Below are 230,686 nucleotides of genomic sequence, written 5' to 3'. Positions count from 1 at the left end.
AGAAACGGTGAGTACGAAACTGCTTATCCAGTAAGGATATAAAAGGTTCCAGAATAATTTCATACGTAACCTGATCGCGTGAACCGGCCAGGCGTCGGAAATTTGTCACCACACCATGAACAATTTTACCGACAACAGAGTCTAATAGTTTCCCCACCCCCATGCTCAGCGTAGCGGTTTTACTTAACATCATTTCAGCCGTAAGATCTGGATGTGAACTGGTAAAACGAATGGTGTAATGATAGAGAGCACTCATTTGTTCTAAACCATCAAAACGTTCCACATCCAATGGATAAGGGCAGGAAGGAATATCCAGTTTATAGCGATTAAGGATACCCTCTGTCATTTTAAATGTATTTTCCATTTCTATAATTCCTGTTCTGGGTTAGAATGATATTAAATAGAACCAAACTCAACTAACATGATAAATATTACCTATAATGTTCCCATTCATCATAAATATATTTCAAGGCGAATTTATAAAGTCCATAACCTATGAGAAAGGCTACTATACTTGCCCCACCCAGAATAAAGCGGCAAGGATTGGCTGAAAAAAAGAAACAGTAGAAAGAGTAAATCATACTGATTGTTCCTAGCGTCATCCCGATACTGGCTACGATCCGTGAAAAAATGATAAGTATAAAATCTTTTATATTCATAAACCTCCAAAGAAGTATTCGCAGACATTATTAAACTCTTCAGGATTTATCTTTTCAATTTCACAAGCCGTCTCATAAGGCCTAACAATGTCCTCAACAAGATAATAAAAAAGATCAAAATCACCCATACTGTTTAATTTCTCATACATTATGGGGTTTCTTTCACGCAAGTACCGTGATGTATAAATAGATCTTGATGCTTCAGCACCAACTCCCAATACACCACCAGCAGCAGAACCAGAAAAAAAGGCACCAACTCCTTGAGATATAATCGCCCTTCCGAGGTTAACCCCCGTAAACTGCGAGAACATCATTTTACCTATAACACTTCCAGATATATTTCTTGAAAAATGTGAAATTTTATGCGTGTCTACATGAGAAACAAAATCATCTATAAATGGTTTAATAACCTTATAAATAACCTCATCGTTAAAAGTTACTTTTTTAACCAGTGCTGCTAACCGAAATTTATCATCCTGATTCTCTCTGCGGTGTTCCGTATCTATAAAATCATAGCCAAGATAGGCAAGGCTGACGGGTAAGGAAATAACACCTTTCGCCACAGCACCGATAAACCCAGCCCCATCGATATGAATGGCCTCAAGCATATCTCTGGCAATTTCTTTTGCGCTGTCCATAATTGCTACCCTTTAGATAAACCAGTTAATCAAACGCCAGCACAATCCCTTCTTCGTCATCCAAGCCTAGTGTCAGGCTGTGTGGCTTCTGCTTCGCGGCCATGTGCGTGAGCAGCTGCTGGCTCAGCACCGGCAGAATTTGCTGATTGAGCAGGCTATCGACGTTACGCGCACCGGTATCTGGCAGCAGGCAGGCTGAAGTCAGCGCGTCATAAAGACTTTCATCAATGTGCGTGCTCAGGCCGTAGTGTCGATGCAGACGCTTGCTGACCTGTGAGAGTTTCATTTCCACGATGGTACGCATGGCTGCTTCCGAGAGGGGGCGGTAAATCACGGTCTGGAAGCGGGCCAGCAGCGCCGGCTGGAAGTGATCGCGCAGCATCGGACGCAGCAGCTCGTGAAGATCTCCTTCGCTGGCCTCCGGCTGTTCGTCGAGCAGTTGCATCAGGTGGTCGCTGCCAAGATTCGAGGTCATCAGAATGACGGTGTTGCGGAAGTCGATTTCACGCCCTTCACCGTCGCGCATAAAGCCGCGGTCAAACACCTGATAGAACAGATTCAAGACGTCGCGGTGAGCTTTCTCCACTTCATCCAGGAGCACCACGCTGTACGGACGCTTGCGTACCGCTTCGGTGAGAATACCGCCCTGACCGTAACCCACGTAACCCGGAGGGGAGCCCTTCAACTGGGAAACCGTATGCGGCTCCTGGTATTCTGAGAGGTTAATCGTAATGAGTGACTTCTCACCGCCGTACATGACATCGGCCAGCGCAAGCGCGGTTTCGGTTTTCCCCACCCCGCTCGGTCCCACCAGCAGGAATACGCCCTGCGGGCCATTCTCGGAGGTGAGACCCGTTTTTGCCGCACGCAAACGCTGGGCGATGGCCTCGAGCGCCACATCCTGCCCGACGACACGTTTACCCATTTCATTTTCCAGGATCAGCAGTTCGGTCTGCTCATCTTTCATCAGCGATGACAGCGGCACGCCGGTCCAGTCAGCAATCACGTTGGCAACGGTGCGTACATCCACATCCAGAGAGAGCAACGGATTGCTGTGCTGCATGCCGTTCAGTTCCTGCTGCAGCGCGTGCGTCTCGCTTTGACGGGAGATGTCCTGGCGGCTTTCCAGCAGTTGTTCGGTGAGTTTCAGTTCCTGCCCGTACTGCGTTTCAAGCTCGTCGAGAGCAACGATAAGAGCGTTCTCTTCCTGCTCAATGACGGTCAGGCGTTCACCATGGCTCTGATTGCCGACAGCAATATCTTCCAGCAGCGCCTGCTTCTCTATTTCAAGAGAGGTAATCTGCGAGCGTATGCAGGTCAGCTGTTCCGGCACCGTGTCGAGGCTCATGCGGACGCGCGCTGCGGCGGTGTCGAGCAGATCAACCGCCTTATCCGGCAACTGGCGGCCCGTGAGGTAGCGGCGGGAAAGCGTAACAGCAGCGCGCACTGCATCGTCGGTAATGTGCACGTTATGGTGCTCGGCGTAACGGGATTTCAAACCACGGAGCATCAGGCAGGCGGTGTCATCGTCAGGCTCATCGACTTTTACCATCTGGAAACGACGCTCCAGGGCCGCGTCGCGTTCGAAGTACTGCTTGTACTCGCTCCAGGTAGTGGCCGCAATGGTACGCAGTTCGCCACGCGCCAGCGCCGGTTTCAGCAGGTTCGCTGCATCGGCACCTCCCGCCTGGTTGCCCGCGCCGATGATGGTATGCGCTTCATCAATAAATAGCAGGACCGGGGACGGAGATTGCTGCACCGCATCGATGACGTTTTTCAGCCGCTGTTCGAACTCGCCTTTCACGCCAGCACCGGCCTGCAGCAGGCCCAGGTCAAGGGTACGCAGAGTGACCGTTTTCAGTGATTCAGGCACATTCCCCTCAGCAATACGCAATGCCAGACCTTCAACCAGTGCGGTTTTCCCCACGCCCGGCTCGCCGACCAGAATCGGGTTGTTTTTGCGGCGACGAGAGAGGATATCCACCATCTGACGGATTTCTGTGTCACGGCCAAACACCGGATCGATCTTCCCTTCCTTCGCTTTGGCGGTGACATCGAGGGTGAATTTATCCAGCGTGTTCTGCAGCGCAGGGCTCAGTTCCCCCTCTTTCATTTCCACACCAGCCGGACGCCCGACAAACTCCACCTCACCACCGTGGTTCTGTGCCAGCTCGGCTTCGCGCTGCATTTCCGGACGTTCATCCGATTGCGCATCCAGCAACGGTCGCAGGCGCTCCAGCTGGCTTTGAGCAAGCGTTAACAATGGCCAAAGGCCGTCACAACGTGCCAGTTTTGGTTTTTCCACCAGGGCCATCAGCAGATGGATGCTGCGAATGTGCTCTTCGCCATTGAGTGAGGCAAGTAGCCAGGCTTGCTGCATCAGAGTCTGGATGTCATCAGAGAGCTGGGGCCGATGGCGCACGGAGCGCGGTTGTCTGTCGAGCCAGCCAAGTAAATCCTGCCAGATGCCATCCATATCCCATTCATAGCGACGCGCCAACACCATCAGGTCACCTTCCCCCTGCTCCAGCAGCTTCAGCAGCCAGTGCTCCGGCAGAATTTCGGCATGGGCACGGGTCTGACAGAGCGAAGCTGCGCCTTCCATCGCTCGGGCACAGTAAGGGTTCAGACGACGTAACAGGATGGCTGGATTTTCCATGAGATTCTCTCTTTGTCGGTTCCTGGACACGCTACCGCCCCTCGCTGTTCACCAAAGCGCATAAGGTCAGGCAGGCAGATTGTTTTTTTCTTTGCTGAGTGCCCGCATCTCAGGCACTCAGCAAAAAACTGCGGACAGGAAAACCTGCCCGCATCAGGATTACGCCGTGGCGCGTTCGTTCCAGGAATCGGAATGAATGATGTTGCCGTCTTTGTAGGTCCAGGTGATTTTTTCGTAACGCAGTTCAACGCGTTCAAGGTGGTTGTGCTTCTCTTTAGAAGGATCCTTGATGTCATACATTTCAGGATTCACTTTCACTACCTTCACGTTTTCCAGTTTGGTGTTGAAGTACTCCACTTCCTGGCCCGCGTCGTTGATTTTGTACCACTTGAATTCAGCGGATTTCAGGGTCTGACCGGTTGTCACCGCCTTGTACAGGTACGGGCTGGACGAGTCGATTTCCTTGGTGAACAGGAACGGGGTGTGGATACGGGTACCGGTCAGCTTGCCGGTGTTGTTATCGGTCGGGATGTACAGGTTATGCTCCTGCGCCACCACTTCGATGCTGCCGTCACGGTCCTGCACGTCCACAGACCCTTTAATGTCCGCGCCGCCGTCGTCTTTCAGCCAAAGATAAACAGGAATTGCCATGGAATTACTCTCCATTGTGTAGTGAAGCGCCATCATCCTGAGATGACGCCTGGGTGTGGTCCGGTACCTGACAAGCGTTTGCCTGCGGTACCAGACTGATTTCGACACGACGGTTAAGCGCCCGGCCCTCCGGCGTGTCATTGGTTGCGATCGGACGGCTTGCGCCATAGCCCTGCACCGCAAAACAGCTTTCCGGCACGTCGCCCGTATCACGCATCCAGCCGCGTACCGCTTCGGCACGTTTCAGGGACAGCGTCTGGTTCAGTTGGGGATTACCGGTGTTGTCTGTATGGCCGGCGATGACAATCAGCCAGCCCGGTTTCGCTTTGATGCCAACCAGTGAATTCACCAGCATCCTGGTGGAACCCACTTTCAGCACGAACTTACCGGAATCGAACAGCGACATGCTGTCGAGGCGAATGGTTTCCGGTCCCTGGATGATTTTCTTAATGACCGGTGGAGGCGGTGGCGGAGGTGCCCAGTCGCTGAGAGCGGCCTCAACGAGCGGAACCAGGCGCAGCCCCTGATATAGTCCCAGGCGATAACGTAGTGGCTCCCCGCGACGCGCCCAGTCGTCCAGTAATGCGCCATCGGCTCTGAGGCGCTGTTGTGCGCGCAGTTTCGGTGCCACAGGCTTCCCCGTCAGTTGGTGATACAACGCAAGGTGATCGCCCACATTACGGATGAGACGCTGGTTGTTCGTCCAGGACGCCAGCATGGCAAGCGCCAGGAAAATCCCGCCCAGCAACCCGGCGTAACGCCAGAACACCATTCTGCGGCTAACGCCCCGTCGGCGCGGCAGCGCCGGCAGCAGCAGTTCAGGCAGCGGTAGTGGTTCGGTGGTCACAACGGTATCTGGTGGCAGCGCCGTCACGCTAGTGATGTGCTGTTGCCAGAGATTGCCCTCGATACCGCTCACCGGCACCATGCACATACCCTGTACACAGGGCTTCATCACCGGTAGTTCGCCCTGCTGCACCGCCAGCAGGTCATAGACTGTGCTGTGCTGCCAGGCAAGCAGGCTGTCCAGCCACAGCCCCTGACTCAGACGCGAAAGACGCCCGTCCGATCCACTCTCCCGGGTCCACTCTCTCAGTGACACATTGCCCTGACCGGGCTGATACACCTGAATGCCGCTTCGCGGGCTGACTGTGGTAAACCAGACAGGTTCAGCTTCCGCGCAGGCCACAGGAGGCGATACCCAGGTCACGGTCCACAGCGGTGGGATCGTGCCAAATGCCGCACGGCACTGCACGACAGCCCGCTGCCAGCCCCGCATGGACTGGATAAAATCATCGCCGGAAGTGTGCTGTTCAGGCACCGCCGCCAGCATGACGGAGATTTGCGACACCAGGCCCGGGCGCACCAGGCTCAGGTGCTGTGCCAGGAGCGACAGCTGTTCTGCATCCTTTACCCACAGATACCAGCCCTGCCGGGTTTCCCGGTGACGGGAATCGGACACAAACAGCGGGGCGTTGTCGCCACAGACGAGGAGCACCGCTCCCTGAAAATCTTCCGGCGGCAGGTTTTCATCCACAATCTCCCTGAGAGCGGTCGCCCGCGTCCGGGAGGCCCGACACTGACGCCAGAGCATCACCCTGGAGACCAGAACGACCAGCAGACTGAGTGCCACACGGCTGCCCGTGGACAGTGGCCAGAATCCCAGAATGAGCCACAGCGCCAGCACGGCACCCAGGGCAGTTAACAGACTTCGGTACGCATCCCGCATCGTTTACCCCGGCCTGACAGTCTGGCTAACCAGCTCGGTAAGCGAAGACGAAAGGAAGAACCAGAGCGCCACCAGGGCAACAGCGGCCACAATCCAGGTCAGCCAGTACCCGCGACGACCGCTGCGCAGGCATGATGCCCGGGCAACAATGGGGGCGTCCTGTGCCAGCGTGAAGGCCGGTACCCGTTCCGCAAGCGCACGTACGATATCTTCCCGACGCTCATCATCCTGGGCGCGATATCGCCCCACGAACCCCAGTTGCAGGGTCCGGTACATGCAGGTCAGGACAGCGGCGTCAGGGGCGGTTTCTTTCAGCAGGTTGCGGATCCGTTCCCACAGCTCCTCACCGGCATTAAGGGTGCCAAAGAAGTGGGCCTGCAGCGGGTCACGGCGCCAGGTCAGGTAACCATCATCGGTGGTTCCCCGGTTCATCACGCTCTCATCAATCAGTGCGCACAGGGCATACACCATATGATCCCGGCTGATGTCGCTGTAACCAGCCTCCGTGAGCGCCACTTTCGCCTCCTGCACCAGGCGGCAGGCCCGGCGATAGAGCCCTTCCCCGTCCCGGACTTCCTGACCGCTCCGCAGCTGGCTGGCCATAAGCCAGCCCGGGTAGAAAATACGCTCAATTTGACTCATTTCTGATGTATTCATGAGCGCAGCACCGCAAAGAGTTCAAGATTCACCTCTCCCAGAGAACGCGGGGTATAGAATGTGCAACTGCCCATCTCAAGCATCGCGCGTGCTGCCTCAGTGCTCAGATCCAGCGAGAAATACTGGTTCTCAAGGCGTAACGGGATAGCGGCCGGCACATGGGGCAGCGGCTTGATAGCCATCCCGCTCAGGGCCACATTCACCACGTCGAACACATCTTCAAAGCTGCCCGCTTTACACAACTGCGGGAATTTCGTCTGAAGTTCATTGTTCGGCATGGAGGAGCGTACGGAAAGGTAGAAATCGGCTCCTTCACGCAGGCGCGCATCGTGCAGGGCACCTTTCCAGATTTGATCCTGGTGCTCCAGATGGATACTGACCACCCGTGACGGCAGGCTCGCTTCCAGCAGCTTATCGAGCAGTCCCAGCAACGGCGGGAATACCCGTTCCGGTGCATCGTGGTGGTAAGCCGGAATATCGCCGGCGTCATGCTCCAGTGAGAAGGTCAGCAGGCTGCCGGCCAGGCGGGTTAGTTCGCGGTACAGCAGTTCCGGGTGACGCTCAGGCGTCTGCAGCAGTTCCGTCAGCACCGGCTCGGCGCTGTTCAGGGCATTGAGCAGCCAGAACAGAGAGACATCCGCGACAGCAAAGTCAGCCATCCGCTCATTGCTTTCACGGCGCATGGCCATCAGGCGACGACGGCGTGCCTGCAGACGAACCAGCAGGTCACCCAGTTCGGTGGCAAGCCACGGACTGGCCGCAACAGACAGCATCGGCGGGATAAAGGCCGAATCACGGCTCCACTGCCCCTGCGCATTACGCACCAGGCGGGCCACCGGACAGGTCAGGTATGCCGTGTTTTCCTGGCTGGACAGCCGCAGGGTCAGCGCATGACGCAGGATCGCAAGTTCCCCGCTTTCATGGCCAGCCAGTTCCTGCACGACGACACGCTCCGCTTTCCAGCGCTTAGGGCGTTCACTGTCCTGACCGTTATCGAGGTTGCCGCCACTGGCGCTCAGCAGCGGCAGTGCGACAACCACGTCAACAGCTTCGCTGCCGGCGGCAACAGACAAATCACAGACCGGAGGAAGCGTGTCAGCCAGATCGGTATCAACGAGGGTACCGTCCTGAAAGCATACCACCAGACGGGTGGCGTTCAGGCGCGCGAGCGCCAGTGCAGCATCATCAAATTCTGCCGCAACCACGCCCCAGGGATGAGAAAAACCCATCCGGGCAACCATGCAGGCAACGTGTTCATTCCAGCGCGCCTGCTGCTGGAACTGTTGCGGGGCCAGAGCGGCCCCATCCTCCCAAAGCGGGCGGTAAATTTTCATCCCTGATATCCTCTCGCCTTAAGACTTGGCCTTCGGCATCTGGGAAACCAGTGACAGGTTGACGTCCATCCCTTCGACCTGGAAGTGCGGCACGGCATACAGCTTCACGCGGAAGAAGCCCGGATTGTCCTCAATATCTTCCACCACCACTTTCGCGTCGCGCAGCGGGTGAGAAGCCTGCAGCTCGTCGCCGGGATCGGTCATCTCCGTGACCAGACTGCGCACCCAGGTGTTCAGCTCAAGTTCCAGCAGACGACGATCTTTGGTGGTCCCGATATTTTCACGCTGGATCAGCTTCAGGTAGTGAGCGATCCGCGACAGCAGGAAGATGTACGGCAGACGGGCATTGATACGGCTGTTGGCGGTTGCATCCGCGGTGTCGTACAGTGCCGGTTTCTGGGTGGAGTTCGCGCTGAAGAAACAGGAGTAATCTCTGTTTTTATAGTAACTCAGAGGAATAAAGCCCAGGTTCGCAAACTCAAATTCGCGGGTTTCCGGGATCATCACCTCTGACGGGATCTTCACCTGGTTGCCGGTGCCCAGATCGTACAGATGGATAGGCAGGTCCTGAACAGCACCACCGGCCTGCGGGCCACGAATCTGCACGCACCAACCGTTGTTGATAAAGCTGCGTACCATATTGGCGGCAAACGCAAATGAGGCGTTGGTCCACAGGTATTTGTTGTGATCCGGGCCTTTCACCTCTTCCACATAGTTGAAGCTGCGTACCGGCGTGGTATCCGGACCATACGGCAGGCGGCCCAGTACACGCGGCATCACCAGACCGATATAGCGCGAATCATCCGTTTCGCGGAAAGATTTCCACTTGATGTACTCCGCACGATCAAAGTAGTTGCCGATATCCCTGATAGCCGCCACGTCCTCCATTGACTCTTTGAGGAAGAATTTTGGGCCAGCAGAGCCGATAAACGGCATGTGCGCCGCTGCAGAAACTTTCGAAATATTGCGCAACAGGGCAACATCCTGCGCAGAAGCATCAAATTCATAGGCGGAAATCAGCGCGGCAATCGGTTCGCCACCCGGCGTGTCATATTCATCAATGTAGGTGTGTTTATACAGGCCGCTCTGGATAATTTCCGGGCTGTCTTCGAAGTCCTGACGCAGATCTTCTTTAGCCATATCCAGCAGTTCGACTTTCACGTTCTGACGGAAGTCGGTTTTGTCGACAAGGGATTTCACGCCGCGCCACAGGCTTTCTACCGCCTGAAAGTCCTCATGGTGCATAACGGCATCAAGCTGGCGACTAATCTGGTGGTCCAGCTCCGCGATATGATGATCAATCAGGTTTCTGTCGAGTTTCTCCACTTTTGAGCCCGATTTTGTCAGGCATTCCAGAAACACCTGCATCCCGGCCGTCAGACGCTCATCGGCTGTCGCATCCGACATCGCCTGTGCATCCTGCCAGATGTCCAGTGCACTCAACTCGGACACCGGGTTCAGATTGATTTTTTCAAACAGTGACGCATAAACCCCGGCAGCAGGACGCTCCAGCACCACACTCTCGCCACCTGCGGCATTTTCATTTTTTACAGACATCAGCATCTTCCTTATTAATCCGTTATTAATCCGTTAAAGCACCGTGAGCCTATGGCTGTTTCGGGGCCAGCGCAGACAACTCAGACCGGAGTTCGGCGCTTAATGCCGGATCGAGCAGGATTTTTTCCAGCTCTTTTCGGAATGCCTGGTTGTCCAGCAGGTTGGCCTTTAAATCACGAAGTAAATTGCGCATGGAAAGCATGGCTTTGAGCTGAGGTATTTGTCGGGAGACCTGCTCCGGCGAGAAATCCTTCATGCTCTGAAAGGTCAGACGGATATTTTCTTCGCTACCGTCACCAGCAAGCGTGTTTTTAACGGTAAGACTGACTTTCGGGGAATATTCGGAAAGCACAGCGTCGAAATTATTTTTGTTCAGATTAACTTTTTTTCGCTCAGATAACGGTGCTGTCTCCTGCCCATGGCTGAAATCGCCCGCAACCAGCAATTTCAGAGGGAGCTCGGTTTTCTTGCTCGCGCCGCCGGTATGCAGATCAAGTTTCAGATTAATACGTGCTTTGGGTATTTCGGACTGAAAGGAAGAATTAGACATAGCTGTCCCTGTTCTATGAAGTTATAGAAGCGGTCACTGCCAGCGAGAAATTAAAAGAAAAGCAAACCCTTTATTAGCACTATCCCGGTTCCCGTCATCTGACAGGAATCAAAACCCCGGGATGTAAAGCGGGCGCATTCCATTCACCAGCACGTCGACACGGTATTTTTCAGGTACTTTTCAGAAATAAAAAAACGTCCAGCAAGCACCTGGAGACGGAGTTTATGAACGTTTCATGCATGACAGGAAATAAAAATATGTAACTAAAGGTTACAGAGACATGCTTTAACAATTTTTTATCATCTTTATGATTTATATGATTTTTATTTAAAAACCCCTTCAGAGCTTATGGAATAAGGATGTTCAGTAAGTGATCAATGTATTTCAGAGCATGACATGTGCAAAATCCCACCAGTCACATGAGAACGTTAATTTTTCATTGTTAAAAAAATAACTTTCAGGAAGCGAGTGTGAAAAGGGGGAATAGGACGAGACCGTCATGTCAGCATAATTTCTTTTATTGACGTAAATCAATTCTGGTTATTTTCGCTTAAAAAAAACTGAAATCAATGTATGTCACCTGTCTGTATAAACGTATTTCAGACATCGGAGAGAGGAAGGATTATCGTTATCTGCGTGCTTGTCACCTGTCACCGCATCTGACCGCGAGTTATGCGATGCCATCACTTACGTCAGCCAGAATAAATCCGGCCGGTGCACTCGCCTGCAGCGATCGCAGACGATAAAGTCAGCTAGTGTCACGATGTTGTTTGCGTTGGGAACGAGAGGTTTACAATTAAACGGAAGGGAACGGTGCAGGGCATATTTACGCGATCAAAACGCGTCGATATAACATCATTGTCAGGCGCCCTCCAGGGCCGGGGCCTGCCAGATAATGTCGAAGGGCAGTACCGCAGCTGCCCTTCTCTGTTTACCCGTCATACCCGTAAACACGGGTAGCGACGCAGAACCTTATCGTTCAGTCGTTCTGTAAACCTATCGCCGTGTGTGGCTAAAGAGATCCGGGCGATTGAGGTTAATATAATCGACGCCCGCCGCCGCAATTTCCTGATGAATCGCTATATCGTCATCACCGTAATAAACCATAATCTCAAGCCCGGTCTTACGGCTTGCTTCAAGAATACCGGGATGACGCATCTGCTCTACGTTTACCTCAATGATCGATGCATGATGCACGGTGGCAACGAGAGAGGGAGACATCGCGATATTGAGGGTCATCATTTTGCGAAAGTCCGGCGCAACGGCCTGAAGGCCAGCGCGCATCGTTTCGGAAAACGAAAAGAAAAACGTATCACGGACCATACCGAGATCGCGTACCAGTGCAGCCACTTTTACCGGATCGCAGTATTTCAGCTCAATATAAACGCCCGCGCGGCCGCGCAGATGTTCGAGATAGGCATCAAGTCGCGGCACCCTGGCGTCTTTAAAACGCTCATCGAACCAGCTTCCCGCATCCAGTGCATCAATATCGCGCGACAGAGCATGCCCAACAGGGCCCGTCCCGTTCGTGGTGCGATCCAGCGTCTCGTCATGGATAACGTAGAGCACACCATCGGCGCTCTCCCGTACATCCAGCTCAATGTAATCAGCCCCCTGTTCAAGCGCCAGATCGGCGGCAAAGAAGGTGTTCTCTGGCGCAAAATGGTTGGCGCCACGGTGTGATACGATTCGGGTCATGGAAATCTTGTCCTGTAAGCTAGCCAGCGTGAACCTGTCTGCTGGGGTGGCCGGTTACGGCGAGGTTGGCATGAAGATCGACGATGCGTTTACCGACAGCATTGAAGATCAGAGTCAGTTCGGGTTGGCACGCTACTCCTACCCGGGAACCAGGCGCATGACGCACCGCTTCACCATATTCCAGCGCGCGAAGCGTGCCGGCCGGCGTGTCAATCGTGTAGAAAACTTCACGTCCCATCGGCTCAACGGTCATAATCTCCCCACACAAGGCAGCCTCGTCAGCGGCAATAAGGTTGATATCTTCCGGACGCAGACCAAAACAAACGGGGCCGTCGTATTCGTGGTTCAGTTCGAGTGTCGTTTGCTCCAGGTGCAGAAACCCGCCGACGGCCTGTCCTTCCACAAGATTCATCGGCGGCGAGCCGATAAACCCTGCAACAAAGCGATCGGCCGGACGTCTGTACAGGTCATCAGGTGTCCCAATCTGCACTATCTCGCCATGATTCATACAGATGATCCGATCGGCCATGGTAATGGCTTCCAGCTGGTCATGGGTGACGATCAAGGTGGTGAAGCCGAGACGTTTCTGGAGATTCTTGAGTTCCGTCCGCATGGTGATACGGAGCGTCGCGTCGAGGTTAGAAAGCGGTTCGTCGAGTAACAGAATATTCGGTTCCTTGACCAGTGCCCGCGCCAGCGCCACGCGCTGCTGCTGTCCCCCTGAAAGCTGCGACGGGCGTCGATCAAGCAGTGCGCTTATTTGCACCAGATTAGCCGCCTCCTCCACGCGCCTGGCAATGTGCTCCTTACCTGTTTTTTTAAAACGTAACGGAAAAGCGATGTTTTCGCGTACCGTCAGGTTCGGGTAAAGCGCATAAGACTGGAAGACGATACCGACGTTGCGATCGCGGGCATCGATGCGATTAACGTTGTGCCCGTCAAACGCGATCTCACCGCTGGTCGGCGCATAAAGCCCTGCCAGCAGAAACAGCGTTGTCGATTTACCGCATCCTGAGGGGCCGAGAATGGCGACGAATTCGCCGTTCTCAATGGTAAGATTCATCGGTTTCAGGACCTGAGTCTCGCCCCAGTTTTTGCTGACATTGTTAAGAGTGATCGAGGCCATGACAATTATCCCTTGATACCGCCAAAACTCATTTGAGTGATGTATTTCTGCGTAAAGGTGTAGAGAACGAGCACAGGGAGTAAATAAATGATGCCCACAGCGGCGATCATGCCGTAATCCGCACCCGTATTATCCTGTGCGACAAAGAACAGGTAGAGGCTCATCGTCATCTGGCTTTTGTCGATAAGTAGCGTCTGGACAAAAACGTACTCCTCCCAACCACGTAAAAAGGTGAAGGTGGCAATCGCAATCAGTCCGCTACGCACCTGGGGCAATACCACCATACGAAAAGCCTGAAAACGGGTCGCACCGTCGGTCACCGCGCTCATTTCAATATCCCAGGGCACTGCGTCGAAAAAGCCCTTCAGGACGAAGATCGCATAAGGCAGCTCCAGCGCACTCATCACCATCACCACACCGAAAAGATGGTTGAGCAGGCCCATAAAGTGAAGCTGGATAAAGATGGCAATGGTGAGCGCCAGCGCGGGGAAAGCATGTAACAGCAGCAAGCCACGCAGAAAATTTTGCCGCCCGGCAAAGGCAAAGCGCGATAACGCGTAGGCGGCTGGGGTAGCGACGATCGTGACAATCAGCGTTTGTGAAACGCCAAAGATCAGCGAGCTTCCAAGTGCCGTCCAGGCCGATGGCATCAGGTCCACGCGCGTGGTGCCCGTATTCGCGATGTCGCGCATCCAGAGAAAACGGTAGTTGTGCAACGTCATGTGTGGCATCAGAAAAATCATCACAAGCAGCAGCACAACGATCCCCAGCGCAGCCCAGGACAATACCGGTCTGCGTAAACGCTCTGCCAGGAAAGCAAGCGCGATCGCTCCGATATACGCGACGCCCGCAATTGCGCTGGTGCGCCACAGAACCAGTCGGCTGACGGACGCATCAGACGTGGTCAGCGATTTGGCCAGAAGCCAGAGGTAAGGCAGCAGAATCGGCACTGACATCACCGTCAGGAAGAGAATGAGCGCAGAAAGGAAGCCGACACGGTTGATTGTGCCTCTGCGTTCAAGACGCGCCCATTTCGATTTGGCCACTGCCGGGTTTGGAACGAGTGACATCACAATACCTCGATTTTCGGCGCGGCAAACGTCGCGCGCATATTACTGACCCGCCATTGCATTAAGGTCACGCCTACGCCGATCACCATCAGGCCAAGCGCCAGCGCCGCGCCATAGGCGTAAGCCCCATTTTCAAAGGCGCGACGGTAGATATAGAGCGCATAAGGCGTCGAATCGTAGACGGGACCGCCACCGGTGATGAGCAGAATGTACTCGTAGGTCGTCAGCAAGGAGAGCCCCTGATAGATGGTGATAAACCGAATGGGCTGAGACAGTGCGGGGGCCACTACATAGCGCAGCACGCCCCATTCGCTCGCCCCATCCACTCGCGCCGCATTGGCAAGATGTGCAGGGATGGAACGAATGGATGAAGTCAGAATGACCATGGCAAACGATGCCCCGACCAGGCCATTTGCCACAATGATGAGAAACAAGGGGAAATCATTACGCAGATTCATGAGCGGCAGACCGAAGGATCCGGTTACCTGATTGAGCAAACCAGACGGCGTGGGATCGGCAACCCATATCCACAGAATACTGTAGAGGACGGCCGGTGACATGCGTGGCAAAAGCCAGAGACCGCGAAAAAGATTACCCAGCCTGTCGGGAATGGCCGTCGTTGTTATCGCCAACAGGACACCCAGCCCGACGTTAAAAATAAACAGCGTCGCCGTGACATAAATCAGCGTCGTCAGCAGCACCGCAGGCATGCGCGCATCGCGTAAGACAATCCGCTCGACGTTTTGCAGCGTGAAGTGACCGACCCGCAGATCAGCGCCCATATCGGTAAAGGCGATGACGGTATTGACGATAATGGGCGCCAGGAAAAAGACGGCCAACAGCGCGATAGCAGGCGCGAGATAGAACACAGGTCGGGCCGGCCGGTGCGCCCGAGGCTGAAACTGAGACATGACCACATCTCCCTGGAGAGTAAGCGACGCTTTACAGGCTAAGCACTATTTTTTGGCGACAGACGACCGGATTTCTATATCGTCGCCAAACTGCAGTTCGAGCTCTTCGGCGATAAAATCAACGGCCTGTTTTGCCGTCATTTTTCCTGTTTCAACCGCCTGGAGACCGCTGAACAACACCTTGTTATAGCTGCCAAACTGGATATGATTGGGCACGAACTTCGCATGTACCATCATGGGCGAAGCGGCTGACAGCACCCAGTTATCGCGGTATTTCGGCATCGCCGTTTGCGCGTTGCTGATGGCCGTGTGATAGGACGTCACAGCATGTTCGTTGTTGAAATAAGGCAACGTCGCCAGTGCCACCAGTTCGGCAGCAATGTCAGCATTTTTGCTTTTGGCGTTCACCGTATAGAGAAGCGGATGCGACAGGTTTGAGGGCTGACCGCCCTTTTTGGCCGCAGGCGCCGGGATCCAGCCTATCTTATGAAAATACCCTTCTTTGTCTGTCGGCCAGACCGCGCCATTTTTGTCGCCCAGTTGCCAGGCAACCGCCCAGACGCCCTGGTGAAAGATAAAGGCTTTCTCCTGCTTGAACGCGTTCTGAATGGCATCCCAGCTCATCGCCGTGTTATCGACCGGCGTCACTCCCTGCTTCGCATTGCGCTCATACCAGCCAAGCGCATCCGCCATTTCTGCTTTAGGGAAGATGAGCTTGCCGGTCTTGTCATCCATAAATTTCACGCCGTAAGACTGAAAAACCATCAGATAATCAATACCGACATTCGGCCGGTGCAACATGCCGTACTGAGCCGCTTTACCGTCCACGACCTCTTTGGCAAGGGCTGTCAGATCGTCCAGTGTAAAATCACCGGACTCCACCCTGGCCGGTATGGCGTTGATAAAGGCTTCATCCTTGCCAATTTTTCTCAACATATCTTTGTTGTAAAAAAACATTCTTATTTCAGCATCCTGCGGTATGCCATAGATCTTTCCATCGTTTGCCTTTGCCGACGCCCACAGGACGGGCAGGATGTCGCCATAGACCCACGGTGCCGCCGCGATCTTATCGTTCATTTGCAAGGCATAGCCGTCCTTCGCAAACTGACCAATCCATTCATGGGGCAGCACATAGATATCCGGCCCTTGTCCGACAGACATCGCCTTCAGCATATCCATGGCGAAGTCGTCCCAGCCTTTGACAGCACTGCTATTGGCCTGAATCACAATATGTTTGTCGACGCCCGCAGCCTTAAATTGCTTGTTCATGATGTCGGCTGCATCTTCAATGTTGGTAATGCGGTTAGGTGCGCTACGCTCGGCGAGCGTGGCGAGTTTGATCGTTATCTCTTCTGCGTGAGTCATGCCAACACACAACGCGGACATCACGAGGGTGGCGAGGACTGTGAGTTTTTTTGACATGGTGTTTATTCCCGTTGTGCCTATTATTTAAGTAAGTTAATTTATTTAAATGACAGGTTCATGACCATGTGAAAACGACAGGGAGAAGGTGCGTTGACTTCATCAAAACATTGGGAAGGAATCGGTACGACGCAGTCGGCCGTACTACGTTATCTGCGTCGCAACGACGCCGCATCACGTGCTGAGATCGCCGATTGTTGCGGGGTGACAGCGGCGGCCGTCAGCATGATGACCCGCGATCTCATCAAGCGAGGTATCATCATCGAAGGAGCCCGTCGTTCATCTGGCCGGGGCGCGCCCCACATTGATCTGATGCTTAATTCCTCCATCGGCTATGCCGTTGGGATTCATGCCAGCCGCTTCTCTGTTACGCTGATGCTGCTTGATTTCAAAGGGAAACGGGTCGACGAAATTGAACTGACCGGCCACTATGATACCTTTGCCCGCGCCCGCTCAGAGATACAGAAGGGCCACAAAACGTTGCTTGAGAGAAACCACATACCGGATCATTTACTGATTGGCGCAGGCATTGCCATGCCGACGCGCTTCCAGCGCGGTCAGGCTCCGCTCCATCTGGCTCCCGAAGTGCTTTCCTGGGATGAACCCGGGCTGTTCGAAGCCATTCAGCAGGCGCTGGGCTGTCCGGTGTTAATCGAAAATGATGCCAATGCTGCCGCCATGGGCGAAATGACGCTGGGTAATGCGGCTAATCATGACGATTTTATCTATCTCTACCTGTCAGAGGGCGTCGGCAGTGGCCTTATCCTGGGCAAACAACGTTATCGCGGTCATCTGGGCAATGCGGGCGAAATTGGGCTGCTGCTGCCACTCGACAGGCCCCGCCCCTCTTTTACTGACCTTGCGGCGTGGTGTAAGCATCGCCTTGGCCAGATACCTGAAGGCCGCGCTGAGGCTGTCTGGCACCATTTTCTTAGCGAAAACACAGCGGTTCTCGACGAATGGATCGCACGTACTGGCCCGGAGATCGCCCGGCTGGGCTTTATGCTGAATGCGGTCCTCGCGCCAGCGGCGATCTATCTGGGTGGGACACTTCCGCAGATGGTGCGTGAACGGCTTGCGGCCTGGCTCGACTTTTCCACTCTGGATACGTTAAACGGCACACCTGTCGTGCAGCCTGAAATCTGTCTGCCGGACGTCGCGGCCACGGATACGGTCGCATTCGGAGCCGCCGCCATGGTCCTGCATAATGTTGCTCAGCAGGATAACGGGCATCGCGACGGGGTTAACTGACCGCTCAGCGGCGGTGACGGAATGAAGGAAACCGACGCGGCAAACATCGGCGACGGTTCTCTGAGTTGGCCTGCGGATAAACAGGTCTCTGTGAAATGAGAGCCAGTCCGCAGCGAGCGTCGGTTTATTTGCGACCGCAGCGTGGGACAGGTTTGGCTTAATTTGCCCACACTATAATCCCCATTTGGAGCCAGCCGGTGAAAGCGTAATCGGGATGGGCTTGCCGCATACCGCCACGCGTGGTGCAGAAGGCGTGTTCCACTGAAAAAGACAGATATGCCAGCCGCCGGGAATAAGACGCGAACGGTCAATAATCCCATCCGCGCCTGTTACTCTGCCTTTATCTGCGTTGTGCCATGAATCCGGGATTCGCCCCTGCTGCAGCGCCGTTCGCCAACTGCCGTCAGCGGCTTCTGGCAGGATTCCCAGTTGCTCACATTTTGCCTTATCGCGCTGATCTACCAGCCAGGCCCCTGACAGGCGTAGTGGAATCAGGACGCGTGAAAGGCCATCCTCACGCATATAGCCCGATACCGCCATGATGGACCATTCCGGCAGCGGACTCATATACAAGGCCGGTTGCCCGTGGCGATGATAACGCCCCGCGCTTTGCGGGCCGGGTGCGGCAAGCACCGCCTGCGCCTTCGCGGTTAACACAGCGCGATAAAAAAGGCCGCCCACGGGCAATAGTGCGTGATGCATGTTTGTCTTTTCTCCCGCAACAACCCCATCCCTGCGATTGCTGAACGCGCCAGTTAATCGCTTAGTGCGTAGCCACGAACCAGCCCGACCTGTCGGCGCATGTCTGCCTTGCCTGCGCACAAGCCGGTGATACACAGGCGCGGGGCCAGCCGATCATCAGATTCGTTCCATCTGCCCGGACGACACGGTGTGATGCCGTTTAGGATGCGACTTTGGATGCGCCGGATTACATTGCTCATGTGTGCCGGGCAGATAAAATCTGCCGTCCTGAGAGGGCGCAGTACCGCCGGGACAACCATTCATGCCGCGCTGACCATTGTGGCCAGGCAACCCAGCACCGCCAGGTTGATTGTCCATACTTCCGCCGTTACCGCCCGCTCCGCCATTTCCACCTTCCCCACCGTTCCCCCCTGGCGCGGCATAGCAGACTGATGCGGTTAACAACAAAATAAGCAAAGCAGCGCCTCTGCGCATGGTGTGACCTCCGTAATTCGCGATTATTTTTCGACAGTAATGACATCCGGCGTTTGCGCCACAATCTTCAACGGCGTGCCTTTTATAGCCTGTCCGAGCGCTTCACGAAGCGTCATGGTGCCCTCTACAGGATTCACCTGAACAGCCCCAGTGCGCGACAAATCCGTCTGGATAAAACACCCGGTACCGTGCGCCAACTGTTGCGCCGTTTCGTCAAAGCGCGACAAATGAAGATTGTAGGTCGCTTCCGCATCACATTTACCCGCAGGGATGTGACCAGAAGATGACTGGCTGCACGACGTACACGTCAGCGCCAGCAGCAAGCAGGCTGAGTTGAAGGATGTGAAATGCATAACGCCTCCGGGCACAGGAAAACTTGTGTCTTTGTCCCATAGTCAACTGTTTCTGTCAGCGTGCAGAGTATGTCTGAGTGTGATCGCAGGCGAGGAGGTGGGAAATGTGCGGCTCGCTATCGTGCCGCTTCGCACTGGCGGTAATGACCTCTCTTAGCAGAGAAAGCGAGAGCAGCGAGGCACAGAGAAAGTCACGTTTTACGGTGTCGTGCTCACCGGGCGCGACGGAACGCGTCTTCGCCGTCCCTGGCGCTACCATGATTTTACGGTGATGTGTCCTGTGTAAACAAAACGGAACCGTAGCGGGCATGGCGCCCTTTCCTGTCTGGGCGTCATGCCCGTTTTTGCTGCGCATTGACAAGATGCTGGGGTTGATTGATCGCTTTGCGCGCAATCCAGTAGAGCAGAACCCGCTCGTCGTCACTGTCGCGGTCCGCCATTGACAATAATTTCAGTGCCAGGGTAGATTTCGTGACAGGCTGCTGTTCTGCGCTCAGTTCGATCACTGCCTGACCGATAATGCAGCAAACTTCATCCTCACTGGTGATGGATTCATATGTCCGGTCTTTCATATTTCCTCCTGTTGAATGGACTTTAAGCCTGGCAAAAAAATGCTAAGCCTGCCGGGAAAAGAGGTTGGCCGTAATATTCCCTTACTGCTGTTTACCTGCCTTCATTAACTTGACTCACCTCGTTACACTTACCCCACGCGGCCATTCATTCCGCCCTGACAGCATTTCATTCCGCGTTGCATTCCGTTCATGCGCTTTCCGCCCTCGCGCGTAGGGGTTTTGGTTATTCTGACGCCAGTATTCAGTTTCCCCCTGGGAGTAACATAATGAACGCGACTCAACAGACTGCCCACCAGCGTACACGCTGGCTCACACTTATCGGTACGGTGATAACTCAGTTAGCGCTGGGGTCCGTTTATACCTGGAGCTTATTCAATGGTCAGCTCGCGCAAAAACTGGATGCGCCCGTAAGCCAGATCGCATTTTCATTTGGTTTACTGAGCCTGGGGCTGGCCATCTCTTCTTCACTGGCTGGCAAGCTGCAGGAGCGTTTTGGCGTCCGTAAGGTCACTATCGGCGCAGGTATATTGATGGCGCTGGGATTAGGGCTGACCGCCCATGCAGATAATCTGATCATGCTGTACCTGAGCGCGGGCGTGTTGTTAGGTCTGGCCGATGGCGCAGGGTATCTGATGACGCTATCCAACTGTGTGAAATGGTTTCCTGAACGTAAAGGCATGATATCGGCCTGCGCCATTGGCGCTTACGGTCTGGGAAGTCTGGGATTTAAATTCATTTGCGGGGCACTGTTGGCACGATTTGGGCTTGAACAGACCTTTGTGCTCTGGGGCCTGCTGGCAATGGCGATGATTATTGCTGGCGGACTGATGATGCGCGATGCGCCGCTGCAATCTGCGTCAGCTACCCAGGCAGAAGCGACGCGTCAGTATACGTTGGCCGAATCGGTGCGTCTGCCACAGTACTGGATGCTGGCGTTGATGTTTCTGACTGCCTGTATGAGCGGGCTGTATGTGATTGGCGTTGCAAAAGACATCGGGGAAGGTTTGGTTCACCTCAGCACCCAGACCGCCGCTAACGCCGTCACGGTCATCGCGGTAGCAAACCTGAGTGGTCGGTTAGTACTGGGCGTGCTGTCCGATAAAATGGTGCGTATTCGCGTGATCTCACTGGCCCAACTGGTTTCACTGATCGGTATGAGCCTGATGCTGTTTACACAGATGAATCAAACCACGTTTTTCCTGTCCCTGGCCTGCATTGCGTTTAGCTTCGGCGGCACCATTACCGTCTTCCCTTCGCTGGTCAGTGACTTTTTCGGCTTGAATAATCTGACCAAAAATTATGGCCTGATTTATCTCGGCTTTGGCATTGGCAGCGTAATGGGTTCGCTGGTGGCTTCACTGTTTGGCGGCTTTACGGTCACTTTCAGCCTCATTATGACCCTGCTGGTTATATCACTGGTGCTGTCACTGACTATCCGCCTGCCGCAGAGCCAGCCAGCCCATGAACCGCTGTTGCAGCGTCAGTAACGTTACAGGGCCAGATAAGCCTGGCCCTCATCATCAGCCGCGAAAACGCGGCTCTTCCATACCGGCCACGTCGACATCCACCGCAAAAATATCGCCCGACTGCGGATAGCGGGCGAGATCCTCTTCGCTGAGGTTTTCGCGTGAGCTGGTGATGAACAGCGTCTTGAGATCGCTGCCGCCAAACGTCACCATGGTGGGCCATTTCACCGGCAGTGTAATCTCATCGACGATTTCACCGTCGTGCGGATCAATACGCACGACGCGTCCGCCGTCAAACAGGGCTGACCAGTAATAGCCCTCACTGTCGACAGCCGCCCCATCGGGCAAGCCACCACGGGCATCAAACCGCCGGAAGATTTCACGCTGCCCCGGCTCGCCCTGAGCATCAAGCGGATAGCGATAGAGCACTTCATTCGGCGTATCGCTGTGATACATCCACTGACGGTCAGGAGAAAAGGCAACGCCATTGGAAATTTTGATGTCGCGTGCCTTCACCTCAAGCGTCAAATCAGGCGTTACGCGACAAAGCAAGCCGCCGTTTTTATCCTGTGGCTCCCATAAACTGCCGCACCAGAAATTACCCCAGGGATCCACGCGGCCATCATTGAAGCGGCTTTTCCCGGCGATACCGGGATTATCCGCCACTTTTTTTTGCGGTTTCCCCTGCTCGTCCAGCAGCCAGACGCCGCTACGCAGTGCGGCAATGATACCGCCCTGTTCCCGCAGGCCGATGCATCCGACTTCTTCTGCCTGGGGAAATGTGGAGAGCTCACCACTCGCCGGATCGAAACGATGGATGGCCGGTGCCAGAATATCCACACACCACAGCACCTGTTCCTGCACAGCCCAGAGCGGACATTCTGCCAGCTCTGCCTGAAGCGGCAGAACGTTTTTTACCCTATGCGTCATGTTTGTCTCCCTTTAATTGTCCTGATATTACTGTAGCGCTAATTTCCATCTTCACACATGCACGTCAGCCTTGTTTTTAAGACAGGTCTCACGCATATTAATACCTATTCGGTCTATTCCGATTGGAATATGCGCTCACCCTCTTTTTCGCGTTCTTTTTTGAAATATCGCGACATATTTATCGAAATAACTCTACACAGGCTGCATTTTTGCTGCACTTTTTCGGCGTATTATCCTGAGTATTGAAAAAGAGGAGGTGCCGTATGCCAGACATCGTTACCGCCGCGCTGTTCCCTCAGTCGGTAGCCTTTATTTCTCCTGGACAGGAGGCGTTATCCGCAGACGTTCCAGCGCAGCAGAAAGGAGGCATGAAACAAAATGATATTCACTGAAGGGCAAAGATTTCACACAGCATAATATAAAAAGAAGGTGGGATATAATCCCACCTCATTTATTCATTAACTTTTCACTGCGTAATTACACTGATACCAGGTTTTCTTTAAACCTGGTATTGTGCTGTCCTGAACAGGGAGTGACTCTACTTTATCAAAACCTTTATTGCTGCAGTAATTCGCGATATCAATTTCCATTGCATCACGATTCACTTTCAGCGGGTCGAAACGATATTGTACGGTATTTGAACTGGGATCTTCATCAACACGTTCAAACGCCCCGGGTTTACTGGCGGTACAACCGCTCAGAAAAATAAGTGCAAATGCACCCATGATTGCCATTTTCATTTTATTTCCTCACATTTTGACGCAGTGTAAGGCGCTGCAAAATGCGCATCTATAGGATTAGTACGCGAACAACTGCGTATTTACGAAGTTTTACCAATTGATTCAATACGGTTAAACAACTGGCAGGTTATGCCAATAAACTGCGACACTGATTCCAGTGAAAAGCCTCACGAACAACACCAGGAATTACTCTAAAAAAAGCCTCTCTCAGCATTTAGCCCGCCACTGGCGGGCTTTTTTCTTTTTAACCTTCGCCTGAAAGCGCAATCATTCTACGAAGCAGATTGGCGGCTTGCTTGTCCGGGAGTGCGAGGATGGCACTATAAAGATCGACAGACATGGCACACATGGAAGACCGATCAACGGCGGCATCGGCAGGCATATTCAGCTGTTGCAGCTTATTGCCCCACTTCAGGTAGAGATGGTCGACGATGGTTTTGAGATCGTGCTGCGCCTGCTTGCGGTCCAGCGGTTGTTCGTCCCCCAGACTGTTAAGCAGCAAATACTCGGTGGCATCGGCATCTTTTTGGTTCAGGCTGGCGGGCAGAGTTTCAACCAGATTGATACCGCCCTTCACCTGCGGATAAAGGAACTGAAAACAGAGGCCCGGGTCAATTTTATTGAGCGTCTGCATTTCTTCCACCGAGACGCCAATATATTTCAATACGGCCGCGTCAGTACCCCGCATAAGGCGCTGATTGATCACATCCGTCAATAACCCGCGCAGTTCGCCCGTTGCCTGCAACATGGGTTCGCCTTCACGCAGTTTGCGCGCCAGATCGCGCGTCAGTATTTGCCACAGCGCGGGTTCCTGAGTGCGCAGCACCCGATATACCGTAGCCTGTGCCATATAATCTGCCGCGCGCTCGTAGCGTTTCTCCTGCTGCTGCTGAGGCTGGATCCAGCTGAACCATAAAACATTCGACAACAACAGCGGCAGGATAAAAAGAACCACGCCCTGCCACGCTTTAAGCCGGGTGGTTCTGACTAACATAACGATGATAATCGCCAGCAGCACAAAGGCGGCCAGCGTAAGAAAAAGCAGGAGAGTCATACTACGTTGTTAATCCTTACGCACATCGATCAGTACCGGGCAATGCGCGCGTTCAACCACAGCGGCACTCACAGATCCTTTTAATAACCGGTTAAAGGGCGATAAATGACGTCGCCCCATAATAATCATGCTGGCATTGAGCTGCTGGGACTGGGCCACGATTGTCTCCGCCGCTTCGCCGGCCAGAATCATACCTCGCGCCTTAATGCCGGCCTGGAGCAAGGGTGCCAGGGCATGACGTACCACCATTTCAGCGGTATTTTGCTCATCCTGCGCGGCCACAAAATCTGCCGGATCTTCACCGGCATCAATATCGATGGGCTGGCTACAGGATGAATAGGCGGGATCGATACAACACAGCACAATCACTTGTGCATCATGCGCCTGTGCTTCTTCGATCGTTAACGACACCACTTTCTTCGCGACCGGTGAATTATCGATAGCCATTAATACTGTTTTCATTGAGCACTCATCCTTCAACAGCGGCAATTTTGCCAATTTCACGAATCAGAGCCTGTTTGCACAGCAACATTTCTTCACGATAGCGTGATTCATGCTTCTTAAACCGCGCCGTGGGCACCAGTAAGGAGACCGCAAAGCGGCCAAACAGTGTATCGAGCGCAAAGGCCATGGTTGAAACGCCTTCAAGGGTTTCACCACGGTCGTAGGAAATGCTGGTTTCACGCACTTCCCGAAGCATCTCTAACAGTGCTGCCTGCGTCTTAACCGTCTTGTCCGTGAGTTCGCGCCAGGCATCTCCCACCAGCGTCCGGACGTCTTCATCGCTTTCCAGCGCCAGCAAGGCGCGGCCACCCGAGGTGCTGTAGAGCGGCAGCTCCAGTCCGATACGGGGAACCACCCGCAGCTCGCGCGACGCCACAACATAATGAATGACGGCAAGCTGCGCACCACTGGCGCGGGACAGGGAGACCGTTTCATTGGTATCCGCCGACAGTTTTTCCAGCAGCGGCTTGACCAAATCGACCACATCCGTGTTCACGCTGGCGAGCAGCTTCAGTAAAGCTGGCCCAAGACGCAATCCGCCCGCCCCACTGCTTCGAACCAGTTCGGCGCTGTCCAGCGCGGCCACAATGCGCTGTACGGTAGAACGCGGCAGATCAACCGCATGCGCGATTTCGCCCAGACTCATGCCACCGGGATGCTCGCCCAGAGCATTAAGAATTTTAGCCGCGCGCGCAATAACCTGAATACCGCCCGTTTTTTCATCTTCGCGGCTGGATGATTGTTGAGTCATAGCGTCGTCCTTTTTGAGCTGGCTTACTGTAACCCGAAAAGCGCACGTTTTACAGCGTGTACCACATTGCAATACAGCATATTGCCATGTAATATCGCCCCGCCTGTATCGCATCGCAATACATCGAACCAAAAAAACAATGAGACACCTGCTATGACGACCCAGCCTGGCACTGCGCCGCCGCTGCATCCCTTTACCTTACGTCTCGCCCTGGGCCTGCTTGGCGTCTGGATCGCGGCGCTGACCTCCGGGCTCAACGATCGCGTCAGTGATATTGCGCTGGCCGATATTCGTGCTGCTCTCGGTATGGGCTACGACGACGGAAGCTGGATTGTTTCGGCTTATCAGGCTGCCGAAGTGGCCGCCATGATGATTGCGCCGTGGTTCGCGGTGACGTTTTCCCTGCGCCGCTTTACGTTATTTGTTTCGGTCGGCTTTATGCTGTCCGGAATACTGTTACCGCTGATGACCGATCCTGTGCTGTTTATGGCATTACGCGTGATCCAGGGGCTCTTTGGCGGCGCGCTGCCGCCGATGCTGATGACCGTCGCCCTGCGTTTTCTGCCACCGCCGTTCAAGCTCTATGGATTAGGCGCCTATGCCCTTACTGCCACCTTCGGGCCGAATATGGCCGCGTCGCTGGCCGCCTTCTGGACCGATCAGGTCAGCTGGATGTTTGTCTTCTGGCAGGTTGTGCCCGGTATGCTGATAGCCCTCGTATTAACCGGCTGGGGATTGCCTCAGGATCCGTTGCGCACAGAACGTTTTCAGCAGATCGATCTGTTCGGGATGCTCACAGGCTGTAGCGGGATGGCGTTAATCATTCTGGTACTCAGCCAGGGCGAACGGCTTGACTGGCTGGATTCTCCGCTGATTGCCGCTATGCTGCTGGCCGCCGTGCCGTTACTCATCGTCTTTTTAATCAATGAGTGGTTCCATCCCCTGCCGCTGTTTAAGTTGCAGATGCTGCGGCGACCTAACCTGCTGCACGGCCTGCTGGTACTGGCCGGCGTCCTGATCGTGTCGCTGTCCGGCTCTGCCCTGCCTTCCAGCTATTTTGCCCAGGTCGATGGCTTTCGCATCGCCCAGTTCGCGCCGCTGGCGTTGACCATTGGGTTGCCCCAGCTCATTGTGGCGCCGTTGCTTGCCGCCCTGCTGAATATCCGCTGGATTGACTGTCGCTGGATGCTTGCAGTGGGCTTGTGCTTCCTGATTGCCTCCTGCCTGCTCGGTATGCAGATCACAACGGACTGGGCGCGGGATAACTTCTGGCTGATTCAGGCGTTGCAGGCCGTAGGCCAGCCGATGGTGATTCTGCCCGTGCTGATGAGCGCGACCAGCGTGGTAGCACCGCCTGAAGGACCTTTTGCCTCGGCGATGTTCAACACGGTACGCGGGTTTTCCAGCATTGCGGCCTCTACCCTGGTGTCATGGTTTGTCAGCCATCGTGAACAGTTTCACTCCAGTATCCTCGTCAACCAGGCGGGCAGCAGGCCGTGGCTGATGACCGCCCCCAACAGCAGTCAGGCCAGCAGTCAGTTTCCGCTGTTGCCCGATGGCAGCGTGAGTTCCGTCGAGAATCTGCGCGGCTTTGCTACCCAGATAAAGCACCAGGCGCTGGTGCTCGGCCTGAGTGATACCTGGCTGCTGCTGATCGGTTTTGCGCTGCTGCTGCTGGTCGTCACCGCCTGGCTGCCGAAACGCGTCTGGCCGCCCCAAACCTTGATTCAACCTGCAACCTCCACGTCGAGATAACTGTATATGCGTGCTTTAGTAATGAGAAAAACCGTGCTGCTTTCCCTGCTGCTGCTGGTTTTGCTGGCGATGGCGCTGATTGTCTGGTCCGTGATGACCCGTAACGATCACCGTACCAATGATGCCTGGGTCAATGCCGATTACACCCTTGTTGCGCCCAAAGTGTCGGGGTACATCGCCAGCGTCAGGGTGAAAGATAACCAGCAGGTTGCCGCCGGTGAACTCCTGGCGACGCAGGACGATCGCGATTACAAAGTGGCACTGGAAAGCGCGGAGGCCGCATTGCAGGTCAGTGAAGCCAAACTGTTGAGCAGCAAAGCACAGCTGGAGCAGCAGCAGTCGGTCATTGATGAACAGAAGGCCAGCGTTTCCGCCAGTCAGGCTTCGGCGCAGTATGCCGGACAGAGTGCCGAACGCTATAACCGTCTCTATCAGCGCGGCACCGTTGCCGCTGACGAGCAGCAAAAAGCCAGCTCGGCGCAGCGCTCTGCCAGCGCCGCGGTGCGTCAGAGTGAAGCCGCGCTCGCTTCTGCGATTAAGCAGGTTGGCGTGCTGCAGGCAGCCGTCCGATCCGCCGAAGCGGATGTTGCTGCCGCCCGAGCCAGCGTCGACCAGGCACGTCTTAATCTGTCTTACACCCGCATTGTGGCCCCGGTGGCCGGCATGGTGGGACAGCGCGCAGTGCGCCTGGGCGCCTATGTTTCCGCCGGTACCCGTTTGCTGGCGGTGGTGCCGTTACAACAAACCTATATCACCGCGAATTATCTGGAAACGCAGTTGCAGGATGTGCGTCCGGGTCAACCCGTCCGCATCAGGGTAGATGCTTTGCCTGACCAGATTTTTACCGGTCACGTCGACAGTCTTGCCCCCGCGACAGGCGCGACATTTGCGGCGATTGCTCCCGATAATGCGACCGGCAACTACACGAAAGTGGTTCAGCGATTACCGGTTAAAATTGTCCTGGACCAGGACCAGAAAAACCTGGCGCAACTCCGCGTAGGCATGTCGGCAGTGCCGGACATTGACGTTCGATAAAAATGTGAACAAACTCTCAGAACCAAACTATTTATTTTCGGTCTGAATACGCGTAGATTAGCCCCGATCCTGTTCTGAGTTATTCAGTTCGTACGGGAGATCGTTGACCGTAAATCTGAACGGCGACCTTATCCTTTCTGTCCGCGTTGCGCTGGATGGGATCGCCAATATCGTAACCGCTCAGAGGAGTTCGCTTGTGAAATATGCGCTGATGGGAATTTCTTTCTTTGTACTACTTTGGGTCGGCACCTTTGTGCTGATGCTGTAGTCTCTGCAGGCATTCCACAGGGGCGACAGGTGGTCGCCCCAATGGGATGTTAAATCTGTTCTTCCATACTTTTCACGCTGCCCGGCAAAATGCCGTCGGCGCGAAACATCGCCTTAATGCCTCTTACCGCCTGTCGGATACGATCGCTGTTTTCAATCAGTGCAAATCGGACGTGCGTATCGCCATAATCACCGAAGCCCACGCCGGGTGAAACGCATACTTTCGCTTCCTGCAGCATGTGCTTGGCAAATTCCAGCGAGCCCAGATGCGCATAATGATCCGGAATCTTTGCCCAGACGTACATCGACGCTTTGGGAATATCCACCATCCAGCCCGCTTCATGCAGCCCTTTCACCAGCACGTCGCGGCGACGTTTATACTGTTCGGCAATATCGCGCACGCACTGCTGATCCCCTTCCAGGGCCGCAATCGCCGCGACCTGTAAGGGCGTAAAGGTGCCGTAATCGTGGTAGCTCTTGATTCGGGCTAAGGCGGCGACCAGCTCTTTGTTGCCCACCATAAAACCTATGCGCCAGCCGGCCATGTTATAGCTTTTTGACAGGGTGAAAAATTCGACGGCCACATCCCGTGCGCCAGGCACCTGCATAATGGACGGCGCTTTCCAGCCATCATAGACGATATCGGCATAGGCCAGATCGTGAATGACCAGCACGTTGTACTGTTTGGCCAGCGCGATGACGCGCTCAAAAAAGTCCAGCTCTACGCACTGAGAAGTGGGATTCGACGGGAAACCCAGCACCATCATTTTAGGTTTAGGATAGCTCTCGCGAATAGCACGCTCCAGCTCATTGAAGAAATCAATGCCCTCCACCAGCGGGACGGAGCGCACCTGAGCGCCTGCGATAACGGCCCCATAGATATGAATGGGATAGCTGGGATTCGGCACCAGCACCGTGTCGCCATGGTCAAGCGTGGCCAGCATCAGGTGAGCCAGACCTTCTTTGGAACCAATGGTGACTATCGCTTCCGATTCGGGATCAATATCTACCTGATAACGCTCCTGATACCAGCGTGAAATAGCACGCCGCAGGCGAGGAATACCGCGCGATGTGGAATAGCCGTGCGTATCTTCACGTTGAGCCACCTGGCACAGTTTTTCGACAATGTGCGGCGGCGTCGCGCCATCGGGATTACCCATTGAAAGGTCGATGATATCTTCGCCGCGCCGACGCGCAGCCATCTTCAGTTCAGCGGTAATGTTAAAGACGTAAGGGGGCAGGCGTTCAATACGCGAGAAACGACGAGTGGTGCTGTTATCAGCCATGGTATCCTCTGGAAACGTTAGCGCCCGGACCGTCCGAGCGACGCTGGTCACTGCGGTGACCTCAACAAGAACATAACGCGCTAATAACAACTTTGTCGAGAGGAGCAGAAAATTTTTTATTTTCCCGGATTGAGCCGCTCGAGCAGCCAGTCATTCACCCAGCGGTCATTCAGCAGATAATTATTTTGCAGCGTCCGTTTCAGCAGAAAGCCGTTTTTTTCCAGAATTCGCCGGGAAGCCCAGTTTCCTTCCACCACCAGCGCCCGGAGTTTGAGAAAATCGGCGTCGAACAAACACGCACACAGCGCTTCCAGCGCTTCACTGCCAAACCCCTGACCACAGTGGCGATGCAGCAGCATATATCCCACCTCCGCCTGACGGGCGGGCTGCCATTCCGGCGTACAACCCAATAACCCGATGGCTTCCCCGCTGTCGCGCCGCCTGATGACCAGGCATAACATGTGAAAACTGCCGGGTTGCCAGGGTGCCAGACGCTGACGAAACCGCTCACGGATATCATCTTCATCGGGAATGTCACTTACCCAGCGCATAGTATCGCGATCTTCATGTACCGCACGAAACAGCTGCCAGTCTTCAGGCTGCAAAGAGGTTAACGTCAAACGCGAGGTAGTCAGATGCATACATCACTCCGGGCGATAACACGTAATAAAGTCACCGGGCCTGACCACAGTGGACCGGGCCGCACTGGCAGCGGAAAAACGTTCCTCTTAAATGAGCTCAACATTTCCTCTTTTTCAGCTTTTGAATAAATTGATCTAAAACATGAACTGCCCGGCTGGCTGTCAGGCACGCTGGCACAACATCATCACATTTTTTATCATAACCTTCTTTGACCTCGCTGAAGAGTCGCCTGTGACTTCACACTTTACTATGCTTCTGGCCGTCTTTGACCGTGCGGCGCTGATGCTGATTTGCCTGTTTTTTCTGACGCGAACCCCACCTTTTCGTCAGATCCTGCAGAAAGATGAGCATACGGCGCTGGAAAAAGCGGCCGTGATTGCCATTTTTTCACTGTTTGCACTTTTCAGTACCTGGTCAGGGGTCAATGTCGACGGTTCATTGCTCAACGTACGGGTGATCGCCGTGATGGCTGGCGGTATTTTGTTTGGTCCCTGGGTTGGCATTACCACCGGTGTGATTGCCGGTCTGCACCGCTTCCTGATAGATATTCATGGTGTGACGTCAGTGCCCTGCCTGATGACCAGCATCATCGCCGGCATTGTCGCCGGTGCCATTCATCGCCGGGTGCAGCGCGAACGGCGCTGGCTGGTAGGGATTCTGGGCGGCATGTTTTGCGAAAGTCTGACCATGCTGCTTATCGTGTTGTGGGCCACGCCCACCGCGCTCGGGCTGACCATTGTTTCTGAAATTGCCCTGCCGATGATTCTGGGCGCCGCCAGCATTGGCTTAATCGTGTTGCTGGTGCAGAGCGTGGAAGGTGAAAAAGAGGCTATTGCGGCACGTCAGGCAAAACTGGCGCTGGATATCGCTAACCAGACCCTGCCGCTGTTCCGTCAGGTCAACAGCGATTCCCTGCGCCGTGTCTGTGACATCATTCGACGGGAAATCAAGGCCGATGCCGTCGCGATGACCAACAAGCAGAAGATTTTGGCCTATGTTGGCTACGGTGAACACAATTACCAGCATGGTGACGACGGGATCAGCCCGACGACGGCGCAGGCGATGCACAGTGGGAAGATCATCATCAAAAACAATGACGAAGCCCACCGGACGAAAGATATTCACTCCATGATCGTCATCCCCTTGTGGGAAAAAGGCAAGGTGACCGGCACGCTGAAGATTTATTACCGTCGTGCGCACCGCATCACCGGCTCGCTGAAAGAGATGGCGGTAGGCCTGTCCCAGATTATTTCGACGCAGCTGGAAGTCTCGCGTACGGAGCAACTGCGCGAAATGGCCAATAAAGCGGAACTGCGTGCCCTGCAGAGCAAAATTAATCCGCATTTCCTGTTCAATGCGCTGAATGCCATTTCGTCATCTATCCGGCTCAATCCCGATACGGCGCGCCAGTTGGTCATCAACTTATCGCGCTATCTGCGCTACAACCTCGAACTGAATGACGATGAGCTTATCGATATCAAGAAAGAACTCTGGCAGGTAAAAGATTATATAGCGATTGAGCAGGCGCGCTTTGGCGATAAGTTAACCATGATTTATGACATTGACGAGGATTTGCATTTTTCCCTGCCCAGCCTGCTGATTCAGCCGTTGGTGGAGAATGCTATTGTTCATGGCATTCAGCCCTGTAAAGGTAAAGGTGTGGTGACGTTAAGTGTGCGAGACCTGGGCGACCGCGTGCGCATCGCCGTGCGTGATACCGGTAAAGGGATCAGTGACGAGGTGATTGATCGTGTGGCTCGCAACGAAATGCCCGGCAATAAAATTGGCCTGTTAAATGTCCATCACCGGGTGAAGTTACTCTCGGGCGAAGGGCTGCACATTGCGCGTCATCAGCCCGGCACCGAAATCGCGTTTACACTGAGCAAAACCGGGCAGTTACTGGTGGGGAACCTTGCATGAAAGCCATCATCGTCGAGGACGAATTTCTGGCCCAGCAAGAGCTGAGCTGGATGATTCAGCAACACAGTAAGATTGAGATAGCGGCCTGCTTTGATGACGGTCTGGATGTCCTCAAATATCTGCAGCAGCATCGGGTTGATGTGATCTTTCTCGACATCAATATTCCCTCTCTGGATGGCATGTTACTGGCAAAGAGTATTCATCAGTTTGTTCATAAGCCCCTGATTGTGTTTATCACGGCCTGGAAAGAGCATGCCGTGGAAGCCTTTGAACTGGAAGCGTTTGACTATATTCTGAAACCGTATCATGAATCCCGTATCGTCACGATGCTGAACAAGCTGGAAACCACCTGGCAGCAACAGCACGCGCCCGCTCAGACGCCAATGGCGCAGAGCGTACTGACCGTGAATCTGACCAAAGATGAACGCATTATCGTGACCGACGTGAATGACATTTACTACGTTGAGGCGCACGAGAAGTTAACCTTCGTCTATACCCGCCGTGAAGCCTATGTGATGTCGATGACAATGACGGAATTCTGCTCACGCCTGCCCGAACACCTGTTCTTCCGCTGCCACCGGTCCTACTGCGTCAACCTCAACAAAATCCGGGAAATCGAACCCTGGTTTAACAATACCTATCTGCTGAAGTTGCGGGATATGGAAGTACAGGTACCGGTCAGCCGCAGCAAAGTAAAAGCGTTTCGGCTACTGATGCGGTTGTGAGAGGGAAAGGCGGCTCTGCCCTTGCGTCGGGCAGGACAGAGCCTGCAAACTAGAGAATACGGCCCAGCGTCTGGCGCAGGTGCGCACCGGCACCCAACAGCCCGGGTTGGTCATGCGTGATCATATAAACCGGGATATCGGCAACATAGTCACGGAAGCGCCCTTTGTCTTCAAAAGCGGCACGAAAACCCGAGGCTTTGAAGAACTCCAGGAAACGCGGCACGATCCCGCCCGCGATGTAAACGCCACCGAAGGTCCCGAGGTTCAGCGCCAGATTACCGCCAAAACGTCCCATGATGACGCAGAACAGCGATAAGGCACGACGGCAGTCGGTGCAGCTGTCCGCCAGGGCGCGCTCACTGACTTCGCGTGGCTTAAGATTCTCCGGCTCACGGTTATCGACTTTTACAATCGCACGGTAGAGATTGACCAGACCAGCGCCTGACAACACACGTTCTGCTGAAACATGACCTAATTCTTCCCGTAAGACTTCCAGAATTTGATCTTCTTCTTCGCTGTTAGCGGCAAAATCAACATGTCCCCCTTCACCGGGTAAACTGACCCAGCGCTGGTCGACGTGTACCAGATGGCTGACGCCGAGGCCGGTTCCCGCACCGTAAATCGCGATCGGTTTATCCTTCACCGCCGATTTACCGCCAAACTGGATGACATGCTCTTCGCCGAGCATAGGAATCGCCATGGAGACAGCGGTGAAATCGTTAATAATTTCCAGGTGTTCAAAACCGATGTTCGCCTTCAACTTTTTAGTCGAGAAGGCCCAGTCGTGGTTGGTCATTTCAACCCAGTCATCGGTAATCGGGCAGGCAATGGCGATACAGCCGTCTTTAATATCCTGCTTTTGTTCATCAAGATAATGGCGGATGACGGCTTCGAGGCTGTCGTAGTCTGATGTTGCGAATGTTTTGGTCTGGGAGATGCTGCCGCTTTCCACCTCACACAAAGCGAGGCGGGCATTGGTGCCGCCGACATCGCCGACCAAGGCATAAGTTGTCATTCTTCTGGTGCTCCGCTTGGGGGTCTTAAAGAGTTGGAGGACACTATAAAATCCTGCCGATAAAACAACAACGCCCACCGAAGCTTGAGGTGAGCGTCTGACTCGTGTGTGCAACAGCCTAACCGCGTTAGTCTGGCCTGCACAGAGGCAACTTTCCGAATCTCATCCGCCGTTGCGCTGGCTCAGACAGGCTGAGACTTTACGTAACAGGGGCGGCAGGTCATCTTTTTGCATCACGACTTCAATAAACGACAGTCTGTGTTGTTGTGTCAGTTGCGCCATCAGTGCGGTCAGTTGCACGGTTTCACTGATGCGCCAGCTTTGTGCCTGACAGTGTAAACTGAATGCCTGCGGCAGCGCTGTCCAGTTCCACTGGGCAATATCATTATAACGCTGGTCTGCGCCATGAATGGCCCGCTCCACAGTATAGCCTTCATTATTGAGCAGAAAAATGATTGGATGCTGATCATCCCGCAGCATCGAGCCGAGTTCCTGAATGGTCAACTGTGCCGAACCATCGCCAATGATCAGGATGACGCGCTGTGACGGGCGTGCCGTCTGGGCACCAAACGCGGCTGGCAGAGTATAACCGATGGATCCCCATAACGGCTGTACCAGCAGCTGCGCCCCGGCAGGCAGGCGCAGCGCCGCCGCGCCAAACGCCGCGGTGCCTTGATCCGCCAGAATAATATCGCCGGGCTGGATAAAAGACTGCATGGCCTGCCAAAAGGCAGACTGGCTGATGATGGCCGCGTCAGGGACAGGCGCCGCCGGTTTCACTGGCCCGGCGGACTGCCAGCCTGCGCCATAGCGTTCGAACAACGGCAGTAATGTCTGCAACGCATCGGCCATCGACAACGGGGCAAACGTCTGTCCCGCGACGCTGGCGCTGTGTGGCTGCACGTCGATCAGCCGATCGGGGCGAAATTGCTGAGTGAATCCAGCGGTAATCGTATCCGTAAAGCGCACGCCGACGCAGAGCGTGACGTCTGCCTCTTCAATTTGCTGGCGTACCCAGCCTTCACTGCCCTCACCTGCGTAAGTGCCCACAAGCCCCGGCTGCTGCTCATCCAGCACGCCTTTGCCCATCAGCAGTGTGGCGCACGGAAAAGCACGCCCGGCACGTAACGCAGCCAGCGCCGGTTGCTGTTGCCAGCGCTGCGCCAGAAAATCGGCCAGGAGTGAGACGCGTTGCGCCGGTGCCAGTAACCGCTCGGCGGCCTGGCGAAACGCGCTGCGCAGGGATTCGGGTGACGAAGCCGACGATACCAGGGGATGAACGGGCGCAGCGGTTTCGGCCTGGGCAACATCGACAGGCAACAGCAGATAGCCCGGACGATGTTGCTGGATCACGCTGCACAAAACCCGGTCAATTTCGGCGGTGGCATTCTCAGCGGTCAGTTGCGCGGTGGCGACGTTAACCTCTTTTGCCATGCGGATGAAATGGCCAAAATCGCCATCCCCTAAGGTGTGGTGCACGCAGTCTCCCTGCTGCATCGCCTGGCTCGACGGCGCGCCCACGATATGAATCACGGGCACGTACTCTGCGAAGCTGCCTGCCAGACCGTTGATTGCGCTGAGCTCCCCTACGCCAAAGGTAGTCAGCAACGCCGCCATACCCGAACAGCGTCCATAGCCATCCGCAGCGTAAGCGGCATTCAGCTCATTGGCACATCCCACCCAACTTATTGTCGGATGCGCAATCACCCGATCCAGAAACTGCAGGTTAAAGTCACCCGGTACGCCGAACAGATGTCGAATACCGCACGCCTGCAAACGCGCCAACAGATAATCACCAACCGTATAAGAGGACATAGCGAATTCCTTTAGGGAAGTGTTTTGATAAGTATCTGACATGGCGTTAATTTAGCGAACAGTGCCTGTCATTTCGCCAACGGATTACATGGCAAGCAAGCGTTACGACCGTGGATTATTCGGCAGATATGCGATCTGACACGGATTAATGCTGAGTGTAACCGTATACACTCCCACTGTTTTGGCACATTTAATCGTTTTCACTCAGGACTTTTCTATGACAGCTTTTCCTCGCCCCGACAGGTATCAGCATATGCAATGGCGTCGAAGTGGACGCAGTGGACTGAAGCTTCCTGCGATTTCACTGGGCCTGTGGCATAACTTTGGTGACAGCACCCCATTAGCGACCAGCCGGCAGTTGCTGCGCCATGCGTTTGACTGCGGCATCACCCATTTTGACCTGGCGAATAACTACGGTCCGCCGCCCGGTTCCGCAGAAAGCAATTTTGGTCGCATTATGCGCGACGATTTTCAGGCGCATCGCGACGAGCTGATTATTTCGACCAAGGCCGGTTATACCATGTGGGAAGGCCCTTACGGCGACTGGGGTTCGCGCAAGTATCTGGTCGCGAGTCTGGACCAGAGCCTGCGTCGAATGGGCCTGGATTACGTTGACATCTTTTACCATCACCGTCCCGATCCGGAAACGCCGCTGGAAGAAACCATGCGGGCGCTGGATCACGTTGTCCGTCAGGGCAAGGCGCTGTATGCCGCCATTTCCAACTATCCGGCAGAGCGGGCTGCTGAAGCGATGACGATTCTGCGCGATCTGGGGACACCCTGCCTGATTCATCAGCCCCGCTACTCCCTGTTTGAACGCACACCGGAACAGGGCTTATTGCAGACGCTGGATGAGCATGGCACAGGCTGTATCGCATTTTCGCCCCTCGCGGGTGGTGTGCTGACCGATCGCTATCTGCAGGGTATTCCCTCCGATTCCCGCGTCGCCAGCGGCAGTAAGTTCCTGAATGAAAATCAGCTGACGGAAGAGAAAATGGCCAGGGTGCGTAAGCTGAACGATCTGGCAGAACAGCGTGGGCAGAAACTGGCGCAAATGGCGTTAACGTGGGTGCTGCGCGATCCGCGCATTACCTCCGTGCTGATCGGGGCCAGTAAAACGGCACAAATTGACGACGCGGTGCAGATGCTGACCCAGTCACCGCTCTCGACAGACGAACTCGCCGCCATTGAGGCGATACTGGCCTGATACGGGTTGCCCGCGCACGCGGGCGGCTGTGCCAGAAAACTCTCAAAGCCCTGTTTTTCGCGTATTTTCAGACAACATGTGCAGGCTTCTTTGTGCAATACCGTCAGAATGACGTGACAGCAGTAATCATAAGCTGCTGCAGGAGAAGATAATGATACGTGGAGTATGCTTTGCTGCTTTCATAGCAGTGTTAACGCCGCTGGCGATGCACACAGCACAAGCCTCGGGAAATGAGATACGCCTGGCTCCAGGCGTCACGCTGCATCTGGGCGACCGGGACCGCCGGGGTTATTACTGGGATGGCGACCGCTGGCGTGAACCGCGCTGGTTTAACGATCGCTACGCTTATAAGGAAAGACGCTGGTGGCGGCATGATGCCTGGCGACGTCATCAGGAAGCGGAACGGGAACGTCGCTGGCACGCGCGTGAACGGCAACGCCAGTGGGAACATGAACGACGCCACTGGCGTCATGCGCACCCTGAGCCGCATCGCTACCGCTAACCGTCCTCTGCCGGCCTGCGTGCCGGCAGACAACCTGCGGTTACTCCTCGCGGCTTTTCACCCGGGCGAGCGCAAAGCCATCCCAGCCTTTTTCGCCCACGGTCTGAATCGCGGTCGCCTCCAGTCGGGGATCGCTGGCCAGCAGCCGCAGACACTCACGTACGCCCTGCACGTTGCCGTCGGTAGAACCGGCATCAATCACGGCACCGCCGCGAACAATGTTATCGACGATAATGAGACTGCCGGGCCGGGAGAGCCGAATGGCCCAGCGAAGATAGCCGGGATTATTTTTTTTGTCCGCATCAATAAAAATGAGATCAAAGGGAGCCTGCAGATGCGGCAGGACATCCAGCGCCGCCCCCACATGCAGCGTAACCCGTTCGGACAGGCCAGCCTGATGAATATTTTCGCGGGCAACATCCGCATGGCGGGGATCGGCTTCTATCGTGGTGATGGTTCCCCCCTCGCCCAGCGCCTGCGCCATCCAGATCGTGCTGTAGCCGCCGAGTGTGCCGATTTCGAGCACACGTGAGGCATTCTGAATGCTGATTAACAGCGCCAGCATTTTACCTTGCACCGCCGAAACATCATGAGCTGGCAGCCCGGCCTGACTGTTTGCCTGGAGGGCCGCGCTGAGGTGGTTATCGGGCGGCGCTAACAACTGTGAAAAATAATCGTCAACGGCGGCCCATTTCACATGGTCGTCTGAAGGGTAATCTGGCGTGCGCATGATGTCACTCCTGACTCGGGAAGAGAGTGACATTATAAACTGTGGCATTCAGCGCTTAAAGCCGTGCCCGATCGCTGCCGGGTAAGGCTACATGCCCATGGCCTGTCCGACGAGCAGGTAAATATTCAGGCTGACCACCAGCACCACAATGATTCGACCGGTGTTCTGCATCAGACGACTGTTTACCAGGGCTTCGCCCATCAGCTCACGGTTCCCCGTAAAGACCAGCAAAGGGATCAGCGCCAGTGCAATACCAAAGCTCAGCAAGACCTGGCTCATCACCAGCACACGCGTGGGATCCCAGCCCGCCCAGATCACGATAAATGACGGCACCATGGTGACGGCACGACGCACCCAGAGAGGGATATGGAAATTGATAAAGCCCTGCATTACCACCTGGCCCGCCAGCGTACCCACCACGGTGGAGGATAACCCCGCCGCGACCAGACTCAGGCCGAATACCGTCGCGGCAGCATGACCGAGCAAGGGCTGCAAGGTGGTGTAAGCCTGATCGAGTTCCGCAATACCGCTGTGGCCGCTAAAGTGAAAAGCCGCAGCGGCCGTGGCCATCATCGCCAGATTAACAAAACCGGCAATGGTCATCGCGATCGCCACATCCAGCTTAGTGGAAGAGTAACGTTGCGCCTGGCTGTCGCGGCTTTTTCCCTGCGTTAAGGCAGAATGCAGGTAGATGACGTGCGGCATAATGGTTGCACCCAGCACACCGGCCGCCAGGAAAACCGCATCGGCATTGGGCAGTGAAGGCAGCGCCATGCCTGTCACCAGTTCGCTGACTTTTGGCTGGGAAAAAAACAGTTCAACAATATAAGCGGCCGCAACAAACAGGAGTAATCCGCCGATCACCAGCTCCAGCGGCTTTTGCCCGCGGTTTTGCAGCATCAAAATCAGAACGGTGGCCACACCGGTAAGGACCGCGCCCTGCATCAGTGAGACGCCCAGCAGCAGTTTGAATCCCAGAGCCGCGCCAATAAACTCCGCCAGATCGGTCGCCATCGCGATGATCTCTGCCTGCACCCAGTAAAACCACACGGCCGGACGCGGGAACCGATCGCGAATGTGTTCCGCCAGATTCTTGCCCGTGGCAATACCGAGCTTTGCTGACATCAGTTGGATAAGCATGGCCATAATGTTGGCCCACACCACCACCCACAGCAACTGGTAGCCATACGCGGCACCGGCCTGAATATTGGTCGCGAAGTTGCCCGGATCGATATAGCCGATCGCGGCGATAAAGGCAGGCCCCAGTAAAGCGAGTTTGATTTTTCTGGCGCCACGCGCTGCGCGTTCTGCGGCACGGCTTTCTAGCATATCGGGTACCCTGTCTGAGTTAACCTGTGTAGCTTAAGGCGACACAGGTACGAGTGAAATTCGGTTTCGCTAATCGCTATGATAGATAATGCTATAAAGTATAGCCATTGCTATAAATCAGGGCTAAGAAAACCCTACTTATACAACGTATTTTAGTCACTCTACGTGTTGTGCAAATTACAGACAATAGATTTAAGTGAAATCCATGTGAATATTTTGGTTACAGGACGTGATCGCTGAGAGTTTTCTGAGAAATTTGGCGATAGTGAATACTTATATTGTGGATGAGATCTCGTTTTTCGGTAAGCCGTTACATAGAATACGCAGCAAAATACAATCCTCCTCAAATTTGGAGCAAACATGTCCCATATTTTGCAGTTTCTTTTAGCACTAGTGGTAGTCAGTGTGCTGGCCTTGCTGGTCAGCCACGACAGAAAAAGTATTCGGGTTCGCTACATTATTCAGCTTCTGGTTATCGAAATCATTCTGGCCTGGTTCTTCCTGAACTCAGAAGCCGGTCTGGGATTCGTCAAAGGCTTCGCCGGTTTCTTCGATCATCTTCTGAAATATGCGGCTCAGGGCACCAACTTTGTCTTTGGCAACATGAACGATAAAGGTCTGGCCTTCTTCTTCCTGAACGTCCTGTGTCCGATTGTGTTCATTTCGGCGCTGATCGGGATTCTTCAGCACTTCCGCATCCTGCCGTGGGTGATTCGCGGCATCGGTACGGTGCTGTCTAAGATCAACGGCATGGGTAAACTGGAATCGTTTAACGCCGTAAGCTCTCTGATTTTGGGACAGTCTGAGAACTTTATCGCGTATAAAGACATTCTGGGCAAAATGTCACAGCGTCGTATGTACACGATGGCGGCGACCGCGATGTCCACCGTGTCCATGTCGATTGTGGGTGCCTACATGACCATGCTGCAGCCTAAGTATGTGGTTGCTGCGCTGGTGCTGAACATGTTCAGTACCTTTATCGTACTGTCGCTGATCAACCCTTACCGCGTCGATAACGAAGAAGACCTGCAGTTGCAGGATCTGCACCAGGGTCAGAGCTTCTTTGAAATGCTGGGCGAATATATCCTGGCTGGTTTCCGTGTAGCCATCATCGTCGCAGCAATGCTGATTGGTTTTATCGCCCTGATTTCTGGCCTGAATGCGCTGTTTGACTTCATTTTCGGTATCACGTTCCAGGGCGTGCTGGGTTACGTCTTCTATCCTTTTGCCTGGGTGATGGGCGTGCCATCAGGCGAAGCGCTGCAGGTTGGCAGCATCATGGCCACGAAACTGGTTTCCAATGAGTTTGTGGCGATGATGGATCTGCAGAAAATCGCCAGCCAGCTGTCGCCAAATGCCGAAGGTATTCTGTCGGTTTTCCTGGTGTCTTTTGCTAACTTCTCGTCTATCGGCATCGTCGCGGGCGCGATTAAAGGCCTGAATGAAGAGCAAGGCAACATCGTTTCGCGCTTCGGCCTGAAACTGCTGTATGGCTCAACGCTGGTCAGCGTGCTGTCCGCAGCCATTGCAGGCCTGGTGCTGGCATTCTGATTCCGGGCTTACGCAACAGACAAGGCGAGCCAACTGGCTCGCCTTGTTGCTTTTAACCAGAGACGGTTTAACGCTTACGCTTTACCCTTCCTGAGTCACCCTGCTACTTTGCATTGACAGCAGTTTGCAGTCTGCCCCTTGCCACACAGTCCTCTCTCTTCTTAAAGGAGCGTTTATGGCGTTGGATGCCGAGGGTTACATCGCCGTTCCACCTGTGACCGCCTTTCAACCGGCGTTTCAGGCAATCGTTGACGATTCTATTCATCAACTCCGTCTGACCGTCGGCGATGATCTTCACAGCCTGTGGGTCTATGGCAGCGTTGCGTTTGGCACAGCCGTCGAAGGGCAGTCTGATCTGGATGTCTGCCTTGTCTTTCGTCATCCGCTCGCGCCCGCTACGCGCGACAGCCTGGCGGCCGTAAAAGAGAGGCTTACGGCAAGGCATCCTGTCGTCAGTAACATTGACGTTGATAAAGGCACGCTAAGTGAGGTGATGGATCCGAACAACCTTAATACATGGGGATACTGGCTAAAGCATCACTGCCGCTGCCTTTACGGTGAAGATTTATCGGTGCGTTTTAACCGGTTCAGACCCTCGAAAGCGCTGGCGAGGGCACTAAATGGCGATTTCACAAAGGTTTTAGACGAGTATGTCGCGAAACTGTCCTGCGCCTTGCCCGGCCGCCAGCAGTGGCAACGCGCCGCCGCCAGAAAAGTTATTCGCTCAACGAATATGCTGCGCCAGGATAGCGACGCGGACTGGCCTGCAACGCTTGCCGAGCATGTATCGCGCTTTGTTCTGCGTTATCCCGACCAGGAAGTTGCCATCGCCTTCTTTCTCGCCGAAAGTTATCAGCCCAGTACATCGGGCAGGGAATTTATCTCGCAGCTTGACGCGTTCAGGGGATGGCTGGTTCAGCAGTTGGAACAATCGTAACGAGAACGTACGGGGGAAATATGAAAAGCGCCCGATAAAACAAGAAGGCGACCCAGGCTCAACTCACCCGTCCGTATGAGCCAGGCGGTGTTTTAAAATGAATAGTTAATTTACAGGTGAAACTGACAGGTTAACCCCCACTAACAGGATCGTTTTATCGCTTATTAGCAACGTTCCTCCCTGACTGGCACCCTTTGAATTCTTATTTCATTAAAAGGATAAATCATCTCCCCATTAGCCAACGCCCTGCCTTTACTGATTCAGCAAACATTTTTACCGTCAGAGAATTTTTGTCTTGCTTAACTGGTTAAGTCGTAAACCATTTTCTGAAAAACCATGACATTTTCCAGGGATAGTCATTATCAATATTCAGTGTTGAACACCGATTTGGAACTGGTCAGAATACTGATCTAGCGCTTCAACTAAATCATCAAATTCTGCGCATTCCTGTAACCTGTCATTGATCTGAAGTGGAACGATGATGCCTGTTCGGGAGATGTGACTACAGACCAAAGCGGATTATTTTCACAAACCGCCACTAACATTCTGTGGAAAAGTATGAATAAAGTCACTCACTCGGTATTTTCGGGCTGCTTTGACCCTGACCCAAAATCCTGCTCCATTCATAAACAGAATTCCGGCATGATTAATACTCCCCCGAGCGGACATAGAGCAGGGGGAGTAAATGTAGTTGCCCGGAACGGGAAGGAGGTAATTGTGATTATTTTTTATGTGGTATGTCATTGAGGGCATATGAGGTACACCCGCCCACAGTAGGATGAAGATTAAATAATTGTAAGCCACTAATATTTTAGAATAAACCAACCATAATAAGGTATAATCTCTTACACATTACCCTGTGAGGAAGATTGATTTTCAATCAAATTTAAATAGCCTTCAATAGGATTAAAACACATATAATTAACTCATAAAAAATATCAATATTTTTTCAAAGCGCTGCTAATTAATATGATCCTCTTATCATACTATTGAATAAATCAATTAACGTTTGCTTTGGGTAATCTCTACTTTGAGGGTTTTTTGGTGACTTCCCTTTTTGAGTTGGGATAAAAACTTAGTTGCTCTTATCTCGTGAAAGCCTTTCCCTATGAAAAAATTATAATAGATAATAAACCCCTCAACTATAAAATACCAAGTTATTCCTTTATGAGTTTCACTCATTTTCTGTACAAAGTTTGATAATATATCTTTGATAATTTCATCTGAGATATGAAATGTACTATCAACAATTCTAAAAACTGAAACCTTGATAAAATGGTCTAACCTTAAGCCGCTAAGCTTGTTAATCCTTAGTTTCTTCTCCGCAATGCAATGTCTAAATAAATCATCTAAGCTCTCTGTGCCCTGCACAGTATCATAATAAGCGTCCTTTGCAATTGAAGCCCTCCAAAGGATACTGAATAGATAGAGGTAAAATTTTTCATACTGAAAAGATCCTATGATGATGTGGTCTGCATTTTTCCTGAAATTTTTGTGATCTCTTAATACTCTAATTCCGTACTGCTCGTAATTAATAGACAAAAATTGCTCACAATTCCTGCATAGCATAGGCTCTTTAGGATCAAAATTGCCTACTAAGGATTTTATCCCATCTTCAAAAAGAACAATTTTACCATTTTCTTTTTTAAGCCGCTTAAAATAGCTTCTGGGGATAACGTGCGATTGTTGTAAATCACTTTCCGCTAAACATAATTTGCACATCCCTCTCATTATTTGTTCCTGTCAAATATTATAAAGCAACTATTCATAGATCCAACGACCTGCCTTTGCTGATTCAGCGAACATCCTTACTGTCAGAGGCTTCTTATTTTGTTTTACTGGCTCTTTTTTAAACCACTCACGGAAGAACCAAGGGGTTTTCCAGGGGTAATAATTGTCAATATTCAACTTTGAAACATCGATATTAAATTGCTCAGAATACTTATCAATAGCTTCAACTAAATCATCAAATTCTGCGTATTCCTGTAACGTATCATTGATTTCAAGTGGAACGATTTTGAAGCTGAACGTTCTGACCTGCGGTAAATTTTGGCGAAAGAAATCCAAGACTTGCTCGTCAGTTACCATAACTTATCATTACCTCGTGCTATGCGGTTGTAGTTAGTGGTGGCATTGAAAGCAATCTTGGATACATCTGCGGCGACCATAACCCAGCCTAATATCGGCACAGTCCGTCCGACAAAAGCGCCAAGATTAGTAACGAATGAGAACCTCAATCTTTTTATGCTGGAATTTGTGAGTGTGGGAAGTCTGAAAGGAAGTTCTACATTGAGATAACGCCTTGCTGCCTCTGAGATCAGGGAAGTACCTTTAGTCGTCATTGTACCGCCAATTTTGCCACGTGTTGGGCGGTTTGGTTGTCCAACTATGATGAAAGCAGCAGCAGCGATATCTGATACCCCAAGTTGCTCATCTACAGCATCAAGAAATACCCAGAAAAACAACTCGCCTGCTGAAAGGTTAGATACACCTTTATAGAAGTACGTCCCGTTTAACTCTTCTGTTGTATCCATGCTAGCAGTCTCACAGATAAGATTGTTTTATCATATGAGCCAGTTTTGAAGGTGTCTATATAAAAAGACAATAGAAGCCAATAAGCCCCGTTGGTAGTACTACCAACAAGCGGAGCGTCAGCGACTTCATCAATTGTTCAGAGTGATCACACCTTATCAGGATAACCGTGTACCCTTGCGGGAGCGTGGCTGAGACGCTGGCAGAGTCGGATCTGTAGCTACCGGAGCATTACCACCATAAACCTGTTTAGTGGCCGTGTATGGCCGCACATCCGGCTTAAATGCGTGTGATCAGGCTGTTTTGTAAGAAGTGTTTTGAGACGGAGGCGCGTCATTAGCTTTCGAGTTTTGAACTGCTACCTGTTCGAGCTATTAACTACAGGCCACAGGGATGTTATTCTCACAAATCGCCACTAACAACACTGTGGCAGTATATGAGTAAAGTCACTCACTCGAAATCTTTTAACTTATTGATTTTGAAGAGAAAAAGATGATTGGTGGAGATAAGCGGGATCGAACCGCTGACCTCTTGCATGCCATGCAAGCGCTCTCCCAGCTGAGCTATACCCCCACATCTGGAAATCGTTTTTTCAGTGCCAAACTTTTGGGAGAAGTTTGGTGGAGCTAAGCGGGATCGAACCGCTGACCTCTTGCATGCCATGCAAGCGCTCTCCCAGCTGAGCTATAGCCCCGAACCGAAAAAACCGTCGTGTTACGCGACGGACGGCATAATATGAAACCCCCCAGGGAGTGTCAACGGCAAAATCACATTCTGTGTTTGATCGCTGAAAAAGACGGCAAACTTAACGCGATGACGTCCGTTTGCGCAGAAAAAGAGCTTGTTAATATGATGTAAGGTGTCTGGTCGGGGTTAAACCTTTTTGATCGGCGTTAAGTTAATGCATCGTTAAATATGTTATAGGAATTATCTTGTCTTCCCTGTAATGTCGTGTAAAACTTAGCCCGCTATTTAATACGGCTGCATGGTTTTCTCCAGCGCACCGTTCTTCAACCAGGCGTTTTCGCTCCACCACTAAAATCAATAGAGAATATATGTCGCTGCATACACCTAAAGAGATCGCCCAACTGGCGATTCAGGCAGGGGTGGCCAAAAGCCATGCCTCCATTAGCTCCCTTATCATTCTTGGTTTCATGGCCGGTGCCTTTATTGCTACAGGGTTCCTGCTGGATGTTCACGTCATTAACTCTTTACCCGCAGACTGGGGGTCATTTGGTGGCTTTTTAGGGGCTGCCGTGTTCCCGGTGGGATTGATCCTGACCATTCTGGCCGGGGGCGAGCTGCTAACGGGTAACATGATGACGCTGCCCATTGCCTGGTTTGCCCGCCGTGTTAGCGGTTACAGCGTATTACGTAACTGGTTCTGGGTAACGATTGCGAACTTCCTCGGCAGCATCGCGATTGCCTGGTTCTTTGGTCACATGCTGGCCATGACCGAAGGTGATTACCTGAAAAAAACGCTGGCGATTGCGAATGCGAAGGTGCATGCCGATTTCCTGCATGCCTTTATCTCCGGCATTGGCTGTAACTGGCTGGTGTGCCTGGCCGTCTGGCTGGCATTCGCCAGTAAAGATGTCGTCGGTAAAATTTTTGGTATGTGGTTCCCGGTGATGGCGTTCGTGGCGATTGGTTTCCAGCACGTTGTCGCCAACATGTTCATTATTCCTGCGGCGATTTTCGCCGGTCAGATGACCTGGGCTGAATACTTCCCGAATTTTGTGGCGGTATTTTTAGGTAATGCTGTAGGCGGTGCCGTCTTCGTGGGTCTGGCTTACTTCCTGGCGTTCCGCCCCGCTGCCGAACAGGCACACACTGCGCAATAATTCCTCATTGCCTTTTGTTGAGAGACAAAAGGCAATTTCGTTTTCCGTTACTTTCACCCGTTACGATTTCCTGTAATATGTATAGCTAATGTATTGAACAGGGACAGCATCGTGAAAAAGGAATGGCTTACTCCGGAAGAACTGGCAATCGAAACGGGCTACAGTCGGCAGACGGTGAACAAATGGATCAAACGCGAGAACTGGACGACGACGCCAAAACCCGGCGTTCAGGGCGGAAAAGCGAGACTGATCCACATTGATGAGCGCGTAAAAAGCTTCATTCAGTCGACACGTAATCTCAATGAACCTACAGGCAATTATACTCCTCCACCTAATTCATTACCTGCGTTATTAATAAGTTCTGTCCAGCAAATGAGTCAGAATGAACAGGATCAACTTATGGCCCTGATTTTGCGGGAAGGGATAAAAGGTGTGCTTGAGCGTCTGGGCATTCGTGAAGAATAAGAAAACCGGAAGCGCGAGGCTTCCGGTTTTTTTGCGCCGCTGACAATCACGTCCCGCGGCTCAGACTTTAGTCGGGTGTTGTCAGTAAGTGTCCTGATAACATCACCGCCAGCCGTCAAAGAGAAAGATTATTCGCTCTGCGCTTCGCGCTCAGCAATAAAGGCCAGCGCTTTCTCAATACGCTCAACGCTACGGCTGCGGCCAATCGCTTCGACCGTCACATCCAGTCCCGGTGACTGCCCTGCTCCGGTAACGGCTACACGCAATGGCATACCGACTTTACCCATACCGACGCCTAACTCATCGGCAGCCTGCTGGATAGCGGCATGCACCGTTTCGGCATTCCAGTCAGTTAATGCAGCCAGTTTATCGCGAACCACTTCCAGTGGCTGGCGGGCGACCGGACGTAAATGCTTTTTCGCGGCATCCGCATCGAACTCTGTGAAGTCCTGGTAGAAATAGTGACAGGATGCCGCCATCTCTTTCAGCGTTTTGCAACGTTCCCCCAACAGCGTAACCAGTTTCGCCAGCTCCGGGCCGGTACGCGTATCAATGTTTTGCTGCTCGATGTGCCATTGCAGATGCGTGGCAACGTACTCCGGTGGCAGCGCATTAATATAATGATGATTTAACCACTGCAGTTTTTCCGTATTAAAGGCGCTGGCGGATTTGCTTACCGCGTCCAGGCTAAACAGCTCTGTCATTTCTTTAACGGAGAACACTTCCTGATCGCCATGGGACCAGCCCAGACGCACCAGATAGTTGAGCAGCGCTTCCGGCAGGTAACCATCATCACGGTACTGCATAACACCGACTGCACCATGGCGCTTAGACAGTTTTTTACCGTCATCGCCCAGGATCATGGAAACATGCGCATAAACCGGTACCTGAGCCCCGATGGCTTTCAGAATGTTGATCTGACGTGGTGTGTTATTGATATGGTCTTCACCGCGCACAACATGCGTAATGCCCATATCCCAGTCATCAACCACGACACAGAAGTTGTAGGTTGGCGAGCCGTCGGTACGGCGAATAATCAGATCGTCCAGTTCCTGATTACTGAATTCAATCGGGCCACGAATCTGGTCATCAAAAATGACCGAGCCTTCCTGCGGGTTACGGAAGCGCACCACATGAGGTTCGTCTGCGGCATGGTGCTCGTGGCTGTCGCGGCAACGGCCGTCGTAACGCGGTTTTTCACCGTTCGCCATTTGGGTTTCACGCAGCGTTTCGAGACGCTCTTTAGAGCAGTAGCATTTATAAGCCGTGCCTGCTTCCAGCATTTCATCAATGACGGCGTTGTAGCGATCAAAGCGTTTGGTCTGATAATACGGGCCTTCATCCCAGTCCAGACTCAGCCAGTTCATACCGTCCATAATGGCTTCAATGGCTTCCGGTGTTGAACGCTCCAGATCGGTATCTTCGATGCGCAGCACAAACTCGCCCTGATGATGACGAGCAAAGAGCCATGAATAGAGTGCGGTACGAGCACCGCCTACATGTAAAAAGCCAGTAGGGCTTGGCGCGAAGCGAGTTTTGATTTTCATTCAGTATTGCCTTAAATGCGCGGGTTCTTGTCTGGATGACAAAAAACAGGTTAGACGCGAAAACAGTGCGCACATTCTAGCACCTGATGATGAATCCTCAATGCATGCAACGTAGCAGAGCGGCAGCAAAGCCCGCATTTCTGCTAAGAAAACCAGCATATTGGATAAAATCCCTGCGAGATGTTTAAAATTAAACCGAACGCACAATTAAGTTTTAAAAAGCGTTGACTCAAAATCAACTATCCCTATAATGCGACTCCACACAGCGGGGGTGATTAGCTCAGTTGGTAGAGCATCTCCCTTACAAGGAGGGGGTCGGCGGTTCGAACCCGTCATCACCCACCACTCTTAAGAAGGTTTAAGATGGCCCGCAGTGACAAGAGATAAGATATGGGTGATTAGCTCAGTTGGTAGAGCATCTCCCTTACAAGGAGGGGGTCGGCGGTTCGAACCCGTCATCACCCACCATATCTTAGTCAGATGACACTCTTGTGAAGCAGTACCGAAGTGGGTGATTAGCTCAGTTGGTAGAGCATCTCCCTTACAAGGAGGGGGTCGGCGGTTCGAACCCGTCATCACCCACCACTTCGGGTCGTTAGCTCAGTTGGTAGAGCAGTTGACTTTTAATCAATTGGTCGCAGGTTCGAATCCTGCACGACCCACCAATGTAGAAAGGCGCCCTAAAGGCGCCTTTTTGCTATGCGCAAAAAGTGCAGGATGAGAACCTGCAGCAGGTTCGACTGAATCGCGCAGCGATTCAGGCTGATGCGCCAGCATCACCCGAAGGGCGAGGCCCGCCGGGCCGAAGGCAATCCTGCACGACCCACCAAACCCACCAAATTCAGGAAAAAGCGCCTTCAGGCGCTTTTTTCGTTTCTGCGCTCCGCTGCCTGACGTGCGGAATGAGAATCTGCCGCAGGTTCAGTTACCCGCCCTGCTTTTTCCCACTGCCGAAATAATGAAACCAACAGCCGTATCCGCCACCGTTACCCGTCTACTCAACTGAATGGTAAGGACTAACGTTAATCTGTAAAAATCTTTTCGTAAATTTAACATTTTGAGGCATTAAGCTTTTGCCGCGCGCATCCGATAACCTAAAACGTCTAATTGCAAGGAGATCATCATGACAACTATTTCAACCAGCACACCGAGCATCGGCAGTGGCTCAACGTCAGATACGACAAGCGCCTCATCAGACACGGCAGCACAAATTGCCAGTCTGAATAAGCAGATTTCGCGCCTGAACGACCAGTTAAAAAGTCTGGGCGATGATAAGACACTGACCACCGAAGAAAAGAAGAAGCAGCAGGATACAATCAAAGCGCAGATTCAGGTTTTAGAAGCGCAAATCCAGCAGCTGCAACGCAAAGAGCAACAAAAAGCCGAAGCGAAACAGGCGGAAAAAGAAGGTAAAACCGTGTCAGCCGACGGCGTCAATCGCCCTACCCAAAATAATCAGCTCGACGTCTATATTTAAAACGCAGGACTGGAAGCACGTTGTTGCGTCAGCAGAGCTCCCTGCTGACGCACCTCCTGCCATATGGCCTCGCCCGCAGGCGTTAACGAGCGATTCTTGCGCTTAATTAATGTCAGGCTGCGATTGATCTCAGGATAGAGACGTCTTACCGTTAACGCGCGCCCCGCAGGAAGCGGTAACGCCAGCGCGGGTAAAATGCTGATCCCGATACCTGCATCAACCATAGGAAACAGCGTGGCCGGATGACCGATTTCCTGAACCACATTGATACTGATGTTCTGCTGACGTAACGCCGCGTCAATTAATATCCGGCTGCCCGACGCATAATCCTGAAGCACCATCGTACGTCCCTCCAACATCGGCCACCTTGCCTGCCCGACCTCAGCAAGCGGATCATCCTCCCGGCACAGCAGTAAAAAGGGTTCATCCAGTATGGCGCAGCAATCGAATTCACTGTCATTCAGCGGGCCAATCACAATGCCAAAATCGACTTCGGCGTGACGTACGCTCTGAAGCACGGCCTGCTGCACCCGATCGTGCAGGATGATCTTTATTTCCGGGTAGCTCTGCTGACTGGCGGCAAGGCATTGCGGCATCAGGTGGGCTGAGATCGTCTGACTCGCCGCGATGCGTACCGTCCCACTGCGTTGTTCGCCGTAGCTACGGATATCCAGCAGCGTGGTGTTTATCTCTTCCAGCAACCTTTCCATACGCGAAGCCAGTTGCTGCCCGGCTTCGGTCAGCACCACCTCGCGCGTCGTGCGATCCAGCAAGCGGACGCCCGTTTCCGCTTCCAGCTCTTTAATGCTGTGGCTGACCGCAGACTGACTCAGCCCAATCGCCTGCCCTGCCTGGCTAAAGCCACCATAATGCGCAACGGCCACAAAGGTGCGTAACTGACGTAGGGAGTAATTCATTAATTTCTCACATAGATTCATTTAATAAATCAATTTTATTTCTAAACCCTCATCACGCACAATCACTCCAGACTTAATTTAACCGGATTTTAACGATGGGATTTCTCCGTATTGACCCGATGATGATCAAGCTGATCATCACTGTACTTCTGGCCTCTTTCATTCCGGCGAGAGGCGGCTTCGTCGACTTTTTCACGTACCTGACCACCGCCGCCATCGCCCTGCTGTTCTTCATGCACGGTGCCAAACTGTCACGCGAAAAAATCATCGCAGGCAGCAGCCACTGGCGGCTTCACCTTTGGATCATGTGCAGTACGTTTGTTATGTTCCCGGCGCTGGGGCTGCTGATTGTCTGGTGGCATCCGGTTAACGTCGGCGCAGAAATTTATACCGGCTTCCTTTACCTCTGCATTTTGCCTGCCACCGTCCAGTCGGCCATCGCCTTCACCTCAATGGCTGGCGGCAATGTGGCTGCGGCGGTGTGCAGCGCATCGGCATCCAGCCTGTTAGGTGTTTTCGTCTCCCCGCTGCTGGTTAATCTGGTGATGGACGTCAACAGTAACGGACCAGGCGATGGCCTTGAGCAGGTGGGTAAAATCATGCTGCAACTGTTAGTGCCGTTTGTTTTAGGTCATCTGTCACGCCGCTGGATTAGCGGTTGGGTGGAAAGGAACCGTAGCCTGATTGGCATCACCGATCAGACGTCCATTCTGTTGGTGGTTTATTCCGCGTTCAGCGAAGCGGTGGTGAACGGCATCTGGAAACGCGTCGGGATTGATACGCTGCTGTGGATTCTGGCGGGCTGCATCCTGCTCCTGACGCTGGTGCTGATTATTAACTATCTAGCTGCGCGCCTGTTTGGCTTCAGTCGTCCCGATGAAATCGTGGTGTTGTTCTGTGGCTCGAAAAAGAGCCTGGCGAACGGCGTGCCGATGGCCAATATCCTGTTCCCCGCCAGCGCGGTGGGTATCATCGTCTTGCCACTGATGATTTTTCACCAGGTTCAGTTGATGGTGTGCTCGTTTATTGCCGGACGTTACAAGCGAACCAATGCGTTGCAGGCGGAGAAAAGCAAAGCGGCTGTCGTGGAATCGCAGAAATAACGGAAACACGTTCAGACAAGCGGCCTCATGCGAGGCCGCGAACTCAGTCACCACGCTTTAAAGGTTTAACTAACCCTTCCAGCCCTTCAATTTTTATCGCCAGGGTAAGCTGCATCAGCTCCCCCAAACGACCAGCCGGAAACTCGCCGCTGCGGGCGAACCACAGCAGATAGGGCTCTGGCAAATCAATCAGCATCCGGCCTTTATATTTGCCAAACGGCATGGCCGTATTCGCAATCTCGATCAGCGCCTGCTTATCCATCTCAGGTACCGAGTCGCCGGATCATTTCGGCTTCATCAATGATCTCGATGCCCAGCTCCTGCGCTTTTGCCAGCTTCGAACCCGCAGCTTCTCCTGCGATCAGCAAATCGGTTTTCTTCGATACGCTGCCGCTGACTTTGGCACCGAGTTCGATGAGTCGCGCTTTGGCATCGTCCCGGTTCATCTGCGAGAGTGAGCCCGTTAACACTACGGTCTTGCCTGCAAACGGACTGTCGATCTCGCCGGGGTTCACCGCCACCACCTGGGGCCAGTGGATACCAATATCTTCAACCAGCTGCCGGATCACCTCGCGGTTGCTCTCTTCTTCCATGAAGTGACGTACGTGCTTCGCGACGACCGTGCCCACATCCTGAACCGCAATCAGCGCGTCCAGATCGGCATCCATGACCTTTTGCAGATCGCCAAAATGACTGGCCAGGTTTGCCGCCGTGGCTTCGCCGACTTCGCGAATACCCAGCGCATAGAGGAAACGCGCCAGCGTAGTGGATTTGGCTTTTTCCAGCGCGTCGACCACATTCTGCGCCGACTTCGCGCCCATACGATCTAACCCGGTCAGGGTTTCACGGCTGAGCCGGAACAGATCGGCCGGGGTTTTGACGTACTCTTTCTCGACCAGTTGATCGATAATCTTGTCACCCATGCCGTCAACGTCCATGGCGCGCCGCGACACAAAATGCTTCAGCGCTTCTTTGCGCTGTGCGCCACAGATTAAGCCACCGGTACACCGCGTGACCGCCTCGCCCTCAACGCGTTCAACATCGGAACCGCATACCGGGCACTGAGAGGGAAACACGATCTCACGGGCATTGTCAGGCCGTTCGGTGGTTACAACGTTGACCACCTGAGGAATCACATCGCCGGCACGACGAATCACGACTTTGTCGCCAATGCGCAGGCCAAGGCGTTCAATTTCATCGGCATTATGCAATGTGGCATTGCTGACCATCACGCCTGCCACCTGAACGGGTTCCAGCCGGGCAACAGGTGTAATAGCGCCCGTCCGCCCCACTTGGAACTCGACGTCACGCACAATCGTCATCTGCTCCTGCGCAGGAAACTTGAACGCCACGGCCCAGCGCGGCGCGCGCGCGACAAAGCCCAGCTTTTCCTGCAATTCCTGCGAATCGACTTTAATCACCACGCCGTCGATATCAAAACCCAGCGTGGCCCGCTCTGATTCAACCTCGTGATAAAACGCCAGCGCTTCATCGGCGTTCTGCACCAGACGAATACGGTCGCTGACCGGTAGGCCCCAGGCTTTGAACTGTTGCAGTCGCGCCATGTGGCTGCGGGGCATCTCGCCCCCTTCCAGCAGGCCCAGTCCATAGCAGAAGAACGTTAGCGGTCGTTTCGCGGTGATACGGGGATCCAGCTGGCGCAACGAGCCCGCTGCCGCATTGCGTGGATTGGCAAAGACTTTGCCCTCTGTACGGCGCGCCTCGGCATTGAGTTTTTCAAAGCCGCTTTGCGTCATAAACACTTCTCCACGCACTTCTACTCTGGCGGGAATATTGTCCCCTTTGAGGCGCAGCGGAATGGCACGAATCGTCCGCACATTCGTCGTGATATTTTCGCCTGTTGTGCCATCGCCGCGCGTCGCCGCGCGCGTTAATAAGCCATCTTCATACAACAGGCTGACCGCCAGGCCATCCAGTTTGAGTTCACAGCAATAGGTGAGATCGTCGGTGCTTTTCAGACGATCCTGGACGCGCTTATTGAAGGCCCTGAAACTGGCTTCATCGAACGCGTTATCCAGTGACAGCATCGGCACTTCATGGCGTACCTGCTCAAATACCATCAACGGGGCGGCCCCTACGCGCTGCGTGGGGGAATCAGGCGTGATCAGATCAGGATGCTGTGCTTCCAGATCCCGCAGTTCCCGCATGAGGCGATCGTATTCCGCATCCGGCACTTCCGGCGCGTCCATAACGTGATACAGATATTCGTGATGGCGCAACGTGGTGCGCAGTTCAGTGATGTGTTCCTGGACGGATTTCATATAACCCCATCAGATAAAAAACCCCCGACAGGCGGGGGTTCATCATAATAATTTGAAAAAGTGTGGATTACTCGCGGGATTCGACCACATCGCGGATACGCGCTTTGTAAGTTTCCAGCTTTTGCGGCGTCATCATCCGGCGTTCGTCATCCAGTACCACACCGCCCACATCGTCCGCGATACGCTGCGCGGACTGTAGCATCAGCTTAAAGTTCTGATTCGCATCGCCATACGACGGCACCATCATGAAAATGGAGACGCCAGGCGTGGTGAAGTCGGTCATTTCGTCTGGATTGAAGGAACCGGGTTTCACCATGTTAGCCAGACTAAACAGCACAGGACCGCTGCCTGCCGGACTGAGATGACGATGGAAAATGTTCATTTCACCAAACTGAAAACCGGCCTGCAAAATGCCCTGTAGCAAGGCTTCACCATTCAGCTGACCGCCTGAGTGCGCCGCGACATGCAGCACAAGCACCGCTTCTTTGGGCTTACTGCTGGTCTGCGGACGAGGTTCAGGTTGTTTCGGCTGCGGCGGCGGACTGACCACCTCAGGTTCAGGCTCATAGTCAGGCTCAGGTTCGGCCTGATAAACAGGATTAGGCTGAACGCTGTCCAGCGGATCGCTATCCAGCAACGGATCGGCCTGAACCGGCGGTGCGGTGAAGGCTGGTGGCTGGCGAGTCGGTGCAGGCCGTTGTGGCGCACGTTCCGGTTGCGGTGCCGGGTCAAAAAGAGGATCGCTTTCAGGCTGCGGCGCAGAAGGCTGACGCGGGCGCACCTTAACAGGCTCACGCCGCACTTCAGGCTGTGGCTCGCGGATGTCGTCAAAATGAGGCTCCTGGTGCCCGCGCGTATTACGCACACGCACTTCACCGACGCCGTCATCAACGTCGTCGGTCAGCGTCTCATCATCATGTTCATCACGTTGTTTCAAACGTTTGTGCGGGCGATCGCGGAAGACTGAAGAGCGTTCTTTACGGCTGGTCCACAGTCCGTGAATAAGAAGCGCTATAATGGCGATCGCGCCAACAACGATTAATATCAGACGCAAATCCTGCATCATTGTATTCTCTGTTGTTCCAATACCTTGCCACCGCGGCAAACTTTATTCTCTAACTGTATTTGCCCTGCCAGATAAGTGCAAGTCTGTGCAGTATTTTCTCACAAATAAGATAGCTCACCGCCACTTTTTCGCTGTTTTTTTACCCAAACGGCACCTGGTCAGCAGAAAAAGCCAGGTTATAGTAGGCGCGCCTTAACATCTTCAGGAGAACTGGCTCGATGGCTGTGAATAATTCCGTTTCCTCTTTTAATGGCGTGCACTATTTTAGCCAGGGCTGGAAGCTAATCAGGTTACCGGGCATACGGCGCTTCGTCATCGTTCCCTTGCTGGTCAACATCCTGCTGCTAGGCGGCGCCTTTGTCTGGTTATTTTTCCGTCTTGACGAGTGGATCCCCAAACTGATGTCGCATGTGCCGGACTGGCTGCAATGGCTCAGCTATGTGCTGTGGCCGCTGTCGGTGATTTCGGTGGTGCTGGTGTTTAGCTATTTCTTTTCAACGATAGCCAACCTGATTGCCGCGCCGTTTTGCGGCCTGCTGGCGGAACAACTTGAGGGGCGGCTGACGGGTAAACCACTGCCTGACAGCGGCTGGCTGGGCATGGTTAAAGACGTGCCGCGCATCATGAAACGCGAATTACAAAAGCTGGGCTACTACCTGCCCCGCGCACTGGGCCTGTTATTACTTTATTTAGTTCCGGGTTTTGGGCAGACGGTGGCACCCGTGCTGTGGTTTATGTTCAGCGCCTGGATGTTGTCTGTTCAGTATTGCGACTATCCTTTCGATAACCATAAAGTCAGTTTTCAGCAGATGCGTCATGCCTTACGCCAGCACAAGACAGCCAATATGCAGTTTGGCGCGCTGGTGAGCCTCTTTACAATGATTCCCGTGGTGAACCTGGCCATTATGCCGGTCGCCGTGTGCGGGGCCACCGCGATGTGGGTTGATCGCTACCGGGCGAACCTGGCTCGTGAAAGCCTGCGCTGAACATATCAACTATCCTTATGCAATTTTCGGCAGGTCTTATCGCCATGAGACATATAGATATATGATTTCTTTCCTTCCGCCACGGGGCAGAACAGGTATGCTCAGAGGGTTCCCAATAATTCATACAGTTAAGGACAGGCTATGAGTAAGATCTATGAAGACAACTCTTTGACAATTGGTCATACGCCGCTGGTTCGACTGAACCGCATCGGTAACGGCCGCATCCTTGCGAAGGTTGAGTCCCGTAACCCGAGCTTCAGTGTGAAATGCCGTATCGGTGCCAACATGATTTGGGACGCAGAAAAACGCGGTATTCTTAAGCAAGGTATTGAACTGGTTGAACCGACCAGCGGTAACACCGGTATTGCATTAGCCTACGTGGCCGCCGCGCGCGGTTACAAACTGACGCTGACCATGCCGGACACCATGTCTGTTGAGCGCCGTAAGTTGCTTAAAGCCCTGGGCGCAAATCTGGTCCTGACCGAAGGCGCAAAAGGCATGAAAGGCGCGATCGCCAAAGCCGAAGAGATCGTGGCCAGCGATCCCGACAAGTATTTGCTGCTGCAGCAGTTCAGTAACCCGGCCAACCCGGAAATTCACGAGAAAACCACCGGTCCCGAAATTTGGGAAGACACGGATGGTGAAGTGGATGTGTTCATTGCCGGTGTGGGGACCGGCGGCACGCTGACAGGCGTAAGCCGTTACATCAAAAACACCCAGGGTAAGAAATCCTTGATCACCGTGGCCGTAGAACCCACTGACTCACCGGTGATTGCGCAGGCGATGGCGGGCGAAGAGCTGAAACCCGGCCCGCATAAGATTCAGGGGATTGGCGCGGGCTTTATTCCGGGTAACCTGGATTTGGCGCTGATCGATTTAGCTGTCGGCATCACTAATGATGAAGCGATCGCCACGGCCCGTCGCCTGATGGAAGAAGAAGGCATTCTGGCCGGTATCTCTTCGGGTGCCGCCGTTGCCGCCGCGCTGAAGTTGCAGGAAGATGAAGCCTACGCCAACAAAAACATCGTTGTCATTCTTCCTTCTTCCGGTGAGCGCTATCTCAGCACCGCGCTGTTCGCCGATCTTTTCACGGAAAAAGAGCTGCAATAGCCCGTAGTTCGCCCTGGACAAACGCTTAAAAAGCACCCTGACGGGTGCTTTTTTGTGGCGCAGATCTCACTTTTACCATGCAGCCAATTGATTTCAGTCGTGTGGCTCTGGTATTTAGACTGCCAATTATTTCGATGCCTGAAATTAATCCTCCTTTGAAGTGGATCAAGCTGAATCAAGTTTCAGATTTAGTGAAAGGGCGAATCACGGCATAATTACCCGGTGACGTGCTCAACTCGTGTTTTGACACGCAGCGGGAATGAAACACTCATTCAAGCGCATTTGTTCGATTGTAAGTTGTATACCCGCGCACCTACACAGGCTAAAGTTACGGCTCCAGGCTAGACTTTAGATCCATAACACTCATCCTGAAAACGTTGGGGAAATAGAATGTTCCAGCAAGAAGTTACCATTACCGCACCAAACGGACTGCATACTCGCCCTGCTGCGCAATTTGTCAAAGAAGCTAAAGCCTTCCAGTCAGAAATCACCGTGACCTCCAACGGCAAATCGGCCAGCGCCAAAAGCCTGTTTAAGCTGCAGACTCTGGGTCTGACTCAGGGCACCGTTGTCACACTTTCTGCGGAAGGTGAAGATGAGCAAAAAGCCGTAGAGCATCTGGTTAAGCTGATGGCGGAACTGGAGTAATCTCCTTTCTGCTCCGCTTAAAACGACTCTTCTGCGCCATTGTGTGCAACATCTTGATCGCGGACAACCTGTCCGCGTTATTGCTTTCGTAGAGTACGTGTCACACGACTATGGCAACGCAACGAGTCCAGTCAGCCATCGTGATAAAAAGGTAGGGTTATGATTTCAGGCATTTTAGCATCACCAGGTATCGCTTTCGGCAAAGCTCTGCTGCTGAAAGAAGACGAGATCGTCATCAACCGTAAAAAAATTTCAGATGACCAGGTTGAGCAGGAGGTTCAGCGCTTTCTGCAAGGGCGTAGCAAAGCGGCTGAGCAACTTGAAGCCATTCGTATCAAAGCCAGCGAATCCCTGGGTGAAGAAAAAGCAGCCATCTTCGAAGGCCACATTATGTTGCTGGAAGACGAAGAGCTGGAGCAGGAAATCATCGACCTGATCAAAAAAGATCACGCCACTGCTGATGCTGCTGTGAACTCCGTCATCGACGCCCAGGCAAAAGCCCTGGAGGAGCTGGACGACGAATACCTGAAAGAGCGTGCGGCAGACGTGCGTGACATCGGTAAGCGTCTGCTGCAAAACATTTTAGGTCTGCACATTGTCGACCTGAGCGCAATCCAGGAAGAATCTATTCTGGTGGCGAAAGATTTAACGCCATCCGAAACCGCACAGCTGAATCTGAAAAAGGTGCTGGGCTTTATTACCGATTTGGGTGGCCGTACCTCGCACACCTCAATCATGGCACGCTCGTTAGAAATCCCGGCGATTGTCGGCACCGGTAACGTGACCACCACCATCAAAAACGGCGATTTCATCATTCTGGACGGGGTGAACAATGCGATTCACGTTAATCCGTCTGAGGCGGTTCAGGAAGAGCTGAAAGCGGTTCAGAATCAGTATCTGTCTGAAAAACACGAGCTGGCGAAGCTGAAAGATCTGCCGGCTGTTACGCTGGATGGCCATCAGGTTGAAGTCTGCGCCAACATCGGTACGGTACGCGATATCGCCGGTGCCGAGCGCAACGGCGCAGAAGGTGTTGGCCTGTACCGCACTGAGTTCCTGTTTATGGATCGCGACTCACTGCCGACCGAAGAAGAGCAGTTCCAGGCGTATAAAGCGGTCGCAGAAGCCATGGGATCGCAGGCCGTGATCGTCCGTACCATGGATATTGGCGGTGATAAAGACCTGCCTTACATGAACCTGCCTAAAGAAGAAAACCCGTTCCTGGGCTGGCGCGCCATCCGTATTGCGATGGATCGTAAGGAAATTCTGCATGCACAGCTGCGTGCTATCTTACGTGCCTCTTCTTTCGGTAAGCTGCGCATCATGTTCCCGATGATCATTTCGGTTGAAGAAGTGCGTACGCTGAAAGCGGAACTGGAGCTGCTGAAAGCGCAGTTACGCGAAGAAGGTAAAGCGTTTGACGAGTCAATCGAAGTGGGCATTATGGTGGAAACGCCTGCCTCTGCCGTGATTGCACGTCACCTGGCGAAAGAAGTCGACTTCTTTAGCATTGGGACAAACGATTTGACGCAGTATACTCTTGCAGTAGATCGTGGTAATGATTTGATTTCGCACCTGTATAACCCGATGACGCCTTCGGTACTGAACCTCATCAAGCAAGTCATTGATGCGTCTCATGCTGAAGGTAAATGGACTGGCATGTGTGGTGAGCTGGCAGGTGACGAACGTGCTACACTACTGTTACTGGGAATGGGGCTGGACGAATTCAGCATGAGTGCCATTTCTATCCCTGGCATCAAGAAAATTATTCGTAATACACATTTCGAAGATGCGAAGGCGTTGGCAGAGCAGGCACTGGCTCAACCTACGGCGGAAGACTTGATGAACCTGGTGAACAAGTTCATTAAAGAAAAAACGCTCTGCTGATCCACGAGATGCTGGCCCCAAATTACTGCTTAGGAGAAGATCATGGGTTTGTTTTCTAAACTTTTTGGCGAAAAAACAGATAGCGCTGGGACAATTGATATCGTAGCGCCTCTGTCTGGCGAAATCGTGAATATTGAAGACGTACCAGATGTGGTGTTTGCAGAAAAAATCGTGGGTGACGGTATTGCGATCAAACCAAGCGGCAACAAAATGGTTGCGCCGGTTGATGGGACTATCGGCAAGATTTTCGAAACCAACCATGCCTTTTCAATCGAATCCGATAATGGCATTGAGCTGTTCGTGCATTTCGGCATCGATACCGTCGAACTGAAAGGCGAAGGCTTCAAACGCATCGCCGAAGAAGGTCAGAAGGTTAAAAAAGGCGACGTGGTGATCGAATTCGATCTGCCGCTGCTGGAAGAGAAAGCAAAATCCACACTGACCCCTGTTGTCATTTCCAATATGGATGAAATCAAGGATTTGACAAAACTGTCTGGTCAGGTCGTCGTGGGTGAAACCCCGGTGATTCGCATCAAAAAGTAATACACAAACGGCACCTCAGGGTGCCGTTCTCTTATGCTTCACGTCTCTGCTTAATGCGGCTGCCAGCGGGGCAAACGCAGTGTCAGCTCCAGTCCGCCTTCAGGCCGGTTAACCGCCCTGACCTCGCCATGATGCGCCAGTACCACTTTACGCACAATTGCCAGCCCCAGCCCGTAGCCTTTACCCAGTAACGGCGAATTGACCCGGACAAAGGGATCAAAGATGCTGGACAGCTTATTCTCATCGACGCCTGGCCCCTGATCCCGCACCTGAATCGCCAGCCACTGTTGCTCAACCTGCAGGCTGACCTCAATGCGCTGACCCGGCAGCGAAAAGCGTAAAGCATTACGCAGCACGTTCTCAATGCCTCGCCGGCATAACTCAGCATTCCCGCGTACGGTATGATCGGCCTGCTCATCAACGTTAAACACGACCTCGACGCCGGGGATCTGCGCTTCATAACGGAGATCGGTAACCACCGCCTCTAATAAGCCGGCCAAATCAAAATAGTGTTCGCCCGGCACACTTTCATGCTCGGCACGCGCCAGGGTTAACAGTTCACCAATCATCTTATCCAGCCGCTGTGCCTCTTCATCGATGCGATCCAGCGAGTCATTCACGTTTTCTGGCCGCTGTCGCGCCAGGCCCGTTGCCAGCTGCAGACGGGCAAGCGGCGAGCGCAGTTCATGAGAGATGTCATGAAGCAGGGCTTCACGGGCACGCACCAACGTGTCCAGGCGTTCAACCATGGCATCGAACGCCTGCGCCACGCTGGAGAGCTCGTCATGACGCTTACGCAGCGCAGGATAGAGCCTGATGCTTAAATCGCCATTGGCTACCCGCGAAAAACCTTCACGCAGTTGTCGCATAGGGCGCGTCAGGTTCCATGCCAGCAGCAGGCTAAACAGCAACCCCACAGACCCGGCGAAAATGAACATGGGCTCAGGAATATTCAGGAAATTATGTGGCCGCCCCTCCCGGCTCATTGTGCGTATGCCTTTCAGATCGTACAGCAGCTCATAGCTCTTGCCGTCCGGGCTCTGTGCCTGGCGCACAAGATGGTCGGGAAAAAAGGATTTTTCGGGCGTTTCGGGCGCAAGCGGCGGTGCCTCTGCGTTGCGGAGATTATCCAGTGCGCGTACATGCAAAAACGCCCGATCTTCCGGGGCCCACTCCGCCATCATCGCATCCAGCGCTGACGGGCCGCCCCGCTCCAGCACCGACACGGCTGACGCCATCAGCGCGTCAGCCAGCCGCTGGGTGACCAAATATTCAGGGGGATGATGCCGCGTACCGGAAAGTGAGAAACCCAGCCAGATCAGCTGACTGATAATCAGGAAAACCAGCCAGAACCCCAGCAGGATCTTCCAGAACATGCGCCCACGGTAAGTTTGATTCATCGAATGCGATAACCAATGCTGCGAACGGTTTCGATGGTGATGCTGTCGGCGGTGAGCGCGCTGAGCTTCTGACGGATATTACTGATATGCACATCCACGCTGCGATCGTACGCTTCACGCGGTCGTCCCAGGCCTTTCTCAGACAGCTCGTCTTTCGTCACCACCCGGTCCGGTGAACGCAGCAGCAAATCCAGCAGATTAAATTCAGAGGCGGTCAGATCAAAGGCTTTCCCCTGCCATTCCGTCACGCGGTTGGCCGCATTGAGTGTTAACTCTCCCCATTGCAGCGTCTCTTTTTTATCCTGCAAAGGCGCATGCTCTTCAATCCGACGCAGTACGGCACGCAAGCGCGCCACCAACTCACGGGGATAACACGGCTTGGGCATATAGTCATCGGCCCCCATTTCCAGGCCGATAACCCGATCAATATTGTCGCCCTTGGCCGTCAGCATAATTACCGGCAGACGGCTTTGCTGGCGCACCTGGCGCAGGACATCGGTGCCGCTCATATCCGGCAGCATAATATCCAGAATCATGGCGCTGTATTCACCGGACAGCGCCCCCTGCACACCGGCAGTGCCGGTTAACACCAGTTGCGTATCAAAGCCTTCCGTGATCAGATACTGGCTCAGCATCGTGCCTAATTCTACGTCGTCATCTACCAGCAGGATTTTCATTGTTATCTCTCTTACGTCACTGGCGCTATTTTGAACCGGGCCAGCGAAACGCGCAGCCAGTTTTACGCGATCCTTACAGATGCCAGTAAGCTTAGCCAAATAAACAAGACTCAGGCAGCCGACGGCGCAGCATAAGCCTTCAGCGGGCGTAATGGCTGCGTGACGTTACTGATAAACGCCGGTAGAGAGATAGCGATCGCCACGGTCACAAACAATGGCCACCACGACGCTTCCAGGATGGGCGCTGGCAATACGCAGCGCGCCCGCGACCGATCCGCCTGAGCTGACGCCGCAGAAAATACCTTCACGCCGGGCCAGCGCCCGCATGGTCTCTTCGGCTTCCTGCTGCCCCATATCAATTACCTCATCCACCAACTCGGGCCGGTAAATGCCGGGCAAATACGCCTGAGGCCAGCGGCGAATCCCAGGAATGCTACTGCCTTCTTTAGGCTGCAGCCCAATCACTTTCACGCCCGTCTTATGTTCTTTTAAAAACCGCCCTACGCCGGTAATCGTGCCGGTGGTGCCCATACTGGAGACAAAATGCGTCATGCGCTGATTCGACTGGGCCCACAGCTCCGGTCCCGTGGTCTGGTAGTGGCCCAGTGGATTGTCTGGGTTATTAAACTGGTCCAGCACCGTTCCCTCACCGCGCGCCGCCATCGCCTGGGCTAAATCACGCGCGCCCTCCATGCCCTGCTCCCGACCTATCAGGACTAACTCGGCCCCATAGGCACGCATCGCATCCTGCCGCTCCTGGCTCATATTATCCGGCATCAGTAAGCGCAACCGGTAGCCTTTCATCGCCGCGATCATCGCCAGCGCGATACCGGTGTTGCCACTGGTGGCCTCAATCAGCTGATCGCCCGGTGTTATCTCGCCTCGCCGTTCCGCCTGATGAATCATTGACCAGGCTGCGCGATCTTTGACGGAACCGGCGGGGTTGTTGCCCTCCAGTTTCAGCCAGATCTCACTGCCATTGTCAGGCGTCAGGCGCTGTAACCTGATAAGCGGTGTATTACCGATTGTGTGTTCCAGAGTGGTCACGGTGCATATCCTGGCGAAACGATACCGTTACGAATCAGGCCAGAGCCTGAGGTATGGCGGTATAAACATTAAAAAAGGGCGGGACATTGTCCCGCCCTGCGTGAAAAAGAAAATATCAGGCGCTGTGCGCAAAGGCAACTGCCCGCAATGGCGTGGTGCCCTGATAGAGCCGGGCCTGTTGCAGCCCGACAAACAGGCGCTCGCCGCGCAGTGGCGCGGTCTGATCACCGTCGAACACCAGCGAGAAAGGTTCGCTCTGCCAGCCCGCAGGCTGCACGACCAACTGCCAGAAATGGCCACGCGGACTCACCTCAAGGACCTGTACCGGTAAAGGGGTTTCCAGGCTGCTTTTACGCGAAACATCAATTTCCCAGGGACGCAGAAACAGATCAACCGCGCCCTGATGGGCGGAGGTATAGCCTAACGGCCAGTGATGCGCCCCGACATGGAACTGGGAACCATGAACCTCACCGTCAAAGCGGTTAACTTCGCCCAGGAATTCCAGCACGAAGCGCGTCGCCGGATCGCGCCAGACCTCATCCGGCGTGCCCACCTGCTCGATGCTGCCCTGACTCATCACCACGACGCGGTCGGCAACTTCCATTGCCTCTTCCTGATCGTGCGTGACAAACACGCTGGTGAATTTTAATTCTTCATGAAGCTGGCGTAACCAGCGGCGCAGCTCTTTACGCACCTGGGCATCCAGCGCACCAAAAGGCTCATCCAGCAGCAGAATTTGCGGCTCGACGGCCAGCGCTCTTGCCAGCGCAACGCGCTGCTTCTGACCACCCGAGAGCTGAGCCGGAAAGCGGTTTGCCAGATGCGACAGCTGCACCATCTCCAGCAGACGTGTTACACGATTTTTGATTTCGGCACTGGATGGCCGCTCACGACGCGGCAGCACGGTCAGGCCAAAGGCAATGTTGTCAAACACAGTCATATGGCGGAACAGCGCATAGTGTTGAAAAACAAACCCGACTTTACGATCGCGGGCATGCAGGCGACTGACGTCATGCTCATGAAAACGAATCTGGCCGCTGTTCTGATGCTCCAGCCCGGCGATAATTCGCAGCAGGGTCGTTTTACCGGAACCGGACGGCCCCAGCAATGCCACCATCTGGCCCGACGGGATATCCAGTGAAATATCGTTCAGCACCGCTGTGCGACCAAAGGATTTGTTGATTTGTTTAATCTCAATGCTCATGATTTTCCTCCAGTTGCAGGCGTTTGTGCTGCTGCTCTAAGCGCCACTGCACAATGCTTTTCAAAAACAGGGTCAGGATGGCCATGACGGTCAGCAACGCGGCGGCAGTGAAGGCACCCACCGTGTTGTAATCCTGATGCAGTAATTCGACCTGAAGCGGCAAAGTGTAGGTTTCGCCGCGAATGGAGCCGGATACCACAGATACCGCACCGAACTCGCCAATGGCGCGGGCATTGGTCAGCACCACGCCGTACAGCATTGCCCAGCGAATATTCGGTAACGTCACACGGCGAAACATCTGCCAGCCCGACGCGCCCAACAGCACCGCAGCCTCATCTTCATGACTGCCCTGGCTCAGCATGACCGGCACCAGTTCGCGAACCACGAACGGACAGGTCACGAAGACGGTGACCAGCACCATACCCGGCCAGGTGAACATCACCTGAATATTGTGGGCATCCAGCCAGCCGCCTGCCGGACCGTTAATGCCCCAGAACAGCAGGTACATCAGGCCAGCCACAACCGGCGAGACCGCGAACGGAATATCAAACAGGGTTAACAACAGCTGGCGACCAGGAAACGTAAAGCGGGTGACCAGCCAGGCCAGCAAGGTGCCGAAGACCAGATTAACCGGCACGGTAATCAGCGCCACCAGTACGGTCAGCCAAATCGCGTGCAGCATATCGCTGTCGGTCAGGTTACGCAGAGTCAGGCCAAGCCCGCTGTGCAGCGCTTCCCAGAAGATGGAGACCATCGGCACCACCAGCAGCAGCACCGAGATCAGCACACCCGTGCCGATAAGCAGCCATTTACCCCAGTTTACGGGCTGGCGATCGGCATGATTGAGTTGCGAAATATCGGCCATCAGTGACCTCCCAGACGACGGCCAAAGCGGCTCTGTAAGGTATTAATGGCAAACAGCAGCAGCAACGACGCCGCGAGAATGACCGACGCGATGGCGCTGGCGGCCGGATAATCAAACTCCTGCAGACGGACGAAAATCATCAGTGAGGTCACTTCTGTTTTCCAGGCAATATTGCCCGCGATAAAGATCACCGCGCCAAACTCGCCCAGGCTGCGGGTAAACGACAGCGCAGTGCCCGCCAGCAACGCCGGAGCCACTTCCGGCAGCACAACGCGACGGAAACTTTGCCAGGGCGTTGCGCCCAGTGTCTGCGCCGCCTCTTCGTATTCCGGACCTAACTCTTCCAGCACCGGCTGCACCGTCCGGACAACAAACGGGATACTGGTGAAGGCCATCGCCAGCGCGATACCAATCCAGGTGTAGGAAATCTTCATGTCGAAATGAGCAAACCATTGACCGTACCAGCCGTTTACCGAAAACAGACCGGCCAGGGTTAACCCTGCGACGGCGGTTGGCAATGCAAAGGGCAAATCCATTAAACCATCCAGCAGCGCGCGACCCGGGAAGCGATAACGCGTTAAAACCCAGGCCATCAGCATGCCAAACAGGGCATTGAACAATGAGGCAACGCCGGCCGACAGCAGCGTCACTTTATAGGCTGCAATCAGCTGGGGATTGGTCACCACGTCCCAGTATTGCTGCAATGTCATCTGCGACAACTGCATGATGAGGGCGCTGATGGGCAGCAGCAGAATCAGGCAGGTAAACAGCAGACTGGTGCCCAGGCTCAGGCCGAAACCGGGCAAAACACGTTTTTGGCTGGCTGCAAACATTATCCACGCCCCGCCGCTAACAGTTGGTCCAGTTCACCGCCACTTTCGAAATGGGTTTTCATAACGTTATTCCAGCTACCAAATACGTCTTCAACCCGAAACAGCTGTGTGGCTGGAAAGCGATCTTTTTGCTGCTCCATCAGCTGCGGATTGTTCACGCGATAATAAAAGTCCGTAATGATTTTCTGTGCCTCGGGCGAATACAGCCAGGTCAGATAAGCCTTCGCCGCGTCGGCTGTTTTATTGTGTTCAACGTTTTTATCGACCCAGGCGACGGGGAACTCCGCCAGGATATCGGTTTTTGGCACCACGACTTCGTAATCCTCTTTACCGTACTGATTACGAATGGTGTTGACCTCCGATTCGAAGCTGATCAGCACATCCCCTAAGCCGCGTTCAGCAAAGGTGGTGGTGGCGCCGCGTCCGCCTGTGTCGAAAACCTCGACGTTTTTCAGAAACTGTGTCATCCAGGCGCGCGTTTTTGCCTGGTCGCCGCCGTCCGCTTTCTCTGCGGCACCCCAGGCGGCAAGATAGGTATAACGCCCGTTACCCGAGGTCTTCGGATTCGGGAAAATCAGCTTCACGTCGTCACGGGTTAAATCGGACCAGTCATGAATCTGCTTAGGGTTACCCTTGCGAACCAGAAACGCCATGGTGGAATAAAACGGTGAACTGTGATTCGGCAGGCGCGTTTGCCAGTCGGCCGGGATCAGTTTGCCTTTGTCATGCAGCGCCTGTACATCCGTCACCTGATTATAGGTCACCACATCGGCACGCAGCCCTTGCAGGATGGCCAGCGCCTGTTTAGAAGAACCCGCATGCGACATTTTGATGGTGAGTTTATCGTCCGGATGTTGCGCATCCCACTGGCTGACAAAAGGCGCGTTCAGGGCGACGAACAGTTCACGTGAAACGTCATAAGAGCTGTTTAACAGCTCTGTGGCGTGCGCGGCGCCAGCAAGGCCCAGCGACAGCGCGATTCCGCTCACGATTTTTTTCATCGCTTTGAAGGTCATGGTTCACCCTGAAGAAATTTGATGCAGATCTCATCCGCAGATACAGCAGTTTATTTATAACTCAGCGTAAACCCGTAACGGTTTTATATATCGTTTGTTGATTTCAAAGTCGAAAAAGGCATAAGGCGGCGGGAAAAGAATGCGCAAAAACAGAATTGGGTTGGCAGGGCGCACTGAACGCCCTGCGGGAGGCAAAAATTACGGGGCTTAACGCTGCCAGACGAACTTGCTGAGTTTCCAGCTTTTCAGCGTGTCATCGGCGGGCAGTAATCCTTCCGGACCGTGCCAGGTCCCGCTGTAAACATAGCGTAGATGCGGGCTGCCAGGCACACGGCATTCGACGTCATGATTGTCTAACCCGGCAGCCACAATGCAGTTATTAAAGGCTTTGTCATATCTGGCGCTAAACGCATCGCCAATTTTGCTGCCGTCGGCACTGGCAATGTCGTTGTCCGTCACCTCAATGCGGTCAACCTGTGACTGACCATAAATGACCAGCTTAACCTGACCGTCCTTCATCGCCTGCCAGAAGGACACCACCTGACCGTTCTGGCCACGCATGCCCTGACGCAGATCGTAGTTGCCCTTAAGCCCGTCTTTGATGGCCGATTCGTTCATCGCCGTGGCACTGTTGATCCCACCAACACCCTGATCGCTGATCGTCAGTGAAGGACCAAACCAGTTCCATGGCAGCGCAGAAGACCAGTGGTAACTCAATGGATTCCACCAGCGTACCTGCTGGCTGCTGTTGGCGTCAGGGCCGGAGGAACTGGCACACCCACTGACCAGCATGGCCACCGTCAGTATCGTGTAACGAACAGCTTTCATGAAAACTCCTGTTAATAAATAGACCTGGGCAAAACGGATTGGAGTCGCAAAGCGGCAAAAAGTTTATTCGGGATCGTGTGGCGGCAAAAAGCAGGCGCGAAGCCGGACACTGATCAGTAACCACAGCAGTGCCAGCAGATCAAACAGCGTAAACAGCAGCGGCAACGGTGAGCTGAGCAGATCGGTCTGGACGAGTTGTACGCTCTGCCAGAGCAAATTCGCCCCTAACGATACCACCAGCACCAGGCGACAGCTGCGCCACACTCGGGGTAAACGCGACCGGTAGCCCGTGAGCAACAGCCCCGACAGCGCTGGCAGACCCAGCACCAGTCCTGACCAGAACGCCTGGCGATCCGGATAGAAAAGGGCCAGAAGATCGTTTCCCTGCTGACGTGACGCGCCGGCCATCACCAGGAGCCACCAGGTGCGCGACTGCAATAGCAGAATCAGCCAGAAAAGAAACGGCAGGCGCAGTTGCCCTTTGTCGTCGTACTCCTCAGGCGGCCAGACCGAATTAATATTCACGATCTTCGATTAAACGTTTGCCCAGCAACACCACATCGACCGTTTCATAATCCAGCTTTTCATAGAAGGCAACGACCTGGTCGTTCTCTTCCCGCACCATCAGGTGAATTTTAGGGCAACCGCGCGCAATGAGTTTTTTCTCCAGGCGATTCATCAGGGCATTGGCAAAGCCGCGGCCCTGATAATCCGGATGCACCGCCAGATAGTAAGCCGCGCCACGGTGACCATCGTAACCGCCCATTACGGTACCGACGACTTCGCCCCCGACTTCCGCCACCAGAAACAGGTCGGCGTCATGATGCATTTTGCGTTCGATGTCCAGCTCCGGATCGTTCCATGGCCGTAACAAATCGCAGCGTTCCCAGAGCGTGATCACTTCTTCAAAATCTTCCTGGCGGAAGGTGCGGATTTCCATCTTCTGTACCTGCAGTTCACCTCAATTTGCTGATTATCACGCTTTCTTCGGCGGGTGCAACCCTGGCTGCTGACGGCAACGTTAAAAAAAAAGAAATTGCCTGTTACCAGGCTGAAAAGCAAAGTAATAACCTGAAATGGTTGAAAGATCGCACCGGGCATGATGTTACGCTATAACACGGTGCATTATGACTGCTCAGGGACATGCACATGCACTTACTCAAACGTTTAATTCATCGTCGCCAGCTGCTGCTGTCCGGGCTGGCGCTCGCCATATTGTCCCCGCGCGCGGTGCAGGCGAAGGAACAGCAGGCTTCGCTCTCCACCCGACCCTCGTCGCCCAGGCCGCGGGTTAACAACGGCAAGCGCATCGTGATGCTCGATCCGGGCCACGGCGGTATCGATTCGGGTGCGGTCGGCGAAGAGGGTTCCGAAGAAAAACACATTGTTTTAGACATCGCCAGTAATGTGCGCAGTCTGCTGCAGTCACATCCGCATATCGAGGTCCGCCTGACGCGTGACAGCGACCATTTCATTCCGCTCTACCAGCGGGTGGAGATTGCGCATCAGCACGGTGCGAACCTCTTTATGTCAATCCATGCGGATGGCTATACCAGCCCGGATGCCAGCGGTGCCTCTGTGTTCGCGTTATCTAATCGGGGTGCCAGCAGCAGCATGGCGCGTTACCTGTCGAAACGTGAAAATGACGCGGACAAGGTCGGCGGAGCCAACGTGGAACAGCAGGACCAGTATTTACAGCAGATTCTGTTTGATCTGGTGCAAACGGACACCATCAGAAACAGCCTGACCCTGGGCAAACACGTTCTGGACCAGATTCGCCCGGTGCATCACCTTCACAGCCAGCATACCGAACAGGCCGCCTTTGCCGTGCTGAAGTCGCCGTCCATTCCCTCGGTGCTGGTGGAAACGTCTTTTATTACCAATCCGCGCGAAGAGCAGTTGCTGGGCACGACCGCCTTTCGGCAGAAGATTGCCTCGGCTATCGCCACAGGTATCATTAACTACTTTGATGAGTATGATCGTCGAATGTCATAGTAGATCAGCTATAATCACGGCCAATTTTTACTAAGAGAAGCCTATCCCATGCCTGATATCTCCCGCGTAAAAACGTTCCTGCTGGATTTGCAGGATGAGATTTGTCGCAAGCTGACTGCCGAAGACGGTGGCGCGCAGTTCACTGAAGACCGCTGGGAACGCCCCGGCGGTGGCGGTGGACGAAGCCGTGTGCTGCGTAATGGTGCCGTGTTTGAACAGGCTGGCGTGAATTTCTCCCATGTTCATGGCGACCAGATGCCAGCCTCCGCGACGGCACATCGTCCTGAGCTGGCCGGATGCAGTTTCGAAGCCATGGGCGTTTCGCTGGTTATCCATCCCAACAACCCGTATGTACCGACCAGTCATGCGAATGTGCGCTTTTTCATTGCCGAAAAACCCGGTGCCGAGCCGATCTGGTGGTTTGGCGGCGGCTTTGATATGACGCCGTTTTACGGGTTTGAAGAAGATGCGCTGCACTGGCATCAGACCGCCTTCGATATCTGCCAGCCTTTTGGCGAGGATGTCTATCCCCGGTTTAAAAAGTGGTGCGACGACTATTTCTATCTGAAACACCGCGACGAGCAACGCGGTATTGGTGGGCTGTTTTTTGACGATATCCACGAGCCGGGCTTTGAACAAAGTTTTGCCCTTATTCAGGCCGTCGGCCGGGGCTTTCTGGACGCTTACCAGCCGATTGTGGCGCGCCGCAAGCACATGCCTTATGGCGACCGCGAGCGGCAGTTCCAGCTTTACCGCCGGGGTCGCTATGTAGAGTTCAATCTGGTGTGGGATCGGGGCACGCTGTTTGGCCTGCAAACCGGAGGCAGAACGGAATCCATTTTGATGTCCCTGCCGCCCATGGTGCGCTGGGAATATAACTATCATCCTGAACCTGACTCACCCGAGGCCGCGCTCTACCGTGACTTCCTGCCGGTGAAAAACTGGCTCAACCTGCCTGAGTAATCCACGTTGCCGGCTCAGGAACGTGCCGGGGCGGCAACCCGGGCCGCCGCCCCGGTTGATTACAGCGGCTGCGTCTGCGCTTCCACCACCGCCAGCGCCACCATATTGACGATCCGGCGCACGGACGCGATGCGCGTCAGCACGTGCACCGGCCGGGTCATGCCCATCAGCACCGGCCCGACCGTTACGCCTTCCGAACAGGACACGCGCAGCAGATTGTAGCTGATGCGCGCCGCTTCCACGTTGGGCATGATCAGCAGGTTTGCGCTGCCTTTCAGCGGGCTGTCGGGCATGATTTCCCGCCGGATGCTTTCCACCAGCGCCGCATCGCCGTGCATCTCCCCGTCGATTTCCAGCTCAGGCGCGCGCTGTTGCACCAGCGCCAGTACATCGCGCATTTTCTGCGCACCAGGCGCACTGGAGGTGCCAAAGCTGGAGTGCGACAGCAACGCCACGCGCGGCTCAATCCCAAAGCGACGGACGGTTTCCGCCGCCATCAACGTAATATCCGCCAGCTGTTCCGGTGTAGGATCGGCGTTGACGTAAGTATCCGCAATAAACGTGTTGCCATTCGGCAGTAACAGCGCATTCATGGCACCGGCCACCTTCACATCACTCCGCAGGCCCAGCACGCGCTCCACAATCTCGTAGTGCTCGTTATAATCGCCGATGGTGCCGCAGATCAGCGCATCGGCCTCACCACGGTAGACCATGATGGCACCGATGAGGGTCGGATTGCCAATAACGGCGCGCTGCGCCTGCTCGGGGGTGACACCGCGCCGCTTCATCATCTGGTAATACTCATTCCAGTACGCTTTAAAGCGGGGATCGGATTCGTTATTCACGATTTCAAAATCCTTTCCGGCCTCAATTTTGAGCCCCTGTTTTTCTAACCGCATGGCGATCACGTTGGGGCGACCTATCAGGATGGGTTTCGCCAGCCCCAGCGAGACCAGCTCCTGCGTAGCATGCAGCACCCGCACCTCTTCGCCCTCCGCCATCACCACCCGTTTCGGGGCTTTACGCGCCTGGGAAAAGATCGGCTTCATAAACAGGTTGGTCTTATACACAAACTCCGTAAGTTGCTCCCGGTAGGCATCAAAGTCAGCCACAGGCCGGGTTGCCACGCCGGACGCCATCGCCGCTTTCGCCACGGCAGGGGCTATCTGCACGATTAAACGTGGATCAAAGGGTTTGGGAATCAGATAGTCCGGTCCGAAGCGCAGGTCCTGATCGCTATAGGCCGAAGCCACTACGTCGCTTTGTTCCGCCTGTGCCAGTTCGGCAATGGCGTGTACGGCCGCCAGCTTCATCTCTTCATTGATGGCGGTGGCCCCCACATCCAGCGCGCCACGAAAGATAAACGGGAAGCAGAGCACGTTGTTCACCTGATTAGGAAAATCAGAACGTCCGGTGCAGATAATCGCATCCGGCCGTACGGCTTTCGCCAACGGCGGCAGAATTTCGGGATGGGGATTTGCCAGCGCCAGAATCAGCGGATCTTTCGCCATGCTTTTCACCATATCCTGCGTCAGGACATCCGGTCCGGAACAGCCCAGGAAAATATCTGCGCCCTCGATCACGTCGGCCAGCGTGCGCTTGCCGTGATCCTCCACGGCATAATCGGCTTTGGTGGCCGCCATATTGGGTTCGCGGTCACGGTAAATCAGCCCTTTCGAATCGCACACCTGAATATGGTCTTTCTGCAAGCCCAGCGCGACCAGCAGGTTCATACAGGCAATGGCCGATGCGCCCGCGCCTGACACCACCAGCCGTACATCAGCGATAGCCTTGTTGACGATGCGTAGTCCGTTCAGCACCGCCGCCGTACAGATGATGGCCGTGCCATGCTGGTCATCATGAAACACCGGAATTTTCATGCGCTGCCGCAGTTGCTGTTCGATATAAAAACACTCGGGCGCTTTGATATCTTCAAGATTGATTCCGCCAAACGTGGGTTCCAGCGCGGCAATCACCTCGATCAGCTTATCGGGATCCTGTTCGTCGACCTCAATATCAAAAACGTCAATGCCCGCAAATTTCTTAAACAGAACGCCCTTGCCTTCCATCACCGGTTTCCCGGCCAGTGCGCCGATGTTCCCCAGCCCCAGTACCGCCGTACCGTTTGAAATCACCGCCACCAGATTGCCGCGCGCGGTGTACTTGTGCGCCGCCAGCGGATCGGCGGCGATTTCTAAACAGGGCGCCGCCACGCCAGGAGAATAGGCCAGCGCCAAATCCCGCTGGGTGGCAAGAGGTTTGGTGGGGGAAACCTGAATTTTTCCGGGAGTGGGATACTGATGAAAATCAAGCGCACTTTGCTTCAGTTGGTCATCCATTAGACATCCTTCTTCGCCAGGTAAGTGGATGTTCAGTATAGAAAGCACACCATCACAAAGCGGTGAGGCGGTTCAAAGAACCTTCTTTCTTAACGCACAGATTGCCACAGTCTACCCTGCGTCATTTTTCATGGCTGCTATCCTTAATGGCTGGACAGTCGTTATCCGCAGAAATGTCATCTCGGGTGGTTGCGCGCAACCCTCATCGCACAACATTCAGAGAAAACGCATTTTCACTGCACCCGGTCTGTTGCAATGTGGTGAGTCGGCGTTACTACGACGGGTAATGTCTGCACTGATTAGGGCACGAGGCCAGAGGTGTTCCCTTTTGTTACAACGTATTTTTCAAGGAGTGTAGAAATGAACCAGCTTGAAGCCCTTAAACAGTTCACGACCGTGGTGGCTGACAGTGGCGATATTGAGTCCATCCGTAATTATCACCCACAAGATGCGACGACTAACCCTTCGCTTATTCTGAAAGCATCTGCTCTCCAGCCTTACAAACATCTGATTGATGACGCCATCGACTACGCGAAAAAACAGGGTGGCAGCAAAGAAACGCAGATTATTAACGCCAGCGATAAAGTGGCCATTAACCTCGGTATGGAAATTCTGAAAAGCATACCAGGCCGTGTTTCGACCGAAGTGGATGCGCGCCTCTCCTTCGATCGTGGCATGTGCGTCACGAAAGCGGAAAAGCTGGTCCGCATGTATGAAGAGCACGGCATTGATCGCTCTCGCATCCTGATCAAACTGGCCTCCACATGGGAAGGCATTAAAGCCGCAGAAGAGCTGGAAAAGAATGGTATCCAGTGCAACCTGACGCTGCTGTTCTCCTTTGCCCAGGCGCGCGCCTGCGCCGAAGCCGGGGTTTATCTGATTTCGCCGTTTGTCGGCCGTATCTATGACTGGTACAACAGCCGCAAGCCCATGGACCCGTATAACGTCGACGAAGATCCGGGCGTGAAATCGGTGCGCCGTATTTACGATTATTATAAGAAGCATCGCTATGACACCATCATCATGGGTGCCAGCTTCCGTAAGGTCGAACAGGTACTGGCGCTGGCCGGGTGTGATCGGCTGACGCTGTCACCTAACCTGCTGGAAGAGTTACAGAACAGCGAGGCGCCCGTAGAGCGTAAGCTTGAGCCTTCCACTGAATGTTTCCATCAGCCGTCGCCGCTGTCCGAAGCGGAGTTCCGCTGGGAACATAATCAGGACCCTATGGCGGTCGAAAAACTGGCAGACGGTATTCGCCAGTTCGCCGTTGACCAGCAAAAACTGGAAGATGTGCTGGCGGCGCGCCTGTAGTTTTTCCCCTCTTTTACCGGGCGGGCTCACTCCCGCCCTGATGCTTAACAAGGGAGACCCTTTATGTCCTCACGCAGAGAGTTGGCGAATGCGATTCGCGCATTAAGTATGGATGCGGTACAAAAAGCAAAATCCGGTCATCCTGGTGCGCCAATGGGCATGGCAGATATCGCCGAAGTGCTGTGGCGCGATTTCCTCAAGCATAATCCGACCAACCCCGCCTGGCTGGATCGCGACCGCTTTATCCTGTCTAACGGTCACGGCTCAATGCTGCTTTACAGTTTGCTGCACCTGACCGGGTACGATTTACCGATTGAAGAGCTGAAAAACTTCCGCCAGCTGCACTCCAAAACACCGGGCCACCCGGAAATTGGCTACACGCCGGGCGTGGAAACCACGACCGGTCCGCTGGGTCAGGGTCTGGCAAACGCCGTGGGTCTGGCCATTGCGGAACGGACGCTGGCTGCGCAGTTTAACCGTCCACAACACGATATCGTTGACCACTTCACCTATGTGTTTATGGGCGACGGCTGTCTGATGGAGGGGATTTCCCACGAAGTCTGCTCACTGGCCGGAACGCTTGGTCTGGGCAAACTGATCGGCTTCTATGACCACAACGGCATTTCCATCGACGGAGAGACCGAAGGCTGGTTTACGGATGACACGCACAAACGTTTCGAAGCCTATAACTGGCACGTGGTCGGTGAAATTGATGGTCACGATGCCGAGGCCGTTAAAGCCGCAATTAAAGAAGCGCAAAGCGTCACCGATAAGCCGTCACTGATTATCTGCCGCACGGTTATTGGCTTTGGTTCACCGAATAAAGCCGGTAAAGAAGAGGCACACGGGGCCGCGCTGGGTGAAGAAGAAGTCGCCCTGACGCGCAAGCAACTGGGCTGGAATTATCCGGCGTTTGAGATCCCGCAAGAGATTTACCAGCAGTGGGATGCTAAAGAAGCTGGCGCGGCACGCGAAAAAGCCTGGAACGATAAGTTTGCCGCGTATCAGCAGGCTTATCCTGAACTGGCCGCAGAATATACGCGGCGTATGAACGGCGAAATGCCCGCAAACTGGGAAGCGGAAACTGCCCGATTCATTGCCGATCTGCAGGCGAATCCGCAAAAAATCGCCAGCCGCAAGGCCTCGCAAAATTCACTGGAAGCCTACGGCAAAATGCTGCCTGAATTCCTGGGCGGCTCTGCCGACCTCGCCCCCAGTAACCTCACCATCTGGTCAGGTTCGAAATCCATCAAAGAGGATCCGGCCGGGAACTATATCCACTACGGTGTGCGTGAATTTGGTATGACAGCCATTGGTAACGGTATTGCCCACCACGGTGGTTTTGTGCCCTATACCGCGACCTTCCTGATGTTCGTCGAGTACGCCCGTAATGCCGCGCGCATGGCGGCCCTGATGAAGGCCCGCCAGATTCTGGTTTATACCCATGACTCAATCGGTCTGGGTGAAGATGGTCCAACCCACCAGCCGGTAGAGCAGATTGCCAGCCTGCGCGTTACGCCGAATATGAGCGTCTGGCGTCCGTGCGATCAGGTGGAAACCGCTGTGGCCTGGCAGGCTGCGATTGAGCGTCATCATGGGCCTACCGCCCTGATCCTGTCGCGTCAGAATCTGGCACAGCCGGAGCGTACGGCGGAACAGGTGGCGAATATCAAACGCGGCGGTTACGTCCTGAAAGACTGTGAGGGCACGCCAGACGTCATTCTGATTGCCACCGGCTCTGAAGTGGAGATTACGCTGGGTGCAGCAACGAAGCTGACGACCGGCGGCCATAAGGTGCGGGTCGTTTCACTGCCTTCAACGGATCTGTTCGACGCGCAGGATGCGGCTTATCGCGAATCTGTGCTGCCTTCCGCTGTGAAAGCACGCGTGGCCGTGGAAGCAGGCATTGCAGATTACTGGTATAAGTATGTCGGGCTGGACGGTGCCATTGTCGGGATGACTACGTTCGGTGAATCTGCGCCAGCAGAAAAGCTGTTCGCGGAGTTTGGCTTCACGATAGAAAACATCGTCAGCCATGCCGAAGCCCTGCTGAAACCGGCATAATCCTCGCACTCACGCGATCCGGCTTCCTCAGCCGGATCGCGGTTTTGCTCTCAGCACGCCAGCCTGACGCTGGCGTGCTGCTTTCTGAAAACCCACCTTCTTCGGTAACCACGTTTTTCGCCGTGCCCGTTGCAATCAAATCCTTTTCCTCGCCCGGACGCTCAATGGCTGGCAGCACAGAAACAATAAGTGTGATTAACGTTGCATCGCCCGTTCCGTTTCAGCGACAGTGAGGTGAACTCAGTTTTTCTGGTGATCCGCTGACGAGGTAAAGGATGAGAACGCAAAAGCGATGCATGGGCTATATTGCCGTGGTGGTTGATGATTACGACCGCGCCATTGAGTACTACCGGGATCAACTGGGTTTCACCCTAATTGAAGACACGCCCCAACCGGGCAAGCGCTGGGTTGTCGTCTCACCGAACCCCGACAGCGACTGCCATCTTCTGCTGGCGCGCGCATCAAACGAACGTCAGGCCGGTTTTATCGGAGACCAGTGCGGTGGCCGTGTCTTTTTGTTTCTTCAGACGGATGATTTTTGGCGGGATTATCACGCTATGAAGGCAAAAGGGGTGCACTTTTGTGAGGAACCCAGACAGGAAGCCTACGGCACGGTGGTAGTGTTTGAAGACATCTATGGCAACCGCTGGGATCTTTATCAGAATGCCTGAGACGGGATTCAACTGACGCTAAAGACCCTTAAAAGTGCAAAGCCCTCTCGTCATTAAACATATGAAGTGAAGTGCTCGCGCCCTGGTAACATACGTACGATTGAAGCAGACGAAACGCGTCAGCAAGGCACCTTACAGGTCGCCTTGCTGACCTTAACAACCGTTACTTTAAAAAGTGGCTCAGCAGCAGCAAAGAGAGCGAAACGTTGATGGCTCCACCGATACGCGTCGCGATCTGAGCAAACGGCATCAGGCCCATGCGGTTACCGGCGGTAAGAATGGCTACATCGCCCGTCCCGCCCTGCCCACTCTGGCAGCAGGAAACAATGGCGACATCAATGGGATTCATGCCAATCTTTTTCCCGACAAAAAAGCCCGTTGCGACCAGCGCACTGACCGTGCTGATAATGACCAGCAGATTGGTGAGCGTAAACGCGGTGACCAGCACATGCCACGGCGTAATGGCCACACCGACAGCGAACAGGACGGGATAGGTCACTGCGGTGCGGAAAAAGCGATAGACCACCTGAGAACCGGCCAGAATACGGGGCGAAACGCCATTGACCAGTTTCACCAGCACGGCCAGGAACAGCATCCCTACCGGCGCAGGCAGCCCTGTCAGCTTCTGCCCCAGCATCCCTACCATATAGAGCAGCACCGCAAGCAGCGCCCCGGAGGCAATGGCCGTTACGTCAACTTTACCGGAAAAAACGGACTGCAGCGGCTCGGGCTCAACGTTCGTGACATTCGGCATTAGCTGGCCTTCCCCGGTGAGGTGCGGATAACGTTTACCCAGTTGGTTCAGGCAGCCGGAAATAATAATGGCGGTCACGCCACCCAGCATCACCATCGGCAGGATACGGCCCAGCGCTACGCCCTGATCCATATGGAGCAACGCCGCATAGCCGATGGAGAGCGGAATGGCCCCTTCGCCGACGCCACCCGCCATAATGGGCAGAATGATAAAAAAGAAAATCTGGAACGGCTCCAGCCCCAACGCTAATCCGACGCCCATGCCGACAATCATGCCCACGATTTCACCGCACAGCATGGGGAAAAAGATGCGCAGAAAGCCCTGAATCAGCACCGTACGGTTCATGCTCATGATGCTGCCGACGATGATGCAGCAAATATAGAGATAGAGAATATTGGTCGATTTATAGAATTGCGTTGTTGAGGTCACCACGATATCGGGAAGTAACCCGTAATAGACCAGCGCAGAGGGAATAAAGGTTGCGCAGATAGCTGCGGCGCCCAGACGGCCCACCACCGGCAGACGTTTACCAAATTCACCGCAGGCAAAACCAAAAAAGGCCAGCGTGGCGACCATGACGACGATATCGCTGGCCAGTTTCCCGCTCAGGCAGTCCAGTGCAATGAGCACACCGGCCAGCACAAACAGAGGAAGAGGGATAATCCCGACTTTCCAGTTATCCATAATATGCCACCACTGCTCCTTCAGGGTTTTCCTGCGCGGTGAACGGGCCAGCGTATCAGACAGAAAAGAATTATCAGGTGAGCGCATTATTAACCTCTTTGCATCATCGTTTTTTTTCAGAATGCCGTGAAAAAAAGCGGAATTACGTGAAGGAGAAGGTATCTGGCATAAAGTTTTAATGGTGTTATTTCCAGAGCGTGATCCGCATCCTGGTAATCGTCGTGGTGTTTATGGTTTTTATTCCCCGCAGCCGTTGTTTGTCCTTTGCTGACGCTTCCCTGCCCTCTGAAAACGATTTAATCCCATTAATATCAAACAGATAAACGCATGTAGTGTCTGTTGTTAAAAAGATGATACATTGAAGTTATTATTCCAAAATGCGCGTGACAGTCATGAAATTGTCATTTCAAACGAAGCTGTTTCTTTCGCTCGTTGTTTTTTCGTCTGTCCTGTTCGTGTTACTGGGAAGCTATTACTACGTCAGCATCACCCGGCAGCTTTATCAGGCGATGAGCATGCGCGCGAAGGTGCAGGCAGACGAAATCGCGCTGATTCCGGAACTGAGAAAAGCGGTGGCGGATCGGGATATCCCGGCCATTAATATGCTGATGAGGGCTATTGCCCGGAAAAGCGATGCCAGTTTTATGGTGATTGGCGATAACCGTGGCCTGCACCTTTTTCACTCGGTGACGGCGGACCGGGTTGGCAAACCCCTGGTCGGCGGAGACAACGCGGCAGTGCTGGCAGGGAAAAGTATCACCACCATCCGGACAGGCGGACTGGGAATCTCCCTGCGCAGCAAATCGCCTATCCTGAACGATCGCGGGCAGGTGGTCGGTATCGTGTCCGTTGGTTATCTCGCCCGCTATCTGGATGCCATCACGTTCAGCAACATGATCAACCTGCTGATCGTGGCGGCCCTGGTGCTTATCGCCCTGTTTATTTTCTCCTGGTTTTTCACCTGCAATATTAAAAAACAGATTTTCTCGCTGGAACCGCGCGAGATCGGCCTGATGGTCCGTCAGCAAAACGCCATGATGGAATCAATCTATGAAGGCGTGATTGTCATCAATGAACACCTGCAGATCGAAGTGATCAACCAGGCCGCCCGAAAGCTGTTAGGCCTTTCACAGTCCGCCGAGGCGCTGCGAGGGCAGTCTGTCAGCCAGATCATTTCGCCCGTCCCCTTTTTATCGCAGCCCGTGATGCTGGAGAAAGATACCCACGATGAGATTAGCCAGTTTAACGCGCTCACCGTCATCGCCAGCCGGGTACGTATCATGCTGGAGGACGCGCTGATGGGCTGGGTAATCTCCTTCCGCGATTTTAACGACATCGACTCCCTTAGCGCCCAGCTCAGCCAGGTGAAACGTTATGTCGATAATCTGCGCATTATGCGGCATGAGCAGCTTAACCGAATGAACACGCTTTCCGGGCTGTTGCACATGGGGCGTTTTGAAGACGCGATTGACTACATTGAGGCGCAGTCAGAACACGAGCAGGAGTGGCTGGACTTTGTCTCCGCACGCTTCAGCTCGCCACTGCTGTGCGGCTTGTTACTGGGCAAAGCGGCACGCGCCAGAGAAAAAGGCGTTATCCTCCACTTTGATCCCGCATGCCTGATGGACAAGCCCTTTCCCCCACTGTCAGAGGCTGAACTGATCTCGGTCATTGGCAATTTGCTGGACAACGCGATTGAAGCCACGCAACGCGCCCCGATGCCTCATGAACCTGTTGAAGTGCTGATTAAGCTCAGCGCCCGTGAGCTGATCATCGAAGTGGCGGATCACGGCGTGGGCATTGCACCTGCCATCCGCGAACACATGTTTGAACGTGGCGTCACCACGAAAACCCGGGGCGATCACGGCATCGGGCTGTATTTAACAGAAAGCTATATTACCCGCGCAGGGGGCACCATTGAGGTCAGCGACAATGTGCCACGTGGCGCCATTTTCTCGCTGTTTATCCCCTGCGCGCAAACCCACCGCTGTCCCGTAACGGAAACGGAGAAGGTCCGCGATGCAACATGAGCCTGTGACTGTCCTGATTGTGGAAGATGAGCCTGAACTGGCTCAGCTTCATGCCGAACTGATTGGTAAACACCCTGAACTCAGGCTGATCGGTATCGCCGGGTCACTGGCAGAAGCCAGACAGCAGCTTGCCATCAGTGCGCCACAGCTGCTATTGCTGGATAATTATCTGCCCGATGGCAAAGGCATCACCCTGATTGGCGATCCGTTGCTGGCCCACGCAAACTGTTCCATTATTTTTATTACGGCGGCCAGTGATATGGATACCTGTAGCCAGGCCATCCGCAACGGAGCCTTCGATTACGTCCTTAAACCTGTGTCCTGGAAACGGCTTAACCGCTCGCTTGCCAACTTTATCGCTTTCGCAGACCAGCAGCGCACATGGAAGATTGTCGATCAGAAAAATGTCGATGTCCTTTATCAGCTACAGGCGAAGAACTACCCGCACGATAACGGCAGCAAAGGTATTGAGGAAACGACTCTCGCGCGGGTCCAGACACTTTTTACGCCAGCCACCACACGGCTTTTTTCGGTTGATGAGGTGATGGCCGAAACCGGGCTCAGTAAAACAACCGCCCGTCGCTATCTGGAGCACTGCGTGGAAACCGGCTTTCTGACGGTAGAAATGCTGTATGGCAAAGTGGGCCATCCCAGGCGCATGTACAAACGGCCATGAACTGCGGCGCGCCACGCCGCCAGTGCAGCGGCTCGGTCCGGCGGCCTCTGCGGGGCAAAACATATCCCCCGCCCGCTGATGTCCATGGCCGCCATCGCCAGCTGACTGTAATCTGAAATAAAAAAAACTGTGCTTTGCTCTTCCCGTCATCCTTAAACTGATTACTATAGGTTTTCACCCGACTCCTATAGCGAAGCCCTCTCCGTTGAAAATGCGCACTCCTTATTTACTGGCTTTACTGGTTTCTTTGCTTCCCCTTAAAAGCACGGCGCAGGTTGCGCCCGATCCCTTACTGGCCTCCCAGATTGTCGATCGCTATGCAGAGCATATCTTTTATGCCAGTGGTGCCACCGGCATGGCCCTGGTGGCAATAGACGGTAATCAGCGTGTCTTTACCAGCTTTGGTGATACCCGGCCCGGCAACAATATTCGTCCGCAAAAGGATTCGTTAATTCGTATTGCCTCGCTCAGTAAATTAATGACCAGTGAGGTGATGGTAAAAATGGCCGAGCGCGGCGAGATTCGTCTGGACGATCCGCTGAGTAAGTATGCGCCTCCGGGAAAACGGGTCCCTGGTTTCGACGGTCAACCGATTCGGTTGATTAACCTCGCCACTCACACCAGTGGCCTGCCGCGCGAACAGCCCGGCGGTAAACCGCATCGTCCGGTTTTTGTCTGGCCTACGCAAAGTGAGCGCTGGAACTGGCTGAACACCGCCAGCCTGAAAGCGGCCCCCGGCACCAATGCGGCCTATTCCAACCTGGGTTACGATCTGTTGGGTGATGCGCTGTCACGTGCGGCGGGTAAACCCTATCCGGCCCTGTTTCAGCAGCTGATCACCCGCCCGCTGGGCATGAAGGACACCACGTTTACCCCGTCACCCGAACAGTGCGCCCGTTTAATGGTGGCGGAAAAAGGAGCCAGTCCGTGTAATAACACGCTGGCGGCTATCGGCAGCGGTGGCGTCTATTCAACGCCGGATGATATGGGACGCTGGATGCAGCAGTTTCTGAACTCCTCCGTGAATCGCCGCACGCCACAGATCGATCGCCTGCAGACATTAATCTACCGTCGCGATCAGCTTCACAAGGTGGATGGAATGGACGTGCCAGGTAAAGCCGACGCTCTCGGCATGGGTTGGGTTTATATGGGACCGTCAAAGGGGCGTCCGGGGATCATTCAGAAAACCGGCGGTGGCGGGGGGTTCATCACCTATATAGCGATGGTGCCGCAGAATAATGTGGGCGTTTTTGTGGTGGTGACCCGATCTCCCCTGACCCGCTTCACGCCAATGAGTGACGGTGTAAATAACCTGCTGGCGGAGTTGGTGGGCAATCAGACCGGTTCCCCCATGATGGTGCAGGCGATTCCTTAACGGCTGCCATCCGCAGAGGCTGACTGGCTTACCCAGAGCGTGGGCCAGTCATCGCTGCTGTGCCAGGCATCGCAGGTTGATTCTTCGGCATATTCCGCTAACACAAAATGCTCACCGTTAAACTGCCAGCGGGACGCTGTACCGCAGTCGCCCAGTCCCCGCCCTTTACCAAAGGTGTAAAGCTGGCCGGTTGCCGCATCGTAATCCGCATTAATCAGCTCCAGCTGGCGCTCTCCTCCCTCGGGCGGCGTAAAGGGTAAAGTCAGGCTGACACCGCGTGCCACATAGGGCGGCGCACGCGTCACTTCAAACGCCCGATCGATCACGTTATACGCCCCCATCTCACAGCTCACCAGCAGCAAGGCTTTTTTGTCCGTCAGCGGCGAGACGCTGACTTCGCGTCGCAGTGGATCGAGCGAACAGGTGTCTGAATTAACCCGCCAGGTGCCGTAATCGATCAGGCCACTGGTTTCTCCCCGCGTCAGCGGTGCAGGCGCGGCCATGGGAGGTGGCAGTTGCGGAATCGCCGGAGCAGCAGGCACGCCGTTGCGTTCGCCCCGTCGAACCCAGGCGCTCATGCTATTCACCCGCCCCTGCACGTCGTCCATGTACAACAGAGCCGCTTTCATGCCACGCAATGAAACCTGTGGGCTGGCGCTGAACGTCAGCTGCAGATTTTTTGCATCCATGGTGAGTTCAAGAAATTCGTTAATGGCAATCGGGTTGCGGGTCGCAAGATGATGCGGCTCTACGTCCCAGTGCTTGAAATCAGGACGAAGACGACGCTGATCCACCAGCAGATTATCTTTGAGCGCCGGCCCCGGCAGCGCACCACTATAGGCACTGCCGTAATCAATACGTAACAGGGGCTGGTCATCCGCCCCGGCATGTCGCGACAGGGTCATCACCAAACCACGGTCACCCTGCGTGCTGCGCGCAACGCAAAAGGCCGCGTTATTGCAGGTTAACTGCCAGTCAGAAAACAGTTTCTGCACCGGATCAGCCTGGACGGTGGCGACCATGAATAAAGGCAACGCAAACAGCGATTTCATCCTGTACCACATTAAGAAAATCGAGCCCCAACTTCTCTGAGTGGAAGATGATAGCGCAATCGCGCACGTCACGACGTTCGCATTCTGTGAAGTGCCCAGCAAGCGCAGCTAACTGCCTAAAAAACATCCATTTTGCAACAGCCGTAGCGCCCTGTCGTGCGCAATGCGGTCATCATGCGTATTCGTCAGCGTTCTCTCAATCGGATTCGTCGGACTATCCGGACAGGCAAAGCGGTCAAATACACATAAACGGGCAAAAGCGGGCATGATAGAGTCGCTGCAGAATGCAGGATAAAATGTTCACAGCGGATCCTGAGACCGCTAAATAACCCTTATTTAGTGAGACAAATCACTAAACAATATTATTGCTTTCATTTCGTTTCATTAAAACCCAACACTGATCTTTTTATGCGCGTTGCAAAAACAGGTCCTGCGTACCCACGCTCAGGCCACATTTTTGCCGCGTGCCTTCCAGTACTTTATAGCCATCGGAGGCCATTATGTTGCCGATTGAACGCCAGCAGAGAATTATCGATGAATTAATGTGTAACGGACGGGTTATTGTCGCTGAACTCACCGCGTTATGTCGGGTTTCTCAGGAAACGATTCGCCGCGATTTAGCACAACTTGAAAAGAAAGGTATTTTACAGCGAAGCCATGGTGGTGCGGTTCCGGCTAAACGACACAGTGCAACGCTACAGGTTAATAATCGCGAGATTAATGAATCTGAATCGTCTTTTCGTCAACGCGTAAACGAACATGTTGACGCCAAAATGGCAATCGCGAAACGCGCGCTGGATTTTATTAGTGTGGGCGACTGCTTATTACTCGACAGTAGTACCACGTGTTTTTATCTGGCACGGCAATTACCGGATATTGAATTAACGGTATTAACCAATTCGTTACGCATTGTCCAGACGCTGGCAGCGCGCGGCAGTATTCGCACCATTTGTCTGGGCGGAGAATATTCAGATCGTTATGAAGATTTTCACGGCATTGTTACCGAGCAGCCGTTAAAAGAGTTTCAAATAAATAAGATCTTTTTTTCATGCAGCAGTCTGGGCAATGACGGTTATTTACGCGAAGGAAATGAACGTCATGCACATTTAAAGCAACAGCTGATTCTGGCAGCAGAACGAAAACATTTATTACTGGATAGCTCTAAGTTTCTTCGGCCCTCATTCGCGCGTATTTGCCATTACCGTGATGTGGATTTTCTCATTACTGACCAGTTGAAAGATAAAGAGCTGGAACAGGAACTGGCCTGGAACGGCGTCAATATTATTGACTGCTCGCAGCGCCCCCAGTCTGTGCAGCTTATAAATAATTAAATGGAGCCTTTATGAAAAAACAGCTTATCGCCTGTTCGTTGTTCGCATTACTGGCTTTTCAGTCCCATGCGGCGGAAAAAATACGCATGGGCATCGTGGTGAAAATCGGTGGTATTCCGTGGTTCAACGCTATGGAAGCCGGAATTAAAAGCGAAGCGGCCAAACGCGGCATTGACGCCTGGATGGTGGGGCCGACCGCAGCCGATCCTGCCCTGCAGGTGCGTGCCATTGAAGATTTGATTGCCCAGAAAGTGGACATTATCGGCGTCGTCCCCAACGACCCCAAAGTGCTTGAGCCCGTCTTGCAGCGCGCCCGTGAAGCCGGCATCAAAGTCATTACCCACGAATCGCCAGGCCAGAAGTTTGCAAACTGGGACTTTGAATTAGTGGATGCCGCAACGCACGGCATCAATCATATGAAAGCGCTGGCGCAATGTATGCATGACGAAGGGAAATACGCCATATACGTGGGGAGCCTGACGGTGCCGCTTCATCAGCAGTGGACCGATGCCGCGCTGGATTATCAAAAGCAGCACTATCCCAACATGCAGTTGGTTACGGACAAATTTGGCGTAGGCGAATCCCTGGACGAGTCCATCCGTACCACCAATGAACTGATGTCTAAGTATCCCGATCTGAAAGGCATTTTAGCCTTCGGTTCGCAGGGCCCTATTGGTGCCGGTCGCGCCGTTATGAACCGCAATAAAACCAATCAGGTCTGTGTCATTGGGGCGTTCAGTCCGGGTCAGGGCGCGCAACTGGTTAACCGCGGGGCGATCAAGGGCGGCTATATCTGGAATCCACATACCGCCGGTGAAGTGTTTATCCGTATTGCCGAGAAGGTGGAGAAGAACGAACCGATTACGGACGGTATGACGATTGACGGCCTGGGCAAGGTGAAAGTGGATCAGACAACGCACACCATTCTGGGCAACAACACGGAAAGTCTGGATAAAGCTAACCTGCCTAACCTGATCAAGCTGGGGCTGTAATGATGCAATCGGTCGCGCCGCAAAGGCTTATCACCCTGGAAAAACTGTCGAAAACCTTTGGGGGGAATCGTGCTCTGAGCGATATCTCGCTGACCTTGCTGGCGGGCGAAGTGCACTGCCTTGCCGGTACCAATGGTTGTGGCAAAAGTACGCTCATTAAAGTGATATCCGGCGTACATGCGCCGGATCGTGGCAGCGAAATTCGTTTAGGTGACGGAGACCGCTTGCCCCGTCTTTCGACTCAGCAGGCCAGAGACTTTGGTATTCAGGTCATCTATCAGGATCTGTCCCTGTTCCCGAACCTGAGCGTGGCCGAAAACATCGCATTTGAACACAATCTGCGCGGGTTATTTGGCTGGCATCAGCGCAAAACCCTGGTTGACAGTGCCCGGCGTATTGTTGAGGAACTGCAGTTTGACCTCAATCTTGACGACAGTGTCGCGCACCTTTCCATCGCTCAGCGACAACAGGTCGCCATTTGCCGCGCACTGGTGGCGGATGCGCGGCTGGTGATCATGGATGAGCCTACCGCTTCCCTCACCCGTACCGAAGTCAATCAACTGCTGCGCACGGTACGCTATCTCAAACAGAAAAAGATTTGTGTGGTCTTTGTCAGCCATCGCCTGGACGAGGTGCTGGAAATATCAGATCGCGTAACCGTCATTCGCGATGGCCGCAAGGTTGGCTGCTGGCCGGCGCAGGCTATGACACCGCACCATCTCACCGAGCTGATGACCGGGCAAAAACTTGATTATCAGTTAAAAACCCCTACGCGCAACGGTGATCGGGTCATTCTGGAAGTGGAAAACCTGCACCGTGCAGGTCAGTACCACGATGTTAATTTTCGGCTGTACGAAGGTGAGGTGCTGGGGCTGTGTGGTCTGCTGGGATCGGGACGTACTGAGCTGGCTCTTTCCCTGTTCGGCATGACCCGGCCAGACCGCGGCAGGATCTGGCTGGACAGTAAACCCGTGCGCTTTCGCAGTCATGAAGATGCCATCAAAGCCGGGATTGGTTATGTATCTGAGGATCGCCTGACGCTGGGGCTGATTCAGCAACAATCGGTGGCCGACAATATGGTGCTGCCCATTCTTAACCAGCTGCAAAACCGCTTCCACCTGATTGATGAATACCGCAAGAACAAGCTGATTCTTCAGTGGATTCAGCAACTGGGCGTGCGCGTTGCCGATCCACAGCTAGCCATCTCAACGCTGTCCGGCGGCAATCAGCAAAAGATTGTGCTGGCGAAATGGGTCCTGACGCAGCCGCGCCTGCTCATCCTCGATTCGCCCACCGTCGGCGTGGATGTGGGGGCAAAAGCGAGTATCTATCAACTTATTCACGAACTGGCACGAGAAGGCCTGTCGATCATTTTGATTTCCGATGAAGTCCCCGAGGTCTGGTACAACTGCGACCGCATTTTGCATTTCCGCGAGGGCACCATCCAGGCCGAATATCAACCAGACCGCATAGCGCAACAGCAACTGGCGGAGGTGATCAATGCCTGATTTTTCCCGTTTACGTCCTCATTCCAGTCAGGGCTGGCTGACGTGGGTATTGTTGCTGTTCATTGTGATTTTCTCCTTCGCCAGCGACCAGTTTCTGACCGTGCAAAACCTGCTGGATCTGGCCGAAAGTTACGCGGTTACCGGCATTTTCGCCCTCGGACTGTTTGTCGTGCTGGTGACCGGCGGCATTGATATTTCCTTTGCGGCCGTCGCCTCTGTGGTGCAGTACCTGATCGCCTCGCTGTTTGTGCATTACCAGTTTGCTAACGCGCCGCTGAGTATTGCACTGGCGATAGCCTGCGGCACGCTGTTTGGTGTCATTAACGCCTGGCTGATCACCTGGCTCCGGGTCGTCTCCATCATCATCACCATTAGTATGCAGTCGCTGCTGTTTGGCCTGCTGATGTGGGTGACCGGTGGACGCAGCCTGTATCAGCTTCCGGACTGGTGGATCACGCTGCGTAACGTGCTGCCGTTCGAATGGCAGGGACAAGCCTTTCAGCTCGGCCTGCCGCTGCTCATCCTGTTGCTCATTGCGGCGCTGACAGCGGTGCTCCTCAACAAAACACATTTAGGTCGTCAACTCTATGCCGTGGGCGGCGATGCGGAATCCGCACGGCGTATCGGGATTCGCGTTGGCCTGATCTCCCTCTTTGCCTATGGCTGGCTGGGGGCCATGGCCGCGATTGGCGGACTGGTTCAGGTCTACCGCATGGGTGAAGTCGTCCCCAACGCCCTGGTGGGCGGTGAGCTGGATGTGCTGGCGGCAACCGTACTGGGCGGAGCCAGTCTGATGGGCGGCAAGGGCACCGTCAGTGGCACCTTGATGGGGGTTTTCCTGATCGCGGTTCTGAAGAACGGACTCAACCTGATCGGCGTATCCAACTACTTCATGAACATCGTGGTCGGTACCGTCATTATGGCCGCCATTGCTGTCACCCACTTTAAGAAGCGCAAAGAAACTGACGTCAGCTTTGTCTGAGGAGAGAAACAGATATGAAAAGATTCGCTGCGTTAAAACCGGATGGCACCAATGTTGGCCTGCTGCTTCTGATTGCCTTCTCGCTGGCGCTGTTCGGCATTCTGTTACCCGGCCGCTTTTTTACCGACGCCACTTTCCTCAGCATGGCGTTCCAACTGCCGGAACTGGGCTTACTCACCCTGGCAATGTTTATTGCCATCCTGAGTGGCGGACTCAATCTGGCGATTATCACCACCGCCAATCTGACCAGCCTGTTTATCGCCTGGGTCTTACTAAACAGGGTGCCGGACGGGGCCGGAACCGCTCAGCAACTCATGTGGTTACTGCTGGCAGTACTGGGTGCGATGCTGATTGCTGCACTCATTGGCCTGATTACCGGCGTCATGGTAACGCGCATTGGCGCACATCCCATCCTGGTGACGCTGGCAACCATGATCACGATTAACGGCATCGGTATCTGGCTGACCAAAGGCGCGGCGGTAAGCGGTATGCCTCCCGTTGTAAGGGCTCTGGGTGCCGATACCTTACTGGGTGTGCCGTTGCCGCTGTGGCTCTTTCTGCTGGCGGCCGCCCTGCTGGCCCTGTTTCTGGGCAAAACCCGCGCCGGTAAGTGCATCTATATGGGCGGCAGCAACATCAACGCGACCTGGTTTAGCGGCATCAACACGCACCGCATGGTGATGCTGGTATATATCCTTTCCAGCCTGTTGTGCGTACTGGCGGGGCTGGTGATGATGGCGCGCTTTAACTCCGCCCGCATGGGTTATGGCGATGCCTATCTCTTACTCACCGTGCTGGCCATCATCCTTGGCGGCACCGATCCCAATGGCGGCTTTGGCCGGGTCACCGGCGTCGTGCTGGCGCTGATCGCGCTACAAATTCTTTCCACCGGGTTCAGTCTGATAAACATCAGTCCGCACGTCAGCCTGGCAATGTGGGGCGCGGTATTGATTGTGGTGCTGGCCGTTAAACAGGGCAAAGCCCGACTAAATGAAAGCCGGGCCGTAACGCGCAGCAAACGTTTAAGCGCGGCCCTGAATCCCTTGACTGAGAAAAAGGAAGTATAATGCGTATTCAAATCTCGCCGTCATTAATGTGCATGAATCTGATGGAGATTAAACAGCAGCTGGCGGTCCTGAACACCCGCGCTGATTTCCTGCACGTTGATATCATGGACGGGCATTACGTCAAAAACATCACGCTGTCGCCGTTCTTTATTGAGCAAATTCGTCCGCATACGCCCGTAGCGATAGACGTTCACCTGATGGTGGAACAGCCGACCGATTTTATCGAGGCCGTCGCGAAAGCGGGAGCAGACTATATCTGTCCGCATGCGGAGACCATCAACCGCGATGCCTTCCGGGTGATCAACCTGATCCGCAGTCTGGGGAAAAAGCCGGGCGTGGTTTTAAATCCCGCTACGCCCGTGTCGTTTATTCATCACTATATTCATCTGCTGGAGAAGATCACCGTAATGACGGTCGATCCGGGTTATGCCGGGCAGCCATTTATTCCCGAGATGGTGCAGAAGATCCAGCAGCTTAAGGCCCTGAAACAGGCACAGGGCTATGACTTCCTCATCGAAATTGACGGCTCCTGTAATCAAAGAACCTACCGCACGCTACTGGAGGCCGGCGCAGACGTGCTGATTGTCGGCACCTCAGGCCTGTTCAACGTGCATGACGATCTCAGCACCGCCTGGGACATGATGCGCAGCAGCATTGATGCCGCACAGGGACTGGCACAGGAGTCTGCATGAAACAACGCTGGCTTGGAATGGATATCGGTGGCACCAGCACCCGACTGCAACTGATGGAAGACGGCCAGCACTGGTGCGGATTCCGTAAAATAGCGACCGCCAGTTGGGCACAGCAAACGGATGCGCTTCACGCCCTGGGCGATGTGATTATTGACACGCTGGCGTCACAAGCGATTAGCGGCGTAATGCTCGGGCTCCCCGGTATACTCAGCCGCGATCGTCAGCAGGTTATCTCGTTACCCTTTATTCAGGCACTGGATGGGCAACTTGTGGCAGCCCAGTTGAGCAAGCGACTGGGCGTGCCGGTCGCCATGGATAAAGACGTCAACCACCTGATGTTATGGGATCTGCTACAGCTTGATGCCCTGCCCGACAACGCGGTGGGATTGTATCCCGGCACCGGTTTAGGCAACAGCCTGTGGCTGGAAGGCCGCTTTTATCATGGTCATCATGGCGGCGCGGGTGAACTGGGGCATATTCCCCTGCCCGGCAATGACCTGCCCTGCCCGTGCGGCAATCGCGGCTGTGCGGAAACGCTGATCTCCGGTCACTGGCTGAGCCAGTGGGCGGCGACGCATCAGCCGGACACCGCCCTGTCACAACTGTTTACGCGACACGGGGATCATCCCGATCTGCAGGCCTTCGTCCAGCGGCTGGCGCACCTGATCGCCAGTGAAATGAACATCCTCGATCCGGAATACCTGATTCTGGGCGGTGGCGTGCTGGCGATGGCCGGTTTTCCGCTGGCGCAGTTACAACACCACATTCAGCGCAGTTTGCGGCCGCCCGTCACGCGCCACGGTTTACGTATCGTGTTCAGTCATGCCACCGATTACACGGGCTGCCGTGGTGCCTGCCTGGCTGCCGAACGCCACTTTGGGGAGCGAAAATGAAAGGCAAAGTCTGTGTGTTTGGTTCATTCAATCTGGATATTGTCGCCGGTATGCGCCGCTTTCCCCTGCCGGGCGAATCGCTGATTGCTCAGCACAGCATGATGGGTCCGGGCGGTAAAGGTGCGAATCAGGCCACCGCCGCACTGCGCGCGGGTGCCCGGGTGCACTATATTGGCAAAGTGGGCAAGGACGACTTTGGTGTGTTTGCCCGCCGCCATCTGGAAAAAACCGGGTTTGATGCGATTACACTGTTCACCTGTAAGGAGAAACCCACCGGCAATGCGTTGATCTACGTTGCCGGAAACGACGCCGAAAACATGATTTCCGTCTATCCAGGCGCCAACCTTACCGTGACGGCGGCGGAAGTCACGCGCTGCAAACCCACCGTCGCGGCGGCGGACATTCTGCTGGTCCAGCTCGAGAACAACCTGAGCGCGATACAGCGCATGATTGATAATGCGCGGGCCGCCAATACCTTTGTGATTCTTAATCCCGCGCCGTTTCAAAAAATCAGCGATACGTTTCTGGCAAAAGTCGATCTGCTGACCCCGAACAGTACGGAAGCGAGGCTGCTGACCGGCATCAACGTCAACGATATCCGCAGTGCCCGGCAGGCGGCAGAAATTCTGCATCGCAAAGGGGCGCGCCAGATCATTATTACACTGGGGACGGCGGGTGCGTTACTGTCTGACGGCCAGCAGCAACGGCATATTCCCGTGTTTCCTGCCACCCCGCTGGATACGACCGGCGCGGGCGATGCGTTTAACGGCGCGCTGGCGGCCAGGCTCGCGGCGGGCGTTGCGCTGGATCAGGCGGCGCTGTATGCGGCCGCGTTTGCCTCATTATGTGTGGAGCGACCGGGTGCGGCCCATTCGATGCCTTCGTATGCCGAGGCACTGGCGCGTCTGCAGGCGCACCCGGAGTGCGTCGCCGACCGCGTGATGACGTGCGTATAAAGCGGAAAGCCGATGCGATGGTTTGCGCATCGGCTTCGTGCAGGATTACAGCGTTAGCCAGCCTGCGATCAGGGCGTGCTGCAATAACATGATGGTTTTACCATCACGAATGCGTCCGTCTTTCACCCACGCCATGGCCTGAGGAAAAGGCATTTCCAGCACATCAATGGCCTCATCTTCGACACCGCCACCAGCGTTCTCGCGCAGGGATTCGTGATATTCCGCCGCAAAGAAGTGAATCAGTTCAGTGACGCCGCCCGGTGACATGTAGACCGAATACAGTTTTTCGACCTCGCCTACCGCATAGCCGGTCTCTTCAATGGCCTCTTTACGGATGCAATCCTCTGGCGAGTCGTCATCCAGTAAACCCGCGCAGGCCTCAATTAACATTCCGTCTTCATTACCGTTCACGTAGGTCGCCACGCGGAACTGGCGCGTCAGCACCACACTGTTTTTTTCACGGTTATAGAGCAGAATTGTCGCACCGTTGCCGCGATCGTACACCTCGCGTTTGTGACGCACGACGTCGCCATGGCTGTCGGTTAGCTCATAGGTGATGTTACGCAACACAAACCAGTTCTCAGACAGCAGCTTATCTTTGATGATAGTGATTCTGGACGACATAGGCGCTCCGCAAGTAAGAAGGGAGCCAATGATGATAGGTCGTGGGATGCAAGAAAACTATCTGAATTACGTGTCTGCGCACGCAATCATCAAGACCGCCCGAAACACCGAAAAAAAATGCCAGCACGCAGGCTGGCATTGATATTTCAGGCAAGATCACCGTCAGGATGATTTGCCATCGTGCTCGTGATGCTCGTGCTCCGTGGCGGCAATTTCGTTAACGCGCTTACGCACACCAAACCAGCCCAGAACCAGAATCACCGCAATCAGCGGAATAGAGGCAATAGTGTACGTGCCGTTTGGATAGTCAAACGCCATTAAGACCAGCACGCTGAACAGGAACAGCAGCGTCAGCCAGGAAGTGAAAGGCGCGCCCGGCAGCTTAAAGCTGACGTCGTCGGCCTTGCCTTCTTTAATGGCTTTGCGCAGACGCAGCTGGCACAGCACGATAAAGCCCCAGGACGAAATGATCCCCAGTGACGCGACGTTCAGGACAATCTCGAACACCTGTGACGGCACATAGTAGTTGAGTATTACGCCGACAACATAGACGCAAACGGTAACCAGAATCCCGGCATAAGGCACCTGCTGGCTGCTCATCTTAGACATGAATTTCGGTGCTGAGCCGCCCATCGACATGGAGCGCAGAATACGGCCTGTCGAGTACAGACCGGAGTTCAGACTGGACAGCGCGGCGCTGAGGACCACGATATTCATGATGCTGCCGATATACGGCACGCCCAGTTTAGAGAAGAAGGTCACAAACGGACTTTGCCCGGCCTGATAGGCATTCCACGGCAGTAACAGCACCAGCAGCACCACGGAACCGACATAGAACAAACCGATACGCCAGATTACGCTGTTGATCGCTTTCGGCAGCATGGTTTCCGGATCTTTACACTCACCTGCGGCCGTACCCACCAGTTCGATCGAAGCGAAGGCAAAGACCACCCCCTGCACCAGCACCAGCGCCGGTAACAGGCCGTGCGGGAACAGGCCGCCGTTATCCGTGACCAGGTGGAAACCTGTTGCATTGCCGTCCAGCGGTTTACCGCTGCCCAGGAACACCACGCCGACCACCAGAAATATCACTATCGCCAGCACCTTGACTAACGCGAACCAGAACTCCATTTCGGCAAACCACTTTACGCCGATCATGTTCATGGTGCCGACAATCGCCAGCGCGCCCAGGGCAAACACCCATTGTGGGACATCGCCAAACGCGCCCCAGTAGTGCATATACAGTGCCACGGCGGTGATATCGACAATCCCGGTCATGGCCCAGTTAACAAAATACATCCAGCCTGCCACATAGGAGGCTTTTTCACCCATAAACTCGCGTGCATAGGAAACAAAGCTTCCACTGCTGGGACGGTGTAAAACCAGTTCGCCCAGCGCGCGCAGAATGAAGAAGGAGAAAATGCCACAGACCAGATAGATTACCGCCAGAGCGGGACCCGCAGCCTGTAAGCGGGCACCTGCGCCCAGGAACAGACCTGTACCAATTGCGCCACCGATAGCGATCATCTGTACGTGACGATTACCCATGGCTTTCTTATAGCCGGAGTCGTGGGAATTGAGCCAGCGTCGTTTCGCAGCGCGCATGTCTGCTGCGGTTTTCTTCGTAGATTTCATAGCCTTCCTGTTTGTCCTGACCATAAGTCATCGCGCATCCAAACGATTGCGTTTAGCAGTGCGAAATGGGTTTTCTTCCTCTGTGCGTTTGCCTGTGAGTTAACGAAAAGCAGCGCGGGAATTTACGGCGATGAATCCTAACCGTTATGCAACATCGAAGCAAAATATACCGAGGAGATAAGCCGGACGATTTGTAAAAAACTTTTCTGAGATCACAAAAAAACCGGCCGACAGGCGACCGGTAAGGGCTACAGGGAAGGTAACAGAGGGGTTTAGCGGTAAATTTCGGCAGTGCCGGTCCACAGGCTGGAGTCGCCGGGGTTATCAACCCCGATGACACGGAAATGGCGGGCACCTTCTGATTTGGCCTCCTGCGAAAGCTGGCGGGTGACATCATCCAGAGAGCCGTTCACATTTGTCACCGAGACGCTGCCGATACGTTGCAGCCCCTGGGCTTCCTGCCGGTCCACTGCCGTGGCAGCAAGAGTAGAGAATGAAGCAGTGGCCAACAGAGCAGCGCTAAGGTACACAGGTAATCGTTTCATACTTCCTCCTGAACTTGCGTGGGTCACTGAGTAAAACATGGTGTTGAGTATTAGCGAGGCAATGAAAGCCAACATGGGCAAGGTGTAAAGCTATGGCAGTAATGTTCATCCGTAGGTGGACATTCCTGGGAAACGTCAACGGGGGTGAGTTTGCGTACACAGCGCCGCTGTTTTCGGGCATTTTGTAATAAGTCGTCGGGTGTCTCTGGCACCGCTCTTATGATTCCCTGTCAGTAAAGGTGTTATTGTCGTGATTGTTAAACGCTCTGTTACCAGAAGTATCGCGCTGTCGTTAACGTGGATTGTCTTGCTGGCGTTACTGACGACCGGCCTGGCGCTGCTGACGCTTTCCAGTAGCCTGCGCGATGCGGAAGCCATTAATCTGGCCGGATCGCTGCGAATGCAAAGTTACCGCCTGGCCTGGGATGCCAGAGCAGATCCGCAGCTGCTGACGGCGCACCTGGCGCAGTATCAACAAACGCTTGATGCCGCCGTGTTACAGGAACTCGATCGCCCCTGGGTGCCGCGCAAGGTTAATAATCACTATCAGCGTTTACGCGAAGGCTGGCCCGGTCTGGCACAGCATCTGCAGGCGAACGCGTCAGATGCCTGGCGGCAACAAATGCCCAACTACGTTGACGAAATTAACCGCTTCGTACTGGCGCTACAGCGCTACGCCGAACTGAAAATGCGCGTCGTGGCCATCAGCAGCCTGACGGGCGTGATCGCCATTGTTGCGCTCGCTCTGATGACGATCCGCTTTACCCGCCAGCAGGTCGTTAAACCCCTCAATGCACTGGTCAGAGCCAGCCGCTATGTGGAAAGCGGCAATTTTGCCTTTCCGCCCCTGCATGTGCAGCAGCAGAACGAGCTGAAAGTCCTGTCACAGACTTTCAGCAGCATGGCTGCACAATTACAGTGCCATTATCAGCAACTGGAACAACGGGTCCGCGACAAAACCCGGGACTTAACCCAGGCGAATCATACGCTCTCCTTACTCTATGAAAGCTCACAAATCCTGACCAGCCGTTCGCTGCAACCGGCGCTTTTCGATGATGTGCTGAACCGCATCGTCGGCAAAGAGAATATTGCCTTCATTCAGCTTCAGGGCGAGCAGTTTACCTGTGAGGCGGGCCAGCACGATCCCGCGCTGGCCTGGCAGCATTTACCGTTGAAACAGGACGATCAACGTGTTGGCACGCTGCGCTGGCAAACCGGCGGCGCGGCCCCTTCCGCCGCGTTAATGGGCAGCCTGGCCGCGATGCTGGGACGGTCGATCTGGATCTGGCAAACCCAGAAGCAGTACCAGCAAATGCTGCTGATTGAGGAGCGCGCCACGATTGCACGTGAACTGCACGACTCGCTGGCGCAGTCACTGACTTACCTGCGGATACAGCTGATGCAGCTTCGGCGCAGCCTGTCCGCCTCCGATCAGTCGGCACAGGCGATCATTGCAGATTTTGATCGCGAACTGGCAGAGGCTTACCGCCAGCTACGCGAACTGCTGGCGACCTTTCGTCTGACGATCGAAAAGGCCGATCTGGAGGCTGCTCTGCACGTGATGATTGCGCCGCTTCAGTCTCAGACTGTCGCTGATATCCGGTTGGCCTGCCAGCCAGGCCTGCAGCAACTGGATGCCCGGCAACAGGTCCACGTCCTGCAAATTGCCCGGGAAGCCGTCCTGAATGCCATTCGCCATGCGAATGCCCGTTTGATTACCGTCGACTACCAGATCACGGATACAGGTGAGCATTCACTGACAATCACTGATGACGGCACGGGCATGATCAGCACAGAAGAACCTCCGGGGCATTATGGTTTCATCACCATGACCGAGCGCGCAGCGTGCTTGTCTGGCCAGTTAGACATTCGTTCGCAGCCGTGTGGAACACAGATTGTGTTGCGCTTTCCACCGCGTCCGGCATCAGAGATTGACTAGCCGCACGTAACACGGCTTTACTTTTATTGCATCTCGCATCACAGGCCATGTGGCAGATCAACGGCAGGCCATCGGGTTAATCATTACAATGACAGCACCACAGAGGGTCGCTGCAGCCGCCGCTTGACGAACCGCATTGCCCATGCGACAACCTGCAGCGTCAGGTGACAGGGAGAAAACATGAAACAACCGACTTTAACAATCATGATTGTGGACGACCATCCGCTTATGCGTCGCGGTATTCGGCAGTTACTGGCGCTCGACCCGACGCTTCAGGTCGTCGCGGAAGCCAGCAACGGCACCGAAGCACTGGCTGAGGCCCGTCGCCTGGCACCGGACGTCATCCTGCTCGACCTGAATATGAAAGGGATGTCGGGCCTGGACACGCTGAAAGCGCTTCGTCATGAAGGCATCCACTCGCGGATTCTGGTGCTGACGGTGTCGGATGCGCGCAGTGATATCTTCGCCATGGTGGATGCGGGAGCCGATGGGTATTTGCTGAAAGACAGTGAACCGGAAATCCTGCTAAACCAGATCGTACAGGCCACACAGGGCGAAAATGTCTTTAGCGAGGCGGTCCGGCATTCGCTCGCGACGCGTCACAACAGCGACGATCCGTTCCGTTTGCTGACCGAACGCGAACGCGACGTGCTTCAGGAGGTGGCGCGAGGCCTGTCCAACAAAGCCGTTGCTGATACCTTGCAAATTTCAGAAGAGACGGTGAAGGTACATCTTCGTAATATCCTGCGCAAACTTGAGGTTCGCTCACGCGTTGCGGCGACCATCCTGTGGCTTGAACGTCGACATCGTTGAGAAAAAGCGCGCCAATTTACACATTCTTTATAATTTCTCCACTTTTCAAACCCTGCCCGCACGTAAAGTAGTCGCCTGGTCGTGCGTGATGTCATGGAATACTTTCGTACGTTACGCGCTGCATCGGTCATATTAATAATAAAAGCAGTGAGGAGTACCGATTCCATGTCGAATTTCTTTATCGACCGCCCTATTTTTGCCTGGGTTTTGGCAATTTTATTGTGTCTTTGCGGCACGCTCGCCATTATTTCGCTTCCCGTTGAGCAATATCCCGACTTAGCGCCGCCCAACGTGCGTATAACCGCGACCTATCCTGGTGCCTCGGCGCAAACGCTGGAAAATACCGTTACCCAGGTTATCGAACAGAATATGACCGGTATCGATAATCTGATGTATATGTCCTCGAACAGCAGTAATACCGGCCAGGCGCAAATCACCCTCACCTTTACTGCCGGCACGAATCCCGACGAAGCCCGTCAGCAGGTCCAGAATCAGTTACAGGCAGCCCTGCGTCAGTTACCTCAACCGGTGCAGTCACAAGGTGTGACCGTCAATAAAACCGGTGACAGCAATATTTTGATGGTGGCATTTGTCTCCACTGACGGCAGCATGAACAAACAAGATATTGCTGATTATGTCGCCAGTAATATTCAGGATCCCATAAGCCGAATTGATGGTGTCGGTGAAGTGGATGCCTACGGCACCCAATATGCCATGCGCATCTGGCTCGATCCCTACAAGCTGACCGCCTATGCCCTGACCACCGATGATGTGGTGAATGCCATCAAATCCCAGAACACTCAGGTGGCCGTCGGCCAGGTGGGCGGTTTGCCGGCAGTCAATAATCAGGCGCTGAACGCCACGGTGAACGCGCAGTCGATGCTGCAAACGCCCGACCAGTTTAAAGCGATTACCCTGAAGAATAATCCCGATGGCTCCGTGGTCACGCTGGGCGATGTCGCAACGGTGGCACTCGGCGCTGAAAAATACGATTCCCTCAGCCGCTACAATGGCCAGGCCGCCTCCGGACTGGGCATCAAACTGGCCTCCGGTGCCAACGAGATGAACACGGATAAGCTGGTGCGGGCACGTCTGGATGAGTTATCACACTATTTTCCGCATGGGCTGGAAGCGAAGATCGCTTATGAAACCACGCCTTTTGTCAAAGCCTCAATCACCGATGTGGTCAAAACCCTGCTGGAAGCCATTCTGCTGGTATTTGGCGTGATGTATCTGTTTATGCAGAACTTCCGGGCCACGTTAATCCCTACCATCGCCGTGCCGGTGGTGCTGCTTGGCACTTTCTGTGTGATCTTTGCCTTCGGCTACAGTATCAACACCCTGACCATGTTCGCCATGGTGCTGGCGATAGGCCTGCTGGTGGACGATGCCATTGTGGTCGTCGAAAACGTCGAACGTATCATGAGCGAGGAAGGGATCTCGCCGCGCGCAGCCACCCGAAAATCAATGGGGCAAATTCAGGGCGCGCTGGTGGGGATTGCGCTGGTGCTGTCCGCCGTCTTTATTCCCATGGCCTTTTTTGGCGGCACCGTCGGCGCCATCTACCGCCAGTTTTCGGTGACGATTGTCTCCGCCATGATCCTGTCCGTGCTGGTCGCAATGATCCTGACGCCAGCCCTGTGTGCCACGCTGCTCAAACCCATCGCCAAAGGTGAACACCACGGCGAGCGCGGCTTCTTCCGCTGGTTTAACTATCATTTCAACCGCAATGCCGATCGCTATGAGCGTGGCGTTGCCCGCATTCTGCACACTGGCGGCCGCTGGCTGCTGCTTTATGTGGGGATAATTGGCGTCATGGCGTTTCTGTTTCTTCACCTGCCTTCGTCGTTTTTGCCACAGGAAGATCGCGGCATGATTTTGACGCAGGTCCAGTTGCCCGCCGGTTCCAGCATGGATCAGACCTCGGCGGTGGTGGCCAAAGTGGAAAAATACTACCTGACGAAAGAGAAAGATAACGTGCTGTCGGTCTTCTCAACGATCGGTTCAGGCCCCGGCGGGAATGGACAAAACGTCGCGCGTCTGTTTATCCGTTTGAAAGACTGGGGTGACAGACCGGGTGCCGATCGTACCTCGTTCGCCATCATTAAGCGCGCGGGTAAAGCCTTTAAACACATCAATGAGGCCATGGTCATTGCGAGCAGCCCGCCGGCCATTACCGGGTTGGGTAGCTCATCGGGCTTCGACCTGGAGATACAGGATCATGGCGGCATCGGGCATGACAAGCTCATGGCCATGCGCGACATGCTACTGGACAAAGCCAGCAAAGATACGCTTCTGTCCCGTGTCCGTCATAACGGCCTTGATGACAGCCCACAGTTGCAAATTGATATTGATGAGCGTAAAGCGCAGGCGCTGGGCGTGTCGCTGGATACCATTAACGACACGCTCGCCACCGCCTGGGGCTCAAGCTACGTGAACGACTTTCTGGATCGGGGGCGGGTAAAAAAAGTGTATGTGCAGGCTGATGCGCCCTATCGCATGCTGCCCGATGATATCGACAAATGGTACGTGCGTAACAGCAGTGGCACCATGGTGCCCTTCTCCGCCTTTGCCACCAGCCGCTGGGAAACGGGCTCGCCGCGTCTGGAACGCTATAACGGCTACTCCTCACTGGAGATCGTGGGAGAAGCCGCAGAGGGCGTGAGTAGCGGTACCGCGATGAACGAAATGGAGAAGCTGGTTGAATCCCTGCCGCTCGGTGTGGGCTTCCAGTGGACGGGTGCGTCGTATCAGGAGCGGTTGTCCGGCTCTCAGGCTCCGGCGCTGTACGCCGTTTCGCTGCTGGTCGTGTTCCTCTGTCTGGCGGCCCTGTATGAGAGCTGGTCGATTCCGTTCTCTGTGATGCTGGTTGTGCCGCTCGGTGTGGTCGGCGCCCTGATCGCCACCTGGACGCGCGGGCTGGAAAACGACGTCTATTTCCAGGTCGGCCTGCTGACCGTTGTCGGGCTTTCGGCGAAGAACGCCATCCTGATTGTCGAGTTCGCCAACGAGCTTAACAGCAAGGGCGGCGAGCTGATTGAATCCACGCTTGCGGCTTCACGCCAGCGTCTGCGCCCGATCCTGATGACTTCACTGGCCTTTATCTTCGGCGTCCTGCCAATGGCGATCAGTAGCGGCGCAGGGTCAGGCAGTCAGCACTCCGTGGGCACCGGCGTGATGGGGGGAATGATTTCCGCCACGCTGTTAGCCATCCTGTTTGTACCGCTGTTCTTTGTGCTGGTGCGTCGTCGTTTCCCGCTGAAAGAGAAACATCCCGACTAACCTGCCCGCCTGTCTGGCGAACCAGACAGGCAAAAAAAACGGCCTCTGGAAACAGCGGCCGTTTTATTTCTGTGTGTGGTAAGAACTACAGCAGAGGGGAAAGTGCCCTGCTTTTCTCGTCACGTGTTACTTGTTACGTAACATCGCTTCGATAAATTCTTTCCAGTTCCCCATTTCGGTGTCAATCATAGAACCCTCTCTTATTGTAGTGGCAATATTACGCCTTTTTTTTCGCCTGGTGAATACGTTTACACCTGTTAGTACTATCGGCAAAGACGCAAAAAAGCTGAGTCTTTTCTGATTTGCTGGCTGACGCACATTTCAGCAAAGCCTTAGCCTGACAGGTTTCGCGGGGTGCTTAACCAGGACGTAGCCTAAAAATGGCATTTAAGGAAATTCTTAAAGGAGAAGTGATAAATCAGGAAATCATTAGCGCTCAAACTGAAACCGTTTACGTACACCTCAGGGCTGTCTGTTTACGTATTTTATTCGATGCGGAGCGCCGCTGGCGGATGCTGCATAAGATCACACTATGGTAAACTGCTCAGCGCATTTTTACGGGACAGGAGTAGGCGATGAGCGGGCAATGGGTCATGTTTGGCATTAAAAATTGCGACACAATCAAAAAAGCACGGCGTTTTTTAGAGGCGGCCGGCGTGGATTATCGCTTTCATGATTACCGGGCTGACGGCCTGACCGACGAACAGCTCCAGCAGTTTATCGATGCCCTCGGTTATCAGGACCTGCTGAATACGCGCGGTACCACCTGGCGCAAGCTGCCCGAATCCGAGCGTGACAGCATTACGGATGCCGCCAGCGCCAAAGCGTTGATGCTGGCGCAGCCCGCGATCATTAAGCGCCCTGTGCTGCGCACCGCCGATGGCACCTTGCTGCTGGGTTTCAGTGAAACCCTTTACCAGAATCTTCTTCAGGAGAAGTCATAATATGTTTTGTCCGGTCATTGAGCTGACGCAGCAGCTTATTCGTCGTCCCTCTCTCAGCCCCGATGACGCCGGATGCCAGGCGCTGCTGATTGCCCGCCTGCAGGCAATCGGCTTCCACATCGAAACCATGAACATCGACGACACGCTGAACTTCTGGGCTACGCGCGGTGAAGGGGAAACCCTGGCCTTTGCTGGTCATACCGATGTGGTGCCACCGGGTGACGCCAGCCGCTGGATCAATCCGCCATTTGAGCCGACCATTCGCGACGGCATGTTGTTTGGTCGTGGTGCTGCCGACATGAAAGGCTCGCTGGCCGCCATGGTGGTTGCCGCAGAACGTTTTGTCGCAGTCAATCCTCACCACAAAGGGCGACTGGCGTTTCTGATTACTTCTGACGAAGAAGCCAGCGGCACCAACGGCACGGTCAAAGTGGTCGAGCGGCTGATGGCGCGTAACGAACGTCTGGATTATTGCCTGGTCGGCGAACCCTCCAGCAGCGAAATCGTGGGCGACGTCGTGAAAAACGGCCGCCGTGGCTCGATTACGGCTAACCTGACGGTACATGGGGTACAGGGCCATGTGGCCTACCCACAGCTGGCCGATAATCCGGTACACCGCGCGATGCCCGCGCTGAATGAACTGGTGGCAACCGAATGGGATCAGGGCAACGCGTTCTTCCCGGCCACCAGTATGCAGATCGCCAATATTCAGGCAGGCACCGGCAGCAATAACGTGATCCCCGGTGAACTGTTCGTGCAGTTCAATTTCCGCTTCAGTACCGAACTCACCGACAGCCTGATCCAGCAACGTGTGGCAGAACTGCTGGATCGCCATCAGTTGCGCTACACCATTGAATGGAAGCTGTCCGGTCAGCCCTTCCTGACGTCACGCGGTAAACTGGTGGATGCCGTAGTCAACGCCGTTACGCACTATAATGAAATTAAGCCGCAGTTGCAGACGTCTGGTGGCACCTCTGATGGGCGTTTTATTGCCCGCATGGGGTCGCAGGTGGTCGAACTGGGGCCTGTGAATGCCACGATTCACAAAATCAACGAGTGCGTGAAAGCATCCGATTTGCAGATGCTGAGCCGGATGTATCAACGCATCATGGAACAATTGATCGCCTGACAGCGAGGAAAGGAGCAGGCCTGTGGAGTTTATTAAAGATTACTGGTGGATCCTGGTGGTCCTGCTGATGGTCGGTGTGCTGATGAATGTGTATAAGGATTTGAAACGCATCGATCACAAAAAGTTTATGGATAACAAGCCCGATCTCCCGCCTCATCGTGATTTCAACGACAAATGGGATGACGACGAAGACTGGCCGAAGAAGAAATAACGCGTTTGCGCCCTCGCGGTCGCGAGGGCGTGCCCGGTTACATTGTCATAATCACATCATCATCGCCGGGTTTAGCCCCGCCCAACGCCTCGTCAAAGTAGCGTTTCGGCACCGTGTACTGCAGATGATGCAGGGCAAAATTCATGCTGCGGTGGTCGATGGCGTGGGCCAGATCGTCCACAACATTCAGCGTGACGTCACCGCCGAGTGCGGTTAAACGCTGTTCGGCCTGATGAGCATGTGCCAGTGGCACGCGGTCATCATAATCGCCATGAATCAGATGCACCGTCGTGCGGGTGCTGGCGCTCTCCGGCAGGGTAATAAAACGTCCGCTGAACACCACTGCGCGTCCCGCCAGATCGTTGTGCGCTTTGATGCCCTCCAGCACCATGCTTCCGCCCTGTGAAAACCCGACCAGCGCCGTGGCTTCCGGACTTATGCCGCTCTGCTGCTGCCAGTGACGAACGGACTCAACAAACTGCGGCATACTGGCGTTAACGCACTGCTGCTCGCTTTTATCATGAAGTCCGGCCTCACTAAACCATTGACCGCCAGGCCCTGGCGATCCCACCGACACGACCAGCGCCGCAGGGAAGGTTTTCGCAAACCAGCTGCCAATTTCCCCCATGGCGTCAGGGTTATCACCCACGGCATGGTAAAGCAAAAACAGCTGGGCAACTTTTGGGGGTTGCTGAACAATTACATATCTCAGTGTCATATCGACCTCCTGCTACTACTCTACGCGCCCTGGCGCAGGATCATATTGGGAATATTTGAACGAGTTGGTGGATTTATTGCAATTGCTGACGAAACCCTTCGCCATCAATGCTTTGCAACGCCAGAAGTGCTTCTGCGGCTTCCGCGCGCAGTGCGGTGATTAACGCCTTGCGTCCGTTTAGCTGCGCGGTCTGCGCCAGCCGGGACAGATTGGTGTCGGCCCTGACGGCCTGCCTGAGAAGGCGTAACGGAGCCTGGCTGACAATGACCAGACGCTGGAGCACCGCCAGGCTTGCTTCAAACGGGCGTTGTGCCCAGGCGAACCCGGCTGCGAGCCGGGCATCAAACGGGGTAAACGCGCAGTCATCGGCTGCGGACAAGGGCAATGCCAGTGGTATATGTGCGCTGAGAAATGACCAGTCCCGCGCCAACTGCTGCGCCGCTTTCTGCTGCAACTGCCTGCCGGACGACGTCAGTCCCAGCAGCGCCATCGCGGCATAGCAACCACTGCTGGCTTCGCGCTGGCTGCCAATGCGCGCTAACATAAAGCCACAGGCGCGCCAAAACGCCCATAACGCTTCAGTGTAGCCGAAACTCACCGAAATATAGTCGTATCCGGTCGCCGCCGCGCAGGCCGCCGTGACCAGTTGCCTGCCGGTTCCCTGACGGCGTCCGCGGGGTGCCACGGCAATCCGGCTGATACGTAAAGCCCGCAGCGTGGCGGCGTCGGTGAAACCGGCATGGGCCGCCAGTGACTGTGCCACCAGATTGCCGCGCGGCCGTCTGTGGCCCGCCCATACTGCCTGAGCTAACGCCTCGCTCAGTCCGCCCTCTTCCACCAGCCAGAGCGCGCCCTGCAATGCCGGGACAGTGCCCGCCAGCCACAGGTGCATACCTGGCGCATCCAGCAGGCGGCGTAAATCCAGCGGCGAGGTGCGATAATGAGCGCTGGTAAGCAGCTGATAAGCCGCCCGTAAGGCAGGCATATTCGTGCGTTCCGCCCGACGCGGACCGCCCACTTTCGCAGGGGGCATATCGGGCGTTTCTTCAAACAGTAGCGCCTGATTCAGCCAGTTTTCCAGCGGATCGTTGCGCGCCCAGCGCAGCGGTTCATCCAGCGTAAAATGGCGCACCTGCTCCAGCGCCGCACAAAACTTCAGCATAAAGCCACGTCCGCTGCCTTCATAACCCTGAATGGTCGTTACCAGCAACACGCGACGAAAACGCGCTACCAGCGCATGCAGCAGCGGTGCGGGAATCGCCGCCGCCTCATCGACAATAAGCCAGTCAACGTCTGGCACGGTTTCCAGAGCCAGAATGGCATCGGGCGCCATAAAGCGGTAGTGCTCACCCGCGAAGGCAGACAGGACGCCCGTAGCCACTTTTGCCGGGGCGGTAATAAGGCAACGTGTGTTCTGGCGGGCGAGCATCCCGGCCAGAGCCGATTTCCCTCTGCCGCGTGCAGCGGTCAGGACCGCCACGCCTGCAGAAAGGCCGTTCAGCTGACATAAGATTGTCTGCTGCTGGACGGTTGCCTGGCTGTGCCATTCCGGTAAGGCTGGCCAGTCGGGCACGTTAAGTGGCGACGGCTGCCGCAGTAAGAGTCCCTGCGCATCCTGTTCGATCAGGCGTTGCAGATGGCGGATAAAGTGAGGTGTGGCAATGGGTTCGCTGACGTCGGCCCAACGCAGGCTGTCCGCGTCGGGTTGCTGTGGCCACTGTCGCCACGGCGGCACTAACAGCAGCAGCCAGCTGCCAGCCGTCAGCGTGCCCGCCAGCGCGGCGAATGCCTCGGCATGAAAGCCCGATCGGGCATCGAAAACGGCATGATGAAACTCACGCCCCAGTAAGGTACGGAACGCCGCTGGCACACAATGCGGGCCGGGGCCGAGAGGGACGTCACTCAGACACAGCCAGTCGCCCGCCAGTGCGTCGAACCAGCGCGCAGCCATCGTCAGGCTGTAGTCAGCATCACCACTGATAACGGCTACGCGCCGTATGCCCGCCGACGCCATCGCGCGGCTGGCGGCCGCCAGCGTCATCCTTTACCGGCGAAGGTATCGCACTGGCCAGGATTGCCGGTGTCAAAGCCACGCTTAAACCAGGTATAGCGCTGTTGCGATGTACCATGGGTAAAGCTGTCGGGCACCACGCGCCCCTGACTTTTCTGCTGCAGGCGATCGTCGCCAATAGCTTCGGCGGCATTCAGGGCTTCCTGCAAATCGCCCACCTCAAGGATCTTCTCCTGTTCCATATAGTGGCCCCAGACGCCGGCAAAGCAGTCGGCCTGAAGTTCCATTTTAACGGACAGCTGATTGATCTGGCTTTGACTGGCGCCCTGCTGCATCTGGCGTACACGGGGCTCAATGCCCAGCAGCTTCTGCACATGGTGGCCGACTTCGTGTGCAATTACATAACCCTGCGCAAAATCACCGCCTGCGCCCAGTTTGTGTTTCATTTCGTCATAGAACGAAAGATCGATGTAGACGGTCTGGTCTGCCGGGCAATAAAACGGTCCCATAACCGACTGCCCGGTCCCGCAGCCGGTGCGCGTGGCACCGCGATACATTACCAGTTTGGGTGGCGTGTACTGCTTATGCATTTGTCTGAACAGCTTGTCCCAGGTATCTTCGGTCGTCGCCAGAATGACCGAGGTAAATTTGGCCGCTTCATCCTGATGGGGATCGGCGCTGCTCTGTTGCTGCTGCTGTTGGTTGCCCGGCGTCGCCTCGCCGCCCGTCAGCAAAGGCGTCAGGTCATAACCGTAATACCCCGCGACGGCGACCAGAATCAGCATGATAATGCCCGCTTTACCGCGTGGCAGAGGAATGCGTCCTCCTCCCATGCCCGATGACTGATTACGGCGGTCTTCAACATTGTCGCTTTCGCGACGTCCTTGCCAGCGCATGTTTTGCTCCCTGTGGCCTGTTATGCAGATGGCATGATTTTAGTTGTGTGAGGCCGCAATCACCAGCTTTCCACCAAAATGAAAAAGGAGAGCCCGCGCTCTCCTTTTGTCGACAGACGAAGGGCAGACTCAGTCCAGCTTCACGCCCAGGCGACGGGCCACCGCTTCGTAAGCTTCAATCAGGCCACCCAGGCTCTGACGGAAGCGGTCTTTGTCCATTTTATCCAGCGTTTCTTTGTCCCACAGGCGCGCACCGTCCGGGGAGAATTCATCACCCAGCACGACCTCGCCTTTAAACAGGCCAAACTCCAGCTTGAAGTCCACCAGGATCAGCCCGGCATCATCAAACAGTTTGCTCAGTACGTCGTTCGCCTTGTACGTCAGCTCTCGCATCCGCGCCAGGTTTTCTTTACTGACCCAGCCAAAGGTTTCGCAGTAGGATTCGTTGACCATCGGGTCATGCTTCTCGTCATCCTTCAGGAACAGGTCGAACAGCGGGGGATTCAGTACCATGCCCTCTTCAACGCCCAGGCGCTTAACCAGCGAACCCGCTGCGCGGTTACGAACGACGCATTCTACCGGTACCATCTCAAGCTTTTTCACCAGCGCTTCGTTATCCGACAGCAGGGCTTCCATCTGCGTCGGAATGCCCGCTTCCTGCAGCTTCGTCATGATGAAATGGTTGAACTTATTGTTGACCATGCCTTTGCGATCAAACTGCTCGATGCGGGCACCATCGCCTGCTGATGTATCGTTGCGGAACTCAAGTATCAGCAGATCCGGGTTATCGGTGCTGTATACGGTTTTCGCTTTACCGCGATACAACTCAGCTCGCTTTTGCATCTTATTAACTCCAAACATGAAAGATCCGGTTCTGAGGCAACATATTCAGGTCGATTGCCGTGACGCAATCGATTACCTCGACGTGCGCTATTATGCCAAAAAACAAAATAAAAAGGCCGGAGAATCTCCGGCCTGGGGTAATTTTATTTGTTCATTGCGGCCTGGAACACCGACACCAGCGCATCATTTTGCGCCTGCGTCAGCACATGGCCTTTAGGATCAATGAATTGCAGACTGGTTCGGTTATCGAGATCGCCAACCTGAACCTTGTAATCGCCGTTTGGCAGTTCAGGATCTTTGGCGCCAAGGCTGTCCCAGGTGCTGCTGCCCGGCGCTTTGTAGGTCACCTTCATGCTGCCGGTTGAACGGGTCGTGTCCGTGACGTCCATTCCGACGCGTTTCATTGCCGCAGGCAGGCGCTGCCAGGCGACGTTGAACGGCGTACGTAACACCAGCATAGGCAGGCCGGTATCATCCGCTGCACTCTGCACATCAATCGCACCGTTCACGCGGCCCGCTGCGGCGTTTTCATTCGCCGTGGCAACCTTGTCCATGCCCGCCGCAATCTCATTCAGCATCTGCGCGGTATAGCGTTGGATCTGCTCTGGCGAGGTGATGTTAGTGCCTTCCTGCTGCAGTTCCAGCAGACGCACGGTCAGCACCTGCTGATAGCTCTGTGATTTCACACTGATCTGGTAACGCCCGCGATATTGCTTGTCTTCATCTGCGCGGTTCCACTGCACCCAGTCGGTGGTCAGCTGCTGTCCGGCGTCATTGCGCGACGCAATCGGGAAGTTTTTCGCCTGCACAACGCCCACAACCTGCGACCAAATTGATCCACGGTTGTTGTCGAAAATCAGTGCGCCGGTGTTATTGCTGAACTGCGCGCGTGAGCCGTTCATCAAGGCCAGCGGCTGCGCCGGTGGACGGATATCCAGCTGCTTGCCAACCGGTGCCTGACTGGTTGACGGTGGGATATCGTATTCGCCGTTCTGAACAGGCAGAATCATGCCCGGCGGCGCTTTTAGCTCACGCAGCCCGCTGGCCTGCAGGTAAGATTCATCACCGCTGACCTGGCGCTTATAACGCTGATCGTTCGAACAGGCCGACAACAGCATCAGGGTGGAAAGCCCCACCACCGTTGCAATCGTTGACCGCTTTACTGAGTAATTCATTCACACTCCCTAAATTATCGCAAACCCGCTTTCACCAGCGCCTGCTCCACTTTTGGCTGTGAAACCGCCGTCAGTGGCGTCATTGGCAGACGCAGCGTGTCATTAGCGATTAATCCTAGCTGTTTTGCCGCCCATTTAACCGGGATTGGATTAGGTTCACAGAAAAGCGTCTGGTGCAGGTGCATCAGACGCTGATTCAGACGGCGAGCTTCAACGAAATTGCCCTGCTGTGCCAGTTTGCACAGTTCGGCCATTTCGCGTGCTGCTACGTTTGCCGTCACCGAAATGACGCCGTTACCGCCCAGTTGCATAAAGTCCAGTGCGCTGGCGTCGTCGCCACTCACCAGGATGAACGCATCATCAACCAGCTCTTGGATCTGGCTGACACGCGATAAGTTCCCGGTTGCCTCTTTGATTCCGATAATATTTTTGATTTCAGCGAGGCGGGCAACGGTTTCCGGCAACATATCACAACCGGTACGGGAAGGGACGTTATACAGCATCTGCGGCAGGCTGGTGCTCTCGGCAATCGCTTTAAAGTGCTGGTATAAGCCTTCCTGGGTAGGACGATTATAGTAAGGTGTGACCGTCAGGCAGCCAACAACGCCTGAATTTTCAAATCGTTTGGTCAGCGAGATGCCTTCCGCTGTGGCATTGGCGCCGGTGCCGGCAATCACGGGAATACGCCCATCCGCCAGATCCAGGGTTTGCAGCACCACATCACCATGTTCTTCATGGCTCAGGGTGGCTGATTCGCCGGTGGTGCCGACGGAAACGATCGCCGCAGTACCGCTGGCGACATGGTAATCAATCAGTTTTTTCAAACTCGCACGGCAGACATTACCTTTGTCATCCATCGGCGTAACGAGTGCAACAATACTTCCCGTAAACATTGGCGATCCCCTCGACAAACAAGTGCTTCATGGTACGGTTTACACTTAGGGAAAAGCAAGCAAGCTCCGCTATTCCCGCGCTTGTCAGCAGTTTTTTTTATGTTTACCTTATGGTTATTAGCAAATGCACAGGGAATCCTATTTTGTCGCAATCTCAACCCCATCACTTGGTGATCACCGCTCTGGGTGTTGACCGTCCGGGTATCGTTAATACGATTACTCGCCACGTCAGCAGTTGCGGTTGCAACATCGAAGACAGTCGCCTTGCCATGCTTGGGGATGAATTCACGTTCATTATGCTGCTGTCCGGCAGCTGGAACGCGATCACGCTGATTGAGTCCACGCTCCCGCTCAAAGGCGCAGAGCTGGAACTGCTGATCGTGATGAAGCGTACGCACGCTACCGCACGCCCACCGATGCCCGACACGGCCTTTATCCAGGTCGAGGTGGCTGACTCACCGCATATCATTGAGCGCTTTACGGATCTCACCGATAAGCACCAGATGAACATTGCGGAACTGGTTTCACGTATTCAGCCTGCTCAACACGGCAAGCCCGCCACACTCTATATTCAGATGACGGCACACAGCCCGACGCGCAGCGACGGCCCGGCATTTGAACTGGCGTTTAATGCGTTATGTCAGGAACTGAATGCACAGGGTTCGTTACGGCTTTACAGTCTGAGCGATGCGGACACCCACGAACTGGTTGTACCCGGCAGGTAAAGACGAGCGCCTCGCAGACTGTTCTGCTACGTTAAAAGTACGGTCAGGTGAGGAAACCGTCTGAAATTGATAATTTTCCATTTGGCTGTTTCTCGCCTCATGGTGTATTAACCACAGCATGAACCGAAAAAATGGAGAGATGTGATGAATCCACTGAAAGCCGGTGATACCGCACCGAAATTTAGCTTGCCCGATCAGGATGGCGAACAAGTGAATTTAGCCGACTTCCAGGGTCAGCGCGTTCTGGTCTACTTTTACCCTAAAGCCATGACGCCAGGCTGTACCGTTCAGGCATGTGGTCTGCGTGACAACATGGATGAGCTAAAAAAGGCGGGCGTTGAAGTCCTGGGAATCAGTACGGATAAACCGGAAAAGCTGTCACGTTTTGCAGAAAAAGAGCTGCTTAACTTCACGCTGCTGTCGGACGAAGATCACCAGGTATGCCAGCAGTTTGGCGTCTGGGGTGAAAAAACCTTTATGGGTAAAACCTACGACGGCATCCACCGCATCAGTTTCCTGGTCGATGCCAACGGCAAGATTGAAAAAGTGTTCGACGATTTCAAAACGTCCAATCACCACGACATCGTGATGGACTATCTTAAGTCTGCATGAGCCTCTCAGGGCGCGGTGAAAACCGCGCCCTGATTGTTTACCGACTCAGCGTTTCGTCAAGCGTGGCATCCGGCCAGGCATGCACCACCGCCTTCACCAGCGTGGCGAGCGGAATCGCAAAAAATACGCCCCAGAAGCCCCATAACCCACCAAAGATCACCACGGATAATATAATCACCAGCGGATGCAAATTAACCGCTTCGGAGAACAACACCGGAACTAACACATTGCCGTCCAGCGCCTGGATGACCAGGTAGACGGTCAGCAATGTCCAGAATTCCGTGCCCAGCCCCCACTGAAACAGGGCGACGCCAATGACCGGTATCGTTACCAGCATGGCCCCAATATAGGGAATCAGGACCGATATGCCTACCAGCACCGCCAGCAGCAGAGAGTAGTTGAGACCGAGATACAGAAACGCCAGCCAGCTGGCGATGCCGACGACGATCATTTCCAGCACCTTGCCACGAATATAGTTGGTGATTTGCTGATTCATTTCCTGCCACACCTCGGCGGCCAGACCACGGTTTCGCGGCAGAACACGTCGCACGGCGTTCAGCATCTGGTCTTTGTCTTTCAGCAGAATGAACACCATCAGGGGCACCAGCACCAGATAAATCATCAGCGTCATCAACCCGACCAGCGAGGCCAGTGAGTATTTCACCAGTGAGTCACCCACGCCGCTCAGACGACCACGCAGGTTCTCGACAATCACATCAATAATGCCGGCATCGACCAGCGCCGGGAAACGTCGGGGCAAACCGGCCGCGTAGAGATAGAGCTTGTTGAGCATGTTAGGCAGATCCCGCGTCAGGTTAATGCCCTGCTGCCACGCCACAGGCGCGACGATCAGCACTAACACCAGCAGGATGCCGGCAAACAGCACCAACACAATGCTGGTGGCCCAGCTGCGCGTGCAGCCAATACGTTGCAGGCGCACGGTTGGCCACTCAAGCAGATAAGCAAGAACCACGGCCACCAGCAACGGTGCCAGCAGGCCACTCAGGAAGAACAGAATGCAAAATCCCGCCAGCAGAATCACCAGCAGGCCAATCGCCTGTGGGTCGCTAAAACGGCGTTTGTACCATTGAATCAATAAAGCCAGCATGCCGTTGGGTCCATGACGTCATAAGGGGCCACGATTGTACCGGATATTTGGGGGCTGAAAAGGCGCGAAAACCGCGCTGACGAAAAATCCTCGCCGCTGGCGGCAGACCGTTGTACACCGCAGACGCTACGAATCAGATCGCGCCTGCGGCAATTCAGACCGGGCACCGGGCCCGGCTGCTGGCAGAGATGACGCCGTTAGGCCTCATTCACCCAGATACGCATCTCCCCTTCTCCGCGATTGGCCCAACAGAACCAGGGAATAAAGGTTAAGGTCTGGGGTTGCGCCAGCGCAGGTGCCTGATCGTAATGCCACAGCAGCTGTTGCTCGGGTTCACCCGCCGCTTTTCTGATCCCTTCCGCCTGAATCAGCACCTTGTGCGCAAAGACCCCCTTCCCTGCAAAGGTACGGAATGTCGCCGACGCAGGCAGCCACAGATTATGTAACTGCTCGCCGTTATCCGCCTGTTCCATGCAATAGATCAAGGGCCCGCGCTGAACGGCCACCTTGCCCGCCACATGGCGCACCAGCGGATTGCCGTAAACCCGGCGCACCGGCATGGGCAGGGTTAACGTTACCGTATCGCCTTCCTGCCAGTGACGGGTCAGATACAGGTAACCTTTGCGCGCCGCCTCGTTCACGTCCGTCCCGTTACAGGTTATCTGCGGCGACGTACACCAGTCGGGCAGGCGCAAGGCCAGCGTATGGTTCACAGGCTGGGTGGAATCGATGGTGATCGTGACGGTTTCCTGCCAGGGAAGATTACCGCTGATCCTCAGGCCCAACGTTTGATTGCCAACCGGGATCTCGACCCGGTTACCAATATAGAGATTGATAAACAGCGCATCCTCGCGCGGCGTATAAATATAGTGGCCGAGAGAGGTCAGCAAACGGGCGATATTGGGTGGGCAGCAGGCACAGCCGAACCAGCGCTGACGAACCGGTTTCACATGATCGTAAATATGATTAAAAGGCAGGCTTTTCGGATGGACTTCCAGCGGATTGACGTAAAAGAAATGTTTTCCGTCCAGCGCCATACCACCCAGTACTGTGTTATACAGGGCGCGCTCCATGACATCGGCGTACTGGCTGTCCGCCTCCATTTCCAGCATGCGACGGGCAAACATCATCAGCCCAATCGAGGCACAGCTTTCGGCATAAACCGTATCGTTCGGTAAGTCGTAATCGCTACTGAACGCTTCACCGCTGCTCTGCGAACCGATGCCGCCGGTAATATAGAGCTGTCGCTGCGCCATGTTGTGCCACAGACGCAGACAGTCCTGTCGTTTCGATTCATCCTGGCTCAGCCGTGCGAGGTGCGCGACACCGGTCATCAGATAGACAAAGCGCACGGCGTGCCCCACCGCCTGCTGCTGTTCCGCAAGAGGTTGGTGCGCCTGGCTGTAAGCCTTGTCCTTGATCATCCACGCGGGCCCATAGGTGTGCCAGTACGACGTCTGACCACGCTTCTGGTACTCATCATCATAGAAGTGCGGCTGCGTTCCCCGCTGCGTGACAAAATAGTCGGCCAGCGCCATGTAGCGCGGCTCCTGGGTCACGTCATACAGCCGCATCAGCGCCAGTTCGATCTCCGGGTGACCAGGATAACCGTGCAGCTGCTGCTCGCCGGGGCCAAACACGCTGTCGATGTGATCGGCGAGTTTGCACACCACCGCCAGCAGTCGTCGTTTGCCGGTGGCCTGAAAAAACGCTACGCCCGCCTCAATCATATGTCCGGCGCAGTAGAGCTCATGACACTCGGCCAGATTCGTCCAGCGATCCTGCGGGGCTTTTACCGTAAAGTAGGTGTTGAGATAGCCATCCTCACATTGCGCCGCCGCGACCAGCTCTATGACCTCATCGGCGGTCTTCTCCAGCTCAGCATCCGGCTTCTGGCACAGTGACCAGGCCACGGCTTCCAGCCACTTTGCCACGTCGCTGTCCTGGAACACCATCCCATAGAATTCGCCCGTCTGCTGGCCCGCCGCAATGCGGAAATTGGCTATGGCATGGCTCGGTTCGGCGTCGTCAACACGATCGTTAAGCGCGGCCCATTGATAAGGGATCACCACGTCCCGCACCAGATGCTGATACTGACCAAGAAACGGATCGTGAATCTGGAGCTTATGCAGATCGACTTCATTTACAGACATCATGCTCTCCTTAAGACTGGACATGGCGAATACGCAGGTCATGCGAAATCTGCGCCATCATCGGGTTAGTCAGCTTGCAGGCACGGACGGTAAAGGCCAGCAGCAGGTGAAAGAGGGCCGGTAACAGCGTTTCCATGGCGGTAATCGCATGCAGCGAAGCCGGGGTTTGATTGCCTGTGCCCGGTTTATAGGCCACCGCAATAAACAGCAGGCTGATGATGACGGCACTGGATGCCCATGCCAGCTTGATAAAGAACAGGTTAAAGGCGAAATTCATGCCCGATGAACGGACGCCGTTTTTCCACTCGCCATAGTCATCGGCAAAGGCCATCAGGGCGAAGTGCAGCGGCAGGGTAAACCCAAGAATGACACCATTACTCAGAATGACCACCAGCCAGAGACTCTGCCACGCCGACCCAACCGGCAGAAACCACATGCACAGCGCCACCGCCGCCAGCACGATATTGGTCCAGAAGTAAAGCCGGACGGTATCAATGCGTCTGGAAAGCGGATTCACGATGAACGAGCCCAAAATGGAGGCTAAGGTCACCATGGTAAAAAACAGGGAGGTATAGGCCGTGCTTCCCTGAAGGACATAGGTAATGAAGTACATGTAGCCGCCGCCGCGGATGTTGAAGACGTTAATCAGCAAAAAGGACATCAGCAGCATCAGTAACAACTGATCGTTTTTGCGTAACCCGGCCAGATGTTCCCGCAGGGTGAACTTGCCCAACGTATCCAGCGGTACGCGCTCCCGCACCCAAAAGAAACAGCACAGAAACATCACCACCGCCAGTCCGCACAGGATCCCGACCCCTGCGCGATAGCCGAGCACCGCGTTTCCTTTTCCCAGTTCAGCGACCAGCCACGGCAGCCCTACTGAGACCAGAAAGCCAGCCACACCACACAATACAAAGCGCCAGGACTGACAGGACAACACTTCCGAGTGGCGCGTCGTCATGGTGTTAATCAGCGCGCAATAGGGCACATTGATGGCGGTATAGCTGAGTGAGAGCAGCAGATAGGTCGCAAAGGCCCAGACCATTTTCATGTCCATGCTAAGCGCAGGCGCGGTGAAAGTCAGCGTGCCAATAATTCCGACAGGCAGGGCTATCCACAGTTGCCAGGGACGAAAGCGGCCCCACCGGCTGTGCGTGCGGTCCGCTATCACGCCCATCACCGGATCCGATATCGCATCAAAAATGCGCAGCACCATAAACAGCGTACCGACCAGCGCTGGCGTTAAGCCGAACACATCGGTGTAGAAAAAGGTTAGAAAATTCGTTATCAGGCAGGTAATGACGGTGCCACCGGCGTCACCCAGTCCGTAGCCGATTTTTTCACGCAGGGACAGTATCTGCTGTGTGTTCGACTGCGCCAGTGTGTTCTGTTCAAGTGTCGTAGACGTCATAAAGTCTTCCTCATGCAGGACAGAGAGGGTTGCCCGCTTTATAACGGGCTTATCGGTGTTTTGGCGCCTTACCCGATGTATTCTGTCAGGAATCGGCTAACCCACAAGAGAACGAAAAAGTATAAAAAAGGGAGGATTCCGACCTGAGCGTTAAACTGTGAGCTTGATCAGACACGGCGGCTATTTTTAGTTAATAATCAGGGAGAAGAGTCTAAAAAACGCTATCAGCAGCGGGAAAAGGCATCATGATGTTCGACTTATCCATCGCGTTTCCGGTTCGGGTGCAAAACGGCGGTCTGTTTATTTCGCGCGGGACAGGGTCACATCCGGCGCGCAGACTGACCTCCTGGGAAATTATTTTCGTTGAGCGTGGGCAACTCACTATCCGTGAGGACGACGTGCTGTTTCGCGTGACGGCGGGAGAAAGTTTACTGCTCAGGCCCGGGCACTGGCATGTGGGAGAAGGCGTATTTCCGCCTGATCTGAAATTTTACTGGCTGCATTTCGACTGGTTGAAACATCCTGTACCGCAGACAACGTTACACCAGAGCCTGCTGCACCTTCCTCAACATACGCGCGTAGGCGATCCGGCTTATGTCATTGCCCTGTTCCGGCAGTTTCTCAGTGAACAGCAGAATATTCACCGTAGCGTGGCGCTGGAGTGTATTTTACTGCTTATCCTGCAGCAGCTTACCGTCCCGGCCATGCAAGAGAACACCGTTGACAGCCCCGGTGCCGATCTGGCCTGGAAGGCGAATCAGCTGATTCGCACGCAGTATCATTTGCCCCTGTCCACTTCGGGTCTGGCGAAAACGCTGCACTGTAATGCAGATTACCTTGGGCGGGTTTACCGGCGCGTTTTCCGCTTAACGCTGACGGAAGCCATTCACCGCCAGCGTATCGTCATGGCAGAAAAATTGCTGACCGGGGATTCCCTCTCGTTAACCGATGTGGCGCGTCAGTGTGGCTTTAATGATGTCGGATACTTTCGCCAGATTTTTCGCAAGCTAACGGGCTTAACGCCCGTCAGCTGGAAGCGACGCTACTGCCGGGAACATATCAATTCCTGAGCGCAGCCCTGCTGCATCGGGCATCGTTTCTGCCTTCAGACGATGAAAGGGGTGCGCCGCTTTCGCGCTATTTCGCGACGACAGTGCAGTTACGTCCTGCGTTTTTGGCCTGATAGAGCGCATCGTCGGCACGCTTCAGACTGGTTTCCAGCGGCACGCGGCGTGCACTCCATTCGGCCACGCCAATTGAGAGCGTGATATTGCCGACATTTTCCACCGCCTCGCCTGCGATGCTCAGACGTATGCGCTCAGCGATGGCCTCGGCGTCGGCCAGACTGGTATCCGGTAACAGCATCAGGAACTCTTCCCCGCCGTTACGGCTGACAATATCCTGCTTTCTGGCGCTTTGCTGGAGCGTTCTGGCCACCTGCTGGATCACCCGGTCGCCGACGTCATGGCCCCAGTTATCGTTAACGTTTTTGAAATGATCGATATCCAGTGCCAGCACGGCAAAAGGCTGTTGCAGCGTCTGAAAATAATCGAGCACGGCATTCAGGCCACGTCGGTTGAGGAGCTGGGTCAGCGGATCGGTTTGTGCCTCAGAACTCAGACGGCCAATCTTATCCTGCACCAGCCCGATACCGGTCAGCAGGGCACGTTTCACCTGCGCCGCCTCAAAATACCAGGCATGAATGCCGCCGATATCGTTGGTGGCGCTCTGACCATCAATCTTGCTGGCTTTGCGGGCCAGTTGCCAGAGCGGCATAGCGATCATCCGGGCCAGAATCACCGCTACCAGCAAGGTCAGAAGCGCGAAGGGAACCGAGTGTTTCAGGACTTTAAGTATCAGACCCGACAGCGGTTGCAACGTCGCGTCTACCGGTTTTAGCGCCACGACCATCCAGCCCGTGGTCGGAACGATGGCATAGCCCGCCAGCCGGGTGGGTTTGTCGGTTTCCGTTAACACCAGTGAACCGTTGTCTTTTTCCTGCCGTTCGCGGTCGCTCAACAGCGGCGGTATGGTTTTGCCAACCAGTTGCCGGTTCTGGTGATAGAGCACCTGATTATTGCTGTCGAGCACAAAGACGCTGGTGCCGTCCCGGTAAAACTGTTCACCCAGCAGGGCATTCAGAATGCTTTTCTTTTTCAGGTAAATGGTGCCGCCGACATAACCGAGATAGTGTCCCTGACTGTTCCAGATGGGCCATGAGACAAAGATAAGCAGGTTATTGGCGGCGGAAACCGTGGGCTTGCTGATCATGGGCTGCCGGGTTTGCAGCGCTTCACGTGACGCATCACTGGTCAGATGCATGCCGGTCAGGGTCAGCGACTCCGGCGAGATGGCCCGCACCGTACCGTTTTCATCCACGACGGCCACCGAGTTAAAACTGTCCGTCTGCTCGCGCAGGCGATTCACTTCCGTTTTTAACAGTTCTTCGTTATCGAAATCCTTTCCCAGTACATTGGCACTAAAGTGCAACTGTGACTGCGCCAGACGAAAAAAAACCTCACTGGTCGAGGCCAGCTTAGCCGCGTAGGCGCGATTGGCTTCCAGCGTACTGTCGATCAGCACCATGCGCTGCACGCGCCATGTGGCATATAAATTATTGGCCAGGGTGATAACGATGCTGATGATGACCAGCAGCGCAATAAGCGTGCGTAAGTCAGCTCTTGGACGGAAATTCATTAACATGGCGTTGACGCCACAGTGCGAAAATTCATTGTGCTGTGCCTGGCTCTGTTGTTTTTATCATATCGCGGTTCTACAGCCTGTAAGTCTACACGCTGTAGGACATTTTGAGCAGGCTTAAGCACAGTACAGTTCAAAAAATCGCCCTGACGCGCATTTAATCGATTAAACCGTTTTCGTCATAGAAGGGCCAGGGGCCGTCGTAGTCGCCGATTACGCACTGGTGGGTGGTCATGCCCTGCTCCCGTTGCCAGCGATGCAGCAAAAACCCCGCCGGTTCCAGCACAAAATTGGCCGGGCCATCCGGTTGTAGATCCAGCGCAACCTGGTGAGAAACGCCGGGCGCAATACAGGCCAGCGTGCCGGCAAACCGCGTCTGAACAGCCCGATGTACATGCCCACACAGCACCCGTTCAACCTGGGGATGGCGGGCAATAATCGCCGCCAGTGCTTCGGGCTGACGTAATCGCTGACGGTCCATATGATCAATACCGCAGACAAACGGCGGATGGTGCAGCATCACCAATGTGGGCATGTCTGGTGACGCAGTGAGTGCGTCATCCAGCCAGCGAAGCTGCCGATCATCAAGTTCACCCCATGGCTGGTGCGGCACGCTGGAATCCAGCGCCAGTAGCTGGACGTCCCTGACGATAAGCCGCCAGTTGAGCGTCGGGCCCTGTTGCAGATAAGTGTGATCGGGAAACGCGGCCCGCAGGGCCTGGCGGTCGTCATGATTACCTGCCATCAGGTAAAAGGGCCGTTCCAGCCCCTCCAGCGCCTGGCGCAGCGTCTGGTACTCTGCGGCGGTGCCGAAATCCACCAGGTCACCGGTAATCACGACCACGTCAGGACGCGGTTGCAGTGCATTCAGCGTGGCGATGGCCCGCAGTAACGCCGTGTGCGTATCGACTTTCTTATACGACAAACGCCCCTGCGCTTTAATATGTAAGTCACTGATCTGTGCGATCAGCGTAGGATTAGCGGACACTCTTTCACTCCTTAAGCGGTAAATTCCAGCGCGGCCTGCCCGGCCAGTGACCAGCTGATACGGTGCCCGGCATGCCAGTTTTCGCGCGCGTGACGCTCGACCTGGATGGGCTTATCCAGGCCAATATCGATCTGCAGGCGTTGAGAGGCACCGAGAAAGGTGCTGGCGACGATACAGCCGTGTCGGGCATAGCGCCCCGCTTCTGCCAGCAGGACATCCTCTGGACGACAGAATCTCACCGGCTGCCCCTGCTCATCGGTTTCAATGCAGTTAATCGCGCCCACGAAGTCCGCCACAAAGCGCGAAGCCGGACGCTGATAAATGGTCTGCGGCGTCGCAATCTGGACCAGGCGGCCCTGCTCCATGACCGCAATACGGTCGCCCAGTGCCATGGCTTCCTGCTGATCGTGCGTCACATAGACGGCGGTAATCGCCAGCTTTTTCAGCAGATCGCCGATGTCTGCGCGCAGGCGTTCGCGCAGTTTGGCGTCCAGCGCCGCCAGCGGCTCATCAAAGAGCAACACTTTAGGCCGGGCCGCCAGGGCTCTTGCCAGCGCAACGCGCTGCTTCTGACCACCAGAGAGTTTATCGATATGGCGCTGGGCCAGTGCAGTCAGATCGACCAGTTCCAGCATCTCCTGGACTCGTGCCTCGCGTTCGGCACGCGGGATGCCCTGCACTTTCAGGCCGTAGGCCACGTTTTGCGCCACGTTGAGATTGGGAAACAGCGCATAGTTTTGGAACACCATCCCGACGTTACGTTTTTCAATCGGCAAATCGGTCACGTTGCGATCGTCAAACCAGACTTCACCCGGCGTATCGGTACGCTCCAGGCCACTGATAATGCGCAACGTCGTGGTTTTGCCACAGCCCGATGGCCCCAGCAGCACCAGGGTTTCGCCAGCGTGCACGCTGAGATCCAGAGGATGCAGCGCCTGGTGATGCGCAAAACGGCGCGCGCAGCCGCGCAACGTAACGTTAACAGCATCGTTATTCATGCCTTTTCCTCGCTGAGTGGCTGACGTGACTGACGTTCAAGCCAGTGATTACAGGCGTTAAGCATCAGCAGCAGGGGTAAAATCATTAAAATGAAGATCAAGGTGTACGCCGAGCCGACTTCCAGCCGCATGGAGGCATAGCTGTCGGCCAGGCCCACAGGCAGCGTTTTGGTCAGCGGTGTATGTAACATCCAGGTAATATTGAATTCGCCGACCGACAGCGTCGTCACCATAAAAGCCCCGGCAAGAATGCCGTTACGGCAGTTGGGAACCACCACGGTGAAAAAACGCTGCCAGAAGCCTGCCCCCAGGCTGGCGGCTGCCTCTTCCAGTCGGGGCAACTGGATAGCCTGCATCACGGCCAGAACCGGGCGAATCATAAACGGCAGCGTAAACAGCACATGGCCAATCAGGATAAAGACCCAACTGTCGCGCAGGCCGGAAAACTGGCCGTACAGCAGGATAATCCCCAGCGCCGTCGCCAGGCCCGGTAGCGCCACGGGCAGCATCAGGCACTCTTCAATACGTGACGACCAGCGCGACGGCGACTTGAGTAATCCCCAGGCGGCGGGCACGCCGACAACCATCGTGACAAGCAAACAGCTCACCGCGATCATCAGCGACAGCCAAAACGTGTCGCTGTACATGTCCCACACCTGTTCAACCCACTTCAACGTCAGCCCGCTACGCAGGCCGACAAAGTAGTTTTGCGTGACGCCCGCCAGCATGGATAACACCACCGGCACAATCATGAACAGGGCGGTCAGCGTCGTGATCGCGATTTGCAGCCAGAACAGTCCACGCCGTTTCATGAGGTCTTCTCCTCCCGGGATTGGGTCAGTACACGTGCCAGCATCAATCCCAGCCAGGCCACCGCGCCCATGACCACCGACAGCGCCGCCGCCGTGGCGAAGTTGGCATAGTTAGTAAACTCGCCGTAAATCGTGAGTGGCAGTACGCTCAGGTCGGTGCCCAGCGTAAAGGCGGTGCCGAATGCGCCCATACTGGTGGCAAAACACAGCGCACCGCTGGAGAGCAGTGCCGGTTTCAGACCCGGCACAATCACGTCACAAATAATGCGCCACTGGCTGGCGCCCAATGAGCGGGCGGCCTCCTCCAGCGAACGATCCAGTTTTTCACTGGCGGCGACCAGCGTGACAATGGCACGGGGCAGTGAAAAGTAGAGATAGCCAATAAACAGCCCCGTAAGCGAGTAGGCCAGCGTCCAGCGTTCATGAACCAGTTGCATACTGATCTGCGCCAGCACGCCCTGCCGTCCCGCCAGCATCACCACTAAAAACCCGACCACCACGCCGGGGAACGCCAGGGGGAACGTGAGCAACGCCAGTAAGGTGCCGCGCCCGGCGAAGCGCTGGCGAGCCAAAAAACAGCCCACCACGCTGGCAATCGCGAGCGTGACCAGTGTGACCGCCAGCGACAACAGGACGGTGTTAAACAGGCTTTGCAGATACTGGGGCTGGGTAATCACTGTCCAGTAACCACTGTGCCGGGTGCTGCGATCCGGCGTCATGCCCATCTGTAATAAACGGGCAAAAGGCAACAGCCAGAAGGCGGCAAAAAACAGTAAGGCCGGCAGCAGCATCCATGGCCAGTTGGCCCCCTGCTCACGTCGGCGAGACCGGTGGCGCGAGGCCACCGGTAAACCGCTGCGGGCATTCGACAAGGCCATTACCGAATCTCACTCAAATAACGGGCAGAGAAGGCTTTCTGTGCATCAGCCATCTGCTGGTAGTCAACAGTATGGGCGCGCGCGTAATCGCTGTCGGGCAGGAAGCGCTTTTTAGCCTCTGCGGACATCGCAGAAGGCCGCACCGGGCGCAGATAGGCGTTAGCCCAAATCGCCTGCCCTTTATCCGACAGCACATAGTCCATCACTTTCTTGCCATTGGCAGCATGCGGGGCGTTTTTTACCAGACTGATGACGTAAGGCACCGTCACCGTGCCTTCCTGAGGAATGACAAAGACGACGTTGGCGTGATCTTTATACTTCGCGCGATAGGCATTGAAGTCGTAATCCAGCAAAATCGGGATTTCGCCAGAGATAAGGCGGGCATAGGCGGTTTGTTTAGGCACAATCGGCTTGTTGGCCTGCAGCTTTTTGAACCACGTCAGCGCGGGGGTAAAATCCTGCATCGTGCCCCCTTTCGCCTGGTTCACCGCCACGGCGGCGACATAACCGACAAACGCACTGGCGGGATCCAGATAACCCACCATGCCTTTGTATTCTGGCTTCAGCAGGTCGTCCCAGGACGTCGGCACCGGCGCGCCGCCCAGGGCATCGACGTTAACCATAAACCCCATGGTGCCAGAGTGCAGCGCGACCCACTTACCCTGTGGGTCTTTCATCCCTGCCGGAACCTGATCCCAGTTGGCGGGTTTGTAGTCGGTCACCACGCCCGCCTGTGCCGCCTGAATCCCAAAACTGACACCGTAATACACCACATCGGCGACGGGGTTATTTTTTTCGGCGACGAGCTGCGCCAGAGCCTGGCCGGAGTTTTTATTATCCTGCGGCACGACAATACCGGTGTCTTTTTTGATCGCCTGGAGCTGTGTCGCCCAGTCCGCCCATTCCGGTGGGCAGTTGTAGCAAATCGCATTCTCCTCGGCCTGCGCCAGCGGGCTGGATAATGCACAGGCGGTAAGCAACGCCGCGCTGGCAAACAGCGCAATTTTATTGTGTGTAGACATGATGTTTTCCTGATGTTGAAGAATGAAAAATTGCTGCGATGCTCTCGCCTGAACGCAGGTGGTGGTCCAGTAAGCGCGAAGCCTCAGCAGACGAATCGAGAAGCATATCGATGGCACAGGCACCCAACCGCTCGCTGGGCTGCACCACGCTGGCCAGTGAAGGCGAAAGCTGTTCACCGATGGCAATACCATCGAAGCCCATAACAGACAGCTGTTGCGGTACGTTAATGCCTGCACGCGCGGCCGCCCCCATCAGGCTGATGGCCAGGAGGTCGTTACTGCAAATTACGGCGGTCAGCGGATCGCTGCCCGTCATCAACGGTAAAAAGGGATCGAACAGGGCGTGAATGTGGCTGGGCATATCAACCAGCGCGCTGGGCGTAAAGCCTGCCTGCTGCATCGCATCGCAATAGCCGAGGTAGCGCTGACGTGCACGGTCAGACTGCAACATCGGCCCTGCCGCCATGACAATATGCCGATGGCCCAGCGCGATCAGGTGCGCAGTGGCTTCTGCCATTGCCCGGCGGTTATCCACACAGACGCTGCGCCAGGCGGTGTTCTGCGGCATGTTATGCGCCAGAACGAAAGGCATGCGGGCTTCAGCCAGGGTGGGTAATACGGCGCTGCTGTCAGCATCTGACACGGTCAGGACCATCCCTGCTACGCGCTGACGCAGCATGTGTTCAACGATCGACGCCTCACGTTCTGGCTGATAATCCGTTGTCGCGACCAGCAGGCCATAACCCGCCAGCCGGGCCTGGTGCTCCATTGCCTGAAGCTGTAACGCAAACACCGGGTTACTGAGTGATGGCAGCAGTACGCCCAGAGTGGTCGAACTCTGCGTACGGAGCTGGCGCGCAATATGGTTGGGGCGAAAACCCAGTGCTTCCGAGGCATCCAGCACCTTTTTCAGCGTGCCAGGTTTAAGCAGATGGGGATCGGAAAAGGCACGTGCGGCGGTGGCGCGCGAAACCCCAGCCCGTTCTGCCACACGAATTAAGTCACTCATTTCACCCTCGTCAGTCGCCAATGAGATCGATCTCATTGGCGCTTACACTAAAGGCGTTTTATGACATGCACATCGCGGAAAGATGACGTTAAGGTGACAGCGGCGCGCACCGCCATCGCGAGACTTACAGCATCAAAAAGGCATAACCCTGGTTTTGCAGCGTGGCAACGGTGGTGCCGCTGGAGATCGTGTGGGTGACGCGCGTATCAATCCAGTCACGCTCGAAATGGTGAAACGCCACTGACTGATCGCAAATGGACACTTTCACGCCCGCCTTTTCCAGTGCGCTAATTAACTGGAGGTTAGGATTATCCACCCCGTATGCTTTATGAAACTGTTCATTATTCAGTGCGGCGGGAACGGCATCACTGTTAATTGACACGACGAAATTCAGTTTATCTAACGGTACACCTGCGGCGTAATAGAGATTCGTGACGCGTGCCACGCGCTCCAGCCCCAGATTAGGCCGACGAATATCGCCTTCACTGCGATTAATTTGAAAAACAATTTTATTACTGAGATCCGCTACCGTGCCGGGTTTATACGCGGGTGTATCCACATAATGTATTTTTCCATAGCCCTGAATGGCCGGAGTGCTCCAGTAATCACTGGGTTCTGTTTTACTGGCAAATTTACCGCTGACCTTGTCGACTAATACTGGCAACTGCATAACATTCCCGCCAATAAATCCCGCTACCGCCGCTACCACAATAAAGGCTGCTGGTCGCATCACTCACTCTCCTGCTGTTTAAATCTGATGTATACCGTGCTACCGCAACGTCGGCGGCTCCTAAAGATGACGGCGGCTTATCTATATCACAGTGATACAACGCGGAGAGCAGCTGAAATTCTTAATAGCATTTTGTCGGGACGGCCATAAAATAAAAACGGAGCGTGACAAAAAGTATTTTTTATCGACCGTGTTTTTTCTTTCTTATTTAAGATGGTTCATAAAGCGTGTCACGGTTCCTGATTGGATAACGCGATTTCCTGGCGCTTCCTTGCCAGCCATAAATAGCCTGTCGGCAATAAAGGCATTTTCACCATCAATATTTTTAATTTACCTTTCTGATAATCGTTACGGTACAGGGCCTTTTTTTCAGAGAATACCTGGGAAAATGGCCAGTATGTTCAGTTTTTTTGTTGCTTTTCAGCGCGTCCGCCTTGTGGCTACCCGGCCCGCATGTCAGTCCGCGTGTATCTTTGTATTCGGCCCTTGCGTTTGTGCCAACGTTGTCGGCCATTTTCATCCGGACAGGCTGTTATTCAGGCGCTTTGCAGATCATTGCACCGTCAAATTTTTTCGTCAGGTTTGAAGCATTATCACAATCCTGCCGCGCAGTGCGCGCGACAACGTCATTTCATTCTTCATGCCCTGTGGTTAAGATACAAAGGACGCCTCGCTATTCGTGGGTAAAACAGAACATATTAGCGGCTTACCTGTCCCATTCAGGGATTCATTACAGGATTCAGGCATGTTGAACCGGTTAAAAAAAACGCTGATTGCTGCGCTACTCCCTGCACTCACGTTATCCTGTCCGCTGACCTCGCAGGCGGATATCAGCGACTCCCTGCCGGATATGGGCACGACCGCAGGCTCTACGCTGTCGATTAATCAGGAGTTGCAGATGGGGGATTTCTATGTGCGGCAACTACGTGCCAGCGCCCCGCTGATTAACGATCCCCTGCTAAATCAGTACATCAATCAGCTCGGTCAACGGCTGGTTTCTCACGCGGACGCGGTTAAAACGCCTTTCCACTTTTTCCTGATTCAAAATGATGAACTTAACGCCTTTGCGTTTTTTGGTGGCAATGTGGTGTTGCACGCCGCGCTATTCCGCTTCACCGATACTGAAAGCCAGCTGGCCTCGGTGATGGCGCATGAGATTTCCCACGTGACGCAGCGCCATCTGGCGCGGGCGATGGAAGATCAAAAGCGCAATGCCCCGCTGACCTGGGTAGGGGCTTTGGGCTCGATCCTGCTGGCGATGGCCAGCCCACAGGCGGGCATGGCCGCCTTAACCGGTACACTGGCGGGTACCCAGCAGGGCATCATCAGTTTTACGCAGAATAACGAACAGGAAGCCGACCGCATTGGTATTCAGGTTTTGCAGCGCGCGGGCTTTAACCCGCAGGCCATGCCGGACTTTCTGCAAAAACTGGCCGATCAGAGCCGGTTTTCTTCCAAACCGCCTGAAATTCTGCTGACTCACCCCTTACCAGACAGCCGTCTCGCCGATGCGCGCAACCGGGCAAACCAGATGCGCGCGGTGGTAGTCCAGTCTTCTCAGGACTTTTATCTGGCAAAGGTGCGCACGTTGGGCATGTATCCGACCGGCCGTAATCAACTGACCGATGAGTTACTGAACCAGTATGCCAACGGTAATGCACGCGAGCAGTTGGCTTCCCGGTACGGCAAGGCGGTGCAGTTTTTGCAGGCCAAAAACTATGGCGAAGCCAAAAGGATTGTGACGCCACTTTTGGCTAAGCAGCCTGAAAACGTCTGGCTGCTTGACCTGATGACGGATATTGATATCGGCCTGAATCAGCCACAGCAGGCCATTGCACTGTTGACCGCGACGCAGGCGGCTAAAACCAGCCCGGTCGTTCAGCTCAACCTGGCGAACGCTTATGTTGAAGCGAAGCAACCCGCCAATGCCAGCCGCATTCTGAACCGCTATACATGGACACACAAAGATGACACCAACGGATGGGATTTGCTGGCTCAGGCTTCAGCACAGCAGGGCCATACCGACGAAGAGCTGTTTGCCCGTGCCGAAAGTCTGGCCTTAAATGGTCAGATCGCTCAGGCCATCAGTGCCCTGAGCCAGGCCAGTGCCCAGGTGCCGCTGGGGAGCCTGAAACAGGCGCGTTATGATGCGCGCATCGATCAGTTGCGCCAGTTGCAGCAACGCTTTAAGCAATATCAGAAAGGATAAGCAGTATGGTGACGCTTTATCATAATCCCCGTTGCAGTAAGAGTCGGGAAACCCTGGCACTGCTGGAGCAGCGAGGCATCCAGCCGGTGATTGTGCGCTATCTGGAGACGCCGCCCGACAAAGCGACGTTGCAGATTCTGCTGCAGAAACTCGGCATGGAGAGCGCGCGTCAGTTGATGCGCCGCAACGAACCGACCTATACCGCCCTGGCGCTGGATCAGGCAGCGTTAAGCGAAAGCGCTTTGCTGGACGCGATGGTGGAAAATCCCATTCTGATTGAGCGGCCCATTGTGATCAATGGCGATCGGGCCCGCTTAGGCCGTCCGCCCGAGGCGGTACTGGCGATTCTTTAAAGTCCAAGCGTTTCTTTAACAAACGGGATCGTCAGTTTGCGTTGCGCACTGATAGAGGCGCTATCCAGACGATCCAGCGTATCAAACAGCGTGCGCATCTCCCGATCCAGCCGCTTCAGTAAAAACCGGCCGACGTCTTCAGGCAGTTCGAACCCACGCAGTCCGGCGCGAAGCTGTAAAGCCTGTAACTTATCTTCATCGGAGAGCGGCTGCAGACGGTAGATTTGCCCCCAGTCGAGCCGTGATGCCAGATCGGGTAAATGCAGGTTCAGCTGACGCGGGGGACGATCGCCGGTAATAAAGAGCCGGGTATTGCCGGTTTCCAGGATGCGGTTATAGAGATTAAAAATCGCCATTTCCCAGGCTTCTTCTCCCGCGATGCATTCGATATTGTCGATGCAAACCAGCGGCAGTTGTTCCATGCCGTCCAGCACCTCTGGAACAAACCAGGTGCGCTTATCCAGCGGTACATAGCCCACGGCTTCACCACGCGCGGACATTTCAGCGCAGGCAGCGTGCAGCAGATGGCTGCGCCCTCCTCCTTCGCGCGACCAGAAGTAGAGATAGCTGCCATGTTGTTGGCTTAGCGCCCCCTTGATCGCAGCGATCAGCGAGGGGTTTTCCCCCGGCCAGAAGCTGGCAAAGGTTTCGTTGTCAGGTAGATAGAGTGGCAATGACAATTGTGCCGGCGTGTTCAGAAGCACCTCAGCAAGCGAACAGGCAAAAATCGGGGGCAGTCTATCATAGTTTTTGCGAAGAGATGAATCGGGCGTCCCTGCCCGCGTCTTCAGGCCTTCATCATGACGATGTGTCGCGTGTCTCTTCTGCATCAAGCACCACTTCTTCCGGGCGCAGCAGGGAAATAACGCGGAAAATCAACGCCAGCGCAACGCCAACCAGCGTCGCCAGCGCCATCCCTTTCAGCTCGGCGGCACCGATGTGCACTTTCGCGCCGCTGACGCCAATGATCAGGATCACGGAGGTCAGAATCAGGTTTTGCGCTTTGTTGTAGTCCACTTTGGATTCGATCAGGACACGAATACCGGAGGCACCGATGACGCCGTAGAGCAGCAAGGACACGCCGCCCATGACCGGCACCGGGATCGCCTGTATAGCCGCTGCCAGTTTGCCCACGCAGGAGAGCAAAATCGCGAAAATGGCCGCGCCGCCAATCACCCAGGTGCTGTAAACGCGGGTAATGGCCATTACGCCAATGTTTTCACCATAGGTGGTGTTTGGCGTGGATCCAAAGAAACCCGAGATGACGGTCGATAAACCGTTGGCGAACATGGAACGATGCAGGCCGGGATCACGGACCAGATCACGCTTAACAATATTGGCCGTGACCACCAGGTGGCCCACGTGTTCGGCGATCACCACCAGCGCGGCGGGCAGGATCGTTAACATCGCCACCCATTCAAAACGCGGCGTATAAAACGTCGGTAATGCAAACCACGGCGCATTTTCCACGCCGCGCCAGTCCACAATGCCCATAAAAGCGGAAAGCGCGTAGCCCACCAGCACGCCGATCAAAATCGGGATAATGGCCATAAAGCCACGAAATAACACCGAGCCAAAAACGGTGACGGCCAGGGTGACCAGCGAAATCAGCACGGTTGTCCCGTCAGGCGCATGACCTTCAGCAGGGAGCAGGCCCGCCATGTTTGCTGCGACACCCGCCAGCTCCAGACCAATGACCGCCACGATAGCGCCCATTGCTGCAGGCGGAAACATCACATCCAGCCAGCCGGTACCGGCTTTTTTGACGATCAACGCGACCAGACAGAACAGCACGCCGCAGAGAATAAATCCCCCCAGCGCCACTTCGTAACCCAGCGGCAGCAGGAGTAAAACAGGTGAAATAAAGGCAAAACTGGATCCCAGATAAGCGGGGATCTTGCCTTTACAGATAAACAGATACAGCAGCGTCCCGACACCGTTAAACAGCAGTACCGTAGCCGGGTTGATATGAAAGAGGATGGGTACCAGCACCGTTGCGCCGAACATGGCGAACAGATGTTGCAGGCTGAGCGGAATCGTTTGCAGTAATGGCGGCCGTTCGCTAACGCCGATAGCGCGACGAGTCATTAAAAGTCCCCTTGAGTTGATAGTCTGTTTTTGGTCAAAAAAAAGCCGACTCTCTGGTCGGCTGATGAAGGTTATTGGCTGTTGCGAAAAAAAGCGGCTCGGCCTGCGCCTGCAGGCTGACAGCAAGGTGCTGCATGAAGCCGCCTGAACAGGTCACTATTTGGTGCCGAAAATCTTATCGCCCGCGTCACCCAGGCCCGGAATGATGTAGCCCTTGTCGTTCAGGCCCTGGTCCACGGAGGCGGTGTACAGCTCCACGTCCGGGTGCGCTTTCTCCAGTGCGGCAATGCCTTCTGGCGCAGCGACCAGCACCAGCACTTTAATGCTGCTGCAGCCGGCTTTTTTCAGGAGATCGATAGTGGCGATCATGGAGCCGCCCGTCGCCAGCATCGGATCGACCACCAGCGCCAGGCGCTCTTCAATGTTGGACACCAGCTTCTGGAAATAAGGTACAGGCTCCAGCGTTTCTTCGTCACGGTACACGCCTACCACGCTGATGCGCGCGCTGGGCACGTGCTCCAGTACGCCTTCCATCATGCCCAGGCCGGCACGCAGGATGGGCACAACGGTGATTTTTTTGCCTTTAATTTGATCAACCTGAACCGGGCCATTCCAGCCCTCAATGGTGACCTTTTCGGTTTCCAGATCGGCCGTGGCTTCATAGGTCAGCAGACTGCCCACTTCAGAGGCCAGCTCACGGAAACGCTTCGTACTGATATCATGCTCACGCATCAGTCCCAGTTTATGTTTGACCAGCGGGTGTTTAACTTCCACGATCTTCATTGTTGTTCTCCCGGAGTGAGTTGAGCTAAAAAAAAATCGCGGGATTATACCGCCTTTTTAACATCGCGCCACATGTGCTTGCGCAATCCACCGCATAAAATAAGGATTGATGAAAATTGTCGGGGACGCAATCTGAGACTCGCAAACGTTTGCCTGCGCTGATAGAATTGCCGCGCTTTATATTAAACCACCAACCGCAACTCGCGTGGGGACCTCGCAGTGACCGATAAGACCTCTCTCAGCTACAAAGACGCCGGTGTTGATATTGATGCTGGTAACGCTCTGGTTGACCGTATTAAAGGCGTAGTGAAAAAGACGCGTCGCCCGGAAGTCATGGGTGGACTAGGCGGCTTCGGTGCGCTTTGTGCGCTGCCGCAAAAATACCGTGAGCCTGTGCTGGTCTCCGGCACCGATGGCGTGGGCACCAAGCTGCGTCTGGCGATGGATCTCAAACGTCACGATGCCATTGGTATCGATCTGGTTGCTATGTGTGTTAACGACCTGGTGGTACAGGGCGCGGAGCCTCTCTTCTTCCTGGATTACTACGCGACCGGCAAGCTGGATGTGGAAACCGCATCGGCGGTCATCACCGGTATCGCCGAAGGTTGTCTGCAGTCAGGCTGTGCGCTGGTGGGCGGCGAAACCGCTGAAATGCCGGGCATGTATCATGGCGAAGATTACGATGTCGCGGGCTTTTGCGTCGGTGTGGTTGAAAAGTCAGAAATCATTGACGGTAGCAAGGTTCAGGACGGTGATGTGCTGATCGCCCTGGGCTCAAGCGGCCCGCACTCGAATGGCTATTCCCTGGTGCGTAAGATTCTGGAAGTCAGCGGCACCGATCCGTTGGTTGAGCAACTGGAAGGCAAACCGCTGGCCGATCACTTACTGGCGCCGACGCGTATTTACGTCAAAAACATCCTCAGCCTGATTGAGCAGGTGGATGTGCACGCGATTGCTCACCTCACCGGTGGCGGTTTCTGGGAAAACATTCCGCGTGTCCTGCCCGACAATACTCAGGCGGTGATTGACGAGAAAAGCTGGCAGTGGCCTGCCGTGTTCGGCTGGATGCAGCAGGCGGGCAATGTCAGTCGTCATGAGATGTATCGCACCTTCAACTGCGGCGTGGGCATGATCATCGCGCTGAGCCCGGCTGACGCGGATAAGGCCGTTGACCTGATGCGTGCTGCCGGGGAAAACGCCTGGAAAATTGGTGTGATTAACGCCTCAGACTCGGAAGAGCGTGTGGTTATTCATTCATGAAAAAGCTGGTTGTACTGATTTCGGGTAACGGAAGTAACCTTCAGTCCATCCTCGACGCCTGTGCAAACGGGCGTATTCACGGCAGCGTCGCTGCCGTGTTCAGTAACAAAGCCTCCGCCTATGGTTTAGTTCGCGCGCAGGAGGCCGGGATCCCGGCAAAAGCGCTGGATGCACGTGACTTTAACGATCGCGACAGTTTTGATCGGCAGCTGATGCGTGAGATCGATGCGTATGCACCGGATCTGGTGGTGCTGGCGGGTTATATGCGCATTCTGAGTCCGGGCTTCGTGGCGCATTACTCTGACCGTCTGCTGAACATTCATCCGTCGCTGCTGCCGAAATATCCCGGTCTGCATACGCACCGCCAGGCACTGGAAAACGGCGATAAGGAGCACGGTACGTCCGTGCACTTCGTGACCGATGAACTGGATGGTGGCCCGGTCATTTTGCAGGCCAGGGTGCCGGTGTTTGCTGAAGACAGCGAGGCCGAGATTACCGAACGCGTGCAGCATCAGGAACATGCCATCTACCCACTGGTAATTAACTGGTTTACCGAAGGCCGACTGACCATGCGTGAGGGAAAAGCCTGGCTGGATGGTCATCCCTTACCCGCTCAGGGCTACGCCCACGATTAATGCTCAGGGAGCCAGGCTCCCTGCCCTTTCAACCGTAACGCCCGGTGATGTAATCTTCTGTCCGGCGCACCTGTGGTGTGGTGAAAATCCTGTCTGTGGTATCAAACTCCACCAGCGATCCCTGATGCATAAAGGCTGTGTAATCCGACACGCGTGAAGCCTGCTGCATGTTGTGGGTGACCAGCACCAGGGTGAAATGCTGCCTGAGCGTACTCATCAGTTCTTCGATCACCAGGGTAGAAATCGGGTCCAGCGCGGATGTTGGCTCATCAAGTAACAGGACGTCCGGCTCAATCGCAATAGCGCGGGCGATAACCAGCCTTTGTTGCTGCCCCGTGGAAAGCGTCAGCGCATTCTGTGCCAGCTGATCTTTCACCTCGCCCCACAGCGCCGCCGCCCGGAGTGCCCGTTCACAGGCTTCATTCAGTACGCGCTTATCGCGCACCCCTTGCAGCCGCAGTCCGTACACCACATTTTCGTAAACCGATTTGGGAAACGGATTGGGCCGCTGAAACACCATCCCGACCCGGCGACGCAGCGCAGAGACATCCTGAGCAGGTCGCATAATCGACTGCTGATCCAGCAGAATGTCCCCTTCAATGCGGCAGCGATCAATCACGTCGTTCATACGATTAAAGCAGCGCAGCAGCGTTGATTTGCCGCAGCCGGACGGGCCAATCAATGCGGTGATGCGATTTTTGGGCAGTTGCAGCGAGACATCCTGAAGCACCTGGCGCTCACCGTACCAGAGCGACAGATGATCAACGGTTAGCGCAATATCAGTTTCGGGCATCATAGTCATCGTCAGTTATTGAGTCATCAGGCGATAGCGTTCACGCAGGCGGTGACGCAGGCCCATAGCTAACAGGTTCAGTAACAGAATAATGAGCACCAGAAGCAGCGCCGTGGCGAAAACCAGCGGCCGGTCGGCTTCGGTATTAGGGCTCTGAAAGGCGAGATCATAGATCTGAAAGCCCAGATGCATAAATTTTCTGTCGAGGTGCAGGTAAGGGAACACCGCATCTACCGGCAGTTCCGGCACCATTTTAACCACGCCCACCAGCATCAGAGGCGCGGTCTCGCCTGCGGCACGTGCCACGGCCAGAATCAGTCCGGTTAACATGGCCGGAACGGCCATAGGCAATACCACGTTCCAGAGCGTTTCTGCCTGGGTCGCCCCCAGCGCCAGGGAGCCCTGCCGAAGACTGTCGGGAATGCGGGAAAGCCCTTCTTCCGTCGCGACAATCACCACCGGCAAGGTCAGCAGGGCCAGTGTCAGCGACGCCCACAGCAAACCGGGCGTACCAAATGTCGGGGCGGGCAAGGTGCTGCTGTAAAACAGCTGGTCCACCGTGCCGCCCACCAGCCAGACAAAAAAGCCCAGTCCAAATACGCCATAAACAATCGAGGGCACGCCCGCCAGGTTGACCACGGCGATGCGTACCAGACGGGTCAACGCGTTGCGTTCCGCATATTCATGTAGCCACAGCGCCGCGATAACGCCCAGCGGCATCACAACTACAGACATCAGCAGCACCATGAGCACCGTGCCAAATATCGCCGGAAACACGCCAAACTCGCTTTCTCCTTCGGCAGGCGAATCGCTAATAAAGCGCCACACCTGCTGGCAGAAATGCCCCATTTTTTGCGTCAGGCTCATCGCGTTGGGTTGCCAGGCTTCCACAATCTGCGACAGGGGAATGCGGTGATCAGTGCCGTTCACATCGCGCAGAATCAGCGCATCACGCTGGCTTTCCGCTTGCAGGCTGTTCAGCCTGTCATTCAGCTGAAGAAGGCGGCGTTGCAGCGCCGCCTGGTTGGCCTCGTATTCTGACTGCGCCTGCAAATCGAACTGCTTTGCCGCGCGCTGATGCTCAGCCTGATCGTCCAACTGGTCCAGTTGTTCATTCAACCGGGCAATATCGACCCGACGCATCTCGCTGGCCTGCTGCTCGATAAGCTTTACCTGTTCAAGGCGCTGTTGCAGAAGCGCCATAATGTCTTTTGCCGTAAGAACATCATTCTCTTCCCGCAGGCCGACAAACCAGCCATAGGCATTCCCCTGACTGCGGCGCTGCAGCACCATCACGTCGTCCGGCTGGCTGACAATCGGTGCCTGCTGACTCAGCACCGCCCGAAAGTCAGGCGCGGCCCAGTCCCGGTTGCCGGTCTTAATCAGATAGCGATGTACGTCGCCCGGTTTGCCGTCTGACGCGGCGGCAGGCGCCGGATAATGCGATTGCCGCTCAAGCGTTTCGCCCAGTACACGGGTTTTGCTGCCATCAGGCAGTGTGAACTGATAGAGATCGACGGGATGGGGCCAGAACGCGCGCAGCCCCTGCCATCCCAGCAGCGCGATCAACAGGGTAAAGGCCAGTAAACAGACCGTCACGGCACCCGCCGTAAGCCAACGCCAGCGATCGTTTTGTCGTATCGCCTTCATGCCTGCTCCTTATACTGGCTAAAACGCAGGCGCAGACGCTGGCGGATAAGCTCGGCAACCGTATTGATCATCAACGTGAAGACCAGCAGCACCAGCGCACTTAAAAACAGAATCCGGTAATGTGCGCTGCCAACGGCCGCCTCAGGCATTTCAATCGCGATATTGGCTGACAGCGTGCGCAGGCCACTGAACAGGCCGCCTTCAGTTTGCGGCGTGTTCCCGGTGGCCATTAAGAGAATCATGGTTTCGCCTACGGCCCGTCCGAAACCAATCATCAGCGCGGCAAAAATGCCGGCTGACGCTCCCGGCAGCACGACCCGCGTCAGGGTTTGCCACGGCGTGGCGCCCAGCGCCAGTGAGCCCTGCCCCAGCGACGCCGGAACGCTGAACAGCGCATCTTCCGCCAGCGTAAAAATCATCGGCACCAGCGCAAACCCCATCGCCAGCGCCGCTATCAGCAGATTACGCTGCGCGTAATGCGGCAGCCAGTCACCGGCATCCGGCACGATAAGCGTCGGTAGCCAGAGCGTTAACGCCGCGACAATAAGCAGCACGGGCAGCAGCAGGATAACCTCATGGCCCGGCTGCCGCCAGCGGGCCGGTAAGCGGCGGGCCAGAATACCGCAGCCAAGCAGACTGCCCGCCAGCGTGACCGGCAGCAACAGAATTCCTGTTAATGCCTGACCGACATGGGGCGCTAACCATAATCCGGCAATCAACCCAATCACCACACTGGGCAACGCCCCCATCATCTCTATCGCAGGCTTCACCCAACGACGTAAACCGGGTGCCATAAACCAGGCGGTGTACATCGCGGCCGCCAGGGCAAGCGGCGTGGCAAAAAGCAGCGCCATACTGGCCGCTTTCAGCGTGCCCACCACCATCGGAATTAAACTGAACTTCGCCTGATAGCTGTCTCCGGCATTGGTGGACTGCCAGACCCAGTCGGCTTTGGGATAGTTTTCATACCAGATTTTTTGCCAGAAGTTACGCCAGGTCACATCCGGCCAGGGATTGGTCAGTTTAAGGGTTTCCCAACCTGACGATCGCTCCAGCAACAGGCTGTCACCCTGCGGCGAAAACTGCGCCTGCAGGATGCCGGGTGCTAACTGGTGTTGCAGAATGGGCCCATCCTGTTTGCTGGCAAAGACCTTAAGCAGGCCGGTTTGATCAAAGGTAGCGAAAACCCGGCGCTGCGCCTCACTGACGATCAGACCCTGTCCGGCGCTGTGTGCGAACGTGCGGATGGCGTGCAGGCGCAGGCCGTTATCGCCAGCAATGGAAAACCATTGCGTAATACCGTGACTGTCCTGAATTAGCAGCGTTTGGCCTCCGGCCAGTAACTGCATATGTTGGGGCGCTTCCGGCAGCATCTGCGTTTCCCGCAGCCAGGCCCGCCCGTCATCGATTTGCCAGACCCGTAGCAGGCGGCCTTCGGTGGTGTACAGCAGGTCGCCTTTAGGCGAAAGCACCAGATGCGCAGGCTGCAGACCCGGCAGCTGGATGAGCGCAGCCTGGCGGTTAGTTTCCAGCGTTAACAGACTGACGCCCGCGTCAGTGAGCGCTGCAAGCCGCCATTGATCGGGACGAAGTGTGGCAACAGCCATTTCTTTTACGTCGCCCTGGGGCAGACGAAAGCCGCTATCGCCCAACGGAAAATGCCATTCGCCTTCGCCTTTGCTTATCACCGGCTGCAACAGGGTTAAACTGCCATGTGCGTTGAGCAGCACCGTATTGCCATCGGCGCTCGTTACCACCTGTTGCGGCGCGGGCGTCAGCATCAGCGCGGGCTCAGGCGGTTGGCCATTCAGCGGTATAAATCGTGCCTTGCCATCACGACTGATACGCCAGCCAACGCTGCCTTTATTACCAATGGCCAGTGCGGGCGATGCATCCCAGAGCCGCTGATGACTGAGACTGTGCACACCCGGTGCGCTAAACAACGGCAGGACCACCCAGAGCAACCAAAAGAACAGCAGCATCATCAGTAACAGAATAGCGACCCCGCAGCACGTGACGAGGCGCCGCGTATAACGGTCAATAGCACGACGTCGGCGATCGCTAAACTGGACGGGAATATGGTTTACGCTCATGCGGCCCTGATTATGCGGCGAAAATGAGTCGCTATGTTGCCCGTAGCGGCTTGATAAGACAACTTTTGCTGTTGGACAAGCCTGCCATACTCTCGCCATAATGCTGATGGATACTGTAGCGTCGTCAGTCCTGCAACCGTCATACGGAGTGAGAATGGGTCAGGTAAAGCTTTATATTGAAAAAGAAATGAGCTGGTTGTGCTTTAACGAACGTGTTTTGCAGGAAGCGGCAGACAAAAGTAATCCGCTGATTGAACGTATGCGTTTCTTAGGTATTTACTCAAATAACCTCGACGAATTTTACAAGGTCCGGTTTGCCGACCTGAAACGACGCATCCTGATTGGCGAAGAGCAAGGCTCCGCCAGCACACCGCGCCACCTGTTGAAGAAGATTCAGCAGCGCGTACTGAAATCGGATCAGGAATTTGATGCGCTCTACAACGACCTGTTGCTGGAAATGGCGCGCAATCAAATCTTTCTGATTAACGAACGTCAGCTTTCACCTAATCAGCAAAGCTGGCTGCGTCACTACTTTAAGCATGAACTGCGTCAGCACATCACGCCGATCCTGATTACCCATGAAACCGACCTGACGGAGTTTCTGAAAGACGATTACACCTATCTGGCGGTCGAGATCATTCGCGGCAGCGATATTCAGTACGCGTTGCTGGAAATCCCGTCAGACAAGGTCCCGCGTTTTATTAATCTGCCTGCGGAGCCGCCGCGCCGCCGCAAGCCGATGATCCTGTTAGACAACATCCTGCGCTACTGCCTGGATGATATTTTCAAAGGTTTCTACGATTACGACACGCTGAACGCCTATTCAATGAAAATGACGCGCGATGCGGAGTACGATCTGGTCACCGAAATGGAGTCCAGCCTGCTGGAACTGATGTCCTCCAGCCTGAAACAGCGTCTGACGGCAGAACCTGTGCGTTTTGTCTATCAGCGTGATATGCCGGATTCTATGGTGGCGCTGCTGTGCGACAAGCTGTCGATTTCCAACTACGACTCCGTGCTGGCAGGCGGACGCTATCACAACTTCAAAGACTTTATCGGGTTTCCTAACGTCGGGAAAAACAACCTGATTAACCGTCCGATGCCGCAGATTCGCCACATTGGTTTTGACGGCTTCCGCAACGGTTTTGACGCCATTCGTAATCGCGACGTCCTGCTTTATTATCCGTATCACACGTTCGAGCATGTGCTTGAACTGCTACGCCAGGCATCATTCGACCCCAGCGTGCTGGCGATTAAAATTAATATTTACCGCGTCGCCAAGCATTCCCGCATCATGGATGCGATGATTCACGCCGCCTATAACGGTAAGAAAGTGACGGTGGTCGTCGAACTTCAGGCGCGTTTCGATGAAGAAGCCAATATTTACTGGGCTAAGCGCCTGACAGAAGCCGGTGTTCACGTTATTTTCTCGGCGCCTGGCCTGAAAATTCACGCCAAACTGTTCCTGATTTCCCGTCGTGAAGGCGAAGAAATCGTGCGCTATGCCCACATCGGCACCGGTAACTTTAATGAGAAAACCGCGCGTCTGTACACGGACTACTCGCTGCTGACCGCCGATGCGCGGATCACCAATGAAGTGCGCCGGGTCTTTAACTTTATCGAAAACCCGTACCGCCCGGTGACGTTTGATCACCTGATGGTTTCTCCGCAAAACTCACGTCGGATGCTGTATGATTTGATCGATAACGAGATTGCGAATGCCCAACAAAAGCGCCCCAGTGGCATAACTCTTAAAATTAACAACCTGGTGGACAAAGGGCTGGTAGACAGGCTTTATACGGCCTCCAGCGTTGGCGTAAATGTTAATTTACTGGTTCGTGGGATGTGCTCATTGATTCCGGACTTGCCTGGGATCAGTGAAAATATTCGTGTGATCAGTATCGTTGATCGCTTCCTGGAACATGACCGCGTTTATATCTTTGAAAACGGTGGGGACAAGAAAGTGTTTCTCTCCTCGGCTGACTGGATGACGCGTAACATTGATTACCGTATCGAAGTGGCTGTGGCTATCCTGGATCCACAAATAAAGCAGCGCATTCTGGATATCATTGCCATTCAGCTCAGCGACACGGTTAAAGCGCGCGTCGTGGATAAAGAGCTGAGCAACCAATACGTTCAGCGCGGCAATCGTCGTAAGGTGCGGTCGCAAATGGCGATTTACGAATACATTAAGAAGCTGGAACAACCTGAATAACGCCTATGCCAATATCCCAAAAAAGTACGCCGAAACCTCAAGAGTTTGCGGCCATCGATCTCGGTTCAAACAGTTTCCACATGGTCATTGCCCGTGTGGTGGATGGGGCTTTGCAGGTATTGGGGCGACTGAAGCAGCGCGTGCATCTTGCTGATGGCCTGGATGCCAAAAATTACCTGAGCGAAGACGCCATGGAGCGCGGTCTGAACTGCCTGGCACTGTTTGCCGAACGCCTGCAGGGCTTTAATGCCAGCAACGTGACGATTGTCGGCACACATACGCTGCGTCAGGCGGTTAACGCTGAGACGTTTTTACAGCGCGCGGCAGAGGTCATTCCTTATCCAATAGAGGTGATTTCCGGTCACGAAGAAGCGCGCCTGATCTTTATGGGCGTCGAACATACGCAACCGGAAAAAGGACGCAAGCTGGTGATTGATATCGGTGGCGGCTCGACAGAGCTCGTCATCGGTGAAGATTTTGAGCCTCAACTGGTCGAAAGCCGCCGCATGGGCTGCGTCAGCTTTGCCCAGCTTTACTTCCCTGGCGGCGAAATCAGCGTTGAAAACTTCCGTCGCGCCCGGCTGGCCGCCACGCAGAAGCTGGAAACCCTGGCGTGGCAATATCGTCTGCACGGCTGGCAATATGCCCTTGGTGCTTCCGGCACCATCAAAGCGGCCTGCGAAGTGCTGCTGGCGATGGGCGAGAAAGAGAAGCTGATTACGCCAGAGCGACTGACAAAGCTTTATGATGAAGTGATCAAGCATAAATCGTTCGCTGCGCTGAGTCTGCCAGGCCTGTCTGAAGAGCGCAAAAGCGTATTTGTTCCGGGGCTGGCGATTCTTTGCGGCGTGTTTGATGCGCTGGCGATTCGTGAACTGACCCTGAGCGATGGCGCGCTGCGTGAAGGCGTACTTTATGAGATGGAAGGCCGTTTCCGCCATCGGGATATTCGCAGCCGCACCGCTCAGAGCCTGGCGAATCACTATGCCATCGACAGCGACCAGGCGCGTCGAGTGCTGGAAACCACCGAGCAGCTCTATCTGCAATGGCGCGACCAGAATCCCAAACTCGCGAATCCTCAGCTGGCGGCGCTGTTGAAATGGGCGGCGATGCTGCACGAAGTCGGCTTGACGATCAACCACAGCGGTATGCAACGCCACTCAGCCTATATTTTGCAGAACACCAACCTGCCGGGTTTCAACCAGGATCAGCAGATGCTGCTGGCAACACTTGTCAGATTCCACCGCAAAGCCGTCAAAGTGGATGAACTGCCTCGCGTCACGCTGTTTAAGAAAAAGCAGTTTCTGCCGCTGATATTCCTGCTGCGCCTTGGCACCTTACTGAACAACCAGCGCCAGGCGACGACACGTCCTGACGCGTTAACGCTGACCTGTGATGAGGGCCACTGGACGCTTACCTTCCCGACGGGCTATTTCAGTCAAAATAACCTGGTCCAGCTCGATCTGGAGCGTGAGCAAAACTACTGGAATGAGGTCACCGGCTGGAAGCTGATTCTGGCAGAAGCCTGATTGTGCGGGCATTTGCTGCCCGCATTACCGAACGGATAATCATGACATTGCGAACCGATAACTATTTTGCAGAAACCTATGGCTTAACCCCTGTGCACTCGGAGGTGGCCGAGGCGCTGCCTAAACTGACACCTGGAAAAGCGCTTGATCTGGGGTGCGGAAGTGGACGTAATACGCTGTTCCTTAACCAACATGGTTTTGACGTGACGGCCTGGGATCACAATCCCGCCAGTCTGGAAAGGCTCAATCAGATCATCGCCGCCGAAGGGCTGACCGGCATTCATACGGCGCTGCAGGATTTAAATCAGGTGCGTTTTAACGGGGCCTGGCAGGTGGTCATCTCGACGGTGGTCATGATGTTTTTGCAACCGGCCACCATTCCCCAGCTCATCGCGGATATGCAAGCCTGTACCGTGAAAAATGGCTTTAACCTGATTGTGGCCGCGATGAATACCGAGGATGCGCCCTGTCCGTCTGACTTCCCTTTCGCGTTTAAGTCCGGTGAGTTAAGCCATTACTACCGCAACTGGCACATTGTGAAATACAACGAAAACTGGGGACAGCTACATCGCAAAGATGAAAACGGCAACCGGATTAACTGCCGTTTTGCGACCCTGCTGGCCCAGAAAGCCAGCTATTGAGCCGTTGTATTTTTTTTAAACAGCGGTTGATTTACCCGGGCGACTGTGACTAAATATTGCTGTCGCCCGGTCCGGGTTATTACAGGAATTTCTTTGCGTGAACAGCGCCCTTTCTCCCCGAAGACGTAAAAAAAGCGTCAGTATGACGCGGGTTGTTTTACTCATCAGTTTTATCATTCTGTTTAGCCGTCTCGTTTTTATCCTGCCTGCGGCCTTCGAGCATCATCAGCAAAAGCAAACTGAATCCGCGCCTGCTATCCCGACGCTTTCCAGCAGTCGTTAATCCCTTACAGGCTTTTCGCTGACACATCCGCGCGCATTCCCGCCTGCGGGACGATTTTTTGCCTCCCTTTTTCACTCAAAACGCTACACTTCGTGCAGGTGCTTTCAGACTAAAGGGATGCAATGTGTCTGCCTCACACACTCAACGTTTAAATGAAATTCGTCATCGTATTCTGACGCTGCTGCTCAATGAGCAGGGTCTCAGCGAGACACTACGGAATAAAGCCGGTCATCTCTCGCCTGAGCAGCAACGTGAAAATGTGATACATCGGGAAATTCTGCAACAAGACATCGACCAGCTCCATGCGGCTGACCTGGCCGACATCCTTGAAGCGTTGCCTGAAGAAGCCCGCCTGGCGCTCTGGAGCCTGGTGCCGCCGGAAAAACGCGGCCATGTGCTGGTTGAAGCGTCAGAAACCGTCTGGGACAGCCTGACCGACGAGATGAGCGACCGCGATATTCTCCAGGCTATTGCGCCGCTGGATATTGACGACCAGGCCTGGCTGGTGCGCTATCTGCCGCGCGGCCTCACCGGGCGCTTACTGACCTCTCTGGAGCCCAAACTACGGGCGCGTATTCTGAGCGTGATGAAGTTTGACCGCGATCGCGTGGGTCGGGTGATGGACTTCAATATCCTCACTGTACGCGAGGACGTCACGCTGGCGACCGTGCAACGGTTTTTGCGCAAAGGCAAAAGCATGCCCGACGGCACGGACAAAATCTTCATTACCAATGAACAGAATCAGCTGCTCGGCGAACTGCTGTTGACGGATATCCTGCTGAATAAACCCAAAACCCTCGTGAGCGAGGTGATGAATCCCCATCCCACCACCTTTCAGCTGGACGATAAAGCCGAAGACGCCGCCAGTGCCTTTGAACGCTATAACCTGATTTCCGCAGCGGTGACGGACGCCCAGGGCAAGCTCATTGGCCGTATCACGATTGAAGATGTGGTCGACCTGGTAAACAAAGAAAATGAAAGCAACATCCGCAAAATGGGCGGGATCAGCCAGGAAGAGGATGTCTTTGCTCCGGTCCGTAAGTCGGTGCGAAATCGCTGGGCCTGGCTGGCCATCAACATCTGCACAGCCTTTATCGCTTCCCGCGTGATTGGGCTGTTTGAGGGCACTATCTCACAGATTGTCGCGCTTGCGACTTTAATGCCGATTATCGCCGGCATCGGCGGCAATACCGGTAACCAGACCATTACCATGATTGTCCGCGCCCTGGCGCTGCATCAGGTTGAACCGGGCAACTTCTCGTTTCTGTTTAAGCGAGAAATTGGCGTCGCCCTGATTAACGGCCTGTTCTGGGGCGGGATTATGGGTGCCATCACCTGGCTCATGTACAGCAATATGGCACTGGGCGGCGTGATGATGCTGGCGATGGTGCTGAATCTTTTGCTGGCGGCTATCATGGGCGTGATGGTGCCGCTGGTAATGACCAAAATGAAACGCGATCCCGCCGTGGGCTCCAGCGTTCTGATTACGGCCATTACCGATACCGGTGGCTTTTTTATTTTCCTGGGCCTGGCGACGCTTTTCCTGTTGCCGCACTAGGGCTTAGTTTTTTGGTAACCGTAGCGCTGCACGGAACCCAACACGTTAAGCCGACGGGTTACCTGCGCCAGTTCGCAGGTGACCGCGGGTAGCTGGTAGTGATTGCGCTGCCCCAGCCACTCCAGCACGTCGGCTAAATGCCAGATAGCAGTTTTGCCATCATGCACCGGCAGTGGAAACTGTTTGCTGTGCGTCAGCATCAGTTTGCGCATATTTTGACGCGACACGCCAATAAGGTCAGCCACATCGGTTAAGCCGACAAAGTCCGGTGCCGCTTCGATCATGACCGCGCCAGGAATGGCAACCTGAACATCCCGGATCGCACTGTCGACCGCATCGCTGGCCGACATCGCCGGGCGGGTAAACTCCAGCGCCAGCTTGCCAGCGGTTCCCGCGCCCACCAGCGCATCATCGCATCCTGCCTCGGCCAGTTTTTCCAGTAGTGTATCAATGGGTGCTGGCGTTTCAGGCAGTGCAAACCGCAAGGTGAAACAGTATTCCGTCATGTTAATGTCCTCGCTTGCGTTTTTTTATCTCACTACAGTTATCTACGACGCGCCGCAATGCTTTTGCAGGGTTCGTCGCGCTTTTTGGTGTGTGCCAGATACAGGTCAGACAAAATTCCCCACACCGGCATGTCTCAAGATTTGAGGGGCAATACAGCTTTCCCCATGCATGATGACCGGAGGCAATAACCCGCCATCCGTAAGATTCTGCGTAACGTAATGCTGCCTCAATCTCTTTATTCGGGTGCCGCTTTCTGTCCACCATGGCGCGTAGCATTCCTTATATTTTCACGGTTGTCAACTGACAACCTTGCGGTATTTTTGTGATGTGTGGACAGGATGCGAGCAGTCGGACGGCAGGTAAAACGGGTTGTGTCTAAAATGGAAAAGGCCGCGCAAAAAATGCGAGGCTGCGATGCCAGACATAACCATCAGAAAACAACGGAGGAAATATGTTTAACCCTGATGACCTGGTTCAGTCGAAAACGGGCGGTCCTAAAATGGTCGTGCTGCGTGCAGAAGGCGACACGCTTTGGTGCGCGCGCGTAGATGATGCCAGCAAAAAGGAAATTGAAATTAAAGCAGACAGCGTGAATCTTTATCACGAAGATGGCGATTTCGGCGTCTGCTGACCGTTTCTGCCGGGACGCGCTAACCTGTGGGCCGTTAGCGCGTCAGGGTAGACGAGGGCAGGACGTCAATGCGCCCGACGCCTCACCCTGGCCAGCAATCAGGGATGATCATGTTGCAGGTTGTTATGCCCTACACCGCCGATAAAAGGCAGGCGCAGCTGAAACGGCGCAAATCCGACGCCAGCACTCAGTCCTAACAGATTAAACTCAACGCCCTCTTGCACGCCGATCGTTACGCCCGCCACGCCAAGCAGGGACAGTTGAACCCCGCGCCCTGAAGGCGGTAAGCCAACCGGACGCCATAATGGCCGATAGTCTTTCCCCAGAGCGTTAGCAGGCAGATTCAGTTTCAGCGCGGGCACGTTGCGCCCAATGTGCGCCATAAAAGTATTACTGTTCGGTCCGGGCCAGGCATGATAGGTCGTGGGCCAGGGATAGGTTTTGATGGCGGCTTCAATCTGCGGAATCAGGTTCTGCGCTTCAGGGCCACGGTGCTCCACCAGCAAACGCGGTTTTGCACCGTACCAGTAACCATCAGGCAAAGAGGCATTGCGCCTTACCTTATCGCCACTGCCCCAACTGATGACTTCATAACGCGTATAGCGGGTTTCACCTGCGCGTTTAAAAATAATCCACGGATGCACCGCAACGGCACCCTTCCAGCCATAGGTCGGTGCGGCATAAACCTGAATGATGGCCTGACTGGCGTTAACATGCGGATCGGGAGCGAGCCCTGCCGAATCCCGCCGGGCAGTCGCCCAGCCGCCCTGATTCAGGGCATCAGCGCCGCGCGTCGCCTGCGCCAGACTGGCCGCGAGCGACAGCACAATGACGGTAAGAAAGCAGAGACAAAAAATTTTCAGGGTCAGCATGAGGGTTCCCGGGGATCAGAGACAGGCTGTTATAGTGCAATAAAGCACCGGCTTTGACTTCACTTCGCCTGCGGCGGCATGACACGTTAGCTGCCCCTGGCACGGTCATGTGAATACAGTTGCCCAAAGAAGGCTGCGGTGCGTAGCATCATGAGCATCGCCCCCAGCGGCAGGCTATACAGACTGAACCAGCCTGAAACGCCCATCCTGTAAAGGAGCTGGCCGGTATCGTATCCCAGAATAAAGCAGGGATACGCGCGGCTCTCATTCAGCGGACAACCGGCCACACTGGCAACCTGCCCTGCCGTAAGCGCGATGATCAGCGGCGAGCATCCCATTAACGCATAAATCAGCATTTCTGCGCTGAAACGCATGGCAAGGTGACGCAAAGGTTTTTGCACGGTTTTCCTCCCCCGGTTACGCCAGTGCGCTAAGGGGACTGACCGCTGGCCTGATCCGCAATGCGCTGCAACCAGTCCCGGTAGCGCGGTTGTGCTTCTGGCAAAAGCAGTTTACCGAGCGCGTCAGCCTCCCCCTCGACACCGAACATTTTCCATATCAGCAGCGCAAGCGCGGCTGTTGCACTGCCCTGATTTAACTCGGCTCGATCAAGACGTACCAATAATGGATAGCCTGTTCGCGAACGTAGCGGCTTCAACATGAGTGTAGCGCGCAAAAAAAGCAGGTGTTAAATTATCACCCACCGTTTTAAGCCACTAATAAACAGAGTTATTTTTTATTCCGCCCCCGCTATTTGGCGCTGTTTTGGCGCGTTCATCCCACCGTGAGACAGTAAAAATTTAGATCGCTCACTATTTAGTTGTTTACAAGATGATAATTCACTGGCATTGTAGCCAAACTAAATAGCACACTACTTAATAGCAAACACAAGGAAACCCCAATGAAAGTGAAACTCACCGCAGGTGCTTTACTGTTAGCCAGCCAGATGACATCAGCATGGGCCAGTCCGGTCGAAAACGCACCGGAGCCCACCGTTGGCGTGGCGGCATTTCTTCACGCGCTTAACAGTAGCGGCGGAAAACCGATTGAAACCTTATCCCTTAAAGAAGCCCGTGCGGTACTTACAGGGGCGCAGAAAGGTGCCACGCTGCCGCCTGCACAGATTTCTGAAAAGACCATTACGGCACTGGGTAAACCGCTGACGCTGACAATAGTCAAACCAGCCCATGCCGCTGGCGTACTGCCTGTGTTTATGTTTTTCCACGGCGGTGGCTGGGTGCTGGGTGATTTTCCGACACATGAACGTCTGGTACGCGATCTCGTGAATGAATCCGGTGCTGCGGCCGTGTTTGTAAACTACACGCCTTCGCCGGAAGCGCACTATCCGGTCGCCATTACCCAGGCTTACGAGGCAACAAAATGGGTAGCCGAACACGGCGCTGAAATTGGGGTGGACGGTAAGCGCCTGGCTCTGGTGGGGAACAGCGTAGGCGGAAATATGGTTGCCGCCGTTGCGCTGCAGGCTAAGCAGAATAAAACCCCGGCTATTCGCTACGATGTAATGCTGTGGCCTGTCACCGATGCAAACTTTGACGATGCTTCTTATAAGCAGTTTGCCAATGGCTACTTCCTGACCCGTAACATGATGAAGTGGTTCTGGGACAACTACACCACCTCAGAAAAAGATCGGAACAGCATTCTGGCCTCGCCGCTGCGCGCAACCAAAGAAGAACTGGCGGGTTTACCGCCGACGCTGATTCAGACCGCCGAACTGGATGTCCTGCGCGACGAAGGGGAAGCGTTTGGCCGTAAACTGGACGCGGCCGGCGTGCCGGTAACCGTTACCCGCTACAACGGCATGATCCACGACTTTGGTTTGCTGAATGCCCTGAGTAAAGAGCCAACGGTACGCACAGCGATAAGCCAGGCGTCCGTGGAGCTGAAGGAACATCTTAAGTAAGCATTGCCCGACCGGGGAGGTGCGTCTCCTTCTCTCCGGCAGAAATACTGTTAATAAAATCAGCCGGATAACGCCGGCTGATTTTTTTGCCTTATATGTCGACCTGGTGCCCCGCGTTACCCTTTTCCGCATCAGCAGAGGCCGTGCCTTATGGGTTTCGACAGGGTCTCGCAAGACAGCCGAAGGACGGAGAATAAAAAAGCCCGCAATCATGCGGGCTTCGTGCTTGATATAACCGACTGTCAGGCTATGCCGGAAGCGGGATTACTCCCACTCAATCGTCGCCGGTGGCTTACCGGAAATGTCATAGACCACGCGGGAAATGCCGTTCACTTCGTTAATGATACGATTGGACACGCGGCCCAGGAAATCATACGGCAGGTGCGCCCAGTGGGCAGTCATGAAGTCGATGGTTTCGACCGCACGCAGTGAAACGACCCAGTCGTATTTACGGCCATCGCCCATTACGCCCACGGAACGGACGGGCAGGAACACCGTAAAGGCCTGGCTGACTTTATTGTAGAGATCGGCTTTATGCAGCTCTTCAATAAAGATGGCATCCGCACGGCGTAGCAGGTCACAGTACTCTTTTTTCACCTCACCCAGTACGCGTACGCCCAGACCCGGGCCCGGGAACGGATGGCGATAGAGCATATCGTACGGCAGGCCCAGTTCCAGACCGATCTTACGCACTTCGTCTTTAAACAGCTCACGTAATGGCTCGACCAGGCCCATCTTCATCTCTTTTGGCAGGCCGCCGACGTTGTGGTGCGATTTGATGACGTGGGCTTTACCGGTGGCAGAGGCAGCGGATTCAATCACATCCGGATAGATGGTGCCCTGTGCCAGCCACTTCACGTCTTCCAGGCGCAGCGCCTGCTCGTCAAAGACTTCGACGAAAACGCGGCCAATGATTTTACGCTTCGCTTCAGGGTCACTTTCTCCGGCCAGCGCATCCAGGAAGCGCGCTTCACCATCGACGTGAACAATGTTCAGACCAAAGTGATCGCCAAACATATCCAGCACCTGCTGCGCTTCGTTCAGACGCAACAGACCGTTATCCACGAAAACGCAGGTCAGATTTTTACCAATCGCACGGTGCAGCAGCATCGCGGTCACAGAGGAATCGACACCACCGGACAAGCCCAGAATGACTTTGTCGTCGCCCACCTGTGCACGCAGGCGCTCAACGGCATCCTCAATGATTTTGGCCGGTGTCCAGAGCGCTTCACACTGGCAGATATCGATAACGAAACGCTCCAGCATGCGCAGGCCCTGGCGCGTATGGGTGACTTCCGGGTGGAACTGCACGCCATAGAAGCGCTTCTCTTCGTTCGCCATAATCGCAAACGGACAGGTTTCCGTGCTGGCAACGGTGACGAAGTCAGCCGGAATCGCGGTCACCTTGTCACCGTGACTCATCCAGACATCTAGCAACGGTTTGCCTGATGCGCTGATAGCATCCTCGATATCGCGAATCAGTGCGCTGGCGGTGTTCACCTCTACCTGCGCATAGCCAAATTCACGCTCGTTAGAGCCTTCGACCTTACCACCCAGCTGCATAGCCATGGTTTGCATGCCATAACAGACGCCCAGCACGGGCACGCCAGCCGTGAAAACGTAGTCAGGTGCGCGCGGACTGTCGTGTTCGGTGGTGCTTTCCGGGCCACCCGACAGGATGATACCGCTGGGATTGAACTCGCGAATCTGCGCTTCGGTAACGTCCCAGGCCCAGAGTTCACAGTACACGCCAAGCTCACGGACGCGACGCGCCACCAGTTGCGTGTATTGAGAACCAAAATCGAGAATCAGAATGCGGTGCTTATGGATATTTTCCGTCGTCATTGAGGGTTTTCCAAAACGGTGACTTGATAAAGTAAAGCGCCCGGCTGTCGCCGGGCGGGAAATCTTGCGGGGTTATGAACCCATGCGGTAGTTCGGCGACTCTTTGGTGATGGTCACATCGTGCACGTGGCTCTCATTGATGCCCGCACCGCTGATACGGACGAATTCTGCTTTAGTGCGCAGATCGTCAATGGTCGGGCAACCGGTCAGACCCATACATGAACGCAGACCGCCCATTTGCTGATGCACGATCTCTTTCAGGCGGCCTTTATAGGCTACACGGCCTTCGATGCCTTCCGGCACCAGCTTGTCAGCGGCGTTGTCGGTCTGGAAATAACGGTCTGATGAACCTTTAGACATCGCACCCAGTGACCCCATCCCACGATAGGATTTAAAGGCACGGCCCTGGTAAAGTTCGATTTCACCCGGCGATTCTTCTGTACCTGCCAGCATAGAACCTACCATGACACAGGAAGCACCTGCCGCGATGGCTTTGGCGATATCACCTGAGAAACGGATACCGCCGTCAGCGATAACAGGGATGCCCGTGCCTTCCAGCGCCGCAACAGCGTCAGAAACGGCGGTGATCTGCGGAACACCGACACCGGTAACGATACGGGTCGTACAGATGGATCCCGGACCGATGCCCACTTTAACGGCGCTTACGCCCGCTTCAACCAGCGCCAGCGCACCCGCGCCAGTCGCCACGTTGCCGCCGACGATTTCGAGATCAGGGTATTTCGCGCGGGTTTCCCGGATGCGCTGCAGTACACCTTCAGAGTGGCCATGAGAAGAGTCGATCAGTAAGACGTCAACACCGGCAGCCACCAGTGCATCCACGCGCTCTTCGTTGCCCGCACCGGCACCGACAGCAGCACCCACACGCAGACGGCCCTGCGCATCTTTACAGGCATTAGGCTTACGTTCGGCTTTCTGGAAATCTTTTACGGTGATCATGCCCAGCAGATGGAAGCTGTCGTCCACGACCAGGGCTTTCTCGACGCGTTTTTCGTGCATTCTTTGCAGAACGACGTCGCGGGCTTCGCCTTCTTTCACCGTCACCAGACGCTCTTTCGGCGTCATCACGGCAGTGACAGGCTGGTTCAGATCGGTCACAAAGCGCACATCGCGACCGGTGATGATGCCCACCAGTTCGTTTTTCGCGTTCACCACAGGGTAACCGGCAAAACCGTTGCGCTCGGTCAGCGCTTTAACTTCGGCCAGTGTGGTGGTGGGCAGTACGGTCTGTGGTTCGGTAACCACGCCGCTTTCATGTTTTTTGACTTTACGGACTTCGTCTGCCTGGCGTTCAATTGACATGTTTTTATGAATGAAGCCCAGACCGCCTTCCTGTGCCAGCGCAATCGCCAGGCCCGCTTCGGTCACGGTATCCATCGCAGCAGAAAGCATGGGAATGTTCAGGCGAATATTTTTGGTCAGTTGCGTGCTGAGGTCGGCCGTATTAGGCAGGACGGTGGAGTGAGCAGGAACGAGCAGGACGTCGTCGAAAGTGAGTGCTTCTTTAGCGATTCTTAACATGGCAATACTCCACCTCGGGTGCGTGAGAATAGATAAAATATTGCCGCGGCATTATACAGGGCGTAATCGATTGCCTCCACTAGTTTTTTAGAAAAAGTCTTGATCCGCGCAACAGGGCCTGTAGTATTGACTAATTAACCTACTGATTTGGAATTTGATCTTCGTCACATGTCGCTGCCACCGAACGCCAATATTTTTACCGTAAGTCGTCTCAATACCACAGTGCGTCAGCTGCTGGAAAATGAGATGGGCCTGGTGTGGCTGAGTGCCGAAATCTCTAATTTTACCCAGCCGGCTTCTGGCCACTGGTACTTCACGCTGAAAGATGATGGTGCACAGGTGCGCTGCGCGATGTTTCGCAACAGCAACCGTCGTGTGACCTTTCGCCCGCAGCATGGTCAGCAGATTTTAGTTCGCGCCAATATCACGCTGTATGAGCCGCGCGGCGATTATCAGCTGATTATTGAAAGCATGCATCCCGCCGGTGAAGGCCTGCTCCAGCAGCAGTTCGAACAGTTGAAAGCAAAGCTGGCGCAGGAAGGCCTGTTCGCACCAGAACATAAGAAGCCCTTGCCGCAACCGGCAAAGCAGGTCGGCGTCATAACGTCTGCTACCGGCGCGGCGCTGCACGATGTACTGCGCGTGCTTCACCGTCGCGATCCTTCACTACCGGTCGTGATTTATCCCACCGCCGTACAGGGCGTAGATGCGCCTGCCGCGATCGTACGTGCGATTGAAATCGCTAACCTGCGGGCAGAGTGCGACGTGTTAATCGTGGGACGCGGCGGCGGTTCGCTGGAAGATCTGTGGAGCTTTAATGACGAGCGCGTGGCGCGCGCTATCTTTGCCAGCCACATTCCCGTGGTCAGTGCTGTCGGGCATGAAACTGACGTCACTATTGCTGATTTTGTCGCTGACCTGCGCGCCCCAACGCCATCGGCTGCGGCCGAAATTGTCAGCCGTAATCAGCTTGAGCTGTTGCGTCAACTTCAGTCACAACAGCAGCGGCTGGAAATGGCAATGGATTACTATCTGGCGCGTCAGCAGCGCCTGTTCAGCCGTTTAGATCATCGCCTGCAGCAGCAACATCCGCAGTTGCGCCTTGCGCGCCAGCAGACCCTGCTGTTCCGACTACAGCAGCGCCTGGGCGATGCGATGGAAACACGGCTTCGCCACGCCAGCCGTCAGCAGGATCGCCTGGCACAGCGACTGGCCCAACAGCAGCCACAAGAACGCCTGTATCAGGCACAAAAAAGTCTGCAGAACTGGCACTATCGTCTGCAGCAGGCCATGGAAAAAATGCTTAACCGCGATAAACAACGTTTTGGTCAGCTTGCCGCGCAACTGGAAGGCGTCAGCCCGCTCGCCACGCTGGCGCGGGGTTTCAGCGTTACGACGGATACCCATGGACAGGTCGTGAAAAAAACTGGCCAGTTGAATAAGGGCGATCGGTTACGCACCCGCCTTGATGATGGCTGGGTTGAAAGCCAGGTCACGCAACTTATTCCTGAAAAACCGAGACGAAAGAAAAGCATTTCTTAACTATACTTCCTGGTACATCCCTCATGCCAAGGAGTCTCAAATGGCTTTCAGCGTTATTCCTCCCTATATTCTTCGCAAGATTATCGATCACGGCACCGGCCACCAGCAGGAGCAGGCACGTCGTACACTGACCCATGTTCAGCACCTGATGGCTGAACACTGGAAAAAGACGGCAGCGCCAAAAACCACGCAGGCCGGGAAGATTGAGCGTGAAATCTATGATGCCAAAAACCAGGAAACGTTACCTGGCACGCTGGTGCGTAAAGAAGGCCAGTCTTCAAATGGTGACGTTGCTGCCGACGAAGCCTGGAACTATCTTGGTGTCACACACGACTTTTTCTGGCAAATCTATAAACGAAATTCTCTGGATAATCACGGCCTGAAACTAGCTGGGACGGTTCACTACGGTGAGAAGTACCAAAACGCGTTCTGGAACGGTCAGCAAATGGTGTTTGGCGACGGTGATGGCGAAATCTTTAACCGCTTCACGATTGCGATTGATGTGGTGGCGCATGAGTTGTCGCACGGCGTCACAGAAACCGAAGCCGGTTTGATCTATTTTGAACAGGCCGGTGCGTTGAACGAGTCCATGTCTGATGTGTTTGGTTCGCTGGTGAAACAGTTTAGTCTGAAACAGACAGCCGATAAGGCCGACTGGATCATCGGTGAAGGGCTGCTGGCAAAAGGCATCAATGGTAAAGGTCTGCGGTCAATGTCACATCCCGGCACCGCTTACGATGACCCGATGCTGGGGAAAGATCCTCAGCCAGGCCACATGAAGGACTATATTAAAACACGTGAGGATAACGGCGGTGTGCACCTGAACTCCGGGATCCCTAATCGTGCCTTTTATCTGGCCGCAAAAGCCCTGGGCGGATATGCCTGGGAGCGAGCGGGTCAGGCGTGGTACGACACGCTGTGCGATAAAGATTTACATCAGGATGCTGACTTCAAAGCCTTTGCACAGCTCACCGTGCAGCATGGTAAAAAGCGCTTCGACACCACGGTGGCGAGCGCAATTGAACAAGCGTGGAAAGAGGTAGGCGTGTTATGAGTCAACTCCCCGAGCTCACCGATGACGCAACGATTGTGGTAACGCAAGAAGGCGGCTTTGCTTTTATTCCTGGCTTACGGAATGAGCGTCGATTTCCGTTGGGCGAACTTCCGCCTCCCGAAAAAGCGCACGTCTGTCAGGTACTGGAACGGGCGATGCCTTTGGGCGAACCCGAGGAAAAAGCAGCAGAGGTGGGACGCGGGGATCAACGTTACTTCCGCATCCAGATTCAATATGCCACGCGCCAGCAGTCCGGCACGGTCGTCATACTGGTTCCCGAGCAACAGGCGCCGCCAGAACTCAAGTCGCTGTTGCGCGACGGTAAGTAACAAAGCCGCCTTCTCAGAAGGCGGCTTCGGGTTTGCCCTGCGGCACGTCTTATGAACCCGCAGCTTATCCTGTCGGGAAAACGGGTTTTCCGTTACGCAAAAAAAAGGGCCACGATGGCCCTTTTGTTTTATCGTCGCTTATTTGCTGTCTGGCAGCGCATAAGCAATCACATAGTCACCACGATCCGGCGACTGGCGTGCGCCGCCGGCGGAAATCACGATGTACTGTTTACCGGTTTTCGGTGAGACATAACTCATCGGTCCACCCTGACTGCCGACAGGTAAACGGGCTTTCCAGACTTCTTTACCGGTGGCGCTATCGAACGCGCGCAGGTAGTAGTCCTGAGTACCGGCAATAAACACCAGTCCACCCTGCGTCGCCAGCGTACCGCCCAGCGTCGGCATGCCAATAGGCATTTTCGCGCGCATTTTGATGCCGAACGGACCGGTATCTTCTACCGTACCTACCGGCACCTGCCAGACGATTTTCTGGGTTTTCATGTCAATCGCAGACAGGGTACCAAACGGTGGCGCCTGACAAGGAATACCCAACGGTGACATAAAGCGGTTTTTGTTCACGGCATAAGGCGTGCCTTTCAACGGAACCGCGCCCATACCGGTATTGATGGCTTCCCCCCCGTTGCTGCCGCGTGAAATTTTGCTGGTATCAACCGGGATCATCTGTACCCACAATCCTAAACGCATGTCGTTAACAAACAACAGGTTGTTATTCGGATCGGTGGACATACTGCCCCAGTTCATCCCGCCCAGTGAACCCGGGAAACTCAGCGACTTATCAGTGCCAGGTACGGTAAACAGGCCGTTGTAGCGCATTGACTTAAACGCGATACGGCAGGCCAGCTGATCGAACGGGGTTGCGCCCCACATATCCGACTCTTTCAGCGTCTGATTACCAATCATCGGCATACCGGTCGAATGCGGCTGGGTTTTTGTATATTGCTCGTTCGGGATGTCACCCTGCGGCATCGGCAGCTCTTCAACCTTGGTGAGCGGCTTACCGGTCAGACGATCCAGCACAAAAATCATGCCGGTTTTACCGCCGATGACGACCGCAGGTTTGGTGCTGCCATCCTTCATCGGGAAGTCGATCAGGCTGGGCTGCATCGGCAGGTCAAAGTCCCACAGATCGTTATGAACGGTCTGATAAACCCACTTCTCTTTACCGGTTGTCGCGTCCAGCGCGAGTACCGAGGCTCCATATTTATGGTCCAGCGCGGTACGATTGGCTCCCCACAGGTCAACGGAGGAGCTGCCCATAGGAATGAACACGGTGTTCATGGCCGCATCGTACGACATCGGCGCCCAGGAGTTCGGCGTACTGCGCGTATAGTCCTTGCCAGGCATCAGGATGGCATTAGGATCGACATTGCCCGGGTCAAACGCCCAGCGCATTTTACCGGTGATCACATCAAAACCACGCAACACGCCGCCAGGCATGTCGGTTTTCACGTTATCCGCCACGCGGCCGCCCACGACCACCGTGGTTCCGGCAAGCGTTGGGGCTGAAGTCAGCTGATAAAGCGGATCCGGCGCATCACCTAAGCCCGCTTTCAGATCGACGATGCCATGGTTACCGAAGTCTTCACAGAATTCACCGTTGTCGGCGTTGATCGCAATCAGGCGCGCATCGATAGTATTCATCAGAATACGGCGCTGACAGCTGTCTCCTGCCGCCAGCGTTACGGCCGGTACTGGCGTTGAGCCGGGCTGCGTTGGCTGGTTCAGCGGTTTCGTCGCGTCGAAATAGGCCAGACCACGGCAGCGCGGCCAGACTTCAGCCTGTGCGTTGATTTCACGCTTCCAGATTTGCTTTCCACTGTCAGCTTCGACGGCGATGACATTATTGTGCGGCGTGCACAGGTAAAGTGTATTACCGACCTGCAACGGCGTTTCCTGATCTTCCGCACCGTTACCGGTTGGGCTTTCGGGAATGTCGCCCGTACGGTAAGTCCAGGCAACCTGCAGATCCTTCACGTTGTCACGGGTAATCTGATCGAGCGCGACAAAACGGCTGCCGCCAGCGGTATTACCGTAGTTATCCCAGTTTTGCTGTTGCTTCGATTTCTCTACCGGAATCAGCGGCAGTTCAGGACCCGTTGCCGCCACGGTTGGATGCGGCTGGAACATCTGGACTAATGTAGCCACCATACCCACGGCGATGACGGCAGACAGCGCATAAGAGAGTTTTGCCAGCGAAGGTTTATTCTCGCGCTTGCGTAAGGCGGGCCAGGTAAGGAAGGCCAGAATCATTAAACCGGCGGGCACCATCAGGCGAGAAACCAGTGGCCAGAAGACCAGGCCAGCGTCCACCACCGCCCAGACCAGAGTCCCTAAAAATACCAGCAGGAAAAGCACAACCGCTGAGGATTTTGCCCGGAAAAACTGAATGGCTGACAGCACGATAACGATGCCCGCAACCAGGAAATACCAACTGCCGCCAAGCGTTGCGAGTTGTCCCCCGCCAACAGCAAAGAACAGGCCGGTTGCCAGTAGCACCAGCCCGAGCAGCACAGACCATATTCTCAATCCTTTACCGGATCGAGAGGATGTTTCAGCCATAACACTTACTCTCCTGATAAACAAAGTCCGCTCTTTCGCCCGCCGCTTTTCGCGCGTATCGCGGTTAACGTTGCAGGTTAATGAGACAGCGTTGTTTTAATTCCAATTAAATCAGACCTGCGTCCATGAAATGAATGATATGTTTCCGGAGGAAGCCAGAGCAGGCGATACTCCGTCATGACGCGGCGAAATTGTACCACCTGGTACGTTATGCAGTGAAGTTTTAAACCTGTTTGTTACTAAGCAATAGCATTTTCGCTACAAATTTTTACGCTGGATAAGGCCACGCCGATCCAGAGAGTAGCCCAGCGGACAACTAAAGTGATGTTTTGAGCTTTTAAGGGGACAAGGATGTACGTCAGTCGGTATCGGGAAAGTAAACCCGCATGCTGGAAGACGTCATCAGTCACCTCGCCTCAGTCACGTAAGGATTGATGACAATCGGGACAGACAGGCGCCCTGTGACAGCGGATATCCCATCCTGTGCAGTGGACCTTGCCGCTGTCGGGTACGAAATGTCCGCAGTTCTGGCGCAGCGTTTTTCACCATTGTGTAAATAAGCACAATGCCAGGGCAAAAAAAGAGGGCCATCTGGCCCTCGATTAGTTAACGCTTATTTTTCTTCATGTGCGCCATCAGACGCTTACGCTTACGCTGTTGCGTTGGCGTTAACAGGTTACGCTTGCCTTCATACGGGTTTTCACCCTCTTTAAACTGAATGCGGATTGGCGTGCCCATTACGTTCAGAGAACGACGGAAATAGTTCATCAGGTAACGCTTGTAGGAGTCCGGTAAATCTTTCACCTGGTTGCCGTGAATCACCACAATCGGTGGGTTATAGCCACCCGCGTGGGCGTACTTCAGCTTAACGCGGCGACCACGCACCAGCGGTGGCTGATGGTCTTCTGCCGCCATGTTCATGATGCGCGTCAGCAGCGAGGTGTTTACACGCTTCGTTGAGCAGTCGTACGCTTCCGTTACCGATTCAAACAGGTTGCCTACACCGCTGCCATGCAGCGCAGAAATAAAGTGCACGCGCGCAAAGTCGATGAAGCCCAGACGGAAGTCCAGCGTCTCTTTGACTTCATCACGCACTTCCTGCGACAGGCCATCCCACTTATTCACCACGATCACCAGTGAGCGGCCGCTGTTCAGGATAAAGCCGAGCAGTGACAAATCCTGATCGGAAATACCGGCGCGCGCATCGATCACCAGCATCACCACGTTAGCGTCTTCAATCGCCTGCAGGGTTTTGATGACCGAGAATTTCTCAACCGTATCGGTGATTTTGCCGCGCTTACGCACCCCGGCGGTATCGATCAGCACATATTCACGATCGTCACGTTCCATCGGGATGTAGATACTGTCGCGCGTGGTGCCTGGCATGTCATAAACGACCACGCGATCTTCACCCAGAATGCGGTTAGTCAGCGTAGACTTACCGACGTTTGGACGTCCGACAATCGCCAGCTTGATCGGCAGTGTGGTCGGGTCGAAATCGTCCTCTTCTTCCTCTTCCTCACCGTTCTCTTCTGCGGCTAACGCGGCCCAGTAGGCTTCGTTTTCATCTTCTTCGGTGACTTCTACGGGATCAACCTTTTCCATCCACGGCAGCAGCGCCGTCTCCAGCAGGCTGGTCACACCACGGCCGTGGGACGCGGCGATAGCGTAGATCTCCCCCAGACCCAGTGAATAGAAATCCACAATGGCCTGATCCGGATCGAGCCCGTCCGTTTTATTCGCGACCAGGAATGTCGCTTTTTGACGCGCGCGCAGATGTTTTGCAATTTGCTGATCGGCGGGCATCATGCCTGCACGGGCATCCACCATAAACAGCACCACGTCGGCTTCTTCAATCGCCAGCAGCGACTGTTCCGCCATACGCGTTTCAACACCGTCTTCGGTGCCATCAATACCGCCGGTATCGATAACAATGAATTCGCGCCCTTCCACTTCGGCGCGACCATATTTGCGATCGCGAGTCAGTCCAGGAAAATCCGCTACCAGCGCATCTCGTGTGCGAGTTAAACGGTTAAACAGCGTAGATTTTCCCACATTGGGACGCCCAACCAGCGCGACCACAGGTACCATAACAATGCCTCAATAATGTATTAATTCGCCCGAATGGCGTGATTATAACGGCTTTAGCCGTTCAGTTCAGGCTTACGGCGCAAAGGATACCATGCCTGACTAAAAACGAAACGGCCCCTGATGAAATCAGGAGCCGCTGTGCCGGAAGGATAACCCTGCCTGACAACTTACCCGTTAGCGGGTAATGGCATAAACTTCACCATCTTTCGACTGAATCAGCAGCTTGTCGCTGGCGACAACAGGCTCAGTCTGGAAGCCCGAGCTGTCCAGTTTTTGCTGGGCAACAAAGCGGCCATCCGTGGTGTTCAGCCAGTGCAGGTAGCCTTCGCCGTCACCGACGACGATGTAGCCATTATACAGCACCGGTGAGGTCAGATTACGATGCAGCAGCTCGCTTTGACGCCAGATAGCGACACCGCCATCCGCATTCAGGGCAATCACACGATCGTCCTGATCTACCAGATAGATACGCCCGGCATCGACAATCAGATCTTTCACGCCGCCAATTTCACGTTTCCACAAAATCTGCCCTGAACGCAGATCCAGTGCGGAAAGGTTGCCATTGTACGCCAGCGCGTAAACCACACCATTTACAATGATCGGCGTGGTATCCACGTCGCTCAGGCGGTCGATTTCCGTCGCCCCGCTCGGCTGTGAAATACGCTGCTGCCAAATCAACTGGCCCTGATTCATGATCACGGCGCTGACGCGTCCGTTGTCGCCGCCCACAATCGCGCCACCAAAGGCAACTGACGGGGCTGATTCACCGCGCAGCGACAGCGCAGGCATGTCCAGGTTCACGGTCCACTTCACCGCCCCGGTCGCCTGATCCAGACCCTGCAACATACCGTTACTGGTATGAATCAGCACCAGGCCATCGCTGACCACAGGACGCGACAGCGCTTCGCCAGCCGCTTTAGCTTGCCATACAATCGAACCATCACTGGTGTTCAGGGCATAAACCTGACCGCGCTCACTGCCGATATACAGGCGATCGCCGCTGACGGTAATACCACCGGACAGCATGGCAGACAGGTTTTTAGAGAAGAAGCCGGTTTTCTCAGAGAGGTCGACTTTCCATTTTTCTTTGCCATCCGCTGCATCGAGCGCTTTTACGATACCAAAGCGGTCAGCCGCATAAACGGTGCCGTCTTGCCAGGTCGGATGCAGGTTGGAATAGAAATCGCCAATCCCGTCGCCCACGCCTGTACTCCATACTGTCTTCGGCGTGAACTGGTTTTCCACTTTCGGCAATGGGGCCATTTTCACTACATCTTCTTCGCCGCTGAACAGCGAGCAACCGCTGAGCAGGGTGACTGAAATCAGCCCCGGCAGCAGGTATTTACGTAATTCCATGCGCTCTCTCTTGACTGGCTTAGCTTAAGTTATTCATCTTCATCTGCATCATTTGCTTCAGCGCCGGAGACGCGTCAGATTCGACGCCTTTACTCCATGCATCGCGCGCGCCCTGCTTATCGCCTTTGCTCAGCAGCGCTTCGCCGCGGATGTCAGCCACAATGGCTGTCCAGCCATCACCCTTCACACCGTCAAGGGTTTTAAGTGCCGCATCAGCCTGATTCTGTTGCAGTTGAATGCGTGCCAGGCGCAGGTTAATTACCGCCTGCAGATTGGCATCTTTGGTGTCTTTTAATCCGTTTTGCAGCAGGCTCTCGGCCTTGTCCAGCTGATTGCTGTCGACATACTGCTTCGCCAGATCCAGCGCCGCCAGGGCACCATAAGTGTTGCTGTTTTCGCGGGCAAACGTGTTAACGGCTTCCAGCGTTTCAGGCTTGCTGACCTGCATGGCGCTGGTGAGTTTCTGGTACTCAGCCGACACGGTTTTAGCAGAGTCCTGCTCATGGCTCGACCAGTAACGCCAGCCACCTAATGCAGCAATACCGATAACCACACCAATGGCTAATGCTTTACCGTTGTTGGCGAAAAAGCGACGCAGCGCATCAACCTGTTCGTTCTCATTGCTATACACTTCCACGCAATCCCTCTCCTTTCAATGGTTGTGCCATAACGCGCTTACTGTAACAGCGTGCGCAGTGCAGCCGCAGCATCCGCCTGCGCCAGCGTTTGCTGTTCGCCATTGCGCAGATCTTTGATCACGACCTGGCCGGCTTTCTGTTCATCTTCACCCAGCACCAGCGCCACGCGAGCGCCCCACTTATCTGCGCGTGCAAATTGCTTCTTGAAGTTCCCGCCGCCGAAGTTAGTCATCAGCTTCATGTCGGGCAGTTGATCACGCAATTTTTCGGCCAGCTGCATTGCCGCTGACTGAACGCCCTGACCTGAGGCGATAACATAGACATCGACATTACGCGCGGGTTCAAATTCTGGGTTCACCGCCTGCACTAACAACACCAGACGCTCCATGCCCATGGCAAAACCGACACCTGGCGTCGCACGTCCGCCCAGTTGTTCGACCAGGCCATCGTAACGTCCGCCGCCGCATACGGTGCCCTGCGAGCCAAGGCTGTCGGTGACCCATTCAATCACCGTGCGGTTGTAATAATCGAGCCCACGTACCAGGCGCTGATTCACCGTGTAAGCGATACCGGCATCATCTAACAGCGCGCGCAGGCCATCGAAGTGGGCACGTGATTCTTCATCGAGGAAGTCACCAAGCTGAGGCGCATCGTTCAGCAGCGTCTGAATATCCGGGTTTTTACTGTCAAGCACGCGCATTGGGTTGCTGTACATGCGGCGTTTGCAGTCCTCGTCCAGCGCCTCTTTATGCTGTTCCAGAAAGGCAACCAGCGCCTCGCGGTAACTGGCGCGCGCGTCAAGTGAACCGATAGAGTTCAGTTCAAGGCGCACATGGTCGGCGATACCTAACGCTTTCCACCAGCGGGCGTTCAGCATAATCAGCTCGGCATCAATATCCGGCCCCTGCAGGCCAAAGACTTCCACACCAATCTGGTGGAACTGGCGATAGCGCCCTTTTTGCGGACGCTCGTAGCGAAACATAGGGCCCATGTACCACAGGCGCTGTTCCTGATTGTAAAGCAAGCCGTGTTCGATACCGGCACGCACGCAGCCTGCCGTCCCTTCCGGACGAAGCGTCAGGCTTTCGCCATTACGATCGTCAAAGGTGTACATCTCTTTTTCAACCACATCGGTGACTTCACCGATTGCACGTTTGAACAGGGGAGTTTGCTCTACAATAGGTAAGCGAATTTCGCTGTAACCATAACTCGCCAGCACGGACTTAAGGACATCTTCAACTCGTTGCCAGATGGCCGTATCCGCAGGCAGAAAATCGTTCATCCCGCGAATCGCTTGAATATTCTTCGCCACGTTAAAATCTCTTAATGCAAAAAAACCTGTCCGGCATCATACCTCATGAGGATGAAACCGCACAGGCTCAGCTAAAAAAGTCGTGCATGCCGTACGCGCAAAGGATTATTTTTCCAGTTGCTGTACGTCGATACGACGGGTTTCATCCAGCATCGCCGCTTTGGCGCGAATGCGTGCTTCCAGTTGATCGATCATATTGTCATTGTCGAGACGATCGCGCTGACGGACACCGTCTTCGTAGAAACCGCTTTTCTTGTTGCTGCCGGTCACGCCCAGCGTAGACACTGTCGCTTCGCCCGGGCCATTCACCACACAGCCAATGATAGAGACATCCATCGGCGTGATAATGTCTTCCAGTCGCTGCTCCAGCGCGTTTACCGTGCCAATCACGTCAAACTCCTGACGAGAACAGGTCGGGCAGGCAATGAAGTTAATGCCGCGTGAACGGATACGCAGCGACTTCAGGATATCAAAGCCCACTTTGACTTCTTCTACCGGGTCAGCGGCCAGCGAGATACGCAGTGTGTCGCCGATGCCTTCTGAAAGCAGTAATCCCAGACCAATGGCGGATTTTACTGCCCCCGCGCGTGCGCCGCCCGCTTCGGTGATCCCCAGGTGCAGCGGCTGCTCAATTTGTTTGGCCAGCAGACGATAGGACTCAACGGCCAGGAACACATCCGAGGCTTTTACGCTGACTTTAAACTGATCGAAGTTGAGGCGATCCAGATGATCGACGTGACGCATGGCCGATTCCAGCAGAGCCTGCGGCGTAGGTTCGCCGTATTTTTCCTGCAGATCTTTTTCCAGCGATCCGGCGTTAACCCCGATGCGGATGGGAATATTTTTATCGCGGGCACAGTCGACAACAGAGCGGATACGCTCGTTGTTACCAATGTTGCCGGGGTTGATGCGCAGGCAATCCACACCGTACTCCGCCACTTTCAGCGCGATACGGTAGTCAAAATGGATATCGGCGACCAGCGGGACATTGACCTGCTGCTTAATCAGTTTAAACGCTTCGGCGGCATCCATCGTGGGCACCGACACGCGAACGATATCCACCCCCACGCGCTCAAGGGCTTTGATCTGACTGACCGTCGCGGCCACATCGGTGGTGCGGGTGTTCGTCATTGACTGAACGGCGATGGGCGCACCATCGCCAATCGGCACCTGGCCGACGTAAATACGTTTGGACTTACGGCGGATAATGGGTGCTTGGTTATGCATATTTCTTCTCCACAATTGCCCGGAACACGCGTTACGCTGTTATTGCGCACCCAACGTCAGGCGAGCAACCTGGTTATTACGGATAAAGCGACTTAAATCAACGGGTTTATTCTGATATTCGACATGAACAGCTGCCGGCGCACCAATTTTCAGACGATACGGGGCCGTTCCTGACAGACTCAGTTTACCGCCACTGCGCTGAATACCGCTAAACAGTTTTTTGCCCGTCGCATCGCTGACTTCCAGCCAGCAATCAGCCGTGAAAGTCATCACCACCGCATTCGGATCGGCGGCAGGTTCGCTGACGGCCGCTGCGCCCACAGGCATGGGCTGCGTAGCGTTCGACGACGTCGGTGCGGTAGTGTTCTCTACGGGTGCCTGACTGGGTGAAACCACGGCATTGTTCTCTGCCGAAGAGGAGGTGGCTGCATTTGCGTTGTCGTTTTCAGCGGGCGTGCTGGCCGCTGTGCCGCTGTTAGCAGGAGCAGGGTTCGCCGCGCTGTTTCCACTGGTTAACGGCACGCTGGTACTGTTATCCGCTGGCGCGGAGGACGAACCACTGTTTTGCCCTAAGGGAATCGACTGGCTGTTGTCACCGCTGCTGCCGTTTTGGTCGGCCATCGACACCAGTTCATCCTGAGAGGCTTTATGGTTTTGCCACCACCAGGCCCCCGTCAGACCAACGACAACAAAGACCACCAGCCAGGTGAAGATCATTAACCAGCCGTCCCGCTTCTTGCGGCGTTTACCCAATGAGAAGCTTTGCATCGGTTCGATTTTGGCTGCCCGCACTGGCGTCTGTTTTGCCATCATCGGCAGCAGTTCCTCTTCAGGAATATGCACCAGACGCGCATAGGAACGAATATAACCGCGCAGGAAGGTAGAGGCTAAATCCGCAGGTGACTTGTCTTCTTCAATATCACGCACGGTAGAAAGTTTAAGGCACAGGCGTTCAGCGACATTTTGCTGCGTAAGTCCCATTTGCTCACGGGCGATACGCAGGCGGGCACCTGTGGAATGAACTGCAGAATTTTCTTGAGTGGCTTCAGTATTCATTAGCTAAATAACGCTGGTACTGTATCGATTGCGGAAAACGTCGCGCTAACTGGTCGCCATAACGTGAAACGTCTGCGTGATTTCCCTGTTGCGCGGCGAAACGTATGTGTAACGCCAGGCTGCGTGCCGTCTCCGGCAGCGGCTGGTAAAGCTCTAACAATAGCGCCAGGTTAGCCCATTGGTCATGTTCGACCGCTCTTTCAGCTTCAGCCAGCAGCGATTCTCCCTTACTTCTGTCCGCATCACGCGCATAAGACAATGCTGCTCGCGCTGACTGTCTGTCCCCTGCCCGCAGATAACAATATCCCGACAGTTCGTACGCATCGATGCGGGCGTCTCCTTCCTGCGCATCTTTTGCCCGGATAAACTGTTGATGCGCTTCATCATACTGCCCTAAAGTGCAAAGAAACGCACCGTAATTGTTAGCGATGTAACCATTATATGGGGCAATTTGCTGCGCCTGTAAAAAATGAAGATGCGCAGCAGAAGTTTGCCCTTGACGCTGAGCGAGCCTGGCAAAGGCCAGCTGCACCCGATAATCCTTTGGCGCTGCCGCCTGCGCGCGAAGGAAATTACGGCGCGCCGCACTGTAATCGTTTACGGCAAGGTAATGCATACCCAGCTGTAAACGCAATTCTGCGGCCCCGGGTTGCGACGGTGAACTGACACAACCGCTTACAACAAAAACGGCCAGTAGCCGCGCGCCTGCTCCTTTGCGCATAAGGTTTCCTCCCTGTCATCCGTGTGGTGGGCAGCAGCCTGCCACGCCGGTAACCGATCAGAAACCCTGTTCGTCCGCCTTTCAGATCGCCTTCACAGATATGGCTTCACCGGCCATCTTCTTACGCAGGGTACGTTTGGTGCGGTCGATGACTTCACCCGCCAGCTGACCACAGGCGGCATCAATATCGTCCCCGCGGGTTTTACGCACAATGGTGGTAAAGCCATAGTCCATTAGCACCTTAGCGAAGCGGTCAATGCGGCTGTTTGAGCTGCGACCATAAGGTGCGCCCGGGAAGGGATTCCAGGGGATCAGGTTAATTTTGCACGGTGTTTCTTTGAGCAGTGCCGCCAGCTCATGCGCATCATCGGTGCTGTCGTTCACGTGGTCCAGCAGCACATACTCAATCGTGACACGTCCCTGGTTGGCGTTGGATTTACCAATATAGCGTTTGACTGCCGCCAGGAAGGTTTCGATGTTGTACTTCTTGTTAATCGGCACGATGTCATCGCGCAGTTTATCATTGGGCGCATGCAGCGAGATAGCCAGCGCCACGTCAATCATGTCACCCAGCTTGTCGAGAGCCGGAACCACGCCCGAGGTCGACAGCGTCACACGGCGTTTTGATAAACCGAAACCGAAATCATCCAGCATGATTTCCATTGCCGGGACGACGTTATTCAGGTTGAGCAGAGGTTCGCCCATGCCCATCATCACGACGTTAGTGATAGGACGCTGGCCGGTCAGTTTGGCTGCACCGACAATTTTTGCCGCACGCCAGACCTGGCCGATAATTTCGGAGACGCGCAGATTGCGGTTAAAGCCCTGTTGCGCCGTTGAGCAGAATTTACATTCCAGTGCACAGCCCACCTGGGAGGACACGCACAACGTGGCACGGTCGCCTTCCGGGATATATACCGTTTCCACCAGTTGATCGCCCACGCGAATAGCCCACTTAATGGTGCCGTCCGTTGAACGCATCTCTTCGGCCACTTCCGGCGCGCGAATTTCGGTGAGTTCCATTAAGCGGTTACGCAGCTTTTTATTGATGTCGGTCATCTGCTCGAAATCGTCGCAGCAGTAGTGGTAAATCCACTTCATCACCTGATCGGCACGGAACGGTTTTTCACCCAGGGACACAAAGAATTCGCGCATCTGCTGACGGTTAAGATCCAGCAGGTTAATTTTTTGGCTTTTGGGCGAAACGGAAAGCGGTGAGGTGGACGCGGGCGTCACAATCTGTTCGGACATAGTGTTCTCTGGCCTCGTTGTTACACGTTATGGCGCGGTTGGGAAAAGAAAAAATTACGCCTTCACTAAGCTGGCTCAATGAAGGCGCAATATTGTACAACATCTGCTGCCCGATAACAGGTGCGAGTGACCGCGGGTCAGCAGATTTTTGTAAAGCCGTGTACGCGTCAGTAATTAACGGGTACGTGGGCAGATTTCGTTTTCGCCGAAGAAGTACGCGATTTCACGGGCTGCAGACTCTGCAGAGTCAGAACCGTGAGTAGCGTTTTCGGTGAAGCTGTCAGCATAGTCAGCACGCAGTGTACCGGCCAGTGCGTTGGCTGGGTTAGTTGCACCCATCAGGTCACGGTGACGCTGAACGGCATTTTCGCCTTCCAGTACAGAAACCACAACCGGGCCAGAGGTCATGAATTCAACCAGACCGTCGAAGAACGGCTTGCCCTGGTGCTCTGCGTAGAAACCTTCAGCCTGCTCTTTGCTCAGCTGCAGCATTTTTGCGCCAACGATTTTGAAGCCTGCGCTTTCAAAACGGTTGTAGATAGCACCGATCACGTTTTTCGCGACGGCGTTTGGCTTGATGATAGAAAAAGTACGTTCGATTGCCATGATGACCTCTGTCTTGACGTTCTGAAGAAACCGAGGGCGCACGCCCCGGCTAAGAAACGGCGCCGATTATAGGGGTTGAGTGTGACGTTGCCTATCACAGAACCCATAATTTCTTGAAAAATCTTGATCTGTGTCGATGCGGAAGGCTTTCAAATCTGATTTAGCGCAAAAAACCATCATCCCCGTGTGAAGTTAACGGTCGCAAGCTGCCCGGCTTCATCCATCACCACCAGTTGATAGTCACCTGAGCGATCAAGACGCAGCGACAGCGTGCCGTTCTGGTTTTCCGCCGTCACGGGTTCACCGTTCAAAAACCACCAGCGCTGATTACCCTGCCCGCCCTGTGCCGCAACCGGCATGACCAGGGTGGAATTACCCGGCAACGGCTGCACCCGTTGCCCGTCAATGACGCCTGTGACAATCAGCGGCGCGCTGCTGCCCTGCGTGAGTGGCGGGCACTGACTGTCGATAGCCGGTAACCGCTGACGCCGTCGCTCCTGCAACGGTAGCCAGGCTTCCAGCGGTAAGGGCCACAGTAAACGATCGTGGCTGACAGCGTGCGGACAGTCAGCCGCCACGCGGCGGCCCTGGTCATTTAGCCAGTAGCGCAACCGTAAACCGCTGAGGCTTTCCTGGCCCGATGCCAGCAAGGTGGGCGGCAACGTGTCATTCAACACCCAGCTCTGGCGGCGCTGGCGGCAGTTTTCATCGCCCACAGGCAGCGGCTGTCCGCCCGGCCAGCAGATGCTGGCCACCGTAACCGATGCGGGACGAGGATCAACGGGCACCTCCTGTCCGGCTAAACGGTTCATTAGTACGCTGTTTACCTGATTCATCACGGGAACGGCAGACGCAAAACCAAACTGCCCTGCGACGGGCGTTGCATCGGGACGGCCAACCCAGACGCCGATCAGATAGCGGGGATTCATGCCCACCGCCCAGGCATCGCGATAGCCATAGCTGGTGCCGGTTTTCCACGCCAGCGGTACAACCGCAGGCAGGTTCCCTTTGCCCGCAGGCTGCGCTTCACCCGCCAGGACACGGCGGATAATCCACGCCGCGCCGGGCGAAAGCAGAGGCCGCTGCTGCAACGGTTGATCGGGCATCCAGCGCAGTTGCGCGGCGTTGCCCCGACGCACGAAAGCGCTGTACGCCGCAACGATCTCGTCCATGCGCGCGCCGGTGCCCCCCAGGATCAATGACAAATTCGGCTCGGCGCCGGGCGGAAAGCGCAGGTTAAGCCCGACATTGCGCAGGCGGGCCGCGACATTTTTGGGACCCAGCGCTTCCAGCACCTGCACCGCAGGCAGATTAAGGGAACGCACCAGCGCTTCGCTGGCGCTGACCGGCCCATGAAAACCGGTATCGAAGTTACCCGGACGGTAGTCGCCAAAACGGCGCGGCACATCCTGCAGCAGCGACTCGGCATGAATCAGCCCGTCATCCAGCGCCATGCCATAAACAAAGGGTTTTAAGATCGATCCCGGTGAGCGTACGCTGGCAATCATATCGACATGCCCGAAGCGGTTGTCGTCAGCAAAGTCAACGGAACCAACATACCCACGTACGGCCATGGTGATGTGATCGACCACCAGAATGGCCAGCGAGGTGCGCGGCGGCAGCTGATTTTTGATGTTCAGCGTCATACTTTCCAGCTCACGCTGCAGCGACGGGTCCAGCGTTGAGACGATTTTTTCGTGAGTGCTGATCGACAACAGCCGCCGGGCCAGCAAGGGTGCCATCTGCGGCATTTGCCGTGGTGGCAGCCAGACCGGTTCCTGGCGGATCTCGGCCACCTGACGCGCAGACCAGACGTGATATTGCGCCAGACGGTCCAGCACTTTATTACGTGCCGCCTCAGCCCGTTCCGGCCAGCGGTCGGGCCGCAGGCGGCTGGGTGACTGCGGCAGCACGGCCAGCAAGGCGGCTTCCCCGCGGGTTAACTGCGACGGGGCTTTGCCCAGCCAGCTCCAGCTGGCTGCGCCAATGCCTTCCAGCGTGCCGCCAAAGGGCGCGCGATTAAGATAAAGCGTCAGGATGTCGCGTTTTGACAGGTGCCACTCCAGTTGGAGGGCACGCCATGTCTGAATCAGCTTGCCGCGCAGCGTCCGCGGCTGCGGGTCGATAAGCCGTGCCACCTGCATCGTTAAGGTGCTGCCACCGGAAATCACACTACGATAGCGAAGATTCTGCCAGGCGGCCCGCAGCACAGACAGCGGATTAATACCAGGGTGATACCAGAACCAGCGATCTTCATAGGTCAGCAACGCCTGGATATAGGCGGGCGAAACCTCTTCGGGCGTGACCGGATAGCGCCAGATCCCCTGACTGTCGGCAAATCGCCACAGCGGCGTACCGTCCTCCGCAACCACCACTCGCGCAGGCTGGACCGCTTTAAGCGGCAGTGGCGACAGCCGGTCCAGTATCAGCAGCGCAAGCAGCAGCCCCAGAACACAAAGCGGCAGCGCCAGCAGCCACCGCTTTCTGATGTGCCTGATCACGCACGCACCCGATTACTGTACATGCAGCTGCTGCGGTGTGCTGCCAATGGCGCGCCATTCGGGCACGTACATGGATTCCACCTGCGGCGGGGGCAATTGATAGCGCCCCGGTGTGACTGCCCGCGCCAGATAAATCAGCGTGGTGGGACGATACGTATCGACGGCCAGAGCGGCAACAAAGCGGTCATCACGGAACTCAATATGCCTGATGCTGGCCTGTTGCATATCCATCATGCTCTCTTTTAAGGCATCGGCGCTGTCCCCCAGACTGGCACTGCTGTCCGCCAGGTTCTGATTTTCCAGCTCCAGACCGGCGGGCAATAAATCCACCAACAGCGCATCGCTAATGCTGCGTTTGGCTGAGACCGTCAGGCGCACCACCAGCAGTTCCCCGCTGCGCAGATTATTCAAATCGGCAGCCTGCCCATCCAGCGTAAAGTACTCGCGTTTAATCGCCATCATATGGCTGACTGGCGCAGGTGGACTCAGCGGATAGCCGACCACGTTCAGACTGGCGTACAGCGGCGTGCTGCCGACATTACGTACGTCAACGCCCTGAGTCAGTTGCTGATGATCCAGTCCTTTATTTAGCGGCGCATCTCCGCTCACAGGCTGATCGCTACCCGAAAGTTGCGCCTGCCAGCGTTGCCCGTTGGCGGTTTGCAGCGTCCGGGCCGCCTGGTAAAGGGCATTATTCTCCTGAGTGGAGAACCAGCGCTTGCCCGTCACCTCTTTAGACAGTGACAGCAGCAGGCTGTTTTGCAGGTCCGGCTGCATCTGATTTTCAGCCAGCAGCGCAATCATCATGCCCTGATCGCGCACGGTACTGCCGTAGTCGCCAAACCAGCGGTTCTCAGCGCGTGGCAGCGTTGCCCCCTGCATCACCGCCAGTTGCGCACGCTGTTCATCACCCATTAACTTCAGCGCAATGCCCAACTGCATCAGCGCCAGGCCCGACTGGGCCTTGTCACGCTTTTCATACAGCGCACGTAAGGCACCCAGCGGTGCCCGCTGCTGGCGCGCCAGCACCAGTCCGGCATAAGCCTGCACGCTGAAACGTAACGCTTCGACGTGCTGGCTGCCGCCTCCGGTAATCTGCGCCGGGTCCTGAAGATAACGCAGCAGGCGCGCGTTCGCCCGGCTGACGACCTCATCAGGCAACGCATAGCCCGCCTCACTGGCGCGCAGTAAGAAATCCGTTACGTAAGGCGTTAACCAGAATTCTTCTTCGCTCTGTTTGCCCCATAAACCAAAGCTGCCGTCCGCGCGCTGCATGCCCGCCAACCGGGCAATACCGGTTTCCACCGCTGCCCGGCGAACCTCATCAGAGCTGGTTTTGATACCCATGGCGGTAAGTTGCGCCTGGCTGGTGTACAACGATGGCCACAGCCCGCTCGCCGTTTGCTCCAGACAACCGTAGGGATAGGCATAAAGCGCACTGATATAGCGCGCAATATTCAACGGTGGGCGATTACTCAGCGTCAGTTGTCCACTGAGCGTAGCCGCGTCCAGACCGGCAAAAGCTGCCGCTGTCACCTGCCACGGCTGCTCGCCGTTGATCACCGCGTCAAAACTGAGCGTCTGGGCCGGATAAGGGGGCCTGACGCCAATCTTCCACTGCTGCTGGCTGGGCCGCACCTGCTCACCCGGCAGATTCAGGCCTGAAATCGTGACCTGAACGTCACCGTCACCAAAACCATTTTGCGCGGTGACCGGCACCTGTAGCGTTTTCCGCTCACCTTTGGCCAGCGTCACGTTTTCAGTGGCCGCGCCGGACAGCGCAATAAGCCCCCGGGCTGCGAGATCCACCTTCAGCGTTTGCGGTAAATCAGTCAGGTTGGTGATATCCAGCGCCAGCGATGCGCTGTCGCCGCTGGCCAGGAAGCGCGGCGTGGCCAGTTCACTGACCAGCGGCGCCGCCACAACCAGCTTGCGCTCTGCCGCGCCAAAGCTGTCATCGCTCCAGACCTGCGTCATCAGGCGCAGTTCACCGTTAAATGCCGGGACAGGGAGCGTGATCGAGCCCTTGCCGTTTTTATCCAGCGTAACAGCCTGTAGCTGCTGCGCCACAATGTTGACGTGGGTAACGGGTTTCTTGCCGCCGCGCGTCAGCGTGTCGTCTTCGCCGTCGCCGCCAAAGCGCAGCGCTGCCAGGCGTCCGCCGCCTTCAATCAACTGCCCAAACACATCGTACTGGTCGACGTTATAACGTTTACGGCCGAAAAAGGCCTGCCAGGGATCCGGGGTTTTGTAATCCGTCACGCTCAAAACCCCGCTGTCCACCGCCGACAGCAGCACATGCACCTTCTCCGGCAGCGGGCCGCCTTCACGACTGGCCTGCACATTGACCGTCAGGTTCTGCTCAGGGCGAACCTTTTCAGGCGCATCCAGCGTCAGGGTCAGGCGGCGCGCGTCGGTCGCCATCGGCAGATGTAGCAGTCCGACGGCACGTTTTGGCGTAGCGCCGCTGGTTTTGTCCCCTTCCCGTACGACGATGGCACTAAAATAGAGATCGTGACGCTGCCAGCTGTTGGCAATCGGCACATCCACCGTCGTCCCGCCCTGCGGAACGGTCAGCGGCTGCCACCACAGCGTGCCGCTGCTGGACTCAACCATCAGATAGCCCTTACCGGCCGTGGGCGATTCCACCTGCAGATGCACGGTTTCTCCGGGCTGATAAGCGGCTTTGTCTAAGCGGAGTTTGACCTGATCCGGGCGCAGAGCGCCCGTACCATTGGTATTATCCTGCCAGTCATAGCCCGCCTGAAAACGCACGCTGCTGACAATTTTTTCACCCGCCTGCACTTCCAGTCGGTAGCTGCCCCACTCGACCGGGAAGCTGACTTTGGTACTGCCCTCAGCGGGCACCGTAATCGATCGCTCATCTTCCTGCAGATCTTTCGCGTCGTAGCGTGACTGCCAGCCTTCACTGTCAGAGAAGCTCCAGTAGTAATCACGACGTTCGCGAATCAAGCGCACATTCAGCTTTTCTGCCGCCAGCTTTTCGCCCTGACTGTTGGCGTAAACAATGTCAAAATCGGCCAGGCTGTTTTCCGGCACGGTCGGCTCATCGCGATAACTGTCACTGCGGTAATCGTAGATCGACTTGTTGCCGAACAGGGGACGAATGCCCGGCAGCGCCTCCGCGGGCCAGATCGCCTGAGTGGCACGTCGGGTCACAGGCCGTCCACCCGTTTCCAGCAGGCTGGCCTGTAAAATCAGGTTTAGCGGCGAGTGAAGCTGGTCCCACTGATTCTCGACGGTTAGCTGGGCTTTGCCGTTCGCATCCAGTTTGATATCCACATCACCCAGGCTGCGTTTGACGCCCTCCTCAGTGATATCCCCAAACTGATAGCCAGGCAGCGCTGCCACCGCGTCCCGGGCAGGACGTAGATAGAGCTGCCCCTGCAGCGCATTCCCCGCCGCAGGCGCACCATAGAGATAACGCCCCTCAACGTTAAAGGTGATATCCGCATCGGCAGGCTGAGGTTGCTCATCGTTTTTCAGCGTCAGCGCCATGCGCTCTGGCAGGAAATCTTCGACGCGGAAATGCCACTGACGCGGCAGGTTATCACCGGTGTTAAGTCGCAGCATCCAGCCGCCGGTCATGGCGGTCGTGGGCAGGCTGAATCGCTGCTGATACAACCCGTCCTGCGGTTGCCAGACAAAGGTGCGCACCACTTCACCGTCGGGCTGTACCACTTCGGCTTTAACCGGCTGGGCCGGTAACGGTTTGCCATCAGCATCACGCAGCAGCGCATTGACGATCACCGTTTCGCCGGGACGGTAGATATCGCGCGGGCCAAACACGAACAGCTGCTTGTCATAGCCCTCCGGTCCCACCACGGGAAATTCGGCTAAATCTAATGCCGGGCGAGCCAGATCGATGAGGGAGGTTTGATCGCCCTGTATTGCCAACAGGAACTTGCCCTTGTCTTCGGCTTTCAGACGCACATGCCCGCTGCTGTCGCTGGTGCCGTTTTGCAGGACCTGCCCTTTATCGTTCAGGACTCTGACATTGACGCCTGAGAGCGGATCGCCGTTTTCCAGACTCTGGGCAAACAGCTCAAACTGGCCCGGAAAACGGTGCAGTGACAGGCCGATATCGCTCAGGGTGAAGAGCGTGGCTGGCATACTGTAATGATACGTGCCGGCCTGTTTCATCACGGCCAGATAAACGCCCGGTTGCTGAAGCGGCTTGATGTCTTTTAGCGGCAGCTGCAGTTTTTCCCGCGTATTGCGTGCCGGGTTAAGCTCAAAGCGGCCGCTGTAAACCAGCTCGCTGGTTTTAAGCAGCTCCTGAGATTGCCAGGTTGAGAGATTACTCCCGTTATTCCACTGGGACAGGAATTGCGCCAGGCCCGCGTTTTTAATCCTGAAAAAATCGACATCCACCTGATCGACATTCAAGGCCAGCACCGGCAGGCCCTGCGCAATACGCAATGGCAGCAAAGAACCGCGACTGGCGAAGCCCACCATCGGCGCAATGTCGCGCGTGGTGATTTTTTGGCTGTAAGCCGCGGTCAGCGTTTCACCACTGGCGGCGCGCAAGCCCGGATCGACGGTCACAGTAAAGTGCCGTGAGGGTTCAGGATGGCGAAAACGCAGCGCCTTGCGATTCCCGGACAGCTCCCAAGCGCCATCCACCTTGCCGCGCTGATCGTCCGTCAGCCGGACTTTTTTGGCCACGTCCTGCTTATCATCAAGCGGCTGATTGAACGTTAACACCAGTGCGGCGGCACCCTCAAGCTGGAGCTCGGAGAGGTCGATAATGCTCAGCGGCTTACTGACCTGCGCACTGGCGGCAGGCGTTTCAGCGCTGACGGAAAAAGCAGGTAACGTGGCGGCAGACAGCAGCGCGCCGCCGATCAGCATGCTGAACAGCAGCCGGTTAATGCGTTGTTTCATGGTAAATCCTTCACCGTGCCCCAGGGGAATTGTTTTATAATGCTGCACGATTTCACATCAACCTTCGCATTTAATCAACGCTTCTCTTGAGATGGTGGGCACATTGCCCGACACTGGCATCACAGATTGCAGAGAAGAGGTTGTTATGACGACGCCACTGTTTGTGTCCGCCGACTGGTTACAAGAACATTTTAATGACGGCACGCTCCAGGTTCTGGATGCGCGTATGCTGCCGCCGGGCATGGAAGCCACGCGCGATATTCAAAAAGAATATCTGGCGGAGCATTTGCCTGGTGCGCCTTTTTTCAATATTGAAACGCTTTCCGATCACACCAGCCCTTATCCCCACATGTTACCCCGGGCCGAAAGCTTCGCGGTGGCGATGCGCGAACTGGGCATCAACAGTGATAAGCATTTGATTGTTTATGATGAAGGCAATCTGTTTTCTGCGCCCCGCGCGTGGTGGATGCTGCGCGCTTTTGGCGTGGCACAGGTCTCCATTCTGGCTGGCGGTCTGCAGGGCTGGAAAACGGCGGGTTATGCGCTGGCTGAGGGCGAGGTCAGTCTGCCGGAAGGTGAGTTTGATGCGCAGTTCGATGAAGGTCTGGTGAAACGCCTGACGGATGTCTTGCTGATTAGCCATGAAGGCGGCGCGCAAATTGTCGATGCGCGCGCGGCGAACCGTTTTAATGCTGAGGTCGATGAACCGCGTCCGGGATTGCACCGTGGGCACATTCCCAACAGCCTTAATCTGCCCTGGAATACCCTGGTCGAGCAGGGCGCACTCAAGCCGGAAGCCGAACTTCGTTCACGCTTTGCGGAAGCCGGTGTGGATATCAGCAAACCCATCGTAGCCAGCTGTGGCTCTGGCGTGACTGCGGTGGTGTTGATTCTGGCGCTGACGGCCCTGGGTGCAAGGGAAGTGACGCTGTATGACGGATCCTGGTCCGAATGGGGCAGCCGGGATGATTTGCCGATTGAGAAGTAACGGTAAACGCGCGGCCGAACAGGCCGCGCAGTGTGTCAGATGATCCGCTGACCACCTTTGAACTCACGCAGGAAACTGCCCCAGCGGCGTTCATAAAAGGGCGTAATGTGCGCGGTAAAGAAGTGACTGATTCCGCGGTCCTCTGCCGTAATCTCACACACATCAATGGGTGCATCATCCAGTAATGTATCGGTGGCTACGCTGCCGGCCGCCTGAATAATTGCCTCAATATCGCTGTCCGCTTCAATACCAATCAACAGATTAGGCACATCATCCGCCTGTTCACGAATGCTGGCAATGAAAGCGCGTTTAACCTGCTTGTATTTGCTGAACAACTGCGTCAGCGAGTCGATCATCTGCGCGGGCGGTTCCGCGATTTCTGACAGCAGCAGTGACTGACCGCCTTCCAGCACCGTTTGCTGCATCAGGGCACTGCCCTCTTCCCCCAGCAGATGACTGATTTCCGCCGCAGAAAACTCTTTGCCCGTGGGCAATTTTGGATTAAGAAACAGCGTTTCGCCACGGGTCATTTCAAACAGCGTACGTACCGGCAGCCGCACATAAGGCTGCTCATCGTTGATCGCCTCGCTCATCGCCTGTTCGGAGGTAAAAAACGGGATCACACTGCTGCCATCTTCTTTTTCCCAGTGCTGCAGGTCGACAGGCGTGCTGGCATCCAACTGCTGCTGGGTGCTTTCCCCCGGCACCCATGCATCCGCCTCCAGCAGTAGCTGAAAAAACTCAGGACGATGGGCAGGCTCCGTGGCGGCCAGCTTCAGCACCTCTTCAAGACGGTTCATCATTCACTTCTACCTTCAAAAAGCGGTGACCAGGTCACCGCGGAGATTGCATTTATTTCAGTAACAGGTTGGCGATAGTGCGCACGCCCAGGCCGGTTGCGCCTGCCGACCATTGATCGACCGCGCTCTTACGGTACGTCGCCGAGCAGTCGATATGTAACCAGCCCTGCTGATAGTGGCTGACGAAATAGGACAGGAACGCCGCCGCGCTGCTGGCACCGGCAGAATGTGCCGGGCTGGCGATGTTATTCAGATCGGCAAAGTTTGACGGCAGATGACTGCGATGGAACTCTGCCAGCGGCAAACGCCAGAACGGTTCGTTTTCACTGACCGCACTGCCCATCACCGACTGCGCCAGCACATCGTCGAAGGTAAACAAGGCGTGATAATCGTTGCCCACCGCCGTTTTCGCGGCGCCGGTCAGCGTTGCCGCATCGATCAGCAGCGTCGGATTCTGCTCGCTGGCATCGATCAGACCATCTGCCAGGACCAGACGACCTTCCGCATCGGTGTTCATCACTTCTACCGACTTGCCATTGCGGTAACGAATGATGTCACCCAGCTTAAAGGCGTTGCTGCTGACCATGTTATCCGCGCAGCACAGGTAGAGTTTGACGCGCTTTTTCAGTCCGCGCGCGATGGCCATGGCCAGTGCACCGGTCACCGTCGCGGCACCGCCCATATCTGACTTCATGGAGTCCATGGTGGCACTGGTTTTGAGGCTGTAGCCACCGGTATCGAAGGTAATCCCTTTACCGACCAGGCAGGCGTAAACCGGCGCTTCGCTATCGCCGGTGGGGTTAAAATCCAGTGCCAGGAAAACCGGCGGACGGTTTGAGCCCCGTCCTACCGTGTGCAGGCCCATATAGCCTTGCTCACGTAAATCATCGCCTTTGGTTATGCGATAGCTGACCGCTTCGCCACCTAACTCGCTCAGTAAATCTACGGCACTGTGCGCCAGCGTCTCTGGCCCTAAATCGTCTGCAGGCAGGTTAATCGTATCGCGCACCCAGCCTACGATCTTACGGCGGCGATCAAATTCCGCCTGTTCATGTTCACCCAACTGCGGCCAGTCAACGCTGTTTTTGGCTTTCGGGCTGCGATAGCCCTGCCAGAAGGCCCAGCACTGCTCCAGATGCCAGCCTTCGCCCGTCAGGGCAACATGACGAATGCCCTGCCCATCCAGCTTACGCGCGGCACGCTGGATGCTCATCAACGCATCGGCTTCACGCAGGTGCACGGTCATACCGTTTTCATTGCTGCTTAACAGTGCTTTTTCACCCCAGCGCGCATCGGCGGGCTGGTTGCTGAGCGTGATATTCATCGGTTGTGTACTCATTGTAGGGCTCCGTATTCGTTATTCGTTTCATCCAGCCTGTTTTGCGATGGCTTTTCATACAGATGTTACGCCGCACACCGCAGGCGTTGCCGGTGCGCAGTGGTCAGCCTCTTCAGGCCTGATTATGACTTCATGAGTTCACGCAGGCGCGTCACGGACTTCTGCACCAGCGCAATGGCATAATCGATCTCTTCTTCAGTGGTGAACCGCCCCAGTGAGAAGCGAAGTGAACTGTGGGCCAGTTCTTCGTTCAGACCGAGTGCGCGCAGAACATAGGAAGGTTCCAGACTGGCGGAAGTACAGGCCGATCCGGACGACAGCGCAAGATCTTTCAGCGCCATGATCAACGACTCACCTTCAACATCAGCAAAACTGACGTTAAGTATGTTGGCGCAGCTGTGTTGCAAATCACCATTCACCGTTACGCCGCCTGTCTCACGGATGCCGTGCCACAGTTTGTCACGCAACAGCGACAAGCGAGCCATCTCTTCTTCACGCACCGCTTTGGCAATGCGGTAAGCCTCACCCATGCCGACAATCTGGTGCACCGGTAAGGTCCCCGATCGCATATTGCGCTCGTGACCGCCGCCGTGGATCTGCGCATCAATCTGGATACGCGGCTTACGACGGACATAGAGCGCGCCAATGCCTTTAGGACCATAAACTTTATGACCGGAAAACGACATCAGATCAACAGGCAGTTCAGCGAGATCGATAGCCAGTTTCCCGACGCTTTGCGTCGCATCGACGTGGAACAGGATGCCCCGTTCCCGGCACAGGGCGCCCAGCGCAGCGATATCCTGAATCACACCGATTTCGTTATTCACATGCATGATGGAAACCAGCACCGTGTCGTCACGTAGCGCGGCGCGCAGGTCGTCAGGCGCGATCAGGCCATTCGCTGCTGGCGTCAGCCAGGTGATCTCAAAGCCTTCACGTTCAAGTTGCAGGCAGGTATCAATGACCGCTTTATGTTCGGTTACGCTGGTGACGATGTGTTTACCACGCGACTGGTGGAAATGGGCTGCGCCTTTAATGGCGAGATTGTCGGATTCGGTGGCCCCGGAGGTGAAGACGATTTCACGTGGGTCAGCATTGACCAGCTCCGCGACCTGATTGCGCGCAACGTCCACCGCCTCTTCTGCCTGCCAGCCGAAACGGTGCGAACGGGAGGCCGGGTTACCAAACGTGCCATCCAGCGTCAGGAATTGCATCATTTTGCTGGCCACACGCGGATCGGCCGGCGTCGTGGCGGCATAATCCAGGTAAATCGGTAATTTCATTGCGCTACAGCTCCGTATAAAAAATCATACGTATTTATAGCAGATTCAGCCCCTGCCGCGTTAGCAGTAAGGGCCGGAGAAGCAGAGGATTAGGAGGCGCGGAGGTTAACGTTGATTTCCTGTGCGCGGGCGTGCTGGAAACGACGATTGTCGTTAGCATTCTGGCGGTCGGCCACATCCAGGATTTCCTGATTATTCACCAGCTCAGCCAGCGTAATGTTGTTCAGGAATTCGCTAATACGGACGCTCAGGTCACGCCACAACACATGGGTCAGACAGCGCTCGCCACCCTGACAGCCTTCTTTGCCCTGGCATTTGGTGGCGTCCACAGATTCATCAACCGCAGTGATCACTTCACCCACCGCAATCGCGCTGGCTTCTTTGCCCAGCAGATAACCGCCACCCGGACCACGAACGCTGGATACCAGATTGTGCTTACGTAACCGCGAGAACAGCTGCTCCAGATAAGAGAGCGATATACCCTGGCGTTCAGAGATGTCAGCCAGTGGAACAGGGCCCTGGTGAGAATGCAGGGCAACGTCCAGCATAGCGGTAACAGCGTAACGTCCTTTGGATGTCAGTCTCATAGCATACAACCTCAATAGCGTCCGGTTATCGGAGGATTAGCGAAGATGACGGCAAGTCTGACATTCCCGAGTAATTTGGTCAACTATTTAACCAAGTAATTTACTCAACTATTTAACCTGGCGTTTTACTCAACTATTCAGGGCCGTTTTGTTTCGGTCCTTTACGCTTCTCAAACGAGGCGAGCATCCCGCGCAGAATATTGAGTTCGTCGCGCTCAGGACGGGCACGCGTATACAGACGACGCAGCTTGCTCATTACCTGGCCGGGATTGGCTTCACGGATAAATCCGCTTTCCAGCATCATCTGTTCCATGTGCTGGTAGAAACGCTCCAGGTCGTCAACCAGCGGATAAGGTGATTCCTCGTACTGCGGTTTGGGACTGGCGTTGTCCTGCGCCTGCAGCCAGGCCATGCGGACTTCATAGGCAATGATCTGCACCGCCATCGCCAGGTTAAGCGAGCTGTATTCCGGGTTCGCCTGGATGGCCACATGATAATGGCACTTTTGCAATTCATCGTTAGTCAGCCCGACACGCTCACGACCAAACACCAGGGCGACGGGGGCCTGCCGGGCCTCTTCAATACTTTTCAGGCCACATTCACGTGAATCCAGCATCGGCCACGGCAGCGAGCGGGAACGTGCACTGGTGCCGACCACCAGACTGCATCCGGCAATCGCGTCATCCAGTGAGTCGACAATTTTCGCCTCGCCAATCACGTCACTGGCCCCGGCAGCCAGCGAGATAGCCTGTGAATCCGGCTTCACTAACGGATTGACCAAATAGAGGTTAGTTAAGCCCATAGTTTTCATCGCGCGCGCGACGGAGCCCATGTTGCCGGTGTGAGAAGTTTCTACCAGTACGATACGAATATTTTGCAGCATAATTGGGATCGGTCAGAAAATGATGACGCGTACTCTAACATAAAGCAGGACATTTACCGAACACCCTGCTATACTCCGCGCCGTTTTCCCCGTTCTTTAACATCCAGCGAGAGATACCGATGCATCCAATGCTCAACATTGCCGTGCGCGCAGCGCGCAAGGCCGGAAATTTAATTGCCAAGAATTATGAAACCCCGGACGCCGTCGAAGCCAGCCAGAAAGGCAGTAACGACTTCGTAACCAATGTTGACCGCGACGCAGAACGCCTGATTATCGAAGTGATTCGTAAATCCTACCCGAAGCACACCATTATTACTGAAGAGAGTGGTGAACTTGAAGGTGAAGATCAGGACATTCAATGGGTAATCGATCCGCTGGATGGCACGACCAACTTTATCAAACGCCTGCCCCACTTCTCTGTTTCTATCGCCGTACGCATTAAAGGCCGTACTGAAGTGGCGGTGGTATATGATCCTATGCGTAATGAACTGTTCAGTGCCGTACGTGGCCAGGGCGCGCAGCTTAACGGCTACCGTCTGCGCGGCAGCATCGCTCGCGATCTGGATGGCACCATTCTGGCGACCGGTTTCCCGTTCAAGCTAAAACAGCACGCGCCGGCTTACATGAACATCATGACCAAACTGTTCACACAGTGTGCGGACTTCCGTCGTACCGGCTCTGCCGCACTGGACCTGGCCTATGTTGCCGCAGGTCGTGTGGATGGCTATTTTGAAATCGGTCTGAAACCGTGGGATTTTGCCGCGGGTGAACTGCTGGTGCGTGAAGCGGGCGGACTGGTTACTGACTTCACCGGCAATCATGGTTACCTGCATTCAGGTAACATTGTGGCCGGTAATCCTCGTGTGGTTAAAGCGCTGCTGTCGTCCATGCGCGATGAACTGAGCGAAGCGCTGAAGCGCTAAAGAAAAAGGCGGCACATTCTGTGCCGCCTTTTTTAACGCCTTTCGGTTAGCGACGTTCGTTCGCCAACACCTGACGTGGCTGAGTACGACGTCCCACCATGCCCATCACGCCTGCCAGGACTGCTTCAATAATCAGGATAAAGAAGGCGTACCAGCTGGCTTTCGCTGTCGCTTTAGCCGCCTGCTCACCGGCTTCACGGGCTTTCTGCTCAGCCTGCTGTTTCAGCTCCTGATATTTCTGCATAGCCTGCTGATAGCTCTGCTCTGCCTGATTAACGATCTGCTCTGCTTCCTGATCGCTTTTGCCGGTGCGCGCTTTAATAATATTTTTCAACGCCTCACGATCGGCTGCCTGTAATGTATCAGCATGACGATCAATAACGCCTTTAAACCAGTTAGCTAAATCCGTGTCTGCGGTTTGCGGATGATTAGCGGTGTTATTTGCCTGGTTCTCTGCATTCTGCGCTTCATTATTCGCATCCTGCTTCAGTTTTTCAGGTTGTAATTCAGGCTTGCCTGTTTGACGCAGCGTCGTTTCCAGCTCACGCTGCATGTCATTTAAATTAATATTGTTTTCCTGCAGCTTGTCTTTTGCCATTTGGGTAACAGATGGCGCAGCGGCTGAAATACCCTGACCGACAGCCTGGAAGCCCGTGCCCAGAATGTTCATCGCACCGCCTAATACGCTACTGGCAAGACTGATGGCTAAATAAATCGTTATCACCGTGCTTATGCCAAACATCAGTAACCCATGCAGCGCGCCTTCGCGCTGTGCCAGACGTCCGGCAACATAGGCGCCCGCGACGATGGCGAGAAGCATTTCAATCGCCGTCCACACCAGCGCACCGGTGCCCAGATGTTTAAACGGATTGCCTTCCTGCAGGGGATCAATAGTCGTCGCGCCGATAGCTGTTCCCAGCAGAGTTAATAATATGTGAATTATCAGTGCGCAAATAACACCGGCAAAAACGGCACTCCATGAAATACGTTTTAGGGGCAAACCCGCTGTTCCAGTTACCAGCGGATCGGTGTAGCCATTATTAATACGGGTATCAGCCATGAGATATTTTCCTCGCAAAGCACGGAATCGTTCCGTTTTTATTCATCCCATTATTGGGAGGTGATTTAACTATTAACAGCGTAGACAGTGAAAACAAATTTCACCACTAAACAGTCAGCAGAAAAATAAAAAATAGTGAGGAATATATTGCAGAATGAGCAGCGAAAAACGCTTTTCGCTGCTATAGAAATCAGAAAGGCCGGATGCCGCCCGCCAACCCCGGCTGAGCAGATTGCCATAACGCACAGCCCGCAACGATTAACATGACGCTTCCCAGCAAAGCCAACAGAGGCAACAGACTGCGTGCGCGATCGCTTATGTGGCTGTTTGCACTCAGCCGTTGCGCCAGCGAACGCGATCGCTGCACCAGCAGACCAATCGCCGAAATGGTCAGGGCCGTTCCCATCGCCATCACCGCCGCCGAGAGGACGCCCCAGAGGTAAACGCCAATCACCTTAGCAAACAGCAGCATCATAATGGCTCCTGAACAGGGCCGCAGCCCCATCGACAGAACCACCAGTAACTGGGTTTTCACGTTAACGGCACCGGCTACCTGCTGTGCACTGGGCAGATGAGCATGACCGCAGCCGCACTGATCATCATGATGATGGTGTGGATGCAGAGCACGAATGTTCATCGCCGGTTTCGGTCGGAACAGTCGCCACAGAGAGTTGACCGCCCGATAACCTGTCCAGATTCCCAGGGCAATCACCAGAAGATAACTGCCCTTCTCCAGCCAGAAACTGCTCAGATGCAACTGGCGTGATGAGGTGTGCAATACCACCAGCATCAGGGTTACCAGAACAATCGCGACTGAACCCTGTAACAGCGATGCCAGCAGCGTCAGCTTCATGCTGGTTTTCAGTTTTGCCGGATGAGTGGCCAGGAAAGTGGTGATAACAACCTTACCGTGCCCAGGTCCTAACGCATGCAGGATGCCGTACACCAGACTAAACGCCAGTAATGACAGGCCAGCCCGGTGCGGATGTTCGGCGACCTGTTGCAGGAGCTGCGTCATCTCGCGGTTGAGAATTTTTTGCCAAAGCACACTTTGCAGCAGAATTTGCGGCCAGTACAGCCAGATCGCGCTGACCGCCGTCACCAGCCCGACCATGAATACTGCCAGTGGCCACAGCCGTTTTTTGGGCCGCGCTATGGTCGTCAGTGACATGTCAGAATCACCGTTTGCGCGAACTGCCTGCCCAGATCCATCTCTTCGGGTGGCGCATCGGCCTTGTCGAGCGATAAGGCATACTGCTTCAACGAGTCATTCGGCTTTGGCGTATGCAAGATGAAGGCGCAGCGTGACTGCAACGCTGGCGGCACGGTTAAGGCGTCAGGCTTGTCATAGAACATGTCGACGAAATACGTGGGATCGAAGGTGAGAATCTCAAAGCGCTGACCGGTTAATGTGGGTGGCTCGGCCAGCGGCAACACAAACTCCAGCACCGCTTTGTTGCCACTGCGTGACAGATTGTATTCTTTTGGTAGATTCAAGAACTTCACCCGCTGCTTGTTATGCCAGATTTCAGAAAAATAATGTTGTCCCAGCACATTCGCCATCACGCCGGCTGCCAGTTTTTTCCAGACCACGGTGCCCGGTTTCGCATCGCTCGCGTCGTAAAGAAGATCGGCGGAGGTAATTTCATCCATGGTCCAGATCATTTTCAGGCCCGTAAACCGATCGCCGTCAGCAACCAGTTCCGTTTTCATATCAATAAAGCTGTGAGGATGTGCCAGTGCTGACGAACTTATCAGGGTTAGCAGTGCGAAAAACATGCGTTTCATAATGTTATAAAGTAACGTTCCTGATAAAAAGGTTTCATAAGTAACAAAATTTTGTGACCCGCCTTAAACCTCTGAACAAAAAACCGGGTAAACCATTCACCGGTCAGGGCAGTTGACTATTCTTAGCTAAAAATAGCCAGCGGGAATATTGATTGATGAGTTCTGCTACATCTTCAGCACCACTCTTCACCGTTTCTCAGCGCCGCTGCCACCTGTTGTTATTGCTGTTTCTGCCCACTCCCGTGCTGACGCTCACCCGGTTAAGCCTGCTTAACGGCGTGGATGCTGCCACCGCCAGGCAAGATATTGCCGCCGTGGGTGATGAGATACAGCGCTATCATCAACTGGAACTTCACCAAATGGTGGATGGCAGCTTGCGCATTCATGGTACAGAGCTGGACAGACGAATTTGTCTTATACATAACCTGCGGCGCAGTTTGCGTCTGTCGCAGACGTTTGTCTGTGAGCATTTTGCGACACCGCTTCGCCAGCGCCTTAAGCAAATGAAAATTGAGAAGGCGCTCTACGATGAAACCAATCTACAGGCACTCATCCAGCACTGCAGCCTGTGCCTTGATCGCCCTTTCAGTACACGCGATCAACTCTTTTTACAAATATTTATGAAATACGGCCTGTGCCAGCGCCAGCCTGCCCTCTTTACTGCACAACAGCAGGCCTGGCTGGCGATGAAGGCGGAGCGCCGCGCGGCCACTGATGTCATTCGTCACTGGAAAAAACGGTGCCATCTCGCACCGGATGCGAGTGAAACCGACTTCTGGACATTACTGTTCAGCCTCATCCACGCGCCGCATCCGGACGGCATCCGTCACGCCAGTGAACAGCGGCTCATGCGCGCCACGCATCAGCTGATCGATGACTTCGAGGCTTCGTCAGGCACCCCTTTTCCTGAACGTGCCGAACTCCAGCAGCAACTGTATACGCACCTGGCGCAGGCGCTGGATCGCACTTACTTTACTATTGGCATTGATGACAGTGTGGCACAAGACGTAACCAGGCTTTATCCGCGCCTGCTGCGAACCACTCAGCAGGCGCTGGTGGCGTTTGAGCAGGAATACGCGATTTGTTTTAAACCGGAAGAAGTCAGTCTGATAACCATTATTTTTGGTGCATGGCTGATGCAGAGCAGCGCCCTTCAGGAAAAACAGGTGCTGCTCCTGACCGGTGACGATCCGGCGCTGGAACAGGACGTTGAGCAGCAGATCCGGGAAATCACCTTATTACCCGTTAATATCACCTATCAGCATGTGGATGACTTTCAGCGCGACGGCGCGCCGCGCGAAGTTGATTTGATCATCTCGCCTTACGTCACCTCCCTGCCGCTGTTTTCGCCCCCGCTGATCCATGCAGAATTGCCGTTGACCGAATATCATCAGCAACGCATTCGCTATTTGCTGGAGTCCTGACGCGGGCGCAGAAACAGCGCAGGCAGCGCCACCAGCGCCATCACCCAAAACAGCTGTCCATGAAGATGGGTAAACAGCACGCCACAAATCATCGTCATCACGGCGATACCGCCGCCCATCGCCAGCGCCGAATAGAGCGACTGCAACCGAATCACCTCCGCACCCTGCCGTGAAGCAATGAAACGCATGGCTGCAAGGTGGCAGACCGTAAACGTACCGCAGTGGAGAATTTGCGCCACAATCAACACCGGCAGTGCCGTGCTGGCCCCCAGCAGGCTCCAGCGAATTAACGCGCAAACGCCGGACAGCAGCAGTAAATCGCGCGCCTGCCAGCGGTGAAACAGACGGTGACTCAGCGCAAAGATCACAATTTCTGCCACCACGCCAAGCGACCACAGATAACCAATGCACGAGGCGGAATAGCCACTTTCCTGCCACCAGATCGCGCTGAAGCCGTAATAGGCCGCATGCGCTCCCTGCAGCAGGGTGACGCACACCATGAAACGCCAGACCGCGTTTTCCCGTATCAGATCGCGCCAGGCCTGCCAGCCACCGCTGACGTTGCTCTTGCGTTCGCTGCCCTGAGGGTGTGTTTGCGGCGTCAGCAACATGCCCGCCAGCATACTTATGACGCCCGCTGACAGCAGCATTAAAATCGCCTGGGATGAAAAAGCCGTCACCAGCATACCGGTCAACGACGAACTGATGACGAAGGCCAGAGAACCCCAGAGGCGCACCGGCCCGTAGGCCAGACCAATTTGTTGCGTCCAGGTCGCCGCCAGCGCATCACTTAAAGGCACCAGCGGGGAGAAAAACAGATTAAAGCCGGTCATCACTAACAGCAGCCACAACCACTGTTGTCCAGTCCAGTATCCCACGGCAAAAAGACAGGTCAGCAGCGCCAGCAGCCGCAACGCCGTAATCAGTTGAGAAGGATGTTTAACCTGCGAGGCGATGAACAAACTGCCTACAAAACGCGCCACCATGCCGCAGCCAAGCAGCAGACCAATTTGTTCGGGGTTCAGTCCCACGCCTTTTAGCCAGACGCCCCAGAAAGGCAGGTAAATACCGTAACAAAAAAAGTAGGTGAAATAGCTTAATCCAAGCCATCTGGCGGAGCCGATTGCCATGTTCCCTCCAGCAATAGTGTGACCGGTCGTGTTAAGAGGTCGATACTTTGTCAGAGCCACGTGAGACGGGCAATAAAAAAGGATGGCCGGGGCCATCCTTTTTCAACCGTTGACTCACCTGACGGGATCAGGCGTAAACCGGTAAGCGCGCACAGATATCCAGCACTTTTTGCTTCGTGCGTTCAATCGTGGCTTCGTCGTTCACATCGTCCAGCACGTCAGCAATCCAGCCGGCCAGTTCACGCACGTCCGCTTCTTTAAAGCCACGACGCGTGACCGCTGGGGTACCGATACGTACACCGGAGGTGACAAACGGGCTTTTCGGATCGTTCGGCACGCTGTTTTTGTTCACGGTGATATTGGCACGGCCCAGTGCCGCATCCGCTTCTTTACCGGTCAGGTTTTTGCTCACCAGATCAATCAGGAACAGGTGGTTGTAAGTGCCGCCTGACACGATGTTATAACCGCGTTCCAGTAAGACCTCGACCATCGCTTTCGCGTTTTTTGCCACCTGCTGCTGGTAGGTTTTGAACTCGGGTTCCATCGCTTCTTTGAACGCCACGGCTTTACCCGCAATGACGTGCATCAGCGGGCCGCCCTGGCCGCCAGGGAAAACCGCAGAGTTAAGCTTTTTGTACAGTTCTTCGTCGCCACCTTTCGCCAGAATGATGCCGCCACGCGGACCGGCCAGCGTTTTGTGGGTTGTAGAAGTCACAACGTGCGCGTGCGGTAAAGGGTTCGGGTAAACGTCAGCCGCAATCAGACCCGCAACGTGCGCCATATCCACAAACAACCAGGCACCAACGCTGTCTGCGATTTCGCGCATTTTGGCCCAGTCGCAAATACCCGAATACGCAGAGAAACCGCCAATGATCATCTTAGGCTGGTGCGTTTTTGCCAGCTCAGCCAGTTCGTTGTAGTCAATTTTACCGGTTTCATCGATACCGTAAGGCACGACATTGTAGAGTTTGCCCGACAGGTTAACAGGCGAACCGTGCGTCAGATGACCACCGTGCGCGAGGTTCATACCCAGAATGGTATCGCCTGGCTGCAGCAGGGCGGTAAACACAGCAAAGTTAGCCTGTGAACCTGAGTGCGGCTGTACGTTGGCATAATCTGCACCAAACAGCGCTTTCGCACGATCGATAGCCAGCTGCTCAACAATATCTACATACTCGCAGCCGCCGTAATAACGTTTGCCAGGATAGCCTTCAGCATATTTGTTGGTGAGCTGTGAACCTTGCGCCTGCATTACACGCGGGCTGGTGTAGTTTTCAGAAGCAATCAGTTCAATGTGCTCTTCCTGACGCACTTTCTCTTGCTCCATCGCCTGCCACAACTCGGCATCATAATCGGCAATGTTCATTTCACGCTTTAACATCCGCATCTCCTGACTGGCTATCTTTAAATCGGCAAATTACGCCCCCAAAGGGCGAAGGCAGACAGTGTAAACCCTTTTACCAGGGGACGGTAGGGCCAATCCCCTCTTTTTACGCAAACGTTTGGCTTCGCATTGGCGATGTGTTTTTGGCTCGCTTTGCAAGCGGTTTCCCGCTGTTTTTCCCCGCACCCTGTAACGGAAATTTTCCATTTCTCCGTCTGAAAATTTGCTGCTCAGTCTTCCTGTAAACCACAACGCTATTTACAGAACAAAACGCCCGGCCATAAGATGCATTTAAAATACAACTTTAAGTGAGGTATTCCCATGCTTGATGCCAAGACGATTCACATTGTGAAATCCACCCTTCCCGCGATTGCCGCATGCGGCCCCGATCTGACGGCCCATTTTTACAGTCAGATGCTCTCTCATCATCCAGAGTTAAAGCATGTCTTTAACAGGGCCAACCAGCGCAATGGCGCACAGCGTGAAGCGCTGTTTAATGCGATTTGCGCCTACGGGGCCAATCTGGACAATCTGACGGCGCTACGGCCAGCCGTCGAAAAAATTGCCCAAAAGCACGCCAGCCTGACTATCCAGCCTGAGCAATATAAAATTGTGGGTGAGTATTTACTCGCCTCTATCGACGCCATGCTGAATCCTGGCGAAGCGGTGCTCGCCGCCTGGAGACGCGCCTACACAGTGCTGGCCGATATCTTTATCCAGCGTGAAGAAGCCCTTTATCAGGCATCGGCACACCAGCAAGGCGGCTGGCGCGGCACGAGAGCCTTCTTCATCAGCGCGATTGAGCAACAAAGTGACGTGATCAAAAGCGTTACCCTCGCTCCTGTTGATGGTAAACCCATTGCGTCCTTCAGGCCGGGGCAGTATGTGTCACTGCATCTGCAGCCAGCGGGCTTCCGTTATCAGCAAATTCGTCAGTACTCACTCACCACCGTCAGCAATGCGCAGACTTACCGAATTGCGGTAAAACAGGAAGCCGGGGGAAGAGTCTCAGGCTGGCTGCATCAACAGGCCAAAGCAGGCGATGAGATTCAGCTGACGCCTCCACACGGGGATTTTTTTCTCCAGGCAAGTCCGACGACGCCGGTCACGTTGATTTCAGCGGGCGTAGGGCAAACGCCTATGCTGGCCATGCTGCATGCGCTGGCTGCCCGGCAGCACCCGGCAGCGGTCAACTGGTTACATGCCGCTGAAAACGGCCAGCAGCATGCCTTTGCAGATGAAGTGCGCGCGGCCGGTGACCTGTTGCCTGATTTTGCCCAACATATCTGGTATCGCGAGCCAAATCAGGGCGATGCAGGTCGTTATGATGCGCAAGGCCTTATGGATCTGGCGAGCGTTTCACCACGTCTGCAGGAGGTGAATACCCACTTCTATCTTTGTGGGCCGCTGGGCTTTATGCAGTTCGTCGTTCAGCAGCTGCTGGCGGTCGGCGTGACGGCGGACAGGATTCACTATGAGGTGTTTGGTCCGCATAAGGTAATGTAATTTGCGGCTATGAACGGCCCTTCTGGCATCTGTTATACGCTGAAAGTAAGGAGCCGTTTCGTGCGTATTACTGTGTTCATGCGTGAAGAGCGACGCGTCGGAGTCGGAGTCGGACATATTTTCATAGCGGAACAGATTACCGCCTATCCAGGCGCTTTCGCACGCATGGCAGCGTTTTACTTACCACTATTGAGCCGGGTAATTGTTAACGCATGGGAAGAAATAGCAGGGTTTAACTTTCTTTTATTGATGGCAATGTATCAGCGAGGGCCTTTCTTAGTTTCAGCAAACAGGATTGTTTCCAGTATCCTTCTGGCAAAGCTTTATGTAATGTCGGGAATGTTTCGTCAAAATAGTCACGCAGTTCATCACGGCCCGGTTCGATAAAAGGCGCTGCACATATGTGATCAATATTTTCCTCATCAACAAATTTTAACACCTCGTTGGGATTCTCAGGTAAAGCATAGGCCATGACAATATTTAAACTTTCCTGAAAAGAGGTCATCCCTAAGAATGGCGATTTGCTTAACACGGGATAAAGTCTTATCCAGCGGGTTTCACCCTGGGCTATAAGCTCCCCTATTTTGTCGTAATCGCTGTCTGATAAGCCCTTACTATCATCATTTTTAGAGGCTGTTAATACTTTAGTGAAAAGCGCATTTTTGCTCGAAGCATTGTGCTCTAATGAACATGAAGCGAGAAGAAAAATAAGCGTAGTAATAATGATCCATTTCATTTCACAATCAACTCTTTATCACCACTATCTGCTATTGTCCTCCTGATATCTAAGGAGGCAACAATACATCCATTTGATGCTGTCCCCCGCCCGTTGTCCCCATGTATAAGAAAACCTGCACGTCCACACATTTTATTACTAAGGTAAGGTGTCAAGCGAAGAACGAATCGACCTGCAGTAGGATGTTTTGTTATAGGATTTCCTATCTTGTACTTACCTCTAGGTAAAGGACCTTTATTTATCTCACATTCTAAATCAGGATCATCTTTATAGCCTTCAGCACCCGCATAAAGAGCACTAAACTTATATTCACCGTTTTGTGTAAACGATCTTTTCCTTACATCATAAACCCAGGTCATCTCGATCCCTTCCGCTAACTACTTTTGTGCTGAAGCTAAGTGCGCTCCTTCCATGAGTCTGAGTGTTGAATATTACCATCGCAATACTTCCAGGTAATTCTCTCATATCTCAAAGTTACAGATTCGAGGTGATTCAAATTTTCAATAGATTTTATGTTATGCATAAGAGGGTTAACAGATACAACCTTAACCCCTTCCATTAACATATTGAAGTATTCTTCCTCCTGACCAGCGTGATTAATGCGATACCACTTAATCTCCGCTGATTTAAGTGTCTGACCGGAGGAAACGGCTTTATAGAGATAAGGACTAGACGAATCAAACTCTTTTTCGAATTCTAATTCGCTATGAATACGGGTGCCGATAAGTTTGCCGGTGTGGGGATCTGTTGGTATGCTCAATCCGTGCATGAAACTGAGTACTTCAATACTCCCCTCTCTATTCTGGATATCAACTGAACCTTTAATATCCGCACCACCATCATCTTTCAACCAAAGATAAGCAGGAATCGCCATATAAAGTCACCATTCACATAGCCTAAAAAATCCATGCTAAATGAAAAAAGGAATACTTTCTTGATTCAGACCAATATATGAATGAAAAAACAAAAATTAGAAAGCCATAAAATAGAATTAATATCTGGTTGTTATTAAAAAAATAAATATACTTGAAAAATGAATAAGTGAGTTATGCAATTTGAAGTTAATGTTGCCCAGATGATAACGTGCTGGAAATGACTGATTATTGCCCCTTCCTGAAATCAGGCAGGGGCACACTGACCAGCGATAAACGTTGTCCCGCATCGCAGGCGCAGTTCAGAAGCAAGCTTCGCTTCTGAAAAGGATTAAATCGCTTCCTCGTCTTCTTCACCGGTACGGATACGCACCACGCGAGCGACATCGAAAACAAAGATTTTGCCGTCGCCAATTTTGCCGGTTTGCGCGGTGCGCATGATGGTTTCGACGCAGGTGTCCACGATATCATCGCCAACCACCATTTCAATTTTCACCTTCGGCAGAAAGTCCACCATATACTCTGCCCCACGGTAGAGTTCCGTGTGCCCTTTCTGGCGGCCAAAGCCTTTCACTTCGCTTACGGTCATCCCGGTGATGCCGACTTCAGCAAGCGCTTCGCGCACATCATCAAGTTTGAATGGTTTAATTATTGCATCGATCTTTTTCATGTCAGACCCTTTCCTCGCGCCCTCCGTGGTCAGAGGGATTTTTTAAGTATAAATGTCGCTGGCCATGCTGCAGGCTGGTGCGGCAGAAAATTACTCTTTAAAGTCACTGGCGTCCAGTTCGTGACGTGACAGCAGCTTATAGAATTCAGTACGGTTACGTCCAGCCAGACGCGCCGCGTTGGTCACATTTCCTTTGGTCATCTGCAACAGCTTGCGCAGGTAATTGAGTTCAAACTGATTACGCGCCTCGACAAAGGTTGGTAATGCGCTGTTTTCGCCGCTCAGTGCCTGCTCTACCAGCGCATCGCTGATCACCGGCGAGGAACTGAGCGCCACGCACTGTTCGATCACATTCACTAACTGACGCACGTTACCGGGCCAGCTGGCGGAGATCAGGCGCTTCATCGCATCCACCGAAAAACTGCGCACCTGCGGTTTGTGACGGTCTGCGGCCTGGCGCAGCAGATGATTAGCCAGCAGCGGAATATCCTCGGTACGTTGATGCAGCGCCGGTATTTTCAGGTTAACAACGTTCAGGCGATAAAAGAGATCTTCACGGAATTCGTTTTTCTCCATCGCTTTCGGTAAATCCCGGTGCGTGGCGGAGATAATCCGCACATTGATATCAATATCGTTGTTGCTGCCAAGCGGCCGGACTTTACGCTCCTGTATGACCCGCAGCAGTTTAACCTGCAGCGCGGGCGGCATATCGCCAATTTCGTCCAGAAACAGCGTCCCGCCTTCGGCCGCTTTAAACAGGCCGTCGCGCGCGCTGACCGCACCGGTAAAGGCACCTTTCGCGTGACCAAATAACTCCGATTCCAGCAACTGCTCGGGCAAGGCACCACAGTTGATCGCGATGAACGGCTTGTCGGCGCGCGGACTGGCCGCATGGATAGCCTGCGCCAGCACCTCTTTACCCGTCCCGCTTTGCCCGTTGATCAGCACGCTGACATCCGACTGAGCAACCATGTGCGCCTGTTCAAGTAAGCGCAGCATCTGAGGATTGCGTGTTACGATGGCTTCCCGCCAGCGGTCGTCGCTGACCGGGACGCGCTGCGCGAGCGCTTCATCGATTGCCTTATAAAGCGCATCGCGATCGACCGGTTTGGTTAAAAAGCTAAATACGCCCTGCTGGGTTGCCGCGACGGCCTCTGGAATCGAACCGTGTGCGGTTAAAATGATGACCGGCAAGCCCATATGCCGTTTCTGGATTTCGCCAAAAAGCGCCAGGCCGTCCATCTCATCCATGCGCAAATCGCTTATCACCAGATCGATTTTCTCTTTCTGCAACAGCCGAAGCGCGTCAGGCCCACTGGCTGCGGTGGTCACCTGATAGCCTTCGCTGCTCAGCCGCATCCCTAACAGTTTCAGCAGGCTGGGATCATCATCCACCAGCAGCAGATGTGCCGCATGTTTTATCATTACTGCTCTTCCTCTTGTGGCAACGCCGTTCCATGACTGCCTTCTGGCATCTCTGAGGTTTTGCGCGACGAAAGCTGGCGTTCGATATCGGTTAACCGCTCCAGCTTGCTTTGCGTATCGCTTAACTGCTGCCGTAATTTTATCTGCTGCTGACGCAGCGCATCCGTCTGCGCATCGCTGCTCTGCTGCAGATGGACGTACCGCGAACGTAGCGCACTTAAATCCAGCTGTGCCGCCTGGTTACTGCGCCAGAGCTGGATGAGTGCCCGCAGGTTTTGCGGGAACTGCTCACTGTAGCTGTCCAGCTCGGTGATATAGTCGCGCCGTTCCAGTGGCGTTACGTTGCCATTTGCCATGAGTACGCCCTGTTTAAAGGCTCGCGACCAGCTGTCTACTGGCCAGCGGTGCGCCTCGGCGCGGGCTTCCGCGGGCGAAAGTCGTTCGGCGCAGTCAATACTGCGCATCCAGTAAAGGGGATTGGCAAGCGCGGCAGTATTTTCAATATGCCAGATATCGCTACAGCGGGTTGTCAGATAATCCACCAGGCGCGTTTCAGGCACCGCGACAGAGTTTGGTGCGGGCTGGGATGCCGAGGTCGCCGGTGAGGAGGCACAGCCGCTGAGCATCAGGGTGCTCAGTGCGCTTATAAGAATCGCGGCAAAAAATTTCATACTTCAGACTTTCCCGGCGGTGGTATTCAGTTCAATGCGAAAACAAACATCCGCGTCATCGCGGCTGACCAGTTGCAGGTTGCCGTGCATACGGCGCAGACAATCCTTTGCGATACTTAACCCCAGTCCACTGCCTTTAACCGGCCCTTTGCGCTGATGGCTGCCCTGAAAAAAGGGCTCAAAGATCATTGCCTGCTCATGATCGGGAATGGGCGTACCGCTGTTAGCGACCTCAATGATGACTGTATCGCCCTGCTGCTGGCTACGAAGCCAGATGTTACCGGATTCATTGCCATAGTTCACGGCGTTAGAGTAGAGGTTATCAATCACGCTCATTAATAGCATAGGCTCAGCCAGGCAATCTGTGGCCTTCAGATCGATCTCAACGTGCATCTGTTTGTTACGCGCCGAAAGGGCGTGGGCATTCACAACGTCATGCACGATATCGTCCAGTTTGATCGCCTCAAGCGTGATCGGGCCATCAGCGAGCCTGCGGTTGTAGTCGAGCAATTGTTCAATCAGGTGCTGCAAATGACGGCTGCTGGTATCGAGTATGGAGACGATTTCTTTCTGCTCCGGATTTAGCACGCCCGCGACTTCATCCGCCAGAAGCGCCGTGCCTTCACGCAAACTGGCCAGCGGGGTTTTCAGTTCGTGTGAAAGGTGGCGTAAAAATTCGTGTCGCTGAGATTCAAGCCAGTGCAGCCGCTCGCTCAGCCAGACAATACGTTGCCCCAGCGAACGCAATTCCCGTGGCCCCCGAAACACCATGCTGCTGCCCAGTTCCCGCCCTTCGCCAAGGCGGTTAATCATCCGTTCGACACTTTTGACCGGACCGATGATCATGCGGGTAAACAGCAGCGTGAGTGTCAGGCTGATAATGAACAGAATCAGCGCCTGCCAGCCAAAGAACTGACCGCGATCGGCGATTTCGCGCTGAAGCTGTAAGCCGCGGGCGAATACCACCTCCCGCGTGTCGTGCACCAGTTGTGCGTTGGTTGCGGAAAAACGGTCAAGCGCCTGCGCAGCACTGCCCATCGGATTACCGTTCTGGCACTGCAGGGTTTCCAACAGCGGCAGCGTGTCCCGTAGCGTCTTAAAAGCCGGTAAATCGGGCAGATTATCAGCATGGGAACTGAGCATCTGGCTGTAACGAATCCGCTGCGTCTGATACAGCTTCGCCAGCGAGGCATCACCCAGTACGCAATACTGACGATAGCTGCGCTCCAGCTCAATGGCGGTTCGTGCCATGGCTTCGCTGCGCCGGACATCGGTAAAGGTGTTGCGGTTAGTGTCCGCCGCCTGATTGCTGAGTGCGGAGAGGCTTTCCCATGCCTGCCAGGCCAGTACCAGTAAGGGCAGGAGCACCAGCAAAAAGGCCATCAGCACCAGCTGACGCAGAGATTGGGGGAAAAAACGCCATTTTTTCACGCGACGGCTTCCATAAAGATACGCTTACCGGATGCTAGCGGAGTCGGCCCGGAGAAGGAAGAGGCAGAAAAGAAAACGGCAGACCATCTGGCCTGCCGCAGACGCGCCGCCTTAGCCACGCGTGAGAATGGGTGGAGCCTAACTCAACGTTACGTCCGATGCTTGATAACGATGCAATGCATACGATTATCGGTGTGGTGGACGGCAGGCTCCGTTTGGTGCGTCATTCGGGCTTTATGAGCTCTGACCGCAGCGCGGTGGCATTCATAAACAAGTGAATGAGCAGCGCGATAATTATAGCAAAGATCATGCCAACAATAAAAGCCCCTTTCTGTTCAGGCTCTTGCAGGTAAGCGAGCAGTGAAAGCGGCCCGTTCAGACCATCCGGTCTGGCAAATGTGTCGCCAAATGCCAACACATTTTCATCGTACCTCTGCCGTATAATAAAATCATAGAGATAGATGTCACCAATCAGCGACATCAAAAGGTGACGGCTGTCTCCTTTTGCCAACATCTCGTGCCCATAAAAAAAGGGAGGCACCTGGCCTCCCCATTTTTTTACGGCAATTAACCCAGTTGTTTGCGCGCGTTACGGAAAATGCGCATCCATGGGCTGTCTTCCCCCCACTCCGCCGGATGCCAGGAGTTGCTGACCGTACGGAAAACACGCTCAGGATGCGGCATCATAATGGTGACGCGCCCGCTTTCGTTGGTCACGGCAGTGATGCCATTTGGCGAACCGTTCGGGTTGGCCGGATAGGTTTCCGTCACCTTACCGCTATTGTCCACAAAGCGCAGCGCCACCAGCCCTTTGGATTCCAGCGCCGCCAGGTGAGTACCATCGCGCACTTCTACAAAACCTTCTCCGTGTGATACCGCAACAGGCATCCGCGAACCCGCCATGCCATCCAGCAGTAATGACGGGCTGGCGGCCACTTCAACCAGGCTGAAGCGCGCTTCAAAGCGCTCAGACTGATTACGCACGAAGCGCGGCCACAGTTCGCTGCCAGGAATCAGCTCGCGCAGGTTGGACATCATCTGGCAACCGTTGCAAACACCCAGCGCCAGCGTTTGCGGACGATGGAAGAAGGCTTCGAACTGATCGCGCACACGCGGGTTGAACAGGATAGATTTCGCCCAGCCCTCACCGGCTCCCAGTACGTCACCGTAAGAGAAGCCACCACAGGCCACTAACGCCTGGAAACGTTCCAGATCGATGCGTCCTGCCAGCAGATCGCTCATATGAACGTCCACGGCGGTAAAGCCTGCGCGGTCAAAGGCTGCGGCCATTTCCACATGAGAGTTAACACCCTGCTCACGCAGCACGGCCACGCGCGGACGGGCACCTGTCGCAATCATCGGCGCGGCAACGTCCTCTTCCGGCCTGAAGGTCAGGCTGACGTTAAGACCCGGATCGTTGTCGTCCTGTTTTGCCTGATGTTCCTGATCAGCACAGGCCGGGTTATCACGCAGACGCTGCATCTGCCAGGTGGTTTCCGCCCACCAGGTACGCAGCGTGGTGCGACTTTCGCTGTACACAGCACTGTCGCCTGAACGAATCACGAAGCGATCGCCCGGCTGTGCGCTGCCCAGCACATGGCTGCACTGCGCCAGTCCATGTTGAGCCAGAATCTGCTCGACACCTTCACGATCGGCGGCCTTGATCTGAATGACTGCGCCCAGTTCCTCAGTAAACAGCGCCGCCAGCGCATCACTGCCCAGCGCCGCGATATCAACATCTACACCGCAGTGGCCGGTAAAGGCCATTTCTGCCAGCGTGACCAGCAGGCCCCCATCGGAACGGTCATGGTAGGCCAATAGTTTCTGTTGGCTGACCAGCGCCTGCATCGCATTAAAGAAGCCTGCCAGCTGCTGTGCATCACGTACATCGGCAGGCTTGTCGCCCAGTTGACGATACACCTGCGCCAGCGCGGTTGCGCCCAGGGTATTGGCACCGTTACCCAGATCGATCAGCAGAAGCAGGTTGTCCTGATCCGCCATCAGTTGAGGCGTCACGTTGCGACGAACATCTTCGACACGAGCAAAGGCGGTAATCACCAGCGACAGCGGCGACGTCATTTCGCGTTGTTCAGTGCCTTCCTGCCAGCGGGTTTTCATCGACATGGAGTCTTTACCCACCGGGATAGTAATGCCCAGTGCCGGACACAGCTCCTCACCGACAGCTTTCACGGCGTCATACAGGCCCGCATCTTCGCCCGGATGACCCGCGGCTGACATCCAGTTTGCCGAGAGCTTCACACGCTTCAATGACCCCACGGGCGTGGCGGCCAGGTTTGTCAGCGCTTCACCAACAGCCAGTCGTGCTGAGGCGGCAAAGTCGAGCAGCGCCACCGGCGCGCGTTCACCCAGAGCGAACGCTTCACCATGATAGCTGTCGAGGCTGGCGGTCGTGACCGCACAGTTGGCTACCGGGATCTGCCAGGGTCCTACCATCTGATCCCGTGCCACCATGCCGGTCACACTGCGATCGCCGATGGTGATCAGAAAGGTTTTTTCCGCCACGGTCGGTAAGTGCAGAACGCGATTCACCGCCTCCGTTAAGACGATGCCATCACGGTGTAACGGTGTGCCCTGCGCCTGCTGTTTGACGACATCGCGCGTCATTTTCGGGGTTTTCCCCAACAGCACATCCAGCGGCATATCAATTGGGCTGTTATCAAAGTGGCTGTCGTTGAGCGTCAGATGCTGCTCTTCTGTGGCTTCACCGATAACCGCAAAAGGCGCGCGCTCACGCTCGCAAATCGCCGCAAATTCAGCCAGCTTTTCGGGTGCCACCGCCATGACGTAACGCTCTTGCGATTCATTACACCAGACTTCCAGCGGGCTCATCCCTGGCTCATCGCTGAGGATATCGCGCAGGTTGAAACGTCCACCGCGCCCGCCATCGCTGACCAGCTCAGGCATGGCGTTCGACAGCCCGCCCGCACCGACATCGTGGATAAACAGAATCGGGTTGTCGTCGCCTAACTGCCAGCAGCGGTCAATCACTTCCTGGCAACGCCGTTCCATTTCCGGGTTATCACGCTGTACGGAGGCAAAGTCGAGATCAGCGTCAGACTGGCCCGATGCCATAGATGAGGCCGCCCCGCCGCCCAGACCGATATTCATTGCCGGGCCGCCCAGTACGATCAGCTTTGCCCCGACAGTAATCTCGCCTTTCTGGACGTGATCGGCACGGATGTTCCCGATGCCACCCGCCAGCATAATCGGCTTGTGGTAACCGCGCAGTTCGGTGCCGTTGTGGCTGTTGACCTGTTCTTCATAGGTACGGAAATAGCCATTCAATGCGGGACGGCCAAACTCGTTGTTAAACGCCGCGCCGCCCAGAGGGCCTTCAGTCATAATGTCCAGCGCGCTGACGATGCGCGCGGGCTTGCCAAAATCCTCTTCCCACGGCTGCTCAAAGCCCGGAATACGCAGGTTCGACACCGAGAAGCCGACCAGACCGGCTTTCGGCTTCGCGCCCCGTCCGGTCGCCCCTTCGTCACGAATTTCGCCGCCGGAGCCGGTTGCCGCGCCAGGCCACGGCGAAATCGCCGTAGGATGGTTATGCGTTTCGACCTTCATCAGAATATGCGCCGCTTCCTGGTGGTAGCCATATTCCCCGTTTTCGGCATCCGCAAAGAAGCGTCCTACTTCAGAGCCTTCCATCACCGCCGCATTGTCTTTATAAGCCGACAGGACATAATCCGGCGTTTGCTCAAAGGTGTTCTTAATCATTTTAAACAGCGATTTCGGCTGTTTTTCGCCGTCAATAATCCAGTCGGCGTTAAAAATCTTGTGACGACAGTGCTCGGAGTTCGCCTGAGCAAACATATAGAGTTCGATGTCGTTAGGGTTACGGCCCAGCTTCGTAAAGGCTGCCAGCAGGTAGTCAATTTCGTCGTCTGCCAGCGCCAGGCCCAGCGATGTATTGGCATGAACCAGTGCCTGACGGCCTTCACCCAACACATCAACGCTTTTGACCGGCTGAGGTTCGTGGTGGGCAAACAGTTGTTCGGCCTGATGGAGGTCGCTGTACACCGTTTCCATCATGCGGTCATGCAGCAGCGCTGACAGCGTTTGCCACTGGGTTTCCGTCAACTGGGGTGCCTGAACATAAAACGCCAGACCGCGCTCCAGTCGACGGACCTGTGACAGATCGCAGTTATGCGCAATATCGGTCGCTTTTGAAGACCATGGCGAAATGGTGCCTGGACGTGGCGTGACCAGCAGCAAACGCCCTTGTGGCGCATGTTCAGCGAGAGAAGGACCGTACTTGAGCAGGCGCTGCAGACGGGATTTTTCATCCTCACTCAACGGCGCGCTGACATCGGCAAAATGGACGTACTCAGCGTAAATATCACTCACCGGCAGATGAGCGTCCTGAAAGCGGGCCAGCAGTTTGTTTACACGAAATGCCGACAGGGCGGGCGAACCACGCAGAATTTCCATCATAAGATCTCTCGTCTTTGAAACGCCGGGTGCGACGCTTCATTGGGCGCAACAGGGGGAAAACGGGGCGTATTATAGAGAAAGCCACTCCGCGACGAAACCGTTTGCGCAAAATTTATGGCCAACAAGATTTGGCTGATAATTGCGCAAAAATTGCTTTATAAGTTGCTCTGCCTCAGTTTGTTGCGCAAAATGCCCCTCGCTCTGGGAGTTAAAACAAAATCAATACTGCCTTAAAAGACAGAGGCCTTGGAGCCATCGAGAGATAACTATTTGAAACGCCTGAAATTAAATTATCTGTTTATCGGTCTGCTCACCGTGCTGTTAGCACTGGCACTGTGGCCGTCCATTCCCTGGCATGGGAGCGGGCAGGATACGATTTCACAGATTAAATCACGGGGAGTGCTACGGGTCAGTACCGTAAACTCGCCGTTGACTTACTACACCGTGAATAAAGCACCGGCCGGGATGGATTACGAGCTGGCGAAGCGTTTCGCCCGTTATCTGGGCGTCAGGCTGGAAATCACGGTGCGCGCGAATATCAGCGACCTGTTTGATGCGCTTGACGACGGCAAAGCCGATTTGCTGGCCGCAGGCCTTATCTATAATAATGAGCGACTGAACCGCTATCAGACGGGCCCCAGCTATTACAGCGTTTCCCAGCAGTTGGTTTATCGTGTGGATAAAACTCGCCCGAAAAACCTGGGCGATTTAAAGGGACGGCTCGTCGTTGCCTCCGGATCGGCTTATCTGTCTACACTCAAGAGCGCCAGAGCGGATCACTATCCCGACCTTGACTGGGCTATCTCGACTGATCAAAGCCCGAAAGCGCTACTTGAGGCCGTCGCCGAGGGCAAGCTGGATTATACGATTGGCGATTCCGTCACCATCGCACTGCTTCAGCGCATCCATCCACAACTGGCGGTCGCCTTTGACGTCACGGATGAAGAGCCGGTGACGTGGTATATGCCCCGCGAAAGCGACGACAGCCTGAACGCGGCCATGCTGGATTTCTTTAATGGCATGGGCGAAGAAGGCGCAATGGCGCGGCTGGAAGAGAAATACCTCGGGCACGTTGGCACCTTTGATTATGTGGATACGCGCACCTTCCTGCGTGCGATTGATACGGTTCTGCCTGATATCAAACCGTTATTTGAGAAATACGCCAGTAATATCGACTGGCGTTTGCTGGCCGCTATCTCTTATCAGGAATCACACTGGAATCCGCAGGCGACATCACCGACCGGCGTGCGCGGCATGATGATGCTGACGCGCAATACTGCCGACAGCGTGGAAGTGGGCGATCGAACCGATCCTGAGCAAAGTATTCGCGGCGGCAGCCAGTATCTGCAAAATATGATGGATAAAGTCCCGCAGTCCATTCCGGAAGACGAACGTATCTGGTTTGCGCTGGCCGCCTACAACATGGGTTATGCTCATATGCTGGATGCCCGTAAGCTCACGGCAAAACAGGGTGGCAACCCGGACAGTTGGGCTGATGTGAAACTGCGCCTGCCGATGCTGAGCCAGAAGCGTTATTACGCGCAAACGACCTACGGCTACGCGCGGGGCCAGGAAGCGTATAACTACGTGGAAAATATTCGTAAATATGAGATTAGCCTGGTGGGCTATTTGCAGGAGCAGGAAAAGCGCCTTGCCCAGCAGGCCGCGCTGGAAGCGGAGATGGGCAAAGGCTATCCTGCCGTTTCGCCACAAGTGGCAATGAATTAGCTTTCGCGCTGCGCCTGTCGCAGCGCTTTTTGTTGCTGACGACGCATGCGGAAAAAGTCGCTCAGCAGCGCCGCGCACGCGTCTTCCAGCACGCCGTGATCTAACCTTACCTGATGGTTCATCCCCGGATGGCCCAGCACGTCAATCAGCGAACCGGCTGCGCCGGTTTTCACATCGTGCGCGCCATAAACCAGACGACCTATCCGGCTATGCACCATCGCGCCGGCGCACATGACGCACGGCTCCAGCGTCACATAAAGCGTGGTATCCAGCAGACGGTAATTTTCCAGTACTTTCCCGCCCTGACGAAGCGCCATAATCTCTGCGTGCGCGGTGGGATCATGCTGACCGATAGGCCGGTTCCAGCCTTCGCCAATGACGCGGTCGCCGTGAACCAGGACGGCGCCTACCGGCACCTCGCCCTCATCCCATGCGCGTTGCGCCAGCGTCAGCGCCCGGCGCATCCAGTATTCATCTTGTTCTTGTGTCACACGAACCACTCCCGGCAGCAAAAAGCGGCGCATTATACCGGGCATGCCGGCAAAACCGAAGCACAGTACAGGTTATTCTAACTGCTGCAATTCACCCGCCGGCGTGACGCGCCAGCGGTGCTGACAAAAGAACAATAACGGGTTGTCCTGCTTGCTGTCGCTGTAACCACTATAGAGTTGCAGTGGTGTGCCGATGTGCTCTTCTAACTGCACCACTTTTTCGTGGCCCAGACAGCGCAATTTCAGCACGCGCCCACCCAGGCCGCGCTGCATCTGGCTGGCAATCAACTTTACTCTGGGCAGAAACGCCGAATCGTAATAGACCTGCTCCACCAGCGACTGCGGCGAGCCCGTAATCAGCCACACATCCGCATCATCGCTGCTGAGGTACTCGCTGAGACGCTTCTGCACCACCGGAAACGCTTTCACGCGCTGGCGAAACCACTGAGCAAACTCGGCCTCCAGTCGTAACAGGGTGGTTTCAGATCGGCCAAAGGTGATTGACCAGAGCAACAGGCTCATCGGCCAGCGGGCCGCACGCCCTTTGAACAGCAGCCCCGCGCCGACGACGGGCAGCAAAGGCACGACCAGTAGCAGATTCAGGGGCTTGCGGCGCAGCAAATAGCGCATGAAAGTGCCAAACATATCCTGTTGGTGCAATGTGCCATCAAGGTCGAAAAACACCACGCGACGTTGTCTCTCGTTGGTCAAACAGCTCTCCTTTTTAACGAATATGCATCAACAGCCTCTATTGTAGTCATCTTCGCGCAGCGAGGCGATGACTGTCATTTTTTATTCCAGTGGCTACAATGCTTTTAGAATCATTTATTCCTTGCGGACGCACCGCTACATCATGAGGACTGGGCATGAGTTCATTGCTGCGCATTCGCCAGCTTTATCCTTCACTGGCGCTGAACGAACGCCGGCTGGCGGATTTTTTACTGTCACAACCGGATCGGGCACGGCATTTAAGTTCACAAAAGCTGGCAGAAGAAGCTGGCGTCAGTCAGTCCAGCGTCGTTAAGTTTGCGCAAAAGCTGGGATACAAAGGTTTTCCGGCACTCAAGCTGGCACTGAGCGAATCGCTGGCCGATAAAGATGCCATCACCGTGCATAATCAGATCCTCAGTGACGATCCCCTTAAGGCTGTGGGTGAAAAATTACTGACAGAAAAGCTGTCGGCCATTCGCGCGACCCTGGATATCAACAGCGAAGAGAAGCTGAATGCCGTCTTGCAGCTGCTTAAGCGCGCACGCCGTATTTTACTGGTCGGAATCGGCGCATCCGGTCTGGTGGCAAAGGATTTTTCCTGGAAGCTGATGAAGATTGGCATCAATGCCGTCGCGGAGCAGGACATGCACGCGCTGCTGGCCAGCGTACAGGCCATGTCATCCGGCGATGTGCTGCTGGCGATCTCTTACACGGGTGAACGTCGTGAGATTAACCTGGCCGCGCAGGAAGCAGTGCGGGTGGGCGCGGACGTGCTGGCCTTTACCGGCTTTACGCCTAACACTTTGCAGCAGTGCGCCACGCACTGCCTGTACACCGTTGCAGAAGAACAGAGTACGCGCAGCGCCGCGATCTCCTCGACTACCGCCCAGCTGGCGTTAACGGACCTGCTCTTTATGGCGCTGGTACAGAACGATCCTGAGCGCGCGTCCAGCCATATTCGCCACAGCGAGGCGCTGGTGAAGAAGCTGATTTAGGAAGAAGGGAAAACGCATCTGATATTGCGATTGTTGTAAAGTGCAATGAAGGAAGCCAGCGATATCGCTGGCTTCTAAAACTGAATTGAGTATTAGCTGTGTATTAAGGCCGACTAACTACTGCTTATATCTTGCGTAGAAATAGGCAAGTATTGCCCCATACCTGTGCTGGCTGAGTCGACTGCAGCCTGATTTTTTGCAACGAGATAAAAGGTATCAACAGATTTTTTTGTTGCATGCTCAGCGGAGTAGAGAGCGAATTTAACCACTTTCTTGCCACCGTCATACTTACATTCCATGTCCCAGCTCAATGCCGTTCCGGGCGCGGCTTTACATTTACCCTTACCATAGCTGTATTGCAGGAAGTTATTCGTTTTATTTTCTGCTGCTGTAACGAAATCAGGCCGAGATCCACCCGCGGATAAGCTTCCATAAGCGGTTGTTGCAGCCAGAACAGCCACGCCGGCTATCAAAAAAATTCTTTTTTTCACCTGACACAATCCATCGATATTATTGATGAATGCATATTATCGGAAAACTCTTAATCACGCACCTGATCTCTGTCATTTTTATGACAAAATATTTCTATCACCCCTTTTTTCTGCATAATCCTTACAATTCTCGCTGTGGTGGTTTTTTCTACACGCGGCGCTTTTCCCGCACGTGTAGCGCTGAATTTGCTAAAAGTTATACTCTTATGCTTACTCTCCATGAAGACTATATAGAGTTAAATTATCGAATAATCAGTAAGTAACGAACATTAATGGTGCGTATCACTTTTTTTAGTTATTCGCATCATGTTTGACGCTGAAAGAATATGCTACTGTCAGCCGACTCCGCATGACCTTTAACATTCCAACTTTATGTTAATGACCAGCCAGGCTTGCAATTTGAAAGTTACAAAAGTCGTCTAAGGGTTCGATATATCTCATCAGGAATATTTACTACCGCAACAGATTATGTCGCCAAAACGACAAAAAGTATTTATCGATTGGGAAACCGCGATGTCTTTACTGATTACAGAACGATGCATTAACTGCGATATGTGTGAACCCGAATGCCCGAACCAGGCTATTTCGATGGGTGAGATGATTTATGAGATTGAGGTGAGCCGCTGTACCGAATGTGTGGGACATTATGATGTGCCGACCTGCCAGCGGGTTTGCCCTATTGATAACACCATTGTGACGGATCCCCAGCACATCGAATCACGCGATGCGCTGTGGGATAAGTTTATTGCCCTGCACGGTTAGCTTTCGATAATGACCGTAGCACAGGCATAGTGGCGCTCGTCGGCCAGGGTGACATGGACATGCTGTACACCCAGCCGCTGCGCCACCTCAGCAGCATGATCGAAAAAACGCAGGAGCGGTTTACCCAGCGCATCGTTGTAAACTTCAAACTGATTGAATGCCAGTCCGCCGCGAATGCCGGTGCCAAACGCTTTGGCTGCCGCTTCTTTAACGGCGAAACGTTTAGCCAGAAAACGCACCGGCTGACGATGCTGCTGATACTGCTGCCATTCGGCCTCACTCAGCACGCGACGCGCCAGTCGATCGCCAGAGCGAGAAATCACATCGGCAATCCGCTCTATTTCGACGATATCGCTGCCCAGTCCCAGAATAGCCATTAGCGACGCGCTTCTCGCAGCAGCTGTTTCATGGCTTTGACGGCGTCAGGCAGGCCGCTCATCACCGCCCGACCAATGATCGCATGACCGATGTTCAGCTCATGCATTTCCGGCAGCGCGGCAATCGGCAGGACATTGTGGTAAGTCAGACCGTGACCGGCGTTAACTTTTAATCCGCGGCTGGCCGCAAAGGTGGCCGCCTGACGGATCCGGGCCAGCTCAGCGTCGCGTGCCGGGCCTTCAGGGGCTTCAGCATAGGCACCGGTATGAATTTCAATATAAGGCGCGCCGCTGGTGACAGCCGCTTCGATTTGCCGGTGATCGGGATCGATAAACAGGGATACCAAAATGCCCGCCTCACTGAGTTTTTTTACCGCGGCATTAAGTTTTTCCTGTTGTCCGGCGACATCCAGTCCGCCTTCGGTGGTCACTTCCTCACGCTTTTCCGGCACCAGGCAGCAGAAATGCGGTTTGATGTCACACGCGATATTCAGCATCTCATCGGTGACCGCCATTTCGAGATTCATCCGCGTTTCGATGGTATCACGCAGAATACGCACGTCGCGGTCGGTAATGTGGCGGCGATCTTCCCGCAGGTGCACCGTGATCCCATCCGCGCCCGCCTGTTCGGCGATAAAAGCCGCCTGGACCGGATCAGGGTAATGGGTGCCACGCGCGTTGCGGACGGTAGCAATGTGGTCGATGTTAACGCCTAACAGTAACTCAGCCATGACAATCCTCGGTTCATTATGATCATTGTATGGAGTGTAACGCGCCGTGATGCGATTCCGCTACGACCCGCATCAGGGCTCGCCGGCAATATCGGGCTTTTTTTTCGGTGTAAACTGACGGAAAAGCTCCTGACTTTTTAACGGTTTGCCCCCCAGGTAAGGTTTTAGCGCCATGCGGGTAAAGCGCTTCGCCGCGCGCAGGGCATCCGCATCGGGAAATTCACGCGTGGAGAGCGCCTGCAGGTGTTTACCTGTAAAGCTGCGCTGATTGAGCACCAGACTGGCGATGAAGCCCTTCTCTTCCCGGTAGCTGTAGGTCATGTCTTCACTGACCGGTTCACCACTGCCTGCGCAGTGCAGGAAATCCACGCCATAGCCAAGGTGCCCCAACAGCGCCAGCTCGAAACGACGCAGTGCAGGCTCGGGTGAACCCTCGGCGGCGGCCAGCGTCTGGATACATTGCAGATAGTCAAAAAACAGGTCGGAAAAGGGGATGTGCTGTTCCAGTACCCGAGATAACAGCTCGTTGACGTACAGGCCGCAGTAAAGCGTGATACCACTGAGGGGGAGAGCAAGCGAAACCGCTTCGGCATTGCGCAGCGTTTTCACCTCACCACGACCACTCCAGCGCACCAGCAGCGGGGTAAAAGGCTGAAGCGTGCCTTTTAACTGAGAACGCCGTGATCGTGCTCCTTTTGCCAGGACACGAACACGGCCTTCACTTTCACTAAACAGGTCAAGCAGCAGACTGGTTTCGCTGAAAGGACGACTATGCAGCACAAAGGCGCGTTGCCAGCCTTCCATTTATTCAGAGATCGTCTGTGTAACCCAGACTACGCAGCGCACGTTCGTCATCTGCCCAGCCGGATTTAACTTTAACCCACAGTTCGAGATGCACTTTGGCATCGAACATCTCTTCCATGTCCTTACGCGCTTCAATACCAATGGTTTTGATTTTGGCGCCTTTATTGCCAATCACCATTTTTTTCTGCCCTTCGCGCTCGACCAGAATCAAACCGTTGATGTCATAACCGCCGCGCGCGTTAGACACAAACTGTTCGATTTCGACTGTGACCGAGTAAGGCAGTTCCGCACCGAGGAAACGCATCAGCTTTTCACGGATAATTTCGGATGCCATAAAGCGCTGTGAGCGATCGGTAATGTAATCTTCCGGGAAGTGATGGTCAGATTCCGGCAGATGCTTGCGGGCGATGGCGGCGATGGTGTCGACATTTTTACCGCTTTCGGCCGAAACCGGCACGATATCAATAAAGTTCATCTGCTCGCTGAGGAACTGCAGGTGCGGTAACAGGACGCTTTTATCCTGAATGTTGTCGATTTTATTGATCGCCAGCAGAACCGGCACTTTGCCATCGCGCAACTTGTTTAACACCATCTCGTCGTCGGGCGTCCAGCGCGTGCCTTCAACCACAAAGATGATCAGTTCAACGTCACCGATAGAACTGCTGGCCGCACGGTTCATCAGGCGGTTGATCGCTCGCTTCTCTTCCATATGCAGGCCGGGCGTATCCACGTAAATCGCCTGATAAGCGCCTTCCGTATGGATGCCCATAATGCGGTGACGGGTGGTTTGCGGCTTACGCGACGTAATTGAAACCTTCTGCCCCAGTAACTGGTTCAGTAAGGTGGATTTACCGACGTTAGGCCGGCCAACTATCGCGACAAAGCCGCTGTATGTAACATTTTCGCTCATTCGAGTCCTGAGGTTTTCAGCGCCGGTTGCGGCGCCGGGATAATACTGTTATTCCAGACCAAGTTTAATCAGCGCCTGTTCAGCCGCTGCTTGTTCAGCTTTACGGCGGCTGGAGCCCACGCCCACCACCGGTTCTGCCATGCCACTCACCTGACAGTGAATGGTAAATTCCTGATCGTGGGCTTCGCCGCGAACCTGCACCACTAAGTAACTTGGCAGCGGCAGATGACGGCCCTGCAGGTATTCCTGCAGGCGCGTTTTCGGATCTTTTTGTTTATCACCCGGACTGATTTCGTCCAGGCGCGTCTGATACCAGTCAAGGATCAGCTTTTCGACCGTCTGAATATTACTGTCGAGGAAGACACCACCAATCAGCGCTTCCACGGTGTCCGCCAGAATAGATTCACGACGGAAGCCGCCGCTTTTTAATTCGCCGGGCCCCAGACGCAGGCATTCACCCAAATCGAATTCACGCGCCATCTCTGCCAGCGTATTACCGCGCACCAGCGTCGCGCGCATGCGGCTCATGTCGCCCTCATCCACACGCGGAAAACGGTGGTAGAGCGCATTTGCAATCACGTAGCTCAGAATCGAATCGCCTAAAAACTCCAGGCGTTCGTTATGCTTGCTACTGGCGCTGCGATGCGTCAACGCCTGCTGTAAAAGTTCAGAATGTGTAAAAGTGTAGCCCAGTTTGCGCTGAAGCTTGTTAATCAGGATGGGGTTCATGCGATTCCAGTTCTGTTTTGCGTCTGTCACTCTGCATACCAAACAGGGCTGAGAATCCAACACATTCTGTTTGGTGTGCAGTGGCCCCCATGACGGAGGCCACCCTATTTTGCCTGACTCTCAGGCTGGCTTAATGGATACCGCCGATACGACTCAGTCGTACGCCGGTTGGCCACTGCCCTTCTTGTTTTTCAAAGCTCATCCAGATGGCGACCGCTTTACCGACCAGATTGCGCTCGGGAACAAAGCCCCAGTAGCGACTGTCGGCGCTGTTGTCACGGTTATCACCCATCATGAAATACTGCCCCTGCGGCACAACCCAGCTCGCCTGCGGCTGGCCGGGCTGCTGATAGTACATGCTCGCCTGGCTTTGTGCTTCCGTCACCAACAGAATGTCATGCGTCACATTGCCCAGCGTTTCTTTGCGCGTGGCCAGACGTAATCCACCGCGCATGGTTTCATTCAGCGGCACCTGGTAGAACCCGTTACCGGCTTCGTTACCATCAAACCCGCTAAACGTCTGAACAAACTTGCTTGGCTCAATGTTGCTGTAGGTGACGGGCAACGCTTTGCTGCAAGGCTTGCCATTATCGCAGGCCGGATTAATAGTCAGCGTTTTACTGTAGGGATCATAGGTTACACGATCGCCCGGCAGGCCAATCACGCGCTTGATGTAGTCCAGGCTGGGATCTTTTGGGTATTTAAAGACCGCAATATCGCCACGCTTAGGATGACCGGTAGGAATCAGCGTGGTTTGCGTAATCGGGTCTTTAATACCGTAAGCAAACTTCTCGACCAGAATAAAGTCACCAATCAGCAGCGTGGGCATCATCGAGCCTGACGGGATCTGGAAAGGCTCATACACAAATGAGCGCACAAAGAATACCACGGCCAGCACCGGAAATACGGAGGCAGCGGTTTCAATCCAGCCCGGCTTAGGTGCCATTTTTGCCAGCGTTTTTTTATCGAGCGTGCCGCCTGACTGCGCCTGTGCCGCCGCCTGCAGCGCCCGGCGCTGTGGTGCCCACTTGATACGATCGATCACCCAGAGAATACCAGTAATCAATGTCGCTATCGCCAGGACTAGCGCGAACATATTAGCCATTTAAGATCCTTATTTGCTGTCTTTTCCGACATGCAGAATGGCGAGGAATGCTTCCTGCGGCAGTTCAACGTTACCGACCTGCTTCATTCGCTTCTTACCCTCTTTCTGCTTCTGCAACAGCTTTTTCTTACGACTGACGTCACCGCCGTAACACTTGGCAAGGACGTTCTTACGCAGCTGTTTGACGGTTGAGCGAGCGATAATGTGGTTGCCGATTGCCGCCTGAATCGCAATATCAAATTGTTGACGTGGGATGAGGTCTTTCATTTTCTCAACCAGCTCACGTCCACGATAAGGTGCGTTATCACGGTGGGTAATCAGCGCCAGCGCATCAACACGTTCTGAGTTAATCAGCACGTCGACGCGCACCATGTCAGAGGCCTGAAAACGTTTAAAATTGTAGTCCAGTGAAGCATAGCCGCGCGATGTTGATTTCAAACGGTCAAAGAAGTCGAGCACCACTTCAGCCATTGGAATCTCATAGGTCAGCGCAACCTGATTGCCGTGGTAAACCATATTTGTCTGAACGCCACGTTTCTCGATGCACAGCGTAATGACGTTGCCCAGGTATTCCTGCGGCAGCAGCATGTGACACTCCGCAATCGGTTCACGCAACTCTTCAATGTTATTGAGCGGTGGCAGCTTCGAGGGGCTGTCCACATAAATGACTTCGCCGCCCGTGGTTTCCACTTCGTACACCACCGTCGGTGCGGTCGTGATCAGATCGAGATCGTACTCACGTTCCAGACGTTCCTGAATGATCTCCATGTGCAGCAGACCCAGGAAGCCGCAACGGAAGCCAAAGCCCAGCGCGGTTGAACTCTCTGGCTCGTAGAACAGAGAAGCATCGTTCAGGCTCAGCTTGCCCAGCGCATCACGAAACGCTTCGTAGTCATCAGAACTAATTGGGAACAGACCGGCGTAAACCTGCGGCTTCACTTTTTTAAAGCCAGGCAGCGCTTTGTCCGCCGGGTTACGTGCTGTTGTCAGGGTATCGCCCACCGGCGCGCCCAGAATGTCTTTAATGGCGCAGACCAGCCAGCCGACTTCGCCACAGTTCAGTTCAGTGCGGTCAACCTGCTTCGGCGTGAAAATGCCCAGTCGATCGGCGTTATAAACCTGGCCGGTACTCAGTACCTTGATTTTATCGCCTTTACGCATGGTGCCGTTTTTCACACGAACCAGCGAGACAACACCCAGGTAGTTATCGAACCAGGAGTCGATAATCAGTGCCTGCAGCGGCCCTTCCGGATCGCCTTCTGGCGGCGGAATATCGCGCACCAGGCGCTCCAGCACTTCAGGTACGCCGACACCGGTTTTCGCCGAGCAACGCACGGCATCGGTGGCATCAATACCGACAATATCTTCGATTTCCTGTGCAGCACGTTCAGGATCGGCGGCAGGCAAATCGATTTTATTCAGCACCGGCACGACTTCCAGATCCATCTCAATCGCGGTGTAGCAGTTAGCCAGGGTTTGCGCTTCAACGCCCTGTCCGGCATCCACCACCAGCAGCGCACCCTCACAGGCGGCCAGTGAGCGGGAAACTTCGTATGAGAAGTCAACGTGTCCCGGCGTGTCGATAAAATTGAGCTGGTAAGTTTCACCGTCTTGGGCTTTGTAATCGAGCGTCACGCTCTGTGCTTTGATGGTAATACCACGTTCACGCTCAAGGTCCATTGAGTCCAGAACCTGCGCGGCCATCTCGCGGTCAGTTAATCCGCCACAGATCTGAATCAAGCGGTCAGAAAGCGTGGATTTACCGTGGTCAATGTGGGCGATGATGGAGAAATTTCTTATGTGCTTCATTTATAGAGATATCTTCACGTAGAGAATCAGTTAGAAACCTGAGCACAGACACATTCAGGAAGATCGCTCTTAACCCACAATCCTGTCAGCCTCATTAATGACGACGCATATTACACTGTTAAGGCCGCGCATAAAAGAATGGAACGTCGTGGAAACGAAACAGTTTTTTGCACGTCAGGCTTAAGACAAAAGCCGCAACAAGTGCGGCTTAAGCAGGGGTCAGGCTTCGCTTTCAACACGAAGCGCATCTGGGGGCAAGGCGATATTAAGGATAACCGGCTGGAAGGCCTCACTATCGCCAAATTTCATGGAAATGCCTTTGGCGACGATAAAGCCGCCAACTCCGCCTAACAGCGCGCCGCAGGCGGCGGCCAGGTCGCTGCCGAACAGGGCCTGGAACAGACCTGCGAACAGAAACAGGCCAAACAGCGGCGTCATGTATACCAGCAGTGCCGAACCGAGCAGGCTGCTCTCTTTGATGCCCAGTTCGACACGTTGGCCCGGAGCCAGGGGCTTGCTGCTGGCGATTTGCATCACATGCGCATTCTTTGGCCCCAGCTTATTCAGCATATGGCTGCCACAGCCTTTACGTGCCTGGCAGCTGTTGCAGGAGGTTTTGGCTTCGGTATGCAGTGTGGCGATACCATCCTGCCATGCCACCACGGTGGCCCATTCTCTCATCATTTTTTTGCCCCAGGATTAACACTGTCCGCGATACGTTTGGCCGTCGCAGGCGGTAACTCGCCAACGACCGTAATTTCGTAATTATCGCGTATTACGGTTTCCACCGTACGACGTCCCGTGCGCAATGTCTGTGCGACGCTGTTTTTATCTGCCGGCGTAACGTTTACAGCAAAGCTAAACAGACCATCGCTGTACAGCCGGGATTCAAGGGATTTATTTAACGCGGGAAGCATACGCCGGCTTTGGGAAACGAGCGTCATCCCTGCGGGAAGCCAGGCGGGCTCCCAGTCCAGCGTCGCGTTGTCTGATTTGGTTAACGAGAGCGACGGCGGCAGATTGGCCTTTTCAAGGCCCTGCATCAGGTTGCGTACGCCATCATCCACCGCGAAGCTGATCACGCGAAACTGTTCCATCGTTTCACCGTCACGATCCAGCAGATCCACGCGCAGCGGTAGCTTGGTATCCACATCCAGCCATACAACATAGCTGTAGCGCGTGCCATCGCGCGACACTACGCGCACCACATCACACATCTGATCGGCAATGCGGGAACGGCCGACGGTAATAAAGTCATAAGCCGCATCAAGTTTGGCAAAGTCGGCGTAGATAATCGATGGCAACGCATCGACGATGTGATTGCCGGGAAGCGAGAAAGGCTCAATACCCGGTTCGAAATAGCTGATGTCGTTGCCGCGCTGAATGACTTCGCGACGCGGACCGTCCATCTGCAGAATTTGTGCATAGACGCGATCGTCGATTACTGCGTGACGATAACGGAGCGATTCCATACCAAGACGGGAAACGTTGATGTAGGCGAATTCGTAGTTGAGCGTCTGACTTGCCTGCTCCATCTGCTGTAATAACGCCCCAGACGCAGAAACCTGCGCTGGGGCGGCAGTGGACCACAACAGGCTGCCCGTCAGAAGACTAACGGCATACCATAGCGGCTTCATTACTGCTGCTGCATTCCTAATGACTGATTACCCGGTACATTGGCCTGCGCTTGTTTTGGCGCATTGGTTTCGAACTGCAGCTGATCGGCGTGCAGACGACGCTGAAGTTCGTAGTCCTGCAGCATGGCGTTCACGCGGCGACGCTGGTCCTGCACCTGTTGTGAGGCATTGCCTGAACCAAACATATCCGAGGGGACACCCAGACTGACAGGTGACGCTTTGCCCATCACTGGCAAGGTGTTGAATACCGGTGAGTCAGAGCTTTCCACGCTGCCGTTGGTGGGTTGGTTATAGTGCTGAACACCCACAATTACCGCCAGGGAAACACAGGCGGCGACGCCGACCTGCGTAATCTGGGCCGCCCAGGGGCGAACTTTGTGCCAGAACGGCATTTTTTCCCAGCGAGAAGGCTCGGGCTGTGCTTCAGGAATCAGGGACGTCACATTACGCTGTGGCTCGTTTTCGATGGCAGCGGCAACGCGAGCAGAAATATCAAAATGCAGGTGTTCACCAACATCGCCGCGCATGGTATCGCGAATCAGATGGTAGCGTTCCCAGCTTTTTTGTAGATCTGCATCCTTAGACAGGGCTGAAATCAGCGCGTTATCTAAAGCCTCACCATCCATTAAAGCGGAAAGTTTTTCTTTCTGCATGCCTAATACCCTTCCAGTAGCCGTTATCACTGACGTTGGATAAGCGGTTGAACTTTATTATCAATGGCCTCACGTGCACGGAAAATACGTGACCTTACCGTGCCCACCGGGCAATCCATAATGACGGCGATCTCTTCATAGCTCAGACCGTCAAGTTCCCTGAGGGTAATTGCCATTCGCAAGTCCTCAGGAAGCGCCTCAATGGTACGAAAGACGATTTGTTTCAGTTCGTCAGACAACATTAAGTTCTCAGGGTTCGAAATTTCTTTTAACGCACCCGCACTTTCGAAATTTTCCGCATCAATTGCATCAACATCGCTGGAAGGCGGACGGCGTCCCTGAGCAACCAGATAGTTTTTGGCTGTATTCACGGCAATCCGATACAGCCAGGTGTAAAACGCGCTATCGCCACGGAAAGAATCCAGTGCCCGATACGCCTTAATAAATGATTCCTGAACGACGTCAGGCACATCGCCTGAAGGCACATACCGTGAGACCAGGCTCGCGACTTTATGCTGGTAACGGATCACCAGTAAGTTGAAAGCTTTTTGATCCCCCTTCTGAACCCGTTCAACCAGAACCTGGTCCGCTAACTGCTCGCTCATCCGAGGTAAAGTCTCCCCAAATACTTTCTTATGCGTTAAGGAACTGCCAGCACACAGCTATTGAGCAAGCATGCGCTTTGAGTCATTACGTGGCGAAAAGTTCATTTTCGGCCGCTTTGCTGCAGGATTACACAGTTTGTTGATTTTCGTTCAATGTAACACGCGCAAATCGCAGGCAGAGTAACCTATGACAGCCGCTTTTTCATCTTTAAATCCTTGTATTCGATTAAGTTTGGTATGAAAAACAGATTTTAAACGGTTAAATGACTAACCATTTGATATATCTCATAAATTAGATTTAGTCCGCTATTACGCCTGCTTGCGTGTTCAAAATACTTCACAAAAAACCATCAAAGGCTTATGCTCGGGTCATTCTTGTTTAGTAAATTAAACACTATGACAACATTCTCCCCCTCAGATTATCAGTGTGATGTGCTTATTGTGGGCAGCGGTGCGGCGGGACTGTCACTGGCGTTGCGGCTGGCCTCGCATTACCGGGTCACTGTGCTCAGTAAAGCGCAGGTTAATGAAGGCTCAACGCTGTATGCGCAGGGCGGCATTGCGGCAGTGTTTGATGAAACTGACAGCGTGGATTCTCACGTTGAAGACACGCTGATTGCCGGGGCGGGCTTGTGCGATCGTGAGGCCGTTTCATTTGTCGCCAGCAATGCGCGGCACTGCGTGCAGTGGCTGATCGATCATGGCGTGGCGTTTGATACCGATCCTCAGGCCGGCGGTGAAATGCGTTACCACCTGACGCGAGAAGGCGGCCACAGCCATCGCCGTATTCTGCACAGCGCCGACGCCACCGGCCGGGAAGTGGAAACCACGCTGGTCGGCCAGGCGTTGCGTCATCCGAATATCCGCATCCTGGAACGCACTAACGCGGTGGATCTGATCCTGTCAGACAAACTGGGCTTACCGGGCCCCCGCCGGGTAATGGGGGCCTGGATCTGGAACCGCAATCGCGAACGGGTCGAAACCTGCCAGGCGCGCGCCGTCGTGCTCGCCACGGGCGGCGCGGCCAAAGTTTATCAGTACACCACGAATCCTGATGTCGCCTCTGGTGACGGCATTGCGATGGCCTGGCGAGCAGGATGCCGGGTCGCTAACCTGGAATTTAACCAGTTTCACCCTACCTGCCTGTTTCATCCGCAGGCGCAAAACTTTCTGCTGACGGAAGCCCTGCGCGGCGAAGGCGCCTGGCTGGTGCGGCCCGATGGTTCGCGGTTTATGCCTGACTTCGACGAACGCGCGGAGCTGGCCCCGCGCGATATCGTCGCCCGCGCCATCGATCATGAAATGAAACGGCTGGGCGTAGACTGCATGTATCTGGATATCAGCCACCAGCCGCCGGCCTTCATCCGTTCCCACTTCCCGATGATTTACGAAAAACTGCTGACCTTTGGCTTTGATCTGACAAAGGACAGAATCCCTGTGGTGCCCGCCGCGCATTACACCTGTGGTGGCGTGGTCGTCGATCGGCATGGCCGCACCGACATCGATTGTTTATATGCAATCGGTGAAGTCAGTTATACCGGGCTGCACGGTGCCAACCGCCTCGCCTCAAATTCTGTCCTGGAGTGTCTGGTATATGGCTGGTCTGCCGCGGAGGATCTGATGCGGATCTTACCTGAAACGGAGACCGTAGATCGTTTACCGGCCTGGGATGAAAGCCAGGTGGATGATGCCGATGAGCGCGTGGTCATTCAGCATAACTGGCATGAACTACGGCTGTTTATGTGGGATTATGTCGGCATTGTCCGTACCACTAAGCGGCTGGAACGCGCGTTGCGCCGCATCAGCCTGCTTCAACAGGAAATCGACGAGTACTATCGCCACTTCCGGCTGTCAAACAACCTGCTGGAACTGCGCAACCTGGTACAGGTGGCAGAGCTGATGGTGCGTTGTGCGCTGCAACGCAAAGAGAGCCGCGGGCTGCATTTTATTCGCGACTATCCCGATACGCTGGCGGAAGCGCAACCGACCGTCCTGCAGCCCGGCGATCACATAAACAAATAGAAGTCACGCGTCAGGCTTTGCCAGGCGTCAGAATACTGCCGGTCGGCATCGCGGATAGCCAGGCGTTCAAACAGGGTTTCACCCGGACTGGGTGAAAACCCCAGCAATACACGATGCGGCGGACGGTGAGCATATTCCGCCACATCGAAGCGAAAGCGCAGATGCCAGCCCTCCGATTGTGCCTGCGCAATCACCTCCTGCCCTGTCGTCTCAGGCAATATCACACAAAAGAAGCCCTCTTCTTCTATGAGCAACGCTGCGCAACGTAATAAGGTCTGATGGTTTAAGGTACCGGTCGCGCGTGCGCTGTCGCGTGCCGACGTTGAGCAGGCCACGCCAGGTGCAAAGTAAGGCGGATTACTGACGATCAGTGAATAGCGCGTATTGCTGTTTTCCGCCCACTGCGCGATATCCTGTTGATGAACATTAATACGCGCAGCCCAGGGTGACTGACAGGCATTCTCGCTGGCCTGTTGCGCAGCGTCGGCATCGAGCTCCACCGCATCGATCACCACATCAGAATGCGTTCGCTGGGCCAGCATCAGCGCAATCAGGCCCGAACCGGTACCGATATCAAGGATGCGCTTTACCCCGGCGACCGGTGCCCACGCGCCCAGCAGAATGCCATCAGTACCGACCTTCATTGCACAGCGATCGTGTGCGACAAAAAACTGCTTGAAGGTAAACCCGTTCTTTTTTAACTGCGGCCGCGCCTGCGGCTTGTCCTGCATCATACTCAGCGACCATTCACCTGTTTTTCTGCCGTATAGCTGGCGCCAAGTGTAACGTGCCAGGTTGGGGAATTCACGCCGTTGACGTAATCTGACGCAGTCAATACCGATAAACAGATGAAGATTATGTCCGATCTGTCTATAATCAGCGCCCCAAACTGAGGTAGAACATGACCGTAACCACATTTTCCGAACTTGAACTCGACGAAAGCCTGCTTGAAGCGCTGCAGGAGAAAGGCTATACGCGCCCGACAGCAATTCAGGCTGCTGCCATTCCCCCCGCGCTGGAGGGCCGCGACGTTCTGGGTTCGGCACCTACCGGGACCGGGAAAACCGCCGCGTATTTATTACCGGCGTTGCAGCACCTGCTCGATTTTCCACGCAAGAAGTCTGGCCCGCCACGTATTTTAATTTTAACGCCCACCCGTGAACTGGCGATGCAGGTTGCCGACCAGGCGCGGGAACTGGCGAAACATACGCATCTGGATATCGCCACTATTACCGGCGGCGTGGCCTTTATGAACCACGCCGAAGTGTTCAGCGAAAATCAGGACGTTGTGGTTGCCACCACCGGCCGACTGCTGCAGTACATCAAAGAAGAAAACTTTGACTGCCGCGCAGTGGAAACGCTGATTCTGGATGAAGCAGACCGCATGCTGGACATGGGCTTTGCCCAGGATATCGAAACCATCGCGGGTGAAACGCGCTGGCGTAAACAGACAATGCTGTTCTCCGCTACGCTGGAAGGCGAGCATATTAAAGATTTTGCCGAGCGCCTGCTCAACGAACCGGTTGAACTGGAAGCCGATCCCAGCCGTCGCGAGCGTAAGAAAATTCAGCAGTGGTATCACCGCGCCGACGATCTTGAGCACAAAACCAAACTGCTGGTTCACCTGTTAAAGCAGCCGGAAGTGACCCGATCCATTGTGTTTGTGCGTAAACGTGAACGCCTGCATGAACTGGTCAGCTGGCTGCATGATGCCGGAATCCGCACCAGCTACCTGGAAGGGGAAATGGTCCAGGCTAAACGCAACGAGGCGATTAAACGTCTGGTGGAAGGTCGGGTAAACGTGCTGGTCGCCACCGATATCGCCGCACGCGGGATTGACGTGGAGGATGTGAGCCACGTGATTAACTTCGATATGCCACGCACGGCGGATACCTATCTGCACCGCATCGGCCGTACGGGCCGTGCCGGTCGTAAAGGCATCGCCATTTCGCTGGTCGAGGCCCATGACCATCTGCTGCTGGGTAAAGTCAGCCGCTACGTTGACGAGCCGATTAAAGCACGGGTGATTGACGAGCTGCGTCCGGTCACGCGTGCGCCTTCGCCAAAAACCACCGGAAAACCGTCGAAAAAGGCGCTTGCGAAGCGTGCAGAGCGAAAAGCCAAAGAAGAAGAGAAACCGCGGGTGAAAAAACGCCATCGCGATCTTAAAAATGTCGGTAAACGCCGCAAGCCAAGTGGCAGCTCATCCGGCAGTGAGAATGCGGAATAAAACAGCACGCTTCTAAAAAAATCGCCTCCTGAGAGGCGATTTTTCATTGTTCAGGTGGCTAAAGCCCGGTTTCGTCTCCATTCAGCATCAAACATCATAAAGCCGCCCGGCTGGATATTTCACCCGATGACAGTCATGTTCTATCTGTCTGTTAACGCGTAGGAATTTGTCCTTCTGGCGCTGCGTTTTATTTCAGCACACAGGCAGTTTATAAACTTTCCGTAAAGGTACGGGCAATGACGTCACGCTGTTGTTCAGGCGTCAGCGAATTAAAGCGCACGGCATACCCGGAAACACGAATGGTCAGCTGCGGATACTTCTCAGGATGTTTCACGGCGTCTTCCAGCGTTTCACGGCGCAGGACGTTAACGTTTAAGTGCTGCCCGCCTTCCACGCGCACCTGGGGTTTAATCTCGACCGGTACTTCACGGTAAGCCATGTCCCCTAACTCACCAATCGCGACAATCTGATCGTCCTGATAGCCTGCTACGGCACACAGACAACGTGCCTGAGCGGTTTCTTCATCTAACAGCCAGAACGAATTCACTAAGGCCGGATTGTGTGACTGGGTAATTTGAATACCTGTGATCATCTCAGTTTCTCCTGCAAGGCATTGGCTGGACCAATACCGTCAATAAATCAATGATGAGCAACTGGTATATCACTCGCTCATGACGTTAGTTTTGACCTGAATCAAGTACAATCGGGCACTTTTTGGCCACATTGCTAAGCGATTGATTTTTAAAACGTAGCGGGACTACATTTTATTGAATTTTTAAAATAATTTTAGGCTTCATGTCTGGATACTGAACAGCTAAGCTTAGCGTTCAGAACACAAGGGAGTTGATTATGGCTGCAAAGCTGACCTGGCACGATGTGCTGGCTGAAGAGAAAGAGAAGCCCTATTTCATTGAAACCCTGAAACAGGTCGCCAACCAGCGGGCTGCAGGCGTGACCGTTTATCCGCCGCAAAAAGACGTGTTTAATGCCTTTCGCTTAACGGAGTTAGGCGATGTGAAAGTGGTGATTTTGGGTCAGGATCCTTACCACGGGCCGAATCAGGCACATGGTCTGGCTTTTTCTGTATTACCGGGCGTGCCCATTCCGCCTTCCCTTCAGAACATGTATAAAGAGCTGCAGCAGGATATTCCGGGCTTTGAGAAACCCAGTCATGGCTATCTGGCCAGCTGGGCAGAGCAAGGCGTGCTGTTGCTGAATACCGTGTTAACGGTGGAAGCGGGCAAAGCGCATTCTCATGCCCGGCTGGGCTGGGAAACCTTTACCGACAGGGTGATTGACGCGATTAACGCGCAGCGTGAAGGGGTAATCTTTTTACTGTGGGGTTCGCATGCGCAGAAGAAAGGCAGCATCATTGATCGCCAGCGCCATCATGTGTTGCAGGCACCGCATCCTTCTCCCCTTTCGGCACACCGCGGCTTTTTTGGCTGCCAGCATTTCTCAAAAACTAACGCCCTGTTAAAAGAAAGCGGCAGAGATCCTATTGACTGGACACCGGTTTTACCTGAACCGGCAGCCTGAACACAACGGCCGCGTCAGTGCGCGGCCGTTGTGAGATGAGGCTACAATCAGGCTTTCGCCTTGGCCACTGCAACCATGGCCGGACGCAGTAGACGCCCATTCAGGGTATAACCGCGTTGCATCACCATCATCACGTGGTTAGGCTCGACCTCGTCAGATTCCATCATCGACATCGCCTGATGGACTTCAGGGTTGAACGGCACGCCGGTTTCACCGACCACTTCAACACCGAATTTACGCACTGCGCCCAGCAGCGATTTCAGCGTCAGCTCAATGCCTTCCACCATCGAAGCGGATTTCTCATCTTCTTTGTTCGCCAGCTCCAGCGCACGCTCCAGGCTGTCAATCACCGGAAGCAGCTCGTTGGCAAACTTCTCCAGCGCAAATTTGTGCGCTTTTTCAATGTCCATCTCGGTACGACGACGCACATTTTCAATCTCTGCCTGTGCACGCAGCTGCGCGTCACGCACGCCGTTCTGCAACTGCGCTAACTCAGCTTCGAGCTGAGCGATGCGCTCATCACGCGGATCCACCTCACCTGCTGTCTCCGCGTCCTGAGGTTGCTGTTGTTCCTGTTGAATTTCGTCTGAGACTTGCTCGTTTGGGGTGTTCTGTTCTTTACTACTCATGAATTTCTCCGCGTTTTGCACATTCACTTCGCTGGTTGGCTTATTATGGGGATTGGTTTGGCGGTTTCAAGGGAACACGTCACATCATCGTGCCGATTTGGCTTATGAGGAAGACCCACTCGATGAACAAACACTTTAACTGCATTGGAATTGTGGGCCATCCACGCCATCCCACCGCGCTCACCACGCATGAAATGCTGTGCCGCTGGCTGACCGGCAAGGGCTACCGTGTCATTGTCGAACAGCAGATTGCGCAGGAACTCTCACTGGACGATGTCCAGACTGGCACGCTGGCAGAAATCGGCCAGCAGGCGGATTTAGCCGTCGTGGTCGGCGGTGACGGTAATATGCTTGGCGCAGCCAGAGTTCTGGCGCGGTATGACATAAAAGTGATTGGCATCAACCGCGGCAATCTGGGATTTCTGACGGATCTGGATCCGGATAACGCGCACCATCAGCTTGATGACGTGCTGAACGGCAATTATTTTGTGGAAAGCCGCTTTCTGCTGGAAGCGCAGGTCTGCAAAACCGACTGTTCACCCCGCATCGGCAGCGCGATTAATGAAGTGGTACTCCATCCGGGCAAAGTCGCCCACATGATCGAGTTTGAAGTGTACATTGATGAGGTATTTGCCTTTTCACAGCGCTCAGACGGCCTGATCATTTCTACACCGACCGGATCTACGGCCTATTCCCTGTCCGCAGGGGGCCCGATCTTAACGCCGTCGCTGGACGCGATAACGATTGTGCCCATGTTTCCGCACACCTTATCGGCCCGGCCTCTGGTGATTAACAGCAGCAGCACCATTCGCCTGCGCTTTTCGGCCCGCCGCAACGACCTGGAAATCAGCTGCGACAGCCAGATTGCGCTGCCTATTCAGGAAGGGGAAGATGTGCTGGTCCGCCGCAGCGAAAACCATCTCAATCTTATCCATCCCAAAAACTACAGCTATTTCAACACGCTGAGTTCCAAACTGGGCTGGTCAAAAAAATTGTTCTGAAAGTGAGCGCGCCCTCTTTACTGGATAAAAAACCAGTTTATACTGTATGAAAAACCATATGTGTTTATTCATACAGGTGACGCTATGCTGGCACAACTGACCATCAGCAATTTCGCTATCGTTCGTGAGCTCGACATTGATTTTCAACGTGGCATGACGGCCATTACCGGTGAAACCGGTGCCGGTAAATCTATTGCTATCGATGCGCTCGGATTGTGCCTCGGCGGTCGCGCGGATGCCGATATGGTGCGTCAGGGTGCCAACCGCGCAGATTTATGCGCGCGCTTTCAAATCAAAGCCTCGCCTTCCGCTCAGCGCTGGCTCAGCGACAACCAACTGGATGATGGCAATGAGTGCCTGTTGCGCCGCGTGATCAGTGCCGATGGCCGCTCACGCGGTTTTATTAACGGCACGGCGGTTCCGCTTTCACAGCTTCGCGATTTAGGCCAGTTGCTGATTCAGATTCATGGCCAGCACGCGCACCAGTTGCTGCTCAAGCCCGACCATCAAAAACACCTGCTGGATGCCTATGCCGGGCATGACGCGCTGCTGGTTGAGATGCGTGCGGCGTATCAGACCTGGCATCAGAGCTGCCGTACTCTGGCGCAGCATCAGCAGCAGGCGCAGGAACGTGAATCCCGTCGCGAATTACTGCAGTACCAGCTCAAAGAACTGAACGAGTTTGCCCCGCAGGCAGGTGAGTTCGAGCAGATCGACGAAGAATACAAACGCCTGGCCAACAGCGGACAGCTGCTTTCAACCAGCCAGCAGGCACTTCAGCTTCTGGCGGACAGCGATGACACCAACCTCAACAGTATGCTGTACAGCGCACGCCAGATGCTGTCAGAGCTTACCGCACTGGATGACAAGGTCAGCGGGGTTTATAACCTGCTGGAAGAAGCGGCCATTCAGTTGAGCGAAGCCAGCGACGAACTGCGTCACTACTGCGACAGCCTCGATCTGGATCCCAATCGCCTTTATGAACTGGAACAGCGTATCTCGCGGCAAATCGCGCTGGCGCGTAAGCACCATGTCACGCCGGAAGGCTTACCCGCTCTTCATCAGCAATTGCTGGATGAAGCAGAGTTGTTATCCCAGCAGGAAAGCGATCAGGAAAGTCTGCAAACGTTGGTCACCGAACATTATCAGGCGGCCTTACAGTGCGCGGAACGACTGCACGAACAACGTAGCCGCTTTGCGGATGAGCTTCAGCAGTTAATTACCCAGAGCATGCATTTGCTTTCGATGCCGCACGGCCGCTTTGCCATCGACCTGGTGTTTAATCCCGATCAGTTAACGGCGGATGGCGCAAGCCGCATTGATTTCCAGGTGACGACCAACCCCGGGCAGCCTTTACAGCCGTTGGGCAAAGTTGCTTCCGGCGGTGAGCTGTCACGCATTGCGTTGGCCATTCAGGTGATTACGGCCCGCAAGATGGAAACCCCGGCGATGATCTTTGACGAAGTTGACGTGGGCATCAGCGGCCCTACCGCCGCCGTCGTCGGCAAGATGTTGCGCCAGTTGGGCGAATCAACACAGGTGATGTGCGTTACGCATCTGCCGCAGGTCGCCGGTTGCGGACATCAGCACTTCTTTGTCAGCAAAGAGACTGACGGCGAAATGACGGAAACCCATATGCAGCCGCTGGACAAGCGCGCACGTTTGCAGGAACTGGCGCGTTTACTGGGCGGCAGCGAGGTCACCCGCAACACGCTGGCTAATGCTAAAGAACTTTTAGCCGCCTGATATGCACTTTTTTAACACAGCGTGGTCATATGCATGCTCTGTAGAGGTTTCCAATAGCGAAAAGGTTTATTATCATCGACAGCTATTGTCGCCTGAATAATAAAGCCTGCCGCAGGCAGAGTTCAGAATTTGATGGCAGAAGAACAGCCTGTAAAAGGCGTTTGGCCCCAGAAAAGGAATGTATAGATGCGCTGTAAAACGCTGACTGCCGCGGCAGTGGTAATGTTGATGATGACCGCCGGATGCTCCACTTTAGAGCGCGTGGTTTATCGTCCCGATATCAATCAGGGAAACTATCTGGTTGCCAATGATGTTGCCAAGATTCATACCGGCATGACTCAGCAGCAGGTGGCCTATACACTGGGTACGCCGATGATGAAAGATCCGTTTGGTAGCAATGTCTGGTACTACGTATTCCGTCAGGAACCTGGCCATGAGAAGGTCAAACAGCAGACACTGACGTTGACCTTCGACCGCAGCGGTGTGCTGACCAACATCGACAATAAACCTGCCCTGTCCTCGCAAGAAGGCTAACGGTTGATCCTGACCGTCGCCATCGCGGCGGTGATTAACCCGCAGAAAGCAAAAAGGCGCTCATCAGCGCCTTTTTCATGTTCTTCGATCTGACCGGTTATTTCTTGCTGCTGGCCGCGCGTTCTGCGCGTTGACGACGCAGTTCTTTCGGGTCGGCAATCAGCGGGCGGTAGATCTCAACCCGATCGCCTTCCTGCACGACATCCGTCAGTTTCACCGGGTGGCTGTAAATGCCCACTTTATTGCTGGCAAGATCGATATCAGGCCGCAGTTCAAGCAAACCCGATTTTTTGATGGCCTGCTCGACCGTACTGCCCTCTTCCAGCTTTACGTACTGCTGATACTGTTTTTCAGGCAGGGCGTACACCACCTCAACCGAGATATCAGGCACTGTAAACCTCTTTGGCGCGTTGCGTGAACGCCTGCACCATGCTGTTCGCCAGTTCTTTGAAGATGCGACCGAATGCCATTTCAACCAGCATATTGGTGAACTCGAACTCCAGGCTTAGTTCGACCTTACAGGCATCATCGCCGAGATCGATAAAGCGCCATCCGCCGGTCAGCTTGCGGAACGGGCCGTCGACCAGCTGCATATGAATGCTCTGGTTGTCGGTCAGCGTATTACGGGTAGTAAAGGTTTTACTGATGCCCGCTTTAGACACGTCGACTGACGCCGTCATCTGATTTTCAGAGGCATCCAGCACGCGGCTACCGGTGCAGCCCGGCAGAAACTGCGGGTAGGCATCGACATCGTTTACGAGTTGGTACATTTGTCCGGCGCTAAAGGGGACCAGCGCCGAACGACTAATCTGAGCCATAATGGTTCCTGTTCGTCACAAAACCGCTAAATAATAGCATTTTCAGCGATTAAACAAAAATTCCTCATTGTCATGGTGTGCTAGAATACCCTGTTTCCTGCTGCCCCGCTGGACTGGGGATGCGATAACCGACCAAGTGATGTAAAATACGCGGCATTATGACAAAGAAAAAAGCACACAAACCCGGTTCTGCCACCATTGCCATGAACAAGCGCGCCCGCCACGAATACTTCATTGAAGAAGAGTTCGAAGCCGGTTTGTCGCTACAGGGATGGGAAGTTAAATCACTCCGTGCAGGTAAAGCGAACATCAGCGACAGCTACATTTTGCTGCGCGATGGCGAAGCCTATCTGTTCGGCTCAACCTTCCAGCCGCTCGCCGTGGCTTCAACGCACGTAGTCTGCGATCCTACCCGCAGCCGTAAACTGCTGTTGAAAAAGCGTGAGCTGGATTCACTGTATGGCCGCGTTAATCGCGAGGGCTATACCGTTGTTGCGCTGTCGCTCTACTGGAAAAACGCCTGGTGTAAGTTAAAAATCGGCGTGGCTCGCGGTAAGAAAGAACACGACAAGCGTAACGACATCAAAGATCGTGAATGGCAAATGGACAAAGCGCGTATTATGAAGAATGCCAATCGTTAAATACTGGAATTCGATACGCTTTTTTGCTAGTATTTGAAGTTCTGGGGCTGATTCTGGATTCGACGGGATTGTGAAGCCTTAGGAGCATGCCGAGGGGCGGTTGGCCTCGTAAAAAGCCGCAAAAAAATAGTCGCAAACGACGAAAACTACGCTTTAGCAGCTTAATAACCTGCTGAGAGCCCTCTCTCCCTAGCCTCCGCTCTTAGGACGGGGATCAAGAGAGGTCAAACCCAAAAGAGATCGCGTGGATGCCCTGCCTGGGGTTGAAGCGTTAAACTTAATCAGGCTAGTCTGTCAGTGGCGTGTCCGTCCGCAGCTGACCGGCGAATGTAAAGACTGGACTAAGCATGTAGTGCCGACGGTGTAGTAATTTCGGACGCGGGTTCAACTCCCGCCAGCTCCACCAAAATTCTTCAAAGATGGTTCCAGTGCCATCCGCAGAAGTCCTGAAAGCCCGCACGGCACAAGCCCTGCGGGCTTTTTTGTGTCTGTAACCTTCCGAGACGATTCGCCTGAATCCAGAGATAATTGGTACACGAATTGGTACACGTTATAATGTGTACCAAAAACGTGTACCAATTATGGACGGAAACCAGTCATGGCGCGGATGACACGCCCACTCACCAATAACGAAATCCTCAAAGCTAAGCCTCAAGAGAAAGACTTCACGCTGCACGATGGCGACGGGCTTTTCATGCTCGTCAAAACATCCGGTAAGAAGCTATGGCGTTTTCGCTACCAGCGGCCAGAAAGCAGCAGTCGTACAAATCTCAGCCTAGGTTCTTATCCTGCCCTTCCGCTCGCTGTCGCACGCCAAATGCGTGACCAGTATCTGACGCTGCTTGCACAAGGGGTCGACCCGCAGAAGCAGCAAGAGGAAGTATCAGAGCAACGGCAAATTGAACTGGATAGCATTTTTTCGGTTATGGCCGGGCGGTGGTTCCTGATTAAAATCAAAAGTGTCACTGAGGATTACGCGAAGGATATTTGGCGATCGCTGGAAAAGGATATCTTTCCCGCTATTGGTGAAATTCCTGTCCAGCTACTCAAAGCCAGAACGATCGTTGAAGCACTGGAGCCAATTAAAGCTCGCGGGGCGCTTGAGACAGTTCGCCGGTTAGTGCAGCGCATTAATGAGATTATGATTTATGCAGTCAACACAGGGTTGATTGATGCAAACCCCGCTTCTGGCGTTGGTATGGCTTTTGAAAAGCCAAAAAAACAAAACATGCCAACATTGCGACCGGAAGAATTGCCTAAGCTAATGCGTTCTCTACTAATGTCAAATTCCAACTCGCTGCCTAATCGAATGGCAACTTCTGACGCTCGTTCGCCCTTCAGAGGCTTCAGGCACTCGCTGGAAAGAAATTGATCTTGGTACAAAGCTCTGGACAATTCCAGCCGATCGGATGAAAGCTAAACGCGAACATATTGTTCCTTTATCGCCCCAAGCATTAGAGATTCTGGAAGTGATGATGCCAATCAGCGCTCATCGCGAACATGTTTTTCCCAGCAGGAATGATCCAAAGCAATCCATGAATAGCCAAACGGCAAATGCTGCTTTAAAAAGGATTGGCTACAGTGGTAAGTTAGTAGCTCATGGATTGCGTTCCATAGCCAGCACATGCATGAACGAAGCTGAATTTAATCCCGATGTTATTGAAGCTGCATTGGCTCATACTGAAGCCAACGAAGTGCGAAGAGCATACAATCGCTCAACTTATGTTGAGCATAGGATTCAACTAATGGAATGGTGGGGTTTGGAATGTTCAAAATCTAAATTCACAAATTAGAACTTTGATTATCTGATGATTTTTATTTTTTAATTAATTGCTATACATGGAGTTAATATGGATATGAATTTCTTCAAGAGCGCACTGAAATATAATACCCCACTTACAATTTTATCGGTGCTTATACTGTACCTTCTTAAACCAATATTTGATAACATACAGTTCATTTCGAACAACCCAACTATCTCTCTAATTTTTTTTCTAATTTCCATCAATTCTGTAGTCCTCATTATACTTTATACAAATAAGGAAAAAAGCACATCTCAACCTTCAGAACCTGTAAGCATCCAAGACAACGAAATAATTGGAAACAAAGCTAAAGACATAAACATCCTGTCCCCGGGAAATATAGCTGGCAATAAAATCAACGATAACGAAGCTGAGGGCGATCTTAACATTGGGCAAGGCTTCAAACATGGAGAAAAATAACCAACTAAATATCGATAATAATGAAATAAAAGATAATAATGCTGGTAGAGATTTCAATATAGGAACAAACATAAGTTTCAACGAAGTCAAAACTAAAAGCAACGCTCTTGCTAACCTTCTGATCAGGTCCAAACAGTTATGCGAAACTGACCAAGAATATCGTTACATGCTTGAAGAACTCGAGGAGTACCTTAACCCCCGGCCTGGCAGAAAAATCATAGGGTTAGAAGGAAAACTTAAAGAAGGAAATAGACTAGATCTTCTTGAAGATGCTATGTACCTTGAGAATAAGTTTGCACGTAGAGTTACAAAACATCAGTTCTCTATTTCAGAAGAGATAATCTATTGCCATTGTCTCAGTAAAATCAACTCCTCTTTTTCACATCATGTCAAACCACTGTTTAAAAACACAGTAAACACTGCTATAATAGACAGAGTCATATATGACAAAATAGTTGAACCGCTTTATGAGGAAGTCTCTGAAGTTAGTACAGCTATTTCAATCGAGTTAATTAGAGGAATGATTTTCTTTTTAACTGGTAAATGTCACTTACGGTGGGTTGGTTAATGATAATTTATCATCCATTTAAAGATGCAAATCATTGCTCATATAGGATCATTAGTTTGCTTTATCAAAATAAGAATAAAGTTAGCGATGAGGCTATTAAATTCATGGATTTTTACTATCTATTCCCAGAACAACTCAAAATATTTGCGGATGGCCGCGTTCCAACTCAAAAATAGCAAAAAAAATAGGCCTAATTGAAAGCCCTTATGAATTCATGGAAAACCCTCGTCGTATTTTTTTTGAATTAAACATCATTAGAAAAAACACATTAGCACATTTATTTTCTAAGGGGATAATTTCATTTTCTGAAGATGGCTTGATTCTTCATGAAAATAAAATACCACAGCCACTTATTAATACTTTAGAAGAAGACATTTTCCGTGCCAGTTTTGAGTTCTCGGTAATACGCAATGAATTACTAAAACTACCAGTAAAAGGGAAAAATGGTCTTAAAGCAAAAACTAATTTAATGGAATATCGATATGATTAGTAATCCTTCATACTTAAAAATCAATAGATTGGTAATTACAAAGGGTGGTCAGCAACTATACGATGAAACCTTTCATGATGGAGTCAATATCATTAGAGGTGAACACTCTGTAGGTAAATCAACCATTCTGGATATGATTTTCTACGTTTTAGGTGGAGAATTGAAAAAAGATGATTGGAAATACCCAGTTGATGAGTGTTCAAATGTAAACGCTGAAATTACGATTAACGGTAGGATTTTCACCTTAACCAGAGTTATTGATTCAACTGGCGGCGTCCCTCACATTAAAATATATGATGGAAAATATGATATTGCAATGAAGGACGCTGATGGATGGAGTGATTATGGCTCACGTCGTACTAGCGATAAATTAAGTTTTTCAGAAATGATGTTTGAATTATTTAATTGGGGTCAATATAAATCTGATGATTATCAAAACCTAACAATGCATCAAATCCTGAGACTTATTTACCTTAGTCAATCTTCTGATTCAAACAGGATTTTCCGAAAAGAGTTTAGTCGTTCTGATAATGAAAATACCCGAATTGCAATTGCTGAATTCCTTTTTGGTCTAGATGATTTAGAGACCCACTCTTATCGACAAAATTTATTAAAATTCGAACGAGATCATGAAAATAGCAGCGCTGAATTAAAAGCTTATTTTGAGTTGCTTGGCAATGATGCAGATCTCACCGTTGAAAAAATAAATGAAAAGATCATTGAAAAAACCGATGAACTAAAAGAAATCGAAAATAAAAAATCAGAATTATTAGAATCACCTAATAATCCAGAAGATGTTGAAGAGCATAATTTAACTATTGAAAGAAATTCAGCAATAGTTAAAATCCAGTCCCTAACAAATAAAATATCCTTAACTAACAATGAATTAGAAGAATTCAAAATTGAAATACAGGATTGCATTTTATTTGGCAGAAGTCTAACTCATAGAATGAAATCATTAAATGAATCAAAGGATACTTATAGCGCGCTTGGTAAAATCTCTTTCGAGTTCTGTCCTTGCTGCTTAACGCCAGTAACTGATAATACTGAAAACAAAACTGGATGTGCGCTATGCAAATCGACAGAAGAGACGACATCACTTGAAGAGAAATACATTGAATCACTAAATGAACTTCAATACCAGCAACGCCAAAATGAAAAAATAATAGTGTCGCTTTCTGAAAAGAAAGAATATCTTGAAGGACGTTTACTTGAACTTAATCAAGAATTACAGTTCCTTCAAAATCGATTATTTGAAATAAGCTTGGTTTCAAACTCTCGCGAACTTGCAATAACTTCAATAATTGAAGAAAGGACTATGAAACTAATCGAAATAAATTCGTTACAGGATAAATTAGAACCGGCATCTAAGGTTGACGACTTGAAGAAAAAACGTGAACACCTTAATGAACAAATAGCAAACTGCCGAACGAACATAGAAATTCTTGAAGCAAAAAATGCCAAGAGAAAAGAATTTGTTTACTCAAACCTTTCTGAGTTATCGACAAAAATTTTAGAAGGAGATTCAGGTAATGAAGAAAAATTCAAGACAGCTACGCAACTTTCTTCTGAAATAGATTTTGCAAAGGACCGCTGGCTGCTCAATGAACGAGTCAATTATTCTGACAGTTCAAACGTTGTTAAAAAGTCGGCTTTACATCTAGCTTTTTTGCTGTTCTCTATCAAAGATGGATATTGCAGATACCCACGTTTTTCCATTATGGATTTCGAATGCGGCGATATAAATGAAGGTCGCAGCCATAACTTGCAAAAATTAATAACTTCTAGCCTAGAGGGACTTAGTGGTTATCAATTGATTATGACAACATCTAAGATTGAGCCCTCTCTTAATAATGATAAATATGGAGTAGGACGTTATTATGATAAAAATGACTACATAATCAAAAATTGACAACAATACATATTATTTAGTAACGCTCTAAGTCAACTCTGTTAGGGCGTTACTCTCTCCACCTCAGAATTTTATACATATATCATTTTTTTCTTCCCTAGTTAACATCCCTCACCCCCCTAGAGTTAGATATACAACATTTGCCTTCCAACGCTTGCGCGCAATGCTATCCCCGCTGTAAGCATCCCGGTAAAACGAACCATTCACTTTTAGAGATCTTCCGACATACTGATTATGTCCTCTGAGGAGATCGCCATGCGTAAAGCCCGAT

General features: G+C 54.3%; 209 protein-coding genes, 6 tRNA genes, 2 other RNA genes and 3 pseudogenes (1 of these 220 cut by a window edge). 84 read left to right on the top strand and 136 right to left on the bottom strand.

Annotated elements, in window-relative coordinates:
- The 14 genes from C7433_RS10945 to C7433_RS10875 all read right to left on the bottom strand — a co-directional run.
- A protein-coding gene (locus C7433_RS10945; RefSeq protein WP_110268167.1) for a type VI secretion system Vgr family protein crosses the window boundary here: on the bottom strand, positions 1–364 show its 5' end (the start). 2,138 nt of this gene lie to the left of the window's left edge; the window shows 364 of its 2,502 coding nt (coding positions 1–364); the start codon lies at positions 362–364; the stop codon falls past the left edge of the window.
- Between the two features lie 291 nt (positions 365–655).
- Positions 656–1,297 (bottom strand): hypothetical protein, encoded by a 642-nt coding sequence (locus tag C7433_RS10935; RefSeq protein ID WP_039339788.1) that lies wholly within the window; start codon positions 1,295–1,297, stop codon positions 656–658.
- A 25-nt stretch (positions 1,298–1,322) separates the two neighbouring features.
- Entirely contained in the window at positions 1,323–3,956 is a 2,634-nt protein-coding gene (gene tssH / locus C7433_RS10930) for a type VI secretion system ATPase TssH (RefSeq protein ID WP_110268166.1), read from the bottom strand.
- 159 nt (positions 3,957–4,115) lie between these two features.
- Positions 4,116–4,607, bottom strand: coding sequence for a type VI secretion system effector Hcp (gene hcp, locus C7433_RS10925; protein ID WP_039339792.1), 492 nt, complete (start codon positions 4,605–4,607; stop codon positions 4,116–4,118).
- Between the two features lie 4 nt (positions 4,608–4,611).
- Positions 4,612–6,336 (bottom strand): OmpA family protein, encoded by a 1,725-nt coding sequence (locus tag C7433_RS10920; RefSeq protein ID WP_199227854.1) that lies wholly within the window; start codon positions 6,334–6,336, stop codon positions 4,612–4,614.
- A 3-nt stretch (positions 6,337–6,339) separates the two neighbouring features.
- Positions 6,340–6,993 (bottom strand): type VI secretion system protein TssL, short form, encoded by a 654-nt coding sequence (tssL, locus tag C7433_RS10915; RefSeq protein ID WP_110268165.1) that lies wholly within the window; start codon positions 6,991–6,993, stop codon positions 6,340–6,342.
- Positions 6,990–8,327 carry a type VI secretion system baseplate subunit TssK gene (gene tssK, locus C7433_RS10910; protein WP_110268164.1) on the bottom strand — a complete coding sequence of 446 codons (1,338 nt, stop codon included), beginning with the start codon at positions 8,325–8,327 and terminating at the stop codon, positions 6,990–6,992. Before tssK ends, tssL begins: the two co-directional genes overlap by 4 nt.
- 18 nt (positions 8,328–8,345) lie before the next feature.
- A complete protein-coding gene (gene tssC, locus C7433_RS10905) occupies positions 8,346–9,890 on the bottom strand; it encodes a type VI secretion system contractile sheath large subunit (RefSeq protein WP_039339797.1) in 1,545 nt (514 codons plus the stop codon).
- A gap of 43 nt (positions 9,891–9,933) precedes the next feature.
- Positions 9,934–10,434 carry a type VI secretion system contractile sheath small subunit gene (gene tssB / locus C7433_RS10900; RefSeq protein WP_054633396.1) on the bottom strand — a complete coding sequence of 167 codons (501 nt, stop codon included), beginning with the start codon at positions 10,432–10,434 and terminating at the stop codon, positions 9,934–9,936.
- A gap of 996 nt (positions 10,435–11,430) precedes the next feature.
- Positions 11,431–12,132 (bottom strand): glycerophosphodiester phosphodiesterase, encoded by a 702-nt coding sequence (gene ugpQ / locus C7433_RS10895; RefSeq protein ID WP_006120339.1) that lies wholly within the window; start codon positions 12,130–12,132, stop codon positions 11,431–11,433.
- Between the two features lie 19 nt (positions 12,133–12,151).
- Positions 12,152–13,258, bottom strand: coding sequence for an ABC transporter ATP-binding protein (locus C7433_RS10890; RefSeq protein WP_058707747.1), 1,107 nt, complete (start codon positions 13,256–13,258; stop codon positions 12,152–12,154).
- Between the two features lie 5 nt (positions 13,259–13,263).
- Entirely contained in the window at positions 13,264–14,328 is a 1,065-nt protein-coding gene (locus C7433_RS10885; protein ID WP_054633394.1) for a carbohydrate ABC transporter permease, read from the bottom strand.
- Positions 14,328–15,239 carry a carbohydrate ABC transporter permease gene (locus tag C7433_RS10880; protein WP_033740753.1) on the bottom strand — a complete coding sequence of 304 codons (912 nt, stop codon included), beginning with the start codon at positions 15,237–15,239 and terminating at the stop codon, positions 14,328–14,330. The genes C7433_RS10885 and C7433_RS10880 overlap by 1 nt, the downstream gene beginning before the upstream one ends.
- Positions 15,240–15,284: 45 nt before the next feature.
- Positions 15,285–16,661, bottom strand: coding sequence for an ABC transporter substrate-binding protein (locus C7433_RS10875; RefSeq protein ID WP_058701253.1), 1,377 nt, complete (start codon positions 16,659–16,661; stop codon positions 15,285–15,287).
- Positions 16,662–16,754: 93 nt separating this feature from the next.
- On the opposite strand from C7433_RS10875, the gene C7433_RS10870 reads away from it, so the two are divergent.
- Positions 16,755–17,912, top strand: a complete 1,158-nt coding sequence (locus C7433_RS10870) for an ROK family transcriptional regulator (RefSeq protein WP_054687356.1) — start codon at positions 16,755–16,757, stop codon at positions 17,910–17,912.
- A gap of 171 nt (positions 17,913–18,083) precedes the next feature.
- Here the strand turns inward: C7433_RS10870 and C7433_RS10865 are convergent, their stop codons facing one another.
- From C7433_RS10865 to C7433_RS10850, 3 genes are all read right to left on the bottom strand, one after another.
- On the bottom strand, positions 18,084–18,614 hold the full coding sequence (locus C7433_RS10865; RefSeq protein ID WP_110268163.1) for an RES family NAD+ phosphorylase: 531 nt from the start codon (positions 18,612–18,614) through the stop codon (positions 18,084–18,086).
- Between the two features lie 497 nt (positions 18,615–19,111).
- Positions 19,112–19,441: an STN domain-containing protein gene (locus C7433_RS10860; protein ID WP_033740761.1), complete on the bottom strand. Its 330-nt coding sequence runs from the start codon at positions 19,439–19,441 to the stop codon at positions 19,112–19,114.
- Between the two features lie 332 nt (positions 19,442–19,773).
- Entirely contained in the window at positions 19,774–20,013 is a 240-nt protein-coding gene (locus C7433_RS10850) for a hypothetical protein (RefSeq protein WP_006120349.1), read from the bottom strand.
- Positions 20,014–20,279: 266 nt separating this feature from the next.
- On the opposite strand from C7433_RS10850, the gene C7433_RS10845 reads away from it, so the two are divergent.
- A complete protein-coding gene (locus C7433_RS10845) occupies positions 20,280–21,500 on the top strand; it encodes an OFA family MFS transporter (RefSeq protein WP_006120351.1) in 1,221 nt (406 codons plus the stop codon).
- Between the two features lie 33 nt (positions 21,501–21,533).
- Here the strand turns inward: C7433_RS10845 and C7433_RS10840 are convergent, their stop codons facing one another.
- Entirely contained in the window at positions 21,534–22,409 is an 876-nt protein-coding gene (locus tag C7433_RS10840) for an SMP-30/gluconolactonase/LRE family protein (RefSeq protein ID WP_110268161.1), read from the bottom strand.
- A gap of 263 nt (positions 22,410–22,672) precedes the next feature.
- Between C7433_RS10840 and C7433_RS24020 the strand changes: the two genes are divergently transcribed.
- A complete protein-coding gene (locus C7433_RS24020) occupies positions 22,673–22,801 on the top strand; it encodes a hypothetical protein (protein ID WP_255421292.1) in 129 nt (42 codons plus the stop codon).
- A gap of 66 nt (positions 22,802–22,867) precedes the next feature.
- On the opposite strand, the gene C7433_RS10835 is transcribed toward C7433_RS24020, so the two are convergent.
- The 4 genes from C7433_RS10835 to C7433_RS10820 form a co-directional block, all read right to left on the bottom strand.
- Complete coding sequence (locus C7433_RS10835) at positions 22,868–23,149, bottom strand: hypothetical protein (protein WP_006120355.1); 282 nt, start codon at positions 23,147–23,149, stop codon at positions 22,868–22,870.
- A 244-nt stretch (positions 23,150–23,393) separates the two neighbouring features.
- Positions 23,394–24,203, bottom strand: coding sequence for a hypothetical protein (locus tag C7433_RS10830; RefSeq protein WP_033740770.1), 810 nt, complete (start codon positions 24,201–24,203; stop codon positions 23,394–23,396).
- Between the two features lie 9 nt (positions 24,204–24,212).
- A complete protein-coding gene (locus C7433_RS10825; protein WP_006120358.1) occupies positions 24,213–24,665 on the bottom strand; it encodes a universal stress protein in 453 nt (150 codons plus the stop codon).
- 7 nt (positions 24,666–24,672) lie between these two features.
- Positions 24,673–25,458 carry an IclR family transcriptional regulator gene (locus C7433_RS10820; RefSeq protein WP_006120359.1) on the bottom strand — a complete coding sequence of 262 codons (786 nt, stop codon included), beginning with the start codon at positions 25,456–25,458 and terminating at the stop codon, positions 24,673–24,675.
- 153 nt (positions 25,459–25,611) lie between these two features.
- On the opposite strand from C7433_RS10820, the gene C7433_RS10815 reads away from it, so the two are divergent.
- From C7433_RS10815 to ypdK, 3 genes are all read left to right on the top strand, one after another.
- Positions 25,612–27,213 carry an MFS transporter gene (locus C7433_RS10815; RefSeq protein ID WP_033740774.1) on the top strand — a complete coding sequence of 534 codons (1,602 nt, stop codon included), beginning with the start codon at positions 25,612–25,614 and terminating at the stop codon, positions 27,211–27,213.
- Between the two features lie 6 nt (positions 27,214–27,219).
- Entirely contained in the window at positions 27,220–28,248 is a 1,029-nt protein-coding gene (locus C7433_RS10810; protein ID WP_110268160.1) for an HlyD family secretion protein, read from the top strand.
- A gap of 196 nt (positions 28,249–28,444) precedes the next feature.
- Positions 28,445–28,516: a membrane protein YpdK gene (gene ypdK / locus C7433_RS23870; protein ID WP_006120362.1), complete on the top strand. Its 72-nt coding sequence runs from the start codon at positions 28,445–28,447 to the stop codon at positions 28,514–28,516.
- A gap of 49 nt (positions 28,517–28,565) precedes the next feature.
- Here the strand turns inward: ypdK and alaC are convergent, their stop codons facing one another.
- Both alaC and C7433_RS10795 read right to left on the bottom strand, forming a co-directional pair.
- Entirely contained in the window at positions 28,566–29,801 is a 1,236-nt protein-coding gene (gene alaC, locus C7433_RS10800) for an alanine transaminase (RefSeq protein ID WP_006120363.1), read from the bottom strand.
- Between the two features lie 116 nt (positions 29,802–29,917).
- Positions 29,918–30,442, bottom strand: coding sequence for a GNAT family N-acetyltransferase (locus C7433_RS10795; protein WP_039339839.1), 525 nt, complete (start codon positions 30,440–30,442; stop codon positions 29,918–29,920).
- 250 nt (positions 30,443–30,692) lie between these two features.
- Here C7433_RS10795 and C7433_RS10790 point away from each other — a divergent pair, with 250 nt between their 5' ends.
- Together C7433_RS10790 and C7433_RS10785 are read left to right on the top strand one after the other, a co-directional pair.
- A complete protein-coding gene (locus C7433_RS10790; protein WP_039340149.1) occupies positions 30,693–32,363 on the top strand; it encodes a sensor histidine kinase in 1,671 nt (556 codons plus the stop codon).
- Positions 32,360–33,088 carry a LytTR family DNA-binding domain-containing protein gene (locus C7433_RS10785; protein ID WP_110268159.1) on the top strand — a complete coding sequence of 243 codons (729 nt, stop codon included), beginning with the start codon at positions 32,360–32,362 and terminating at the stop codon, positions 33,086–33,088. Before C7433_RS10790 ends, C7433_RS10785 begins: the two co-directional genes overlap by 4 nt.
- Before the next feature lie 49 nt (positions 33,089–33,137).
- On the opposite strand, the gene glk is transcribed toward C7433_RS10785, so the two are convergent.
- Positions 33,138–34,103, bottom strand: coding sequence for a glucokinase (gene glk / locus C7433_RS10780; protein WP_039339845.1), 966 nt, complete (start codon positions 34,101–34,103; stop codon positions 33,138–33,140).
- A 162-nt stretch (positions 34,104–34,265) separates the two neighbouring features.
- Positions 34,266–35,918: a thiamine pyrophosphate-binding protein gene (locus C7433_RS10775; RefSeq protein WP_110268158.1), complete on the bottom strand. Its 1,653-nt coding sequence runs from the start codon at positions 35,916–35,918 to the stop codon at positions 34,266–34,268.
- 217 nt (positions 35,919–36,135) lie between these two features.
- Between C7433_RS10775 and mgrA the strand changes: the two genes are divergently transcribed.
- Both mgrA and C7433_RS10765 read left to right on the top strand, forming a co-directional pair.
- Complete coding sequence (gene mgrA, locus C7433_RS10770) at positions 36,136–37,125, top strand: L-glyceraldehyde 3-phosphate reductase (protein WP_110268157.1); 990 nt, start codon at positions 36,136–36,138, stop codon at positions 37,123–37,125.
- A gap of 151 nt (positions 37,126–37,276) precedes the next feature.
- Positions 37,277–37,627 carry a DUF2502 domain-containing protein gene (locus tag C7433_RS10765; protein WP_033740783.1) on the top strand — a complete coding sequence of 117 codons (351 nt, stop codon included), beginning with the start codon at positions 37,277–37,279 and terminating at the stop codon, positions 37,625–37,627.
- Between the two features lie 40 nt (positions 37,628–37,667).
- Here C7433_RS10765 and C7433_RS10760 read toward each other — a convergent pair whose 3' ends face one another.
- Entirely contained in the window at positions 37,668–38,357 is a 690-nt protein-coding gene (locus C7433_RS10760; protein WP_058701243.1) for an O-methyltransferase, read from the bottom strand.
- 87 nt (positions 38,358–38,444) lie between these two features.
- Positions 38,445–39,689 (bottom strand): annotated as a pseudogene (locus C7433_RS10755) (Nramp family divalent metal transporter); the annotation flags it as partial.
- Positions 39,690–40,046: 357 nt separating this feature from the next.
- Between C7433_RS10755 and C7433_RS10750 the strand changes: the two are divergent.
- Positions 40,047–41,237 (top strand): NupC/NupG family nucleoside CNT transporter, encoded by a 1,191-nt coding sequence (locus C7433_RS10750; RefSeq protein ID WP_110268156.1) that lies wholly within the window; start codon positions 40,047–40,049, stop codon positions 41,235–41,237.
- A gap of 175 nt (positions 41,238–41,412) precedes the next feature.
- A complete protein-coding gene (locus C7433_RS10745) occupies positions 41,413–42,174 on the top strand; it encodes a nucleotidyltransferase domain-containing protein (protein WP_110268155.1) in 762 nt (253 codons plus the stop codon).
- A gap of 223 nt (positions 42,175–42,397) precedes the next feature.
- Here the strand turns inward: C7433_RS10745 and C7433_RS23865 are convergent, their stop codons facing one another.
- From C7433_RS23865 to C7433_RS10715, 6 genes are all read right to left on the bottom strand, one after another.
- Positions 42,398–42,445, bottom strand: coding sequence for a hypothetical protein (locus tag C7433_RS23865; protein ID WP_233255781.1), 48 nt, complete (start codon positions 42,443–42,445; stop codon positions 42,398–42,400).
- A 731-nt stretch (positions 42,446–43,176) separates the two neighbouring features.
- Positions 43,177–43,905 carry a hypothetical protein gene (locus tag C7433_RS10735; RefSeq protein ID WP_110268154.1) on the bottom strand — a complete coding sequence of 243 codons (729 nt, stop codon included), beginning with the start codon at positions 43,903–43,905 and terminating at the stop codon, positions 43,177–43,179.
- Positions 43,906–43,935: 30 nt separating this feature from the next.
- Positions 43,936–44,262: a DUF1493 family protein gene (locus C7433_RS10730; protein WP_110268153.1), complete on the bottom strand. Its 327-nt coding sequence runs from the start codon at positions 44,260–44,262 to the stop codon at positions 43,936–43,938.
- Positions 44,256–44,708 (bottom strand): STM2901 family protein, encoded by a 453-nt coding sequence (locus tag C7433_RS10725; RefSeq protein WP_110268152.1) that lies wholly within the window; start codon positions 44,706–44,708, stop codon positions 44,256–44,258. The genes C7433_RS10730 and C7433_RS10725 overlap by 7 nt, the downstream gene beginning before the upstream one ends.
- A 495-nt stretch (positions 44,709–45,203) precedes the next feature.
- Positions 45,204–45,279, bottom strand: a tRNA-Ala gene (locus C7433_RS10720).
- A gap of 45 nt (positions 45,280–45,324) precedes the next feature.
- Positions 45,325–45,400 (bottom strand) — tRNA-Ala (locus C7433_RS10715).
- Positions 45,401–45,761: 361 nt separating this feature from the next.
- Here C7433_RS10715 and C7433_RS10710 point away from each other — a divergent pair.
- The gene (locus C7433_RS10710; RefSeq protein ID WP_006120379.1) at positions 45,762–46,550 is read left to right on the top strand and encodes a formate/nitrite transporter family protein; all 789 of its coding nucleotides are present in this window, start codon (positions 45,762–45,764) and stop codon (positions 46,548–46,550) included.
- A gap of 111 nt (positions 46,551–46,661) precedes the next feature.
- Complete coding sequence (locus tag C7433_RS10705) at positions 46,662–47,015, top strand: YfeC-like transcriptional regulator (protein WP_033740792.1); 354 nt, start codon at positions 46,662–46,664, stop codon at positions 47,013–47,015.
- A 128-nt stretch (positions 47,016–47,143) separates the two neighbouring features.
- Here the strand turns inward: C7433_RS10705 and gltX are convergent, their stop codons facing one another.
- Positions 47,144–48,562 (bottom strand): glutamate--tRNA ligase, encoded by a 1,419-nt coding sequence (gltX, locus tag C7433_RS10700; protein WP_033740793.1) that lies wholly within the window; start codon positions 48,560–48,562, stop codon positions 47,144–47,146.
- 269 nt (positions 48,563–48,831) lie between these two features.
- Between gltX and C7433_RS10695 the strand changes: the two genes are divergently transcribed.
- The 6 genes from C7433_RS10695 to C7433_RS10670 all read left to right on the top strand — a co-directional run bounded on the left by C7433_RS10695 (position 48,832) and on the right by C7433_RS10670 (position 50,039).
- Positions 48,832–48,907, top strand: a tRNA-Val gene (locus C7433_RS10695).
- A gap of 47 nt (positions 48,908–48,954) precedes the next feature.
- Positions 48,955–49,030, top strand: a tRNA-Val gene (locus C7433_RS10690).
- Between the two features lie 41 nt (positions 49,031–49,071).
- Positions 49,072–49,147, top strand: a tRNA-Val gene (locus C7433_RS10685).
- Between the two features lie 4 nt (positions 49,148–49,151).
- Positions 49,152–49,227: transfer RNA gene (locus C7433_RS10680), tRNA-Lys, on the top strand.
- Positions 49,228–49,258: 31 nt separating this feature from the next.
- Positions 49,259–49,391: non-coding RNA, RtT sRNA (locus C7433_RS10675), on the top strand.
- 294 nt (positions 49,392–49,685) lie between these two features.
- Positions 49,686–50,039, top strand: coding sequence for a FlxA-like family protein (locus C7433_RS10670; RefSeq protein ID WP_006117791.1), 354 nt, complete (start codon positions 49,686–49,688; stop codon positions 50,037–50,039).
- Here C7433_RS10670 and C7433_RS10665 read toward each other — a convergent pair.
- Positions 50,036–50,956 (bottom strand): LysR family transcriptional regulator, encoded by a 921-nt coding sequence (locus tag C7433_RS10665; RefSeq protein WP_033740794.1) that lies wholly within the window; start codon positions 50,954–50,956, stop codon positions 50,036–50,038. The genes C7433_RS10670 and C7433_RS10665 overlap by 4 nt on opposite strands.
- Before the next feature lie 95 nt (positions 50,957–51,051).
- Between C7433_RS10665 and C7433_RS10660 the strand changes: the two genes are divergently transcribed.
- Positions 51,052–52,059, top strand: coding sequence for a bile acid:sodium symporter family protein (locus tag C7433_RS10660; protein WP_006117793.1), 1,008 nt, complete (start codon positions 51,052–51,054; stop codon positions 52,057–52,059).
- A 43-nt stretch (positions 52,060–52,102) separates the two neighbouring features.
- Here the strand turns inward: C7433_RS10660 and C7433_RS10655 are convergent, their stop codons facing one another.
- The 3 genes from C7433_RS10655 to zipA form a co-directional block, all read right to left on the bottom strand.
- Complete coding sequence (locus C7433_RS10655; RefSeq protein WP_039339860.1) at positions 52,103–52,321, bottom strand: DUF3820 family protein; 219 nt, start codon at positions 52,319–52,321, stop codon at positions 52,103–52,105.
- Position 52,322: 1 nt separating this feature from the next.
- A complete protein-coding gene (gene ligA / locus C7433_RS10650) occupies positions 52,323–54,341 on the bottom strand; it encodes an NAD-dependent DNA ligase LigA (protein WP_033740798.1) in 2,019 nt (672 codons plus the stop codon).
- A gap of 67 nt (positions 54,342–54,408) precedes the next feature.
- Positions 54,409–55,407, bottom strand: coding sequence for a cell division protein ZipA (gene zipA, locus C7433_RS10645; protein WP_110268151.1), 999 nt, complete (start codon positions 55,405–55,407; stop codon positions 54,409–54,411).
- A gap of 218 nt (positions 55,408–55,625) precedes the next feature.
- Between zipA and cysZ the strand changes: the two genes are divergently transcribed.
- The 5 genes from cysZ (at position 55,626) to crr (ending at position 60,581) form a co-directional block, all read left to right on the top strand.
- Complete coding sequence (gene cysZ, locus C7433_RS10640; RefSeq protein WP_054633375.1) at positions 55,626–56,393, top strand: sulfate transporter CysZ; 768 nt, start codon at positions 55,626–55,628, stop codon at positions 56,391–56,393.
- Between the two features lie 141 nt (positions 56,394–56,534).
- On the top strand, positions 56,535–57,503 hold the full coding sequence (gene cysK, locus C7433_RS10635; RefSeq protein ID WP_033740801.1) for a cysteine synthase A: 969 nt from the start codon (positions 56,535–56,537) through the stop codon (positions 57,501–57,503).
- Positions 57,504–57,893: 390 nt separating this feature from the next.
- Positions 57,894–58,151 carry a phosphocarrier protein Hpr gene (gene ptsH, locus C7433_RS10630; RefSeq protein WP_003848868.1) on the top strand — a complete coding sequence of 86 codons (258 nt, stop codon included), beginning with the start codon at positions 57,894–57,896 and terminating at the stop codon, positions 58,149–58,151.
- Between the two features lie 159 nt (positions 58,152–58,310).
- Positions 58,311–60,038 carry a phosphoenolpyruvate-protein phosphotransferase PtsI gene (ptsI, locus tag C7433_RS10625; protein WP_110268150.1) on the top strand — a complete coding sequence of 576 codons (1,728 nt, stop codon included), beginning with the start codon at positions 58,311–58,313 and terminating at the stop codon, positions 60,036–60,038.
- A gap of 42 nt (positions 60,039–60,080) precedes the next feature.
- The gene (crr, locus tag C7433_RS10620; protein ID WP_006117800.1) at positions 60,081–60,581 is read left to right on the top strand and encodes a PTS glucose transporter subunit IIA; all 501 of its coding nucleotides are present in this window, start codon (positions 60,081–60,083) and stop codon (positions 60,579–60,581) included.
- A gap of 50 nt (positions 60,582–60,631) precedes the next feature.
- Here crr and C7433_RS10615 read toward each other — a convergent pair whose 3' ends face one another.
- The 10 genes from C7433_RS10615 to C7433_RS10570 form a co-directional block, all read right to left on the bottom strand.
- Positions 60,632–61,981, bottom strand: a complete 1,350-nt coding sequence (locus C7433_RS10615; RefSeq protein ID WP_006117801.1) for an ATP-binding protein — start codon at positions 61,979–61,981, stop codon at positions 60,632–60,634.
- Complete coding sequence (locus C7433_RS10610) at positions 61,978–62,658, bottom strand: response regulator transcription factor (RefSeq protein ID WP_006117802.1); 681 nt, start codon at positions 62,656–62,658, stop codon at positions 61,978–61,980. Before C7433_RS10610 ends, C7433_RS10615 begins: the two co-directional genes overlap by 4 nt.
- A gap of 165 nt (positions 62,659–62,823) precedes the next feature.
- Complete coding sequence (gene cysM, locus C7433_RS10605) at positions 62,824–63,705, bottom strand: cysteine synthase CysM (RefSeq protein WP_006117803.1); 882 nt, start codon at positions 63,703–63,705, stop codon at positions 62,824–62,826.
- Positions 63,706–63,820: 115 nt separating this feature from the next.
- Positions 63,821–64,909 carry a sulfate/thiosulfate ABC transporter ATP-binding protein CysA gene (gene cysA / locus C7433_RS10600; RefSeq protein ID WP_110268149.1) on the bottom strand — a complete coding sequence of 363 codons (1,089 nt, stop codon included), beginning with the start codon at positions 64,907–64,909 and terminating at the stop codon, positions 63,821–63,823.
- Positions 64,899–65,774 (bottom strand): sulfate/thiosulfate ABC transporter permease CysW, encoded by an 876-nt coding sequence (gene cysW / locus C7433_RS10595; RefSeq protein WP_006117805.1) that lies wholly within the window; start codon positions 65,772–65,774, stop codon positions 64,899–64,901. The genes cysA and cysW overlap by 11 nt, the downstream gene beginning before the upstream one ends.
- Positions 65,774–66,607, bottom strand: a complete 834-nt coding sequence (gene cysT, locus C7433_RS10590) for a sulfate/thiosulfate ABC transporter permease CysT (RefSeq protein ID WP_110268148.1) — start codon at positions 66,605–66,607, stop codon at positions 65,774–65,776. The genes cysW and cysT overlap by 1 nt, the downstream gene beginning before the upstream one ends.
- Positions 66,607–67,623, bottom strand: a complete 1,017-nt coding sequence (locus C7433_RS10585) for a sulfate ABC transporter substrate-binding protein (protein WP_110268147.1) — start codon at positions 67,621–67,623, stop codon at positions 66,607–66,609. The genes cysT and C7433_RS10585 overlap by 1 nt, the downstream gene beginning before the upstream one ends.
- Before the next feature lie 207 nt (positions 67,624–67,830).
- A complete protein-coding gene (locus C7433_RS10580; protein ID WP_033740806.1) occupies positions 67,831–68,451 on the bottom strand; it encodes an RpoE-regulated lipoprotein in 621 nt (206 codons plus the stop codon).
- Between the two features lie 63 nt (positions 68,452–68,514).
- A complete protein-coding gene (locus C7433_RS10575; protein WP_110268146.1) occupies positions 68,515–68,976 on the bottom strand; it encodes a DUF2919 domain-containing protein in 462 nt (153 codons plus the stop codon).
- Entirely contained in the window at positions 68,966–69,391 is a 426-nt protein-coding gene (locus C7433_RS10570) for a GNAT family acetyltransferase (RefSeq protein ID WP_006117810.1), read from the bottom strand. The genes C7433_RS10575 and C7433_RS10570 overlap by 11 nt, the downstream gene beginning before the upstream one ends.
- Positions 69,392–69,600: 209 nt before the next feature.
- Between C7433_RS10570 and amiA the strand changes: the two genes are divergently transcribed.
- Positions 69,601–70,446 carry an N-acetylmuramoyl-L-alanine amidase AmiA gene (amiA, locus tag C7433_RS10565; RefSeq protein ID WP_110268145.1) on the top strand — a complete coding sequence of 282 codons (846 nt, stop codon included), beginning with the start codon at positions 69,601–69,603 and terminating at the stop codon, positions 70,444–70,446.
- A gap of 48 nt (positions 70,447–70,494) precedes the next feature.
- Positions 70,495–71,409 (top strand): oxygen-dependent coproporphyrinogen oxidase, encoded by a 915-nt coding sequence (gene hemF / locus C7433_RS10560; RefSeq protein ID WP_033740812.1) that lies wholly within the window; start codon positions 70,495–70,497, stop codon positions 71,407–71,409.
- A 59-nt stretch (positions 71,410–71,468) separates the two neighbouring features.
- Here the strand turns inward: hemF and maeB are convergent, their stop codons facing one another.
- Entirely contained in the window at positions 71,469–73,748 is a 2,280-nt protein-coding gene (gene maeB, locus C7433_RS10555; RefSeq protein ID WP_033740813.1) for an NADP-dependent oxaloacetate-decarboxylating malate dehydrogenase, read from the bottom strand.
- Between the two features lie 360 nt (positions 73,749–74,108).
- On the opposite strand from maeB, the gene tal reads away from it, so the two are divergent.
- From tal to C7433_RS10540, 3 genes are all read left to right on the top strand, one after another.
- Positions 74,109–75,059, top strand: a complete 951-nt coding sequence (gene tal, locus C7433_RS10550) for a transaldolase (RefSeq protein ID WP_033740815.1) — start codon at positions 74,109–74,111, stop codon at positions 75,057–75,059.
- A 63-nt stretch (positions 75,060–75,122) separates the two neighbouring features.
- Positions 75,123–77,123 carry a transketolase gene (tkt, locus tag C7433_RS10545; protein ID WP_033740817.1) on the top strand — a complete coding sequence of 667 codons (2,001 nt, stop codon included), beginning with the start codon at positions 75,123–75,125 and terminating at the stop codon, positions 77,121–77,123.
- Between the two features lie 275 nt (positions 77,124–77,398).
- Positions 77,399–77,794 carry a VOC family protein gene (locus C7433_RS10540; protein WP_039339885.1) on the top strand — a complete coding sequence of 132 codons (396 nt, stop codon included), beginning with the start codon at positions 77,399–77,401 and terminating at the stop codon, positions 77,792–77,794.
- A gap of 163 nt (positions 77,795–77,957) precedes the next feature.
- Here C7433_RS10540 and C7433_RS10535 read toward each other — a convergent pair whose 3' ends face one another.
- The gene (locus C7433_RS10535) at positions 77,958–79,319 is read right to left on the bottom strand and encodes a 2-hydroxycarboxylate transporter family protein (protein ID WP_110268144.1); all 1,362 of its coding nucleotides are present in this window, start codon (positions 79,317–79,319) and stop codon (positions 77,958–77,960) included.
- 305 nt (positions 79,320–79,624) lie between these two features.
- On the opposite strand from C7433_RS10535, the gene C7433_RS10530 reads away from it, so the two are divergent.
- The 3 genes from C7433_RS10530 to ampH all read left to right on the top strand — a co-directional run bounded on the left by C7433_RS10530 (position 79,625) and on the right by ampH (position 83,313).
- On the top strand, positions 79,625–81,262 hold the full coding sequence (locus C7433_RS10530) for a sensor histidine kinase (RefSeq protein ID WP_110268323.1): 1,638 nt from the start codon (positions 79,625–79,627) through the stop codon (positions 81,260–81,262).
- Positions 81,252–81,938: a response regulator gene (locus C7433_RS10525; RefSeq protein WP_054633367.1), complete on the top strand. Its 687-nt coding sequence runs from the start codon at positions 81,252–81,254 to the stop codon at positions 81,936–81,938. The genes C7433_RS10530 and C7433_RS10525 overlap by 11 nt, the downstream gene beginning before the upstream one ends.
- Before the next feature lie 211 nt (positions 81,939–82,149).
- Complete coding sequence (gene ampH / locus C7433_RS10520) at positions 82,150–83,313, top strand: D-alanyl-D-alanine-carboxypeptidase/endopeptidase AmpH (RefSeq protein ID WP_170317965.1); 1,164 nt, start codon at positions 82,150–82,152, stop codon at positions 83,311–83,313.
- Here the strand turns inward: ampH and C7433_RS10515 are convergent.
- Entirely contained in the window at positions 83,310–84,377 is a 1,068-nt protein-coding gene (locus tag C7433_RS10515; protein ID WP_110268143.1) for a DUF1176 domain-containing protein, read from the bottom strand. The genes ampH and C7433_RS10515 overlap by 4 nt on opposite strands.
- Positions 84,378–84,865: 488 nt before the next feature.
- Here C7433_RS10515 and C7433_RS10510 point away from each other — a divergent pair, with 488 nt between their 5' ends.
- Genes C7433_RS10510 through C7433_RS10475 form a run of 8 tightly spaced genes read left to right on the top strand, consistent with a single transcriptional unit; the run spans position 84,866 to position 92,786 of the window.
- Entirely contained in the window at positions 84,866–85,696 is an 831-nt protein-coding gene (locus tag C7433_RS10510) for a DeoR/GlpR family DNA-binding transcription regulator (RefSeq protein WP_006118387.1), read from the top strand.
- A gap of 11 nt (positions 85,697–85,707) precedes the next feature.
- Positions 85,708–86,688: a substrate-binding domain-containing protein gene (locus tag C7433_RS10505; RefSeq protein ID WP_058701231.1), complete on the top strand. Its 981-nt coding sequence runs from the start codon at positions 85,708–85,710 to the stop codon at positions 86,686–86,688.
- 2 nt (positions 86,689–86,690) lie between these two features.
- Complete coding sequence (locus tag C7433_RS10500; protein ID WP_110268322.1) at positions 86,691–88,196, top strand: sugar ABC transporter ATP-binding protein; 1,506 nt, start codon at positions 86,691–86,693, stop codon at positions 88,194–88,196.
- Entirely contained in the window at positions 88,189–89,178 is a 990-nt protein-coding gene (locus C7433_RS10495) for an ABC transporter permease (protein WP_033740829.1), read from the top strand. The genes C7433_RS10500 and C7433_RS10495 overlap by 8 nt, the downstream gene beginning before the upstream one ends.
- A gap of 14 nt (positions 89,179–89,192) precedes the next feature.
- The gene (locus C7433_RS10490; RefSeq protein WP_110268142.1) at positions 89,193–90,245 is read left to right on the top strand and encodes an ABC transporter permease; all 1,053 of its coding nucleotides are present in this window, start codon (positions 89,193–89,195) and stop codon (positions 90,243–90,245) included.
- Positions 90,245–90,937 carry a D-allulose 6-phosphate 3-epimerase gene (alsE, locus tag C7433_RS10485; protein WP_006118382.1) on the top strand — a complete coding sequence of 231 codons (693 nt, stop codon included), beginning with the start codon at positions 90,245–90,247 and terminating at the stop codon, positions 90,935–90,937. The genes C7433_RS10490 and alsE overlap by 1 nt, the downstream gene beginning before the upstream one ends.
- Complete coding sequence (alsK, locus tag C7433_RS10480) at positions 90,934–91,830, top strand: allose kinase (protein ID WP_110268141.1); 897 nt, start codon at positions 90,934–90,936, stop codon at positions 91,828–91,830. The genes alsE and alsK overlap by 4 nt, the downstream gene beginning before the upstream one ends.
- Positions 91,827–92,786, top strand: coding sequence for a ribokinase (locus C7433_RS10475; protein ID WP_110268140.1), 960 nt, complete (start codon positions 91,827–91,829; stop codon positions 92,784–92,786). Before alsK ends, C7433_RS10475 begins: the two co-directional genes overlap by 4 nt.
- Before the next feature lie 45 nt (positions 92,787–92,831).
- Here the strand turns inward: C7433_RS10475 and nudK are convergent, their stop codons facing one another.
- From nudK to C7433_RS10460, 3 genes are all read right to left on the bottom strand, one after another.
- Positions 92,832–93,410, bottom strand: coding sequence for a GDP-mannose pyrophosphatase NudK (nudK, locus tag C7433_RS10470; RefSeq protein ID WP_033740833.1), 579 nt, complete (start codon positions 93,408–93,410; stop codon positions 92,832–92,834).
- 162 nt (positions 93,411–93,572) lie between these two features.
- Positions 93,573–95,045 (bottom strand): L-asparagine permease, encoded by a 1,473-nt coding sequence (gene ansP, locus C7433_RS10465; protein ID WP_033740834.1) that lies wholly within the window; start codon positions 95,043–95,045, stop codon positions 93,573–93,575.
- Positions 95,046–95,317: 272 nt separating this feature from the next.
- Positions 95,318–95,590 carry a DUF1471 domain-containing protein gene (locus C7433_RS10460; RefSeq protein ID WP_006118378.1) on the bottom strand — a complete coding sequence of 91 codons (273 nt, stop codon included), beginning with the start codon at positions 95,588–95,590 and terminating at the stop codon, positions 95,318–95,320.
- A gap of 250 nt (positions 95,591–95,840) precedes the next feature.
- Here C7433_RS10460 and narQ point away from each other — a divergent pair, with 250 nt between their 5' ends.
- The 3 genes from narQ to acrD all read left to right on the top strand — a co-directional run bounded on the left by narQ (position 95,841) and on the right by acrD (position 101,624).
- The gene (gene narQ / locus C7433_RS10455; protein WP_110268139.1) at positions 95,841–97,529 is read left to right on the top strand and encodes a nitrate/nitrite two-component system sensor histidine kinase NarQ; all 1,689 of its coding nucleotides are present in this window, start codon (positions 95,841–95,843) and stop codon (positions 97,527–97,529) included.
- A 180-nt stretch (positions 97,530–97,709) separates the two neighbouring features.
- Positions 97,710–98,342 carry a response regulator gene (locus C7433_RS10450; RefSeq protein ID WP_110268138.1) on the top strand — a complete coding sequence of 211 codons (633 nt, stop codon included), beginning with the start codon at positions 97,710–97,712 and terminating at the stop codon, positions 98,340–98,342.
- 165 nt (positions 98,343–98,507) lie between these two features.
- On the top strand, positions 98,508–101,624 hold the full coding sequence (gene acrD, locus C7433_RS10445) for a multidrug efflux RND transporter permease AcrD (RefSeq protein WP_033740838.1): 3,117 nt from the start codon (positions 98,508–98,510) through the stop codon (positions 101,622–101,624).
- 126 nt (positions 101,625–101,750) lie between these two features.
- On the opposite strand, the gene ypfM is transcribed toward acrD, so the two are convergent.
- The gene (gene ypfM, locus C7433_RS24120) at positions 101,751–101,813 is read right to left on the bottom strand and encodes a protein YpfM (protein WP_139015967.1); all 63 of its coding nucleotides are present in this window, start codon (positions 101,811–101,813) and stop codon (positions 101,751–101,753) included.
- A gap of 386 nt (positions 101,814–102,199) precedes the next feature.
- Here ypfM and C7433_RS10435 point away from each other — a divergent pair, with 386 nt between their 5' ends.
- Genes C7433_RS10435 through C7433_RS10425 form a run of 3 tightly spaced genes read left to right on the top strand, consistent with a single transcriptional unit; the run spans position 102,200 to position 103,908 of the window.
- Positions 102,200–102,568, top strand: coding sequence for an ArsC family reductase (locus tag C7433_RS10435; protein ID WP_006120416.1), 369 nt, complete (start codon positions 102,200–102,202; stop codon positions 102,566–102,568).
- 1 nt (position 102,569) lies between these two features.
- Positions 102,570–103,697 (top strand): succinyl-diaminopimelate desuccinylase, encoded by a 1,128-nt coding sequence (gene dapE / locus C7433_RS10430; protein WP_006120418.1) that lies wholly within the window; start codon positions 102,570–102,572, stop codon positions 103,695–103,697.
- 22 nt (positions 103,698–103,719) lie between these two features.
- The gene (locus tag C7433_RS10425) at positions 103,720–103,908 is read left to right on the top strand and encodes a YpfN family protein (protein ID WP_006120420.1); all 189 of its coding nucleotides are present in this window, start codon (positions 103,720–103,722) and stop codon (positions 103,906–103,908) included.
- Positions 103,909–103,945: 37 nt separating this feature from the next.
- Here C7433_RS10425 and ypfH read toward each other — a convergent pair whose 3' ends face one another.
- The 6 genes from ypfH to dapA form a co-directional block, all read right to left on the bottom strand.
- On the bottom strand, positions 103,946–104,626 hold the full coding sequence (gene ypfH / locus C7433_RS10420; RefSeq protein ID WP_006120422.1) for an esterase: 681 nt from the start codon (positions 104,624–104,626) through the stop codon (positions 103,946–103,948).
- A gap of 73 nt (positions 104,627–104,699) precedes the next feature.
- Positions 104,700–106,667: a tRNA(Met) cytidine acetyltransferase TmcA gene (locus C7433_RS10415; RefSeq protein WP_110268137.1), complete on the bottom strand. Its 1,968-nt coding sequence runs from the start codon at positions 106,665–106,667 to the stop codon at positions 104,700–104,702.
- Positions 106,664–107,533, bottom strand: coding sequence for a neutral zinc metallopeptidase (locus tag C7433_RS10410; RefSeq protein ID WP_110268136.1), 870 nt, complete (start codon positions 107,531–107,533; stop codon positions 106,664–106,666). The genes C7433_RS10415 and C7433_RS10410 overlap by 4 nt, the downstream gene beginning before the upstream one ends.
- Before the next feature lie 129 nt (positions 107,534–107,662).
- Positions 107,663–108,376, bottom strand: coding sequence for a phosphoribosylaminoimidazolesuccinocarboxamide synthase (gene purC, locus C7433_RS10405; RefSeq protein ID WP_033740988.1), 714 nt, complete (start codon positions 108,374–108,376; stop codon positions 107,663–107,665).
- A gap of 143 nt (positions 108,377–108,519) precedes the next feature.
- Positions 108,520–109,551, bottom strand: coding sequence for an outer membrane protein assembly factor BamC (gene bamC, locus C7433_RS10400; RefSeq protein WP_033740841.1), 1,032 nt, complete (start codon positions 109,549–109,551; stop codon positions 108,520–108,522).
- 14 nt (positions 109,552–109,565) lie between these two features.
- A complete protein-coding gene (dapA, locus tag C7433_RS10395) occupies positions 109,566–110,444 on the bottom strand; it encodes a 4-hydroxy-tetrahydrodipicolinate synthase (RefSeq protein ID WP_110268135.1) in 879 nt (292 codons plus the stop codon).
- 110 nt (positions 110,445–110,554) lie between these two features.
- On the opposite strand from dapA, the gene C7433_RS10390 reads away from it, so the two are divergent.
- Both C7433_RS10390 and bcp read left to right on the top strand, forming a co-directional pair.
- Complete coding sequence (locus C7433_RS10390) at positions 110,555–111,169, top strand: glycine cleavage system transcriptional repressor (protein ID WP_369974380.1); 615 nt, start codon at positions 110,555–110,557, stop codon at positions 111,167–111,169.
- Positions 111,170–111,313: 144 nt separating this feature from the next.
- Complete coding sequence (gene bcp, locus C7433_RS10385; protein ID WP_006120436.1) at positions 111,314–111,781, top strand: thioredoxin-dependent thiol peroxidase; 468 nt, start codon at positions 111,314–111,316, stop codon at positions 111,779–111,781.
- 37 nt (positions 111,782–111,818) lie between these two features.
- Here the strand turns inward: bcp and C7433_RS10380 are convergent, their stop codons facing one another.
- From C7433_RS10380 to C7433_RS10370, 3 genes are all read right to left on the bottom strand, one after another.
- On the bottom strand, positions 111,819–112,889 hold the full coding sequence (locus tag C7433_RS10380) for an AI-2E family transporter (RefSeq protein WP_110268134.1): 1,071 nt from the start codon (positions 112,887–112,889) through the stop codon (positions 111,819–111,821).
- Between the two features lie 197 nt (positions 112,890–113,086).
- Entirely contained in the window at positions 113,087–115,042 is a 1,956-nt protein-coding gene (locus C7433_RS10375; protein WP_110268133.1) for a glycoside hydrolase family 127 protein, read from the bottom strand.
- Between the two features lie 10 nt (positions 115,043–115,052).
- Positions 115,053–116,453 carry an MFS transporter gene (locus C7433_RS10370; RefSeq protein WP_110268132.1) on the bottom strand — a complete coding sequence of 467 codons (1,401 nt, stop codon included), beginning with the start codon at positions 116,451–116,453 and terminating at the stop codon, positions 115,053–115,055.
- Positions 116,454–116,701: 248 nt separating this feature from the next.
- On the opposite strand from C7433_RS10370, the gene C7433_RS10360 reads away from it, so the two are divergent.
- A complete protein-coding gene (locus C7433_RS10360; RefSeq protein WP_110268131.1) occupies positions 116,702–117,523 on the top strand; it encodes an AraC family transcriptional regulator in 822 nt (273 codons plus the stop codon).
- A 67-nt stretch (positions 117,524–117,590) separates the two neighbouring features.
- Here C7433_RS10360 and C7433_RS10355 read toward each other — a convergent pair whose 3' ends face one another.
- The 8 genes from C7433_RS10355 to C7433_RS10320 form a co-directional block, all read right to left on the bottom strand.
- Positions 117,591–119,156 (bottom strand): sensor domain-containing diguanylate cyclase, encoded by a 1,566-nt coding sequence (locus C7433_RS10355; protein WP_033740847.1) that lies wholly within the window; start codon positions 119,154–119,156, stop codon positions 117,591–117,593.
- 154 nt (positions 119,157–119,310) lie between these two features.
- The gene (locus C7433_RS10350; RefSeq protein ID WP_110268130.1) at positions 119,311–120,141 is read right to left on the bottom strand and encodes a phosphodiesterase; all 831 of its coding nucleotides are present in this window, start codon (positions 120,139–120,141) and stop codon (positions 119,311–119,313) included.
- An 11-nt stretch (positions 120,142–120,152) separates the two neighbouring features.
- A complete protein-coding gene (locus C7433_RS10345; RefSeq protein WP_110268129.1) occupies positions 120,153–121,139 on the bottom strand; it encodes an ABC transporter ATP-binding protein in 987 nt (328 codons plus the stop codon).
- Positions 121,136–121,951 carry an ABC transporter permease gene (locus C7433_RS10340; RefSeq protein ID WP_054633348.1) on the bottom strand — a complete coding sequence of 272 codons (816 nt, stop codon included), beginning with the start codon at positions 121,949–121,951 and terminating at the stop codon, positions 121,136–121,138. The genes C7433_RS10345 and C7433_RS10340 overlap by 4 nt, the downstream gene beginning before the upstream one ends.
- Positions 121,948–122,829: an ABC transporter permease gene (locus C7433_RS10335; protein ID WP_033740851.1), complete on the bottom strand. Its 882-nt coding sequence runs from the start codon at positions 122,827–122,829 to the stop codon at positions 121,948–121,950. Before C7433_RS10335 ends, C7433_RS10340 begins: the two co-directional genes overlap by 4 nt.
- Positions 122,829–123,851 (bottom strand): ABC transporter substrate-binding protein, encoded by a 1,023-nt coding sequence (locus C7433_RS10330; protein ID WP_039339928.1) that lies wholly within the window; start codon positions 123,849–123,851, stop codon positions 122,829–122,831. The genes C7433_RS10335 and C7433_RS10330 overlap by 1 nt, the downstream gene beginning before the upstream one ends.
- On the bottom strand, positions 123,835–124,860 hold the full coding sequence (locus C7433_RS10325; protein ID WP_110268128.1) for a substrate-binding domain-containing protein: 1,026 nt from the start codon (positions 124,858–124,860) through the stop codon (positions 123,835–123,837). Before C7433_RS10325 ends, C7433_RS10330 begins: the two co-directional genes overlap by 17 nt.
- A 124-nt stretch (positions 124,861–124,984) precedes the next feature.
- Entirely contained in the window at positions 124,985–125,590 is a 606-nt protein-coding gene (locus C7433_RS10320) for a DsrE family protein (protein ID WP_006120453.1), read from the bottom strand.
- A 745-nt stretch (positions 125,591–126,335) separates the two neighbouring features.
- Between C7433_RS10320 and C7433_RS10315 the strand changes: the two genes are divergently transcribed.
- Positions 126,336–127,799 (top strand): M48 family metallopeptidase, encoded by a 1,464-nt coding sequence (locus C7433_RS10315; protein ID WP_033740854.1) that lies wholly within the window; start codon positions 126,336–126,338, stop codon positions 127,797–127,799.
- A gap of 5 nt (positions 127,800–127,804) precedes the next feature.
- Positions 127,805–128,152, top strand: coding sequence for an arsenate reductase (glutaredoxin) (gene arsC / locus C7433_RS10310; protein ID WP_006120455.1), 348 nt, complete (start codon positions 127,805–127,807; stop codon positions 128,150–128,152).
- Here arsC and hda read toward each other — a convergent pair.
- The 3 genes from hda to upp form a co-directional block, all read right to left on the bottom strand.
- Entirely contained in the window at positions 128,149–128,856 is a 708-nt protein-coding gene (gene hda / locus C7433_RS10305) for a DnaA inactivator Hda (RefSeq protein WP_033740991.1), read from the bottom strand. The two genes, arsC and hda, sit on opposite strands and share 4 nt — an antisense overlap.
- Before the next feature lie 94 nt (positions 128,857–128,950).
- Positions 128,951–130,240, bottom strand: coding sequence for a uracil permease (uraA, locus tag C7433_RS10300; RefSeq protein WP_006120457.1), 1,290 nt, complete (start codon positions 130,238–130,240; stop codon positions 128,951–128,953).
- A gap of 156 nt (positions 130,241–130,396) precedes the next feature.
- Positions 130,397–131,023 (bottom strand): uracil phosphoribosyltransferase, encoded by a 627-nt coding sequence (gene upp, locus C7433_RS10295; protein WP_013026702.1) that lies wholly within the window; start codon positions 131,021–131,023, stop codon positions 130,397–130,399.
- Positions 131,024–131,242: 219 nt separating this feature from the next.
- On the opposite strand from upp, the gene purM reads away from it, so the two are divergent.
- Together purM and purN are read left to right on the top strand one after the other, a co-directional pair.
- Complete coding sequence (purM, locus tag C7433_RS10290) at positions 131,243–132,283, top strand: phosphoribosylformylglycinamidine cyclo-ligase (RefSeq protein ID WP_110268127.1); 1,041 nt, start codon at positions 131,243–131,245, stop codon at positions 132,281–132,283.
- Positions 132,280–132,918, top strand: a complete 639-nt coding sequence (gene purN, locus C7433_RS10285; protein ID WP_006120462.1) for a phosphoribosylglycinamide formyltransferase — start codon at positions 132,280–132,282, stop codon at positions 132,916–132,918. Before purM ends, purN begins: the two co-directional genes overlap by 4 nt.
- A gap of 28 nt (positions 132,919–132,946) precedes the next feature.
- On the opposite strand, the gene pstB is transcribed toward purN, so the two are convergent.
- The 3 genes from pstB to C7433_RS10270 are packed head-to-tail and all read right to left on the bottom strand — an operon-like array spanning position 132,947 to position 137,454.
- On the bottom strand, positions 132,947–133,714 hold the full coding sequence (gene pstB / locus C7433_RS10280; RefSeq protein WP_033740860.1) for a phosphate ABC transporter ATP-binding protein PstB: 768 nt from the start codon (positions 133,712–133,714) through the stop codon (positions 132,947–132,949).
- Between the two features lie 12 nt (positions 133,715–133,726).
- Positions 133,727–135,361 (bottom strand): phosphate ABC transporter permease PstA, encoded by a 1,635-nt coding sequence (gene pstA / locus C7433_RS10275; RefSeq protein ID WP_110268126.1) that lies wholly within the window; start codon positions 135,359–135,361, stop codon positions 133,727–133,729.
- Positions 135,358–137,454: an ABC transporter permease subunit gene (locus C7433_RS10270; protein ID WP_110268125.1), complete on the bottom strand. Its 2,097-nt coding sequence runs from the start codon at positions 137,452–137,454 to the stop codon at positions 135,358–135,360. The genes pstA and C7433_RS10270 overlap by 4 nt, the downstream gene beginning before the upstream one ends.
- Positions 137,455–137,608: 154 nt before the next feature.
- Here C7433_RS10270 and ppk1 point away from each other — a divergent pair, with 154 nt between their 5' ends.
- The 5 genes from ppk1 (at position 137,609) to mgtE (ending at position 143,680) form a co-directional block, all read left to right on the top strand.
- Positions 137,609–139,669, top strand: a complete 2,061-nt coding sequence (ppk1, locus tag C7433_RS10265; protein ID WP_006120467.1) for a polyphosphate kinase 1 — start codon at positions 137,609–137,611, stop codon at positions 139,667–139,669.
- 5 nt (positions 139,670–139,674) lie between these two features.
- Positions 139,675–141,198, top strand: coding sequence for an exopolyphosphatase (gene ppx / locus C7433_RS10260; protein ID WP_110268124.1), 1,524 nt, complete (start codon positions 139,675–139,677; stop codon positions 141,196–141,198).
- Between the two features lie 2 nt (positions 141,199–141,200).
- A complete protein-coding gene (gene tehB, locus C7433_RS10255; RefSeq protein WP_072021705.1) occupies positions 141,201–141,839 on the top strand; it encodes a tellurite resistance methyltransferase TehB in 639 nt (212 codons plus the stop codon).
- A gap of 97 nt (positions 141,840–141,936) precedes the next feature.
- On the top strand, positions 141,937–142,122 hold the full coding sequence (locus tag C7433_RS23860; protein ID WP_006120471.1) for a YfgG family protein: 186 nt from the start codon (positions 141,937–141,939) through the stop codon (positions 142,120–142,122).
- Between the two features lie 124 nt (positions 142,123–142,246).
- Complete coding sequence (mgtE, locus tag C7433_RS10245) at positions 142,247–143,680, top strand: magnesium transporter (RefSeq protein WP_110268123.1); 1,434 nt, start codon at positions 142,247–142,249, stop codon at positions 143,678–143,680.
- Here mgtE and C7433_RS10240 read toward each other — a convergent pair.
- Together C7433_RS10240 and C7433_RS23855 are read right to left on the bottom strand one after the other, a co-directional pair.
- Positions 143,677–144,186, bottom strand: a complete 510-nt coding sequence (locus C7433_RS10240) for an AlpA family transcriptional regulator (RefSeq protein ID WP_058701212.1) — start codon at positions 144,184–144,186, stop codon at positions 143,677–143,679. The two genes, mgtE and C7433_RS10240, sit on opposite strands and share 4 nt — an antisense overlap.
- A 1-nt stretch (position 144,187) precedes the next feature.
- Positions 144,188–144,451 carry a hypothetical protein gene (locus C7433_RS23855; RefSeq protein WP_369974379.1) on the bottom strand — a complete coding sequence of 88 codons (264 nt, stop codon included), beginning with the start codon at positions 144,449–144,451 and terminating at the stop codon, positions 144,188–144,190.
- 187 nt (positions 144,452–144,638) lie between these two features.
- Between C7433_RS23855 and C7433_RS10230 the strand changes: the two genes are divergently transcribed.
- A complete protein-coding gene (locus C7433_RS10230) occupies positions 144,639–144,818 on the top strand; it encodes a hypothetical protein (RefSeq protein ID WP_033740871.1) in 180 nt (59 codons plus the stop codon).
- A 98-nt stretch (positions 144,819–144,916) separates the two neighbouring features.
- On the opposite strand, the gene C7433_RS10225 is transcribed toward C7433_RS10230, so the two are convergent.
- From C7433_RS10225 to C7433_RS10215, 3 genes are all read right to left on the bottom strand, one after another.
- Complete coding sequence (locus C7433_RS10225; protein WP_054633337.1) at positions 144,917–145,690, bottom strand: DUF3750 domain-containing protein; 774 nt, start codon at positions 145,688–145,690, stop codon at positions 144,917–144,919.
- Between the two features lie 86 nt (positions 145,691–145,776).
- Positions 145,777–146,091 (bottom strand): hypothetical protein, encoded by a 315-nt coding sequence (locus C7433_RS10220; RefSeq protein ID WP_146212559.1) that lies wholly within the window; start codon positions 146,089–146,091, stop codon positions 145,777–145,779.
- A 29-nt stretch (positions 146,092–146,120) separates the two neighbouring features.
- Positions 146,121–146,312, bottom strand: coding sequence for a hypothetical protein (locus C7433_RS10215; protein WP_033740874.1), 192 nt, complete (start codon positions 146,310–146,312; stop codon positions 146,121–146,123).
- Positions 146,313–146,591: 279 nt separating this feature from the next.
- Here C7433_RS10215 and C7433_RS10210 point away from each other — a divergent pair, with 279 nt between their 5' ends.
- A complete protein-coding gene (locus C7433_RS10210) occupies positions 146,592–147,611 on the top strand; it encodes an alpha/beta hydrolase (protein ID WP_110268122.1) in 1,020 nt (339 codons plus the stop codon).
- Positions 147,612–147,875: 264 nt separating this feature from the next.
- Here C7433_RS10210 and guaA read toward each other — a convergent pair whose 3' ends face one another.
- Entirely contained in the window at positions 147,876–149,456 is a 1,581-nt protein-coding gene (gene guaA, locus C7433_RS10205; RefSeq protein WP_006120616.1) for a glutamine-hydrolyzing GMP synthase, read from the bottom strand.
- Positions 149,457–149,528: 72 nt separating this feature from the next.
- Positions 149,529–150,995, bottom strand: coding sequence for an IMP dehydrogenase (gene guaB / locus C7433_RS10200; RefSeq protein WP_033740877.1), 1,467 nt, complete (start codon positions 150,993–150,995; stop codon positions 149,529–149,531).
- 168 nt (positions 150,996–151,163) lie between these two features.
- Here guaB and xseA point away from each other — a divergent pair, with 168 nt between their 5' ends.
- Genes xseA through C7433_RS10185 form a run of 3 tightly spaced genes read left to right on the top strand, consistent with a single transcriptional unit; the run spans position 151,164 to position 153,920 of the window.
- Entirely contained in the window at positions 151,164–152,537 is a 1,374-nt protein-coding gene (gene xseA / locus C7433_RS10195; protein WP_033740995.1) for an exodeoxyribonuclease VII large subunit, read from the top strand.
- 40 nt (positions 152,538–152,577) lie between these two features.
- Entirely contained in the window at positions 152,578–153,591 is a 1,014-nt protein-coding gene (locus tag C7433_RS10190) for a M4 family metallopeptidase (protein WP_033740879.1), read from the top strand.
- Complete coding sequence (locus tag C7433_RS10185; protein WP_033740881.1) at positions 153,588–153,920, top strand: protealysin inhibitor emfourin; 333 nt, start codon at positions 153,588–153,590, stop codon at positions 153,918–153,920. Before C7433_RS10190 ends, C7433_RS10185 begins: the two co-directional genes overlap by 4 nt.
- Positions 153,921–154,058: 138 nt before the next feature.
- On the opposite strand, the gene C7433_RS10180 is transcribed toward C7433_RS10185, so the two are convergent.
- The 12 genes from C7433_RS10180 to C7433_RS10125 all read right to left on the bottom strand — a co-directional run bounded on the left by C7433_RS10180 (position 154,059) and on the right by C7433_RS10125 (position 174,167).
- Complete coding sequence (locus C7433_RS10180) at positions 154,059–156,500, bottom strand: glucose/quinate/shikimate family membrane-bound PQQ-dependent dehydrogenase (protein WP_058707705.1); 2,442 nt, start codon at positions 156,498–156,500, stop codon at positions 154,059–154,061.
- A 606-nt stretch (positions 156,501–157,106) separates the two neighbouring features.
- The gene (gene der, locus C7433_RS10175; RefSeq protein ID WP_006120621.1) at positions 157,107–158,591 is read right to left on the bottom strand and encodes a ribosome biogenesis GTPase Der; all 1,485 of its coding nucleotides are present in this window, start codon (positions 158,589–158,591) and stop codon (positions 157,107–157,109) included.
- Positions 158,592–158,765: 174 nt separating this feature from the next.
- Positions 158,766–159,947 (bottom strand): outer membrane protein assembly factor BamB, encoded by a 1,182-nt coding sequence (gene bamB, locus C7433_RS10170; protein WP_006120622.1) that lies wholly within the window; start codon positions 159,945–159,947, stop codon positions 158,766–158,768.
- A gap of 19 nt (positions 159,948–159,966) precedes the next feature.
- Entirely contained in the window at positions 159,967–160,584 is a 618-nt protein-coding gene (locus C7433_RS10165; RefSeq protein WP_006120623.1) for a YfgM family protein, read from the bottom strand.
- 38 nt (positions 160,585–160,622) lie between these two features.
- A complete protein-coding gene (hisS, locus tag C7433_RS10160; RefSeq protein ID WP_006120624.1) occupies positions 160,623–161,897 on the bottom strand; it encodes a histidine--tRNA ligase in 1,275 nt (424 codons plus the stop codon).
- A gap of 105 nt (positions 161,898–162,002) precedes the next feature.
- Positions 162,003–163,124 (bottom strand): flavodoxin-dependent (E)-4-hydroxy-3-methylbut-2-enyl-diphosphate synthase, encoded by a 1,122-nt coding sequence (gene ispG / locus C7433_RS10155; RefSeq protein ID WP_033740886.1) that lies wholly within the window; start codon positions 163,122–163,124, stop codon positions 162,003–162,005.
- A 39-nt stretch (positions 163,125–163,163) separates the two neighbouring features.
- Positions 163,164–164,180 carry a cytoskeleton protein RodZ gene (gene rodZ / locus C7433_RS10150; RefSeq protein WP_039339986.1) on the bottom strand — a complete coding sequence of 339 codons (1,017 nt, stop codon included), beginning with the start codon at positions 164,178–164,180 and terminating at the stop codon, positions 163,164–163,166.
- Entirely contained in the window at positions 164,170–164,901 is a 732-nt protein-coding gene (pilW, locus tag C7433_RS10145; protein ID WP_033740890.1) for a type IV pilus biogenesis/stability protein PilW, read from the bottom strand. Before pilW ends, rodZ begins: the two co-directional genes overlap by 11 nt.
- A gap of 81 nt (positions 164,902–164,982) precedes the next feature.
- Positions 164,983–166,152: a bifunctional tRNA (adenosine(37)-C2)-methyltransferase TrmG/ribosomal RNA large subunit methyltransferase RlmN gene (locus C7433_RS10140; protein ID WP_033740892.1), complete on the bottom strand. Its 1,170-nt coding sequence runs from the start codon at positions 166,150–166,152 to the stop codon at positions 164,983–164,985.
- A gap of 174 nt (positions 166,153–166,326) precedes the next feature.
- Positions 166,327–166,758 (bottom strand): nucleoside-diphosphate kinase, encoded by a 432-nt coding sequence (gene ndk, locus C7433_RS10135; RefSeq protein WP_003848684.1) that lies wholly within the window; start codon positions 166,756–166,758, stop codon positions 166,327–166,329.
- A gap of 176 nt (positions 166,759–166,934) precedes the next feature.
- The gene (gene pbpC / locus C7433_RS10130) at positions 166,935–169,259 is read right to left on the bottom strand and encodes a peptidoglycan glycosyltransferase PbpC (protein ID WP_110268121.1); all 2,325 of its coding nucleotides are present in this window, start codon (positions 169,257–169,259) and stop codon (positions 166,935–166,937) included.
- 12 nt (positions 169,260–169,271) lie between these two features.
- Positions 169,272–174,167, bottom strand: coding sequence for an alpha-2-macroglobulin (locus C7433_RS10125; protein ID WP_110268120.1), 4,896 nt, complete (start codon positions 174,165–174,167; stop codon positions 169,272–169,274).
- 145 nt (positions 174,168–174,312) lie between these two features.
- Between C7433_RS10125 and sseA the strand changes: the two genes are divergently transcribed.
- The gene (sseA, locus tag C7433_RS10120; RefSeq protein WP_110268119.1) at positions 174,313–175,155 is read left to right on the top strand and encodes a 3-mercaptopyruvate sulfurtransferase; all 843 of its coding nucleotides are present in this window, start codon (positions 174,313–174,315) and stop codon (positions 175,153–175,155) included.
- A 35-nt stretch (positions 175,156–175,190) separates the two neighbouring features.
- Here sseA and sseB read toward each other — a convergent pair whose 3' ends face one another.
- From sseB to trmJ, 5 genes are all read right to left on the bottom strand, one after another.
- Positions 175,191–175,955 carry an enhanced serine sensitivity protein SseB gene (gene sseB / locus C7433_RS10115; protein ID WP_172677643.1) on the bottom strand — a complete coding sequence of 255 codons (765 nt, stop codon included), beginning with the start codon at positions 175,953–175,955 and terminating at the stop codon, positions 175,191–175,193.
- Between the two features lie 52 nt (positions 175,956–176,007).
- Positions 176,008–177,294, bottom strand: a complete 1,287-nt coding sequence (gene pepB / locus C7433_RS10110) for an aminopeptidase PepB (protein ID WP_033740899.1) — start codon at positions 177,292–177,294, stop codon at positions 176,008–176,010.
- A 122-nt stretch (positions 177,295–177,416) separates the two neighbouring features.
- On the bottom strand, positions 177,417–178,577 hold the full coding sequence (locus tag C7433_RS10105) for an IscS subfamily cysteine desulfurase (protein WP_033740900.1): 1,161 nt from the start codon (positions 178,575–178,577) through the stop codon (positions 177,417–177,419).
- 89 nt (positions 178,578–178,666) lie between these two features.
- Positions 178,667–179,164, bottom strand: a complete 498-nt coding sequence (gene iscR, locus C7433_RS10100) for a Fe-S cluster assembly transcriptional regulator IscR (RefSeq protein WP_006120637.1) — start codon at positions 179,162–179,164, stop codon at positions 178,667–178,669.
- Between the two features lie 133 nt (positions 179,165–179,297).
- Complete coding sequence (gene trmJ, locus C7433_RS10095; RefSeq protein ID WP_006120638.1) at positions 179,298–180,047, bottom strand: tRNA (cytosine(32)/uridine(32)-2'-O)-methyltransferase TrmJ; 750 nt, start codon at positions 180,045–180,047, stop codon at positions 179,298–179,300.
- 119 nt (positions 180,048–180,166) lie between these two features.
- Here trmJ and suhB point away from each other — a divergent pair, with 119 nt between their 5' ends.
- Positions 180,167–180,970 (top strand): inositol-1-monophosphatase, encoded by an 804-nt coding sequence (gene suhB, locus C7433_RS10090; RefSeq protein ID WP_006120639.1) that lies wholly within the window; start codon positions 180,167–180,169, stop codon positions 180,968–180,970.
- Positions 180,971–181,016: 46 nt separating this feature from the next.
- Here suhB and C7433_RS10085 read toward each other — a convergent pair whose 3' ends face one another.
- From C7433_RS10085 to C7433_RS10075, 3 genes are all read right to left on the bottom strand, one after another.
- Positions 181,017–182,030: a TIGR04086 family membrane protein gene (locus C7433_RS10085; RefSeq protein ID WP_033740904.1), complete on the bottom strand. Its 1,014-nt coding sequence runs from the start codon at positions 182,028–182,030 to the stop codon at positions 181,017–181,019.
- A 190-nt stretch (positions 182,031–182,220) separates the two neighbouring features.
- Positions 182,221–183,201, bottom strand: a complete 981-nt coding sequence (locus C7433_RS10080) for a nickel/cobalt transporter (RefSeq protein WP_039340000.1) — start codon at positions 183,199–183,201, stop codon at positions 182,221–182,223.
- The gene (locus C7433_RS10075; protein WP_110268118.1) at positions 183,192–183,818 is read right to left on the bottom strand and encodes a DUF1007 family protein; all 627 of its coding nucleotides are present in this window, start codon (positions 183,816–183,818) and stop codon (positions 183,192–183,194) included. Before C7433_RS10075 ends, C7433_RS10080 begins: the two co-directional genes overlap by 10 nt.
- A gap of 155 nt (positions 183,819–183,973) precedes the next feature.
- Between C7433_RS10075 and csiE the strand changes: the two genes are divergently transcribed.
- Entirely contained in the window at positions 183,974–185,242 is a 1,269-nt protein-coding gene (gene csiE / locus C7433_RS10070; protein ID WP_033740907.1) for a stationary phase inducible protein CsiE, read from the top strand.
- On the opposite strand, the gene C7433_RS10065 is transcribed toward csiE, so the two are convergent.
- Positions 185,224–186,372: a 3-phenylpropionate MFS transporter gene (locus C7433_RS10065; protein WP_110268117.1), complete on the bottom strand. Its 1,149-nt coding sequence runs from the start codon at positions 186,370–186,372 to the stop codon at positions 185,224–185,226. The genes csiE and C7433_RS10065 overlap by 19 nt on opposite strands.
- 127 nt (positions 186,373–186,499) lie before the next feature.
- Complete coding sequence (gene glyA, locus C7433_RS10060) at positions 186,500–187,753, bottom strand: serine hydroxymethyltransferase (RefSeq protein WP_033740908.1); 1,254 nt, start codon at positions 187,751–187,753, stop codon at positions 186,500–186,502.
- Between the two features lie 324 nt (positions 187,754–188,077).
- On the opposite strand from glyA, the gene hmpA reads away from it, so the two are divergent.
- Positions 188,078–189,262, top strand: coding sequence for an NO-inducible flavohemoprotein (gene hmpA / locus C7433_RS10055; protein WP_110268116.1), 1,185 nt, complete (start codon positions 188,078–188,080; stop codon positions 189,260–189,262).
- 232 nt (positions 189,263–189,494) lie between these two features.
- Here the strand turns inward: hmpA and C7433_RS23850 are convergent, their stop codons facing one another.
- From C7433_RS23850 to purL, 9 genes are all read right to left on the bottom strand, one after another.
- Positions 189,495–189,998, bottom strand: coding sequence for a hypothetical protein (locus C7433_RS23850; protein ID WP_233255773.1), 504 nt, complete (start codon positions 189,996–189,998; stop codon positions 189,495–189,497).
- Positions 189,995–190,357: a tlde1 domain-containing protein gene (locus tag C7433_RS10045; protein WP_110268115.1), complete on the bottom strand. Its 363-nt coding sequence runs from the start codon at positions 190,355–190,357 to the stop codon at positions 189,995–189,997. The genes C7433_RS23850 and C7433_RS10045 overlap by 4 nt, the downstream gene beginning before the upstream one ends.
- A gap of 35 nt (positions 190,358–190,392) precedes the next feature.
- Positions 190,393–190,872, bottom strand: a complete 480-nt coding sequence (locus tag C7433_RS10040; protein WP_039340007.1) for an Hcp family type VI secretion system effector — start codon at positions 190,870–190,872, stop codon at positions 190,393–190,395.
- 329 nt (positions 190,873–191,201) lie between these two features.
- Positions 191,202–191,540, bottom strand: coding sequence for a nitrogen regulatory protein P-II (gene glnB, locus C7433_RS10035; RefSeq protein ID WP_003848647.1), 339 nt, complete (start codon positions 191,538–191,540; stop codon positions 191,202–191,204).
- A gap of 90 nt (positions 191,541–191,630) precedes the next feature.
- Positions 191,631–192,965: a two-component system response regulator GlrR gene (glrR, locus tag C7433_RS10030; protein ID WP_006120648.1), complete on the bottom strand. Its 1,335-nt coding sequence runs from the start codon at positions 192,963–192,965 to the stop codon at positions 191,631–191,633.
- Entirely contained in the window at positions 192,965–193,636 is a 672-nt protein-coding gene (qseG, locus tag C7433_RS10025) for a two-component system QseEF-associated lipoprotein QseG (protein ID WP_033740913.1), read from the bottom strand. The genes glrR and qseG overlap by 1 nt, the downstream gene beginning before the upstream one ends.
- 3 nt (positions 193,637–193,639) lie before the next feature.
- Complete coding sequence (locus C7433_RS10020) at positions 193,640–195,067, bottom strand: HAMP domain-containing sensor histidine kinase (protein WP_110268114.1); 1,428 nt, start codon at positions 195,065–195,067, stop codon at positions 193,640–193,642.
- A gap of 223 nt (positions 195,068–195,290) precedes the next feature.
- Entirely contained in the window at positions 195,291–195,581 is a 291-nt protein-coding gene (locus C7433_RS10015; protein WP_133745437.1) for a hypothetical protein, read from the bottom strand.
- A 53-nt stretch (positions 195,582–195,634) separates the two neighbouring features.
- On the bottom strand, positions 195,635–199,525 hold the full coding sequence (gene purL, locus C7433_RS10010) for a phosphoribosylformylglycinamidine synthase (RefSeq protein ID WP_058701199.1): 3,891 nt from the start codon (positions 199,523–199,525) through the stop codon (positions 195,635–195,637).
- A gap of 270 nt (positions 199,526–199,795) precedes the next feature.
- Here purL and mltF point away from each other — a divergent pair, with 270 nt between their 5' ends.
- Positions 199,796–201,253, top strand: coding sequence for a membrane-bound lytic murein transglycosylase MltF (gene mltF / locus C7433_RS10005; RefSeq protein ID WP_033740922.1), 1,458 nt, complete (start codon positions 199,796–199,798; stop codon positions 201,251–201,253).
- Here the strand turns inward: mltF and tadA are convergent.
- Positions 201,250–201,744 carry a tRNA adenosine(34) deaminase TadA gene (gene tadA, locus C7433_RS10000; RefSeq protein WP_006120653.1) on the bottom strand — a complete coding sequence of 165 codons (495 nt, stop codon included), beginning with the start codon at positions 201,742–201,744 and terminating at the stop codon, positions 201,250–201,252. The genes mltF and tadA overlap by 4 nt on opposite strands.
- 72 nt (positions 201,745–201,816) lie before the next feature.
- Positions 201,817–202,455: a phosphatidylglycerophosphatase C gene (gene yfhb, locus C7433_RS09995; protein WP_039340020.1), complete on the bottom strand. Its 639-nt coding sequence runs from the start codon at positions 202,453–202,455 to the stop codon at positions 201,817–201,819.
- A gap of 155 nt (positions 202,456–202,610) precedes the next feature.
- On the opposite strand from yfhb, the gene C7433_RS09990 reads away from it, so the two are divergent.
- The gene (locus C7433_RS09990; RefSeq protein WP_006120655.1) at positions 202,611–203,450 is read left to right on the top strand and encodes a MurR/RpiR family transcriptional regulator; all 840 of its coding nucleotides are present in this window, start codon (positions 202,611–202,613) and stop codon (positions 203,448–203,450) included.
- Between the two features lie 113 nt (positions 203,451–203,563).
- On the opposite strand, the gene C7433_RS09985 is transcribed toward C7433_RS09990, so the two are convergent.
- A complete protein-coding gene (locus C7433_RS09985) occupies positions 203,564–203,941 on the bottom strand; it encodes a hypothetical protein (RefSeq protein WP_033740924.1) in 378 nt (125 codons plus the stop codon).
- Positions 203,942–204,454: 513 nt separating this feature from the next.
- Between C7433_RS09985 and C7433_RS09980 the strand changes: the two genes are divergently transcribed.
- Entirely contained in the window at positions 204,455–204,703 is a 249-nt protein-coding gene (locus C7433_RS09980; RefSeq protein ID WP_110268320.1) for a YfhL family 4Fe-4S dicluster ferredoxin, read from the top strand.
- Here C7433_RS09980 and acpS read toward each other — a convergent pair.
- From acpS to rpoE, 11 genes are all read right to left on the bottom strand, one after another.
- A complete protein-coding gene (gene acpS / locus C7433_RS09975; RefSeq protein WP_006120525.1) occupies positions 204,700–205,080 on the bottom strand; it encodes a holo-ACP synthase in 381 nt (126 codons plus the stop codon). The two genes, C7433_RS09980 and acpS, sit on opposite strands and share 4 nt — an antisense overlap.
- The gene (gene pdxJ / locus C7433_RS09970; protein WP_033740925.1) at positions 205,080–205,811 is read right to left on the bottom strand and encodes a pyridoxine 5'-phosphate synthase; all 732 of its coding nucleotides are present in this window, start codon (positions 205,809–205,811) and stop codon (positions 205,080–205,082) included. The genes acpS and pdxJ overlap by 1 nt, the downstream gene beginning before the upstream one ends.
- 72 nt (positions 205,812–205,883) lie before the next feature.
- Positions 205,884–206,615: a DNA repair protein RecO gene (gene recO / locus C7433_RS09965; RefSeq protein WP_039340024.1), complete on the bottom strand. Its 732-nt coding sequence runs from the start codon at positions 206,613–206,615 to the stop codon at positions 205,884–205,886.
- A 4-nt stretch (positions 206,616–206,619) separates the two neighbouring features.
- A complete protein-coding gene (gene era / locus C7433_RS09960) occupies positions 206,620–207,525 on the bottom strand; it encodes a GTPase Era (RefSeq protein WP_033740928.1) in 906 nt (301 codons plus the stop codon).
- Between the two features lie 48 nt (positions 207,526–207,573).
- Positions 207,574–208,254 (bottom strand): ribonuclease III, encoded by a 681-nt coding sequence (rnc, locus tag C7433_RS09955; RefSeq protein WP_006120517.1) that lies wholly within the window; start codon positions 208,252–208,254, stop codon positions 207,574–207,576.
- Between the two features lie 130 nt (positions 208,255–208,384).
- Entirely contained in the window at positions 208,385–209,359 is a 975-nt protein-coding gene (lepB, locus tag C7433_RS09950) for a signal peptidase I (protein ID WP_006120515.1), read from the bottom strand.
- Between the two features lie 9 nt (positions 209,360–209,368).
- Positions 209,369–211,168, bottom strand: coding sequence for a translation elongation factor 4 (gene lepA / locus C7433_RS09945; protein ID WP_039340027.1), 1,800 nt, complete (start codon positions 211,166–211,168; stop codon positions 209,369–209,371).
- Positions 211,169–211,387: 219 nt separating this feature from the next.
- Positions 211,388–211,852 (bottom strand): SoxR-reducing system protein RseC, encoded by a 465-nt coding sequence (gene rseC, locus C7433_RS09940; protein WP_006120512.1) that lies wholly within the window; start codon positions 211,850–211,852, stop codon positions 211,388–211,390.
- On the bottom strand, positions 211,849–212,805 hold the full coding sequence (rseB, locus tag C7433_RS09935) for a sigma-E factor regulatory protein RseB (protein ID WP_006120511.1): 957 nt from the start codon (positions 212,803–212,805) through the stop codon (positions 211,849–211,851). The genes rseC and rseB overlap by 4 nt, the downstream gene beginning before the upstream one ends.
- Entirely contained in the window at positions 212,805–213,458 is a 654-nt protein-coding gene (rseA, locus tag C7433_RS09930) for an anti-sigma-E factor RseA (protein WP_033740931.1), read from the bottom strand. Before rseA ends, rseB begins: the two co-directional genes overlap by 1 nt.
- A 26-nt stretch (positions 213,459–213,484) precedes the next feature.
- Positions 213,485–214,063, bottom strand: a complete 579-nt coding sequence (gene rpoE / locus C7433_RS09925; protein ID WP_006120509.1) for an RNA polymerase sigma factor RpoE — start codon at positions 214,061–214,063, stop codon at positions 213,485–213,487.
- A gap of 360 nt (positions 214,064–214,423) precedes the next feature.
- Between rpoE and nadB the strand changes: the two genes are divergently transcribed.
- Entirely contained in the window at positions 214,424–216,085 is a 1,662-nt protein-coding gene (gene nadB, locus C7433_RS09920) for an L-aspartate oxidase (RefSeq protein WP_058707690.1), read from the top strand.
- On the opposite strand, the gene C7433_RS09915 is transcribed toward nadB, so the two are convergent.
- Positions 216,070–216,819: a tRNA1(Val) (adenine(37)-N6)-methyltransferase gene (locus C7433_RS09915; protein ID WP_110268113.1), complete on the bottom strand. Its 750-nt coding sequence runs from the start codon at positions 216,817–216,819 to the stop codon at positions 216,070–216,072. The genes nadB and C7433_RS09915 overlap by 16 nt on opposite strands.
- A 167-nt stretch (positions 216,820–216,986) precedes the next feature.
- Between C7433_RS09915 and srmB the strand changes: the two genes are divergently transcribed.
- Positions 216,987–218,315, top strand: coding sequence for an ATP-dependent RNA helicase SrmB (gene srmB, locus C7433_RS09910; RefSeq protein WP_033740936.1), 1,329 nt, complete (start codon positions 216,987–216,989; stop codon positions 218,313–218,315).
- 208 nt (positions 218,316–218,523) lie between these two features.
- On the opposite strand, the gene grcA is transcribed toward srmB, so the two are convergent.
- Positions 218,524–218,907 (bottom strand): autonomous glycyl radical cofactor GrcA, encoded by a 384-nt coding sequence (grcA, locus tag C7433_RS09905; RefSeq protein WP_039340033.1) that lies wholly within the window; start codon positions 218,905–218,907, stop codon positions 218,524–218,526.
- 257 nt (positions 218,908–219,164) lie between these two features.
- On the opposite strand from grcA, the gene ung reads away from it, so the two are divergent.
- The gene (ung, locus tag C7433_RS09900; RefSeq protein WP_110268112.1) at positions 219,165–219,854 is read left to right on the top strand and encodes a uracil-DNA glycosylase; all 690 of its coding nucleotides are present in this window, start codon (positions 219,165–219,167) and stop codon (positions 219,852–219,854) included.
- A gap of 47 nt (positions 219,855–219,901) precedes the next feature.
- Here the strand turns inward: ung and grpE are convergent, their stop codons facing one another.
- Complete coding sequence (grpE, locus tag C7433_RS09895; protein ID WP_006120499.1) at positions 219,902–220,483, bottom strand: nucleotide exchange factor GrpE; 582 nt, start codon at positions 220,481–220,483, stop codon at positions 219,902–219,904.
- Positions 220,484–220,605: 122 nt separating this feature from the next.
- Here grpE and nadK point away from each other — a divergent pair, with 122 nt between their 5' ends.
- The 3 genes from nadK to bamE all read left to right on the top strand — a co-directional run bounded on the left by nadK (position 220,606) and on the right by bamE (position 223,764).
- Positions 220,606–221,484 (top strand): NAD(+) kinase, encoded by an 879-nt coding sequence (nadK, locus tag C7433_RS23550; RefSeq protein WP_006120497.1) that lies wholly within the window; start codon positions 220,606–220,608, stop codon positions 221,482–221,484.
- An 84-nt stretch (positions 221,485–221,568) separates the two neighbouring features.
- Positions 221,569–223,230 carry a DNA repair protein RecN gene (gene recN / locus C7433_RS23545; protein WP_054633311.1) on the top strand — a complete coding sequence of 554 codons (1,662 nt, stop codon included), beginning with the start codon at positions 221,569–221,571 and terminating at the stop codon, positions 223,228–223,230.
- 186 nt (positions 223,231–223,416) lie between these two features.
- Entirely contained in the window at positions 223,417–223,764 is a 348-nt protein-coding gene (bamE, locus tag C7433_RS09880; RefSeq protein ID WP_033740942.1) for an outer membrane protein assembly factor BamE, read from the top strand.
- 97 nt (positions 223,765–223,861) lie between these two features.
- Here bamE and C7433_RS09875 read toward each other — a convergent pair whose 3' ends face one another.
- Both C7433_RS09875 and C7433_RS09870 read right to left on the bottom strand, forming a co-directional pair.
- Complete coding sequence (locus C7433_RS09875; protein WP_058707685.1) at positions 223,862–224,155, bottom strand: RnfH family protein; 294 nt, start codon at positions 224,153–224,155, stop codon at positions 223,862–223,864.
- Complete coding sequence (locus C7433_RS09870; RefSeq protein ID WP_006120491.1) at positions 224,148–224,582, bottom strand: type II toxin-antitoxin system RatA family toxin; 435 nt, start codon at positions 224,580–224,582, stop codon at positions 224,148–224,150. The genes C7433_RS09875 and C7433_RS09870 overlap by 8 nt, the downstream gene beginning before the upstream one ends.
- Before the next feature lie 158 nt (positions 224,583–224,740).
- On the opposite strand from C7433_RS09870, the gene smpB reads away from it, so the two are divergent.
- The 6 genes and pseudogenes from smpB to C7433_RS09840 all read left to right on the top strand — a co-directional run bounded on the left by smpB (position 224,741) and on the right by C7433_RS09840 (position 230,415).
- Positions 224,741–225,223, top strand: a complete 483-nt coding sequence (gene smpB / locus C7433_RS09865) for an SsrA-binding protein SmpB (protein ID WP_033740943.1) — start codon at positions 224,741–224,743, stop codon at positions 225,221–225,223.
- A gap of 43 nt (positions 225,224–225,266) precedes the next feature.
- Positions 225,267–225,629: a transfer-messenger RNA gene (ssrA, locus tag C7433_RS09860) on the top strand.
- 192 nt (positions 225,630–225,821) lie between these two features.
- Positions 225,822–227,016 (top strand): annotated as a pseudogene (locus C7433_RS09855) (integrase domain-containing protein).
- A 415-nt stretch (positions 227,017–227,431) separates the two neighbouring features.
- Positions 227,432–228,013: an ABC-three component system protein gene (locus C7433_RS09845; RefSeq protein WP_233255772.1), complete on the top strand. Its 582-nt coding sequence runs from the start codon at positions 227,432–227,434 to the stop codon at positions 228,011–228,013.
- Positions 227,989–228,503: pseudogene (locus C7433_RS24115) on the top strand (ABC-three component system middle component 5). Before C7433_RS09845 ends, C7433_RS24115 begins: the two are co-directional and overlap by 25 nt.
- On the top strand, positions 228,496–230,415 hold the full coding sequence (locus tag C7433_RS09840; RefSeq protein ID WP_110268110.1) for an AAA family ATPase: 1,920 nt from the start codon (positions 228,496–228,498) through the stop codon (positions 230,413–230,415). Before C7433_RS24115 ends, C7433_RS09840 begins: the two are co-directional and overlap by 8 nt.
- Positions 230,416–230,686: the final 271 nt, after the last annotated feature.

It is taken from the genome of Pantoea sp. PNA 03-3, assembly GCF_003201175.1.
GTDB lineage: Bacteria > Pseudomonadota > Gammaproteobacteria > Enterobacterales > Enterobacteriaceae > Pantoea > Pantoea stewartii.
The sequence above is the reverse complement of the archived record's forward strand: the minus strand, read 5'-3'. Positions and strand labels throughout refer to the sequence as shown.

What these genes read in the sequence shown, in the direction of transcription:
- C7433_RS10315 (WP_033740854.1), top strand. Translation starts at nt 126,336, where the DNA reads ATGTTGAACCGGTTAAAAAAAACGCTGATTGCTGCGCTACTCCCTGCA.
- C7433_RS10335 (WP_033740851.1), bottom strand. Translation starts at nt 122,829, where the DNA reads ATGGCCTTGTCGAATGCCCGCAGCGGTTTACCGGTGGCCTCGCGCCAC.
- acrD (WP_033740838.1), top strand. Translation starts at nt 98,508, where the DNA reads ATGTCGAATTTCTTTATCGACCGCCCTATTTTTGCCTGGGTTTTGGCA.
- C7433_RS10880 (WP_033740753.1), bottom strand. Translation starts at nt 15,239, where the DNA reads ATGTCTCAGTTTCAGCCTCGGGCGCACCGGCCGGCCCGACCTGTGTTC.
- guaA (WP_006120616.1), bottom strand. Translation starts at nt 149,456, where the DNA reads ATGACGACGGAAAATATCCATAAGCACCGCATTCTGATTCTCGATTTT.
- C7433_RS10875 (WP_058701253.1), bottom strand. Translation starts at nt 16,661, where the DNA reads ATGTCAAAAAAACTCACAGTCCTCGCCACCCTCGTGATGTCCGCGTTG.
- uraA (WP_006120457.1), bottom strand. Translation starts at nt 130,240, where the DNA reads ATGACTCGTCGCGCTATCGGCGTTAGCGAACGGCCGCCATTACTGCAA.
- ppk1 (WP_006120467.1), top strand. Translation starts at nt 137,609, where the DNA reads ATGGGTCAGGTAAAGCTTTATATTGAAAAAGAAATGAGCTGGTTGTGC.
- crr (WP_006117800.1), top strand. Translation starts at nt 60,081, where the DNA reads ATGGGTTTGTTTTCTAAACTTTTTGGCGAAAAAACAGATAGCGCTGGG.
- C7433_RS10585 (WP_110268147.1), bottom strand. Translation starts at nt 67,623, where the DNA reads ATGACCTTCAAAGCGATGAAAAAAATCGTGAGCGGAATCGCGCTGTCG.
- recO (WP_039340024.1), bottom strand. Translation starts at nt 206,615, where the DNA reads ATGGAAGGCTGGCAACGCGCCTTTGTGCTGCATAGTCGTCCTTTCAGC.
- C7433_RS10885 (WP_054633394.1), bottom strand. Translation starts at nt 14,328, where the DNA reads ATGTCACTCGTTCCAAACCCGGCAGTGGCCAAATCGAAATGGGCGCGT.
- C7433_RS10140 (WP_033740892.1), bottom strand. Translation starts at nt 166,152, where the DNA reads ATGTCCGAACAGATTGTGACGCCCGCGTCCACCTCACCGCTTTCCGTT.
- ppx (WP_110268124.1), top strand. Translation starts at nt 139,675, where the DNA reads ATGCCAATATCCCAAAAAAGTACGCCGAAACCTCAAGAGTTTGCGGCC.
- purN (WP_006120462.1), top strand. Translation starts at nt 132,280, where the DNA reads ATGAAAAAGCTGGTTGTACTGATTTCGGGTAACGGAAGTAACCTTCAG.
- C7433_RS09845 (WP_233255772.1), top strand. Translation starts at nt 227,432, where the DNA reads ATGGAGAAAAATAACCAACTAAATATCGATAATAATGAAATAAAAGAT.
- C7433_RS10410 (WP_110268136.1), bottom strand. Translation starts at nt 107,533, where the DNA reads ATGCGCTGGCAAGGACGTCGCGAAAGCGACAATGTTGAAGACCGCCGT.
- C7433_RS10340 (WP_054633348.1), bottom strand. Translation starts at nt 121,951, where the DNA reads ATGAAACGGCGTGGACTGTTCTGGCTGCAAATCGCGATCACGACGCTG.
- glrR (WP_006120648.1), bottom strand. Translation starts at nt 192,965, where the DNA reads ATGATAAAACATGCGGCACATCTGCTGCTGGTGGATGATGATCCCAGC.
- C7433_RS10825 (WP_006120358.1), bottom strand. Translation starts at nt 24,665, where the DNA reads ATGAAAACAGTATTAATGGCTATCGATAATTCACCGGTCGCGAAGAAA.
- C7433_RS10865 (WP_110268163.1), bottom strand. Translation starts at nt 18,614, where the DNA reads ATGCATCACGCACTATTGCCCGTGGGCGGCCTTTTTTATCGCGCTGTG.
- hcp (WP_039339792.1), bottom strand. Translation starts at nt 4,607, where the DNA reads ATGGCAATTCCTGTTTATCTTTGGCTGAAAGACGACGGCGGCGCGGAC.
- C7433_RS10750 (WP_110268156.1), top strand. Translation starts at nt 40,047, where the DNA reads ATGTCCCATATTTTGCAGTTTCTTTTAGCACTAGTGGTAGTCAGTGTG.
- cysW (WP_006117805.1), bottom strand. Translation starts at nt 65,774, where the DNA reads ATGGCCGATATTTCGCAACTCAATCATGCCGATCGCCAGCCCGTAAAC.
- cysK (WP_033740801.1), top strand. Translation starts at nt 56,535, where the DNA reads ATGAGTAAGATCTATGAAGACAACTCTTTGACAATTGGTCATACGCCG.
- C7433_RS10185 (WP_033740881.1), top strand. Translation starts at nt 153,588, where the DNA reads ATGAGTCAACTCCCCGAGCTCACCGATGACGCAACGATTGTGGTAACG.
- C7433_RS09915 (WP_110268113.1), bottom strand. Translation starts at nt 216,819, where the DNA reads ATGATGCAGGACAAGCCGCAGGCGCGGCCGCAGTTAAAAAAGAACGGG.
- C7433_RS10710 (WP_006120379.1), top strand. Translation starts at nt 45,762, where the DNA reads ATGTCGCTGCATACACCTAAAGAGATCGCCCAACTGGCGATTCAGGCA.
- C7433_RS10375 (WP_110268133.1), bottom strand. Translation starts at nt 115,042, where the DNA reads ATGTCTGTAAATGAAGTCGATCTGCATAAGCTCCAGATTCACGATCCG.
- lepB (WP_006120515.1), bottom strand. Translation starts at nt 209,359, where the DNA reads ATGGCTAATATGTTCGCGCTAGTCCTGGCGATAGCGACATTGATTACT.
- bcp (WP_006120436.1), top strand. Translation starts at nt 111,314, where the DNA reads ATGAATCCACTGAAAGCCGGTGATACCGCACCGAAATTTAGCTTGCCC.
- C7433_RS10450 (WP_110268138.1), top strand. Translation starts at nt 97,710, where the DNA reads ATGAAACAACCGACTTTAACAATCATGATTGTGGACGACCATCCGCTT.
- tssC (WP_039339797.1), bottom strand. Translation starts at nt 9,890, where the DNA reads ATGCTGATGTCTGTAAAAAATGAAAATGCCGCAGGTGGCGAGAGTGTG.
- sseA (WP_110268119.1), top strand. Translation starts at nt 174,313, where the DNA reads ATGACGACGCCACTGTTTGTGTCCGCCGACTGGTTACAAGAACATTTT.
- C7433_RS10765 (WP_033740783.1), top strand. Translation starts at nt 37,277, where the DNA reads ATGATACGTGGAGTATGCTTTGCTGCTTTCATAGCAGTGTTAACGCCG.
- era (WP_033740928.1), bottom strand. Translation starts at nt 207,525, where the DNA reads ATGAGCGAAAATGTTACATACAGCGGCTTTGTCGCGATAGTTGGCCGG.
- rodZ (WP_039339986.1), bottom strand. Translation starts at nt 164,180, where the DNA reads ATGAATACTGAAGCCACTCAAGAAAATTCTGCAGTTCATTCCACAGGT.
- rseA (WP_033740931.1), bottom strand. Translation starts at nt 213,458, where the DNA reads ATGCAGAAAGAAAAACTTTCCGCTTTAATGGATGGTGAGGCTTTAGAT.
- C7433_RS10660 (WP_006117793.1), top strand. Translation starts at nt 51,052, where the DNA reads ATGGGATTTCTCCGTATTGACCCGATGATGATCAAGCTGATCATCACT.
- C7433_RS10890 (WP_058707747.1), bottom strand. Translation starts at nt 13,258, where the DNA reads ATGGCCTCGATCACTCTTAACAATGTCAGCAAAAACTGGGGCGAGACT.
- C7433_RS10850 (WP_006120349.1), bottom strand. Translation starts at nt 20,013, where the DNA reads ATGAAAGACCGGACATATGAATCCATCACCAGTGAGGATGAAGTTTGC.
- C7433_RS10495 (WP_033740829.1), top strand. Translation starts at nt 88,189, where the DNA reads ATGCCTGATTTTTCCCGTTTACGTCCTCATTCCAGTCAGGGCTGGCTG.
- C7433_RS10505 (WP_058701231.1), top strand. Translation starts at nt 85,708, where the DNA reads ATGAAAAAACAGCTTATCGCCTGTTCGTTGTTCGCATTACTGGCTTTT.
- hemF (WP_033740812.1), top strand. Translation starts at nt 70,495, where the DNA reads ATGCCTGATATCTCCCGCGTAAAAACGTTCCTGCTGGATTTGCAGGAT.
- tssL (WP_110268165.1), bottom strand. Translation starts at nt 6,993, where the DNA reads ATGAATACATCAGAAATGAGTCAAATTGAGCGTATTTTCTACCCGGGC.
- C7433_RS10725 (WP_110268152.1), bottom strand. Translation starts at nt 44,708, where the DNA reads ATGGATACAACAGAAGAGTTAAACGGGACGTACTTCTATAAAGGTGTA.
- glk (WP_039339845.1), bottom strand. Translation starts at nt 34,103, where the DNA reads ATGACAACTTATGCCTTGGTCGGCGATGTCGGCGGCACCAATGCCCGC.
- C7433_RS10735 (WP_110268154.1), bottom strand. Translation starts at nt 43,905, where the DNA reads ATGAGAGGGATGTGCAAATTATGTTTAGCGGAAAGTGATTTACAACAA.
- recN (WP_054633311.1), top strand. Translation starts at nt 221,569, where the DNA reads ATGCTGGCACAACTGACCATCAGCAATTTCGCTATCGTTCGTGAGCTC.
- C7433_RS10080 (WP_039340000.1), bottom strand. Translation starts at nt 183,201, where the DNA reads ATGTCACTGACGACCATAGCGCGGCCCAAAAAACGGCTGTGGCCACTG.
- C7433_RS10105 (WP_033740900.1), bottom strand. Translation starts at nt 178,577, where the DNA reads ATGAAATTACCGATTTACCTGGATTATGCCGCCACGACGCCGGCCGAT.
- C7433_RS10840 (WP_110268161.1), bottom strand. Translation starts at nt 22,409, where the DNA reads ATGACGCATAGGGTAAAAAACGTTCTGCCGCTTCAGGCAGAGCTGGCA.
- pstB (WP_033740860.1), bottom strand. Translation starts at nt 133,714, where the DNA reads ATGATGCCCGAAACTGATATTGCGCTAACCGTTGATCATCTGTCGCTC.
- C7433_RS10180 (WP_058707705.1), bottom strand. Translation starts at nt 156,500, where the DNA reads ATGGCTGAAACATCCTCTCGATCCGGTAAAGGATTGAGAATATGGTCT.
- nadB (WP_058707690.1), top strand. Translation starts at nt 214,424, where the DNA reads ATGCTCGGGTCATTCTTGTTTAGTAAATTAAACACTATGACAACATTC.
- C7433_RS10240 (WP_058701212.1), bottom strand. Translation starts at nt 144,186, where the DNA reads ATGACGGAATACTGTTTCACCTTGCGGTTTGCACTGCCTGAAACGCCA.
- ptsI (WP_110268150.1), top strand. Translation starts at nt 58,311, where the DNA reads ATGATTTCAGGCATTTTAGCATCACCAGGTATCGCTTTCGGCAAAGCT.
- C7433_RS10475 (WP_110268140.1), top strand. Translation starts at nt 91,827, where the DNA reads ATGAAAGGCAAAGTCTGTGTGTTTGGTTCATTCAATCTGGATATTGTC.
- C7433_RS10920 (WP_199227854.1), bottom strand. Translation starts at nt 6,336, where the DNA reads ATGCGGGATGCGTACCGAAGTCTGTTAACTGCCCTGGGTGCCGTGCTG.
- tssB (WP_054633396.1), bottom strand. Translation starts at nt 10,434, where the DNA reads ATGTCTAATTCTTCCTTTCAGTCCGAAATACCCAAAGCACGTATTAAT.
- hmpA (WP_110268116.1), top strand. Translation starts at nt 188,078, where the DNA reads ATGCTTGATGCCAAGACGATTCACATTGTGAAATCCACCCTTCCCGCG.
- C7433_RS10330 (WP_039339928.1), bottom strand. Translation starts at nt 123,851, where the DNA reads ATGTCTACACACAATAAAATTGCGCTGTTTGCCAGCGCGGCGTTGCTT.
- bamB (WP_006120622.1), bottom strand. Translation starts at nt 159,947, where the DNA reads ATGGAATTACGTAAATACCTGCTGCCGGGGCTGATTTCAGTCACCCTG.
- C7433_RS10190 (WP_033740879.1), top strand. Translation starts at nt 152,578, where the DNA reads ATGGCTTTCAGCGTTATTCCTCCCTATATTCTTCGCAAGATTATCGAT.
- C7433_RS10040 (WP_039340007.1), bottom strand. Translation starts at nt 190,872, where the DNA reads ATGGCGATTCCTGCTTATCTTTGGTTGAAAGATGATGGTGGTGCGGAT.
- sseB (WP_172677643.1), bottom strand. Translation starts at nt 175,955, where the DNA reads ATGAACCGTCTTGAAGAGGTGCTGAAGCTGGCCGCCACGGAGCCTGCC.
- C7433_RS10530 (WP_110268323.1), top strand. Translation starts at nt 79,625, where the DNA reads ATGAAATTGTCATTTCAAACGAAGCTGTTTCTTTCGCTCGTTGTTTTT.
- grpE (WP_006120499.1), bottom strand. Translation starts at nt 220,483, where the DNA reads ATGAGTAGTAAAGAACAGAACACCCCAAACGAGCAAGTCTCAGACGAA.
- nudK (WP_033740833.1), bottom strand. Translation starts at nt 93,410, where the DNA reads ATGTCGTCCAGAATCACTATCATCAAAGATAAGCTGCTGTCTGAGAAC.
- C7433_RS10360 (WP_110268131.1), top strand. Translation starts at nt 116,702, where the DNA reads ATGTTCGACTTATCCATCGCGTTTCCGGTTCGGGTGCAAAACGGCGGT.
- C7433_RS10380 (WP_110268134.1), bottom strand. Translation starts at nt 112,889, where the DNA reads ATGCTGGCTTTATTGATTCAATGGTACAAACGCCGTTTTAGCGACCCA.
- C7433_RS10085 (WP_033740904.1), bottom strand. Translation starts at nt 182,030, where the DNA reads ATGGCTGATACCCGTATTAATAATGGCTACACCGATCCGCTGGTAACT.
- glyA (WP_033740908.1), bottom strand. Translation starts at nt 187,753, where the DNA reads ATGTTAAAGCGTGAAATGAACATTGCCGATTATGATGCCGAGTTGTGG.
- suhB (WP_006120639.1), top strand. Translation starts at nt 180,167, where the DNA reads ATGCATCCAATGCTCAACATTGCCGTGCGCGCAGCGCGCAAGGCCGGA.
- C7433_RS10075 (WP_110268118.1), bottom strand. Translation starts at nt 183,818, where the DNA reads ATGAAACGCATGTTTTTCGCACTGCTAACCCTGATAAGTTCGTCAGCA.
- C7433_RS23850 (WP_233255773.1), bottom strand. Translation starts at nt 189,998, where the DNA reads ATGAAATGGATCATTATTACTACGCTTATTTTTCTTCTCGCTTCATGT.
- purL (WP_058701199.1), bottom strand. Translation starts at nt 199,525, where the DNA reads ATGATGGAAATTCTGCGTGGTTCGCCCGCCCTGTCGGCATTTCGTGTA.
- grcA (WP_039340033.1), bottom strand. Translation starts at nt 218,907, where the DNA reads ATGATCACAGGTATTCAAATTACCCAGTCACACAATCCGGCCTTAGTG.
- pilW (WP_033740890.1), bottom strand. Translation starts at nt 164,901, where the DNA reads ATGCGCAAAGGAGCAGGCGCGCGGCTACTGGCCGTTTTTGTTGTAAGC.
- csiE (WP_033740907.1), top strand. Translation starts at nt 183,974, where the DNA reads ATGAGTTCTGCTACATCTTCAGCACCACTCTTCACCGTTTCTCAGCGC.
- C7433_RS10015 (WP_133745437.1), bottom strand. Translation starts at nt 195,581, where the DNA reads ATGTTGGCAAAAGGAGACAGCCGTCACCTTTTGATGTCGCTGATTGGT.
- C7433_RS10860 (WP_033740761.1), bottom strand. Translation starts at nt 19,441, where the DNA reads ATGCATTTCACATCCTTCAACTCAGCCTGCTTGCTGCTGGCGCTGACG.
- ndk (WP_003848684.1), bottom strand. Translation starts at nt 166,758, where the DNA reads ATGGCAATCGAACGTACTTTTTCTATCATCAAGCCAAACGCCGTCGCG.
- rpoE (WP_006120509.1), bottom strand. Translation starts at nt 214,063, where the DNA reads ATGAGCGAGCAGTTAGCGGACCAGGTTCTGGTTGAACGGGTTCAGAAG.
- C7433_RS10570 (WP_006117810.1), bottom strand. Translation starts at nt 69,391, where the DNA reads ATGGAAATCCGCACCTTCCGCCAGGAAGATTTTGAAGAAGTGATCACG.
- alaC (WP_006120363.1), bottom strand. Translation starts at nt 29,801, where the DNA reads ATGGCTGATAACAGCACCACTCGTCGTTTCTCGCGTATTGAACGCCTG.
- ung (WP_110268112.1), top strand. Translation starts at nt 219,165, where the DNA reads ATGGCTGCAAAGCTGACCTGGCACGATGTGCTGGCTGAAGAGAAAGAG.
- xseA (WP_033740995.1), top strand. Translation starts at nt 151,164, where the DNA reads ATGTCGCTGCCACCGAACGCCAATATTTTTACCGTAAGTCGTCTCAAT.
- rseC (WP_006120512.1), bottom strand. Translation starts at nt 211,852, where the DNA reads ATGATGAGAGAATGGGCCACCGTGGTGGCATGGCAGGATGGTATCGCC.
- C7433_RS10845 (WP_006120351.1), top strand. Translation starts at nt 20,280, where the DNA reads ATGAACGCGACTCAACAGACTGCCCACCAGCGTACACGCTGGCTCACA.
- qseG (WP_033740913.1), bottom strand. Translation starts at nt 193,636, where the DNA reads ATGAAATTTTTTGCCGCGATTCTTATAAGCGCACTGAGCACCCTGATG.
- tkt (WP_033740817.1), top strand. Translation starts at nt 75,123, where the DNA reads ATGTCCTCACGCAGAGAGTTGGCGAATGCGATTCGCGCATTAAGTATG.
- C7433_RS10540 (WP_039339885.1), top strand. Translation starts at nt 77,399, where the DNA reads ATGAGAACGCAAAAGCGATGCATGGGCTATATTGCCGTGGTGGTTGAT.
- C7433_RS10615 (WP_006117801.1), bottom strand. Translation starts at nt 61,981, where the DNA reads ATGAATCAAACTTACCGTGGGCGCATGTTCTGGAAGATCCTGCTGGGG.
- C7433_RS10610 (WP_006117802.1), bottom strand. Translation starts at nt 62,658, where the DNA reads ATGAAAATCCTGCTGGTAGATGACGACGTAGAATTAGGCACGATGCTG.
- C7433_RS10810 (WP_110268160.1), top strand. Translation starts at nt 27,220, where the DNA reads ATGCGTGCTTTAGTAATGAGAAAAACCGTGCTGCTTTCCCTGCTGCTG.
- C7433_RS09980 (WP_110268320.1), top strand. Translation starts at nt 204,455, where the DNA reads ATGTCTTTACTGATTACAGAACGATGCATTAACTGCGATATGTGTGAA.
- C7433_RS10515 (WP_110268143.1), bottom strand. Translation starts at nt 84,377, where the DNA reads ATGTGGTACAGGATGAAATCGCTGTTTGCGTTGCCTTTATTCATGGTC.
- gltX (WP_033740793.1), bottom strand. Translation starts at nt 48,562, where the DNA reads ATGAAAATCAAAACTCGCTTCGCGCCAAGCCCTACTGGCTTTTTACAT.
- C7433_RS10785 (WP_110268159.1), top strand. Translation starts at nt 32,360, where the DNA reads ATGAAAGCCATCATCGTCGAGGACGAATTTCTGGCCCAGCAAGAGCTG.
- srmB (WP_033740936.1), top strand. Translation starts at nt 216,987, where the DNA reads ATGACCGTAACCACATTTTCCGAACTTGAACTCGACGAAAGCCTGCTT.
- maeB (WP_033740813.1), bottom strand. Translation starts at nt 73,748, where the DNA reads ATGGATGACCAACTGAAGCAAAGTGCGCTTGATTTTCATCAGTATCCC.
- C7433_RS10730 (WP_110268153.1), bottom strand. Translation starts at nt 44,262, where the DNA reads ATGGTAACTGACGAGCAAGTCTTGGATTTCTTTCGCCAAAATTTACCG.
- purC (WP_033740988.1), bottom strand. Translation starts at nt 108,376, where the DNA reads ATGCAAAAGCGAGCTGAGTTGTATCGCGGTAAAGCGAAAACCGTATAC.
- mgrA (WP_110268157.1), top strand. Translation starts at nt 36,136, where the DNA reads ATGACAGCTTTTCCTCGCCCCGACAGGTATCAGCATATGCAATGGCGT.
- C7433_RS09870 (WP_006120491.1), bottom strand. Translation starts at nt 224,582, where the DNA reads ATGGCTCAGATTAGTCGTTCGGCGCTGGTCCCCTTTAGCGCCGGACAA.
- dapA (WP_110268135.1), bottom strand. Translation starts at nt 110,444, where the DNA reads ATGTTTACGGGAAGTATTGTTGCACTCGTTACGCCGATGGATGACAAA.
- zipA (WP_110268151.1), bottom strand. Translation starts at nt 55,407, where the DNA reads ATGATGCAGGATTTGCGTCTGATATTAATCGTTGTTGGCGCGATCGCC.
- C7433_RS10580 (WP_033740806.1), bottom strand. Translation starts at nt 68,451, where the DNA reads ATGAAAGCTGTTCGTTACACGATACTGACGGTGGCCATGCTGGTCAGT.
- C7433_RS10490 (WP_110268142.1), top strand. Translation starts at nt 89,193, where the DNA reads ATGAAAAGATTCGCTGCGTTAAAACCGGATGGCACCAATGTTGGCCTG.
- acpS (WP_006120525.1), bottom strand. Translation starts at nt 205,080, where the DNA reads ATGGCTATTCTGGGACTGGGCAGCGATATCGTCGAAATAGAGCGGATT.
- C7433_RS10670 (WP_006117791.1), top strand. Translation starts at nt 49,686, where the DNA reads ATGACAACTATTTCAACCAGCACACCGAGCATCGGCAGTGGCTCAACG.
- C7433_RS10835 (WP_006120355.1), bottom strand. Translation starts at nt 23,149, where the DNA reads ATGAAAATGGCAATCATGGGTGCATTTGCACTTATTTTTCTGAGCGGT.
- cysA (WP_110268149.1), bottom strand. Translation starts at nt 64,909, where the DNA reads ATGAGCATTGAGATTAAACAAATCAACAAATCCTTTGGTCGCACAGCG.
- C7433_RS10225 (WP_054633337.1), bottom strand. Translation starts at nt 145,690, where the DNA reads ATGCTGACCCTGAAAATTTTTTGTCTCTGCTTTCTTACCGTCATTGTG.
- C7433_RS10655 (WP_039339860.1), bottom strand. Translation starts at nt 52,321, where the DNA reads ATGGATAAGCAGGCGCTGATCGAGATTGCGAATACGGCCATGCCGTTT.
- C7433_RS10415 (WP_110268137.1), bottom strand. Translation starts at nt 106,667, where the DNA reads ATGACGCTGGCGGCCGCCAGCCGCGCGATGGCGTCGGCGGGCATACGG.
- C7433_RS10745 (WP_110268155.1), top strand. Translation starts at nt 41,413, where the DNA reads ATGGCGTTGGATGCCGAGGGTTACATCGCCGTTCCACCTGTGACCGCC.
- C7433_RS10535 (WP_110268144.1), bottom strand. Translation starts at nt 79,319, where the DNA reads ATGCGCTCACCTGATAATTCTTTTCTGTCTGATACGCTGGCCCGTTCA.
- C7433_RS10815 (WP_033740774.1), top strand. Translation starts at nt 25,612, where the DNA reads ATGACGACCCAGCCTGGCACTGCGCCGCCGCTGCATCCCTTTACCTTA.
- glnB (WP_003848647.1), bottom strand. Translation starts at nt 191,540, where the DNA reads ATGAAAAAGATCGATGCAATAATTAAACCATTCAAACTTGATGATGTG.
- C7433_RS10320 (WP_006120453.1), bottom strand. Translation starts at nt 125,590, where the DNA reads ATGCGACCAGCAGCCTTTATTGTGGTAGCGGCGGTAGCGGGATTTATT.
- bamC (WP_033740841.1), bottom strand. Translation starts at nt 109,551, where the DNA reads ATGAATTACTCAGTAAAGCGGTCAACGATTGCAACGGTGGTGGGGCTT.
- trmJ (WP_006120638.1), bottom strand. Translation starts at nt 180,047, where the DNA reads ATGCTGCAAAATATTCGTATCGTACTGGTAGAAACTTCTCACACCGGC.
- C7433_RS10525 (WP_054633367.1), top strand. Translation starts at nt 81,252, where the DNA reads ATGCAACATGAGCCTGTGACTGTCCTGATTGTGGAAGATGAGCCTGAA.
- guaB (WP_033740877.1), bottom strand. Translation starts at nt 150,995, where the DNA reads ATGTTAAGAATCGCTAAAGAAGCACTCACTTTCGACGACGTCCTGCTC.
- der (WP_006120621.1), bottom strand. Translation starts at nt 158,591, where the DNA reads ATGGTACCTGTGGTCGCGCTGGTTGGGCGTCCCAATGTGGGAAAATCT.
- C7433_RS10775 (WP_110268158.1), bottom strand. Translation starts at nt 35,918, where the DNA reads ATGTCCTCTTATACGGTTGGTGATTATCTGTTGGCGCGTTTGCAGGCG.
- cysZ (WP_054633375.1), top strand. Translation starts at nt 55,626, where the DNA reads ATGGCTGTGAATAATTCCGTTTCCTCTTTTAATGGCGTGCACTATTTT.
- C7433_RS10045 (WP_110268115.1), bottom strand. Translation starts at nt 190,357, where the DNA reads ATGACCTGGGTTTATGATGTAAGGAAAAGATCGTTTACACAAAACGGT.
- iscR (WP_006120637.1), bottom strand. Translation starts at nt 179,164, where the DNA reads ATGAGACTGACATCCAAAGGACGTTACGCTGTTACCGCTATGCTGGAC.
- C7433_RS10500 (WP_110268322.1), top strand. Translation starts at nt 86,691, where the DNA reads ATGCAATCGGTCGCGCCGCAAAGGCTTATCACCCTGGAAAAACTGTCG.
- nadK (WP_006120497.1), top strand. Translation starts at nt 220,606, where the DNA reads ATGAACAAACACTTTAACTGCATTGGAATTGTGGGCCATCCACGCCAT.
- lepA (WP_039340027.1), bottom strand. Translation starts at nt 211,168, where the DNA reads ATGAAGCACATAAGAAATTTCTCCATCATCGCCCACATTGACCACGGT.
- ampH (WP_170317965.1), top strand. Translation starts at nt 82,150, where the DNA reads ATGCGCACTCCTTATTTACTGGCTTTACTGGTTTCTTTGCTTCCCCTT.
- C7433_RS23855 (WP_369974379.1), bottom strand. Translation starts at nt 144,451, where the DNA reads ATGGTGGACAGAAAGCGGCACCCGAATAAAGAGATTGAGGCAGCATTA.
- C7433_RS10370 (WP_110268132.1), bottom strand. Translation starts at nt 116,453, where the DNA reads ATGACGTCTACGACACTTGAACAGAACACACTGGCGCAGTCGAACACA.
- amiA (WP_110268145.1), top strand. Translation starts at nt 69,601, where the DNA reads ATGCACTTACTCAAACGTTTAATTCATCGTCGCCAGCTGCTGCTGTCC.
- C7433_RS10390 (WP_369974380.1), top strand. Translation starts at nt 110,555, where the DNA reads ATGGTTATTAGCAAATGCACAGGGAATCCTATTTTGTCGCAATCTCAA.
- arsC (WP_006120455.1), top strand. Translation starts at nt 127,805, where the DNA reads ATGGTGACGCTTTATCATAATCCCCGTTGCAGTAAGAGTCGGGAAACC.
- dapE (WP_006120418.1), top strand. Translation starts at nt 102,570, where the DNA reads ATGTTTTGTCCGGTCATTGAGCTGACGCAGCAGCTTATTCGTCGTCCC.
- ligA (WP_033740798.1), bottom strand. Translation starts at nt 54,341, where the DNA reads ATGAAATCCGTCCAGGAACACATCACTGAACTGCGCACCACGTTGCGC.
- C7433_RS10830 (WP_033740770.1), bottom strand. Translation starts at nt 24,203, where the DNA reads ATGACTCTCCTGCTTTTTCTTACGCTGGCCGCCTTTGTGCTGCTGGCG.
- upp (WP_013026702.1), bottom strand. Translation starts at nt 131,023, where the DNA reads ATGAAGATCGTGGAAGTTAAACACCCGCTGGTCAAACATAAACTGGGA.
- C7433_RS10820 (WP_006120359.1), bottom strand. Translation starts at nt 25,458, where the DNA reads ATGACTCAACAATCATCCAGCCGCGAAGATGAAAAAACGGGCGGTATT.
- C7433_RS10230 (WP_033740871.1), top strand. Translation starts at nt 144,639, where the DNA reads ATGTTTAACCCTGATGACCTGGTTCAGTCGAAAACGGGCGGTCCTAAA.
- C7433_RS24020 (WP_255421292.1), top strand. Translation starts at nt 22,673, where the DNA reads ATGCCAGACATCGTTACCGCCGCGCTGTTCCCTCAGTCGGTAGCCTTT.
- C7433_RS10460 (WP_006118378.1), bottom strand. Translation starts at nt 95,590, where the DNA reads ATGAAACGATTACCTGTGTACCTTAGCGCTGCTCTGTTGGCCACTGCT.
- tssK (WP_110268164.1), bottom strand. Translation starts at nt 8,327, where the DNA reads ATGAAAATTTACCGCCCGCTTTGGGAGGATGGGGCCGCTCTGGCCCCG.
- C7433_RS10510 (WP_006118387.1), top strand. Translation starts at nt 84,866, where the DNA reads ATGTTGCCGATTGAACGCCAGCAGAGAATTATCGATGAATTAATGTGT.
- ansP (WP_033740834.1), bottom strand. Translation starts at nt 95,045, where the DNA reads ATGAAATCTACGAAGAAAACCGCAGCAGACATGCGCGCTGCGAAACGA.
- ispG (WP_033740886.1), bottom strand. Translation starts at nt 163,124, where the DNA reads ATGCATAACCAAGCACCCATTATCCGCCGTAAGTCCAAACGTATTTAC.
- C7433_RS10325 (WP_110268128.1), bottom strand. Translation starts at nt 124,860, where the DNA reads ATGAGTGACTTAATTCGTGTGGCAGAACGGGCTGGGGTTTCGCGCGCC.
- C7433_RS10355 (WP_033740847.1), bottom strand. Translation starts at nt 119,156, where the DNA reads ATGTTAATGAATTTCCGTCCAAGAGCTGACTTACGCACGCTTATTGCG.
- C7433_RS10435 (WP_006120416.1), top strand. Translation starts at nt 102,200, where the DNA reads ATGAGCGGGCAATGGGTCATGTTTGGCATTAAAAATTGCGACACAATC.
- ptsH (WP_003848868.1), top strand. Translation starts at nt 57,894, where the DNA reads ATGTTCCAGCAAGAAGTTACCATTACCGCACCAAACGGACTGCATACT.
- C7433_RS10935 (WP_039339788.1), bottom strand. Translation starts at nt 1,297, where the DNA reads ATGGACAGCGCAAAAGAAATTGCCAGAGATATGCTTGAGGCCATTCAT.
- rseB (WP_006120511.1), bottom strand. Translation starts at nt 212,805, where the DNA reads ATGAAGCCGCTATGGTATGCCGTTAGTCTTCTGACGGGCAGCCTGTTG.
- pepB (WP_033740899.1), bottom strand. Translation starts at nt 177,294, where the DNA reads ATGAGTACACAACCGATGAATATCACGCTCAGCAACCAGCCCGCCGAT.
- cysT (WP_110268148.1), bottom strand. Translation starts at nt 66,607, where the DNA reads ATGTTTGCAGCCAGCCAAAAACGTGTTTTGCCCGGTTTCGGCCTGAGC.
- rnc (WP_006120517.1), bottom strand. Translation starts at nt 208,254, where the DNA reads ATGAACCCCATCCTGATTAACAAGCTTCAGCGCAAACTGGGCTACACT.
- C7433_RS10760 (WP_058701243.1), bottom strand. Translation starts at nt 38,357, where the DNA reads ATGCGCACGCCAGATTACCCTTCAGACGACCATGTGAAATGGGCCGCC.
- tal (WP_033740815.1), top strand. Translation starts at nt 74,109, where the DNA reads ATGAACCAGCTTGAAGCCCTTAAACAGTTCACGACCGTGGTGGCTGAC.
- C7433_RS10065 (WP_110268117.1), bottom strand. Translation starts at nt 186,372, where the DNA reads ATGGCAATCGGCTCCGCCAGATGGCTTGGATTAAGCTATTTCACCTAC.
- ypfH (WP_006120422.1), bottom strand. Translation starts at nt 104,626, where the DNA reads ATGACACTGAGATATGTAATTGTTCAGCAACCCCCAAAAGTTGCCCAG.
- pdxJ (WP_033740925.1), bottom strand. Translation starts at nt 205,811, where the DNA reads ATGGCTGAGTTACTGTTAGGCGTTAACATCGACCACATTGCTACCGTC.
- C7433_RS10790 (WP_039340149.1), top strand. Translation starts at nt 30,693, where the DNA reads ATGCTTCTGGCCGTCTTTGACCGTGCGGCGCTGATGCTGATTTGCCTG.
- smpB (WP_033740943.1), top strand. Translation starts at nt 224,741, where the DNA reads ATGACAAAGAAAAAAGCACACAAACCCGGTTCTGCCACCATTGCCATG.
- bamE (WP_033740942.1), top strand. Translation starts at nt 223,417, where the DNA reads ATGCGCTGTAAAACGCTGACTGCCGCGGCAGTGGTAATGTTGATGATG.
- alsE (WP_006118382.1), top strand. Translation starts at nt 90,245, where the DNA reads ATGCGTATTCAAATCTCGCCGTCATTAATGTGCATGAATCTGATGGAG.
- C7433_RS10345 (WP_110268129.1), bottom strand. Translation starts at nt 121,139, where the DNA reads ATGAATAACGATGCTGTTAACGTTACGTTGCGCGGCTGCGCGCGCCGT.
- C7433_RS10270 (WP_110268125.1), bottom strand. Translation starts at nt 137,454, where the DNA reads ATGAGCGTAAACCATATTCCCGTCCAGTTTAGCGATCGCCGACGTCGT.
- C7433_RS10210 (WP_110268122.1), top strand. Translation starts at nt 146,592, where the DNA reads ATGAAAGTGAAACTCACCGCAGGTGCTTTACTGTTAGCCAGCCAGATG.
- alsK (WP_110268141.1), top strand. Translation starts at nt 90,934, where the DNA reads ATGAAACAACGCTGGCTTGGAATGGATATCGGTGGCACCAGCACCCGA.
- pstA (WP_110268126.1), bottom strand. Translation starts at nt 135,361, where the DNA reads ATGAAGGCGATACGACAAAACGATCGCTGGCGTTGGCTTACGGCGGGT.
- tssH (WP_110268166.1), bottom strand. Translation starts at nt 3,956, where the DNA reads ATGGAAAATCCAGCCATCCTGTTACGTCGTCTGAACCCTTACTGTGCC.
- C7433_RS10665 (WP_033740794.1), bottom strand. Translation starts at nt 50,956, where the DNA reads ATGAATTACTCCCTACGTCAGTTACGCACCTTTGTGGCCGTTGCGCAT.
- ugpQ (WP_006120339.1), bottom strand. Translation starts at nt 12,132, where the DNA reads ATGACCCGAATCGTATCACACCGTGGCGCCAACCATTTTGCGCCAGAG.
- C7433_RS09840 (WP_110268110.1), top strand. Translation starts at nt 228,496, where the DNA reads ATGATTAGTAATCCTTCATACTTAAAAATCAATAGATTGGTAATTACA.
- C7433_RS09990 (WP_006120655.1), top strand. Translation starts at nt 202,611, where the DNA reads ATGAGTTCATTGCTGCGCATTCGCCAGCTTTATCCTTCACTGGCGCTG.
- C7433_RS10125 (WP_110268120.1), bottom strand. Translation starts at nt 174,167, where the DNA reads ATGAAACAACGCATTAACCGGCTGCTGTTCAGCATGCTGATCGGCGGC.
- C7433_RS10795 (WP_039339839.1), bottom strand. Translation starts at nt 30,442, where the DNA reads ATGCATCTGACTACCTCGCGTTTGACGTTAACCTCTTTGCAGCCTGAA.